General features: G+C 50.4%; 242 protein-coding genes, 1 pseudogene and 1 riboswitch (2 of these 244 cut by a window edge). Of the genes and pseudogenes, 204 read left to right on the top strand and 39 right to left on the bottom strand.

Annotation, left to right across the window (positions count from 1 at the left end; translation table 11 throughout):
• The 15 genes from P159_RS0113710 to P159_RS0113640 form a co-directional block, all read left to right on the top strand.
• Positions 1–638, top strand: partial view of a hypothetical protein gene (locus P159_RS0113710; RefSeq protein ID WP_029544893.1) — the 3' end only. The gene continues 2,146 nt to the left of window position 1, outside the view; only the last 638 of its 2,784 coding nucleotides appear in the window; its start codon lies off the left edge, out of view; its stop codon occupies positions 636–638.
• A 14-nt stretch (positions 639–652) separates the two neighbouring features.
• Positions 653–1,636: an endo alpha-1,4 polygalactosaminidase gene (locus P159_RS0113705; protein WP_029544891.1), complete on the top strand. Its 984-nt coding sequence runs from the start codon at positions 653–655 to the stop codon at positions 1,634–1,636.
• 19 nt (positions 1,637–1,655) lie between these two features.
• On the top strand, positions 1,656–2,420 hold the full coding sequence (locus P159_RS0113700) for an ABC transporter ATP-binding protein (RefSeq protein WP_029544889.1): 765 nt from the start codon (positions 1,656–1,658) through the stop codon (positions 2,418–2,420).
• Positions 2,420–3,166 carry an ABC transporter permease gene (locus P159_RS0113695; RefSeq protein WP_029544887.1) on the top strand — a complete coding sequence of 249 codons (747 nt, stop codon included), beginning with the start codon at positions 2,420–2,422 and terminating at the stop codon, positions 3,164–3,166. The genes P159_RS0113700 and P159_RS0113695 overlap by 1 nt, the downstream gene beginning before the upstream one ends.
• A gap of 18 nt (positions 3,167–3,184) precedes the next feature.
• Positions 3,185–4,030, top strand: coding sequence for a metal ABC transporter ATP-binding protein (locus P159_RS0113690; protein ID WP_029544885.1), 846 nt, complete (start codon positions 3,185–3,187; stop codon positions 4,028–4,030).
• Positions 4,030–4,872, top strand: a complete 843-nt coding sequence (locus P159_RS0113685) for a metal ABC transporter permease (protein WP_029544883.1) — start codon at positions 4,030–4,032, stop codon at positions 4,870–4,872. The genes P159_RS0113690 and P159_RS0113685 overlap by 1 nt, the downstream gene beginning before the upstream one ends.
• A 40-nt stretch (positions 4,873–4,912) precedes the next feature.
• Complete coding sequence (locus P159_RS0113680; protein ID WP_051650374.1) at positions 4,913–5,866, top strand: NAD(P)-dependent oxidoreductase; 954 nt, start codon at positions 4,913–4,915, stop codon at positions 5,864–5,866.
• A 99-nt stretch (positions 5,867–5,965) separates the two neighbouring features.
• Positions 5,966–6,256: a hypothetical protein gene (locus tag P159_RS0113675; RefSeq protein ID WP_175463393.1), complete on the top strand. Its 291-nt coding sequence runs from the start codon at positions 5,966–5,968 to the stop codon at positions 6,254–6,256.
• Positions 6,243–6,725 carry a tRNA adenosine(34) deaminase TadA gene (tadA, locus tag P159_RS0113670; RefSeq protein ID WP_029544877.1) on the top strand — a complete coding sequence of 161 codons (483 nt, stop codon included), beginning with the start codon at positions 6,243–6,245 and terminating at the stop codon, positions 6,723–6,725. Before P159_RS0113675 ends, tadA begins: the two co-directional genes overlap by 14 nt.
• Before the next feature lie 195 nt (positions 6,726–6,920).
• Complete coding sequence (locus P159_RS0113665) at positions 6,921–7,145, top strand: ferrous iron transport protein A (RefSeq protein ID WP_029544875.1); 225 nt, start codon at positions 6,921–6,923, stop codon at positions 7,143–7,145.
• 52 nt (positions 7,146–7,197) lie between these two features.
• Entirely contained in the window at positions 7,198–9,093 is a 1,896-nt protein-coding gene (gene feoB / locus P159_RS0113660) for a ferrous iron transport protein B (protein WP_029544873.1), read from the top strand.
• 33 nt (positions 9,094–9,126) lie between these two features.
• Positions 9,127–9,285, top strand: a complete 159-nt coding sequence (locus P159_RS20045; RefSeq protein WP_029544871.1) for a FeoB-associated Cys-rich membrane protein — start codon at positions 9,127–9,129, stop codon at positions 9,283–9,285.
• Between the two features lie 127 nt (positions 9,286–9,412).
• Positions 9,413–9,784: a RidA family protein gene (locus P159_RS0113650; RefSeq protein WP_029544869.1), complete on the top strand. Its 372-nt coding sequence runs from the start codon at positions 9,413–9,415 to the stop codon at positions 9,782–9,784.
• A gap of 173 nt (positions 9,785–9,957) precedes the next feature.
• The gene (gene sigH / locus P159_RS0113645; RefSeq protein ID WP_029544867.1) at positions 9,958–10,704 is read left to right on the top strand and encodes an RNA polymerase sporulation sigma factor SigH; all 747 of its coding nucleotides are present in this window, start codon (positions 9,958–9,960) and stop codon (positions 10,702–10,704) included.
• A 123-nt stretch (positions 10,705–10,827) separates the two neighbouring features.
• A complete protein-coding gene (locus tag P159_RS0113640) occupies positions 10,828–11,823 on the top strand; it encodes a sirohydrochlorin cobaltochelatase (RefSeq protein ID WP_029544865.1) in 996 nt (331 codons plus the stop codon).
• A gap of 104 nt (positions 11,824–11,927) precedes the next feature.
• Here the strand turns inward: P159_RS0113640 and P159_RS0113635 are convergent, their stop codons facing one another.
• Positions 11,928–12,134 (bottom strand): hypothetical protein, encoded by a 207-nt coding sequence (locus P159_RS0113635; protein ID WP_029544863.1) that lies wholly within the window; start codon positions 12,132–12,134, stop codon positions 11,928–11,930.
• A 224-nt stretch (positions 12,135–12,358) separates the two neighbouring features.
• Here P159_RS0113635 and P159_RS0113630 point away from each other — a divergent pair, with 224 nt between their 5' ends.
• From P159_RS0113630 to P159_RS0113605, 6 genes are all read left to right on the top strand, one after another.
• Positions 12,359–12,805: an Hsp20 family protein gene (locus tag P159_RS0113630; RefSeq protein ID WP_029544861.1), complete on the top strand. Its 447-nt coding sequence runs from the start codon at positions 12,359–12,361 to the stop codon at positions 12,803–12,805.
• Between the two features lie 232 nt (positions 12,806–13,037).
• Positions 13,038–13,823 (top strand): protein-glutamate O-methyltransferase CheR, encoded by a 786-nt coding sequence (locus tag P159_RS0113625; RefSeq protein ID WP_029544859.1) that lies wholly within the window; start codon positions 13,038–13,040, stop codon positions 13,821–13,823.
• A 51-nt stretch (positions 13,824–13,874) separates the two neighbouring features.
• Positions 13,875–14,852, top strand: coding sequence for a phenylacetate--CoA ligase family protein (locus P159_RS0113620; RefSeq protein WP_029544856.1), 978 nt, complete (start codon positions 13,875–13,877; stop codon positions 14,850–14,852).
• A gap of 74 nt (positions 14,853–14,926) precedes the next feature.
• Positions 14,927–18,496: a helicase-exonuclease AddAB subunit AddB gene (gene addB, locus P159_RS0113615; RefSeq protein WP_029544854.1), complete on the top strand. Its 3,570-nt coding sequence runs from the start codon at positions 14,927–14,929 to the stop codon at positions 18,494–18,496.
• On the top strand, positions 18,483–22,355 hold the full coding sequence (gene addA / locus P159_RS0113610) for a helicase-exonuclease AddAB subunit AddA (protein WP_029544852.1): 3,873 nt from the start codon (positions 18,483–18,485) through the stop codon (positions 22,353–22,355). The genes addB and addA overlap by 14 nt, the downstream gene beginning before the upstream one ends.
• Positions 22,356–22,392: 37 nt before the next feature.
• A complete protein-coding gene (locus P159_RS0113605; protein WP_029544851.1) occupies positions 22,393–23,433 on the top strand; it encodes an acyltransferase family protein in 1,041 nt (346 codons plus the stop codon).
• A gap of 12 nt (positions 23,434–23,445) precedes the next feature.
• Here P159_RS0113605 and P159_RS0113600 read toward each other — a convergent pair whose 3' ends face one another.
• Complete coding sequence (locus P159_RS0113600) at positions 23,446–23,772, bottom strand: hypothetical protein (protein ID WP_029544849.1); 327 nt, start codon at positions 23,770–23,772, stop codon at positions 23,446–23,448.
• A gap of 286 nt (positions 23,773–24,058) precedes the next feature.
• Between P159_RS0113600 and P159_RS0113595 the strand changes: the two genes are divergently transcribed.
• The 4 genes from P159_RS0113595 to mutL all read left to right on the top strand — a co-directional run bounded on the left by P159_RS0113595 (position 24,059) and on the right by mutL (position 30,430).
• On the top strand, positions 24,059–24,277 hold the full coding sequence (locus P159_RS0113595; RefSeq protein WP_029544847.1) for a hypothetical protein: 219 nt from the start codon (positions 24,059–24,061) through the stop codon (positions 24,275–24,277).
• Positions 24,278–24,538: 261 nt separating this feature from the next.
• On the top strand, positions 24,539–25,870 hold the full coding sequence (gene miaB / locus P159_RS0113590) for a tRNA (N6-isopentenyl adenosine(37)-C2)-methylthiotransferase MiaB (RefSeq protein ID WP_029544845.1): 1,332 nt from the start codon (positions 24,539–24,541) through the stop codon (positions 25,868–25,870).
• A 10-nt stretch (positions 25,871–25,880) separates the two neighbouring features.
• Positions 25,881–28,475 carry a DNA mismatch repair protein MutS gene (gene mutS, locus P159_RS0113585; RefSeq protein ID WP_029544844.1) on the top strand — a complete coding sequence of 865 codons (2,595 nt, stop codon included), beginning with the start codon at positions 25,881–25,883 and terminating at the stop codon, positions 28,473–28,475.
• Positions 28,472–30,430 carry a DNA mismatch repair endonuclease MutL gene (gene mutL / locus P159_RS0113580; protein WP_029544842.1) on the top strand — a complete coding sequence of 653 codons (1,959 nt, stop codon included), beginning with the start codon at positions 28,472–28,474 and terminating at the stop codon, positions 30,428–30,430. Before mutS ends, mutL begins: the two co-directional genes overlap by 4 nt.
• A gap of 104 nt (positions 30,431–30,534) precedes the next feature.
• Here mutL and P159_RS0113570 read toward each other — a convergent pair whose 3' ends face one another.
• Complete coding sequence (locus P159_RS0113570) at positions 30,535–32,157, bottom strand: dicarboxylate/amino acid:cation symporter (RefSeq protein WP_029544841.1); 1,623 nt, start codon at positions 32,155–32,157, stop codon at positions 30,535–30,537.
• Between the two features lie 346 nt (positions 32,158–32,503).
• Between P159_RS0113570 and P159_RS0113565 the strand changes: the two genes are divergently transcribed.
• The 3 genes from P159_RS0113565 to P159_RS0113555 all read left to right on the top strand — a co-directional run bounded on the left by P159_RS0113565 (position 32,504) and on the right by P159_RS0113555 (position 36,063).
• Complete coding sequence (locus P159_RS0113565) at positions 32,504–33,157, top strand: peptidoglycan-binding protein (RefSeq protein WP_029544840.1); 654 nt, start codon at positions 32,504–32,506, stop codon at positions 33,155–33,157.
• 61 nt (positions 33,158–33,218) lie between these two features.
• Positions 33,219–34,013 carry a class I SAM-dependent methyltransferase gene (locus P159_RS0113560; protein WP_029544839.1) on the top strand — a complete coding sequence of 265 codons (795 nt, stop codon included), beginning with the start codon at positions 33,219–33,221 and terminating at the stop codon, positions 34,011–34,013.
• Between the two features lie 43 nt (positions 34,014–34,056).
• A complete protein-coding gene (locus tag P159_RS0113555) occupies positions 34,057–36,063 on the top strand; it encodes a molybdopterin-dependent oxidoreductase (RefSeq protein WP_029544838.1) in 2,007 nt (668 codons plus the stop codon).
• 85 nt (positions 36,064–36,148) lie between these two features.
• On the opposite strand, the gene P159_RS0113550 is transcribed toward P159_RS0113555, so the two are convergent.
• Together P159_RS0113550 and P159_RS0113545 are read right to left on the bottom strand one after the other, a co-directional pair.
• Positions 36,149–37,447 (bottom strand): aspartate aminotransferase family protein, encoded by a 1,299-nt coding sequence (locus P159_RS0113550; RefSeq protein WP_029544837.1) that lies wholly within the window; start codon positions 37,445–37,447, stop codon positions 36,149–36,151.
• Between the two features lie 18 nt (positions 37,448–37,465).
• A complete protein-coding gene (locus tag P159_RS0113545) occupies positions 37,466–39,421 on the bottom strand; it encodes a U32 family peptidase (protein WP_029544836.1) in 1,956 nt (651 codons plus the stop codon).
• 231 nt (positions 39,422–39,652) lie between these two features.
• On the opposite strand from P159_RS0113545, the gene P159_RS0113540 reads away from it, so the two are divergent.
• The 19 genes and pseudogenes from P159_RS0113540 to P159_RS20040 form a co-directional block, all read left to right on the top strand.
• Positions 39,653–40,444, top strand: coding sequence for a RodZ domain-containing protein (locus P159_RS0113540; protein ID WP_051650373.1), 792 nt, complete (start codon positions 39,653–39,655; stop codon positions 40,442–40,444).
• Positions 40,445–40,459: 15 nt separating this feature from the next.
• Positions 40,460–42,355 carry a YgiQ family radical SAM protein gene (locus tag P159_RS0113535; RefSeq protein WP_051650372.1) on the top strand — a complete coding sequence of 632 codons (1,896 nt, stop codon included), beginning with the start codon at positions 40,460–40,462 and terminating at the stop codon, positions 42,353–42,355.
• Positions 42,352–42,843, top strand: coding sequence for a transcriptional regulator NrdR (gene nrdR, locus P159_RS0113530; RefSeq protein WP_029544833.1), 492 nt, complete (start codon positions 42,352–42,354; stop codon positions 42,841–42,843). Before P159_RS0113535 ends, nrdR begins: the two co-directional genes overlap by 4 nt.
• Positions 42,844–42,864: 21 nt before the next feature.
• A complete protein-coding gene (locus P159_RS0113525) occupies positions 42,865–44,589 on the top strand; it encodes a TIGR03960 family B12-binding radical SAM protein (protein WP_029544832.1) in 1,725 nt (574 codons plus the stop codon).
• 41 nt (positions 44,590–44,630) lie between these two features.
• Positions 44,631–45,452 carry a peptidoglycan editing factor PgeF gene (gene pgeF, locus P159_RS0113520; protein ID WP_029544831.1) on the top strand — a complete coding sequence of 274 codons (822 nt, stop codon included), beginning with the start codon at positions 44,631–44,633 and terminating at the stop codon, positions 45,450–45,452.
• 13 nt (positions 45,453–45,465) lie between these two features.
• Entirely contained in the window at positions 45,466–46,158 is a 693-nt protein-coding gene (locus P159_RS0113515; protein ID WP_029544830.1) for a YggS family pyridoxal phosphate-dependent enzyme, read from the top strand.
• Positions 46,159–46,171: 13 nt separating this feature from the next.
• The gene (locus tag P159_RS0113510; protein WP_029544829.1) at positions 46,172–46,672 is read left to right on the top strand and encodes a cell division protein SepF; all 501 of its coding nucleotides are present in this window, start codon (positions 46,172–46,174) and stop codon (positions 46,670–46,672) included.
• A gap of 12 nt (positions 46,673–46,684) precedes the next feature.
• The gene (gene proC, locus P159_RS0113505) at positions 46,685–47,494 is read left to right on the top strand and encodes a pyrroline-5-carboxylate reductase (protein WP_029544828.1); all 810 of its coding nucleotides are present in this window, start codon (positions 46,685–46,687) and stop codon (positions 47,492–47,494) included.
• Positions 47,495–47,512: 18 nt separating this feature from the next.
• Complete coding sequence (locus P159_RS0113500; protein ID WP_029544827.1) at positions 47,513–48,313, top strand: YlmH/Sll1252 family protein; 801 nt, start codon at positions 47,513–47,515, stop codon at positions 48,311–48,313.
• Positions 48,314–48,339: 26 nt separating this feature from the next.
• Positions 48,340–48,960 carry a DivIVA domain-containing protein gene (locus tag P159_RS0113495; RefSeq protein WP_051650371.1) on the top strand — a complete coding sequence of 207 codons (621 nt, stop codon included), beginning with the start codon at positions 48,340–48,342 and terminating at the stop codon, positions 48,958–48,960.
• A gap of 6 nt (positions 48,961–48,966) precedes the next feature.
• A complete protein-coding gene (gene lspA / locus P159_RS0113490) occupies positions 48,967–49,416 on the top strand; it encodes a signal peptidase II (RefSeq protein ID WP_029544825.1) in 450 nt (149 codons plus the stop codon).
• On the top strand, positions 49,416–50,327 hold the full coding sequence (locus P159_RS0113485; protein ID WP_029544824.1) for an RluA family pseudouridine synthase: 912 nt from the start codon (positions 49,416–49,418) through the stop codon (positions 50,325–50,327). The genes lspA and P159_RS0113485 overlap by 1 nt, the downstream gene beginning before the upstream one ends.
• A gap of 35 nt (positions 50,328–50,362) precedes the next feature.
• Complete coding sequence (pyrR, locus tag P159_RS0113480) at positions 50,363–50,917, top strand: bifunctional pyr operon transcriptional regulator/uracil phosphoribosyltransferase PyrR (RefSeq protein ID WP_029544823.1); 555 nt, start codon at positions 50,363–50,365, stop codon at positions 50,915–50,917.
• 259 nt (positions 50,918–51,176) lie between these two features.
• The gene (locus P159_RS0113475) at positions 51,177–52,346 is read left to right on the top strand and encodes a sensor histidine kinase (RefSeq protein ID WP_185753746.1); all 1,170 of its coding nucleotides are present in this window, start codon (positions 51,177–51,179) and stop codon (positions 52,344–52,346) included.
• A 33-nt stretch (positions 52,347–52,379) separates the two neighbouring features.
• Positions 52,380–53,531 carry a heparan-alpha-glucosaminide N-acetyltransferase domain-containing protein gene (locus P159_RS0113470; RefSeq protein ID WP_029544821.1) on the top strand — a complete coding sequence of 384 codons (1,152 nt, stop codon included), beginning with the start codon at positions 52,380–52,382 and terminating at the stop codon, positions 53,529–53,531.
• A gap of 129 nt (positions 53,532–53,660) precedes the next feature.
• Positions 53,661–54,929 carry an S-layer homology domain-containing protein gene (locus P159_RS0113465; protein ID WP_029544820.1) on the top strand — a complete coding sequence of 423 codons (1,269 nt, stop codon included), beginning with the start codon at positions 53,661–53,663 and terminating at the stop codon, positions 54,927–54,929.
• A 45-nt stretch (positions 54,930–54,974) separates the two neighbouring features.
• Complete coding sequence (locus P159_RS0113460) at positions 54,975–55,721, top strand: hypothetical protein (RefSeq protein ID WP_029544819.1); 747 nt, start codon at positions 54,975–54,977, stop codon at positions 55,719–55,721.
• A gap of 5 nt (positions 55,722–55,726) precedes the next feature.
• Positions 55,727–56,839, top strand: a complete 1,113-nt coding sequence (locus P159_RS0113455; protein WP_029544818.1) for an acyltransferase family protein — start codon at positions 55,727–55,729, stop codon at positions 56,837–56,839.
• A 203-nt stretch (positions 56,840–57,042) separates the two neighbouring features.
• Positions 57,043–57,264, top strand: a pseudogene (locus tag P159_RS20040) (nitroreductase family protein); the annotation flags it as partial.
• Positions 57,265–57,297: 33 nt separating this feature from the next.
• Here P159_RS20040 and P159_RS0113450 read toward each other — a convergent pair.
• The gene (locus tag P159_RS0113450) at positions 57,298–57,669 is read right to left on the bottom strand and encodes a MerR family transcriptional regulator (protein WP_029544817.1); all 372 of its coding nucleotides are present in this window, start codon (positions 57,667–57,669) and stop codon (positions 57,298–57,300) included.
• Between the two features lie 472 nt (positions 57,670–58,141).
• Between P159_RS0113450 and P159_RS0113445 the strand changes: the two genes are divergently transcribed.
• The 8 genes from P159_RS0113445 (at position 58,142) to P159_RS0113410 (ending at position 67,188) form a co-directional block, all read left to right on the top strand.
• A complete protein-coding gene (locus P159_RS0113445) occupies positions 58,142–58,999 on the top strand; it encodes an Rpn family recombination-promoting nuclease/putative transposase (RefSeq protein ID WP_051650370.1) in 858 nt (285 codons plus the stop codon).
• Positions 59,000–59,155: 156 nt separating this feature from the next.
• Positions 59,156–59,380 carry a hypothetical protein gene (locus P159_RS0113440; RefSeq protein WP_029544815.1) on the top strand — a complete coding sequence of 75 codons (225 nt, stop codon included), beginning with the start codon at positions 59,156–59,158 and terminating at the stop codon, positions 59,378–59,380.
• Positions 59,381–59,568: 188 nt separating this feature from the next.
• A complete protein-coding gene (locus tag P159_RS0113435; protein WP_029544814.1) occupies positions 59,569–59,823 on the top strand; it encodes a type II toxin-antitoxin system HicA family toxin in 255 nt (84 codons plus the stop codon).
• Positions 59,820–60,170: a type II toxin-antitoxin system HicB family antitoxin gene (locus P159_RS0113430; RefSeq protein ID WP_029544812.1), complete on the top strand. Its 351-nt coding sequence runs from the start codon at positions 59,820–59,822 to the stop codon at positions 60,168–60,170. Before P159_RS0113435 ends, P159_RS0113430 begins: the two co-directional genes overlap by 4 nt.
• Positions 60,164–60,769, top strand: coding sequence for an alpha/beta hydrolase (locus tag P159_RS0113425; protein ID WP_221174099.1), 606 nt, complete (start codon positions 60,164–60,166; stop codon positions 60,767–60,769). Before P159_RS0113430 ends, P159_RS0113425 begins: the two co-directional genes overlap by 7 nt.
• A gap of 22 nt (positions 60,770–60,791) precedes the next feature.
• Complete coding sequence (locus P159_RS0113420; RefSeq protein WP_072004160.1) at positions 60,792–61,370, top strand: carboxymuconolactone decarboxylase family protein; 579 nt, start codon at positions 60,792–60,794, stop codon at positions 61,368–61,370.
• A 488-nt stretch (positions 61,371–61,858) separates the two neighbouring features.
• Positions 61,859–66,937, top strand: a complete 5,079-nt coding sequence (locus P159_RS0113415) for an AAA domain-containing protein (protein ID WP_029544806.1) — start codon at positions 61,859–61,861, stop codon at positions 66,935–66,937.
• A gap of 2 nt (positions 66,938–66,939) precedes the next feature.
• Positions 66,940–67,188, top strand: coding sequence for a PC4/YdbC family ssDNA-binding protein (locus P159_RS0113410; RefSeq protein ID WP_029544804.1), 249 nt, complete (start codon positions 66,940–66,942; stop codon positions 67,186–67,188).
• Between the two features lie 80 nt (positions 67,189–67,268).
• On the opposite strand, the gene P159_RS0113405 is transcribed toward P159_RS0113410, so the two are convergent.
• Entirely contained in the window at positions 67,269–67,709 is a 441-nt protein-coding gene (locus P159_RS0113405) for a PBECR4 domain-containing protein (protein WP_029544802.1), read from the bottom strand.
• 343 nt (positions 67,710–68,052) lie between these two features.
• On the opposite strand from P159_RS0113405, the gene P159_RS20755 reads away from it, so the two are divergent.
• Together P159_RS20755 and P159_RS0113400 are read left to right on the top strand one after the other, a co-directional pair.
• Entirely contained in the window at positions 68,053–68,157 is a 105-nt protein-coding gene (locus P159_RS20755) for a twin-arginine translocation signal domain-containing protein (RefSeq protein ID WP_185753745.1), read from the top strand.
• A 119-nt stretch (positions 68,158–68,276) separates the two neighbouring features.
• Positions 68,277–68,552: a hypothetical protein gene (locus tag P159_RS0113400; RefSeq protein ID WP_051650369.1), complete on the top strand. Its 276-nt coding sequence runs from the start codon at positions 68,277–68,279 to the stop codon at positions 68,550–68,552.
• A 343-nt stretch (positions 68,553–68,895) separates the two neighbouring features.
• On the opposite strand, the gene P159_RS0113395 is transcribed toward P159_RS0113400, so the two are convergent.
• The 5 genes from P159_RS0113395 to P159_RS20750 all read right to left on the bottom strand — a co-directional run bounded on the left by P159_RS0113395 (position 68,896) and on the right by P159_RS20750 (position 71,603).
• Positions 68,896–69,258: a hypothetical protein gene (locus P159_RS0113395; RefSeq protein WP_029544799.1), complete on the bottom strand. Its 363-nt coding sequence runs from the start codon at positions 69,256–69,258 to the stop codon at positions 68,896–68,898.
• A gap of 632 nt (positions 69,259–69,890) precedes the next feature.
• Positions 69,891–70,325 carry a nucleotidyl transferase AbiEii/AbiGii toxin family protein gene (locus P159_RS19570; protein WP_080706005.1) on the bottom strand — a complete coding sequence of 145 codons (435 nt, stop codon included), beginning with the start codon at positions 70,323–70,325 and terminating at the stop codon, positions 69,891–69,893.
• Positions 70,326–70,446: 121 nt separating this feature from the next.
• Positions 70,447–71,040: a hypothetical protein gene (locus P159_RS0113385; RefSeq protein ID WP_029544797.1), complete on the bottom strand. Its 594-nt coding sequence runs from the start codon at positions 71,038–71,040 to the stop codon at positions 70,447–70,449.
• 160 nt (positions 71,041–71,200) lie between these two features.
• Positions 71,201–71,386, bottom strand: coding sequence for a hypothetical protein (locus P159_RS0113380; protein WP_029544795.1), 186 nt, complete (start codon positions 71,384–71,386; stop codon positions 71,201–71,203).
• 13 nt (positions 71,387–71,399) lie between these two features.
• Positions 71,400–71,603 carry a hypothetical protein gene (locus P159_RS20750; protein WP_029544793.1) on the bottom strand — a complete coding sequence of 68 codons (204 nt, stop codon included), beginning with the start codon at positions 71,601–71,603 and terminating at the stop codon, positions 71,400–71,402.
• Between P159_RS20750 and P159_RS0113370 the strand changes: the two genes are divergently transcribed.
• The gene (locus P159_RS0113370; RefSeq protein ID WP_029544791.1) at positions 71,595–71,774 is read left to right on the top strand and encodes an alpha/beta hydrolase; all 180 of its coding nucleotides are present in this window, start codon (positions 71,595–71,597) and stop codon (positions 71,772–71,774) included. The genes P159_RS20750 and P159_RS0113370 overlap by 9 nt on opposite strands.
• Positions 71,775–71,834: 60 nt before the next feature.
• Here the strand turns inward: P159_RS0113370 and P159_RS0113365 are convergent, their stop codons facing one another.
• A complete protein-coding gene (locus P159_RS0113365; RefSeq protein WP_029544790.1) occupies positions 71,835–72,725 on the bottom strand; it encodes a LysR family transcriptional regulator in 891 nt (296 codons plus the stop codon).
• A 144-nt stretch (positions 72,726–72,869) separates the two neighbouring features.
• Here P159_RS0113365 and P159_RS0113360 point away from each other — a divergent pair, with 144 nt between their 5' ends.
• The 10 genes from P159_RS0113360 (at position 72,870) to P159_RS0113315 (ending at position 79,998) form a co-directional block, all read left to right on the top strand.
• Positions 72,870–74,054: an MFS transporter gene (locus tag P159_RS0113360; RefSeq protein ID WP_029544788.1), complete on the top strand. Its 1,185-nt coding sequence runs from the start codon at positions 72,870–72,872 to the stop codon at positions 74,052–74,054.
• A gap of 40 nt (positions 74,055–74,094) precedes the next feature.
• Complete coding sequence (locus tag P159_RS0113355) at positions 74,095–75,261, top strand: alpha/beta hydrolase (RefSeq protein ID WP_185753744.1); 1,167 nt, start codon at positions 74,095–74,097, stop codon at positions 75,259–75,261.
• A gap of 128 nt (positions 75,262–75,389) precedes the next feature.
• Positions 75,390–75,929, top strand: coding sequence for a flavodoxin family protein (locus P159_RS0113350; RefSeq protein WP_029544784.1), 540 nt, complete (start codon positions 75,390–75,392; stop codon positions 75,927–75,929).
• Between the two features lie 52 nt (positions 75,930–75,981).
• On the top strand, positions 75,982–76,479 hold the full coding sequence (locus tag P159_RS0113345) for a cyclophilin-like fold protein (protein ID WP_051650366.1): 498 nt from the start codon (positions 75,982–75,984) through the stop codon (positions 76,477–76,479).
• Between the two features lie 163 nt (positions 76,480–76,642).
• Positions 76,643–76,945, top strand: coding sequence for a YciI family protein (locus P159_RS0113340; RefSeq protein WP_029544780.1), 303 nt, complete (start codon positions 76,643–76,645; stop codon positions 76,943–76,945).
• A gap of 13 nt (positions 76,946–76,958) precedes the next feature.
• Positions 76,959–78,002: an aldo/keto reductase gene (locus tag P159_RS0113335; RefSeq protein ID WP_029544778.1), complete on the top strand. Its 1,044-nt coding sequence runs from the start codon at positions 76,959–76,961 to the stop codon at positions 78,000–78,002.
• An 85-nt stretch (positions 78,003–78,087) separates the two neighbouring features.
• The gene (locus P159_RS20310) at positions 78,088–78,213 is read left to right on the top strand and encodes a twin-arginine translocation signal domain-containing protein (protein ID WP_081348539.1); all 126 of its coding nucleotides are present in this window, start codon (positions 78,088–78,090) and stop codon (positions 78,211–78,213) included.
• The gene (locus tag P159_RS0113325) at positions 78,210–78,839 is read left to right on the top strand and encodes a flavodoxin (protein WP_029544776.1); all 630 of its coding nucleotides are present in this window, start codon (positions 78,210–78,212) and stop codon (positions 78,837–78,839) included. The genes P159_RS20310 and P159_RS0113325 overlap by 4 nt, the downstream gene beginning before the upstream one ends.
• A gap of 26 nt (positions 78,840–78,865) precedes the next feature.
• Positions 78,866–79,525 carry a hypothetical protein gene (locus tag P159_RS0113320; protein WP_318253585.1) on the top strand — a complete coding sequence of 220 codons (660 nt, stop codon included), beginning with the start codon at positions 78,866–78,868 and terminating at the stop codon, positions 79,523–79,525.
• Positions 79,522–79,998 (top strand): flavodoxin, encoded by a 477-nt coding sequence (locus tag P159_RS0113315; protein WP_029544772.1) that lies wholly within the window; start codon positions 79,522–79,524, stop codon positions 79,996–79,998. Before P159_RS0113320 ends, P159_RS0113315 begins: the two co-directional genes overlap by 4 nt.
• Positions 79,999–80,181: 183 nt before the next feature.
• On the opposite strand, the gene P159_RS0113310 is transcribed toward P159_RS0113315, so the two are convergent.
• The gene (locus P159_RS0113310; RefSeq protein WP_029544770.1) at positions 80,182–80,538 is read right to left on the bottom strand and encodes a cupin domain-containing protein; all 357 of its coding nucleotides are present in this window, start codon (positions 80,536–80,538) and stop codon (positions 80,182–80,184) included.
• A gap of 202 nt (positions 80,539–80,740) precedes the next feature.
• Here P159_RS0113310 and P159_RS0113305 point away from each other — a divergent pair, with 202 nt between their 5' ends.
• The 3 genes from P159_RS0113305 (at position 80,741) to P159_RS0113295 (ending at position 82,328) form a co-directional block, all read left to right on the top strand.
• Positions 80,741–81,172 carry an Rrf2 family transcriptional regulator gene (locus P159_RS0113305; RefSeq protein WP_029544768.1) on the top strand — a complete coding sequence of 144 codons (432 nt, stop codon included), beginning with the start codon at positions 80,741–80,743 and terminating at the stop codon, positions 81,170–81,172.
• Entirely contained in the window at positions 81,169–81,822 is a 654-nt protein-coding gene (locus tag P159_RS0113300) for a LysR family transcriptional regulator substrate-binding protein (protein ID WP_029544766.1), read from the top strand. The genes P159_RS0113305 and P159_RS0113300 overlap by 4 nt, the downstream gene beginning before the upstream one ends.
• A 128-nt stretch (positions 81,823–81,950) precedes the next feature.
• Positions 81,951–82,328: a hypothetical protein gene (locus tag P159_RS0113295; protein WP_029544764.1), complete on the top strand. Its 378-nt coding sequence runs from the start codon at positions 81,951–81,953 to the stop codon at positions 82,326–82,328.
• Positions 82,329–82,358: 30 nt separating this feature from the next.
• Here the strand turns inward: P159_RS0113295 and P159_RS20745 are convergent, their stop codons facing one another.
• Positions 82,359–82,535, bottom strand: a complete 177-nt coding sequence (locus P159_RS20745; protein ID WP_185753743.1) for a hypothetical protein — start codon at positions 82,533–82,535, stop codon at positions 82,359–82,361.
• A 1-nt stretch (position 82,536) separates the two neighbouring features.
• Positions 82,537–82,812 carry a DUF4405 domain-containing protein gene (locus P159_RS0113285; RefSeq protein ID WP_051650365.1) on the bottom strand — a complete coding sequence of 92 codons (276 nt, stop codon included), beginning with the start codon at positions 82,810–82,812 and terminating at the stop codon, positions 82,537–82,539.
• A 556-nt stretch (positions 82,813–83,368) separates the two neighbouring features.
• On the opposite strand from P159_RS0113285, the gene P159_RS0113275 reads away from it, so the two are divergent.
• From P159_RS0113275 to P159_RS0113250, 6 genes are all read left to right on the top strand, one after another.
• Positions 83,369–83,920, top strand: coding sequence for a TlpA disulfide reductase family protein (locus P159_RS0113275; RefSeq protein WP_051650364.1), 552 nt, complete (start codon positions 83,369–83,371; stop codon positions 83,918–83,920).
• On the top strand, positions 83,913–84,062 hold the full coding sequence (locus P159_RS0113270) for a CD1871A family CXXC motif-containing protein (protein WP_029544758.1): 150 nt from the start codon (positions 83,913–83,915) through the stop codon (positions 84,060–84,062). The genes P159_RS0113275 and P159_RS0113270 overlap by 8 nt, the downstream gene beginning before the upstream one ends.
• A 13-nt stretch (positions 84,063–84,075) precedes the next feature.
• Positions 84,076–84,921, top strand: a complete 846-nt coding sequence (locus tag P159_RS0113265; RefSeq protein WP_029544756.1) for a 4Fe-4S binding protein — start codon at positions 84,076–84,078, stop codon at positions 84,919–84,921.
• Between the two features lie 60 nt (positions 84,922–84,981).
• Positions 84,982–85,824 carry a flagellin lysine-N-methylase gene (gene fliB, locus P159_RS0113260; protein WP_029544754.1) on the top strand — a complete coding sequence of 281 codons (843 nt, stop codon included), beginning with the start codon at positions 84,982–84,984 and terminating at the stop codon, positions 85,822–85,824.
• Between the two features lie 94 nt (positions 85,825–85,918).
• Entirely contained in the window at positions 85,919–87,229 is a 1,311-nt protein-coding gene (locus P159_RS0113255) for a metallophosphoesterase family protein (protein WP_185753742.1), read from the top strand.
• A gap of 75 nt (positions 87,230–87,304) precedes the next feature.
• Positions 87,305–88,339 (top strand): Gfo/Idh/MocA family oxidoreductase, encoded by a 1,035-nt coding sequence (locus P159_RS0113250; RefSeq protein WP_029544750.1) that lies wholly within the window; start codon positions 87,305–87,307, stop codon positions 88,337–88,339.
• Between the two features lie 18 nt (positions 88,340–88,357).
• Here the strand turns inward: P159_RS0113250 and P159_RS0113245 are convergent, their stop codons facing one another.
• Positions 88,358–88,684, bottom strand: a complete 327-nt coding sequence (locus P159_RS0113245) for a hypothetical protein (protein WP_029544748.1) — start codon at positions 88,682–88,684, stop codon at positions 88,358–88,360.
• Positions 88,685–88,909: 225 nt separating this feature from the next.
• Here P159_RS0113245 and P159_RS0113240 point away from each other — a divergent pair, with 225 nt between their 5' ends.
• The 4 genes from P159_RS0113240 to P159_RS0113225 all read left to right on the top strand — a co-directional run bounded on the left by P159_RS0113240 (position 88,910) and on the right by P159_RS0113225 (position 91,876).
• Positions 88,910–89,764 (top strand): MBL fold metallo-hydrolase, encoded by an 855-nt coding sequence (locus P159_RS0113240; protein WP_029544746.1) that lies wholly within the window; start codon positions 88,910–88,912, stop codon positions 89,762–89,764.
• Entirely contained in the window at positions 89,739–89,885 is a 147-nt protein-coding gene (locus P159_RS20740; protein WP_185753741.1) for a hypothetical protein, read from the top strand. The genes P159_RS0113240 and P159_RS20740 overlap by 26 nt, the downstream gene beginning before the upstream one ends.
• Positions 89,886–90,188: 303 nt before the next feature.
• Positions 90,189–91,139 (top strand): hypothetical protein, encoded by a 951-nt coding sequence (locus tag P159_RS0113230; RefSeq protein WP_029544744.1) that lies wholly within the window; start codon positions 90,189–90,191, stop codon positions 91,137–91,139.
• Positions 91,133–91,876 carry a hypothetical protein gene (locus P159_RS0113225; protein WP_029544743.1) on the top strand — a complete coding sequence of 248 codons (744 nt, stop codon included), beginning with the start codon at positions 91,133–91,135 and terminating at the stop codon, positions 91,874–91,876. Before P159_RS0113230 ends, P159_RS0113225 begins: the two co-directional genes overlap by 7 nt.
• Before the next feature lie 308 nt (positions 91,877–92,184).
• Here the strand turns inward: P159_RS0113225 and P159_RS0113220 are convergent, their stop codons facing one another.
• The gene (locus P159_RS0113220; protein WP_029544741.1) at positions 92,185–92,628 is read right to left on the bottom strand and encodes a MarR family transcriptional regulator; all 444 of its coding nucleotides are present in this window, start codon (positions 92,626–92,628) and stop codon (positions 92,185–92,187) included.
• Entirely contained in the window at positions 92,621–93,826 is a 1,206-nt protein-coding gene (locus tag P159_RS0113215; RefSeq protein ID WP_029544739.1) for an MFS transporter, read from the bottom strand. The genes P159_RS0113220 and P159_RS0113215 overlap by 8 nt, the downstream gene beginning before the upstream one ends.
• Positions 93,827–94,091: 265 nt before the next feature.
• Here P159_RS0113215 and P159_RS0113210 point away from each other — a divergent pair, with 265 nt between their 5' ends.
• From P159_RS0113210 to P159_RS20735, 3 genes are all read left to right on the top strand, one after another.
• The gene (locus P159_RS0113210; RefSeq protein ID WP_185753740.1) at positions 94,092–94,457 is read left to right on the top strand and encodes a hypothetical protein; all 366 of its coding nucleotides are present in this window, start codon (positions 94,092–94,094) and stop codon (positions 94,455–94,457) included.
• 161 nt (positions 94,458–94,618) lie between these two features.
• Positions 94,619–94,828: a hypothetical protein gene (locus P159_RS0113205; RefSeq protein ID WP_029544735.1), complete on the top strand. Its 210-nt coding sequence runs from the start codon at positions 94,619–94,621 to the stop codon at positions 94,826–94,828.
• Between the two features lie 103 nt (positions 94,829–94,931).
• Positions 94,932–95,081 (top strand): YvrJ family protein, encoded by a 150-nt coding sequence (locus tag P159_RS20735; protein WP_072004158.1) that lies wholly within the window; start codon positions 94,932–94,934, stop codon positions 95,079–95,081.
• A 151-nt stretch (positions 95,082–95,232) separates the two neighbouring features.
• Here the strand turns inward: P159_RS20735 and P159_RS0113195 are convergent, their stop codons facing one another.
• A complete protein-coding gene (locus P159_RS0113195) occupies positions 95,233–96,162 on the bottom strand; it encodes a LysR family transcriptional regulator (protein ID WP_029544733.1) in 930 nt (309 codons plus the stop codon).
• A gap of 154 nt (positions 96,163–96,316) precedes the next feature.
• On the opposite strand from P159_RS0113195, the gene P159_RS0113190 reads away from it, so the two are divergent.
• From P159_RS0113190 to gltS, 7 genes are all read left to right on the top strand, one after another.
• Positions 96,317–97,108 carry an MBL fold metallo-hydrolase gene (locus P159_RS0113190; RefSeq protein ID WP_029544731.1) on the top strand — a complete coding sequence of 264 codons (792 nt, stop codon included), beginning with the start codon at positions 96,317–96,319 and terminating at the stop codon, positions 97,106–97,108.
• A gap of 134 nt (positions 97,109–97,242) precedes the next feature.
• Entirely contained in the window at positions 97,243–98,223 is a 981-nt protein-coding gene (locus P159_RS0113185; RefSeq protein WP_051650363.1) for an ROK family protein, read from the top strand.
• A gap of 92 nt (positions 98,224–98,315) precedes the next feature.
• Positions 98,316–99,485, top strand: a complete 1,170-nt coding sequence (locus tag P159_RS0113175; protein WP_029544727.1) for an MFS transporter — start codon at positions 98,316–98,318, stop codon at positions 99,483–99,485.
• Positions 99,486–99,781: 296 nt separating this feature from the next.
• Positions 99,782–100,285 carry an acyl-CoA thioesterase gene (locus P159_RS0113170; RefSeq protein ID WP_029544725.1) on the top strand — a complete coding sequence of 168 codons (504 nt, stop codon included), beginning with the start codon at positions 99,782–99,784 and terminating at the stop codon, positions 100,283–100,285.
• A 148-nt stretch (positions 100,286–100,433) separates the two neighbouring features.
• Complete coding sequence (locus tag P159_RS0113165) at positions 100,434–101,189, top strand: C39 family peptidase (protein WP_051650362.1); 756 nt, start codon at positions 100,434–100,436, stop codon at positions 101,187–101,189.
• A 301-nt stretch (positions 101,190–101,490) separates the two neighbouring features.
• Positions 101,491–102,483, top strand: a complete 993-nt coding sequence (locus P159_RS0113160; protein WP_080706003.1) for an alpha/beta hydrolase — start codon at positions 101,491–101,493, stop codon at positions 102,481–102,483.
• A 60-nt stretch (positions 102,484–102,543) separates the two neighbouring features.
• On the top strand, positions 102,544–103,785 hold the full coding sequence (gene gltS, locus P159_RS0113155; protein WP_029544720.1) for a sodium/glutamate symporter: 1,242 nt from the start codon (positions 102,544–102,546) through the stop codon (positions 103,783–103,785).
• Positions 103,786–104,375: 590 nt separating this feature from the next.
• On the opposite strand, the gene P159_RS0113150 is transcribed toward gltS, so the two are convergent.
• Positions 104,376–105,551 (bottom strand): ADP-ribosylglycohydrolase family protein, encoded by a 1,176-nt coding sequence (locus P159_RS0113150; protein WP_072004157.1) that lies wholly within the window; start codon positions 105,549–105,551, stop codon positions 104,376–104,378.
• Positions 105,552–105,706: 155 nt separating this feature from the next.
• Between P159_RS0113150 and P159_RS0113145 the strand changes: the two genes are divergently transcribed.
• The 7 genes from P159_RS0113145 to P159_RS0113115 all read left to right on the top strand — a co-directional run bounded on the left by P159_RS0113145 (position 105,707) and on the right by P159_RS0113115 (position 112,533).
• On the top strand, positions 105,707–107,587 hold the full coding sequence (locus P159_RS0113145; RefSeq protein WP_029544716.1) for a hypothetical protein: 1,881 nt from the start codon (positions 105,707–105,709) through the stop codon (positions 107,585–107,587).
• 4 nt (positions 107,588–107,591) lie between these two features.
• Positions 107,592–109,214: an MBL fold metallo-hydrolase gene (locus tag P159_RS0113140; RefSeq protein WP_029544714.1), complete on the top strand. Its 1,623-nt coding sequence runs from the start codon at positions 107,592–107,594 to the stop codon at positions 109,212–109,214.
• The gene (locus P159_RS0113135; protein ID WP_029544712.1) at positions 109,207–110,034 is read left to right on the top strand and encodes a hypothetical protein; all 828 of its coding nucleotides are present in this window, start codon (positions 109,207–109,209) and stop codon (positions 110,032–110,034) included. The genes P159_RS0113140 and P159_RS0113135 overlap by 8 nt, the downstream gene beginning before the upstream one ends.
• Positions 110,035–110,054: 20 nt before the next feature.
• The gene (locus P159_RS0113130; protein WP_029544710.1) at positions 110,055–110,882 is read left to right on the top strand and encodes a hypothetical protein; all 828 of its coding nucleotides are present in this window, start codon (positions 110,055–110,057) and stop codon (positions 110,880–110,882) included.
• Positions 110,883–110,995: 113 nt separating this feature from the next.
• The gene (locus tag P159_RS0113125; protein WP_029544708.1) at positions 110,996–111,448 is read left to right on the top strand and encodes a hypothetical protein; all 453 of its coding nucleotides are present in this window, start codon (positions 110,996–110,998) and stop codon (positions 111,446–111,448) included.
• A 135-nt stretch (positions 111,449–111,583) separates the two neighbouring features.
• Complete coding sequence (locus P159_RS20730) at positions 111,584–111,763, top strand: hypothetical protein (protein WP_185753739.1); 180 nt, start codon at positions 111,584–111,586, stop codon at positions 111,761–111,763.
• 20 nt (positions 111,764–111,783) lie between these two features.
• Complete coding sequence (locus tag P159_RS0113115; protein ID WP_029544704.1) at positions 111,784–112,533, top strand: hypothetical protein; 750 nt, start codon at positions 111,784–111,786, stop codon at positions 112,531–112,533.
• A 57-nt stretch (positions 112,534–112,590) separates the two neighbouring features.
• Here P159_RS0113115 and P159_RS0113110 read toward each other — a convergent pair whose 3' ends face one another.
• The gene (locus tag P159_RS0113110) at positions 112,591–113,136 is read right to left on the bottom strand and encodes a PadR family transcriptional regulator (RefSeq protein WP_029544702.1); all 546 of its coding nucleotides are present in this window, start codon (positions 113,134–113,136) and stop codon (positions 112,591–112,593) included.
• Between the two features lie 164 nt (positions 113,137–113,300).
• On the opposite strand from P159_RS0113110, the gene P159_RS0113105 reads away from it, so the two are divergent.
• From P159_RS0113105 to P159_RS0113050, 12 genes are all read left to right on the top strand, one after another.
• The gene (locus P159_RS0113105; RefSeq protein ID WP_029544700.1) at positions 113,301–113,831 is read left to right on the top strand and encodes a phenolic acid decarboxylase; all 531 of its coding nucleotides are present in this window, start codon (positions 113,301–113,303) and stop codon (positions 113,829–113,831) included.
• Between the two features lie 29 nt (positions 113,832–113,860).
• Complete coding sequence (locus tag P159_RS0113100; protein WP_029544698.1) at positions 113,861–114,961, top strand: alpha/beta hydrolase; 1,101 nt, start codon at positions 113,861–113,863, stop codon at positions 114,959–114,961.
• A 778-nt stretch (positions 114,962–115,739) separates the two neighbouring features.
• Positions 115,740–116,000 (top strand): helix-turn-helix domain-containing protein, encoded by a 261-nt coding sequence (locus P159_RS0113095; RefSeq protein ID WP_349254359.1) that lies wholly within the window; start codon positions 115,740–115,742, stop codon positions 115,998–116,000.
• An 83-nt stretch (positions 116,001–116,083) separates the two neighbouring features.
• The gene (locus P159_RS0113090; RefSeq protein ID WP_029544694.1) at positions 116,084–116,962 is read left to right on the top strand and encodes a radical SAM protein; all 879 of its coding nucleotides are present in this window, start codon (positions 116,084–116,086) and stop codon (positions 116,960–116,962) included.
• A 45-nt stretch (positions 116,963–117,007) separates the two neighbouring features.
• Complete coding sequence (locus P159_RS0113085) at positions 117,008–117,274, top strand: hypothetical protein (protein ID WP_029544692.1); 267 nt, start codon at positions 117,008–117,010, stop codon at positions 117,272–117,274.
• 385 nt (positions 117,275–117,659) lie between these two features.
• The gene (locus P159_RS0113080; RefSeq protein ID WP_029544690.1) at positions 117,660–118,799 is read left to right on the top strand and encodes an alpha/beta hydrolase; all 1,140 of its coding nucleotides are present in this window, start codon (positions 117,660–117,662) and stop codon (positions 118,797–118,799) included.
• A 192-nt stretch (positions 118,800–118,991) separates the two neighbouring features.
• Positions 118,992–119,162 carry a hypothetical protein gene (locus tag P159_RS20015; protein ID WP_318253583.1) on the top strand — a complete coding sequence of 57 codons (171 nt, stop codon included), beginning with the start codon at positions 118,992–118,994 and terminating at the stop codon, positions 119,160–119,162.
• A 77-nt stretch (positions 119,163–119,239) separates the two neighbouring features.
• A complete protein-coding gene (locus P159_RS0113070) occupies positions 119,240–120,115 on the top strand; it encodes a MurR/RpiR family transcriptional regulator (protein ID WP_029544689.1) in 876 nt (291 codons plus the stop codon).
• Between the two features lie 278 nt (positions 120,116–120,393).
• Entirely contained in the window at positions 120,394–121,824 is a 1,431-nt protein-coding gene (locus P159_RS0113065) for a 6-phospho-beta-glucosidase (RefSeq protein WP_029544687.1), read from the top strand.
• Between the two features lie 315 nt (positions 121,825–122,139).
• Entirely contained in the window at positions 122,140–123,888 is a 1,749-nt protein-coding gene (locus tag P159_RS0113060) for a 1-deoxy-D-xylulose-5-phosphate synthase (RefSeq protein ID WP_029544685.1), read from the top strand.
• 44 nt (positions 123,889–123,932) lie between these two features.
• Positions 123,933–125,057, top strand: coding sequence for an MBL fold metallo-hydrolase (locus tag P159_RS0113055; RefSeq protein WP_029544683.1), 1,125 nt, complete (start codon positions 123,933–123,935; stop codon positions 125,055–125,057).
• A 40-nt stretch (positions 125,058–125,097) separates the two neighbouring features.
• The gene (locus P159_RS0113050) at positions 125,098–125,739 is read left to right on the top strand and encodes a peptidoglycan recognition family protein (protein ID WP_029544681.1); all 642 of its coding nucleotides are present in this window, start codon (positions 125,098–125,100) and stop codon (positions 125,737–125,739) included.
• Between the two features lie 81 nt (positions 125,740–125,820).
• On the opposite strand, the gene P159_RS21355 is transcribed toward P159_RS0113050, so the two are convergent.
• Both P159_RS21355 and P159_RS0113035 read right to left on the bottom strand, forming a co-directional pair.
• A complete protein-coding gene (locus tag P159_RS21355) occupies positions 125,821–125,934 on the bottom strand; it encodes a serine hydrolase (protein ID WP_349254364.1) in 114 nt (37 codons plus the stop codon).
• 180 nt (positions 125,935–126,114) lie between these two features.
• Entirely contained in the window at positions 126,115–127,077 is a 963-nt protein-coding gene (locus tag P159_RS0113035) for a LysR family transcriptional regulator (RefSeq protein ID WP_029544679.1), read from the bottom strand.
• 127 nt (positions 127,078–127,204) lie between these two features.
• Here P159_RS0113035 and P159_RS0113030 point away from each other — a divergent pair, with 127 nt between their 5' ends.
• Together P159_RS0113030 and P159_RS0113025 are read left to right on the top strand one after the other, a co-directional pair.
• Positions 127,205–128,470, top strand: a complete 1,266-nt coding sequence (locus P159_RS0113030) for a 3-isopropylmalate dehydratase large subunit (protein ID WP_029544677.1) — start codon at positions 127,205–127,207, stop codon at positions 128,468–128,470.
• Positions 128,470–128,979, top strand: coding sequence for a 3-isopropylmalate dehydratase (locus P159_RS0113025; RefSeq protein ID WP_029544675.1), 510 nt, complete (start codon positions 128,470–128,472; stop codon positions 128,977–128,979). The genes P159_RS0113030 and P159_RS0113025 overlap by 1 nt, the downstream gene beginning before the upstream one ends.
• Positions 128,980–129,072: 93 nt before the next feature.
• Here the strand turns inward: P159_RS0113025 and P159_RS0113020 are convergent, their stop codons facing one another.
• Together P159_RS0113020 and P159_RS18770 are read right to left on the bottom strand one after the other, a co-directional pair.
• On the bottom strand, positions 129,073–129,813 hold the full coding sequence (locus tag P159_RS0113020; protein WP_051650361.1) for a Fic family protein: 741 nt from the start codon (positions 129,811–129,813) through the stop codon (positions 129,073–129,075).
• Positions 129,814–129,831: 18 nt separating this feature from the next.
• Positions 129,832–130,164, bottom strand: a complete 333-nt coding sequence (locus P159_RS18770) for a type II toxin-antitoxin system RelB/DinJ family antitoxin (protein ID WP_037377058.1) — start codon at positions 130,162–130,164, stop codon at positions 129,832–129,834.
• Positions 130,165–130,224: 60 nt separating this feature from the next.
• On the opposite strand from P159_RS18770, the gene P159_RS20725 reads away from it, so the two are divergent.
• Entirely contained in the window at positions 130,225–130,371 is a 147-nt protein-coding gene (locus tag P159_RS20725) for a hypothetical protein (protein WP_185753738.1), read from the top strand.
• A 77-nt stretch (positions 130,372–130,448) separates the two neighbouring features.
• Here P159_RS20725 and P159_RS0113005 read toward each other — a convergent pair whose 3' ends face one another.
• Complete coding sequence (locus P159_RS0113005; protein ID WP_029544669.1) at positions 130,449–130,970, bottom strand: phosphatase PAP2 family protein; 522 nt, start codon at positions 130,968–130,970, stop codon at positions 130,449–130,451.
• Between the two features lie 245 nt (positions 130,971–131,215).
• Positions 131,216–132,592: a serine hydrolase domain-containing protein gene (locus P159_RS0113000; RefSeq protein ID WP_029544667.1), complete on the bottom strand. Its 1,377-nt coding sequence runs from the start codon at positions 132,590–132,592 to the stop codon at positions 131,216–131,218.
• 246 nt (positions 132,593–132,838) lie between these two features.
• On the opposite strand from P159_RS0113000, the gene P159_RS0112995 reads away from it, so the two are divergent.
• The 8 genes from P159_RS0112995 to P159_RS0112960 all read left to right on the top strand — a co-directional run bounded on the left by P159_RS0112995 (position 132,839) and on the right by P159_RS0112960 (position 147,598).
• Positions 132,839–134,365 carry an FAD-dependent oxidoreductase gene (locus P159_RS0112995; protein WP_051650359.1) on the top strand — a complete coding sequence of 509 codons (1,527 nt, stop codon included), beginning with the start codon at positions 132,839–132,841 and terminating at the stop codon, positions 134,363–134,365.
• A gap of 325 nt (positions 134,366–134,690) precedes the next feature.
• The gene (locus P159_RS0112990) at positions 134,691–136,076 is read left to right on the top strand and encodes a PTS transporter subunit EIIC (protein WP_029544663.1); all 1,386 of its coding nucleotides are present in this window, start codon (positions 134,691–134,693) and stop codon (positions 136,074–136,076) included.
• A complete protein-coding gene (locus tag P159_RS0112985; protein WP_029544661.1) occupies positions 136,073–139,783 on the top strand; it encodes an autotransporter domain-containing protein in 3,711 nt (1,236 codons plus the stop codon). Before P159_RS0112990 ends, P159_RS0112985 begins: the two co-directional genes overlap by 4 nt.
• A gap of 314 nt (positions 139,784–140,097) precedes the next feature.
• The gene (locus P159_RS0112980) at positions 140,098–141,198 is read left to right on the top strand and encodes a DUF1343 domain-containing protein (RefSeq protein WP_221174098.1); all 1,101 of its coding nucleotides are present in this window, start codon (positions 140,098–140,100) and stop codon (positions 141,196–141,198) included.
• Between the two features lie 76 nt (positions 141,199–141,274).
• Complete coding sequence (locus P159_RS0112975) at positions 141,275–142,861, top strand: DUF4127 family protein (protein WP_318253581.1); 1,587 nt, start codon at positions 141,275–141,277, stop codon at positions 142,859–142,861.
• A 37-nt stretch (positions 142,862–142,898) separates the two neighbouring features.
• Positions 142,899–144,014: a copper amine oxidase gene (locus P159_RS0112970; protein ID WP_318253642.1), complete on the top strand. Its 1,116-nt coding sequence runs from the start codon at positions 142,899–142,901 to the stop codon at positions 144,012–144,014.
• A 50-nt stretch (positions 144,015–144,064) separates the two neighbouring features.
• Entirely contained in the window at positions 144,065–145,447 is a 1,383-nt protein-coding gene (locus P159_RS0112965) for a transporter (RefSeq protein ID WP_080706070.1), read from the top strand.
• A 9-nt stretch (positions 145,448–145,456) separates the two neighbouring features.
• Positions 145,457–147,598, top strand: a complete 2,142-nt coding sequence (locus P159_RS0112960; protein ID WP_029544652.1) for a hydantoinase/oxoprolinase family protein — start codon at positions 145,457–145,459, stop codon at positions 147,596–147,598.
• A gap of 219 nt (positions 147,599–147,817) precedes the next feature.
• Here P159_RS0112960 and P159_RS0112955 read toward each other — a convergent pair whose 3' ends face one another.
• On the bottom strand, positions 147,818–149,356 hold the full coding sequence (locus P159_RS0112955; RefSeq protein WP_318253580.1) for an FAD-dependent oxidoreductase: 1,539 nt from the start codon (positions 149,354–149,356) through the stop codon (positions 147,818–147,820).
• Between the two features lie 297 nt (positions 149,357–149,653).
• Between P159_RS0112955 and P159_RS0112950 the strand changes: the two genes are divergently transcribed.
• Both P159_RS0112950 and P159_RS19560 read left to right on the top strand, forming a co-directional pair.
• Positions 149,654–150,595: a hypothetical protein gene (locus P159_RS0112950; RefSeq protein WP_029544648.1), complete on the top strand. Its 942-nt coding sequence runs from the start codon at positions 149,654–149,656 to the stop codon at positions 150,593–150,595.
• 522 nt (positions 150,596–151,117) lie between these two features.
• Positions 151,118–153,061 carry a D-alanyl-D-alanine carboxypeptidase family protein gene (locus tag P159_RS19560; RefSeq protein WP_051650356.1) on the top strand — a complete coding sequence of 648 codons (1,944 nt, stop codon included), beginning with the start codon at positions 151,118–151,120 and terminating at the stop codon, positions 153,059–153,061.
• Between the two features lie 29 nt (positions 153,062–153,090).
• Here P159_RS19560 and P159_RS0112940 read toward each other — a convergent pair whose 3' ends face one another.
• The 6 genes from P159_RS0112940 to P159_RS0112915 form a co-directional block, all read right to left on the bottom strand.
• Positions 153,091–153,792 (bottom strand): MmcQ/YjbR family DNA-binding protein, encoded by a 702-nt coding sequence (locus P159_RS0112940; protein ID WP_051650355.1) that lies wholly within the window; start codon positions 153,790–153,792, stop codon positions 153,091–153,093.
• Between the two features lie 37 nt (positions 153,793–153,829).
• Complete coding sequence (locus P159_RS0112935) at positions 153,830–154,609, bottom strand: DeoR/GlpR family DNA-binding transcription regulator (RefSeq protein WP_037377057.1); 780 nt, start codon at positions 154,607–154,609, stop codon at positions 153,830–153,832.
• 360 nt (positions 154,610–154,969) lie between these two features.
• Positions 154,970–155,959, bottom strand: coding sequence for a biotin synthase BioB (gene bioB / locus P159_RS0112930; protein WP_029544640.1), 990 nt, complete (start codon positions 155,957–155,959; stop codon positions 154,970–154,972).
• A gap of 25 nt (positions 155,960–155,984) precedes the next feature.
• A complete protein-coding gene (gene bioD, locus P159_RS0112925) occupies positions 155,985–156,671 on the bottom strand; it encodes a dethiobiotin synthase (RefSeq protein WP_029544638.1) in 687 nt (228 codons plus the stop codon).
• The gene (locus P159_RS0112920) at positions 156,668–157,258 is read right to left on the bottom strand and encodes a biotin transporter BioY (protein WP_037377056.1); all 591 of its coding nucleotides are present in this window, start codon (positions 157,256–157,258) and stop codon (positions 156,668–156,670) included. The genes bioD and P159_RS0112920 overlap by 4 nt, the downstream gene beginning before the upstream one ends.
• 431 nt (positions 157,259–157,689) lie before the next feature.
• Complete coding sequence (locus P159_RS0112915; RefSeq protein WP_029544635.1) at positions 157,690–158,565, bottom strand: MurR/RpiR family transcriptional regulator; 876 nt, start codon at positions 158,563–158,565, stop codon at positions 157,690–157,692.
• Between the two features lie 197 nt (positions 158,566–158,762).
• Here P159_RS0112915 and P159_RS0112910 point away from each other — a divergent pair, with 197 nt between their 5' ends.
• Both P159_RS0112910 and eno read left to right on the top strand, forming a co-directional pair.
• Complete coding sequence (locus P159_RS0112910; protein WP_029544633.1) at positions 158,763–160,151, top strand: aspartate ammonia-lyase; 1,389 nt, start codon at positions 158,763–158,765, stop codon at positions 160,149–160,151.
• A 179-nt stretch (positions 160,152–160,330) separates the two neighbouring features.
• A complete protein-coding gene (gene eno / locus P159_RS0112905) occupies positions 160,331–161,632 on the top strand; it encodes a phosphopyruvate hydratase (RefSeq protein WP_029544631.1) in 1,302 nt (433 codons plus the stop codon).
• Positions 161,633–161,853: 221 nt separating this feature from the next.
• Here the strand turns inward: eno and cytX are convergent, their stop codons facing one another.
• Positions 161,854–163,068: a putative hydroxymethylpyrimidine transporter CytX gene (gene cytX, locus P159_RS0112895; protein WP_318253579.1), complete on the bottom strand. Its 1,215-nt coding sequence runs from the start codon at positions 163,066–163,068 to the stop codon at positions 161,854–161,856.
• A 77-nt stretch (positions 163,069–163,145) separates the two neighbouring features.
• A riboswitch (TPP riboswitch) is annotated at positions 163,146–163,249 on the bottom strand.
• Positions 163,250–163,440: 191 nt separating this feature from the next.
• Between cytX and P159_RS0112890 the strand changes: the two genes are divergently transcribed.
• From P159_RS0112890 to P159_RS0112875, 4 genes are all read left to right on the top strand, one after another.
• Complete coding sequence (locus tag P159_RS0112890) at positions 163,441–165,087, top strand: putative manganese-dependent inorganic diphosphatase (protein ID WP_029544627.1); 1,647 nt, start codon at positions 163,441–163,443, stop codon at positions 165,085–165,087.
• 128 nt (positions 165,088–165,215) lie between these two features.
• Positions 165,216–167,525, top strand: coding sequence for a DNA helicase PcrA (gene pcrA, locus P159_RS0112885; protein ID WP_029544625.1), 2,310 nt, complete (start codon positions 165,216–165,218; stop codon positions 167,523–167,525).
• 19 nt (positions 167,526–167,544) lie between these two features.
• Positions 167,545–169,569: an NAD-dependent DNA ligase LigA gene (ligA, locus tag P159_RS0112880; protein ID WP_029544623.1), complete on the top strand. Its 2,025-nt coding sequence runs from the start codon at positions 167,545–167,547 to the stop codon at positions 169,567–169,569.
• Positions 169,570–169,677: 108 nt separating this feature from the next.
• Positions 169,678–170,298, top strand: a complete 621-nt coding sequence (locus tag P159_RS0112875; protein ID WP_051650354.1) for an ATPase, T2SS/T4P/T4SS family — start codon at positions 169,678–169,680, stop codon at positions 170,296–170,298.
• On the opposite strand, the gene P159_RS0112870 is transcribed toward P159_RS0112875, so the two are convergent.
• Both P159_RS0112870 and P159_RS19555 read right to left on the bottom strand, forming a co-directional pair.
• A complete protein-coding gene (locus tag P159_RS0112870; RefSeq protein ID WP_051650137.1) occupies positions 170,265–171,746 on the bottom strand; it encodes a recombinase family protein in 1,482 nt (493 codons plus the stop codon). The two genes, P159_RS0112875 and P159_RS0112870, sit on opposite strands and share 34 nt — an antisense overlap.
• Before the next feature lie 432 nt (positions 171,747–172,178).
• Positions 172,179–172,760, bottom strand: coding sequence for a helix-turn-helix transcriptional regulator (locus tag P159_RS19555; RefSeq protein ID WP_051650353.1), 582 nt, complete (start codon positions 172,758–172,760; stop codon positions 172,179–172,181).
• 166 nt (positions 172,761–172,926) lie between these two features.
• Between P159_RS19555 and P159_RS0112855 the strand changes: the two genes are divergently transcribed.
• The 71 genes from P159_RS0112855 (at position 172,927) to P159_RS0112455 (ending at position 219,672) form a co-directional block, all read left to right on the top strand.
• The gene (locus tag P159_RS0112855; protein WP_029544618.1) at positions 172,927–173,148 is read left to right on the top strand and encodes a DUF739 family protein; all 222 of its coding nucleotides are present in this window, start codon (positions 172,927–172,929) and stop codon (positions 173,146–173,148) included.
• A 27-nt stretch (positions 173,149–173,175) separates the two neighbouring features.
• A complete protein-coding gene (locus tag P159_RS0112850) occupies positions 173,176–173,916 on the top strand; it encodes a BRO family protein (RefSeq protein WP_051650352.1) in 741 nt (246 codons plus the stop codon).
• A gap of 250 nt (positions 173,917–174,166) precedes the next feature.
• Positions 174,167–174,337 carry a hypothetical protein gene (locus P159_RS20720; RefSeq protein ID WP_185753736.1) on the top strand — a complete coding sequence of 57 codons (171 nt, stop codon included), beginning with the start codon at positions 174,167–174,169 and terminating at the stop codon, positions 174,335–174,337.
• Positions 174,338–174,351: 14 nt separating this feature from the next.
• Positions 174,352–176,268 (top strand): AAA family ATPase, encoded by a 1,917-nt coding sequence (locus P159_RS0112835; protein WP_029544614.1) that lies wholly within the window; start codon positions 174,352–174,354, stop codon positions 176,266–176,268.
• 15 nt (positions 176,269–176,283) lie between these two features.
• A complete protein-coding gene (locus P159_RS0112830) occupies positions 176,284–176,490 on the top strand; it encodes a hypothetical protein (protein WP_029544613.1) in 207 nt (68 codons plus the stop codon).
• A gap of 1 nt (position 176,491) precedes the next feature.
• A complete protein-coding gene (locus tag P159_RS0112825) occupies positions 176,492–177,358 on the top strand; it encodes a recombinase RecT (protein WP_051650351.1) in 867 nt (288 codons plus the stop codon).
• 2 nt (positions 177,359–177,360) lie between these two features.
• The gene (locus tag P159_RS0112820) at positions 177,361–178,065 is read left to right on the top strand and encodes an MBL fold metallo-hydrolase (protein ID WP_029544609.1); all 705 of its coding nucleotides are present in this window, start codon (positions 177,361–177,363) and stop codon (positions 178,063–178,065) included.
• Positions 178,066–178,077: 12 nt separating this feature from the next.
• Complete coding sequence (locus P159_RS21265; RefSeq protein ID WP_072004155.1) at positions 178,078–178,608, top strand: hypothetical protein; 531 nt, start codon at positions 178,078–178,080, stop codon at positions 178,606–178,608.
• A gap of 198 nt (positions 178,609–178,806) precedes the next feature.
• On the top strand, positions 178,807–179,556 hold the full coding sequence (locus P159_RS0112810) for an ATP-binding protein (RefSeq protein ID WP_185753735.1): 750 nt from the start codon (positions 178,807–178,809) through the stop codon (positions 179,554–179,556).
• 402 nt (positions 179,557–179,958) lie between these two features.
• Positions 179,959–180,252: a hypothetical protein gene (locus tag P159_RS0112800; RefSeq protein ID WP_029544602.1), complete on the top strand. Its 294-nt coding sequence runs from the start codon at positions 179,959–179,961 to the stop codon at positions 180,250–180,252.
• An 87-nt stretch (positions 180,253–180,339) separates the two neighbouring features.
• Positions 180,340–180,834: a hypothetical protein gene (locus P159_RS0112795; RefSeq protein WP_185753734.1), complete on the top strand. Its 495-nt coding sequence runs from the start codon at positions 180,340–180,342 to the stop codon at positions 180,832–180,834.
• 14 nt (positions 180,835–180,848) lie between these two features.
• On the top strand, positions 180,849–181,814 hold the full coding sequence (locus P159_RS0112790) for a hypothetical protein (protein ID WP_029544597.1): 966 nt from the start codon (positions 180,849–180,851) through the stop codon (positions 181,812–181,814).
• Positions 181,795–182,136 (top strand): hypothetical protein, encoded by a 342-nt coding sequence (locus P159_RS0112785; RefSeq protein WP_029544596.1) that lies wholly within the window; start codon positions 181,795–181,797, stop codon positions 182,134–182,136. The genes P159_RS0112790 and P159_RS0112785 overlap by 20 nt, the downstream gene beginning before the upstream one ends.
• Before the next feature lie 241 nt (positions 182,137–182,377).
• Complete coding sequence (locus P159_RS21025) at positions 182,378–183,064, top strand: dATP/dGTP diphosphohydrolase domain-containing protein (RefSeq protein ID WP_318253576.1); 687 nt, start codon at positions 182,378–182,380, stop codon at positions 183,062–183,064.
• The gene (locus tag P159_RS19550; protein WP_051650350.1) at positions 183,051–183,416 is read left to right on the top strand and encodes a hypothetical protein; all 366 of its coding nucleotides are present in this window, start codon (positions 183,051–183,053) and stop codon (positions 183,414–183,416) included. The genes P159_RS21025 and P159_RS19550 overlap by 14 nt, the downstream gene beginning before the upstream one ends.
• Before the next feature lie 154 nt (positions 183,417–183,570).
• The gene (locus tag P159_RS20715; RefSeq protein WP_185753733.1) at positions 183,571–183,744 is read left to right on the top strand and encodes a hypothetical protein; all 174 of its coding nucleotides are present in this window, start codon (positions 183,571–183,573) and stop codon (positions 183,742–183,744) included.
• A complete protein-coding gene (locus tag P159_RS0112755) occupies positions 183,737–183,919 on the top strand; it encodes a hypothetical protein (RefSeq protein WP_029544592.1) in 183 nt (60 codons plus the stop codon). The genes P159_RS20715 and P159_RS0112755 overlap by 8 nt, the downstream gene beginning before the upstream one ends.
• Positions 183,906–184,067 carry a hypothetical protein gene (locus tag P159_RS20710; protein WP_185753732.1) on the top strand — a complete coding sequence of 54 codons (162 nt, stop codon included), beginning with the start codon at positions 183,906–183,908 and terminating at the stop codon, positions 184,065–184,067. The genes P159_RS0112755 and P159_RS20710 overlap by 14 nt, the downstream gene beginning before the upstream one ends.
• Positions 184,054–184,260, top strand: coding sequence for a hypothetical protein (locus P159_RS0112745; protein WP_029544590.1), 207 nt, complete (start codon positions 184,054–184,056; stop codon positions 184,258–184,260). The genes P159_RS20710 and P159_RS0112745 overlap by 14 nt, the downstream gene beginning before the upstream one ends.
• On the top strand, positions 184,250–184,462 hold the full coding sequence (locus tag P159_RS0112740) for a hypothetical protein (protein ID WP_029544588.1): 213 nt from the start codon (positions 184,250–184,252) through the stop codon (positions 184,460–184,462). Before P159_RS0112745 ends, P159_RS0112740 begins: the two co-directional genes overlap by 11 nt.
• Positions 184,459–184,614, top strand: a complete 156-nt coding sequence (locus P159_RS20705; protein WP_185753731.1) for a hypothetical protein — start codon at positions 184,459–184,461, stop codon at positions 184,612–184,614. The genes P159_RS0112740 and P159_RS20705 overlap by 4 nt, the downstream gene beginning before the upstream one ends.
• Positions 184,615–184,616: 2 nt before the next feature.
• Positions 184,617–184,817 (top strand): hypothetical protein, encoded by a 201-nt coding sequence (locus tag P159_RS0112730; protein ID WP_029544587.1) that lies wholly within the window; start codon positions 184,617–184,619, stop codon positions 184,815–184,817.
• Positions 184,810–184,995 carry a hypothetical protein gene (locus P159_RS0112725; protein ID WP_029544585.1) on the top strand — a complete coding sequence of 62 codons (186 nt, stop codon included), beginning with the start codon at positions 184,810–184,812 and terminating at the stop codon, positions 184,993–184,995. Before P159_RS0112730 ends, P159_RS0112725 begins: the two co-directional genes overlap by 8 nt.
• Before the next feature lie 110 nt (positions 184,996–185,105).
• Positions 185,106–185,378 (top strand): hypothetical protein, encoded by a 273-nt coding sequence (locus tag P159_RS0112715; RefSeq protein ID WP_185753730.1) that lies wholly within the window; start codon positions 185,106–185,108, stop codon positions 185,376–185,378.
• Between the two features lie 182 nt (positions 185,379–185,560).
• The gene (locus P159_RS0112705) at positions 185,561–185,761 is read left to right on the top strand and encodes a hypothetical protein (RefSeq protein ID WP_029544578.1); all 201 of its coding nucleotides are present in this window, start codon (positions 185,561–185,563) and stop codon (positions 185,759–185,761) included.
• A gap of 165 nt (positions 185,762–185,926) precedes the next feature.
• Positions 185,927–186,487, top strand: a complete 561-nt coding sequence (locus tag P159_RS0112695; RefSeq protein ID WP_051650349.1) for an NUMOD4 domain-containing protein — start codon at positions 185,927–185,929, stop codon at positions 186,485–186,487.
• Positions 186,469–187,218, top strand: a complete 750-nt coding sequence (locus P159_RS0112685) for a ParB/Srx family N-terminal domain-containing protein (protein ID WP_029544574.1) — start codon at positions 186,469–186,471, stop codon at positions 187,216–187,218. The genes P159_RS0112695 and P159_RS0112685 overlap by 19 nt, the downstream gene beginning before the upstream one ends.
• Positions 187,211–188,071 (top strand): hypothetical protein, encoded by an 861-nt coding sequence (locus P159_RS0112680; RefSeq protein ID WP_029544572.1) that lies wholly within the window; start codon positions 187,211–187,213, stop codon positions 188,069–188,071. Before P159_RS0112685 ends, P159_RS0112680 begins: the two co-directional genes overlap by 8 nt.
• Complete coding sequence (locus P159_RS0112675) at positions 188,065–188,451, top strand: hypothetical protein (protein ID WP_029544570.1); 387 nt, start codon at positions 188,065–188,067, stop codon at positions 188,449–188,451. Before P159_RS0112680 ends, P159_RS0112675 begins: the two co-directional genes overlap by 7 nt.
• Positions 188,448–189,389, top strand: coding sequence for an HNH endonuclease (locus P159_RS21020; RefSeq protein ID WP_037377055.1), 942 nt, complete (start codon positions 188,448–188,450; stop codon positions 189,387–189,389). Before P159_RS0112675 ends, P159_RS21020 begins: the two co-directional genes overlap by 4 nt.
• 122 nt (positions 189,390–189,511) lie before the next feature.
• On the top strand, positions 189,512–190,003 hold the full coding sequence (locus P159_RS0112665; protein WP_029544568.1) for a phage terminase small subunit P27 family: 492 nt from the start codon (positions 189,512–189,514) through the stop codon (positions 190,001–190,003).
• A 4-nt stretch (positions 190,004–190,007) separates the two neighbouring features.
• Complete coding sequence (locus P159_RS0112660; RefSeq protein WP_029544566.1) at positions 190,008–191,747, top strand: terminase TerL endonuclease subunit; 1,740 nt, start codon at positions 190,008–190,010, stop codon at positions 191,745–191,747.
• The gene (locus tag P159_RS0112655; protein ID WP_029544564.1) at positions 191,748–192,989 is read left to right on the top strand and encodes a phage portal protein; all 1,242 of its coding nucleotides are present in this window, start codon (positions 191,748–191,750) and stop codon (positions 192,987–192,989) included. It abuts the gene before it with no gap.
• Complete coding sequence (locus P159_RS0112650; RefSeq protein ID WP_029544563.1) at positions 192,961–193,710, top strand: head maturation protease, ClpP-related; 750 nt, start codon at positions 192,961–192,963, stop codon at positions 193,708–193,710. Before P159_RS0112655 ends, P159_RS0112650 begins: the two co-directional genes overlap by 29 nt.
• Positions 193,707–194,900 carry a phage major capsid protein gene (locus P159_RS0112645; protein ID WP_029544561.1) on the top strand — a complete coding sequence of 398 codons (1,194 nt, stop codon included), beginning with the start codon at positions 193,707–193,709 and terminating at the stop codon, positions 194,898–194,900. The genes P159_RS0112650 and P159_RS0112645 overlap by 4 nt, the downstream gene beginning before the upstream one ends.
• Positions 194,901–194,918: 18 nt before the next feature.
• Positions 194,919–195,230: a head-tail connector protein gene (locus P159_RS0112640; RefSeq protein WP_029544559.1), complete on the top strand. Its 312-nt coding sequence runs from the start codon at positions 194,919–194,921 to the stop codon at positions 195,228–195,230.
• A complete protein-coding gene (locus tag P159_RS0112635) occupies positions 195,227–195,601 on the top strand; it encodes a phage head closure protein (RefSeq protein ID WP_029544558.1) in 375 nt (124 codons plus the stop codon). The genes P159_RS0112640 and P159_RS0112635 overlap by 4 nt, the downstream gene beginning before the upstream one ends.
• A complete protein-coding gene (locus P159_RS0112630; RefSeq protein ID WP_051650348.1) occupies positions 195,579–196,040 on the top strand; it encodes an HK97 gp10 family phage protein in 462 nt (153 codons plus the stop codon). Before P159_RS0112635 ends, P159_RS0112630 begins: the two co-directional genes overlap by 23 nt.
• A 10-nt stretch (positions 196,041–196,050) precedes the next feature.
• Entirely contained in the window at positions 196,051–196,428 is a 378-nt protein-coding gene (locus tag P159_RS0112625) for a DUF3168 domain-containing protein (protein ID WP_029544554.1), read from the top strand.
• On the top strand, positions 196,416–196,973 hold the full coding sequence (locus P159_RS0112620) for a major tail protein (RefSeq protein WP_029544552.1): 558 nt from the start codon (positions 196,416–196,418) through the stop codon (positions 196,971–196,973). Before P159_RS0112625 ends, P159_RS0112620 begins: the two co-directional genes overlap by 13 nt.
• 53 nt (positions 196,974–197,026) lie before the next feature.
• Entirely contained in the window at positions 197,027–197,329 is a 303-nt protein-coding gene (locus tag P159_RS0112615) for a hypothetical protein (RefSeq protein WP_029544550.1), read from the top strand.
• Between the two features lie 182 nt (positions 197,330–197,511).
• Complete coding sequence (locus tag P159_RS18750; protein ID WP_037377054.1) at positions 197,512–200,247, top strand: hypothetical protein; 2,736 nt, start codon at positions 197,512–197,514, stop codon at positions 200,245–200,247.
• A 14-nt stretch (positions 200,248–200,261) separates the two neighbouring features.
• Positions 200,262–200,597: a hypothetical protein gene (locus tag P159_RS0112600; RefSeq protein WP_051650346.1), complete on the top strand. Its 336-nt coding sequence runs from the start codon at positions 200,262–200,264 to the stop codon at positions 200,595–200,597.
• Between the two features lie 2 nt (positions 200,598–200,599).
• Complete coding sequence (locus P159_RS0112595; protein ID WP_029542011.1) at positions 200,600–200,995, top strand: hypothetical protein; 396 nt, start codon at positions 200,600–200,602, stop codon at positions 200,993–200,995.
• A gap of 15 nt (positions 200,996–201,010) precedes the next feature.
• Positions 201,011–205,501, top strand: coding sequence for a LamG-like jellyroll fold domain-containing protein (locus P159_RS0112590; RefSeq protein WP_029544544.1), 4,491 nt, complete (start codon positions 201,011–201,013; stop codon positions 205,499–205,501).
• Positions 205,502–205,732: a hypothetical protein gene (locus P159_RS0112585; protein WP_029544542.1), complete on the top strand. Its 231-nt coding sequence runs from the start codon at positions 205,502–205,504 to the stop codon at positions 205,730–205,732.
• On the top strand, positions 205,725–207,605 hold the full coding sequence (locus P159_RS0112580) for a hypothetical protein (protein ID WP_029544540.1): 1,881 nt from the start codon (positions 205,725–205,727) through the stop codon (positions 207,603–207,605). The genes P159_RS0112585 and P159_RS0112580 overlap by 8 nt, the downstream gene beginning before the upstream one ends.
• A 316-nt stretch (positions 207,606–207,921) precedes the next feature.
• Entirely contained in the window at positions 207,922–208,086 is a 165-nt protein-coding gene (locus P159_RS20695; RefSeq protein WP_185753729.1) for a hypothetical protein, read from the top strand.
• Positions 208,083–208,658: a GH25 family lysozyme gene (locus P159_RS0112565; protein WP_029544538.1), complete on the top strand. Its 576-nt coding sequence runs from the start codon at positions 208,083–208,085 to the stop codon at positions 208,656–208,658. The genes P159_RS20695 and P159_RS0112565 overlap by 4 nt, the downstream gene beginning before the upstream one ends.
• A 226-nt stretch (positions 208,659–208,884) precedes the next feature.
• Positions 208,885–209,172, top strand: coding sequence for a hypothetical protein (locus P159_RS0112560; RefSeq protein ID WP_029541990.1), 288 nt, complete (start codon positions 208,885–208,887; stop codon positions 209,170–209,172).
• 351 nt (positions 209,173–209,523) lie between these two features.
• Positions 209,524–209,889, top strand: coding sequence for a hypothetical protein (locus tag P159_RS0112555; RefSeq protein ID WP_029541987.1), 366 nt, complete (start codon positions 209,524–209,526; stop codon positions 209,887–209,889).
• A 99-nt stretch (positions 209,890–209,988) separates the two neighbouring features.
• Positions 209,989–210,192 carry a hypothetical protein gene (locus P159_RS0112550; protein WP_029541985.1) on the top strand — a complete coding sequence of 68 codons (204 nt, stop codon included), beginning with the start codon at positions 209,989–209,991 and terminating at the stop codon, positions 210,190–210,192.
• Between the two features lie 21 nt (positions 210,193–210,213).
• Positions 210,214–210,546: a hypothetical protein gene (locus P159_RS0112545; RefSeq protein ID WP_185753610.1), complete on the top strand. Its 333-nt coding sequence runs from the start codon at positions 210,214–210,216 to the stop codon at positions 210,544–210,546.
• A 170-nt stretch (positions 210,547–210,716) separates the two neighbouring features.
• Positions 210,717–210,944 (top strand): hypothetical protein, encoded by a 228-nt coding sequence (locus P159_RS0112540; protein WP_029541980.1) that lies wholly within the window; start codon positions 210,717–210,719, stop codon positions 210,942–210,944.
• Positions 210,945–210,956: 12 nt separating this feature from the next.
• A complete protein-coding gene (locus P159_RS0112535) occupies positions 210,957–211,181 on the top strand; it encodes a hypothetical protein (RefSeq protein WP_029541977.1) in 225 nt (74 codons plus the stop codon).
• A 16-nt stretch (positions 211,182–211,197) separates the two neighbouring features.
• On the top strand, positions 211,198–211,395 hold the full coding sequence (locus tag P159_RS0112530) for a hypothetical protein (RefSeq protein WP_029541974.1): 198 nt from the start codon (positions 211,198–211,200) through the stop codon (positions 211,393–211,395).
• 2 nt (positions 211,396–211,397) lie between these two features.
• Complete coding sequence (locus P159_RS0112525) at positions 211,398–211,586, top strand: hypothetical protein (RefSeq protein WP_029544537.1); 189 nt, start codon at positions 211,398–211,400, stop codon at positions 211,584–211,586.
• Between the two features lie 257 nt (positions 211,587–211,843).
• Entirely contained in the window at positions 211,844–212,242 is a 399-nt protein-coding gene (locus P159_RS0112520; protein ID WP_029541972.1) for a hypothetical protein, read from the top strand.
• Positions 212,243–212,244: 2 nt separating this feature from the next.
• Positions 212,245–212,703 carry a hypothetical protein gene (locus tag P159_RS0112515; RefSeq protein ID WP_029541970.1) on the top strand — a complete coding sequence of 153 codons (459 nt, stop codon included), beginning with the start codon at positions 212,245–212,247 and terminating at the stop codon, positions 212,701–212,703.
• 2 nt (positions 212,704–212,705) lie between these two features.
• Positions 212,706–212,933, top strand: coding sequence for a hypothetical protein (locus P159_RS0112510; RefSeq protein WP_029541967.1), 228 nt, complete (start codon positions 212,706–212,708; stop codon positions 212,931–212,933).
• A gap of 2 nt (positions 212,934–212,935) precedes the next feature.
• A complete protein-coding gene (locus tag P159_RS0112505) occupies positions 212,936–213,160 on the top strand; it encodes a hypothetical protein (protein WP_029541966.1) in 225 nt (74 codons plus the stop codon).
• A gap of 16 nt (positions 213,161–213,176) precedes the next feature.
• Positions 213,177–213,893: an ATPase, T2SS/T4P/T4SS family gene (locus P159_RS0112500; RefSeq protein ID WP_051650345.1), complete on the top strand. Its 717-nt coding sequence runs from the start codon at positions 213,177–213,179 to the stop codon at positions 213,891–213,893.
• 97 nt (positions 213,894–213,990) lie between these two features.
• Positions 213,991–214,713, top strand: a complete 723-nt coding sequence (locus tag P159_RS0112495) for a hypothetical protein (protein WP_029544533.1) — start codon at positions 213,991–213,993, stop codon at positions 214,711–214,713.
• 38 nt (positions 214,714–214,751) lie between these two features.
• Positions 214,752–215,183 (top strand): ABC transporter permease subunit, encoded by a 432-nt coding sequence (locus tag P159_RS0112490; protein ID WP_051650344.1) that lies wholly within the window; start codon positions 214,752–214,754, stop codon positions 215,181–215,183.
• Positions 215,184–215,238: 55 nt separating this feature from the next.
• Positions 215,239–215,559, top strand: a complete 321-nt coding sequence (locus tag P159_RS0112485) for a DUF1653 domain-containing protein (RefSeq protein ID WP_051650343.1) — start codon at positions 215,239–215,241, stop codon at positions 215,557–215,559.
• Complete coding sequence (locus P159_RS0112480) at positions 215,540–216,052, top strand: O-acetyl-ADP-ribose deacetylase (protein WP_029544528.1); 513 nt, start codon at positions 215,540–215,542, stop codon at positions 216,050–216,052. Before P159_RS0112485 ends, P159_RS0112480 begins: the two co-directional genes overlap by 20 nt.
• 258 nt (positions 216,053–216,310) lie before the next feature.
• On the top strand, positions 216,311–216,577 hold the full coding sequence (locus P159_RS0112475; RefSeq protein WP_185753728.1) for a hypothetical protein: 267 nt from the start codon (positions 216,311–216,313) through the stop codon (positions 216,575–216,577).
• A 149-nt stretch (positions 216,578–216,726) separates the two neighbouring features.
• Positions 216,727–216,918, top strand: coding sequence for a hypothetical protein (locus tag P159_RS0112470; protein WP_029544524.1), 192 nt, complete (start codon positions 216,727–216,729; stop codon positions 216,916–216,918).
• A 176-nt stretch (positions 216,919–217,094) separates the two neighbouring features.
• Complete coding sequence (locus tag P159_RS0112465; protein WP_185753727.1) at positions 217,095–217,403, top strand: hypothetical protein; 309 nt, start codon at positions 217,095–217,097, stop codon at positions 217,401–217,403.
• A gap of 6 nt (positions 217,404–217,409) precedes the next feature.
• Positions 217,410–219,215 carry an HPr family phosphocarrier protein gene (locus P159_RS0112460; protein WP_029544520.1) on the top strand — a complete coding sequence of 602 codons (1,806 nt, stop codon included), beginning with the start codon at positions 217,410–217,412 and terminating at the stop codon, positions 219,213–219,215.
• Between the two features lie 28 nt (positions 219,216–219,243).
• Complete coding sequence (locus P159_RS0112455; protein ID WP_029544518.1) at positions 219,244–219,672, top strand: HAD domain-containing protein; 429 nt, start codon at positions 219,244–219,246, stop codon at positions 219,670–219,672.
• Between the two features lie 96 nt (positions 219,673–219,768).
• Here P159_RS0112455 and P159_RS0112450 read toward each other — a convergent pair whose 3' ends face one another.
• Complete coding sequence (locus tag P159_RS0112450) at positions 219,769–220,611, bottom strand: Rpn family recombination-promoting nuclease/putative transposase (RefSeq protein ID WP_029544517.1); 843 nt, start codon at positions 220,609–220,611, stop codon at positions 219,769–219,771.
• A gap of 650 nt (positions 220,612–221,261) precedes the next feature.
• On the opposite strand from P159_RS0112450, the gene P159_RS0112440 reads away from it, so the two are divergent.
• From P159_RS0112440 to P159_RS0112425, 4 genes are all read left to right on the top strand, one after another.
• Entirely contained in the window at positions 221,262–222,839 is a 1,578-nt protein-coding gene (locus tag P159_RS0112440; protein WP_029544513.1) for a PcfJ domain-containing protein, read from the top strand.
• 195 nt (positions 222,840–223,034) lie between these two features.
• Positions 223,035–224,951 (top strand): hypothetical protein, encoded by a 1,917-nt coding sequence (locus P159_RS0112435; protein WP_029544511.1) that lies wholly within the window; start codon positions 223,035–223,037, stop codon positions 224,949–224,951.
• Positions 224,952–225,021: 70 nt separating this feature from the next.
• Complete coding sequence (locus tag P159_RS0112430) at positions 225,022–225,555, top strand: helix-turn-helix transcriptional regulator (RefSeq protein ID WP_029544509.1); 534 nt, start codon at positions 225,022–225,024, stop codon at positions 225,553–225,555.
• A gap of 105 nt (positions 225,556–225,660) precedes the next feature.
• Positions 225,661–225,689, top strand: the 5' portion of a protein-coding gene (locus P159_RS0112425; RefSeq protein WP_029544507.1) for a hypothetical protein. Its footprint extends 469 nt past the window's final position; the window shows 29 of its 498 coding nt (coding positions 1–29); its start codon is at positions 225,661–225,663; its stop codon lies beyond the right edge, outside the window.

Genomic DNA, 225,689 nt, shown 5'->3' with positions numbered 1-225,689 from the left:
AGTTGGAATATGGTTTGCAAGGAAAGGTTCACCCTGGCAATCAAGTTCAGGCGCAGTTGCAGTATGTCCATGCCGGTGAGAAAGACAAGTATAAGCTCAGTGCAGGTTATACATACAATGGGAAATCTTCCCAGGAGATGAGATATGTAAGACTAGATCCGTGGTTCTACAATGTCAGCTATCGGGAAGGAGCAAATGTCTGGCTTCGCGGTTTTTATACGCATAGTTTTACGCCAAAAGACTCCTTGGATGTATATGCTGCCTATAGCCATACGGGACGTACACATTACTTTGGTGATGTGACAGGCAGCGATACGGCCATAAACTGGTATGAGGGTGGGATCGGCCTGACTCATAGGTTCGATAAGAGGCAGAACCTGCACCTGATGTTCAGCTACCAACGGGCTAATGGCAATCTTTTCTTTAACAGCTTGGAAACCAAAGCAGGGATTATAGATAACGGCTATTGGTACAATCCCAGCAGGAAAGCCCTGACCTTGTCTTATGATTACAGGTTCAGCGATACTGATATGCTGGAGTGCAGGCTTGAGCGCTATATCATCCATGATCATAAGGGAGAGAATAACTATAATTTCAATGGTTGGGGCCTGGCCCTGATGTATACAAAGTCATTCTGAGATTGAGGTTAGCTATGAATAAAATCAGATCTTTTCTGGCGGGCTTGATGTTTTGCGGGGGGATATTTGGCTGCTCTTCGGCAGAAGAGGCGACAGTAGATTATCCTGGTTCCATGGTGGATCTTATTTGCGATTTGAAAGCTTACGCTGTGGAAAAAAAACCTGGCTTTGGTCTCCTGGGCAATGGCGGGGCGGGGCTTTTCCTGGAAATGGACGGCAACACTGGTGAGAATGTGGGGCGCCTCCTGCAGGCTTTGGACGGCACCATGACGGAGTCCATTTATTTCCGCTGGGATGTGGATAAGGGCAGGGCAGAAAAGACTTCCCAAGAAGACACAAAGTATTTTCATCAGGCACTAGCCCCTGCTTTGCAGGCAGGAATGCCTGTCTTGAGTCTTGACTATGTGGATTCCGAAGATATGGCGGCGAAGTCTTATCAACTGAATAAAGAAAAGGGGTATATCCCTTGGGCCTCTTTCCGCAGGGATTTGGATGAACTGCCAGAGGAGGCTCCTCACAGGGCAAATAATAAGGATATCAGAAGCCTCAATCAGGTGAAGAATTATCTGGTGCTCCTGAATCCGGGCAAATTTGCTTCCCGGGAGGCGTATCTTGAAGCCCTGCGGGGAACAGATTACGATTTGCTGATCGTTGACCTTTTCTATGGGGAAGACTCCCTGACAGCAGAGGAGGTCGCTTCCCTCAAGCAGAAGAACGGCGGCGGAGCTCGTCTGGTCTACGCCTATATGAGTGTAGGTGAGGCAGAGACATACCGTTATTATTGGCGGCAGGAGTGGCAGAGGCAGCTGCCTGACTGGCTGGACGAAGCCAATCCGGACTGGCAGAACAATTTCAAGGTCAAGTACTGGCGGAGGGAATGGAAGGAGCTGCTGTACGGTTCCGGGGATTCCTATCTGGATAAGATCATGGCAGCAGGCTTTGACGGCGCTTTCTTGGATGTGATAGATGCTTATTACTACTTCCTGAGCGCAAAATGATTTTTCACATGAGGCAGCAATGATAGAAATAAAATCTTTGGTCAAGCAGTTCCCCCATAAAGATAAGACGGGGAAAGAAACTTTTAAGACGGCGGTGGACAACCTTACCCTGTCCATAGGCCGTGGTGAGGTTTTTGGGCTTTTGGGCCCTAATGGGGCGGGGAAGACCACCACCATCCGCATGCTTACCATGCAGTCCAGGCCTACGTCCGGAAGCATACTTTACGGCGGTGTGGAACTGGAGGGGCATGAGTTGGAGCTGAAAAGCCTGATTGGCGTAGTGCCCCAGCACGTGAACTTTGATCAGGATCTGACGGTGGGGGAGAATCTGGAGCTCCATGCCAGGCTTCACCATCTGGCTGCTGCTGAAAGAAAGCGGCGCATAGCAGAACTGTTGGAGTATGTGGAGTTATCCGAGGTGATAAATGACGGAGTGCGGCGCCTTTCAGGGGGCATGAAGCGGCGGCTGTTGATAGCAAGGGCGCTTATCCACCGCCCCCGCATACTTTTCATGGATGAGCCTACAGTGGCTCTCGATCCCCAGGTGCGAAGGAAAATCTGGGAACTGGTGCGTCAGATGGCGAAGGAGGGCGTGACGGTTTTTCTCACCACTCATTATATTGAAGAGGCAGAGGCCCTTTGCGACAGGGTGGCTATCCTCAATAAGGGCAGGCTGGCAGCGGTTGACAGCCCTGCTCATTTGCGGGATAATTTCCAGGAAGCAAATCTTGAGGAAGTGTTCCTGAAACTCACCGAGGAAAAAACAGGGAAGGGAGGAGCCTGATGGGAAGATTTTTCTCTGATGTCATTACTGTCTTCTGGCGTGATTGGATAGTGCTGAAGCGCCGCATGGTGAAGTTCATCCTCTCCCGCATGGTGGCTCCGCTCCTCTATCTGGTGGCCTTTGGCTGGGGGCTGGGCAGGAGCATTCAGGTGGAGAGCGGCAGTTATCTGGACTTCCTGGTGCCGGGCATACTGGCGCTGAACTCCATGAACATCAGCTTCAACAGCATCACTCCTGTCCATGCGGAGCGGGTTTATCACAAGAGTCTGGAAGAGTATATCATTGCTCCCATCTGCCCTGATGCCTTTGTCATTGGCAAGGTGCTGGCTTCTGTCCTGCGGGGGCTGATTTCTTCTGCCATCATTCTGCTGTTGGCTGGCGTGTTTGGCGCGCACTTGAGCTTTTCCCCGCTGTTCCTCCTGGTGCTGGTACTGAACTGCGTGGTCTTTGCAGAAATCGGATTTCTGGCGGCCATGAAGCTCAGTACCTATGAGGCTATGGCCCAGGTGAATACATATATCCTGCTGCCCATGTCATTTCTCTGCGGCACTTTCTTCAAGACCGCGGCTTTGCCGGAGGGAATCCGGCATTTCATTGAGCTTTTGCCCCTGACCCATACCAGTACCCTCTTGCGGGCGCTGTCGGCAGGGGAGGCCATGCCCTGGCTGTCGCTTTCTGTGCTGGCGGCCTATGCTCTCCTGTGCTTTTGGCTGGGGCGCAGGGCTTTCAGGCAGCTTACCCTTTGATGTGGAAAGGAAAGAGAATTGTTCAAGAATATCATGCACCACAGGGCCTCTTCCAGTGAGGACTGTGCAAAATTGTGCTGTACGCGAATCGAAGATTTCGGGGTGAAGGTGGGACGGCTCAACATTTTCGACCATGTGAATATCCATGTGCACTGCGGCCAGCTCACGGCCCTGATCGGTCCCAATGGGGCAGGCAAGAGCACCCTGCTGAAGGCTATCCTGGGGGAAGTGCCCCATACGGGGAGCCTGAAATACGTCGATGCCAAGGGGAAGCGTACAGGCCATCCCCTCATCGGCTATGTGCCTCAATATCTGAGATTTGATGTAAGCGCCCCTACCAGCGTCATGGATATTTTCATGGCCTGCCTCTCCGATAAACCCGTCTGGTTCTGGCCGGGCAAATCCCTGCGCAGCCGGGTGGAAAAGAGCCTGCAGAGGGTGAGGGCGGCCCATCTTATCGACAGGCGGCTGGGAGCCCTCTCAGGCGGCGAGCTGCAGCGTGTGCTGCTGGCGCTGGCCTTGGACCCTATGCCTGACCTCTTGCTCCTGGATGAGCCTGTGTCCGGCGTTGACCAGAATGGACTGGAGCTGTTCTATGAAATCGTGGCGGAACTCAGGGAAAAGGAGGATATGGCTATCATCCTGATATCCCATGACCTCAACATGGTGGCCCGGCATGCCGATCAGGTGGTGCTCATGGACAAGGGCGTTGTTTCCTGCGGGACCCCGGAGGAGGTCTTTGGCGACAGCCGTACCCAGAAGATTTTCGGCATGCTGGCAGGACAGAATCTGGCAGAACTTCACAAGGTGGAGGCGGCTCATCCGGAAGATGCGGGCAGGCCGCGCAGGGAGGTGCAGGACTGATGGAAGCTATATACAGCTTGATGGACACCTGCCTGCCCTTTGCCTGGGCAGGGCATACTTTCATGAAGCACGCTTTCCTGGCGGTGCTGCTGGTGATGCCGCTCTTTGGACTGCTCAGCACCATGGTGGTAAGCAACCGCATGGCCTTCTTCTCTGACTCTCTGGGGCATGGAGCCTTCACGGGCATTGCCATAGGGGTGCTAGTGGGTTCTGTGTCGCCTTTGCTGTCCCTGATAGTCTTTTCTGTGCTGTTCGCCTTGTTTATCACCTATATCAAGAACAAGAGCTCGGCTTCCACTGATACCATCATAGGCGTGTTTTCCTCCATGGCCATTGCCGTGGGCCTTATGATCATGAGCTATGGGGGGAGCTTCAATAAATTCTCCTCCTATCTGGTAGGAGATATCCTGAGCATTGCCCCGGAGGAACTTGGGGCACTGCTGGTGGTTTTCCTGTTGGTGCTGGTGGTGTGGAGCGTTCTCTTCAACAGACTGCTGGTGCTTTCCATCAATCCTTCTTTTGCCCGCAGCCGGGGCGTCAATTCCTTTTGGGCGGAAAGCCTGTTTGCCGCCACCCTGGCGGTGGTTGTATCCATCAGCATCCAGTGGGTGGGCATCCTCATCATCAATGCCATGCTGGTACTGCCTGCGGCGGCGGCCAGGAATGTATCTTCCAATGTGAAGCAGTATCATCTGCTGTCGGTGCTGATTGCCTGGGCGGCAGGTATAACAGGTTTGATCCTGGCCTATTATTTCAACATGGCGGCAGGTGCTGCTATTGTGGTTATTTCGGCAGGGTTCTTCTTCCTGACTTTGCTATTGAAGCCATATTTTGTGAGATAGGTTTGCCACCCTCTGACTAAGTTGGGAGATGTTTTGTGAGATGAAATACTTGATTACGGGGGCCACTGGCTACATCGGTTCTATGCTGGTGCACAGGCTGTCAGAGTCTGGTCAGGAGGTCATAGCCCTGGTGCGCAGCATGGAGAAGGCCAGGTCTATGCTTCCTGCCAAAGCTGAGATTATGTCGGCAGACCTGACGGACAGCAAGGCCATGGAGGACGTGGATCTCTCCTTTGACTACCTCATACATTGCGCTGCTGTCACGGCTTCAGCCGAAATGCGCAATCACCCGGCAGAGGTGACGGCCAGCATTGTGAATGCTACTCAGAATGTACTGGGGCTGGCCCGCAGGGCAGGGCTTAGGAGCATGGTCTATGTTTCCTCCATGGAGGTCTATGGCAGCCTGGACTGCCAGGACGGGCACCGGGCTGGTGAGGAGGAGGCTGGTGCAGGGCAGGTGGATATCCTGTCAGCCCGCAGCTGCTATCCTTTGGGCAAGCGCATGGCGGAGAATATCTGCGTTGCCTATGCTGCTGAATATGGTGTCCCTGTGAAGATTGCCCGTCTGGCCCAGACTTTTGGGCGGGGGGTACTGCCGGGGGACAACCGTGTCTTTGCCCAGTTTGCCCGCTCGGCAATGAAAGGCGAGGATATCGTGCTCCACACAGAGGGCAAGTCCATGGGGAATTACTGCGATATAGATGATGCGCTGGAAGGCATCCTGACTATTCTGACCAGGGGGCAGACTGGGGAAGCCTATAATGTGGTGAATGAAGAAAACACCATGAGCATAAGGGAACTGGCGGAGCTTTCAGCAGAAGTCCTTTCAGGGGGGCGCAGCCGGATTGTGGTGGATATTCCTGAGGGCAATCTCTATGGCTATGCAGCAGATACGGGCCTCAGGCTCTCGGGAGCAAAACTTCAGGCTTTGGGCTGGCATCCTACGAGGAATTTGAGGGACATGTTCGCTGCGTTGGGCAGCAGCTTGAAATAATTGGTGAAATTCATCAATCTTTCCTTAACCTTTCTGCATTTTTCTACGATATATATTGCATGAGATATCTCTTGCCGCTATGCAGGTTCGGAGGTGGAGATGATGCTGGAAAGGATAGAAAGGGTGACCCGGGTCAAGGGAACGGAACTGGATATAGGGCGTTCCTTCAAGCGGAAAGAGGGCTATGAGGAGGAGAAGGGCAAGAAGCAGGAGTTCTCCAAGATGCTGCAGAAGGAAATGCAGAAGGAAGTGCGCCCAGACAATGACGGGGGGCCGGGGGTGCCCAGGGCTTATGCCCTGACCCTGAACTCCAAGCCCACTCATTCCCTTTATTACGATATGCAGGTGGATATAGCTAAAGCAAGGGAGCTAATTTATGGCAACAGATGAAGATTTTATGCGGCTGGCCCTCCGGGAGGCGGAAAAAGCCTATGAGCTGGAGGAGGTTCCCATCGGTGCCGTGCTTGTGGACGAGCAGGGCCAGGTGGTGGCCTCGGGGCACAATATGCGGGAAATATGGCATGATGCTACGGCCCACGCGGAGCTTATCGCCATTCAGGAGGCCTGCCGCAGACTGGGACGCTGGCGTCTTTCGGGCCTTACCCTCTATGTGACCATAGAGCCCTGCCCCATGTGTGCAGGGGCTATTGTCATGAGCAGGGTGGACCGGGTGGTATATGGCAGCACCGATGCCAAGGCGGGAGCCTGCGAGTCAGTCTTCAATATTCCAGGCAACGAGACCCTGAACCATCGGCCGGAAATCCGGGCGGGGGTATTGCAGGAGGAATGCGCCGGTATCATGAAACGCTTCTTCAAGGAGCGCCGGGAAAAGAAGAAAATGCTGAAACAGGCTGAATAAGCAAGGTAATTATGGGGATGACTTTCTGAGAAATCGGAGGGTTATCCCTCTTTTATTGCAGTATTCTGATTATCTGACTTTTTCTTATCTGACCTATTGACAATGAAAATGAGATAGTTTATCATAATTCTTGTATTTAATTCTCATTATTATTCTCATTATCATTTGTAACAATGTAATAAGGAGGCGTTTCTCTTGACGTTGAAGGATGGAAAAACCGGCATGACGCTCAAGATCCAGCAAATTGGTGATTCAGCTTTGAAGGAAAGGCTGATGACCATGGGGCTCATACCGGGCACGAAGGTGAAGGTGCTTCGTTCGGCTCCCCTGGGAGATCCTATTGCCATCAATGTCCGCTATTATAATCTGGCTTTGCGACGTGATGACGCTGCGCAGATCGAGGTACAGCAGGTTAACTGAGTGCCCTACAGGAAGTTGGAATCAATTCGCAAAGGAGTAGTGAAAGCAGCAAATGTCAACCATAGCAATAGCACTTACCGGCAATCCCAACACCGGCAAGTCCACAATTTTCAATGAACTCACCGGTGCCCGCCAGAAAATCGGCAACTGGCCCGGTGTCACTGTGGACAAGAAGGTGGGCTACACCCGCCACAAGGACCGTGCCATTTCCATCGTAGACCTGCCGGGGACCTACAGCATCAACGCTCGCTCCCCGGAGGAGAAAATCGTCATTGACTACCTGAAGCACAACACCCTGGACATGGTGGTGGATGTGGTGGACAGCACCAACATCTCCCGCAATCTGTTCCTGACGGTGCAGCTTTTGGAGCAGGGGATTCCCCTGCTCATCGATCTGAATATGACGGATGAGGCAGAGCGACGCGGCGTCCGCATCGATGTCAGGAAGCTGGAAGAAGTGGTGGGCATGCCTGTGGTGCAGACCGTGGGACGCAGCTCCAAGAGCACCAAGAAGCTGCTGGATGTGTTCACTACCACCGTTATGAGCAACTATGAGGCCAGCCCCCAGGTAAAGGCTCATATCGAGAAAATCAAGGAAATCCAGCGCAGCGACCTGAGTGAGAGCGATAAGCAGGAGAAAGTCATCGAGGCCCGCTATGCCCTGATTGACCAGATCATGGATGCTGCCGTTGATATGCGGAACGTGGGCCAGTCCACTTCCGAGAAGTTCGACAAGTTCCTGGCCAACGGCGTGCTGGCCCTGCCTATCTTTTTGGCTATCCTCTACGCTGTGTTCCAGATTACCTTCACCTGGATTGGCCAGCCTCTGGCTGATGCCCTGGATGAGCTTATCAATGAAGACTTCCTGGCCTGGGCCGGGGAAACCCTGGAAGCCGCTGGCGTGGCTGAGTGGATGCAGGCCCTCATCACCGATGGCATCATCGGCGGCGTGGGTGCTGTGCTGACCTTCGTGCCCCTGATCTTCGTGCTGTTCTTCTGCCTGTCCTTCCTGGACGGCACGGGCTATATGGCCCGCATCGCCTTCATCATGGATCCCATCATGCGCCGTTGCGGCCTGACGGGCAAGGGCATCATGCCCCTCATGATGGGTTTCGGCTGCGGCGTGCCCGCTATCATGGGTGCCCGCGCCCTGGATTCCAACAAGGACCGCCTCGTTTCTATTCTCATCACCCCGTTCCTCACCTGTGGTGCGAAGCTGCCCATTATGGCACTCTTTGCCGCCATGTTCTTCCCGGATGACGCTGCCAATGTGGTCTTTGCCATGTATATCGTAGGCGTGGTCATGGCCATCATCGTGGCCAAGGTGCTGGGGGAGACCATGTTCAAGGAAGAAGGTTCCACCTTCCTGCTGGAGCTGCCTCCTTACCGCATGCCGGATATGAAGACGGTGCTCCTGGAGACCTGGGACAAGGGCAAGGGCTACCTCATCAAGGCTGGTACCATCATCTTTGCCGCTTCTGTGCTGATCTGGCTCTTGTCCAACTTCAATGCTGAGGGCATGTGCGAGATTGAGGAGAGCTTCCTGGCAACCCTGGGCGGCTGGATGTCCACTCTCTTCGTGTTCCATGGCTTTGGTACCTGGGAAGCCGGTGCTGCCGTTATTTCCGGTATCCTGGCCAAGGAGGCTGTGGTATCTACCATCGGTGTGCTCTATGGCGCTGCTGATGTTTCCACTGAGGCTGAGGAGGCCGTAGAGGCTGCCGAGACCATGATGCAGACCGGCATGGCTACTTCCTTCACGGCTCTGTCTGCCATTGCCTTCATGGTGTTCTCCCAGCTCTACACCCCCTGCGTCACTGCTCTTGGTACCATCAAGAAGGAAGCAGGCGGCTGGAAGTGGATGGGCTTCTCCGCAGTCTATATGTTTGTGGTGGCCTGGTTCGTTTCCCTGCTGGTTTATCAGATTGGCAAGGTGCTGGGCTTCTGATTTTCCCTTTTGGGATAGATTGGAGTATCAATTATGTCTACCTTTATTGTAGGCTTGGTTCTGGCGGTAGCTTTGTTTTTCGCTGTGCGCCATGTGTATCGCAACTGGCGTGACGGCAAGGAAGATTGCTGCGGCAGTGCAGGCGGCAGCTGCAGCTGCTGCAGCGGCTGCCATGGGCTGGAAAAGAAATAACGTGAAAAGGAGAGGCTCCCTGCATAGATGGGGAATCTCTCCTTTTATATTTGTAACCTTGTAAATATCCATATCTTAGGCTAAAATAGATACAGTTGACATTTGTGAGATACAGGAGGAGTACACTATGGAAATCATTCATACCGACAAAGCACCTGCAGCAGTGGGACCTTACAGCCAGGCCGTCAAAGCAGGCAATACTCTTTATCTCTCCGGTCAGATTGCCATCAATCCCGCTGAGGGGAAAATCGTGGCAACGACTATTGAGGAGCAGGCCGAGCAGTGCTGCAAGAATGTGGAAGCGGTGCTGGCGGCTGCCGGCACGGATATGAGCCATGTGGTCAAGACCACCTGCTTCCTGGCTGAGATTGCCGATTTCAAGGCCTTCAACGAAGTCTATGCCAGGCACTTCATCAGCAAGCCTGCCCGCAGCTGTGTGGCTGTGAAAGACCTGCCCGCAGGTGCCTTGTGCGAGGTGGAGGCTTTGGCAGTGCTTTGATGGCAAAGCGCTTTCAAGGAGACTGCTGGTCTGAATTTAAGCCTTCCTGTTCCGGATATGTTGAATTATGTCTCCGTTGATGGTATAATTTTCTATATTGAAGGGTTGGAATCTATCTAACAATAGATATAGCAAGGGATGCACGAGGCACCTGAGGTAAAGGGGAACATCCGATGGAAGCAGAATCAACTATGCAGAATGCACTGGAAGATGCCTATAGTGAATTTACTGATCTCACGGATGAGGAAGTCCTGCTGGAGATCAAGGATAATAACAACAAGGCGGCACTTGACTATCTCATCAACAAGTACCGTAATTTTGTGCGGGCAAAAGCCCGTTCCTACTTCCTCATTGGTGCAGACCGGGAGGATATCATCCAGGAGGGCATGATTGGCTTTTACAAGGCCATCCGTGACTTCCGCAATGACAAGCTTTCTTCCTTCCGTGCCTTTGCGGAGCTCTGCGTGACCAGGCAGATCATCACTGCTATCAAGACGGCCACCAGGCAGAAGCACATACCTTTGAACTCCTATATTTCCTTGAATAAGCCCATCTACGACGAGGATTCTGACAGAACTCTCCTGGATGTGCTTTCCGGAGCCAAAGTCTCTGATCCGGAGGAACTGGTGATCAGCCGGGAGGAGTTCCTGGATATAGAGAAGAAAATGGAAGAGATTCTGTCAGACCTAGAATGGCGGGTGCTCATGAGTTATCTGGATGGCAAGTCTTATCAGGAGATTGCCGAGGACCTGAATCGTCATGTGAAGTCCATAGATAACGCCCTGCAGCGGGTGAAGCGCAAGCTGGAGAAGTACATGGAGAACCGGGGAGACGACCTGGATATCAGCACTGTGTACAGAGGCCTTTCTTCCATCAACAGGCGCCTGAGGGGCGTTATGGATGATGGCTTGCAGGATTGAATACGGTATCGCTATTATTACTATATCAGATTGTAAGCCATGATTTTGATGTTGAGGGCTTGTTCTTAGCAGGGCAAGCCCTTTTCATATATTTCATTTTTATTTTTTATGGAGGGATTTTTCATGAAAAATTGGCAGAAAATGCTGGTAGCTTCTTTGGCCTGCTCCGCCGCTTTCGGCATGGCACAGCCCAATGTGGAAGCTGCCTATCAGCTGAATCCGGAGGTCAAGACGGCAACGCCTGCTCTGACAGCAGCTTCCCAGATTGGCGTGCTTTCCTATGAGAACCCGGAACTCAAGAATCTGGCTGACAAGGATGCCATTGTGGTCATGAGCTTCGGCACTACCTTCAAAGACACTCGTGAGAAGACCATCGATGCTACGGTGGCTGCCATTCAGGCCAAGCATCCTGGTGTGAAGGTAGTCACGGCTTTCACCTCCCACATCATCATCGACCGCGTGAAGGCCAATGAAGGCATCACCTATCCCACCCCGGAGCAGGCTCTGGACCAGCTGAAGGCTGAGGGCTACACCCGCGTGGCTCTGGTGAGCCTGGATGTGATTCCCGGCATGGAGTACAGCTACAACACTGGCGTGTTCCATCATTACAAGAAGAAGTTCAAGAAGATGACCTGCGGCACTTCCCTCATGTACTGGCAGGGTCAGGAAGAGCAGGCTGATGATGTGGCTGAGACCATCAAGGCTCTTGCTACCCAGTTCCCCAAGCAGGGGAAGGAAGATGCCATCCTCATCATGGCTCATGGCACCCCGCAGATTTCCAACGCCTACTATTCAGTCATCCAGGCCAAGCTGGACGACATGGGCTACAAGAACGTCTTTGTCTACACTGTGGAAGGCTGGCCCAGCCTGGAGACCGTGCTGCCTAAGCTGAAGAAGAACGGCATCAAGCACGTGACTCTCATGCCCATGATGATGGTGGCTGGCGACCATGCCAACAACGACATGGCAGGCGATGAGGAAGATTCCCACAAGTCCATCCTGGAGTCCAAGGGATACAAGGTGGATGCCTACATCCACGGCATCGGCGAGAACAAGGCTGTCCGTGACCTCTATGTGCAGCGCGCTGAGGATGCCTGGAATGCCCTGGAGGCCAAATAAGCTAAGGCAATCCTTTAAAGAACCTCAATAAAAATGAAATGAAATGTATGAAAAAAGCCCGGCAGAGGAGAAGACTCCCGCCGGGCTTTTCAGTTAAGAAATGATTATTTCTTCAGAGCTTCTTTGAGGACTTCCGTCATGGCCTGCTGCACTACGCGCATCACATCCTCAAGCAAGGCATTGTACATATCGCCGCCGTCCACTACCCCGCGACCGTTCTCTGTGACGAAGAACTTCTTGGGATGCTCGTTGGCCTTGTATGCCTCATTGAGCTTGTCCTGCACCAGTTTCTCGATTTCCTGTGCTGTCATTAGAGTCACCTCTTTTCAACATAAACTTCATTTATTATTATACGACAGAATTCGGTTTTTTTCCTTGTTTCAGAGAAAAAAATTTGTGAATGGACAAAAAAGTGTTTCTTTGATGGTACGGCGGTTTTGAATTCACGGTGACAAAAGCCTGTGCCTGCTGTATAATTGTATACAGCAGTACAGGTAAGACATGGATAGTTTCTTCTGTTGATGGAGGGATGAATATGTTCCGTACAGTACCTTTCAATCTCAAAGAGAATGTGGGAAAAGGCCAGGAGGCAGTAGAGCGCTTGTTGGAGTTTATGGCTGACCAGCCGGGCAACCCCATGGGCAGGGTCAGCGGTGCCTTCGCTTCTTTCCGGGTGGATGTCATTGATACAGAGGCTGCCTATGAGCTCTTTGGTGAGTTGCCGGGCTTCCGCAAGGAGCAGATCACTGTTTCCTATGATGAGGAAGGCTATCTGCGCATCAAGGCAGAGCGTTCGGAGCTGGAACCCGAGGATGTGAAGTATCTCTGCCGCGAGCGCCGCACAGGGGAGTTTGAGCGCGTCTTCAAGATTGACGGCATTGACAAGGACTCTGTCAGCGTGGCTTTTGACAACGGCATCCTGCATATCGTGCTGCCCAAGGTTTCCAAAGACGCCAACCGGACAATCTTTGATATTGAGTAAAAAGCAGATATTTGATGATAGTCCCGGATATATACAATATCTGGGACTATTTTTTTCTAAAAAGAAGGATTTATGCAGGGTGAAGGGGAATTAACACACACAAGCAAAATACTTCGTGCGAAGTGGCTGCTTCGCACTATGTCCTTACACGCAATCTAAGTTCATCTGTGCTCTGCGAGCTTGATTCACCATGATTTTACAGTGAAATTTGACATTGGGAGGTAAGACCGCTATGATGGATGATAAGGACTGGGCTGGCTTTAAGCAAAAGCTCAAGGCGAAAACGGAAATTGACCTCGATCTCTATAAAGAGCCTCAGATGAAGAGGCGCATCGGCAATCTGGTTACGAGAGCCGGTATGGACTCTTTCTGCGAGTACTTCGACAATGCAGCCAAGAACAAAGATGATTTTGCGGCTTTCATAGAATACCTGACCATCAACGTGTCAGAGTTCTTCCGCACGCCGGAGAAGTTCGGCAAGCTGGAAACGGACGTCATTCCCGACCTCTTGAAGCGCTCCCCGAAGCTCAATATCTGGAGCGCAGGCTGCTCAATTGGGGCGGAGCCTTATTCCCTGGCTATCATCATGAAGGAAATGACCCCGAATGTGCGCCACAGGATACTGGCCAGCGACCTGGATATTGAAATCCTGGCCAAGGCCAAGCGCGGTGTCTACAATGAGGGCGAAATCAAGAGCATGTCCAAGGATCGCCTGAACAAGTATTTCACCAAGGTAGATGGTGACAAGTTCGCCGTCAACAGCGACATCAAGTCATGTATCGAGTTCAAGCGCCATAACCTGCTGAAAGACAAGTTCGAGAATGGGTTTGACCTGATTCTCTGCCGCAATGTGGTCATTTATTTCACAGAGGAAGCCAAGGATCAGCTTTATGCGAACTTCTTCCAAGCCCTGAAGCCTGGAGGCATCCTCTTTGTGGGAGCTACGGAAGCCATCCTGAACTTCCGCAAGCTTGGCTACACCAGCTTCCAGCCTTTCTTCTATCAGAGACCTCTGTGATGGTGTTTCTGGTGAAGAGCCAGAATATTTATCAAAGCGGGTGTTATAGGCATGTATGCTAATCAACATATAGAACAAATGGATAGGGAGTCCATGCAGGGAATGCAGCTGGGGCTTTTGCAGAAGCAGTTGCGCTGGGCAGAGGAAAAGAGCTTTTTTTACCAGCATTCCTTTGCCAAGGCCGGCGTGAAAGCAGCGGAGGTAAAGTCCCTGGAGGATTTGCGCCGCTTTCCCTTCCTGCACAGCAATGAGCTGCACCAGATTGACTCCCTGGATATCCTAACGTTGCCTATATCAAGTATCCTGCGTTTCACCCACATGCAGCAGATGGCAGGAGAGCTGCTGAGGCTCTATACCAATGGTGATATTGCCCACAATGTGGAGATGATGACCCGCTGTCTGGTGGGGGCGGGCATTACCAATACTTCAGTGGTGGCTCTGCAGGGAGACCTCTCTGACAGCCGCCTGCTGGATGTGCAGTATGCTTTGGAGATGATTGGTGCCACGGTGGTGCCAATGGGGGTTGACTATCGTCAGTGGCTCAGGCTCATGGAACTGGTGAGCATGGATACCATTGTCACTACGCCCCAGCTGATTATGCAGCTGGTGATACAGCTGCAGGCTCAGGGCAAGAATATCATTGATTTCCCCCTGACCCAGATTATCTGCATGACCCCCACGGGCATACAGAACCCCATGCAGCGCCATATCCAGGACCGCACCCGGGCCAGGGTTTTCAATCTGTACTCCTCGGCGGAGCTGGGCACGGCAGGCATGCTCTTCCAGTGTGAGGCCCGCAGCGGGCAGCATATTCAGGAAGATTACTTCTATCCGGAAATCATCGCCTTCAACAGCGATATGCCGGTGACAGACCCTCACCAGATGGGGGAACTGGTGGTGACTTCCCTGCAGGCTGAGGCCATGCCCCTCATACGCTACCGTACAGGCCAGGCCGTCAGCATGATTGAGGAGACCTGTTCCTGCGGGCGCACCCTCAGAAGGGTGACCACGCCTTTCAGCTTCGGCTGATAACTTCGTAATATGAGCCTCCCTCACAGAGGGAGGCCTTTTTATGCTGAACGTTGTAGAAAGGTATCTGAAATATGACAGCCAAATTAGATTTTATCGTAGGCCGTTCAGGTACGGGCAAGACCAGATACTGCCTTGATTCCATCTGCGCCGCCATCAAAGAGGTGCCCCTGGGTGACCCCCTGGTGCTTTTGGTGCCGGAGCACATGACTTACAAGATGGAGCGTCTGCTGGCTGAAGCTCTGCCGAAAAATGGCAGTGGCTTCATGCGGGCAGTGGTGTTCGGCTTCCGCCGCTTTGCCCGTCAGGTATTATTGGAGACAGGTGGGGCGGGGCTGCCCCGCATCAGCGATGTGGGACGTCAGCTGTTGCTGCGCAAGCTCCTGCTGAAACACCAGCAGGCAGGTGACCTGACGGTTTTTGCCCGGGCTGCCAGGCAGAGGGGCTTTACGGACAGCCTTTCCGGCATGATCAAGGAATTGAAGAGCTACCGCCTGCCCACAGAGCTCCTGCGGGAAACGGCAGCTGGCCTGGGGAAGGGGCGCCTTTCAGGCAAGCTCACGGAAATTGCCCGGCTGGTGGATGATTTTCAGGAGGAGATGCAGGACCGCGCCAATGACAGCGAGGATTTGATGGCCCTGCTGGCGGCCAAGATTCCCAGGTCCACCACCCTGAAAGGTGCGGAAATCTGGGTGGACGGCTTTACTTTCTTCAATCCCCAGGAAATGGAAGTGATGGGAGCCCTGATGTCCGCGGCGGCTGCCGTCCATGTGACCCTGCCCCTGGGAGGACAAAAACTGCCCGGAGGTGCTGTGAATCTGAAGCTGCCGGAAAATGAACTGGAAACGGGACTTTTCCATCGCTCTTATCAGACTTTGGCGGCATTGGAGGAGGTCTGGCACGGTCTGGGAGGCGGCAGCTTTGGCATGACCCTGCTGGAGGGTAGCCAGAGGGCCAAAGTTCCTGCCCTGTCCTTCCTGGAAAAGCATCTTTTTGCCACTGGGGAAGTTGTGTGCGAGGATAGCAGGGGCTTGCGGCTGGTGGAAGCAGCCAATCGCCGCCTGGAGGTGGAGGCCCTGGCCTCGGATATCCTGCGGCTGGCACGCTCCGGCTGGCGTTATCGTGACATAGGCGTGCTGGTGCGGGATGGCGAAGTCTATGACAGCCTTCTGCAGCTGGTATTCCAGGAGTATGGCATCCCCTATTTTTATGATGGCAAGCGCCCCAGTATACATCACCCGCTGGCAGAGCTCCTGCGCTCGGCGGTGGAGACTTTGCGCCAGGGCTGGCGCTATGAGTCTGTGTTCCGCTGCCTGCGCACGGGCTTCTTCCCCTGTGTCAGAGACGATGTGGACAGGCTGGAAAATTACGTGCTGGAGTTCGGCATAAGGGGCAAGGGACGCTGGACCCAGGAAGCCCCCTGGAACTGGCATCGCCGCAGGAGCATTGAAGGGGAGGAGGAACTGGAGGAAAAAGAGACTGAAAGGCTGCTCTATCTGGACGGCCTGCGCCGGCTGGCAGCCCGTCCCCTGATGCATTTGGGCGAGGCGCTGCATGAGGCTAAGAGTGTGCGGGAGATGACAGCCGCCCTCTATGAGTTCCTGGTAGAGCTGCAGGTACCCCAGCGGCTGGCTGAGTGGGAGGAGCTGGCAGAGGCCGAAGGCCGTCTGGCGGATGCGGCGGAGCACCGGCAGATTTGGGAGGACTGCATGGAGCTCTTCGACCAGCTGGTGGAAATCAGCGGCGGGGAGGCCATGGGGCTCCTGGACTACGAGGCAGTGCTTAGCGCTGGCCTTGATGCCCTGAAGATATCCCTGATACCTCCGGGGCTCGACTATGTGACCCTTGCCTCCTTTGACCAGAACAGCCTGGATAATACCCCGGCTCTCTATATCCTGGGGGCAAATGTAGGCATCATGCCCCGGCGCAGCAAGGAACAGGGGCTCCTGACGGATGCGGAGAGAGTGCATATTGCCGATGTCTTTGCGGCCAGAGCCAAGGAGGGTAGGGGCAAATATGCGATTTCCCAGGGCAGTCAGGAGAGAAGCTTTGGGGAGAGGTTCCAGCTTTACCGTGGCTTTTCGGAAGCCAGGGAATATCTCTGGGTGTCCTATGCTCTGGCGGACAGCGAAGGCTCCGGCCTTCAGCCGGCCTCCCTTGTGCAAAGGCTCAGGAAACTCTTCCCGGAGGCAGAGTTCCTTTCCATTCCTCTGGAGACGGTGGAGCGGGAGGATGAGCTGCTGCTCTCTGCCCCGGGACCTGCCCTTTCCGGACTTGCTTCTGCTCTCAGAGGCCAGAAGGAACTGGGCAATATGCAGCCCTTCTGGCAGGATGTATACAACTGGGCCAGGGAACAGCCTGAGATGAAGGACGCCCTGGGGCTGGCTCTCGCCGGACTTTTTGCCAGAGGGCGGGCAGAGTTCCTGCCACCGGAACTGGCCCGGCAGCTCTTCCTCAGCGGCGGGAGGCTCAGGGGCAGTGTCACCCAGTTTGAGCTTTTCAGCAAATGCCCCTTTGCCCATTTTGCCAGCTATGGCCTGAAATTGCGGGAACGGAGGGAGTACAAGTTCCGCTCTTTGGATCTGGGGCAGCTTCTGCACGCAGTTCTCAGCAGCTATGGCAGGCTGGTGGGGGAAAAGTACCATAATGAGTGGGGTGCAGTGCCGGAGGAGCAGCGCGGAGAAATCTGCTATCAGCTCATTGAAGAACTGGCTCCCAGGCTTCAGAGCGAGGTGCTGCTGAGCCGTGACAACTACCGCCACCTCAAGCGCCGGCTTCAGGCCACGGCAGAGCGGGCAGTGGGGCAGCTCACGGCCTGGGCGGTGCTCTCCAAATTCCGTCCTGCCTTTTTCGAGGAACACTTTGGCGGAGCCGGGGACAAGGTGCGGATGAAGCCTCTGCCCTTGGAGGGGGGATACTCCCTGTCCTTCAAGGGGCAGATAGACCGTCTGGATGTGCGGACGGATGCTCCCTATTATCTGGTGATAGACTACAAGACAGGCCAGGCGGCCATCAATGTCTTTGAGGTGTATTATGGCCTGCGGCTGCAGCTTCTGGCTTACCTGCTGGTGGCAAAGGAACTTCTTGCCCAACAGGGGGAGCAGCGACTGCCAGCAGGCATGCTGTATGCTTTTCTCCAGAATCCTCTGATCAAGGGCAGGGAGAAGGGCAAGCTCTCCGGGGAGGAACTGCAGAAGCAGGTGAAGATGAAGCTGCGCATGCCAGGCTGGGTGGTGGCTGACCGGGAAATCATCGAGGCACTGGAGGCAGGAGCCCAGGGGGAATATATCTTTGCCAAGGTCAAGGAGGGCAAGGGGGAGGAGGAGATATCCTTTGTGCCCCCGGACAGCGTGAAGAAGCCTCAGGAGTTCGAACTCCTGCTGGCCTACGTGGAGCATATCCTAAAGGAAACGGGCAACAGGATCCTTGCCGGAGAAATAGCTGTCAGCCCCTACAGGCTGCGCCATGGCAAGCAGGAAGAAAACGCCTGCACCTATTGCCAGTTCAAGGATGTGTGCGGTTTTGATACCAATCTGCCCGGGTGCAGTTACAGGGACATCAGGCCGGAGGAAGCAGCTGTTCTGGAAGATAAGATGGCAGAGCTGATGGGAAGAGAGGATTGGAAGACAAATGGAGTACACTGACGACCAAAGGAAAGCCATCGAGGAGCGGGGCCGGAATATCCTGGTGGCCGCTGCTGCAGGCTCCGGCAAGACCCGGGTGCTGGTGGACCGCATCATAGGCCGGCTCTTGCGGCGGGAATGCAGCGTGGATGAGCTGCTAGTGGTGACCTTCACCAATGCGGCTGCGGCAGAAATGCGGGAGCGTATCGGAGCCTCTCTGGAGGCGCGGCTGCTGGAAGCGGAAACGGCAGAGGAAGCCGGCTGGCTGGACAGGCAGAGCGTGCTGCTGACGGGGGCTTCCATCAGCACTTTCCATGTGTTTTGCCAGCGGATAATCCGTCAGCATATTGAAGCCATTGATGTAGACCCCCAGTTCCGTCTGGCCAGCGAGCAGGAAATGGTGCTCATGAAGCGGGATGTGCTGGAGGAGATGCTGGAGGAGCATTACCGGGAACCGGAGAGGGAGAGTTTTGGCTCAGAGAGAGAATATCTGGCAGCTTGCACAGGCTGGCAGGAATTCCTGGCCTTTGCAGACGACTATGGCAACGACCACGGGGATGAGGAAGTCTACAAGGCTGTCCTGAGCCTTTATGAGTTCAGCCAGAGCCAGCCTTTGCCTGAGGCCTGGCTGAAGAAGCAGGCGGAAAGGTATCAGGCCACCGAGGGCCAGAGTATCTGGGAAACTTCCTGGGGGAGAGAGCTTTGGGCAAGGCTTGAGGAAGGGCGGCGGAACCTTGAGGACCAGGCCGGGGAGTTTGCTCACTGGCTGAAAGAGGGAGCCCTGAGGGAAGCCGGCACTCCTGACAGGAAGGCCGTGGAGGCAGCTCTTGACCCCTATGGGGAGGTGCTTCAGACTACCCTCTCTGCCATTGAGAACATTTTCCAGGCAGGTCAGGACTGGCAGGGCCTATCAGAGGCTTTCCAGTCCTTCAAGCCGGGGAAGCTGTCTTCTGCCAAGGTCTATAAGCCTTTGAAAGAGGATTACCCTGCCCTGAGGGAAACTTTTGACGCAAGGCACAAGGCCTTGAAGGAAGCAGCCAAGGCTTTGGGTACGGATTACTTTCGCTATACCGAGGAAGAGACCCTTGCCATGCTGGTAGAGTGCGGGCCCACCATCAGGCGGTTCACAGCCCTGGCCCTGGACTTCATGGCAGCTCTGCGCCGGGCCAAGCAGGAGCGCAATGTGCTGGACTTCAACGACCTGGAGCATTATGCCCTGCAGATTCTCTGCGCTGATGAGGAGGGGCTTTTGGCAGAGGTGCCCCGCTATGTGCCCAGCGAGGCGGCGCTGCAGTGCCGGGAAAAGTACGTGGAAGTCATGGTGGATGAATATCAGGACACCAACAGCGTGCAGGAGGCCATCCTGTCGCTGGTGGCCCGCCCCCGCTGCCGCTTTACCGTGGGGGATGTGAAGCAGAGCATCTACCGCTTCCGCCTGGCCAATCCATATCTGTTCCAGCGGCAGTATGATTCCTTTCCCCTGGAGCCGGGGGAAAATGATGAAAATGAGCTCATAACCATGCGGCAGAATTTCCGCAGCCGCAAGGAAGTCCTGGCACCTGTCAATTTCATCTTTGACCAGGTCATGCACCGGGAGCCTATGGAAATCGAGTATGATGAGCAGTCAAAGCTCTACCCCGGGGCAGATTTCCCGGAAGAAGGGGGGAGCATGAAAGGGGGCGTAGATATAGATCTGATCCTTGCAGGCAGCGGCGGGGAGAGTGCATCAGACGAAGAGGAAGAAGAGGCAGAGGAGCTGACCGGCTTTGCCCTGGAAGCCAGGCAGATTGCCCTTCGCATTGAGAAGCTCATAGAAAAAGCCCCCAAGGTCTACGAGGGGGGCAAATACCGCCCCCTGATGTACAGGGATATTGCGGTGCTGTTGCGAGCGGTGAAGGGGAAAGCTGAGATATTGCTGGAAACCCTGCGCAAGCACAGCATTCCTGCCTATGCCGATGTCAGCGGGGGCTACTTCAAGGCGCCCGAGGTCAGCCTGATGCTGGATCTTTTGAGCATTGTGGACAACGCCCGCCAGGACATTCCCCTGGCTTCAGTGCTGGCCTCTCCCCTGGGGGGCTTTGCCATGGAAGACCTGGCCAAGCTCAGGCTGGCCTCTGATGAGGAAGACCTCTATGGAGCCCTGCTCACAGCCCAGGCAGTGGAAAGCGGCCTGGAGCCTGAACTGTCTGCCAGGGTGGCAGCTTTCCAGGAGAAGCTGGCCTCCTGGCGCAGCTTTGTGGTGAGTCACAGCGTGCCGGAGCTCATCTGGAAGCTCTATCGGGAAACTGGTTACTACGACTATGTGGGTGGCCTCAGGGGAGGACTCCTCAAGCAGGCCAACCTGCGCATGCTGGCAGACAGGGCAGCTGACTATGAAAAAACCAACTATCGGGGATTATTCCGCTTCCTGCGCTTCATCGAGGAGCTGAAAAAACGGGAGACGGACCTTTCCACGGCCCGTACGCTGGGGGACAGCGAGAATGTAGTGCGCATCATGAGCATCCACAAGAGCAAGGGGCTGGAGTTCCCGGTGGTCTTTGTGTCCGACCTGGGCAAGCAGTTCAACCTCAGCGATGCCAAGGGCACCTTCCTCTACCATCAGGAACTGGGCATAGGTCCCCAGCTGGTGGAGCGCAGCAAGGCCGGACGGCAGCAGTATCAGACCTTGCCCTGGAAGCTCATACAGCAGCGCCTGACAGCTGAATCCAAGGCCGAGGAGCTGCGTGTGCTCTATGTGGCCCTGACCCGGGCCAAGGAAAAGCTCATTCTCACAGGTGTACTGAAAGCCGGGGAAGAGGACATGGAAAAGGTCATGTGCGGCTTCTGCCGGAGCGTAGGCCGGGAGGAGGCTGCACTGCCGGAAGCTGCCTTGAAGTCCGCTAAATGCGCCTTTGACTGGATTCTCCCTGCCGTAGCCCGCCATCAGGCAGGCAGGAAATTGCGGGAACTGGCTGGCCTTGCCCCGGAACTCCTTGACTGGGAGCTGGACCTGGAGCCGGGGGCGGAATTCAAATTGAACCTCATCCCGGGCGGTGAGCTGCAGAGGGAGGAGCAAACTGAAGAGCTGGCAGATGAGCTTATGCAGGCCGTGGAGGCAGGGGAGCCCCTGCCGGATACAGAAAACAGGGAGGCTGTGCGGGAGCGTCTAGGCTGGCAGTACGACAGCCTGGGACTGGAACATGTTTCTGCCAAGGCCACTGTCACGGAGCTGAAATCCCGCAGCTGGCAGGAACAGGCCAGGGAAGAGCCGTACTCCCTGCTGCCGCTGGGAGAGCAGAGCCAGGCTGCGCCTGCTTTGGAAGAAGAATGGGCCCGTCCCCGCTTCCTCCAGCAGAAGCAGGAGAAAAAGACCTTCACCCCCGCCGAGCGTGGCACCCTCATGCACACTGCCTTGCAGCATATAGACTTCCACACTCCCGCCGATTTTACAGCCGTGCGCCGGCAGCTGGAGAATATGGAATTGGCAGGTATTTTCCAGCCCGGGGAAAGGCAGGCTGTGGACGGAGGAAAGATTGTCAATCTCCTGTCTTCCCCGCTGGGGGGAATGTTGCGCAAGGCCCACAGCATCTACCGGGAGCAGCCCTTCTGCCGCCTGCTGCCCGCCAGCCGCTTCTATCCAGAGGCAAAAGACCCTGAAGCAACTATTTTCCTGCAAGGCGTCATAGACCTGCTCTTTGAAGATGAGCAGGGGAAACTGGTGCTGGTGGATTACAAGACGGACAGGGGGATCACAGGAGAGCAGGCTGTAGAGCGCTACAAGACCCAGATAAGTCTCTATCGGGAATCTGTTGAAGCATTGCTGGGGCGCCAGGTGGACAGCTGCTATCTTTATCTGCTGCAGAATGGCATTATGGCCGAATGTCAAGGAAACGCTGAATAGATCAGTGTTTCCTCAGATGTCTGATTAAGGGGGGGAGATGGCTGTGCTTGAAAAAGGCCGCATTGCCTGGCTGGATGCAGTGAAAGGTATTGCCATTGCTTTGGTGGTGGCCTTCCACTGCATTGGCGGGGAATGGTTTTACCCGTTCTCAACGTTCATGATGCCGCTGTTCTTTGTGGCGGCAGGGTATTCCCTGAATTTGCAGAAGTGGCAGGCTCGGAAGCTTGAGTTCTTTTGGTCACGTGTCCGCCGTATCCTGGTTCCATATTTCCTGATGGAAATATGCTTCTGGCCTTTATGGTCTGTACGGGGGTTATATATGCCGCCGGTGGGAACCAGGCTGCCTCCCCTGGAGGCATTAGCTGGCATATTTGAAGGGAACTGTGCAAGCCTGCCTCTCATCGCACTATGGTTTCTTCCTTGTTTTTTCCTGGCAGAAAATATTTTCTTGTGGGCGTTTCCTGACAGGCCCGGGAAAACACCAATAGTGCGGGATATCTTGGCCGCTCTGGCCTTGAGTGCTCTTGGCTATGGAATCAGTTGTTTTGTGCATCTCCCCTGGGGGCTGGACATTGCGCTTTTCGTGCAGGGCTACCTCATGCTGGGAAGATGGCTTCGCCTGGTGGGGGTGCAGAGGCTTTCTGATGCTTGGTGTGTATTGCTGCCCGTCCTTCTGATTGCATTGCAGGTTTACGTCAATGGAAGTTTTGATATGGCCTCAAGAACGTATGGAGTAAATCCTCTGCTGGCTTATATCAGCAATATTGGCGGCTGCATAATGGTGATGCGCATAATGCAGTGGCTGGTAAGGGAAAGTGAAGCATTCTTGGTGGAAATGGGCAGGCGTTCTATGGCTATTTATATTTTGCACCCGCTGGTGCAGATTATTATTACTGATATTTTGCTTTCAACGATTGTAGAGGGGGATTATGGGACTATTTTCTACGTTTGGCAGGCGGGGGTGCCAATTGCTATTTTGGGCATCTTGCTTCCCATATATGTGTCCCGTCATTGGGCGCAGAAACCTTTTTGCGTTATTTGGGACTCTAAGAGTTTATTATGGGAAAATGATTTATGAAGTATAACAAGTTCATTCAGCCAATAACTGGTGAGCCTTTGCGAGCGCTTCTTCTTTTGACATGGCTTTGAAGGTATCTGTATCGCACATGCCTACAACTTTTGGATGTCTGTAAGGGGCATCTATGCCGTTGTCAGTCATGCAGACGTACCTTGTGTTCTCCCAGCCAGTGCGTTCATCGTTCAAGGTCCTCAGCTTGACTTTGAATTTCGCATCAGGATAGGTGGACAGCCATAGCTTCTTTACATGGTCAAGCAATTCTTCCTCAGTGTCAAATGCGGCTGCTTCAGCCATTGCTCTGTCAAGATCGCTTCTTTGAGGGCGAAATACGATTGCCATGCGAAAAACTCCTTTCTGAATATACCATGGGGCTAATAAAGCAGGGAAGTTTGATTCTGTGATGAATATTCTATACATGAAACATGAAAAGATGAGGTAAGAGAAGGTGGATGATCTGGAAAAAGAAAACCACTAAGTTCATGCTGCATGTGTTGGAGAATTTGGTGAATAGTCTTGATTTTTTTTGCTTATGCGTGTAAAATTAAAAATGGAAATTACGATTTGAAAGTAGCTGTATTTTCGCAAGTCATACCACAAAAACATTTGTTGTAGGGAGGAATTTTTAATGGCACGTCAGGTTAATTACGATCAGAAAATCGAGGCAATCAAGGCAAAAATCGAGACCAAGACTGCACAGCTCAAAGCCTTGAAGGACGAGTTGGCAAAAGTTGAGAAGGCTGCAGCTGCCAGCAAGAATGAGGAAGTAGCAAACTTCATTGCCGGCAAGGGTCTGAACCCGGCAGAGGTTTTGGCCGTTCTCCAGGAGAGATTCGGTCAGAACTAAGTCTTGGATTAAATTAAAATACGCATGTAAAGGAGCCGCCTGTTGATGGAAGTCAAAAGGCGGCTCCTTTGTTAGATTAAGTATATAATTCTCTACTGATACTCATTCTGCAGGTTGTCGGAATTGTTTACCCAGTAAAGATATTTTGAGGATAAGTGGCAGGATGTGTAAAATCCCTATAAGAATGATTGGACAGAAGGGCATATTTTTGGTACAATACATCATTACGAGTTACTAGTAATGAAAGGCAATGGAGCAAGCATGGCAGATATAAATGGAAGAAAATATTGCAAGCTGATAGTCTACGGCTGTCAGGGGAATGTCTCCGACGGGGAGCGCATGGCCGGGCAGCTGAAGGCTATTGGCTATGAGCGGACGGAGGAGATGGAGCAGGCGGATCTCATCCTCATCAACACCTGCTGCGTGAGGGAGACGGCTGAGGACAAGGTTTACGGCAAGATCGGGGAAATCAAGGCCCTGAAGCGCAAGAAGCCGGAGCTGATCTTCGGCATTGCGGGCTGCATGGCACAGAAGGAGGGGGAGGCTCTTATCAAAAGGGCTCCCCATATTGACTTCGTGCTGGGCACCAGCAAGGTGCATTCCCTGTCCCAGACAGTGCGCCGCATTGAGGCGGAACGCCAGCATGTGGTGGACGTGAATCTCACGGAAACCGAGCTGCCGGATGAGTCTGAGGCCCCTGTGCTTCGGGATGGCAAGCTGTCTGCCTGGGTGCCCATCATGTACGGCTGCAATAATTTCTGCACCTACTGCATCGTGCCCTATGTGCGAGGCCGGGAGCGCAGCCGTCTGCCGGAGGATATCGTAAAAGAGGTGGAGCAGGCTGCCAGGGCAGGTTATAAGGAAGTTACCCTCCTGGGGCAGAATGTGAACTCCTATGGCAAGGATCACAAGCAAGCTGACTTTGCGGAACTCCTGGCCATGGTGGATAAAGTGGATGGCATTGAGCGGGTGCGCTTCATGACTTCCCACCCCAAAGACCTCAGCGACAAGGTGATTGAGGCCATGGCTCAGGGCAGGCACCTTTGCGAGCATATCCACCTGCCGGTGCAGCATGGCAGCAGCAAGATACTGAAGGCTATGAACCGTGTCTATACGGCTGAGGCCTACAAGGATTTGGTGAAGCGCATCCGCGTGGCTCTGCCTGAGGTGAGCCTGACTACTGACCTGATTGTGGGCTTCCCCGGGGAGACAGAGGAGGACTTTGAGGGGTTGCTCGCTTTTCTCAAGGAAATACGCTATGATGCGGCTTATACCTTCATCTACTCCAAGCGTTCCGGTACCCCTGCCGCGGAGATGGAGGATCAGGTGCCTGAGGATGTGAAGAAGGCAAGGCTCCAGAGACTGATGGAGGTGCAGAACGAAATCAGCCTGGAGATCAATCAGGCCCTCCTGGGCAAGACTCTGGAAGTCATGGTAGAGGGGCCCAGCAAGAATGACGAAAGTGTCTGGATGGGCCATACCCGCAGCAACAAGATTGTGCTTTTCCCCCATGGGCAGGAAAAAGCAGGGGACTTTGTCCAAGTGAAGATAACCAGCCCCCAGACCTGGGTGCTGAAAGGTGAGGTTTGCTAAGGAGGCAGCAATGGAACTTACGCCAATGATGCAGCAATACCTGGCCACGAAAGAGCAGGAGCCTGATGCCCTGCTCTTTTTCCGGTTAGGGGACTTTTATGAGATGTTCTTCGAGGATGCCAAGACCGTGTCCAGGGAGCTGGGCCTGACCCTCACCAGCCGCAGCGGGGACAAGGAAAACTGCCCCATGTGCGGGGTGCCCTACCATGCAGCAGAGCAGTATGTGGGCAAGCTCATTGCCAAGGGCTACAAGGTGGCCATTGCCGAGCAGATTGGCGATCCCAAGGCCAAAGGACTCACCAAAAGGGAAATCATCAAGGTAGTGACTCCCGGCACGGTGCTGTCGGATAATGCCCTGGTAAATGCCAATAACAATTACATTGCCCTGCTCCATGAGGACGCCGTCAGCGGTGATATTGTGCTGGCTGGGGCGGATATCTCCACTGGTGAGTGTTTCTATGGCCTCTATCAGGGGGCAAACCGCCTGCAGATGATGCTGGACGAGCTCTACCGGCTCATGATGCCTGAGCTGGTATTGGTAGGGGCTCTGAGCTTTATGGAGACTCTGCAGGAGTTTGTGGAACTGCGCATGCCAAACTGCCTCTTTACCCGTCTGACAGAGGTTACTGAGGAGATGGAGGATATCCTGGTGCAGCATTTCGATGCTTCCCAGCGTCCCTCCCAGCAGTTGGTGAAGGAAGGGGTGGCAACCCTGCTTTCCTACCTGCACCGCACGGTGAAGACAGACCTTTCCCAGATCAGCAAGCTGACGGTGCTGGATGCCTCGGAAAATCTGGTGATAGATACCTATACTTTGAGGAATCTGGAAATCACCCGCAATCTCAGGGATGGGGGCAAGAAGGATACCCTGCTGGACGTGATGGATATGACCCAGACTGCCATGGGCACCCGCCTGCTGAAGAAGTGGCTGGAGTATCCCCTGCTCAGCATCATGAGCATCGAGGCCAGGCTGGATGCGGTGGAGGAACTTGTAAATGATATGACCCGCCGCAGGAGCCTGCGTGACGCCTGCAAGGAAGTCTATGATTTCGAGCGCCTGCTGACCCGCATCGAGGTGGGGACGGCTAATGCCCGCGATCTGATTTCTCTGAAGGTTTCTCTGGCCTGCCTGCCCGCTATCCGCAGGTCATTGTCAGAGGCCCAGGCAAAGCTGCTGCAGCAGGGCTATGAGGGCATCCAGGAGTTCCAGCCTTTGGTGGAGCTGATTGAGCGGGCTATTGTGGATGAGCCGGGCTTTTCCGTTCGGGAAGGCGGCATCATCAAAGACGGCTACAATGAGGAACTTGATGAGTATCGCCGTTTGTCCCGGGACAGCAAGTCCATGCTGCAGGAAATCGAGGAGCGGGAGAAGGAAGAGACGGGCATCAAGACCCTGAAAATCGGCTACAACAAGGTTTTCGGCTACTATATCGAGGTGCGGAAAAGCGGCACGGATATGGTGCCGGCCCACTATGTGCGCAAGCAGACCCTGGCCAATGCGGAGAGGTACATCACCGATGAGCTCAAGACCTTCGAGACCAAGATCCTGGGGGCGCAGGAAAAGATTGAGGCCATTGAGTACAACCTCTTTACGGAAATCAGGGAGGTCATCAAGGGGCAGCTCTCTTCCATCCAGCAGACAGCTCATGAGATTGCCATTGTGGATGTGCTGGGCAGCCTGGCAGAGGCCGCTTCCGGCTATAACTATGTGCGGCCAAGATTGCGCACGGATGGGGTCATAGACATCAAGGACGGACGTCACCCCTTGGTGGAACGCATTCTTACTCGTGACCTGTTTGTGCCTAATGATACTCATCTAAGCCACGGTGACAGCGAAATCATGCTGATTACCGGGCCCAATATGGCGGGTAAGTCCACCTATATGAGGCAGGTGGCCCTGCTGACCCTCATGGCCCAGATTGGCAGCTTTATCCCTGCCCGGGAGGCTTCCATTTCCCCTGTGGACAGGATTTTCACCCGCATCGGCGCCAGTGACGACCTGGTCAGCGGCCAGAGTACCTTCATGGTGGAGATGAACGAGGTAGCCCAGATCCTGAAATACGCCACCAAGGACAGCCTGGTGATCCTGGATGAGATTGGCCGCGGCACCAGCACCTTTGATGGCATGAGCATTGCCCGGGCGGTGATTGAGCATATCGAGAAGAAAGTCCATGCCAAGACCCTCTTTGCCACCCACTACCATGAATTGACGGATCTGGAAGACGACAAGATCAAGAATTTCTGCGTGGCGGTGAAGGAGCGGGGGACCCAGGTGGCCTTCCTAAGGCGCATTGTGCCGGGGGCGGCTGACAAGTCATACGGCATACATGTGGCGAGACTGGCAGGGCTGCCCAAGGTGGTGACCCAGCGGGCCCAGGACATCCTTACGGAGCTGGAATCACAGCATGGGGAAGCGGTGCCCCAGGTTTCGGCACCCCAGGCAGAGGCAAAGGCCGAAGCAGAACCTATGATGGCCTCCCTTTTTGCCTCCAGTCTCAGCGACAGCCTGCTCTCCCTGGATGTCATGACCATGACACCACTGGAAGCCATGAATGAGCTTTACAAGCTGCAGAAACAGGCCAAAAAGGAGGCGGGGAGAGCATGAAGAGCGAGAGCATTATCCATGTGCTGGATGACAATACCATTAATAAGATAGCCGCAGGCGAAGTGGTGGAGCGTCCCGCCTCCGTGGTGAAGGAACTGGTGGAAAATGCCATGGATGCCGGGGCTACCCGCATTGAGGTGGAGGTCATGGCCGGGGGCACCAGTTTCATGCGGGTGACGGACAACGGCAAGGGTATGAGCGAGGCTGATGCCCGCATGGCTATCCAGCGTCACGCCACCAGCAAGATTCGTGAAGTGTCAGACCTTAATACTATCGGCACTTTGGGGTTTCGAGGGGAGGCCCTGCCCACTATTGCTTCTGTGTCCCGCTTTTCCATGCTGACCCGCCCTCAGGGAGAAGATCTGGGCACCCGGGTTGATATCACTGGGGGAAAGGACCCTGACTTTTCCGAGGCGGGCTGCAGTTTGGGCACTACCATCAAAGTGGAGGACCTGTTCTTCAACACCCCTGCCCGCAAGAAGTTTTTGAAGACCAACCATACGGAAGGGGCTCATATCAACGACTTCATTGTGAAGTTGGCCCTGTCCCGGCCGGATATCGAGTTCCACTTCATCAACAACAACAAGAAAGCAGTGGTGACCCCGGGCAAGGGCAACCTCTTTGACACCATCGGCGCCATTTATGGCCCGCAGGCGGCAGATTCTTTGCTGGCAGTATCCTTTGAGGATGAGGAAGTGAAAATCACGGGCTTCATTACCAAGCCCACCTTTCTCAAGAGCAGCCGCGGCTGGCAGACCTATATCGTAAACGGGCGCATCGTGCAGAACAGGGCCATTGCCAAGGCCATAGACAATGCTTACAAGTCCCTGATACCCAAGAGCGGCTACCCTTTGGCGGTACTGAAGATAGAGGTGCCCCAGCGCACCATAGACGTGAATGTGCATCCCCAGAAAAGCGAGCTGAAGTTCGAGGACGAAAGCCGCATCTTCAAGGCTGTGTATAAGTCTGTGCGGGATGCTATACGTCCGGCAGAACCCCAGGACCTCACCCAGGTGGCAGCGGTGGTGGAGCGGCCCAAGGCCCATTTCACACCACAGCAGGAACCTATGGAATTTGTGCCTGCGACAGAGCCTTTGACTGCAGGGGGAGGCAGAGGAAGCTCAAGTTCCTATTATCAGGACAGGGGCTGGAGGTCTGCTCCTAACCCGGTAGAAATGCCCTGGCAGGATAAGCCGGCTATGACCCTCAGTGAGGCCAGGGAACAGTTGAAGGTTCAAAACTATGTCGAGCTGGAATCGAAAACTGAAAAGGTTGCAGAGGAAAGCATAGAGCCTTCGGTTGAAATAGGCAGGGTGGTTTCCCATGCTTCCGTGGAAAATGCCGGCGTCAATGAGGAGACGGTCTTTGCTTTTGCAGGGGGACTCATGCCCATCGGCCAGGTGGCCCTGACCTATATTGTGGCACAGGACGGCGAGGGACTATATATCGTCGACCAGCACGCTGCCCATGAACGCATTCTCTTTGATCATCTCTGCGCATCGGCAGACAAGATTCCCTCTCAGCAGCTGCTGCTCCATCAGGTGCTCACCTTTGACAGCAAGGAATATGCGATGATTGAGGAACATCAGGAACTCTTCGGGGAACTGGGCTTTGCCCTTTCGCCTGCCGGGGATAGGGAAATGCGCCTTAGCGAGATTCCCGCTGACGTGCCGGTGGCAGAGGCAGAGGACCTGATCAGGGAAATCCTGGAAGGCCTCCATGACCTGCATTCTGTCTCAGCAGCGGAAATTCGCCAGCACGTGCTGGCTACTACCGCCTGCCGGGCTGCCATCAAGGCAGGAGAGGTGCTGAACCTGAAGCAGATGCAGATCCTTCTGGAAGAATTGATGAATACGGCCTTTCCCTATACCTGCCCCCATGGCCGTCCCACCATCCTGAAGTTTTCCAGTGAAGACCTGGCCAAGATGTTCAAGCGCACCGGGTTCAATCTTTAAGTGATGGCATAGCAATACGGATAATTTGAGTTGTCGTAAAAAACGCCTGGCAGGAAAAATCCCGTCAGGCGTTTTTCGCTCTGCTTGTGCAGAAACATCATGTCTTATGCTTCCGTGTTCATATACACAGCCTCATCCATCATGTTTTCGTGCTTCGACAAGGCTGTTGTCGCGGCAATATCACCTATGGTGTTGATGGAGGTGCGGAACATAGACGTCAGCGGGTCTATCCCCAGCACTATTGCTGACGCTTCCGTAGGCAGGCCGAAAGAAACGATGATTGAGGTCAGGCAGACGAAGGAACCGCCAGGCACCCCTGGTGCTCCGATGGAGAGCGCCACAACGGTGACGAAAAGCGCCCCGATAAAAGCCGGTGTCATTTCCAGGCCGTACATTTTCGCCAGCAGGATTGCCTGGATGGAAAAATAGAAGCAGCCGCCGTCCATATTGACTGTTGCGCCCAAGGGGATGGAAAAGGAGGACAGACGCGGCGAAACTCCCATTTTTTCCGTGCAGAATTTCATGGTGAAGGGCATAGCGGCGTTGCTGCTGCCCATGGAAATTGCTATTGGCACGAAGCTGCCGATTTTTTTCAGGAAGGGGCGGGGAGAAATTTTCCCCATCAGGAGTATGACTGTTGCATAAACCCCAATCATGGCCATGGAGCCGATGAACTGTCCCACCAGCACCCGCCCTAGAAGCAGCAGCGAGTCGGTGCCTACCGTGAACATCAGAGCCATCATGGAAAGAAAGGCAATCAGCGGGATGAATTGCGCCAACAGGGTAATGACGCGCAGACAGAAGGTATTCATGGTTTCAGTGATATTTTTCAGAAGCTGTGCTTTTTCACCCAGCATATTTATGGTTATGCCGAACAACACAGAGACGAAAATGATCTGCAGCATATCGCGGTTTACGATGGGTTCTACCAGATCCTTCGGCACTACGTTCACTATCATGTCCAGCAGGGAAACGCTTACGCCTTCTCCACTGCCGCTGACTGTCCCTACCTGTGGCACGCCGCTGTGGAACATGCACAGGCCGATGATAATGCTGAACGCTGTGGCGATGATTGTGGTACACATATATGTTCCCACCAGCTTGCCGCCAATGCGTCCGATATCGGAGGCGCTTGATATGCTGGTGAGTCCTGCAATGATGGAAAAGAAAACCACTGGGGCAATCATCATATTCAGGGAATTCAGGAACATGGTCCGTATGCTGTCTATGATGTTCTTGTTCAACATCGTGATGAGATCCTGCGGAGCAACTTCCTTGATGAGGGCCCCCACCAGTATGCCCATGACCATGGCTAACAGCGTGTAGCGTATCTGTTTGTTGCCAGCTTCATGTACCTTGATGGTTACGATGTTCTTTCCGTTGCTATGGGAATAGGAAAGCATCTCCTTTTTTGATTTAAGGACAATGGTCCGCTCATAGTCCGGGTCGTTTTCGTCCCATTCCGTCAAGACCTGCAGGGGATTGTAGGCGTTGCCTATGGTTTCCATCCGCAGCGAAATGTCGCCGAAGCGTTTTCTCAGATTGACCTTGACACGGACTTCTGGGCGCAATGCAAGCTGTAGCGAAAAGATATGTTCCGTCAGCTGTCTGGCTGTCTCCGCCTCCTTTTCTGATACGCCCAGCTTTTTCAGGGCCTCGCCGATTGATGCGATGGTCTCTCGGTAACTTTCTCCTGCAAGCTCAAAAGAACGCCATCTTTCGAACATTTTTTTCCCTCCCTGTACTAAATTATTAGCAGTTCATGGCTTTGCTTATCACGTTTGTATTTATTCATCGTCCTGGCGATAATAACCTTTTTTATTTTGCCGTGTTTGATAAATTCCAGGCAGGAAATTGTTGAAAGCAGGGAAGGGAGGTCTCTTTTAAGTATAAGCAAGTATAATAATATTGTTTGCGATACAATAATAAGAATGGAGCCTGAAATTGACAATTATTCAGTATACATGGTATACTTTACAGGATGACTGTACAATAATTTTCAATGATGCTTGTCTGTAAGAGGTGGTTGTATTGGGGAGAGCTTTTCGAATCATTACAGTCCTGACTCTGGTTATGATATTTTTCAGCGTCACAGCCTTTGCCTCGCGGATCATCGTGAAGGAAGGCTGCCGTGGTCATGCGGTGCGCATTGTGCAGACTCTGCTGATTGAGCAGGGGTATCTGGAGGGAGAGGCTGATGGTATTGCGGGGCCTATGACCGCGGCAGCCATCAAGAAATTCCAGAAGGACAAAGGCCTGGAGGCTGATGGCATCTGTGGTGCTGCTACTTTTGAGATACTCTCAGGTGGCGAGGAATACGAGGCTCCTGATGGACATGATGATGATTACTGTGAGACTCATGGGGATCACTTCAAGCCCAAGATGGTTGCAGAAGTGAAAGAGGAGACTCATGAAGCCCATGAGACAAGCCCCTCAGTCTATGCGCGTGGGCATTGTGTCTATGTGGAGGCTACGGCCTATAGTGCCTTTGACCCAGGCAACAAGCCTACTACTGCCAGCGGTACCTTGGTCCGCCATGGGGTGATTGCGGTGGATCCTGCTTTTATTCCCATTGGAACGCGGGTTTTTATTCCCGGTTACGGTGAGGCTGTGGCAGAGGATATCGGCTGGGGCATCAAGGGCAATATCATTGATGTGGCTTTTGATTCCCATGAGGAAGCTTTGGCCTTTGGGCGGCAGCATCTGGAAATCTATATAATCGATTGAATCAAACAGGCACGGCTTCTGTTGAGCTGTGCCTTTTCTTTTGTTTGAAAGGCAGGAACTTATGGAAGAAATGCGACCCTTAGCTCTGGTGACTACCAAGGAGAAATTCTCCACCAAGGCGGTGAGGATTGCCAAAGAGACAGCAGAGCAGCTGGGGCTGCCCTATGTGCCCCGTAGCAGCTTTTCGCTGCCTGAACTGCGGGAGAAGTACGGCGTAGACAATATCCTGGTAGTGAAGAAAGGCTTGCTGTTTTTGGAGGGAATAGAGGAAACTTTGCAATTCCACCCCAATATGGCGCATATCAGGGTGAAGAATTTGCGCTTCGGGCGGGGGGATCATCTGGTAAAGGCCCTTGACATACAGCCAGGCGACAGAATCCTGGACTGTACACTGGGGCTGGGGGCAGACGCCATTGTGGAGAGCTTTGCAGCAGGGCCGGAGGGCTCTGTGACAGGCTTGGAATCCCGGCCTTTGATAGAAGCAGTGGTGAGCTACGGCCTGCGTCATTTTGACGGGGACGGGGAGAAAATCACCGAGGCCATGCGGCGGGTGCAGACGGTCTGCACCGATGCATTGGCTTATCTGAAAGAGCAGCCGGACAATTCCTTTGATGCCATCTACTTTGACCCCATGTTCCGCTATCCGCTTATGGACAGCGAGAATCTCAGCCCTTTGCGCGCGCTGGCAGATGACAGGGCTCTCACGGAGGAAACAGTGGCAGAGGCCTGCCGAGTGGCCAAAAGGCGAGTGGTCATGAAGGAAAATGCCCGCAGCCTTGAGTTTGAGAGGCTGGGCTTCAAGACCATCATGGGTGGCAAGTACAGCAAGGTGCACTATGGAGTCATGATACTTTGACTTGACGTGCAAATCACTTTGGCATGGACAGGGGGAGCAGAACATGGAGATAAGGAAGACGGCGTGCCCGTACGATTGCCCGGATTGCTGCGGGGTGCTGGTGACGGTGGAGAATGGCAGGGCGGTAAAGGTGGCAGGCGACCCGGAACATCCCTTTACCCGCGGTACCCTTTGCCCTAAAATGGCTCATTACGAACGGACAGTACATTCTTCCAGGCGCCTGACTACGCCACTGAAGCGGGTGGGAGGCAAGGGGGAGGGGAAATTCGTGCCTGTCAGCTGGGCTGAGGCAATTGCAATGATTGCCGAGCGCTGGCAGGAGATTATCAAAAGGGAAGGGGCGGAAGCAATCCTGCCCTATTCCTATGCCGGCACCATGGGCACTATCCAGTACAGTGCGGGGCATGCCCTGTTCTTTGCCCTGGGGGCATCCAGCCTGGACCGAACCATCTGCGCCCCCGCCAAGGGGGCGGGATACCGGGCCTTGATGGGGAAGACCATGCCTACTGCTCCTCAGGAGGCTCAGCACAGCGATTTCATCATGCTCTGGAGTATCAGCATGCTGGCCACGGATATCCATTTCAAGCATGATGTGGATATAGCCCGGAAGAAGGGGGCCAGGATTATTTGCATAGATACCTACGCCACAAAAACCGCTCAGTGGGCTGATGAATTTATCTGCGTAAGGCCTGGCACAGATGGGGCCCTGGCTCTGGGCATGCTGCACATCATTGCCAGGGACGGACTGGCTGATGAAGCTTTTATTGACCGGTATGTGCAGGGCTGGCAGGAGCTGAAGCAGGAAATCCTGCCTCGCTATGCTCCCACCAGGGTGGCTGAGATTACGGGAGTTGAGGCTGGGAAGCTGGAAGGTTTGGCTCATGCTTTTGCTAATGCCAGGGCACCCTTTATCCGCCTGGGCAGCGGCCAGTCACGCTATGGCAACGGGGCCATGACCTCAAGGCTTATCACCTGTCTGCCTGCAGTTGTGGGAGCTTACAAGAAAAAGGGTGGAGGCCTTCTGACCTCCGCTTCCGGCAGCCATGCCTTTGACAAGGATATCATACGCCGTCCTGATATGGAGAAGAAGGGCGTGCGTCATATCAATATGATCAAGCTGGGGGAAGTGCTGACTGACAAGTCCTTGCAGCCCCGGGTGAAGGCCCTTTACGTCTATTCTTCCAATCCTGCTTGCACAGCTCCTGACCAGAACAAGGTGCTGGAAGGGCTGGCCCGGGAAGACTTGTTTACCGTGGTGCATGAGCGCTTCCTGACAGATACTGCCCGCTACGCAGACATTGTCCTGCCTGCCACAACCTCGCTGGAGCATGAGGATATCTACTATTCCTACGGGCAGTACGTGATCCAGCGGGGGCCGAAGCTCATACCGCCAGTGGGAGAGAGCAAATCCAACTGGCAGGTCATGCAGCTGCTGGCTGAGGCTATGGGGCTGAAGGAAGACTTCTTCCGTCAGAGTGAGGAAGAGCTGGTAGAAAGGCTCATAGCCAGCACGGAAACTGCCTGGCCCCTGCCTGTTGACAAGGAGCGGCTGGCTACGGCAGAGCCGGTGGCGCTGGACTTGCCGGAAAGCTACAAGCTTGATTTCAAGACTCCCTCCGGAAAAATTGAGATTTTGAATCCTAAGCTGTCACCTGCTTTGCCGGATTTCTTCCCGCCGCATCTTTCGGAAGATGAGGGAGAGTTCATTCTGATCAATTCCCCTGACCCCAGGATACTTGACAGTTCCTTCAACGAGCGTGAAGAACTTGTCAGGGGCAATGTCATGACTCTGTTGCTGAATCCAGCTGATGCCAGCCGTCACGGCTTCAGGGAGGGTGACAGGGTAACGGCGAAAAATCGGCTGGGAGAGGCCGGCTTTACCCTTAAGATCAGCCCATCGGTCCAGGAGGGCACGGTTGTAAGTGAAGGCGTCTGGTGGCAGGAGTACACCCAAAAGGGCAACACCAACCGCCTGACCTCTGCCCGCACTACAGATGTGGGAGAAGGCAGCACCTTTTACGACGTGCGGGTAGATCTTATATCAGGGTGAATCCTTGCTTTTTGAAGCTGAAAAATCCCGCTGGAGCAACTGTGGTTGTTCCAGCGGGATTTTTTGCGTTTATGTTGTTTTCAGCTTAGAGGTTTTGCTCTGTCAGCACCATGTCAAGGGCATTCAGCACCTCGTTGATGTTTTCTTCCGTAATCACCAGGGGGGGCTGGAAGGCCATGACGTTGCGGCCGATGCCGTTTTTGCCGATGATGAAGCCGCGGTCCTTCATGGCTTCCAGGACACTATCCAGTTCCTCCGGAGCGGGGCTGCCGTCTGGTTTCACGAACTCTGCTCCGTCCATAAGGCCCAGGCCACGGATGTCCCCAATAATGGGGTGTTTCTTTTGCAGTTCCCTGAGGCCTGCCCTGAGCTGCTGGCCGCGGGCGTTGGCATTTTCCATCAGCTTGTGCTCTTCGATATATTCCAGCACAGCCAGCCCGGCCGTGGAAGAGACGGGATTGCCACCCAGGGTGGAGGCGCCGGGGCGGGTGTACTTGTCGGCAATCTCTGCGGTGGAGATGAAGGCGGAGATGGGAGCTCCGTTGCCCAGGGCCTTGGCCATGCTCATGATGTCTGGCACCACGTCGAAATTCTCGATGGCAAACATCTTGCCGGTGCGGGCGAAACCTGTCTGAACTTCATCTACAATGAATAGGGCTCCGTAGTGTGAAAGAATCTCTTTCACTCGTTGGAAGTAGCCCTCGGGAGGCACTACGATGCCGGCATTGCCCTGGATGCTTTCGGCAATGAAAGCGGCAGGCTGGCCGGAGGTGGCGGTCTTGATTATGTCCTCTACGGCATTGGCGCAGGCCAGGTCACATTCCGGATACTTCTTGCCCAAGGGGCAGCGATAGCAGTAGGGATTGGGGGCGAAGCTGATGCCCCCTACGGGATTGGGGTCCGTGCGCCACATGCCGATGCCCGTGAGGCTCATGGTGAGTTTGGTGCGGCCATGGAGGCCGTTGCGGAGGGCGATGAATTCGCTCCTGCCCGTGTAGATCTGGGCCAGCAGGGCAGCACCCTCGTTGGCCTCTGTGCCAGTGGAGCAGAAGAAGGACTTCTGCAAGTCGCCGGGGGTGACTTCTGCCAGCTTCTCAGCCAGGTTCACGAAGTTTTCCGTCAGATAGATGTTGCAGACATGCTGCAGGGTGTTGACCTGCTCTGTGACTTTGGCATTGATTTCGGGATTGCAGTGGCCGCAGTTGATGACGGAGACACCTGCGAAGCAGTCCAGATACTGTTTGCCCTCGCTGTCATAGAGGTACTGCATGGAGCCGCGGACGAACTGTCTGGGCTCCCGGTAGAAATGGGCCAGGCAGGGCATGATGTACTTTTTCTTTTTCTCAATGATGCCCTGGGGGCCAAGATAAGTCTTTTCAGCCATAAGTTTACCTGCTTTCTCTTAGATAGAATTGCGGCTCTGGCGGAAGCGGTAGGTGCCGATGCCAAATTCACGGGGGCTGGCCTGCTGGAGCTTTTCAAAAGTCTCTCTGTCAAAGGCTTTGTCACCGGCAGAGAGTTTGTCCAGGCGCTCACGGTAGGCCTTGGTTACCTGGGCAGTGAGCTCCGGGCTGTAGTCCTGAGCTTCAATGCGGCAGGAGGCCAGACCGTTGAATTTCTCCAGATAGGGATAGAGGCAGAGGTCCTTGGCAAAGAGGATGTGGTTGCGGCCATACTGGTCAAGGCGCAGGCTGTGCTTTTCGCCTGCCTTGTCCAAAAGGGCATAGCGGCGGTCGTAAACCTCGGGATTGTCAAGTTCCTGGGCGTGAGGCAGGCTCATGCCCGCAAGGTCATGGTCGCAGATCATGGACTCATAAGAGCCGTGGACGATGACCTCAATGGGCAGGGGAGAAGCTTCTACGATTTCCTTGAGCTGGGCGAAGGAGAGCTCAAGGGAAGCGCAGCCCTGAGCAAGGCCGTTTTCCTTCATAAACTTGGCAGCCAGATGGTTGAAGAGGTTGAAGGAATGGTCGGCGTAGAGGGGATAGTCCGTGAGTTTCTGGGCCAGCTGCAGGGAGCCCAGGTTGCTGACCATGATGCCGTCAGGCTGGGCAGCGAAGCCCTGCAGGGCCTTGAAGAACTGCTCCAGCTCACCGCATTCCCTGCGGCGGGTGGTGCGGGGAGTCATGATCACTGCTTTGGCGCCGGCCTTATGGGCATAGGCAATGACGTCCTCATAGTCCCTGAGTTTCCAGGGGCGATGGGGACGGAAGGCCTCGCCGCCGATGTAGACGCAGTCAGCGCCATTGTCAATGGCTGCCCTGGCTGCATCCGGGGAACCAACCCGCAGGGCAAGGCAGCGGTGCGGGGCATTATCTGCCTCAATGGGCTGCTCCTGCTGCAGCACTTCATCCTGCAGGCCTGCTTCCTTCACGGCGTTGCTGAAGAAGCGGGGCTCACGCTCCCCTGTGAAGCCAATATCCTGTTTGGAGGTGCCGCCGAAAGCAAAGGTGGTGGTGAAGTCCCGGGCGCGGTTCTCGTAGAGGGAACGCCAGCCTTCTTCGTCAACCGTGTAGCCCTGAGGGTCGGCGATGTAGTCATCGATAGCCTTGCGATAGGTGGAGACAATGCGGCGTATGAAGGGGGCAGGACGCATGCGGCCTTCAATCTTGAAGGAGAATACCCCAGCCTGGATGAGCTGGGGGATGGAGCGGTACATGCACATATCCTTCAAAGCAAGTTTGTAGGGACCCTCGCTCTCCTTGTCCAGCACTTCGCCAGTTTCATCATCAATCAGCTGATAGGGCCAGCGGCATGGTTTCAGGCAGCGGCCCCGGTTGCCGCTCTGGCCGAAGAGCACCCCGGAATGGATGCACTGGCCGCTTTCGGACATGCACATATCCCCGTGCATGAAGTATTCCACTTCGATGCCCGTGCGCTCGCATAAGAGGCTGAGCTCGGAAAGAGTCATCTCCCGGCCCACCACGATGCGGGTGATGCCGTATTCCTTGAGCCTTTCGATGGCGTTCTCGTTGTGGGTGTTCATCATGACTGAGGTGTGCAGGGGGATGGTGAGACCCATCTCATGCACCAGTTCCAGCACCGCAAAGTCCTGCACCAGGATGGCATCCGGGCGGATTTTCTCCAGATAGGCCAGGTACTCACGCAGGGCGGGGATTTCCTCATCGCTGATGAGGTTGTTCAGAGTGATGTAGAGGCGCACGTCATGGGCATGGGTGTACTCCACTGCCCGCTTCAGGGCTTCATCGTCAAAGTTGAAGTCCCCTTCGTGCATGCGCATATTGAAGTGCTTGCCACCCAGGTAAACGGCATCGGCACCAGCCTCCACGGCGGCTTCCAGGGCATCCCAGGTGCCGGCGGGAGCCAAGAGCTCTACGGATTTGCGGTTAAGAAGCATTTATAAAACTCCTTTATAAATAAGATTTATCGTATCAAAAAACCTATATCAGTATAACAGGAATTGGGAGGGCTATCAATATTTTGACAAGGCGGGGCTTTTTTGATATATTTTTGAAGGAAAACCTATATGATTTGTCATAACAGGCTTAATCATGTATAATTTTATGAAGATGAAAATGGCAGATGGGAAATGACTGCCAGGCATAGATTTTGGGAGGTTTGTTAGTAAATGTTAGGGGATAAGCTGCGGGCTGAGCGTGAAAGGCAAAATCTTACTATCAAAGATATAGAAAAAGGCACAAGCATTCGTGCCCTTTACATCGAGTGCATAGAGAAGGGCGAGTACGGCAGCCTGCCAGGTGAGGTCTACACCAAGGGCTTTATTCGCAACTATGCTGCTTTCCTGAAGTTGGATGCCAACGCTTTCGTGCAGGAGTTCAACGAGGAAGTGCATCCTGAGGTGTTGCAGCAGCCCGAGGAGACGGCCACTGATGCTGCCGAGGAAAAAGATGATTCCATTGATATGGGCAGTGTCAAGGCAAGTTTTGAGGATAATGCCCACCGGCAGAACAAGATCCTGGCAGCGGTGATATGCCTGCTGGTGCTGGGGGGAGCTTACTTCCTTCTGGCCACAGGTGATGATGGCCAGGTAGCCAGGGCGCCCCAGCAGGTGAAGCAGGAAACTGCCGCTGTGAAGGAAGCCCCCAAGGCAGAGGAAAGCAAGGCCGCAGCGGCACCGGCCAAGCGCGACGATGTGGAAGTCGTAGCCAAGTTTGATGACCGTTGCTGGACCCAGGTAATTGCTGATGGCAAGACCCTCTATGAAGGCACCATGGAAAAGGGCAAGACCATGAGCTGGAAGGCCAAGGAAACCGTCAGCATCACGGCTGGCAATGCCGGTGCCGTGGCCCTTTCCGTCAATGGACAGGATATGGGCAAGGTGGGGGAGACCGGCCAGGTAGTGGAGAAGGTCTTCACCCCGTCAGGTGAGAAGAAGGAAGCCGATAAGAAGACTAAGTAAGGACAAGGATAAATAATGCAGGATTTTTTGCCGATCAGTAAAGAGGATATGGAAAGACGGGGCTGGGAGCAGCTGGACTTCGTGTTTGTGTCCGGGGATGCTTATGTTGATCATCCCAGCTTTGGCCCTGCCATACTCTGCCGCCTGCTGGAAAAGCACGGCTATAAGGTCGGTATCATTCCCCAGCCGGACTGGCATTCTTCCAGAGACTTCATGTCCCTGGGAAAACCACGGCTGGCTTTTCTTGTTTCTGCAGGTAACATGGATTCCCTGCTGAACCAGTTCACTGCTGCCAAGAAAAAGCGCCGTCAGGATGCCTACTCTCCCGGGGGGGAAGCTGGACACAGGCCCCTCAGGGCCACGGCGGTGTACTGCCGCAAGCTGCGGGAAATTTATCCTGATGTGCCCCTTGTCATCGGGGGCATCGAGGCCAGCCTGCGCCGGTTTGCCCACTATGACTACTGGTCGGACGAGGTGCGGCCTTCCCTGCTGGCAGAGTCCGGGGCAGACCTCCTGGTTTACGGCATGGGGGAAAAGGCCCTGCTGGCCATCGCGGCAGATCTCCAGCAGGGAGTGGAGATAGGCAATATCCAGGATGTGCCGGGAACCTGCTACAAGGTGCCGGGCTTTGACTATATCTGGGACTACCTGCCCCTGGCCTCTTTCGAGGAAGTGGCGGAGGACAAGAAGAAGTTTGCCGAAGCTTACAAGCTGGAGTACCTGGAGCAGGATGCCCTGCGGGGCCGGAAGCTGGCCCAGCAGAACGGGGAAATCTGCGTGGTGCAGAACCCGCCTTCCCCGCCGCTGACTGAGGCAGAGATGGATGAAATCTACGACCTGCCTTACTGCCGCACCTGGCACCCCCGCTACGACAAGGCTGGAGGGGTGCCTGCCATCAAGGAAGTGCAGTTCAGCCTGGTGAGCCAGCGTGGCTGCTTTGGCGGCTGCAACTTCTGCGCCATCATTTCCCATGAGGGCAGAGTGATCCAGCGGCGCAGCCAGGCGTCTATCCTGAGGGAAGCGGAAATCCTCACGCAGCTGCCGGGCTTCAAGGGCTATATCCACGATGTGGGGGGGCCTACGGCAAATTTCCGCCAGCCCTCCTGCCAGAAGCAGCTGGAGCTTGGCACCTGCCGGGGCAAGGACTGCCTTTCTCCCGTGCCTTGCAAGAATCTTGAAGCGGACCATGGTGACTATCTGGAGCTTCTGAGGAAGCTGCGGGCCCTGCCCGGTGTCAAGAAGGTCTTTGTGCGTTCCGGCCTGCGTTTTGACTATATCATGCGGGCCAAGGATGGCATGAAGTTCCTGGAAGAGCTTTGCCAGTATCATGTAAGCGGCCAGTTGAAGATTGCGCCGGAGCATATCACGGACCGGGTCACCTGGGTCATGGGCAAGTCAAATAAGCAGGTCTATGTGGACTTTGTGAGAAAATTCGAGGCTGTCAACAAGAAGCTGGGCAAGAAGCAATATCTGGTGCCCTACTTCATGTCCAGCCATCCGGGAGCCACCCTCAAAGATGCAGTGGAGCTGGCGGAGTTCCTGCACGAAATGGGCTATCATCCCCAGCAGGTGCAGGACTTCATCCCCACGCCGGGGACGCTTTCCACCTGCATGTACTACACGGGGCTTCACCCTCTTACCGGGGAGAAGATCTACACGGCTAAGAGCTATGAGGAAAAGCAGATGCAGCGGGCCCTCATGCAGTACTGGCTGCCAGGAAACTATGAGATTGTCTGCAAGGCACTGAAGGCCGCTCACCGGGAAGATCTGATAGGCTATGACAGGCATTGCCTGGTGCGTCCCCGGAAGGGCCAGGGGAGCAAGCCAGAGGTGAAGTCAAACGGGCAGGCAAGGCCTGGTAGGCATGACAACCGCAACAAGCATACAAGGAAAAAGAAGGTGCATAGATGAAATGTCCATATTGCAAGCAGGCAGACAGCCGGGTCATAGACAGCCGGGCTGCCGATGACGGAGCCACTATCCGCCGCCGCCGTGAATGCAACGGCTGCCACAAGCGCTTCACCACTTATGAGGTGGTGGAGAAGGTGCCCTTGATGGTAGTCAAGCATGACGGGCGTCGCGAGCCCTTTGACAGGGACAAGATACTGAACGGCATTATCCGTTCCTGCGACAAGCGGGATATCTCCATGGAGCGCATCCTCAATTTCGTAAGCGATGTGGAGCGGGATATCCGCAATACCATGGTGCAGGAAGTTCCTTCCAAGAAAATCGGTGAGATGATCATGGAGCGGCTGAAAGATTTTGACGAGGTGGCCTATATCCGCTTTGCCTCTGTCTATCGCCGCTTTGCGGACATCACCAACTTCATTGAGGAACTCAAAGAACTCCAGGAGCGCAGGAACCGCCCCCTGGACATCAGGTACAACAAGCAGGACTAAAGAGCAAGTGAGGTAAAAAGTTTGGATTGGGCATTGAAAAAGGAATTGCAGCAGCTGCTGGCAGAGGAACAGGGATACTACCGCTATCCCCCTGGCACCAGGACGAAGTTTGCCCTGGTCTATCCCAATTCCTATTTTGTGGGCATGTCCAATCTGGGGCTGCACATCATCTATGAGCTGCTGAATAAAAGGGGAGATACTGCCTGCGAGCGTGTCTTCCTGCCGGAGCGCAAGAAAATCCAGCAGTATGAGAATACCCGCACGCCTCTCATGAGCGTGGAGTCTCAGCTGCCTCTGCTTGACTTTGAGATCATAGGCTTTGTGCTCTCCTTTGAGATGGACTATTTCAATCTGGTGAAGATCCTGGAGCTGGGCAAGGTCAGGCTGCGCGCGGAGGAACGGGGAGAGAAGGACCCGCTGGTGATTGCGGGAGGGCCCTGTGCCACCTTTAACCCGGAGCCCCTTTCCCAGGTGGTGGATGCCTTTGTCATTGGCGAAGGAGAGGCCGTCATGCCAGGGCTTATGGACGCTTATCATGGGGCAAAGGCTGAGGGCCTCAGCCGCAGGGAAACTCTGCTCAAGCTTTCAAAGGTGCCCGGAGTATATGTGCCCTTCCTTTATGAGCATGAATACGACAGCGAGGGCAGGCTGATTTCTATCAAGGTTCTGCCCGGTGCCCCGGAAAAAGTCTCCCGCCAGTGGGTGAAGGAGCTTGATGCATATCCTGCTCATACAGTGGTGGTGACGGACAATACGGAATTCAACTTCTACCTCATCGAGACAGCCCGGGGCTGCGGGCGCCACTGCCGCTTCTGCATGGCTGGCTACTGCTTCAGAAGGCCCCGCAACCGCTCTCTGGAAGTCATCAACAGGGAAGTGCAGGAGGCGCTGAAGTACAGGAAGCGCATTGGCCTCATGGGAGCGGCCATCTCCGATTACCCGGAGATAGACGAGCTTTGCCGGGATATTCTGGGGGAGGGGCTGTCCATGTCCGTGGCTTCCTTCCGGGCGGATTCTGTCACGGAGGAACTGGTGGAATCCCTGGCCAGCAGCGGACTCAAGACCCTGACCATTGCCCCGGAGGCTGGCAGCGTCCGCATGAGGGCTGTCATCAACAAGGGCATTGAGGAAAAGCACGTCTTCAACACTGTGAAGCTGGGGCTGAAAGCCGGCATCAGGAATTTCAAGCTCTATATCATGGTTGGGCTGCCCTTTGAGGAAGAAGCAGATATTGAGGCCATCATTGATCTGGCGAACCGGGTCAAGGACTACATGGAGGAGCAGGGCAGCAAGGGCACGCTCACTCTGAGCGTCAATCCCTTTATCCCCAAGCCTTTCACCCCTTTCCAGTGGACGTCCATGGCAGACAGGAAGGCTGTGGAGCAGAAGCTGAAACATCTGGAAAAATCCCTGCGGGGGCGCAGGCACATCGTGGTCAACGTGGAATCACCCAAGGAAGCCTATGTGCAGGGGGTGCTGGCCCGGGGCGGCAGGCCCGTGGGAGAGGTGCTCCTGAAGGCCTGCGCTGCAGGCGGCAGCAAGGCTTTCAAAAAAGCCTTGAAGGAAAGCGGTCTCAGGGCAGAAGACGAACTTTACCGCCAGCGCGGAGAAGATGAGTGCTTCCCCTGGGACAGACTTGACATGGGTTTTACCAGAAATTACCTCTATCAGGAGCTGAAGCGGGCAGAGGAGCTGAAACCGACCCTGCCCTGCTTTGACAACTGCCACCGTTGCGGTGTATGCTGAATATAGCTTGATATATCTTAGTGAATAAAGGATGTGCTGTTATGAGCTTTGTCCTGGAACATTTGCATAGCAATCTTTGGCGGGGAAAGTTCACTCACTTTCCCGGGGACGTTCTGGAGCATGGAATCTCTGCCCGCCTGGGTGGCGTGAGTGCAGCTCCTTACAGCGCCCTCAACATGGGGCTGCATGTGGGAGACGACCCGGCCAAGGTCATAGAGAACCGCAAGCGCTTTCTCCACGCCCTGGAGCTCAAGGCTGAGGAGGTCTGCAGCCCCCAGCAGGTGCATGGCACGAAGGTCCTGCGGGTGAACTGGGAAGACAGGGGCAGAGGCGCCCTGGATTATGCTGCGGCCATAGAAGATACTGATGCCCTGATTACCAACGCATTGGGGGTGCCCCTAATGCTCTGCTTTGCTGACTGCGTGCCCCTGCTGTTCTTTGATCCGGAAAACGGTGCCATCGGCGTGGCTCATGCAGGCTGGAAGGGCACGGTCGGCCGCATCGGGGAAAAGACCGTGCAGGCCATGGCCGCAGATTTCGGCACGGAGCCAGCCAAGCTCCTGGTGGGCATTGGTCCCTCCATTGGTCCCGAATGCTTCACTGTGGGGGAGGAAGTGGCAGAGAAGTTCCGGGAGGCCTTCCCGGACTATCATGAAAAGCTCCTTTCCCAGCGGGAGGACGGCCTTCACGCCGACCTCTGGGCCGCCAACCGCCTGCAGCTGGAAGAGGCAGGGGTAGCTGCAGAAAACATCGAGTGTGCTGAGGTCTGCACCAGCTGTGAGCACAAGTGGTATTTCTCCTATCGGGCTGATGGGGGAGACACCGGACGGCTGGCAGCGGTCATGGCTTTGAAGAAATACTGAGAGGGGGGCTTTGATGATAAGGGAGAACTATCAAAAAGTCCTGGACTCCATTGAGGCTGCCAGGGCCAGAAGGACATCGGTGCCCCAGGAAGAACCTGTGCGCCTGATAGCTGTCACCAAGAACCATGATGCAGCCGCCATGCGTGAAGCCATTGACGCAGGGGCGTCAGAGGTGGGGGAAAACCGCATCCAGGAAGCCAGGGGCAAGATCGAGGAGCTTGACCGGCAGGTCACCTGGCATCTTATCGGCCATCTTCAGACCAATAAGGCCAGACAGGCGGTCAGGTACTTTGACCTGATCCATTCCGTGGACAGCCTCCATCTGGCTGAGGCGCTGGAAAAGGAAGCTGAAAAGCAGGGCAAGGTGCAGGACGTGCTCCTGCAGGTGAATCTTGCCCGGGAGGAAAGCAAGTCCGGCCTGGAAAAGGAAGAGCTCCTGGAGGTCTTCCGGCAGGCAGACGGCTTTGAACACCTGCGCATAAGGGGGCTCATGTGCATGGCTCCCAACTATGAGGATGTGGAAATGTGCCGTCCTCTTTTCAGGGAGATGTACGGCATTTACCAAAAGGTAAAGGGAATGGATTGGCAGAGAGCAAAGGTGGACTGCCTGTCCATGGGTATGTCCCATGATTATGAAATAGCCGTGGAAGAAGGGGCCAATATCGTGCGGGTCGGCACAGCCATCTTCGGGCCGCGCCAGTACTAGGGGAGTGAAGGATATGAATATCTTCGATAAAGTTTGCGGGAAAATGGGCCTGATGGACCCGGAGGACGAAAAGGAAGAGCTGGAGGAATACTTCGACGAAGACGAGAAGAAGCCCAGTTTCATGAAGCAGGACGAGGGAAGCAGGATGGATCAGCATAATGAAGGAAGCAGCAGCAACGTAGTGGATTTCCACAGCGCCGCTTCTGCCAGAGAGAGTGCAGCAGCCGCTGTCAAGGTGAAGGTGGTAGTCATTGAGCCCAAGTCCTTTGACGATGCCCAGCAGGTGGCCAACAACCTGAGGGAGAAAAAGCCCGTGGTCATCAACTTCGAGCACACCGATGGCGAGGCTGCCAAGCGCATCATCGACTTCATCAGTGGCACTACCTACGCCCTGAACGGGGAAATCAAGAAGGTGGGGCACAATGTGTTCCTCTGCGCTCCCAGCAATGTGAACGTGAGCTATACGGAAGAAGAGAAGAAGGTATCTGCAGAGATGCCCTGGCTGCAGAAGTAAGGGGAGATGGCGATGCTGGCTGATGTGAAGATTGGCTTTATCGGCGGCGGTGCCATGGCTGAGGCCATCACCGCAGGCCTGGTGGGGAACAAGGTGGTTCCTGCCGGTAATATTTTCATTTCCGACCACAAGGCTGCCCGCTGTGAGGAGCTGGCAGACCGCTACGGCGTCCACGCCAGCGTAGGGGCAGATTTCCTGCCCAAGATGGATTTCCTGATCCTGGCAGTGAAGCCCCAGGTTGCGGCCAAGGCTCTTGAGGAAATCAAGACAGGGCTGGCCAATGAAACGGTGCTGGTTTCCATCGTAGCCGGCCTGACGCTGGCTTCCCTGGAAGAAGCTCTGGGACAGCGTCCCTTGGTGCGGGTGATGCCCAATACCCCCCTGGCTGTAGGGGCAGGCATGACTGCCTTTGCCGTCAATCCGCTGGTGGAGGAGGAGCCCTGCGCTGTGGTGCGGGAGATTTTTGCCTCCAGCGGCGAGGCCATCCAGGTGAAGGAAGAACAGCTTGATGCCGTGACGGGCCTTTCAGGCAGCGGTCCTGCCTATGGCTTCCTGGTGATTGATGCCCTGGCAGACGGCGGCGTAGCCGCTGGCCTCAAAAGGGCTGATGCCATCAAGCTGGCGGCCCAGACCATGCTGGGGGCTGCCCAGATGGTGCTCAAGACCGGCAGTCATCCGGATGTACTGCGGGATCAGGTCACCAGCCCTGCCGGCACCACCATTGAAGGCGTGCGCACCCTGGAGCGGGCAGGCCTCAGGAGCGCCCTGATTGAAGCGGTCATTGCCGCCACGGAAAAATCAAGAGCCCTGGGCAGGAAGTAAGAAGAACAGGTTACAGATATGGCAAAGAATACAGAACAGAAAGAAAAACTCATACGCTTTTACAGGGGCACAGAGGGAGAGGAAACAGCTGTCAAGCTGGTTGATATGGCCGAGCAAGTGCTGCGCAGCCAGAAATTCCGCCTCAGCGGTTTCCTTGACCCCTTTGGCCAGGAAATTGCTGAGACGGTGGCGGCCAACTATCCTGAGCTCAGAGTGGACTTTGAGGGAGGTTACCAGGGGGCAGAGCGCTGCCGCGCAATCTTTGTCCATGGGGACTTCCCAGGGACTCCGGGGGGCTTTGACCTTGACTGTGTGGAAGCCAGGTGGAACGGGCAGTTTGCCCGCCTTTCCCACCGGGATGTGCTGGGGGCCCTCATGAGCCTGGGCCTTGAGCGGGACAGGTTCGGTGATTTGCTGGTGGCCAGCGACTCTGTAAAGATTATCTGCGACAGCAAGATGGCAGAGTATCTGCTGCAGGAACTGAAGCAGATTGGCCCCGTGGGGGTGGAGTGCCAGCGCGCTGCCCTTGACACCATTGCTCCCAGGGAGGAACGGTGCAAGGAGATAAGTGCTACCGTGGCTTCCCTGCGGGTTGACGCCATTGCCGCCGCAGGCTTTGGCTTCTCCCGCAGCCGGGCAGCTTCTGACATTGCCGCTGACAAGCTGAAGATCAACTGGCAGCCGGTGAAGAATGCTTCCCAGACTGTGAAGGAAGGGGATATGCTCTCAATGCGCGGCCGGGGCCGGCTGGAAGTGGCAGAGATCCGCGGCACTACCAAGAAAGGACGCACGGCGCTGACTTTAAGACGTTATTTTTGATTCTGAATCTAATTACGATAGGGGATATGATCTTGCTTACACCAATGGACATACACAACAAAGAATTCAAGCGTAGCTTCCGTGGCTATAACGAAGACGAGATTGACGAGTTCCTGGACCAGGTGGTCAATGACTACGAGAAGCTTTTCCGGGAAAATGACAAACTGAAGGAAGAGACAGCCCGCCTGCGGAAGGAGTCAGAAAGCTATCAGGAAAGGGAAAAGAGCATCAATGACACCCTGCTGCTGGCCCAGAAGACTGCCCAGGAAGTGACGGACAATGCCCGCCAGTCCGCTGCGGACATGAAGGAAAATGCTGCCAAAGAATGTGAGAATATGCGCCAGGAAGCGGAGATGGAGGCCCAGAAGAAACTGGACGAGGCTACAAGCAGAGTCCGTGCCATCGTTTCCGAGTACGACCGTCTGGTGCGGGAAAAGAACCAGTTCCTGCGCAAGGTGAAACTTACCATGGAATCTGAGCTGGCTGTGCTGAACCAGACCATCAATGAACTGCCCAACCCCGAGGCAGAAGAAAAGGCACGGGCTGAGGTTTCTGTGGAAGTCACTCCCCAGGAGAGGGAGTCCCTGGGACAGGCCGTCGCTCAGGAAGAAGTGCCTGACGAGCAGGCACAGCCCCAGGAGGCCTGAGCTTAGTTGGCAGCGGCATTTCTGTTTTTCGGGGTATTGGCGCTGGATCAGCTGGTGAAGGGACTTATCCAGGTAAGCTATCTGCCGGGAGAATCCACGCCGATAATAAAGGGCATCTTTCACATCACTTATGTGCTTAATCCCGGGGCGGCCTTTGGCCTGCTGGAGAACCAGACCTGGTTTTTCATCCTGGCTGCGGCTGCCATCAGTCTGGGCTTTATCTGGTATTATCCCCGCCTGAAGAAAGAATGCGGCTTCCTGCATTATGGCTGTGTGGCATTGGTGGCGGGAGCCATGGGCAATCTCATTGACCGCATGAAGACGGGGCTGGTGGTGGATTTCCTTGATTTCCGCATCTGGCCGGTGTTCAATCTGGCAGATATTGCCATTGTGCTGGGGGTAATCAGCATGGTTTATGCCATACTTTTCAAGATGCGGGACGAGGATGAGAGCTGATGAACAATCTTTTTGAGGCGGATAAGGACGGGGAAAGGCTGGATGTCTTCCTGGTAAGGCAGGAGCCGGAGCTTTCCCGGGCCCATATCCAGAAAATCATAGCTGCCGGGGATGTGCTGGTGGATGGCAAGGTGCGCAAGGCCAACTTCAGGCTCAAGGCAGGCGCTTCTGTCAGCTTTACTATGCCCGAAGCGGCGCCCATTGAGGTAAAGCCAGAGGACATTCCCCTGGATATCCTCTATGAGGATGGGGATATCATCGTGGTGAACAAGGCCCGGGGCATGGTGGTGCATCCGGCAGCAGGAGTGAGCAGTGGCACTTTGGTGAATGCCTTGCTCTATCACTGCCATGACCTTTCCGGCATCAACGGGGAAATCCGCCCGGGCATAGTCCATCGCCTGGACAAGGATACCTCTGGCGTCATGGTGGCAGCCAAGAACGACAGGGCTCACCTTGACCTGGCAGAGCAGATCAGCGCGAAATCCGCCCATCGCAGCTATCTGGCGGTGGTGCATGGCAATATCAAAGAAGAAGCTGGCATCATCAAAGGCGATATTGGCCGTCATCCCACGGACAGGAAGCGCATGGCCATCGTGCAGGACAACGGCAAGCCTGCGGTGACGCACTTCAAGGTGCTTGAGCGCTTCGGGGACTACACTTTGGTGGAATGCAGGCTGGAAACTGGCCGCACCCATCAGATCAGGGTGCACATGACCAGCATCGGCCATCCTTTGGTCAATGATCCCAAGTACGGCAGCCGCAAGACTCCCTTTGGCATCAAGGGGCAGGCACTGCACTCAAGGCAGCTGACCTTGAAGCATCCAGCCACAGGGGAGGAAATGACCTTTGAGGCGCCGCTGCCGGAGGATATGGAAAAAATCCTTGCGGCTTTGAGAAACCGCAGAAAATAACATATTTTGCAGGGAAATGGAGCAGGAGGGATAATATGCCACAGTTTACTGAAAAGGCAGTGCTTATGGACGGGGAAGCCATCAGGCGTTCACTGGTGAGGATTTCCCATGAAATCGTGGAGAAAAATAAGGGCGTGGAGAATATTGTCCTGGTAGGCATCCGTACCAGAGGCGTGCCCATCGCCGAACGGCTGGCAGATGCCATCGAAAAGATTGAGGGCACCCGTCCGCCCGTGGGCGTGCTGGATATTACCCTCTACCGCGATGATCTGTCTACCCTGGCTTATCAGCCCGTGGTGCGTACCACGGAACTGCCAGTGGATATCTCTGGCAAGATCGTGGTTTTGGTGGATGATGTGCTCTACACGGGCCGCACCATCAGGGCAGCCCTTGATGCGGTGATAGATATGGGCCGTCCCACCACCATCCAGTTGGCGGTGCTCATAGACCGGGGCCATCGGGAACTGCCTATTCGTGCTGATTTCGTGGGCAAGAACGTGCCCACCTCCTCCCATGAGGTGGTCAGCGTACAGCTTGATGCCACCGATGGTGCGGAAAAGGTGGTTATCAGGGAACGGGTGGAAGAATAAGGATTTCCGGAGATTTCGTCTGATTGCCATATAATAGTATATGTCTTGGATATATGGTAAAGATACCCTAAAAGGTTAAGAAATATAATATATTCGGTGACCGAATACTTTAGTTGATGAAAGTATTCGGTCACCGAATTTTTTTAGGAGGGCGCAATGAGGCCGTTTCCATGCAAGAATATTTGCCGGCTGGTCCGGGAAACGGCAGGAATTATGCCCCTCACAGCGAAATTTCACAATGAAGAAGCGGGGTGATTTCATGGCATGCAGGAAGCTTACTAAGCATAATCAAATAAAAGCACTTCTCGACCAGACGCTGGAAACGGTAGAAGCCAACAAGGCCCAGGCGTACAATCTCTATGAGGCCAGCTGCAAGGAAGTAGATGAACAGAAGGAGCGCATCAAAGCCATCAGGCAGGAACTGTCTGTGCTGATCCAGAAAGTAGACAGGGCCGAAAAAGAATTGCAGCGAGGGCGCCAGGGCTTGGTGGGAGCAAGCAAGAATTTTTCCGAACGGGATATGCAGGACCTGGTGGCAGATGTGGCACATCTTCAGGAGGAATGGCAGGAGCTGAAAGACCGGGAAGATGCCCTGCGCAAGGAACGTGATGAAATGGAAATACGGCTGCATCGCCTGGTGGACATGAGGAAGGAAAGCGAGAACCTGGTCGTAACCATAGGCTCTGTGGCGGGCTTCCTGAATGCCAAGCTGAGCGGGGTGGCAGAGGAACTGGAATCTGCCCAGCACGGAGCCGAGATAGGCATGCAGATTATCCAGGCCCAGGAGGAAGAACGCAAGCGCATTTCCCGGGACCTGCACGATAGTGTGGCTCAGGACCTGGCCACCATCAAGATGGACCTGGGCTTTGGAGAGCTGATGTTCGAAAAAGGCAGGATTGATGAAGGCAGGAAGATTGTGTCAAGGTCCAAGGAGTTCATTGGGGACTGCATCACCAATGTCAGGCAGGTCATCTTTGACATGCACCCCATGGCTCTGGATGATCAGGGCTTTGCGCCTGCGGTGCATCAACTCTGCCAGAGCATGGAAAGGCGGGGCTTTCTCTATGCCAATTACGAGGTCATGGGGGAAGCTTATGCTTTTGCCAAGCACATTGAAGCAGGCCTTTACCGCATCATTCAGGAGTGCTTCAATAATATTGTCAAGCATTCAGGGCAGAACAGGGCTTCTGTCAGGATCCACTATACTCCCTCTGCGCTGAATATCCTGGTCAAGGATAAGGGCAAGGGATTCAACCAGGATATAGACGTCAATGCAGAGGCCACAGGTGAGATGAAGCACTATGGCCTGGTGGGGATCATCGAGCGGGCCAGGCATATAGGTGCCCAGATACAGATCACCCCCAAGCTGGGCGAGGGCGTCAAAATCCGCATCGTGGTGCAGAAAAAACAGACTGCTGCAGCCAGTTAGCACTGGCTGCAGCAAATTCCGGGAGGCAGGAGCATGGCAGGCAAAGGAAATGTTGCGGTTTTCAGCAAAAAACGCCGCTGGGCGGAAATCGATATCTTCCGCGGGCTGGCTATATCCTGCATGCTGATAGTCAATGCCCTGCCTGATTTTTCGGAGGCTTATCCCCTGCTGCTGCATTCCAGCTGGGAAGGAATCACTCTGGCTGACCTGGCGTTCCCGGGCTTTGTCTTTGCCATGGGCCTGTCCGCTTCCCTGTGGTTCCCGAAACATGGCAGGGAAGCTGCCCTGAAGAAGGCTGCTGTCATCTTGCGGCGGGGCATGATCTTGTTTTTGCTTGGCTATGTCCTGAATCAGGTTCCTTTGCTTTTGCAGCATGTATTCTATCCGGAAGCAGGTGCTTCCCTTTGGGAGGAGATGGCAAGTCACGGGCGCATATTGGGAGTCCTGCAGAGGCTGGGACTGGTATATGCCTGCGGCATGTTTGCCGCCTGGCGGCTGAAAGGAGACGTCTCTCTGGGGTCCTTTGCCCTGCTGCTTCTGGCGGTGTCCTCCCTGGGCTTCCATCTCTACTCCCCTGCTGCTCCCTTCAGCCAGGAAGGCAATATCAGCATGGCCGTGGACAGCATCTTTCCCGGCAAGGAGCACTGCTATATGCAGGGAGATTCTGACCCGGAAGGGCTGTATGGCACTCTGGCAGCCACCGCTTCTTTCCTGTGGGGGATGCTGGCCGGCCGGTGGCTGACCAGGGGCGGGGCTGGCGTTCTTGCCTTGGCGGGGGTGGCACTTTTGCTGGCAGGGGGCCTGTGGAGCTGCCAGGATATTGTCTGCAAAGCTCTGTGGACAGCACCCTATGTGCTCCTGACCAGCGGCGGGTTCATGCTGCTCTTGTTCTTGCTGCAGCAGCTGCTGGGCTGGGGGCCTGACCTGGCTGTCTTATTTGCTCCCTGCCGCATCATGGGGAGCAATCCCCTGCTGCTGTATATTTTCACGGAAATATCACTCATGCTGCTTTGGACCATAAAGACTTCTTCCGGGCAGCTCTTATATGCCTGGCTCTGGGAGAACTCCCTGAAGGGGGTAGTGAGCGTGCCCTTCAGCATTTTTTTGTTTGCTTTCCTCTGGCTGGCCTTATGGCTGCTGGCGGCAGGATATCTTGCCAGGAAGCATATCTTTCTCAGAGTTTGAGGAAAACCTAAAATCCTTTTTGGTGCAGAAGCAGGAGTTATGCCCTTTTTAGCGAAATTCTGTAAACTATAAAACATAGCTGAAATGACTTAACAACATGCTTAAATGACTTACTAAGGGGGAATCCCCATGAATATGATGCTTGTTTATGGCATGTTTTTTGCTTTGGCAGCCTGGTGGACCGGCACTGCTTTCGCTGCCGCCAATCCTTTCTCTGATGTCCCTGCTGATCACTGGGCTTATGAGGCTGTAACCCAGTTGGCTGCTGAGGGAGTCATCGAGGGCTATGGGGACAGCACCTTCCGCGGCGGCCGCAGTATTACCCGCTATGAGATGGCCCAGATGGTGGCCAGGGCCATGGCCAGGAATGATGTTTCTGCTGCAGACAAGGCGGTGATTGACAAGCTGGCCGCTGAGTTCGCTGATGAGCTTGGCAGCCTGGGGGTCCGTGTGGCAGGTTTGGAGCGCAACGCTGACCTGGTCAGGTGGAAAGGCAAGCTGGAGTATAAGTACACCCGCCTTGAGGAGAAGAACGGAGACGGAACCAGAGAGAAAGAGAAGTACGACGAGCTCCTTTTGCGCCTGGAGCCTTCCGCTGAGATAAATGAGCACTGGCAGGTGCATGGCCGTATTGATACCTACCTTGATATGTCGGAAGATAAGAATATTGACGGCTACGACTTCCGCCTGAGGCGGGCCTGGGCACAGGGTGATTACAAGCATATCTCCCTTCGCTTTGGCAGGTTCAATATGTACGGTGATGACAGCATCAACGACACCACCATGTCCGGCGCTGATGTGACGGTAGGCAGTGCCGACAAGCTTTCCGGCGTCATCGGCGGCGGCCGCAGTGCCTGGGCTTTTGAATTCCTTGACGGCGATGAGCCCAATGACGTGTTCTATGCCGGCGTTGACTACAACAAGGCGAAGAATAAGGGCGTGTTCGGCGCTGCCCGCTATTTTCGCTATAACAACGACACCAGGCTGATTGATGGTGACGCGGAGGCAAAAAGGAATAATATCTGGCAGCTGATGGCTGGCTACAAGTTTGACGAAAACAGCACGCTGCAGGGTTATTATGCCAAGAGCGATCGTGATATAGCGGGCTGGGAAGGAAATTCCCGGTCTTACAATATCGAATTTGACTACAAGGGTGCCCAGCAGGAGAACAAAGGCACCTGGGGTGCCTGGGTGGCATACCGCCACGCCGGACTCACTGCTACCCCCTACGGCACCTGGGACGTCATATATGACTGGACCAAGGGCTGGGATATAGGGGTGAATTACACTCTGATGAAGAATATGGTCGGCACGCTGAGGTACGGCGATGGCAAGCTGATCGGCAAAGATGAGGACAAAGTCCGTCAGTTCATGGGCCGCCTTGAATTTTTCTTCTGAGAAATACAGGCCGGCTGGAGATAAAGTGAGGGGAGAGATTAGGGGATGTACTATTCTGTCATTGGCATTCTGGCAGCTATGATATTGCTCATTGAGAATCATGACATACTGTTTAACAGCGACTCCACTACCCAGATGCCTTCCTGGAAGGTTTACCGGAATTTCCTGTTCGCGGTGCTGTTTTATTATCTGACAGATATTACCTGGGGGCTTTTTGAACATCTGAAAATGGCAGATCTATTGTATGTGGATACAATCCTCTACTTTTTTGCCATGGCCTCAGGGGTGTATTTTTGGGCCCAATACACGGTGGCTTACTTGAATGACGAGACAGCTTTCGGAAAGATCCTGGTCTTCCTTGGGCGCGCCGTGGCAGGAATGATCCTCCTGGCCAATCTCATAAACATCTTTGTGCCCATTTACTTCACCATCGATGAGAACAGCGTGTATGAGGGCCTGATGCTGCGGGATGTCATGCTGGTGGTGCAGATCATGCTGCTCATCATGATTTCGCTGTATGCCTTTTCGGCCATTGGCAGGCAGCCGAAGGAGAAAAAGGCAAGATACAGGACCATAGCACTCTTTGGCTTCATCATGGCGCTGTTCCTGACTATCCAGTTCTGGAACGCTTATCTTCCCCTTTATTCCTGCGCCTACATGATGGGCACCTGCCTGCTGCATACCTTTGTCATCAATAATGAGCGCCAGGAGTACCAGGAGATGAAGAAGATGGTCACTGATTTGAAAAAAGAGATTCTAAACATCAATGATAAATGGTCGAAGAGGGATTGAGGATTTTGCAAGCAGATAAGGGCAGACGACTATATTTCCTGGATAATCTGAAATGGTTCATCATCTGGCTCATGGTGGTGTTCCATGCAGCTATGTGCTACATGGCCTATGCACCGGAATGGTGGTATGTGGTGGACAAGGCTGACCCGTCCTTCGGGGCGACGGCCTTTGTGTGCTGGGCTGATGTCTTCATCATGCCCACCATGTTTTTCGTGTCGGGGTACTTTGGCCTGAGGTCACTGGCCCGCTATGACCTGGGGAGCTTCTGGCGGGGGAAGCTGAGGCGGATCATCGGGCCCTGGCTTTTCGGGGCTGTGTGCATAGCGCCCCTGGTGACTTATATCACTCTGGCCAGCCGCAATTCCCCCATGGGGTTCTATGAGTTCTACACCACCCTCTTTTGGGGCGTGTTCTACCAGCAGGCCCAGTATTGGTACCTTGGGGCCCTCACAGCCTTGTATGTGCTCCTGATGGCGGCCTGCCAGGCCATGCCTTCCCTGAAAGAGCGCAGGGAAGCCGGCGTGCCGGGAATAGCTTTCTTTCTGGGGCTGTTTGCTGTATGTGCCATAAGCATCGGCCTGGTCAGCTCCTATATGCACCCGGATACCTGGAAGTATTTCGCCTATATCTTGGTACTGCAGCCCGTGCGCATCGTGAGCTACATTGCCGTGTTCTTTGCCGGGGCCTGGGCCTGGAAGAAGCGCTGGTTTGAAGCAGGCGGGTACTGCCCGTCTGCAGGGCGGTGGGGTCTCCCCTTCCTGCTGACAGGAGGCATCTACCTGTGGCAGAAGCTTTTCCTGGCAGCCTATGGACTGGAAGCCTGGCAATTGGTCTGGGTGGGAGCAGTCATGCAGGCTGCCTTTACCTGCACGGCCCTGTTCTTCCTGCTGGGGCTGTTCAGGCAGTGCTTTGACAGCACCAATGGGATACTGTCAGAGCTCTCCTCCACCTCCTACGCCGTCTACTACCTGCACATGCCCGTGCTTTTCCCCGTAGCCTGGGCTTTTGTGGGGATAGGCATGGGAGTGGGCATGAAGTATCTAAGCGTCTGCGTGCTGACGCTGGGGCTGTGCTTCCTGCTGGGGAAATACGTGCTGAAGCGGCTGCCCAGCTTCTGAGGATAGGCGGCTCACCTGCACGCAGCTTACCATCAGTTCTTTTGCTAAGGTTTGACAGATACCTGCGCCCCTGTCGGATTCAACTGGCAGGGGCGCTTTTATGAGGGGAGGAGAAAGCATTTTATTCGTGCTATAGGAGTTTGGGAAATTGATATCTGGGTGTGAAATCATCAAAATAGTTGACAGAAACGGAGAGGTGTCACATGAACGAAGTCATAAGGTCATTGAGAGAACGCCGGAGCATTCGCAAGTTCAAGCCGGACATGGTACCAAGGGAAAAGATTGAAGCCATCATGGAAACAGGCCTCTATGCCGCCAGTGGCAGGGGGCAGCAGAAGCCCATTGTCATTGCGGTGACTGACAAGGCGCTGCGCGACAGGCTGTCCAAGGTGAACTATATCCAAAGCCCCCTGCCGGATAAATGGCAGGGGGCTTTGGATTATGGGGATATGGGGAATTCATTTGAGAGAGGGGCAATTCTTGGCCAGGAGTTCCTCATAGTGGGCAATCTTGTAGTCCAGCCTTTCCATGGTGGCTTTGAGCTGGTCGTACTGCTCCTGCAGGCGGGCGCGCTGCTCCACCAGGATTTCCTTGCGGGCTGCTTCCGTGCCTTCCTGGAAGAACAGCTCCACATATTCGATGAGGGCTTCCACCTGCACGCCGGCGCTGCGCATGCATTTGGAAAACTCCACCCAGCCGCAGGCCTGCTCATCAAAATCCCGGATGCCGTTCTCCTTGCGGGGCACATGGGGGATAAGGCCGATGCGCTCATAATAGCGGATGGTATCGGGGGAGACGTCGTATTTCTCGCTGACTTCCTTGATGGTCATGAAAAGCACCTCGCTAACCGTAAATTCTTGCTGATGGCATAAGTTTAGCACTTGGAGTACGCTCCAGGTCAATAGTTTGCTGAAAAAATTTTTGAAAAAATTTCCTACCAAAATCCCTTGACTTGAAGTCAAGCACACTACTTTTCATCTTACCGCAGGACGTATCCTTTCTGCCCTTGGCATTGCTTGGGTTGTGGGACTTTTTCTGTGTAGGGGCTATGGGATTTTTTGGGGGCAGTCGGTCAGTGGTCGGTCACGGAGCGTTTTTCGTTTGCGGGGGCAGGTTCTTCTTCCAGCAGGAGTAGCTGGCCCTGGCTCCCAAGAGTTTCTGCCAGTTTTCCTGGCTGGGAGCTATGTAGGGGTGCTTTTTGGGGTGGCTCCCGGCCTGCCGACCGGCCTTTTTTCATAGGGAAATCTTGCCTTTTAGGTGCCGAAGTCATAAAATAAAGATAATGAAACAGGAGGACTGACCATGGCAGATTTTCGCATCAACCGCACCAATGATGCAGTATTCAAAGCAATCTTTGCAAAATACCCCAAGATAACCCTGGCCCTTATCAATGCTTTCCTTGAGTTTCAGGGTACGGAACAATTGACGGACATTGAGTTCATTGACCGGGAACTTGATCCTGACGAGTACGAGGGCAAGGAATCCCGCCTTGACATATTGGGGCGCACCGCCTCCGGCACGAAAGTCAATATCGAAATGCAGGTCAACGCTGTCCTGGCCATGGGGGAGCGTTCCCTGTTCTACTGGGCGCGGAATTACGCTGACCTCAAGCGTGGGGAGAAATATGATCAGCTAAACCGCACCATAGCCATCAATATCCTGGGCTTCAACCTTTTCGATGAAGCAAAGTACCCGGATATGCACAGCTGCTTTGGCATCTATGACATCAAGACCAAGTGCCAGCTGACGGACAAGCTGGAAATACATTTCCTTGAGCTTTTGAAATTCAAGAGCAAAAGCGTGAAAGACATGACTCGCATGGAAAAATGGGCGGCCTACTTCTCTCCTGCCACCACCGATGAAGAACTGGCGGAGATTGCCGCAAGCGAAGAAGCAATACGGGAAGCGATGGAGGTGGAAGACGTGTTCACCATAGACGAAGTGGCAAAGAGGTCTTATGAGAAGGCCGAGAAATTCCGCCGCGATCAGGCGGCACAGCTGGAATATGCTGAAAAGAAGGGCGAGGAAAAAGGCATAAAGGCCATGATAATTACCTTGAAGGAACTCAATGTGGACAAGGCCACAACCGCAGACAAACTTATGGCCCGCTTCGGCCTCCAGCCCAAGGTGGCCCAAGGGTATGTAGAAGCCAACTGGTAAAAGATGTAAAGCTCCGGGAGACCGGGGCTTTTCTTGTATATGTGTGGCTGGCATAGGGGAGGCAGCTTAGCTTTGTAAAACCTTTAGAAAATAAATTGGTGATAGGGCCTTGACTTGAAGTTCACTCCAAGGCGTAGACTACACGATATCAGCCAAATGACAGTGTGTTTTCTCATCATCATCTTCAATGACAATGACATGAGTATTGCTGAGGTCCACGGCGGCATGTATAAAGGCTTCCGTGAACTGCGGGAGATGAAGGTGCTGAATTTCGGCCTGCCCAAGAAATTCTACGACCGCTATGACTATGAGGCGCTGGCCAGGGAACACCACCTCACGGCAGAGCAGGTGGCGGAGGATGTTATGAAGGTTCTGGGGTGATTTTCTAAGTCAGGCAGGAAATTGCAGTTCATGGGCTTTTGCAGTTGGCTTTGCAACGTGCTGCTATGAGTGCCTTTGTAGGAGGATTGGCACGAAAAGAGTATTAAGAGTAATTGCGTCCATTAGTAACTATATTTAGTTGCTGATGGACGAAAAAAATGTTATAATCTTCGCAAAGAAGGGATACTATGGGCAAGAAAGATAAGCTGATTGAGCGGCTTAAATCAAAGCCGAAGGATTTTACCTTTGCGGAAACAGAGTCATTGCTTGAATGCCTTGGTTATGTGCGAAATGACAAGGGGAGGACGAGCGGCTCCAGAATAGCTTTCAAGAATCCGCAGCATAAGACAATCATGCTGCACAAGCCGCATCCACGCAAGGAATTGCTGGAATATCAGGTCAAGGAACTCATTAGGACATTAGACGAGGAGGGGCTGCTATGAGTAGTACTATGCGCTATAAGGGCTATATTGGCTCAGTGGAGTTTTCGGAAAGTGACGGCGTATTCTATGGCAAAGTGCTGGGCATACATTCCCTTATATCCTATGAGGGGGAAAATGCGGCAGACTTGGTGGCTGATTTTCATGGAGCTGTGGACGAATACCTGGCTATGTGCCAGGAGGATGGCGTGGCCCCGGAAACAGCCTACAAGGGCAGCTTCAATGTGCGCATAACGCCTCAGCTCCATGAGAAGCTGGCAATTTATGCACAGGATCAGGGCATAAGCCTGAACAGGCTGGTTGAAGCAGCTTTGCAGGCGTATAAACCCTTGGAGGGTGGAGTATGCTGACGGAGTTGGTCATATACATTCATGGCAAGGGTGGAACTGCTGAGGAAGCGGAGCATTACAGGGCACTGTTTCCTGAGGCGGAGGTGCTGGGCTTTGATTATCAGTCCCGGACACCATGGGAGGCAGAGGCGGAATTTCAGGCCTATTATGATAAAGTGGCGGCAGGCCATGGGCCTGTTCATGTTATCGCCAACAGCATAGGGGCTTTCTTTGCCATGTGCGCTCTGAGCGGGAAGAAAATCCACCAGGCGTTCTTCATATCTCCCATAGCAGATATGGAAAAACTCATTTTGAATATGATGTCCTGGGCGAAGGTGACAGAGGCAGAGCTGCGGGAGAAGAAGGAGATTGCGACAGATTTTGGCGAAAAACTGTCCTGGGAGTACCTAAATTATGTGCGCCAGAATCCAATCAAGTGGACTGTGCCCACCCATGTGCTGTACGGCGCGAACGACCATCTGATGCCAAGGGAAGTCATCGCCGGTTTCGTGGAGAAGATTGGCGGTACGCTTACCGTGATGGAAGGCGGCGAGCATTGGTTCCACACGGAGGAGCAGATGGCCTTTCTGGATAAGTGGATCATGGAACATAGAGAATAATTGGACCTCAATCAAACATCACTTGCAGTCGGCCAAGAAGAACGGTGTCACCCGTGAGGAAATGGCCGAGGTCATCACCCAGCTTGGTTTCTACGCTGGCTGGCCCAAGGCCTGGGTGGCCTTCAATCTGGCCAAGGAAGTGTATAACGAGTCAGTGAAGGACACGCTTGCAGGCGATAAATTTGATTTGGAAACTATCAGGCAGACCAGCCTATTCCCCGTGGGAGGCGAAAATGTCAACTATGCCCAGTATTTTGACGGCAAGAGCTATCTGAATATGCTTTCCCTTGACCAGGTCATCATAGGCAATGTGACTTTCGAGCCTGGCTGCCGCACTCACTGGCATATCCATCACGCCGACAAGGGCGGCGGACAGATGCTCCTTGTCACCGCAGGCCGGGGCTGGTATCAGGAATGGGGCCAGCCCACGCGGGAACTGATGCCCGGCGATGTGGTGCATATCCCTGCAGGCATCAGGCACTGGCATGGAGCCGCCAAGGATTCCGCCTTCCAGCACATCGCCATCGAAGTGCCGGGGGAGAATACCAGGAACGAATGGTGCGAGCCGGTGGATGAGAAGGAATACATGGACCTGCCATAAGTAAAATGAATCAGCAAAGTCCCCTGCGAATGGGTACAGAGCAGGGCATCATTCTGGGGGATTACGAAAAGGAAATCGGTCACCGTATCCGTAGACCGACATTATCGACTGAGTTGGCAAATTATATATGAGCTAAAAAGCATAAAACAAACGAATAGATAAAGATAATACTTGATATTGCTAATGTTTTCTGTTGCCCGGAGGTAGTATACAACAATCTACAGAAGGATATTCAGCATGTGGGGCGAATAGTAATCCTATAAGTGCAATAAATTGATTAACGGGAGAGACCATCATGCTGTAGAAGAAGTATGAATTTGAATAGCTAGCTGCAATGGAGAATGCAGTCGATTCTTTGCTCTATGTCTACATTACTAGTTTTACCTAGGAAACTTTCAGATTATTTTCTGGCAAAGCGCAGAAGATGCTGTGTATAAGGCCTTAGGTGTCGAATAAATCGAGAGATAAGAGTTTAGAGATGGTGGAATATGCAGAATAGTAAAAATGGAAAAAGAAACGATGTAACACAAACGGAAATTTCTGCTCGTGTGACATCGTTATTCAAATATATCCAAGAACTGAATAAATTAAAGCAGAAAACAATTTTGAATGTCAAAGATTATCGTTGGCAGCTATGGTGCTCTGATTTGCCAGATGATCCGGATAATATCAAACTGATTTATCAAGATCGAATGGATGAAGAAAGTGTTGTTATGGATGATGAGCAGGATAATATACTGCTTGCAGTTCATAAAGAAGATTTTAAATCTTGCCCAATGCCGCCTGAAAGCTTAACGGAATGGTTGAAGAATGATGGCTGGAAGGATTATCGTAATAATATAGAATATTTTGACGAAAAAGTTGTGAAGGAAATAGATCCTGATACTGGGGAAGAGATTGAAAAGACTATTACCTTTGATGAGGATTTCAAAAGGACTCAAGATGCTAAAAAATGGGATGGAATTCGTAATCCATGGGTAGCAGATCAAGAACGTATTGCTGGAAATCGTACTATCTTTGACAAGATTTATAGCGAATACTATGCCTTGAAACGTGATGGTGAATCTGAGGAAGTGATTTTGGCAAATGGCATTTTTTGCGATGCACTTAATCCAGCTGTGTGTCATCCTATCTTGACACGTCGTGTCAAATTCGGTTTTGATGCAGACAGTAATACCGTATTTATAAAGGATACGGATATTGAGCCTGAGCTTTATACAGACGTGCTGAAGGCACTGAATGATGTAAATCTGCAGGAACTCAATTCTTTACAGGAAACACTGGCAGAAAATGATTATCATCCATTGGATCGTAATGATATGCCAGGATTTTTGAAGGTTTTGATTCGTCAGCTGTCATCGAACAGTCTTTATTCGGATAATGGTGTTCCGGATAACTGGAAACAGCAAAATCGTTTTCTCCTCTACAATGCACCCTGCTTTATTATCCGAAAAAGGCAGGATGGAACTGTCAGGGCAATTGAGAAAATTATCGAGGCTATTGAATCAGGGGGAGAGATTCCGAAAACTTTGATTGATCTTGTTAGCGGTGGCAAGGCGGATGCACCTTCTGAAGAAAAGGAATACTCCATCGAAGATCAACTGGCAATGGTAGGAGGCGAAAGTGTCGATGTACTGCTTAGCAAAGAAGCTAATCGCGAGCAGATGGAAATTGCTCAACGTATAGAGAACTATAATGCAGTCTTAGTTCAAGGACCTCCTGGCACAGGCAAGACACATACTATCGCCAATCTGCTGGGACATTTCATAGCTCAGGGGAAGAGTGTGCTTGTTACCAGCCATACAACAAAGGCACTGGATGTGCTTAAAGATAAAATAGCGTCAGGTCTGCAGAATCTTTGTGTCTCTTTACTAGATGATTCAAATAAAGACATGGAGACATCTGTTGAAGGTATTACAAGCTTCATGTCTCAGCATTCCTCAAACAGTCTCAAAAAAGAAATGGAGACCATTGGTGAGGAACGTAAAAGTATCATCTCTGGACTGGCAAAAGTCAGAAAAAACATTTTCATGAGCATTCAAAAAGAATGCGCGGCCATTACATATCAAGGAGAAAGTCTTACTCCAACTGAAGCTGCGAAATATGTGGCCATGAATCAAGAGAAGCTGGATTATATTCCTGGCGTCGTTAAGGCAGATTCTGCCCTTCCGTTGACTTTTGATGAGCTGGTTGATTTATATCGCAGTAACGAGATTATAACAGATACGGATGCTGCAGAGTTGAGCTATGATTTGCCTTCGCCGAGTGAATTATTGACGATAACAGAGTTTGAAGAGCTATGTCATAACTTAGCAAGTGTGGAAGCTCATCTGGAATCTATCAATAAAAGTGGAAAGCTGTATGCTAAAGCATCAGTAGAACAACAATACATTCAGTTTCAGATGTTTGGCCGGAACTTTTCTATTGCTTATCCAATTAAGGGCGCTCTTAAGGCACTGAAAGATTACTGCAAGCAGTATGGAGAAATAATGCCTTGGCAGCAGGCGGTCGTTGTTGATGGCAAAGCAGGTGGAGGTTTTAAGACTCGTTGGGAAAGTCTTATCCAGCAAATTGATGTGACCAATGACTTAAGTGCCAGATTAGCAGGTAAAGGTTTAGGTAAGGAGGTTGTTTTTGCTGAAGGCATATTTGCAGATGACTTATTAGAACCACTAAAGGAAGCTAAAGGATTTTTTGTCGAGAATGGCAAGCTGCCATTTATGTTTTCTATTTTTCATAAGACTTGTGATAAGGCATTGAAGTCAGTAAGAGTGTCTGGTAAGGTTCCGTCATCTAGTGAAGACTGCGAACTGGCAATCCTGACAATCGAACTTCGTGCTGCACGAAATACGTGTAACAATTTTTGGAAAGAACTTCTGGTACCGTATGGGGTTTCGGAGTTTCAAATGTTGGGGCCACAGCCGGAACGAGTTGCCATTCAGTATACGAATTTAATCAGAAGATATCTGAATTGGACTATTACGGATTATACTGTTTTCAGTAAATTACTGAAAGAAGTCGGTTTCCCTGAAGATGATGTGTGCGGAATCTCAGAATTCGATTCAGAACAGACTGCATTAACTAAACGATTGACAGCTATCTATGAATCCATTCCATTATGCTGTGATGTGTGTATGGATGTTTGTTCCTTGTCGGTATATAAAAATAAATTGGAACAGATGTCGCAGATTGTGACGAAGGAAAACCGTGTGAATAGCGATATCCTACAGAATATATACCATGCCATAACTACTAGGGATATTGAACGCTACGGATCTTCTTTAGGACAATTGGTTACAGTCTATGATAAGTATAATGTATTGTTTAAACGCAACGATTATCTGAAAAGGTTGCGTCCTTATGCTCCGGACTGGGCTGAGGCTATCAATAAACGTGAAGGTATTCATGGTGAATCTTTGGTGCGTAGTGATATCATGGACGCTTGGAAATGGCGTCAGTTATCTATGCTCATTGAAGAGCTTACTTCGACTCCGCTCAGTGAATATCAGGCGGAGAGTAGGAGAATGAGTAAGGCTTATCGGAAGATTACAGCCGAATATGCTGAGAAGTCTGGATGGTATCGACTGCTTTTGAAGACAGAAAAGGATTTAGACTTGAAGCAGGCATTGCAAGGATGGCGTGTTTTGGTTAAGAAAATCGGTAAAGGAACTGGTAAAAGAGCTCCTGCACTGAAAGCTAAGGCAAGGCAGTTGATGAGTAAATGCCAAAATGCCGTTCCTGCTTGGATTATGCCTATCCACAAGGCTATGGAGAACCTGAATCCAGCCAAGAATATTTTTGATGTCGTTATCGTAGATGAGGCTAGCCAGTCAGATATCTCATCGTTGGCAATACTCTATATGGGCAAGAAACTTATCATTGTTGGCGATGATAAACAGGTTAGTCCGATGGCAGTAGGTATTGATGTTGACAAGATGGTAAATCTGCGACAGATGTATCTTTCTCAGGATATTCCAAACGCTATGATGTATGATGCTCAGACTTCAATTTATGATATTGCCATGACAACGTATCATCCACTGATGCTGAAGGAACACTTCCGCTGTGTACCGGAAATCATTGGTTACAGTAACTGGCTTTCGTATAATGGGAAAATACTACCATTGAGATCAGCCAGCAGCAGCAAGTTATTGCCTGCTGTAGTGAACTATCGTGTGGCAGATGGTATGCGTAGTGGAAAAGGCAAAATCAATGAAGCAGAGGCTAATGCTATCGTTGCATTGATGAAGGCTTGTATGGAGCAGCCGGAGTATGAGGGAAAGAGCTTTGGTGTCATTTCCCTTTTAGGTACAGATCAAGCTAGGTTAATCGAAAAACTCATCAATCAGGATGAAGATATTGATGCCAGGAAAAGAGAAGAAAGACGTATTCTATGTGGGGACTCTTCTAATTTCCAGGGCGATGAACGCGATGTTATCTTCTTAAGCATGGTAGATAGTCCGGAGGTTCCTGCGGAACCATTATCTCTCCGGAATTTTGGCGTTCAAGATTCCATCCGTAAACGCTATAATGTAGCTGCAAGTCGTGCCAGAGATCAGCTTTGGGTGATCAATTCGCTAGACCATAATGTGGATCTTCAAGCTGGAGATATTCGTAAGGGGTTGATTGAGTACGCACTGGATCCCCATAATTTTGTGGTTCGGAAGGACACCGTAACTTCGCTAGCGGATTCTGAGTTTGAAATCCAGGTTGTAATGGCTTTGAAGACTCGCGGATATCATATTGTACAGCAATGGGAAGTCGGTGCCTATCGGATCGATATGGTTGCTGTCTATGGAGATAAAAAGGTTGCCATTGAATGTGATGGAGACAGATATCATAGCTCTCCGGCTCAAGTTCGCAATGATATGGAACGTCAGACTATCTTGGAACGTATTGGCTGGACATTTATCCGCATCCGTGGAAGTGAATACTTCAGACAGCCGGATAAGACGATAGAACGTGTTGTGGGAGAACTGGATTCTTTAGGCATACAGCCTGAATCAACTGAAGAATTATCCGCTTATACGGAAAATGGGGCAGAGCTACTTGAACGTGTAAAGCATAGAGCTGAGCTTTTCTTACATCTGGAATTAGAAGAGGAAGAAGATAATATTGCTACTAGTATGGATAAAGAATCCTCTACTGTAGAAGATGATGCTGTATGTAAAGAAGATAAATCGATTGTAGAGGAGGTTGGTCTAAATGATGTATCAATAGATAAATTTGATGAATCAACGCCCCAAATAACCTATGATAATCAAAGTATGGTTCCTGTCAGAAGTGTTGCAGAAAAAAATAGTGAATTATCTGTGCAGACCAGTTTGTTTTCAGATGTAATGGAACAGTATCCTGTATGCTTGCAAGAAGCAGTTGAGTTACTGATAAAGTACCAGTATCAAGTAATTGATAAGAGCCAAGATATGAATGTGCTGTGGGTCATAGCAACAAAAGATGCTGCTACTGATTTAGCAAATATTTTAGGCGAAAATTACACTATGACATGGAACAAACGTGGCATGATACAGACGGATAATAAATCATTTTTTAGTATAAGGAGCAAATAATTATGCCAAAAGAGAAAAGTGAATTGAAATTTGAAATAGCAAATGAATTAGGGATCATTTCGGAAGGAACAAAAGGTTGGCGCTTTGAATTTAATCGAGTGATATGGAATGGAAGAGATCCTAAGTACGATATTCGTACTTGGGGGCCTAATCATGAGAAAATGGGCAAGGGGATAACTTTATCAGAAGAAGAATTAAGGAAATTAAAAGAGCTTATCGATAGAGAAATTCATTTGTTGGATGAAGAATAAAAAGAGCCGCCACTGACTATAATTAATGACGGAATATAATTAAAAGGATTGTTGCGGTGGTTAGCAACAGTCCTCTTAAATTATGGCAGACTCCGTTTTCTATCACAGCGACATTCCAGGAACAGGTGCAGGTATAGCTTTTGTTGTTCATGATGGATAAGGAAGGTGGCCTGAATGCGTGTCCTTCCAGTCCTTTCAGGGTAGAAGCGGAACAAATCGCCATGCTCCATCAGATGTCCTATCAGTGAGAAATACTCCATGCGATGCTTGACTTTGCCAAAACCAGCACGGTTTATGCTTTTTAACGTGCTCACAGTCATTTTGCCGGACTGGATGCGGTCATAGCCGCTTTTGCCAATGAATCGGCGGTTCTTAGTTATGTGTTGTATGCCGAGCAGGTGGCAAAAGGCTTCACGGTAGAAGATGACATCTAGTACTGTGCCATTGGTCAGGCTATACCGAAATACCCTGTCACACAAGGTCTTTTCGTAATATTGCTGTAAATCTTGTAAATCTGTCATGCAAGTTGTCCCCTAAATAAAAGCAGGGAGGAATGCCGAGCACCTTGCGGGCACAGGACAATTCTTCCCTGCTTGCGAGCAGCGGCGAGTTTCCCTACCCTCGCCGACGGTCAACTCCGCTGTATCTTTATTGTCCCCAAACGGAAGGGATGGCTGCAGCCACTCGTAACAGCCATATATTCTCTTGCTTTAAGGATATACGATTAGCCCTTGTACTGTCAAGCAAATGTTTTGGGCAATAATAGCAATATAAAATTTCGGCAAAAAGCTTGACTTGGAGCCGACTCAAAGTGATAGAGTTAAAGCAGAGTATGCGATATCCAGCATAGGAAAGGAGCCTGTCATGGAAAAGATCACCAGACGCAAGTTCGTGAAAATGGCCGGTGTGGCAGCGGCTGGGACTCAATATGAAAACGGCAGGGGGCGTTGCTGTGGGATAATTCTCTAATGAATTTTGCAAGATTAAAATGGGGCTGTTGCACGTAAGAATAATTTTGGGTGATAGTCGTAATAGATCCAGTCCTCAAACGTATATATAGGCATAGAGAGAACGGAGGGCTGATGACGATGAAAAGGGTATTTTTACTGCTGACTGCGATGATGATCATGATTTCTTCCACCTGCATGGCGTCTTCTTACAAGCTGGTGGAGGCTGAATATAGTGTCCGGGAGGGGGACAGCCTGGATTCTATCGCTGTTGAATATATGGCCAGGAACACCTACGGCCCCAGGGAATTCAGGGAGTTCAAGTCCGGCATCGTCCAGCTCAATGAATGGCTGATGGACAGAGATGTGCAGGCCGGGGATACGGTCCGGGTGAATTACTGGGTCAAGGCAGAGTGATTTGTAGCCTAAGAGAATCTTTTCTGGGTGGACGCATTCGGAGAAATATTTGGACAAATACGCTTGGACGTGGTAGAATAATCGCAGGAGAGCGTTAGATACGTGAAGGAACCCCCAGGGCTAGGTGTATTGGCCTTGGGGGGTCTTGCTGTAATTGAAAATATTTTTCATTTATGTATTGAAAATAATTATCATCTGTGCTATATTATGTACAGGCTTTCGTTAAGCTCTCCTAAATACAATACACAGCCAAAAAGCGGCCGTACTGCTCATGCGGCCGCTTTTTGGTGTGTGAAAGTCTTTTGCGGATAGCGCGCTGGGAGTTTACCTTGTAGCCTTCTTCTTAGGCAACTTTTGCAGCGTCAATCATCTTGAGGACATCTGCATGTGAGATGCTCTTGCCATTGTAAGAATACTTGTTGTCCTTAGACATGAAGCCGGTTCCAAGTACGCCGACGCTCAGGTCATGGGAGATGCCAAGCTGGCTCAAGCCTTTGCCTACAGCTTCCCGCAGCAGGATGTTGACCGGTCCGGCCACGCCGCTCTTGTCGCTCAAAGCGCTGTGGATCTCGGCTACGACTTCTCCGAAGATGCCGCCCTTCTTGGCGAAAGCATCTGCCAGCTGATTGACTTCGGTAAGAGTCCCACCGGATACAAAGTCCAGTTCAAAATCATTCAGCTTCTTGTTGTTCATTGCGTTCTTCATTTTCATCTACTCCCTTCGGTGGTTGACTTTGTTTGTTGTTTTCTGTCTATACATACGCACCGGTGGAGAAAGTATTACAAAGCAGCTTACAAGTTTTTTGATATTTGTCCAGAGCAGCCGCTTGGCATTCAAAAAAAGATTCCAGGAAATCGCAACGGTGGCAACATAGAGGGCAATGTCGCACCAAAGGGTTCCCAGTCCCATGCTTTGGGCTATGCTATGTTTATAACCAAACCTAACAAATAATGTTAAAATTTTTAATAAACTTTACTGCTCACTGATTGTTCTCAACAAGCCGAGTAAGGGCAAGCCCTAACCAAGCAAGCGGTCATCACAATAGCTACTACAGATGGACGTAGCACTACGCCCTCTATCCCATAGGCTATTCGCTATTTGGGAATACTTTTTGAGGTCGTTAGCTTATTTCAAATAGGCGGCTCTGCCGCTGGACGAGATACCCTGCGCCAACTTTGGACATTTTTACGAGCCGAAAGATGATGTCTCCGTCATTCCGCTAGAGAACGAGGCTCTTTTCTCGGCTCAACCTTTCTAAAGTTCAGTCCTCGTAGGTTCGTCACATCTATTATAGCATTGTTTTTAATATTTTTGAATAGTTTGATTATAATTGTTTACTATACCGCATGAGTTTTGCCTGCGAACAAGGACGGCTTGTCGTAAAGACGGACGACAAAGGGAACGGGGTGCAGGGCATATTTCGTTTCGTAAACAGCCCCTGCTGGCGGCTCAGTATCTACCTCCACCTTGATTTTCAAAACTTCATCCTTGGGCAGGCCCTTGGTATCGGCTGCATTGCCGGTAATCTTAATGATTTGTATGCAGGTGCCCCCTTTGATGAAGGCTGACTGAATGGGGCTGATCTTTGTTTTTGGCTTGCGTTCCACTGTCATTTGTAACCCCACAGAGGCCAATTCCTGCCTCATGCCGGAAAGGTAATTTTCCAAATCAAATTCCGGGTTGGGCGACAATAGGGAAAAGTCCATATCCTCCGAAAAACGTTGCAAGCCATGGAAAATACGCAGTGCCGTACCTCCATAGAAAGCACCGATTTGAAAAAACCGCTATGGCTCATGCCGCACAGAGCCACTTCTTGTATGATTTCTTTCAGTGCATTGCGGTAATCCGTGGCATTCCGGCAATCGTACTTCTCCAGCATATCCTGAATAATGGTCATCTTATGGCCACTCCCTTCTCCACCAGTCGGGCCAGCAGCTTTACATTTTGCGAATGATATAGCTTCGTCAGGCTCAGCAGTTTCTCTTGCTGCAAGCTGGCAAATGTCTCCTCATCAAGGCGTAAATCCGCAAACAACATTTCTTTTAGTGCCCCAAGGCTTCTGGCAGGAGGCTTTATGTAAAGCATATCGCAAAGAGCCTTTTCAGGGGAGGCTATAAGATAGCTATATGCACCTTCTTGCTTCCAGTGCACCTTGTGAGGGTATGCCTCTTTTGGAACGTCCCGGTATGAGAAATTGCCCAGGGACGTTTGAAACAGCTTGCTTCTATTTTTGCAAAAGGTGGCAGAGGTGCATGTCTCTACCCGCTCCGGGATAAGGCCATAGCGGGAAAGGGCATAGGAAAAGGAGATGTAGGACGGGCCGTAGATAACCCCCGCTAAAAGATATGCAGGTACATTGGGGTCAGTCTCGTATAATCCCCTGCGTATTTTTATCAAAGAACCATTTTTCACCATGCGTTGAATTCTGGTTTGCGGTGTCCCATAGTCTGACAATTCCAGAAGCAGGTCTTGTGTTGTCCTTATCATAGTATTTCCTCCAATAAGTATCATTATATAATACTTATTGGAGGAAATCAATTTATTTCTCCCCAGCTTCCTGTATCAACCTGTCAAAGTCGTTGACATAGTGCTTGTCATCATCGGCAGTTTGTGCAAATTTTGCACAAACTGAATTTAGCTATGCCCATTACGCCACAACCTTGCGCTTGCCGGTAACTACTTCGTAGATAAGTGATTGCTTTTCAGAAATCAATCCGTCGATATTAATTAATTTCTCACTAAGAAATGATGATATCTTCTTTTGTTCCCCAAGTGGACGTTTGATTATAGGAAGACAGTCTACATCTCCTAAATCTTCGCTGACATAAGGCATCAATTCTTTCCTTTTACATAAGGTTATTCTCTATAAGCTTGCGTCCAATTTGTTTTGCCCTATCGCAAAGGCCGTCCAAATTGGCTTCGCGGTAGGCCCGCTTATCTTCTTCGGAGAACATGTCGGCTTCATACCTGGAGTAATCCTTGAACTGCAGGGTATTGTATGTGCACAGCCGCAGAGGCTTCACCTTCAGGGTGCCGTGCTGGTGCTTCATGGCGAGAAAGCCCATTCCCGTTACTTCGGTGAAGATGCTTTCAAGAAGCTGAAAGGCGAAAACAAGGAACTGGTAATCGTGCCGGGCGCCAGCCATATCGACCTCTATGACAACAAAGATGCAATCCCCTTTGCCAAGCTGGCAGACTTCTTCAAGGCCAACTTGAAATAATCCCCAATCCCCTGTGGAATACCAAAAACCGCCCTGCCAAAGCTGTGCAGGGCGGTACTTTTATGCAGGGCTGAATTTTTCCTGCAGGGCCTGCAGGAATGCCTGGGAGGCCTTGGAAAAAATCTGGTTTCTTTTCCAGGCTATGGTTGGCACGGCGAAAATGGGAGGATCAAGGGGACGGGTGCAGAGGCTGCTGCCCTGGGTGTTTATCAGTTCATCAAGGGTGATGGCATAGCCCAGTCCTTCCTTTACCATCAGGGAAGCGTTGTAGGCCAGCGTATAAGAACCAGCTACTGCCAGCTCTGCCAAAGGCTTCTGCAGCCAGCTTTGCAGCTCGTCGCCATGGGTGCCGGTGGAGAGGGACTGGCGGGAAAAGAGCAGGGGCTTCTGCCAGAGATCTTCGGACCGGATGACTTCCCTTTGGGCAAGTTCATCGTCACGGCGCAGGAGCAGCACCCAGCGGTCGCGGACAGGCAGGGGCATCTCATGGTATTTGGCCGGGTCCAGCCTGCCGTAGACAAAGGCGAAATCAATCAGCCCCCGGTCCAGGCGGGTCATGGTGGCAGCGCCGTCACCGCTGATGATGTGAAAGCGCAGGCCGGGATGTTGCTGCCGCAGCTTCTGGGCAGTTTTCATGAGCAGGGCGAAGTGGATGGATTCACCGGCGCCGATGCGTATATCGCCGCTGATTTCCTCACTGTGCAGAAGTTCCCCGGTGGTCTTTTTTACCAGGGACAGGATTTCCTCTGCCCTGCGCCGCAAGAGCTGGCCGTCATCGGTGAGCAGGATGCGCCGGGGTTCACGGATAAGCAGCTGCTTGCCGAATTCATCTTCCAGTTCCTTTAGCTGACGGGACAAAGTTGGCTGGGAAAGATGCAGTTTTTCCGCTGCCCGGGAAAAGCTTTCTTCCTGAGCCACGGTAAGGAAGTATCTGAGCACGCGCAGTTCCATGGCAAAACAACTCCTTTGGTCTGTGTTGGCTGCTGGTTAAATGAATTACTTTTAAGCATAAGTATGTATTTGTTATAGGTATTTGTAATCAATATACTACCATGTTATCATTAAACCATCAACAGGAAAGGCAGGAAAGAAGTCATGTTGAATAACAAAAATCTCCTGATTTTTATCTTGGCCACAGGGGTCTTCGGCATCCTTAATACAGAGATGGGCTTTATCGGAATCTTGCCCTACATCGCCGAGCGCTATGACGTGACCATAGTCCATGCGGGGCTGCTTATCAGTTTGTTTGCCTTAGGGGTAGCAGTTGCCGGGCCGACCATGCCGCTGGTATTTTCCCGCTTCAACCGCAAATATATCATGTTGCTGGTGTTGGGAGTCTTCACGGTGTGCAATACGATTTCCGTTTTTGCCGAAGATTTTAACCTTCTTCTGGTAGTGCGGGTGCTGCCGGCATTTTTACATCCAGTTTACTGCTCCATGGCTTTTACAGTAGCAGCGGCTCTGGCGGGAGCAAAAGATGCGCCCAAGGCAGTGGCAAAGATCAACATTGGCGTATCGGCAGGGATGGTGGTGGGGGTCCCTATCAGCAACTTCCTGGCGGAAAATATTTCGCTGACGGCCTCAATGTCCTTCTTTGCCATAACGACATTCCTCGTTATGCTGGCAACGGCGTTCCTAGTTCCTTCCATGCCGGCAGAGGGGCGGCTTACTTATGGAGAGCAGCTGGCGGTGCTGAAAAAGCCCATGGTTTGGGCCTCTATTTTCGCCGTCATCTTCCTCAATGGCTCAGTCTTCGGTGTGTTCAACTACCTGGCGGAGTATCTGGCCAGCGTTTCGGGTCTGTCTCCAACCTTGGTAAGTTTGCTGCTCTTTGTTTACGGCCTTTGCAACATCTTTGGCAGTATGATCGCAGGAAATCTTCTCTCTAGCCGCCCCATAGGCACAGTGAAAATCTTCCCCTTTTTCCTTGGGGCTGTGTATCTGCTGTTTCTCTTGGGAGGAAATGCCTTCCCCCTGGTGGCGGTCCTTACAGTTTTCTGGGGACTGCTGGCAGGCATCAATGCCAATATAAACCAATATTGGCTATCCCATGCCGCACCGGAGGCACCGGATTTTGCCAATGGCCTCTTTCTCACGGCGGCTAATCTGGGCTGTATGGCGGGAACAGCGATAAGCGGCATGTTCATTGAAGCCTGGGGAACAGAGTATGTTGTCTGTGGCGGATTGGTATTCATTGTTGCCGCCGGGATTATATTCTGGAGTCAGTGCCATAAGGGCAGCATGAATCCGGCGCTGATCCCTGCAAACGAGCCGGTTTGATTTTAAGATATAAATTGTGTACAAAGTAAGGAGAATGAAAATGATGAAGAAAATTGGCAAGAACAAAAAGATGGTTTTGGCAGCCCTGATGGCAGGCGTAATGTCTTTTGGCATCATGGGCAGCAATGTGACGATGGCGGCAACTCCGGCTAAAGCTCTGGCGGCAGCTTCCCAGATGCAGCGCTCATCCATCAGCGAACTGGACAATGATACCCGTGTATTCGAGATTGACAAGTCCATTGAAGCCAAGAATGTTAAATTTGAAAACCGCTTTGGCTTCGAAGTTGCCGGTCACATGTATCTGCCCAGGGATTTTGATGCCAACAAGAAGTATAAAGCAGTTGTAATTACGGGACCCTTCGGCGCAGTAAAGGAACAGTCCTCCGGTCTTTATGCACAGGAATTTGCCAAGCATGGTTATGTGGCCGTAGCCTTTGATCCCTCCACCACCGGTGAGAGCAGTGGCAGCCGCCGCAATATGGGCTCCCCGGAAATCTTCACGGAAGACTATCATGCCGCCGTGGATTTCGTTTCCAACTTGAAATTCGTGAACCCGGATCAGGTGGGGGCCATGGGCATCTGCGGTTTGTCTGGCATGGCCATCACTGCCGCTGGCAGTGACAGCCGCATCAAGGCGGTGGCAACTTCGGCAATGTATGATATGAGTGAAAGCATCAGCGACCATTATAATGGTGCTTATTACACGCCGGAGCAGCGGGAACTCGTGAAACAGCATCTGGCCAAGATGCGTGATGAAGAAGCCAAGACCGGCAAAGCCATCCGCGGAGCCCATGAGCTGGGGGTGGATGCTAATGGTAATGTGGAGACCTTCGATACTATGTTCCCGGATAAACTGCCTGCGGATGCCAGTCCTGTCATCAAGGATTTCTTCGGCTACTATGTAGGCCGCGCCTTCCATCCGCGCGCCATCAACTCCAATAAGCTGGCCTGGGATTCGGTAACCCCGTATGGCTTCTTTGACTTCAAGCTTATGAGCAATATTGATGAGTTGGGCAAGACGCCGGTCATGCTGATTACCGGGGACAAGGCGCATTCCAAGTATTTCTCCGATAATGTTTATGCCGCCATCAAAGGGGAAAAAGAGGAGATTGTCGTTCCTGGTGCTACCCATGTAGACCTTTATGACCAGATGGACAAGATTCCCTTTGACAAGCTGTTTGCCTTCTTTGATAAGAACCTGAAGTAAAAAGCAAGAAATGCCGCCCTGCGAAATCGTGCAAGAATTTGCTGGGCGGCATTTGTATTATATGGCTTGACTTTGAGTATACTCCAAGTGATAGAGTAAAGCAGGATAATGTGTATGGAGGAGAGAACATGAGCAAGAAAGTAATCATCATATCTACGAGCTTAAGAAAGAACAGCAATTCCGAGGCATTGGCCACAGCCTTTGCCGAAGGTGCCAGAGAAGCAGGCCATGAGGTGGAGCAGATTTCCCTGCGGGATAAGACCATAAACTTCTGCAAAGGATGCCTTGCCTGCCAGAAGACCATGCAGTGTGTGATCAAGGACGATGCCAACGAAATAACGGCCAAAATCGGACAGGCAGATGTGGTGGCTTTGGCCACGCCAGTCTATTACTATGGTATGTGTGGCCAGTTAAAGACACTGTTGGACAGGGCAAATCCGCTGTTCCCTTCGGACTACCGCTTCCGCGAGGTTTATCTGCTGGCTGTGGCGGCAGAGGATGAGGAAAGTACGGTGGCAGGAACCCGTGTCGGTGTGCAGGGCTGGGTGGATTGCTTTGATAAGGCCGAACTCAAAGAGACGATTTTCTGTGGCGGCGTGACAAATATTGGCGATATTGCCGGAAATGCTGCCCTGGAAAAAGCCCGGCAGGCTGGCAAGAATATCTGAAGCCTGTAAAATATTGTCCTGCATCTGTATTTTTAGAAGGAAGTGACGGTGTATGCCAAAAAGGAAGATAATGGGCTGGGTTATCCTGTCGGTGCTGTTATTGCTGTCAGGCTGCACAGGCGTACAGGATGCTGTTGCAGATACAGGCAGCAAGGCACAGGTCACTGCCCAACAGGAAAATGCCCCCTCGTCAGCCTCCGGGAAGGAGCAAGCGATGAAACTGACAATTGATAATACCGTCGTTCCCGTCACCTGGGAACATAATTCCTCCACTGCGGCGTTACATAAACTCCTGCCTTTGACCATAAAGTTGTCGCCCTATGGAGGCTTTGAGCAGGTTGGTTCTATCGGCCAAAGTATTGGCAGCGCAGATGAGCAGATGACCACTCACTACGGTGATATTGTCCTTTATGCGGGGAACAAGCTGGTCATTTTTTATGGTTCCAATTCCTGGTCCTATACGCGGCTGGGGCATATTGAACTGTCTCAACAGGAAATAACAGCTTTATTAAGCCATGATGAAGTATCGGTCACACTTATGGCAGAGTGAATGAGGCTGCGATATCCTGCCCTAAGAAAATAAGCACCCTGCCTTCAGGTTGGCAGGGTGAATTTTTTTATAAAGATATATTGACATCGTGTCATTTTAGATTTATACTACATGCAGCAATAAAAGTTACATGGTGTCATTTTATATAAGGTAGGAGAAGGCTATGTTTATCATCAATCAGACACTCAAGGCAGAAAAGATTCCTGCAGGACAGGGGGACGAACTGTTCAAAAAGCATGTGGAATGGTTCACCAGGCACTTTGAGGCAGGGAATTTCATTTTGGTCGGGCCCTATACTGACCAGAAGATGGCAGGCATCATGATATCCCCAGCCGAGTCAAAAGAGGCAGTGGAGAAGATCCTGCAGGAAGATGTGTACTATGCAGATGGCTTTGCTGACTATGAGGTGCGTTCCTTTACTGCAGGGAAAATAGCAGAGAACTTTGCTGAATTTGTGGGCAAGTGATAGGAGCAAAATCATGAAATATGCGAAATTAGGCAACTCCGACCTGAATGTTTCCCGCATCTGCCTGGGCTGCATGGGCTTTGGCAATGCAGCCACGGGGCAGCATAGCTGGACAGTGGCTGAGGGGGCTACCCGTGAGATTGTGAAGCACGCCCTGGAACTGGGGGTGAATTTCTTTGACACTGCCATTGCCTACCAGAACGGCACCAGCGAGGAGTTCCTGGGCAGGGCGCTAAAGGACTATGCCAAAAGAGACGAGGTGGTGGTGGCCACCAAGTTCCTGCCACGCAGTCAACAGGAAAGAGAGGCAGGAATAAGCGGGCAGGAGCATATCAGGCGGCAGCTGGAGCTGAGCCTGCAGCATCTGGGCATGGACTATGTTGATCTCTACATTTACCACATGTGGGACTACAATACGCCCCTCTATGATGTCCTGGACGGCATGAATCAGATGGTGAAGGAGGGCAAGGTGCGCTACATAGGCATTGCCAATTGCTATGCCTATCAACTTGCCAAGGCTAATGCTATGGCGGAAAAAGAAGGCTTTGCTAAATTTGTATCGGTGCAGAACCATTACAACCTGCTGTTCCGGGAGGAAGAAAGGGAGATGGCAAAGCTCTGCGCTGAGGACAATATCGCCATGACTCCTTACAGCGCCCTGGCCAGCGGCCGGCTCTCCAGAAGGCCGGGGGAGACTTCCAAGCGGTTGCAGGAGGACAGCTATGCCAAATTGAAATATGACGGCACGGCGGAAAGTGACGAGAAAATTATCCTGCGGGTGGCGGAACTGGCAGACCGGTACGGCGTGACCATGACGGAGATTTCCCTGGCCTGGCTGCTGACCAAAGTGACGGCTCCCGTGGCCGGAGCTACCAAGCTTCATCACATTGACGGTGCCGTAAAGGCAGCGGAATTCGAGTTGTCAGAAGAAGATATAGCCTATCTGGAAGAACTCTATGTACCCCACAAGCTGGTGGGAGTCATGGCCCAGAACACCAAGGGCGGCAGCCAAAAGGAGCAGGTTTGGATGAAGAACGCTCCCAAGGGCATGCAGTGATTTTTTTCTTGACTTAGAGTTCACTTCAAGTGCTAGAGTGTACATAGACAGGCAGAAAGATACAAACTTAGCGAGTGTGATGTGTATGAACAGGCGGGAATTCCTGAAGGTCACGGGCATGGGGGCCATGACTCTGTTTTTGGCAGGGTGCGGCCTCAGCGGCCTGGGAGGAGAGGGAACGAAAGCAAATGCGGAAGGAGTACGACAATGAAAAAAGTATGGCTTTTGTGTCTGAGCCTTTTGATGGTCCTGGGGCTGCTGGGCTGCGGCTCTGATACGGGCAAGGCGGAGGAAAAGGCTGCGCCTGCGCCGGTGCAGAAAGCGGAAACCCCGGCTAAACCCGCGGCTGCCGGCAAGGGGAAGATTCTGGTGGCATATTTCTCAGCCACGGGCAATACCAAGGCCCTGGCGGAAAATGCGGCCCAGGCGCTGGGGGCTGACCTCTATGAGATTCGCCCGGAACAGCCCTATACCAGCCAGGACCTGAACTACAATGATGAAACAACCCGGGCCACTGTGGAGCAGAAAAACGACAGTGCCCGCCCCAAGCTGGCAGATTTGCATGCCCCGGTGGCAGACTACGACACCATCGTGCTGGCCTATCCCATCTGGTGGGCCCAGGCTCCCCGCATCATGGACACCTTCGTGGAAAGCTATGATTTCACGGGCAAGAACCTGACCGCTGTATGCACCTCCGGCGGCAGCGATATAGGCTCCAGCGCCGACTATCTGCAGAAGATCACCAAGGGGCAGGCCAACTGGAAGCCGGGCAGGCTGTTCAGCCCCTCTGCAGGTGCAGGGGAAATCAAGGGCTGGTTTGACGGCCTGGGCTTCTGATGATGAAAGGGCGGATTACTTTTCGCATGGCAGTGACGGCGCTTTTGCCGTTGCTGCTTTTGCTGGTTATGAGCTTCCACTATATTCCGAAGCTTTTGCATGAAGTCCTGGGCATGGCCTGTCTGGTACTGGCCGTGGTGCATGTCTATCAGAACAGGCAGTGGTTCAAGAGCCTGGGCAGGGGCAGATGGGGTTTCCTGCGGGCCTTGGGCACCGCTATCAGCCTACTGCTGATAGCCCTGATGCTGGCATCGGTCATAGCGGGACTTGGCATTTCCAACTATCTGCTGAAGGACATCATGCCGCTGGAAATCCAGCGCAGCATTGCTATTCACCAGTATCATGTGTCCCTGCCCTATGCCCTGCTGATCCTATGCGGCCTCCACTGGGGCATGCACTGGCGGGGGTGGCTGGCACAGTGGAAGAAGCTTGTGCCGTTGTCAATGTCTCCCAATACCAGCCGGATAACAGTGGCAGTGCTGGGGCTTTCGGTGGCAGCCCTGGGCATTTACGGCTCATTCCTGAACAGGGTGGGCGACAGGCTGCTGATGAAGCACATCTTCGCCACGGAAGCCACCAACCAGCCAGGAGAAATCTATGTGCTGTTGCTGATGGGGCTTCTGGGGCTTTATGTGGTGATAGGAGTTTTATTTGACTATGTTTATAGAGGGAGGAAAACTCAATGAGCAAGAAATTAGTAGCGTATTTTTCCGCCAGCGGCGTGACGGCCAAGGCAGCCAAGACCCTTGCGGAAGCAGCCGGGGCTGACCTTTTTGAAATCAGGCCGGAGGTGCCCTACTCCAAGGCGGACCTCAACTGGAATGACAAAGCCTCCCGCAGTTCGGTGGAAATGAATGACAGGAGCTCCCGCCCCAAGCTTGCGGCAGGTGATGCCAAGATTGCGGATTATGACGTGATATTCCTGGGGTTCCCCATCTGGTGGTACGTGGCGCCCACCATCATCAACACCTTCCTGGAGAGCTACGATTTCTCAGGCAAGACGATTATCCTCTTTGCCACCTCCGGCGGCAGCGGCTTTGGCAAGGCCGTGGAAGGGCTGAAGGGCAGCGTGTCAGAGACCGCGGTCATCAAGGAAGGCAAGCTGCTGAACGGGACTCCTTCGGTTGCTGAACTTAAAAACTGGGTGGAAAGTTTTTAATCTATCAAGCCGCATAAACAAAAAATCCGTTCCTTAAGAATTGCATTTATTCTTGAGGGACGGATTTTTTTAATAGCGCGATAAACTTTGCAACCTTGGCCCAGGGCCATTATTGCCAGCCCTTCCAAATATCCGGCTCATAGCCCAAGGTGGAGTCTTTGCCGTTTCGCACGACAGGGGGTTTTACTGTTCTACTACAGCATCGTCTGCGGTGTATTCCTCCAGGGAGTTTTCCCGCACCTGGATGCAGATGAAGCTGATGCCTTCGTCCTTGGCGGCGGAGAACTTACGACGGGCTATGGGAGCGACACGCAGCCAGTCACCAGCAGCCAGCTCTACAGTCTCGTCGTCAATGACGGCCTGACCTTTGCCTGAGATAACGAAGTAGATTTCCTCATTTTTCTTGTGGTAGTGCACAAAGGGAACACCGGCTCCAGCGGGCAGGTTGTTGACGCTGATCTCTGCCCCCGTAAGATTCAATTTGTCATGCAGTTCAGTTCTTGCATCGCTTGCCACACTAAGTTTGTTGAAATTTGCCATTTTGATTTCCTCCAATGTTTTTAGTTGTAATGACATCGATTACAATAGAATAATAACATTGCCTTGATGTAATGTCAATAGTTACAACAAAAATTCTGATGCGCACGGTTTCCTCATTGTCATAGGTTGGGCGGGGATTCTTGTTGACATTTTAGGGATGATGTAATATTGTATGGTACAACGATTATTCAGGAGGGGTTCCATGCAATTTTCTTTTCGTCTGCCGGTAGCAACGCACATATTGCTTTGTATAGAGCGGTTCAAGGATGAGTACAAGACAACTTCCACCTTTTTGGCAAGCAGTGTCAATGTAAACCCGGTCATCATTCGGAAAACATTGGGGCAGCTCAAAGCCGCTGGTCTGGTGGATGTGGCAGCAGGCGTCGGTGGGGCAAAACTAACCAAAAGCCCGGAAGACATCACCTTATGGGATGTCTTCCAGGCTGTGGAAGAGGATGAAGATCTATTTCATTTTCAGGAGAACCCAAATCCAAAGTGCCCCGTGGGCAGGAATATCCATGGGGTGCTTGGTGACAGGCTGGAAGAGGTCAGGCAGCACATGCTGGCTGATTTCAAGAAAGTCACCATTGCAGATTTACTGGCGTCTATAGAGGCCAAAGAAGCGGTTGAGTGAGAAAATGCATTGGCTCTGCATCTTTCTGCCTAGGCCTCCGGAATAGCTATCTGCAACTGGCAATTCCTTCCCAGATTGCGACAGTGATACTGCCGTTGCTGTTAGGTGAGTTTCACCAACTGCATCCCGAAATTCAGCTGGAAATTACGGAGCCTGCAGGCGGGGCGGCACTTGATATGGTGGAGAGGGAAGAGGTGGACATCGCCTTTGTCCACGATGCTGAGGGGCGGCCAAATCTGTCCTTGAGGAAATTATCTACTTGGCCTGTATGTATGTGTGTTCCCCGGCAGCATCCACTGGCACAGCGGGAATGTATCTCTCTGGCCGAAGTCAGCACCTATCCATTGGTGCTGCTTAGCCGCAACTTCATCTTGACCAAGCGGATTCTGGCAGAATTTGACAAGCGGGGACTTACACCGCAGGTTCTGCATTATTCTCCGAATCTTTCCAGTGTATGGAATATCGTTCAAAAAGGCATAGCATTTTCCGTCCTGACCGGCAACGGCATCCTGCCGGATAGCAGCCTGGCAGCTGTACCTATTGCGGGATTTGAGCAGAAGGGCTTTATAGTCACCAAAAAAGGAAGACAAATTTATGCTGATGAACGCTCGTTAATAGATTTTTTTAAGCAAAAGTTTGTAGCCAAATAATATAGGGGCTGTTACATGAGTGTAATTCCGCAAACGCTTTCAGTTTCTGCCCTTCCCTAATTCTCCTATAATTATGAAATGATATGATAAGTCCATAATGAAAAATATAGCCTCGGGGAGGAATAAAGATGATAGTATCCATCAACCGTGACGGTGTCTGCATGGGGGACGACGCCATGGACCACCGCAGGGACATCGAAATGGAAGACAGGGCCACTGGCCGGGACCTTTTGGAAAAACTGCTGGAAATGAACTACCTGCCAGACCTTAGCGATGCCATCTGGTACACATGGAGCCTGCGAGCCCCATGCATCGTCGCTTGGTCCTGCAAAAAGAAGAAAATTATCGCAGAACTAAAGAATGTTCCTTTAATGCAGATAGACGGCGACAAGACTTGGTACGATTTCCGCCACATCCTCAAGGAAGACCTTTATCTCCTTAGAGATGATATAAAGAATACCCCGGGTATCTGGTACGACAAGGACTTCTTCGGGGGCAGTCTGTAATGCCGCAGAAACGCGGGGACTGTTGTTTCTTTAACTTGCGTTATCCCTTTTGGCATGATGAGCGGGTCTGGGTACATCAAGGGTTACCGGGAACTCTTCGATAATAGGGGCGTTGACGTGGGCACTCTTGTGGATGTCGATTTTTTCAGCCTCTACAGGGCGTTCTTCGTAACTGCGCACACTGGTGCGGGTAAAAATAGCATTCATATCAAACACATTCCTTTCCATTTTCGATATTTGCATTCATAGATGCCTTTTTTCTGCAAACTTTCTTGGTCACTACAGAAATCCAACTCTTGTGCCAGACAAGGTGGAGAAGTATCCCCACGGACATAAGATAGCCGCTATATGTATGCACCGTAACAAAGGGGCCTTTTGCCTCTCTGCCACCGGGAATCAAATGAAAGTCCAGTAAAAGCCCAGTGGCTATGCAAGCAAGCCCGCTGAGAAACAATAGCCAGTCAAGGCAGTAATTCTTTTTCATGGTAAGCCTCCTATCAACTCATTAACATGATGCACAGCAATAAAAAAAATCGACGCTCCCTAAAAGGGCAGAAAGCCACAGGGACTTTCCACGTCGATTTTCTGCCGCTAGAGCGGCACGGCTCCTACACAGCCGCTTATGCTATTGCCAATAATATATCATAAACGCCTTATGGCAGCAATAGTTACTTTTTAGATACTTGGCATATCTCTGGTCGAATCGTTTCATAAGCGTCACCTTCCTGTAGTTTCGCAGAATATCTTTTTAAGAAAACTTCTTTATCACAGGCCATAATCCTGCCAGGAAAATGTATGAAAGCACGTTGAGAATTATGGCAGGAAAAAACATAAACAGATAGAAATAGACAGCAAGATGCTGTTGGAAAATAGATATGTTTTATACGCAGGTAGTGACGGCAATGCTTCAAAAGTCATTGGAAAATTTCTTCAGGCATATCAATATCAAGCCGGAGAATGTCTAGCTTTGATATGCTTGGCGCTACCAATGTGGAAAGGGTAGTGCAGAAATGAATGAATTTTGAAAGGAGCGAATAGCTATGAAGGCTTTTTGGCAGGCTGGGGGAATCCTGGCGCTTGCGGCAGGTTTTTTCCTGGTAGGTTGTGGTTCCGGGGTGGCAGAGCAGCCTATGGCTAAAGTTGCTGCCCAGCAGGGGCAGGAGGATTTCCCAAGCTTCAGGGCCGTGGATTTGCAGGGCAATGAAGTGACAAAAGAAATCTTTGCTCAAAAGAAAATCACAGTGGTAAACATCTGGGGCACCTTCTGCCCGCCCTGCATCGGCGAGATGCCGGAGCTGGGGGACTGGGCCAGGAATATGCCGGCGGATGCCCAGCTCATAGGCATTGTCTGTGATGTCATGGACAGGCAGGATGCCGGATCCATTGGGACGGCGAAGAAGATCCTGGGCGAAGCCGGAGCAGAGTTTGTGAACCTGGTGCCGGATGAGGCTATCATGGAATATCTTGAGGGCGTGGAGGCCGTGCCCACCACTATCTTCGTGAACTCAGAGGGGAAAGTGGTAGGCAGCCCTGTGGTGGGGGCTGATGTGGAGGCCTATAAGGCGTTTGTGAGGAAATATCTGCATGAGTGAGGGCAAAAGAAGGCTGCTCCTGCAGGGAGGCCTCCTGCTGCTTTCCCTCCTCAGCGTAGCCTGGGGAGTCAATCGGGGGGAGGCAGCCATCGTTTTGCGGAAAGCTGTGCGGGTCTGCATGGAATGCATTGGCTTAGGCTAGGAGGGGAGGCAGCTTGCGACAATCTATCAGGCGCAAACTCATCCAGACGCTGGCCCTTTTCCTGGCTGATCCAAAGCTGGGCAATTTCCTTTCGGGCAGGCTCTACAAGGGAGAGTGGAAGAGCCTTTGTGTGCCGGGGCTGAACTGCTATTCCTGCCCGGCGGCGGTTTTTTCCTGCCCTATTGGAGCACTGCAGGCAGTGACAGCTTCGGCTGGGTTCAGGTTCAGCTATTATGTTACAGGATTTCTTATGGCTGTAGGGGTGTTATGGGGACGGGCAGTCTGTGGCTATCTCTGCCCCTTCGGGCTTTTTCAGGAGCTGCTTCATCGTGTTCCCCTGCCGAAGAAAAAATTATGGCCGCCTCTGGTTTATGTGAAATACGTTATCCTGGCGGTGTTTGTCATGCTGCTGCCGCTGCTTTGGACGGATTATTCCGGCGCAGGCTTGCCGGCCTTCTGTGAGTTTATCTGCCCGGCTGGCACCCTGGAAGGAGGACTGCCCCTCCTTGCCACCCGCCCGGAATTCAGGCAGGCGCTGGGGAAGCTCTTTGCCTGGAAATTTTTGGTGCTGCTACTGGTCTGCCTGGGGAGCATGATGAATTATCGTTTTTTTTGCAAGCTTCTCTGCCCCTTGGGAGCCATTTATGGGCTTTTGAACCGCATCAGCCTTTACCGCCTGCAGGTCAGCAGATCAGCCTGCGTGTCCTGTGGCAAGTGCCAGAGTGCCTGCCCCATGGGGGTGAACCCGGCCAGGAACCCCGGGGCAGCCGAGTGCATACGTTGTGGAGAATGCGTTGTCGCCTGTCCCCAACAGGCTTTGTTGCTAAGATTTTCTACAGATTCAATGAAACATTCTTGATAAAAATTGCCGCTATTGCTGTAAATGAGAATAGCGGCAATTTATATGGGGGAGCTTGAGATGTTGAAGACAATATATCCTGATTTTTACGAGGACTTCTGCTGCAAGGCCGATAAATGCCAGCATACCTGCTGTGCTGGCTGGGAGATTGATATCGATGCCGCAACGGCCGCAAGATACCAGCAGCTGGCAGGCCCGGTCGGCGAGGCTATACGCCAGAATATCGTCGAGGTCGATGGCACCTGGCAGTTCGTGCTTGGTCCAGGCGGACGCTGCCCGTTCCTTCGCAGAGATGGCCTTTGTGAGCTTATCCGCAGGGCTGATGAGTCTGTCCTATGCGATATTTGCGCGAACCACCCGCGCTTTTTCGTAAGCCTGGGGGACTATGAGCTGGCGGGGGTGGGGCTTAGCTGTGAGAAAAGCTGCGAGCTGTTATTGGCAGAGGAAAAGCCACTGCATTTCCGGACGGAAGCTGGCAAGAAGCTGTCCCTCAAGGAAGTGCTGCAGCGCTTATCCCTGCCGGTGAGTGACGAGGACCTGTGCTATCGGGCAGGCCTTACTGCTGATGATGCAGCTTTTGTGCTTGACTGCCTGCAGAAGACGGAGCCCATCGATGAGGCCTGGACGGCTCAGCTGGCCCAGCTGCGTTCTGCAGATATGGAGCTTGAGGCTGACGCGCCGCAGGCCTTCGACCGCATCTATCAGTACATACTATACCGCGCCCTTGAGCATGTGCCGCAGTATGGCTGGGGCACGGTGCTCTCCTATGCGCAGCTGAATACCGACTTTATCTACCTGCATTATCAGTTGACAGGTGAACTGGCAGAGTCAACCCGCCGCTGGTCCGAGCAGATTGAGTACAGCACCGAGAATGTCAGGCTGCTGATGGAGCTGCTGGCTTGATGCTAATTTACTGCCTGTAAACAGATGACTGAACCCTGGCCGGGGAAGGCATGGAAATTCCTGCTTGACTTGGAGTGGACTTCAAGCGTTAGAATTGAAGGCAAGAGATAAAGTATTTGCAGGAGATAGTAATGAACAGAAGAACTTTTATTACGGGGCCCTTGCCACTCTGGGGCTTCTGGCAGGGGGCTTTTATTTTGCCAAGGGGTCCCTCTATCGTCAGGCGGTGAATGGCGTGCGCAGCTTGTCAGGGGAGGTGGAGGCACGTTTCTTGCGGCAGCTTATCACATCTGATGCGGCCCACAGCCGGACCATCATGTGGCAGTCGGACAGCCCCCTCACTAATGCCGGGGTGGAATACCGCCTGGCTGGGCAGGAAGATATCAGGATGACGGCTGCCCGGGAGGATTTTTTCACCGATGACGGGGTGGAGAATAATCAGTATCTGGTGAATCTGCAGAATCTGGAGGCAGATACGGATTATGAATACCGGGTGGTGGCAGAAGGCGCCACGGGAGAGTGGCACAGCCTGCGCACGGCTGGTGCGGAAGATTTTGAGTGTCTGATCTTCCCGGATTCCCAGTCCAGCGACTACAGCGATTGGGAGGCTTTGGCGCAGGATGCCGCCCGGCGCAATCCCCAGGCGGCTTTTTTCATCAATATGGGGGATATCGTGGACAACGGGGAGGACCATACCCAGTGGCAGGCCTGGTTCAATGGGGTGGAGGGCATCATGGACCGCCTGCCCTTCGTGCCCCTCATGGGCAATCACGAAACCTATGACCAGAACTGGCAGGTGCGGCTGCCGGAGGCCTATCTCCACTACTTTGCGGTGCCGGAAAATGGCAGTGAGGATTTTTCCCGCTATTACTATTCCTTTGACTACGGCGAGGTGCATTTCATAGTGCTGAACAGCCAGTGGGATGAGACGGAGGAGTTCAAGCCGGGGCTGAAGGAAGAACAGCTGCAGTGGCTGCGGAAAGATGCCGAAGACAGCGACAAGAAGTGGAAGATAGCCCTCATTCACAAGGACGTGCTGCAATACCGCATCCACAAGCGGCCCGAGCGGCAGGAGGGCATTTCCGACGTGGGTGAGGCCTTCATGCCCCTCTTTGACGAGCTGGGCATAGACCTTGTTTTCACCGCCCATCTGCACACCTACCGCAACCGGGGCCATATCAGGAACTTCCAGCGGGACAGCGGGGGGCCTCTCTACATATTGACCGGCGTGGCAGGCAATGTCCGCTATCCCGGACTCTGGGTGGACCACCAGCTTGATGAAGTGGTGGCTCCCCAGCCGGAGACGGACAACTATCTCACTATGCAGGTGACGGCCCGGGAAATAACCGTCAGATGCTTCCTGCCTGACGGCCGGGAGATTGACCGGGTGACGGTGACTAAATAAAAGCCGTAGGCCATGGCAGGAGCAAAGGATTTGGCCAGTGAGACAGCGAATAAGTTATTTTGAGGTGATGAGGCTATGGAAAACAGGAAATTAGTAATCGGCTATATAGGCAATGGCAAGAGCACCAACCGCTACCATCTGCCCTTTGTGCTGAACCGCCCCGATACGCTTCGGGTGAAGATGATCTATCAGCGTAATCTGGCGAAACAGGACTGGACGAGGATTGAGGGCGTCACATATACGGATGACCTGGAAAAGATCCTCCATGACCCGGAAATAGATGTGCTGGTGGTGACGACGGCCACGGCAGCCCATTATCCCCTGGCCAAGAAGGTGCTGGAAGCCGGGAAGAACTGCGTGGTGGAAAAGCCCTTTGCCACAAGTGCAGAAGAAGCGGCAGAGCTGTTCCGTCTGGCAAAGGAAAAGGGCGTGATGGTGCAGTGCTATCAGAACCGCCGCTTTGACAGCGATTTCCTGACGGCCCGGAAGGTGCTCTCCTCCGGCAGATTGGGGGAGCTCTATGAAGTCAACATGAACTATGATTACTACCGGGCCTATGTGCCGGAAGGGGCAGAGAGCTTCCGGAAGGACGAGGCCTTCCTCTACACCCACGCCTGCCACACCGTAGACCAGGTGCTGGCCTGGTTTGGCAGGCCTTTGGAAGTCCGTTCGGATGTACGGCAGCTTTTGGGCAAAGGCCGCATGAACGATTACTTTGATCTGGATTTCTTCTATGAGGGCTTCAAGGTCTCAGTGAAGTCCAGCTATTTCAGGGCCAAAGCACGTCCCAGCTTCGAGCTTTACGGACGGCGGGGCTGTTTTGTCAAGGAAACCGAAGACAGGCAGGAAGCTGATCTGAAGAAGTTTTACCTGCCTGCAGGCCACCCGGACTTTGGCCTGGACCTGCCGGAGCATTACGGCACCCTCACCTGGTACGATGAAGCTGGGAACTACCACGAAGAAAAAGTCCCCAGTGAGAAAGGGGACTATGCACGGTATTATGATGCCCTGTATGAGACGCTGCTGAACGGCGCGCTGCCGCTGGTGACGGAAGAAGAGACCATGGAGCAGATGCGGATTTTGGCAGAGGCAGGGAAAGAGCTCTGCTGAAGGCAGCAGCATGTCTTATCATTTTTTCTTCACCCGCTCCCAAAGAGGGGATTTGACTTCCCTGGAATCAGCAGCAGCTTTGACTGAAGGTTTCGGTTGCTGGGCAGATCCAAGCTGGGACCAATTCATAGGTGCAAATGTTTGGGGCATAGCGTTTGCGGCGGCCTTATCAGCTTCTTTGTGGTGGTGTGCTTCTATTTCCTCATGGGTAGGGACAGGAATAGCCCTTGTGGTTCCTTGTGCATAATTCGTTTGTGCTTGTCGGATGACGCGTGAGGCAGGTTTTTCCTGCTGCAGGCCGCCGCCCAGTAAATAGCTGATTAGAGCCTGTTTATCTGTATCCAATATTGTCACCTCATTTTCAAAAGAGAATAATGGCACGAATAAACCTTTGGAATCAGGCTGCCATTATGGTGAAAGATTCGCCAGCCGGGTTATAAAAACCTTTTTGGGGAAGCAATGGGGGAAGTATCTGTGAGGGAAAGCTAAGTCGCGGAGGAATATATCTTGAAGATTGTTGAGGCAGAAAATAGAACTACATGTGAATCTGCATATACATTAAGGGTTCTGATGAACGACTGGGTGGTGGATGGCCCTTGGGAACTGGAGGCAGAGCATGGGCTTTCCTTTTATGTGGAAACACCACAGAGCAAGTTCGTCTTTGACTGCGGTCACACGGAAGCTGCCTGGCGAAATGCTGAAAAGATGGGCGTGGACTTGTCCGCTGTAGAGTTTGTGGCCCTGAGCCATTCACATTATGACCATGCAGGAGGCTTCCCTTCGCTGCTGGAATATGTGAAGCCGAAAGTTCTTTATACCGGCAAGAATTTCTGGCAGGAGAAGTTTTCCTACAACAAGGATAAAGGTGAGTATGCCTACAAAGGTTGTGGTTTCACCAAAGAGGATTTGGCGGGCTGGGGCATTGAGCAGTTTGAATGCGATGGTACGGTAACGGTGCAGCTGGATAACTATGCCATGTTACTGACGGGCTTTTCCCGCCGCTATGATTTCGAGACCATCCCGGAAAAATTCGTGCGGGGTGAGGATAAGGAACCTGACACCTTCGATGATGAAATCTGCTTGCTGCTGAAAGAGGGCACAGGCTGGGCTATGGTGGTGGGCTGTGCCCATCGTGGTATCCTGAACATGGTGGCTGAGGTCAAAGAGCGTACGGGGAAGGACGTAGTGCGCGTGGTGGGCGGCATCCATCTGGTGGGAGCCGGAGACGAGCGCATCAGAAGGACGTTCAAGGAACTGAAAGCCATGGGAGTACAGTGCTTCAACCTCTGCCACTGCTCTGCCGACAAGTGCCATCAGTCTGGGGCCTGGCCCGCTAATCTTGAGTCATTTGCCGGTGGCTCAACCATTCAGGTGGAAACTGGGGGATATGGTGCAGGGGATGATGGTTTATTCCGGCGGCAATAATTACGGCAAGCCTATCATTCACTTAGGCCCTGTGGGCATGAGCCAGGACATAGAGAGCTTCCGGGAACTATTCGTGACCTACGGTGAGCGTATGGGAGACACGGCGGTTTCTGTAGTTTGACAGTTGTTATCTGCATGAAAAACGGGGCTGATGCGCGTTCATTACGTGCATCAGCCCCGGAACAACGGCGTTTTGAAAAGATACATAGAATATCAGAGAATTACTCCAGGATGTTAATAATTAACATCCTGAATAGAGAGGGGGCTGCTCGATGCGGCCTCTTATTATTTGTGGTGCACCCGTTTTTCCAGGTGCCAAGCCGGGATTGATGTCATCTGACTTGGTTTTATGGTAATAAGATATTTGATTCGTAAACAAAAATAGTTTACAATAATAAAAAATACTTTATAAAGGGGTGGCAGTATGGAAAAATACCTTGAAGCAGTCCTGCATCAGGATGTGGACATCCTCCCTTTTACTGATACCAGAAAGCTGCCACTGGCATATAGGAACAGATATAGGCTTTCTGAGATGTCCATAGCGGGGCAGGGGGCTGTTTTGGTCGAACCGGTAGAGCAAGAGCCTTTGGCAGCTATTAAGAAGCAACATAGGCAGCTGGAGATTTATACGGGTTCACGCTGTGTATTAGCTCTGAGAAATATGAGCAGCTACGCACGGGATGCCATGGTGAAGGAAGGGATTCCATTTGTTTGGGAGGGGCATCAGGTATATCTGCCGTTCCTGGGCATGCTCCTGGATAGCACTAAAGGCAGGACAGTGCCACAGTGTGAAAATATCTCTTTTCTGACACAACGTATGTTGCTTACGGCCCTGTATCAAAGCTGGGAGGAAGTAACCGTAACCAAGGCTGCCGGGATGCTGGGGGTTACCAAAACAGCAGTATCCCATAGCTTCGATGAACTGGAAGCTATAAATATACCCTATCTTTCAGTGAAAAGCAGGGCAAGGAAGTTGACCATGCCGAAAGATAAGCAGGCAGCTTGGGAAAACATTAAGGATAGCTTGCGGAACCCCGTTATCGCCACATACGCGTTGAAGGAGTGTCCGGCAACCGGCTTGCTGACGGCAGGGCTTACGGCATTAGCTGGATATTCCTTGCTGAGTGACCCCGCTTGCTCCACTTTCGCTGTAAGCAAAAAGGCTATATCGCGCCTTAAGCTTACAAAGAGCAAGCTGGCGCTGGCTGAAGAAACGCCAGCTTGTATCGTGCAGGAAATAGGCTATCAGATAGATTTTGGGGCAGGAACGGCCATAGACCCGCTGAGCCTGGTGCTGAGCCTAAACAAAGAGGAAACGGAAGACCCACGCATCAGTATGGCGGTGGACGAAATGCTGGAGAGGTATGTATGGTAAGAGGCATAGAGAAATTCAAGGAGTATTTTCATGAGTATGCCAATCAGTATGTTCTGATAGGCGGAACCGCCTGTGATATATCATTCAGCCAGCATAGCGGCGACTTCAGGGCAACAAGGGATTTGGATGTTGTCCTTATCGTGGAGGCGCTGACACCGGCCTTCGGTGCGCGATTCTGGCAGTTCATCCGTGATGGCGGCTATCAGAATCGGGCAAAATCATCGGGGCAGCCCCAGTTTTATCGTTTCGACAAGCCAAGGGAGGCAGAATTCCCGTCTATGATAGAGCTTTTTGCCCGGACGGATTTTCTGCAGGACGGGGCAGCAGAAATAACGCCGTTGCATATTGACGATAATGTCTACAGCCTGTCTGCCATCCTGTTGAATGAGGCATATTATCAGGCGCTGCTGTCCGGCAGGGAAATAGTAGAAGGGCTTTCCATACTGAAACCGAGCTGGCTCATACCGTTCAAAGCCAAGGCGTGGCTTGACCTAAGCCAGCGTGTTGCCAATGGAATGCATGTGGATTCACGAGATTTGAAGAAGCACCGTAATGATATCATTCGTTTGACCGCAGAGTTTGTGCTTGAACGCTGTGAGCTTCCTGATGAAGTAAAGGCAGATATGGAGAAATTTGTGGGAAGCATGAATGTAACTGATACCGAGCTTAAAAGCCTGCGAATTCCTAGGGTACGGGCTGAAGATATACGTCAGTTACTTATAGAGACATACTTGTAGTATTTGCTATGGTTGGCAGGAAGAAATGTAGGCAGATTGCAGGATTTGATTCCTGGGACAATGTGAAAGAATATGTCCTGAGCATAGATGACAGCTTGTGGCAGATGAGGTGCCCATCTGATACATAAATCCATATAACATAAGGCCGACGTGCAAAAAATGCATGTCGGCCTTACTTATCGTGTTAAAAATCTTAATTCGCTGGTTTGAAGGCAGCCTTAGGCTGACCGCAGAGGGGACAGACGTAATTTTCCGGCTCATTGTTGATATCGACTACATGCTCAAAACCGCAGACAGGGCAGATGTACTTATTTTTGCTGCAGATTATCCGCCATGCGCATCATGAAGGACATAAGCTGCTCCCGCTCTTCCGTGCTGAAGCCCTGCAAGGCCTGCTGCCTGTGCTCTGTGACAGGGCGGGAGAGTTTTTTCACGGCGGTTTCTCCTTTGGCTGTGAGCCGTATGGCGTTGCCCCGCTCCCTGCCTGACTCCCGGCAGATGATGCCCTTCTTTTCCAGGCGGGTGAGGGTGCGGGAGATGGCAGCGGGCTCCACCCCCAGGCGTTGGATGAGCTCTCCCTGCATGATGCCGGGATGGCGGGCTGTGAGGTTCAGCACCATCCATTCAGAGCTGTGGATGTCCTCCTGGCTCACTGCCCCGTTCAGGGTGCGTGAGAAGGCCCGGGCCGTGCGGAAGAACTGGCGGATAAGGCCGTCATCGTAGTCATCCTGAAGGAGCTTCGTATCAGGCATCTTCTGCCTCCGCAAGTTCCGGCAATTCCTGCGCTCCTTTGGCAGGCCGCAGATAGTACTGGGCTGCCGCCAGCAGGAGGAACAAGGCCATGAGGCCGAAGATGGCGTAAAACATACCTGTAAAGCCCACCTGCCCGGCCACGGCTCCCAAAGCGATGAGGCCTGTGCTGGTGCCGATGTCCAGCATATTGTAGAAAGTGGCACTGGCGGCGCTGTGGCGTGAGGAGGCCACGCTGTTCAGCATCCAGGTGAGGAGCGCCGGCAGGAGTGCACCTGCCCCCAGGCCGTAAAACACAGAGGAGAGCAGGAGGCCTGCGAGGCTGCCGGAGTAAATCATCAGTGCAAGGGCCATGAGGTAGGCAACTGCCCCGGGCAGCACCACCGCAAAGGCGCCGTATTTGTCCAGCAGCCGGCCGCCGAAGGGACGGGAGATAAAGACGAAGATGGTGCCCACGATGAAGAACAGCCCGGCATTATCAATGCCTTTTTCCGCCGCTAGCATGGCGATGTAAGTGTTGACGCTGCCATAGCCTGCGCCGAAGAGGATGGTCAAAAGGGAGGCTCCGGCAGTGCCCTGCTCACAGAGGCGGTTCTTGATGGAGGAGCGGATGGGGGAGGCGGCGTTGATGCCTGCAGGGGCCTTTTTCGTCCGGCAGAGCCAGGCCATGAGGATGGCAGCAGCGCTGAAGGAGATGGAAGCAGCAAAGAGCAGAGCGGGGCTCTCCTCCAGCAGCCAAAGTCCCAGGGCAGGGGCCAGGGCCATGGCCACAGTGCTGCCCATGCCAAAGTAGCCGATGCCTTCCCCCCGGCGGGAGGCAGGTATCACATCAGCAGCCATGGCAGCGGCAAAGGTTGTGGAAAGGCCGAAGCCAAAGCCGTGGATGACCCGGGCCAGGATGATGGCATTGATGCTGGTGAAGAAAAGGTACCCCAGCACCGCCAGTATGCAGAGGCCGAGGCCTGCGTAAAGGCATTTTTTCTTGCCAAAGGCCCGCACTCCCGTATCAGTGAACAGGCGGATAAAGATGGCTGAGTAGCCGAAGATCCCCCCAATCAGCCCCAGCTGCAGGCCCGTAGCTCCCAGGGAAGAGGCATAGATGGTGATGGTGGGCAGGAGAAAGTGGAACCCGGCAAAGAGAAAGCCATTGGCTCCGATCAGGGCGAGGAAATTCCTCGTCCAAAGTTTTTCCGTGGACATGAAGACGCTTCCTTTCATTTTATGAATTGACATGTCAATCAATATAGCAGATTTGGATTGACATGTCAATTTTCCTTGCGAAGCATGGAGATGCCGCCCAGGAGCAGGGGACGGCTTACTTTTGATGGAGAAATATTGCCTTTTAAGTGCCAAAGTCATAAAATAAAGATAATGAAACAGGAGGAATGACCATGGCAGCTTTTCGCATCAACCGCACCAATGATGCAGTATTCAAAGCAATCTTTGCAAAAAAGACATGACCCGCATGGAAAAATGGGCGGCTTATTTCTCTCCTGCCACTTCTGACGAGGAACTGGAGCGGATTGCCGCCAGCGAAGACGCAATTCGGGAAGCGATGGAGGTGGAGAACGTGTTCACCCAAGATGAAGTGGCAAAGAGGTCTTACGAAAAAGCCGAGAAATTCCGCCGCGATCAAGCGGCGCAGCTGAGCTACGCCGAAAAGAGGGGCGAAGAACGAGGGCGTGAGAAAGAAAGAGCCGATGGAATAGTCAAAACTGTTGCCATGCTCAAACGTCTGAAACTCACTAAAGACGCTGCAATACAGGAGATTATTGAAAGTTATTCCCTGCCCCATCAAGAAGCGGCAGCGCTGGTGAAAAGCAACTGGTGAGTTGCTTTTCTGATTGAGGAAAAACTCATTATAAGGACGAACTGAAGAAGCTGCTGGACGAAAACGAGAAATACCAGAAGCTAGACCGCCTGGCGGCCCAGACCATCAGCATTTGTTCCGGAGTAGATTTCAACATCCCCGTGGGAGAGGGGGAGGTCAACGTGTGCAAGGCCATTGAAGATATGAAGACGGAAGCCTGGAATAAAGGACACAGCGAGGGACGTAATGAGGAACGCGATGAAGGGATTTCAAAAGCTATTTCCATGTTAAAGAACTTGAATCTTACCAAAGACATTGCTATCCAGCAGATTGGTGAAAGCTATGCCCTGTCAAGCGAAGAAGCGACGGCATTGGTCAACAGCAGATGGTAATCCCATTGCTTAGTAAGATACGGCAATTGAATGAATGAAGAGCCTGGGGCAATGCTCCGGGCTTATGTTGTATTGGTGGTGAGGAAATGGCGCAGACGGGGCATTGACGGCGATTTCCACGGTGGGGTTCCCTATCGTGGTGACGTTTTACCTCTTGACCAGCTTCCAGAAGTCTATGGACAGGCGGAGCGGGGAGATTGCAAGGCTCACGGAGTTCTTGCAGGCTATGGAACGGGATCACAGAGCAAAATAACGAGGCCGGGCGACCGGCCTTTTTTAGTTGGGTGATTTTGCCTGCTAGAATCCTTTGAAGGATTTGCTATAACATGGAAAGCTATGGAGAGACAATGAAGAGCATTATTCTTATGGGTGAAGAAATAGAGTGTCCCCTGAAATGTTATAACTTACGATTTCGGGAAGGAAAAAGCAACTATTCTATCTTTACCATTTTCAGGAAGCCATCTAAGCAGGAAATCGCGGAAATTATGGCTGGCGTTAGTGAGTACAGTGGTCTTATCCCAGGCCAGGTATATGGTCTGACCTTGGTCATCTTCTGTGCCCAGTGGTTTCACAACAATATCTGGATGTGGATTCAGCATAGCGGCGTAGTCATAACCTATGTTTACAACCTGTTGCTGTAGGATCAGGTCGGCAATAAGCTGCTCATCGGCTGTTTCGGCTACAAGGTCTATTTTCAGCCCGGGAAGCAGGATGTATTTGTCCATATTGTGACGGAAGCAATGATAAGCGCGCCCTTTACTGACAACTCTTGTGCCATCAAGGTCCTTATACGTGATTCTATCCTTCTTGGCCAGGGGATGGTCACAATGAAGACGGACGCAGTAATGGGAGAAGAACAGCGGATCGCCGTAAAAGCGGGTTTGGTCAAGTTCTCCCGTTACAATGGCAAAGTTGCAATGCTTTTCCAGGACTCCTTTTAAGGCTGTGTCATCTGTGGTGTCAACTGTGCTGAGAATTATATCCGGAAAGGTACGATGAAAATCCCAAAGGAATTTAGCTCCTAAAAAGGCAAAGACATGGTCGAGAGCATAGACCGTAACCACACTTTTGGATTGCGAGGCTAGCGTACGCATGCTTTCAATGCTGCGGTATTCTTCTAACAAGCGCTGGACATGGGGAAGAAGTGCAGTGGCATAGTCTGTGGGGACAAGGCCGTGAGGATTGCGGATAAAAAGCAGTTGCCCCAGCTCGTCTTCAAGTGTCTTTATTATCTTGCTGACTCCCTGTCGTGATACATAAAGTTGGTTGGCGGCATTTTGGATATTGCCCTGTCGGTATACTTCCAAGAAATATTCCATTTGTTTTTGATTCATAATAGGCACTCCTTTCGTTTGTTTTTATTTTACAGCAACATTTTAGTTGCTACAATAGAAAGCTTATTTGCTTGTCGCGGTGTAATAAGGGAATTATACTAGACCTATAACAACACGAACGCAATTTATTAGTGACGCAAAGGAGAGTATGACCATGAAGATGACACAAATCCGTAATGCTACCAATCGCCTCGAATACGCAGGCAAGGTTTTTCTTATAGATCCATGGTTGATGCCGAAACATCAGTTTTCTTTTATTGATGTGCCTGGCAGGCCTTATCATGTGCCGGATGAGATGAAGGAGCATCTTCTCATGCCCTTTTATGACTTACCTATGTCGATGGAAGAGATCCTGACAGGGGTGGATTACTATCTGGTAACACATTTGCATCCTGACCATATCGATATGGGCATGGACGGTACCGTTGGTGCGCCGCTGGACAAGAATGTTCCGGTCATTTGCCAAAATCAACAAGACGCGGAAGCTTTTCAGAAGTCAGGCTTCTGTGAGGTGATGGTGTTATCTGAAGATGGCATGATGTGCGGGCAGGCAAAGCTGACAAAACTTCCAGCACGCCATGGAACCGTGGTTCCTTGTGGCGATGCGATGGGGGTAATGTTTGCCGCTGAAGGAGAAAAGACATTCTATCTGGCGGGCGATACGGTTTGGTATCCAGTAGTGGCTGATGTGTTAAAGCGTTACCAGCCGGAGGTGGTGGCGCTCAACTGCTGTGCTGCCGAGACCGTGGAAAATGGCAGGCTTATCATGGATGCTGAAGATGTCCATTGCGTAGCCAAAACTGCCCCGGAGGCCAGACTTTATCTGACTCACTTGGACAATGTGGCCCATGCTGCTCTTACACGCCATACGCTAAAAGGAAGTTTGGCAGAGCGCGGTGTGACCAATTATGATATGCCGCGAGATGGACAGGTAATAACTTATTGAGTTGTTATGAAAGTGAATACAGAAAGCACTAAGAGGCCGGGATTCCCCCGGTCTTTTTTTAATTGACAAAGCGGGAACCACATGATAAAGTATGTTTATAAACTCACTTTATAAACATACTTTCGAGGTGTGAGATGGACAAAAGGGATATGCGCAGGGCCAATCTTGATATGCTCCGCAGGGTGCTGATGGATCTGGGGCAGGCTACCAAGCCGCAGCTGGCGGAGGCTTCCGGCTTCAGCGTGGTGACGGTTAATGCCCTGCTGAAGACTTTGGTGGAAGCGGGGGAGGCGGAAGCGGTGGAGGCTGCGGCCTTGCCTGGCGAGGCAGGCGGGCGGCCTGCGCGGCAGTTTGCTTTCTGCCGCAACAGGAAGCTGGCGCTGCTGCTCTATATGTTTGAGGAGCAGGGAAAGGACAAGCTGGTGCTGGCGGTGGAAAATCTCCTGGGAGAAATCATTTGGCAGCAGGAAGTCTTCCCCCCTGAGATAACGGCAGAGGTGCTGCTGGCGCACTTGCAGCAGGCCAGAGAGCAATTCCCCGGGATCAGCCGGGTGCTGCTGGGGGTGCCGGGGGTGGACGTGGCCGGCAGGATGATGATCATAGATTATCTCCGGCTTCAGGGCATAGCCTTGCGGGAAAGTCTGTCAGAGGCCCTTGCCCTGCCGGTGCACATCTGCAACGACATCAATGCAGCGGTGACGGGATACGGCCGGCAATGGCCGCAGGCGGAGCAGGAAACTGTCATCGGCATCTACTGGCCCCACGGCTATCCGCCCGGGGCAGGTATCTTGCTGAAGGGGCGCCTCTATGAGGGAAAAGACGGCATTGCCGGTGAGATAGGCTTTCGTTACGCCAACCCTGCCCCTTACAGGGAAGGAGATTTCAAGGAATCGGCAGCAGCGGAAATCCTGCGGCTGACCCGCTACTGGAACCCCCATCAGGTGGTGTTCTACCGGGAGGGGCTGACAGAGGCGGCCTTAGCTGAGATCATGGCTGCCTGCCGTGAGGAACTGCCGGCAGCCTTGCTGCCTGAAGTCAGGCTGGGGGCTTCCTTCCAGCAGGACTATGCGGCAGGGCTGCGGCAGATAGGCAGGAATTTGCTTTTGAAAGAATGACAGGAGGTTTCAGTCATGCTGGCAGATTATCATGCCAGCATGGACAGCCCATTGCCCATGACTTTTGATTATTTGATTGAGCGAGGATTTTTATGGAAATGACACAGACCCTGCGGGAAGAATTCAACGCGGCAGATATCTGGACCCAGCACGCCACCAGAGCCGTGTTCTTTATCGGCGGCTTTGGGGCAGCCTCCTGGGCGCCCCTGGTGCCGCTTTTGCGGGAGAGGCTGGCCATTGGGGAGGATATTCTGGGACTTTTATTGCTGTGCATTGGCATCGGCTCCCTCCTCACCATGCCCCTGTCCGGGGCGGCAGCGGTGCGGCTGGGCTGCCGGAAGGTGCTGACTTTTGCCAGCCTGGCCTTTGCCGTCCTGCTGTTTCTCCTGAGCCAGGTAAGCGAAATCCTGGCAGCAGTGCCGGTGCTGCTGCTCTTTGGGGCCGTCATGGGCTGCATTGATGTGGTGGTGAATATCCAGGCGGTGATAGTGGAAAAAGCCTCCGGCAGGCGGCTCATGTCCGGCATGCACGGCCTCTGGAGCGTGGGCGGCTTTGCCGGGGCAGGGCTGTTCGGTGTATGGGTGGGAGGCCTGGGGCTTTCCCCTACCGCCTCCACCCTGATAGCGGCAGGAATCATGACAGGGGCTATCCTCTTTTTTGCCCGCTTCCTGCTGCCATACGGCGGCGAGGCCGGGGGCAGGATGCTGGCGGTGCCCAGGGGTATTGTCACCTTCGTGGGCATCATCGCCTGCATTGCCTTTCTGGTGGAAGGGGCCATCATGGACTGGAGCGGCGTGTTCCTGACTGCGGTGCGGGGCTTTGATATGTCACTGGCGGGCACAGGCTTCACGGTCTTTTCCGCCGCCATGCTGACCATGCGGCTCATTGGGGACAGACTGGTGCAGGAAATGGGCCAGAAAAGGGTCATCCTGGGAGGCAGCCTCCTGGCCCTGGCAGGCTTCCTGGCAGTGATCTTTGCGCCTGAGGCCTGGCTCCTCTATGCCGGCTTCTTCGCCATCGGCGTGGGCAGCGCCAATATCGTGCCCGTGTTCTTTTCCCTGCTGGGCAGGCAGAAGGATATGCCCATAGGCCTGGCCGTGCCCGCCGTGAGCACCCTGGGCTATCTGGGCATCCTCATGGGCCCCGCCGCCATCGGGGCCCTGGCCCATGCTGCCAGCCTGTACGCCGCCTTTGGGCTGCTGGCAGGGCTGGTGGCTGTGCAGTTTGTCATTGCGTGGTATGTGTACAGAAAGGTGCTTTGAAGGGAGGATTTTGCCCCGGCTGGGGCGAAGTAGGCAGACAGGCTATAACGAGTACAAGATGTCCCCCAATTCTATAAGTGGGGGCGGTAACTTACTAACAGGCGGCGAGTTAATATTTCCCGCCTCGTTGAAAGGCCAAGAGGAAGTTTTGCCTTCGGCAAAACTGGAACAATAGCCTTATAATGCATGCAGAAGCGAGGGTGCCGGCAAAGAGAATCTCATCTTGCACATGGACTGGTGACTGCTGCAGGTATCGGCTGAAGGTTGGAGCTTGAATGAATGGAGAGTGAAGCTGTATGTCAGAGAAAATCTATTTGAGCGAAGTGATGATGCCGAACCAGACAAATCCCAATGGCAATGTCCATGGCGGAGAGCTGATGAAGATGATGGATTCCACGGCTTACGCTGCTGCCCGCAAATACTGCCGCTCAAATGTGGTGACTGCCAGGGTGGATGAGCTGGAATTCCATACCCCTATCCTGATAGGAGATCTTGTTACCTGCACTGCCGAAGTCATTTACGTTGGTCATACTTCCATGGAAGTGGCTGTGAATGTAGAGGTGGAGGTTTTGGAAGCAGAGCAGGGCCCCCAGCACGCCCTGTCGGCATATTTCACCATGGTGGCCCTGGACCGCAACGGACGGCCCATGACCGTGCCGCCCCTTAAATTGGTTACAGAGGAAGCCAAAGCTGCCTTCGAAGCGGGAAGGCAGCGCCACGAGCTTTATCATGAACGCAAGAAGCAGCGTGCTGAAGCGGCAAAGAAGGCAGGCACTGTGCAGCAGGAAATCCACGGATGACGAAGCATATCCGGAAAAGAACTGAAGCACGCCCTGCCCGGAGTGCAGTGCCTGGCCCTGGTGCCGGAGCATATCACAGGGAAACGTGTCAATGAATCGTGAAAATTGAGCATGAGTTTGTTTAGCACACAGAGCAGTGGAGGGTGAGATGATGAAGAAGAAACTAGCAGCGGCTTTGCTGGCCTCTATGATGTGCATGGGCACGGTGCTTGCCGTGCCTGTGGCAAGGGAAGGTGTGATACCCTATCCGGCGGGACAGGCGCCGAATCAGGAGGGAGCCTGGGCTGCTCCCGCAGAAATCAATCATGATGATTCTCCATATTTTACGAAGCTGGATGTTTATCAGCTGGAAAGCATCAACGGCCACCGGGTGGTTATGCCTCATTATCCCAGCTACCAGCAGACCACGGAGTATACCTGTGGCCCCGCAGCAGCCCTGACCCTGCTTTACTGGCACGGCAACAAGGACTACGATGAACTGAGCCTTGCCAGGGAAATGAAGACCCGGCCTTATCCCTACGGCACCAATGTCAAGGATATGGTCAGTTTCTTTGGAAAAATTGGCTGGACGGTGGAGAGCAGCCTGAAGGCGGACAAGTTCAGCCGTTACGATGATTTCAAGGATTTTGTCTGGTACCATCTGGAAAAGGGCAGGCCCATTCTGGTAGAGAATGTGGAGTGGGGAGGTCATTGGCGGGTCATCATCGGCTATGACAGTATGGGAACCGAATCTCCTTTGGATGATATGCTGATCCTGGCTGACCCCTACGATACCTGCGACCATAACCAGGACGGCTATACCACCATGAATGCCACGAAGTTCTTCTCTATGTGGTTCGATCATTCCATCCTTCCGAAAAAAGAGCGGTATCAGCCCTGGATTGTGGCTTATCCGAAAGATTGACATAAGGGTAAGATTCATTTGATTGCAGGGGGTTCTAATGCACATATCTATGAAGGGGAGGATTGAATCGCGCCCAGGAAGGCAATCTTTTCGGGGATATAAATAGCGAAGTAGTTTCTGCTTTGAAAAAATGAGGCTGTCCCAAAATCTGTGTAAACTCCATATCGTGATGTGAAAGTGTTGCTAAGACAAGGGGCTTATCGTTCACTTGGCATCCGTTACGCTGAGAAAAGTTTGGCAAGCAAAGGTAAATGCCGCCTGCTTGCAGAATGTAGAGTGATGGGAGCGAAGGAGGATGGTTATGTCAAAAAAGATAACAAGAAACTGTGTCAACCATATTGCTTTTGCAAGGAAAAACCTGGCCTGGCTCAGTTTATCTGTCTGCCTGCTATTGAATCTTTTGTGCTTGCCCCCGGCTCAAGCGGCAGAAATACTTAGAGAAACCATCCCCTTGGAACGGAATGAAGTGCCACTGCATTTGGAGCGTTATATAGAGCAAGACGGAAAGATAAAGCGTCCCATCTTGTTCGTACACGGTGTGACATTTTCTTCCCATGAATTTGATGTTGATTACAAGGATTACAGTTTGGCGAGATATTTTGCCAAACACGGATTTGAGGTTTGGCTGCTCGATATTGCAGGATTTGGAAATTCTGGCAGCGTCAAGGACGGCTTCATGCCGGATTCGGATTATGCTTCGGAAGATATCGCATCTGCTGTGAAGCTCATATTGGAAAGAAATAATCTTGCGTCCATGGATGTTTTGGGCTGGAGCTGGGGAACCGTGACCAGCGGTCGCTTTGCCGCCAAGCACCCGGAGATGGTGCATCGCCTTGTGCTTTATGCGCCTATAGTAGCCGGGCTGGGTGAGCAGGATGTGAAGGAGCCTTTCAATAAAAATACCTGGGAGGCCGCAGCTTCGGATTTTCAGAGGAAAACTGATGGAGACATAGACTTTGACATCGTGGAAAAAACTGTGGCCAGCACCTATATCGATAATGCCTGGCACTACGATAGGGATACGAGTCCCAATGGTGGAAGACGAGATTTGCTTGTCCACAAGAGTGTGCGACTTATTCCGACAGAGAGCATAAAAGCTCCTGTGCTGATAATAGTCGGATCTAAAGATCCCTATGTGTCGCCTGACTTATGCGCTGAAGCGTATAGGACGCTTCCCAATAAAAAAGATTCGGAGTTGGTGATCGTGGACGGAGCCGCCCACGCAATGTTGATGGAGCGTCCTTATTACAAACTGTTTCGGGAAAAGGTATTAAATTTTTTGAATAAAGGCTGATGTGCGATATCGCGAATTGCGAGTTTCACGAGACCGCTCCTGTAAGAAAGGGGGGGACTTATGTCTTTTGAAACTGTTGAAGGTACATTGAATATCAGCTGTACGATGGTCATGACGACGGCGTTTGCCGCCATCCTGCTCCTGATCGGTTTCTGGATCCGGAAGAAGGTGAGCTTCTTCACGAAGTACTGCATTCCGGCTCCTGTGTTGGGCGGCTTCCTGTTCATGTTCATCTCCTTTGCCGGACATCAGAGCGGCGCGTTCGCGTTCAAGTTCGACATGACATTCCAGAGTCCGTTCATGGTGGCGTTCTTCACCACCGTTGGCCTGGGCGCGTCCCTTTCCCTTCTGAAGAAGGGCGGTATCCTGCTGATCGTCTACTGGCTGATCGCCGGCATCGTCTCCATCATCCAGAACTGCATCAGCATCGGCCTCGCCAATGTCACAGGCCTTGAGTATCCCTACGCGCTTCTGGCAGGTGCTATCTCCATGATTGGCGGACACGGAGCGGCAGGCTCCTACGGTTCCACCTTTACAGAGATGGGCTATCCGGCAGGTATCACCGTTGGCGCAGCAGCTGCGACCTTCGGCCTGATCTTCGGCATCTTGGTGGGCGGCCCGGTGGCCCGCATGCTGATCGAGAAGAACCACCTGACCCCGGACAACTCCGAGACCCTGGACACTTCCGCCGAAGAAATCAACGCAGGACACGGCGAGAAGCTCACCAACCTGGATGTCCTGAAGAACGTGACCGCGATCCTGTTCTGCATGGCGCTTGGAGCCGAGATCTCCGGCTGGCTCGGCAAGCTGATTGGAATGAGCTTCCCGTCCTATGTCGGCGCAATGTTCGTCGCTATGCTTGTCCGCAACCTGAACGAGCAGTTCCACTGGTATCATTTCAGATTCCCGCTGGTGGACGGCACTGGCGATGTCATGCTGAACCTGTATCTTTCCATGGCGCTGATGAGCCTGAACCTGTATCAGCTGCTTGACCTGATCGGACCGGTTATTATCATCGTGGCCGCGCAGGTGGTAGTGCTGGTGCTCCTTTCCATCTTCGTCGTTTTCCCGATCCTCGGAAAGAACTACGACGCAGCAGTCATGTGCGCGGGCCTTCTGGGCCATGGCCTCGGTGCTGTGCCCTCCGCGATCGTGAACATGACGGTGGTCAAGGACAAGTACGGCATGTCCAGAAAGGCCTTCATGATCGTCCCGATTGTCGGCGCCTTCCTGGTGGATATCATCTATCAGCCGCAGACCATCGCTTTCATCAAGTTCTTCGTGCAGGGCTTCGCAGGCTGACGGAAAGAATTACGATGATATTCTTTGCGAATTTTTTATACTGGAAGGAAAATCGAGGCTTTGCGGCGAATGACAATTCAGGGATATTTTAAATATAATATTCCTAATATTCCGACAAAATAGAGACGTGGCACACAGCGGTTTACGACCTGGCGAACAGGACGCTTCGCTTGAACATCCAGGAGGATTATTCCAAGCACTACGATTTCAAGCTGGAGTAAAAGGAGATCACTTGCAGGACAAGGAATTGCGGGTTAGCTGAACTTTCTCGCTACAGATAGTACGTTGCAGAGGTCCACGAAGCGAGACCTGCGGCTACATACTTTGAGGTGAAGTGGTAAACTAAAATTGGACACGGAGGGGGTGCAGATGCACCCCCTCCTCTTTTTGCCGAAGCACTGTCCCGTGCGGCTTCAGAGGCATACTCGCTTAACGATAACGAGGGGGTGCAAGGGGGTTCATCGTTAATCGAGTATAGGGGGTGCATCGTTATAAGATGAAAAAGCCCACCAGGGACGGTGGGCTGGGACTCAGGAGTTCCTCCATTTCTTTTTCATCGAGTTTATTGGAGAAGGAGGCCAGCCAATGTTCTACGCGATTCTCCGGATTTTGCCAATGGCCTGTTCCTGACGGCAGCCAATCTGGGATGTGTACTGGGGACTACGGTCAGCGGCCGCTTCATCGAAGCCTGGGGAACCAGGTATGCGGTGCTGGGCGGCTTGCTGTTCTGCCTGCTGGCAGCACTGACGGTTTGGGCGCAGTGCTATCAGCAGCGCATGAATTCGAGCCTGACGGTTCAGGCTGAGCATTGACTGCTGGCAATGCATCATTTTTTGACACAATTCTTCCATATAATCCAGCTTAATGAGTGAATTCTTCCACTCTTGCGGAATATCTTCCCAGCCGTATGCCAGACCTGCGAGACCTCCAACAATCGCACCTATTGTATCCGTATCATTACCGAGAGTGACGGCGGCGAGAACCGCCTCACGATAATTTTTCGTATTCGTAAGACACCAAAGGCTGGCTTCCAATGTGTCAACCACATAGCCACTGCTGCTGATGTCAGCTTTTGTAAGGCCAGCGAAACTGCCAAAATTCCAAAGCCTTCTGTAGTGGGGCACTTCCCTGGCAAACTCGCTTTCCCTTTCATAGAAGGCATGAGCCTCTGACAGGCCTTTTTCTATTGCCTTTAAGAGCGGCTGACCTATGAGCAAGTTCATGGCAATCAGCGTGTAGATGCCGCAAGCCATCTGGCTTCGTGGGTGGGCGTGGGTAAGGCGCGAGATATGGTGTGCCTCCTTCAAAACGTCTTTCACGGTGGAAATATTGTGCTGCCAAAGGTAAATGGCAAGGGGAGCAATACGCATGAGCGAACCGTTGCCGTTGTCGTACTCTCCGCTGCCACCGCAAGCAAGGGGCGGAGTGCCTTGTTCATAACGCTGAATGGCCGCTTGAGACGCTATGCCAACATCGAAGGTGATTCCCGTGGCAGTAAATTCTGCCCTTCTTAGCCAGCTCACAAAATTGTCCATGATGTCTTTGCAGTCGATGCGCCCCAGGCGGACGATGCTTTCCAATAGGCATAGCGTCATGCTGGTGTCATCAGACCAGGTGCCGGGGGGCTGGTGATGTGTGCCGTAGCCTCTCATCTCAGCAACAGGGTCATGGGCAATTTCCTCCCGTGACATAAATTCCACGGGGACGCCAAGGGCATCGCCAATGGCGTGGCCGACAATCATGGCTTTTATCAATTCCAAATCCAATATTCACGCCTCCTCAAAAAATAGCCTGAATAGAGTATATCACGAACCATGCGACATGTGGGTGGCTCAAAAACATGTGAGCCACTCTGATGTCGTTTCTTTTGTGGTATAATAGGCAAAAAAATAAATCTGTTTCGTCAGGGGAGGGGAAATGTATGGCAAGAACTGCGCCGGAAAGCAAAAAGATCTACCTGTACGATATGACAATCGCCGCATGGAGAGAAGTAACAGAGGAGGCAGACTCTCCTGTCGTTATCGTGGCGGATGTTTACTGGGTCAAGCGGGAAGGAGCGTATAGCCATCCCACAGGGCTGAATGCTTGCTATATGAATCCGGCTTATCAAGACTTTGGCTGGTCATACTTTCATACCGAAGCGCATCAGCGGCTGGTATGGTGTCCCACGCACCGTTGCTTTGAGAAGATACATCATTTAGAGCGAATGGACAGCATTCGCTCTGCATCCGGTTGCCGTCTGCAAGGCAAGATTGCTTATTTTTCGATAAATGTTGAACTCTCTTACAAGGAAAACATCGTAAAGACCGTTACCGCGCCTATCGGCTGGGAATTGAAGCGAATGGCAGACGGGAGCGTAGATGTTCAGGCAGAACTGTTTCAGATTCCTGTGAATATAAACTTCACAGACTTCGACATATCCTTGGAGGTAGAGAACATCGAGAGTTGCAGGGTGACCATCAGTGAAAATTTCTGTGTGGGCGAAGGCACGGTAAAATTTGCCCCCAGTGGCAAGGATTGGACAGATTTCGGTCTGGATATTCCGGGAATTGTAACTGAACAAGCAATAACTTATCTCCTTTTGGCAGCAGACGACGCATATATTCCCCCTGAGAGCAATACCAAGGGCTACAGAAGATTACGCGCCTTTTCCCGATGTCCCAAGGATTTGCATATTGAGTACTGGAGGGGAATTATAGACAAGAATTTCGATGGCCTTTTCCCACAAAAACAAAAAAATCCCTTTTGGGCTTTGTGCAAGTATTTGAAGATTCCTGTCACGGCAAAACTCACGGAAGGCTATGAGAAAAATCCTTTTGCGCCTCTGTGGGCAGTTATACTGAGGAGATGGGGATTCCGTGAGGAGGAGAATATAGAGCGGTTTTACAGTCTGGAAGAATTCGCAGGTATATCACCGAATTGCTTCAGTGAGTTTTGCGGTTCGGACGTAGGTGAAATGCTTTCAGCTTCTGCCAGCAAAGAAGTGGAAAACCGTTGGTATATGCTTGACCACTTTGTAAGATGGGCTTTGACCGTAACGAGTGAAGCTGATCTGGTCGGAAGAGGCTTATGGGCTTTGGCTTCACGGCCTTGGACGGAAGAAATCGAGGAAGAACTTAGCAAGGTGTATTGTCTTACGGATGACGCATATCTCTTTCCGGAGGAGCAAAAGCTATCGCCACGGGTGCAAAGCCACCTTTTGGGGCATAATCTGCAATGGCTGGGCCACCACTGGTCGGCAGAACATTTTCAAGCAATGGAGGAATTAAACAGGATAGAGGATTTATGGGAAGGGCGCTGTTGGGGAAAGCCCGGGTATGAGATAGAAAATTCGCCGTTTGCGAACCTTGAAAATGTGGAATATGAGGGGAAAGGAGATTTAACCCGCACACTCAGGCTGCTTGCAGCCTATGATTCCATGCTTTTGGGGAATGAAATCTGTTGCAGTGTGTATCCTCTGCCCTCTATGTTGGGACGGGACATGAAGCTACTTCGTAAATTTGAGCCGACCATATCATATAGACCACGAGATGGCCGATATGAAATAGAGAATGTAATGGAAAGATACCGTGAGGAAACAGATGTAGAACCACTTTTGGTTCAGTCCAGAAAAACTCGCTTGTTAGCGTATATCAGGTTTTTGCATGATTGCGGTTATCTGAGCCGCGGCATCGCTGATAAGCTGAACGGAGCGCCCCTGCCAAGACGCACTTTTGTGCGGGATTTGAGTATTTTGCGCCGGGCATTTCCCGAAAAGGAATTGGTGTACCATGCCAAGGACAAGCGTTATGTGTGGGAATAGGTAGATGAAAATGAAAGCCATTGAACTTATTAAGTCGATTAGGGAATTGAATGATGACATGGTGGATGCCGCACGGAATGTGTCTTTGGATGTCGATGATGATGCATTAGTTGCCGATTTGGCTCGTTGGGCAGCCAAGCGATGCGGAGAAGACGAGGCGGATGTACTGCGTGAGGTAAAAGCATGGGCAGAGACCGATTCGCCATTTCCCACCTTGCGAGATATTTTGGAAGTAGGTGCTGAGTGCAACGAAGAACATGACAATCCGCCACCACCATGGAAATTCCGTGATTTTCTCGGCTTTCGCGGAATGGAAGAGCGCAACGAATGGTATAAAAAGCGTGTGCATATTACCATTCATCGGGGAACAAAACAGATTGGAGGCAGCATCACCGAAATTAATATGGGGGAAACGAATATCGTGGTAGACCTTGGTAGTCAACTGCCAGGGAGTCATGGATCGTTAAGCGATGATGAGATTGTCAAAGAACTATTCCGGCCTTTTCGCTCCCACATTGATGCCGTGTTCTTCACCCATTATCATGGCGACCATACGGGATTGATGGATAAAATACCCTCTGATGTTCCCATCTACATGGATTCGGCCATGTTGACGATTTTACGGAAACTCCATGAGCATACCGGCAATAAGGTTATGCAGGAGCTGCTTGCCAATCATAATGGCCGTATTCACCCATTTACGGCAGGAGAAACCTTACGAATAGGCGATATTAGCGTGCACACCTTCTTTGTTGACCACTCGGCCTATCATGCTAATATGTTCCTTTTTGAGGGCGCAGGGCATACTATTCTTCACAGTGGTGATTTTAGAAGCACGGGCTATATGAGCAAAAGCCTTAATATTATCCCGGGACTGATTCACGACAGTTATCACAAAGAAGTTGATGTACTCCTGATCGAAGGTACGATGATTACTCGCTCGTCGGAGCATCTTTTAACCGAATGGAACGTAAAAAAAGAAGCTATGGATTTTATGAGAGACCATCGACAGATTTTCGTCGTATGCTCTTCCACTAATTTTGACAGCCTCACATCTATTTGCCGAGTGGCGCAAGCAAACCATCTGCCCATTTACGGCAGTCCGTATATCATGGAAATGCTAAAGACTTTTTCTGATATGGCAGGTGCATATACAGGTCTTTACGATTTGCCGCCAATCAAGGGAATCGACGAATTGAAACGAGCACACCCAAAGGAAGGTGTGGTGTTGCTGGGCTCTCTCTTAAATCGAAAAAAAGAAGATGCGTATTCATTGTACGACAGATATGGCTGTTATATGAGCGATTATAAGCCGCATTTGATTTACTCCATGTGGCAAGGCTATTTGAACCCCAAACATCCTGCTTACGATGAGGGCTTGGCAACCTTCGTCAATCGATTCGGTGATGAGGTGAAATATATCCACTCGACAGGCCATGCTGACAGAGCAACCTTGGCGAAGTTTATCAAAGATATTGCTCCACGGAAATATATTGTACCTTTCCACACGGAAAATCCGGCAGGATTCAAGGAGCTTGATGTCGAAGATAAATACAGGGATATGATGATTTTCCCGCAGGACGGGGATACTATTGATGTTGGGGGAGGAGAGATTTGGTATGAATGATTATCAAGCATTTTATGAGATGGTCAAAAAGTGGACGGTGAATGATTATCGGACGCAAAAAATAAAGGCAGAAGTTATCGTCGATATGTTAATTTCCGATTTTGTAGCAGACATAGTATCATATAAGATAGGTGTACCGACAAAACTCATAGCCAAAGAGTTTCCAATAGAGCGGATTAGTCAAACTGAAAGTGAACACCGGTATGCAAGTGTTGATTACCTGCTTTCCGATATGAAAACTAATGTTTATTTGACAGAGCTCAAGACAACCAATGACAGTTTTGATGGTATTCAATTCCTAAATATGCTAGGAGTATGTAAAAGAGGAATTGGTGCATTGCGTAGTCCGTTAGAATACGCCACTGTGGATTATGGCATTAAGCAACGTTTCGATAAACGGGAAACAAAAAAATATTTATACACAATAAAAAACATGGTGAACTGTCACGAATCCAATCAAACAGATTGCTCCTGTTTCGCTGATAAACGGCAAGATGCAGAAGAAATTGCAAAAAGAATGATAAATGAAGTTTTTGGAGAATTAGAAACCTCAAAACCTCAACCGCAAATAAAGATTCTGTATATAAGTCTCAATGAGATTTCAATAAGGGATAAGGTAGAAAAAGCAAAGATTCCATACGATACAATGGAAACAGACATTTTGCTAGAGCCGATTATTATATCAGATCTTATTGGCGATAATAATTTTTTTAGCGTACTTCGGGCGGATAAGAAATCAGCATGGAATCTGACAGGAAAAATATTGGAAGAATTAGTGAAGCCCTACGCTGATTGGTACAGCACAACTCGCTTTGAATGATTTTAGAAAGGATGATTTTCATGATAAAACTCACAAACCTTAAAATTGACGGAGAGGGGTGGTCGTATACAGCTTTGCCTACGCTGGTATCTTTAGGTGATTGTTGGGATTATAATTCCTTTCTCCGCTCAATCAGACATTTGCTTCTTGACACGAACATTGATAAGCGCGATTTTGAAATGGAAGAAACTGATATGAGTGAGCCGATTCTTAGCGATGTTCTTTCTCATACCGATGTTCTTTGCATAGCAACGCAACTAAAAGACGAGCAGGAAATAAAGAGCCTACAAATCATGGTGGATTTAGCGGTAAAAAATAATGTTCGTTACATCGCCATAATGCTGTGCAATACCAAAAGTCGCAATCATGAGCAGGAGCAGGCACTTAGCCGCTTAAAAGGGCAAGTAAATGCAATCATTGATTTCGCAGGATATAATTCGATTTCCAATGGGCAAGTAAACAACGCAGTTTCCTGCATTGTGCGAGCTATATTCGCCCCTCATATTTTCATGGGTATCATCGGGCTAGATCTTGAGGATTTGCGAAGCGGCATCAAGGAACATGATGTTGCAATTGCGGCCATCGTTAAAGAAACTATACATCACGGTTTCGAGAAGAAAATCCTTCAAGCAGCCACCGAACAAATATACATGCAACATAGGGACTTGAGGCAGGCGCATAATGTTTATTTTGCAGTCTTTGGCAATGAGAACACTATAGATATAGGAACTTTGCAAAAAATTTTACCGGGCGCAATGGTAAACAATGTTGTTTCAGCCACCATCGATAATGCCATGAAAGACGAAGAAGTGTTGGTAGTGACAATCGCATCAGGCTTTAAGAAATAGACGTTCGATATTCGCTTCACGTACTCAATATCATCAATGAGTAATGAGCCATGAGGCATGATGATCTTTGTTGACAATCAAATCGATGGATGAAAGATGGATGGTGATGCCTTATGAAAAAGTTCATTTTGGTCGTTTTATCTGCCATTTATTTTATCTTCCCTCTTGTCGCATACGCCGCCAATCAGCCCAAGGGATTTCCGACCCGTGTTACGGGGCGGGTGGTAGATGGTCACTATGAGGAATACTCCATCTATCCATGGTCGATTGAATATGACGAGGAAAGCGGCAAGATGACTCTGCTCTACCAAGTGGAAACCGCCTATGATACGGAGCCGATTTTCCTATATCTTGTCACCATTAACTCCAAGGAAAAAACATTGTATATCCATCGTAACTGGCGGTCAGAAAATCACATAGAATTAGACTTTATTGAAGCTGATGTGCTAAAACATGAGCTGACCTATGAAGAAAAATCAGGCTTTGATTTGGCATTCAAAAAAGCATTGCCACTATGGAAGTACCGACAAAAAATCGAGCGGCAGGGACAAGGGAAGACTCTGTGATAAGGGATGTGAGCCAACATGAAAAGCCTCGGTCGTAAGTTGTTCGATATTTGCCTCTCTATTTTCCTGTTATGCCTCGGATTTTTTGTTCTCGTGTGTGACTATATACTGCTTATGTCTGAGGACATTGAGCCATTGTATCATTTGATCGGTGTCATTCTTTTGCTAAGTCTTGCCTTTGCCTGCTGGCAAAAAGCCGTCAGTCTGCTTTACTATCTCAATGTCAGCGATGAGGAACGAGCCATGAGGCATGATGGCAAATTGTTTTTGTTGGGACTGCTTGCCGGACTTCTTTGGAATAACCGTGACAAGTAATTTATGGGGAGGCTGTCTGCATGGGAGCAAAACTTTTGAAGTCGAGATATGTGTCAGCCGATAGTGGTGTTTTTAGTGGCGATGAAGGCAAATATTATAGGAGATTCTACAATAGAATGGCTGCCATTTTCACAAGACCGGGGTTGATTTCATTAGACGAGGTAGAGCTCGACCCATTTAAGCATTTTAACGGTGATGTTTACATGGGGGAAGCAGAAGCTACGGGAGAAAATGCCGCCGTCCTTGCTGCGAAAGAGGCGGTGTCCAAGGGTAAATCTAAAAAAATCACAAAATCAAAAAATATACTCGTTCACATTTTAGGCGGCACTGGTAAAGTAGATTCGTCCACAGCCGCCGAAGCAGTTTCCACTCTTCGTGAAGTTGCTCCCAATGCAAAGATTATTCTCGGTGCTCATCTTGATGAGAAATTGGGCGACGCTTTGCGGGTCACGGTCTTTGTAAGATTGCACTATGATGGGGAGCGTTTTGACGAATATGCCGAAAAACTATATCGGCTCTTGCGAGAGACACCCAAGCATAAACTGCCGGGACTGAATAATTGTCCCGAATACCAAGAACTTTACGATTCCGCACGAGAAAATGACGATGACGATTGGTGTTGGTTTTCGGAAACGATGGATGTGGTAGCCTATGATTTATCCATGGAGGAATATAATCCAAGAAGATTCAATCCAACGCCGGATATGGAGGATATGCCGAAGTTAATCATGGAAGAAATATTGACGGGGAAGCGTCCGACGCAAACATGATGTCCAGTTTAGGGGGGCAAAATCCTCGCCAAAGGGGCAAGGGAAAGGTTTGAAGCGTTACTGCTTCAGTGCCGCATATTCCTGGCGGAGCCATTCCAGCCGTTGCTTTTCCCTTAGGATGGCCTGTTGGAGGATGCAGCGGTGGCCGTAGTGCTCCTGTCTGGCTGCTTCGTCGGCGAAGAGCAGCTGCCAGCGGGCTTGCAGGTATTGGAGTTTTTCCTCGTGGCGGCAGATTTCTTCTTGAAAGAGACGGGGCACCAGCGGGTCTTTGGCTGAATTTATCAGGTATAGTTTCATGGTGAATTCGTCCCTGGTGGGCACCGGGGGATTCAGGGGTTCTTCCATCCAGGCGGACAGCAGCTGCTGTCCGCTTTTTGTTATGCGGTAGAATTTCTTTTCCAGCTTCTTTCCCACCAGCTCTGTATGGGAAGCAATGAAGCCTTCTTCTTCCAGGCGGCGCAGCTCCGGGTAAATCTGGCTGTGGTTGGAGTACCAGAAATCTCCCAGCTCTTCCTCGAACAGTTTCTTGATATCGTAGCCTGCCAGCTCCCTGTGGGCCAGCATGCCCAGGATGATGTATTTCAGCACGTTCTTCTGTGCCATGCAGATCACCTTTCTTTCTCTCTTGTTGACCCCAGTATATCACATGAAGAAAATCTTTACATGTATTTATTTACATAATGTTGACAAAGCTTTGGGAAAGGGGTATTATAACAGACGTAAAGAATATGTAAATATATACATGATTGCTGAAAGGGGCATTTCTGATGGAATTCAAAGAACTGGACGATTTTCTGGGCACTCACTTTATCTATACTTACGACAACGGCTGGGAGTATGAGTGGTATGCCAAGAATGACCACACGGTGGATTACCGCATCCACGGCGGCATGGTGGCTGGCCGCTGGGTGAAAGACCAGGAGGCCAATATCGTGAAGCTCACCGATGGGGTGTACAAGGTTACCTGGACGGAGCCCACCGGCACGGATGTGGCTTTGGATTTCATGCCCAACGAGCATATCATGCACGGCGTGATCTTCTTCCCTAAGTGGGTGCAGGATCATCCTGAGATTACGGTTTGCTTCCAGAACGAACATATTGAACTCATGAAGGAATCAAGGGAGAAGTACGAGAATTATCCCAAGTATCTGGTGCCGGAGTTCGCCAAGATCACCTACATGGGCAAGGCCGGGCAGAACAACGAGGAGGTCATTGCCGAGGCTCCCTACAAGGGCATGACGGACGATATCCGAGCAGGAAAGTATTTTGACGCCGACTACAAGCGTATCAAGAAGTAAGGACAAGGTAGAGTGCAGGAGGTAATCCTATGAAAGTAGGCAGAGTGAAGAAACTGGCCCTGGCGGCCTTGCTGTCGCTGGCGGTAGCAGCACCTTTGGGGGCAGGCTGCGAGGCGGGAGCCAGGGCGGATGATTTGGTGCAGATGCCGCCCACTTATCGGGATGTGCTGGTGGCAGAGGTGAAAAATGCTGACGGCGCAGACCGAAAGCTCCGCATGAATGTCTTTGTGCCGCCCAAGGCCAAGGGCAAAGTGCCGGTCCTGATTTATGTCCACGGGGGTGGCTGGGCCAGGGGCTCGTATGAAGGTGATGATGCCAAGAACGTGCCCCAGGCTCAGGCAAGCGGGCAGGCAGGGCTGATGGCCAGTGACAATGCCTCCACATACAAGGTCTTCAAGGATGTGCTGAACCATGGCATTGCCTTTGTGTCCGTAGATTACCGGCTGAACAGCGAAGCTGCTTTTCCCGCCCAGATCTATGATGTGAAAGCGGCAGTGCGTTTTGTCCGCGCCCATGCAGATGAGTATGGCCTGGACGCAGAACGCATGGCCATAGCGGGAAGCTCCGCCGGTGCCCATCTGGCAGCCGAGCTGGCCCTGACCAGCGGCAATCAGGCGTTGGAGGGGGACGAGGGCGGCAACCTTGCTTTCAGCAGCAGCGTGAAGGCCTGCGTGGACTACTATGGCCCCACCAATCTGCTGACCATGGCCCCGGAAATGAGCCCTGCTTTGCAGGACCCTGCTGAGGCGGCAGAAACCCATGATTCCGTCCGGGCTATGGAGTCTGTGCTCCTGGGCTTTACAGGAGAAGGGGAGGGGGTAGGCACCCTGCGCAAGGTAGATGAGGCGGGAGACAAGTCCTCACCCTACTGGCAGATGGTAGAGTTGGCCAAACTGGGCAGCCCCGTCTATCAGGTGACGAAAGCTGCGCCGCCTTTCTTTATTGCCCATGGTGGTCATGATTCGCTGGTGCCCATCCAGCAGAGCCTCAGCCTGCAGAAAGCCTTGACCGATGCTGGGGTGGAGAATTTCTTTGTCTGCAACTCCAAAGCTCCTCATGGCTATCAGGGGGAAGATACCAACAAAGCCATGATGCGCTGGCTGTGCCGCCAGCTGGGCGTGGAGTATTGAGCTCCCTGCTATCTTAATGGATGCCCCCAAGATAACCATTGGATTCTTGCTGGGGGATCTTTGGGGGTGGCTGCCATCTGGCAGGAAAAAAATACCAATCCGGCGCTTGATAAATTCGTGGAGTGCATGCAAAGGGTTCACCATCATAGTTGACAGAGGGAAAATAGCCTAAAAATTTTTTAGAATACTGTGGCTTCCGAGCGATACTCGCTTAACGATAGGCAGCTGACCATGATGTTCCGGGATGGGACGACAATACAAATTTAATGTACAATGCAATGGGAGATTTGCTATAGAGTTTGGGAGCCTAACTTCTTTATGTGCTATGCCCGTGTCCCTCTTGTCGTGTTTCCCAAAATTGAATAAAATTTTGGGCTATGCGAGAAAGCGCATAGCTCAGGTATTGCTTTGGAATTATATGTCTATGGCCTTAAGAGGCGGCATCTTCCTTCCCCTTACCCTGACAATTTTTCGACAGCACGCCGTTGGCTCCCACTGTGCAATTCTCTCAATGACAATATCTACAGCCGTAGCAGTGATAGCTGTTATCGTCGACAGTCCGGTTCCGCCCCTTTTCATTGGTCTTGGCACAAGTTTCCTGTTCCTTGCGGCAGGTTATATTACCCATCATGGAGAAGCCGGACTTTCCGCGCGATAAAAATGTTTTGCCGAAGTTGTTAAAAAAAATCATTGACATATCGCGAAAACAAGATACAATATAGGCATGAACACATTAGAAATTTACAAAGCCTTGGCGAACGAAATACGTTTGAATATCATGGAATGGTTGAAAGAGCCGGAAAAGCATTTCCCACCGCAAGGACTGCATTTGCCGGATGGCAGCACATGGACAGGAGGCGTGTGTGTCGGCAGCATTCAGGAGAAAGCGGGGATTTCCCAGTCCACGGTGTCCCATTATCTTGACATTCTTCAGCGTGCTGGGCTATTGAAAGCCGCGCGCATAGGCAAGTGGACATACTACCAACGCAATGAAGAAACAATCCGTGAATTTGGCGAGTATGTCAAGAGCAATCTGTGAAAGGGCAGAATCAACTGCCCTTTTTTAAGAAATATTTATATCTAAAAAAAGCGATATATAGATTTATTAAGGAGTGTTGTATCATGCATTTTGCCAGTACCGTTGTACGTCCGCCTTATGAGGCGAACAGTGTTTTCCTGCAAATAACGTCCGGCTGTTCCCATAATGCCTGCCGGTTCTGCACCTACTACAAGGATGCGCCCTTTGGCGTATCGCCATTGGATGAGGTCAAAGAGGATTTGCAGGAACTCAAGGAGTATGGCGTATCTTTCCCACGCATCTGGTTGCAGGGCGCCGACCCCTTCCTGCTGACTTTCGATAAGTTGAAAACCGTTGCCGAGCTTATCCACGAATACCTGCCTTTTGTCCAGTCCATCGGAGGCTATGGGCGTGTGGACAGCGTAAAGAACAAGTCGGTTGAGCAAATCAAAGAACTTCACCGGATGGGGTATGACCGTCTCGTATTTGGCATTGAATCCGGCGATGATGCTGTGTTAAAACGCATGAACAAAGGTTATGAAGCAAAGGATATCGTGGAACAGCTGGGAAAACTGACGGAGGCAGGCATGGATTATGCCGTCATTTTCCTGAGTGGTCTTGGCGGGCACGGCTACGGTCTTTCCCATGCGGAAAAAACAGCAGATGTTATCAACCAGCTCACGCCGTTTCGGGTCATGGCGGCAGGGCTTACTCTTTTTCCCGATACTCCGCTCATGGAAGATGTGAAAAACGGTACTTTTGTTGAAGCCACGGAAGCCGAACGAATTGAAGAACTTCAGACGTTTTTGCGTAAATTGACGATAGAAACGACCATAGATGCGACCAATGCTTCCATCATCACGCCTATCTATGGGCAATTGCCGAATGACAAGCAAAAGATGCTCGATACTCTGGAAACTATCTTTCGACGTTTCGGAGAAGAAGGCTTGCGTTCGCGGCGGGAAAATCTCCGCATGATTTAACATAAATATCTTGTTTGCCAAATAGTATGTGTCGGGGGAATCATCATGCACTATCATGGTCCGATTGTACGTCCGCAAACAGATGCGGACAGCATCTTTGTTGAAGTAACAGTAGGGTGTACGCACAACAATTGTACAATCCTGCAGGCGGAAACCAAGACTCTTTATGCGTACAATACGACACAGTTCACCGACTATGACAAATATGAGTCCTCGATCTTCGATCCCCAGGCCAAAGCTGCCTATCGTGAAGAGATGTTCCCTAAGCAGTGTGCAGCAGCTTATGAATTGGGCAAGAACTTGCTGGTTTGAATTTAAGAAGGTCAACAGTCCTGATTCCCCTGCCAGATGCAAATGGCAGGGGATTTTCTTTGCTGTTTTCTATTGCTGCTGGATATGGTCAAACCGTATACCTTGCTGGGGTCAAATCTTCAGTCCTCACAAAAGTTGGTCAAAACTTCCGTTCCTTCCTGCTGGATTGGGTGCCGAAGAATGGCAAGGACAAAGTTGTTTGGCCTGTGTGATATTACGCCGAAGCTTAAAGGACTGCTTTGTGATGAAGGCAAATCTATGCATTTATATGTCTGATAAGCATAGCTGTCTATTTCTTATAAGTATTGGTAATTACAGAACATCATCGCTATAATGTAATCAAGCTAAATGATAAAAGGTGCAAGTGAAGCAAAGGAGCATATAAATGTTGAAGAAAATTATCAAAAGCAAGAAGATGGTTCTGGCAGCCATGATGGCAGGAGTGATGTCCTTTGGCCTGATGGAAAATGGCGTGCAGGCAGCAGATAAAGGAGCGGCAGGTATGAAGAGTGCAGAAGTCAAAAGCGACAGGATGATCAAAGCCGAAAAATTGCAGCTTACCCAGGAGTGGGACAAGGTCTTTCCCAAGAGCGACAAAGTTGACCACCGCAAGGTGACTTTTGTGAACCGTTACGGCATTACGCTGGCAGCTGATATGTATGTGCCCCGGTATGCCAAAGGCAAGCTCCCTGCCCTGGCCGTCAGCGGCCCCTTCGGCGCTGTCAAGGAGCAGTCTTCCGGCCTTTATGCCCAGGAAATGGCTGAGCGTGGGTATCTGACCATTGCCTTTGACCCGTCCTTCACCGGGGAAAGTGGCGGCCAGCCCCGTTATGTGGCTTCGCCGGACATCAACACCGAAGATTTTTCCGCAGCAGTGGATTTTCTGTCCATCCAGGAAAATGTGGATAAAGACCGTATCGGCATTATCGGTATATGCGGCTGGGGTGGCATGGCCCTCAATGCAGCGGCCAGCGATACCCGCATCAAGGCTACCGTGGCTTCCACCATGTACGATATGAGCCGGGTAATTGCCAATGGCTATTTCGACAGGGACAAGGACGAGGCAACCTTGAAAAGGGAACGCTACGCCAATCGGGAAGCCCTGAATGCCCAGCGCACCGAAGATTACAAAAACGGTTTCTATAAAAATGCCGGCGGTGTGCCGGATGTCCTGCCGGAAGATGCTCCCTGGTTTGTGAAGGATTACTATACCTATTACAAAACGGAGCGCGGCTACCATCCCCGTTCCCTGAACTCCAACGGCGGCTGGAATCAGACTTCGGCTCTTTCCTTCATGAATATGCCGATTCTCTCCTATGCCGATGAAATCAAGAGTGCTGTGCTGGTGCTTCACGGCGAAAAAGCCCATTCCCGCTACTTTGGTGAAGATGCCTTCAAGAAGCTGCAGGGAGACAATAAGGAACTGGTAATCGTACCAGGAGCATCCCATATTGACCTTTATGACAATAAAGCTCTGATTCCCTTTGACAAACTGGCTGCCTTCTTTGACAAAAATCTGAAGTAATACCCGTAATACCGCCCTGCGAATATACATCCTGGGTCTATGCATTGACAAAATTGTCCTTTTGCCCTATGCTATGAAACATAATATGAGTTGACACCTGTTGCCACCGGGTAATGGGAGGAGCGTCATTTTCTTATCGGTAGGTCTTGGCAGATAAGAAGATGGCGCTGTTTTTGTAGGAGGCAGGATAATATGTTTAGGAAGATGCGGAGATTCAAGCAGCAGCTGCCGGAGGCAGAGTGCAGGGAAGTTTTGCGGGAGCAGAAGCGGGGCGTGCTGTCCATGCTGGGAGACGATGGCTATCCCTACGGCATCCCTATGAATCAGATGAAGGATATCGCCAGGGAAATAGGAAAAGTGTGAGAGGCACCTCAGTTGTTGAATTCCTTTTTCCTGCAGGCTATACTGTAAAGAGAAATCAGCACAAAGGGGGTCGATTTATGCGGCTGCTTAGAAAGATGCAGGAGCCGGAACGCTTTTCTCCTGCAGAGCAGAATATGATCAACTACATCCTCAGCCACAAGCGGGAAATGGCGGAGCTTTCCATCCGGGAGCTGGCAGAAAAGACCTACAGCAGCCCCGCAGGCATCTTCCGACTCTGCCAGAAGCTGGGGCTGAAGGGCTACAACGAATTCAAGCTGCGCTTCATCAGCGAAGTGAACCGCACAGAGTCCGTCCCCTGCGCGGGGATAAAGATAAAGCGTCCCATCACCGCCCTGGACGGCCCCGAGGGCATCGTCCAGAAGATGGCAGCCCTGGAGATAGAGTCCATCGAAGAAACCAAAAACGAAATGAAGATGGAGCAGGTGGTGCGGGTGGCGCAGATGATGCGTGAAGCCAAAGTCATAGATATTTATGCCTATGACCAAAACTTCCAGCTGGCTCAGATGATGGTTTACAACCTGCTGCAGGTGAAGTGCGTGGCGGTAGCCAACATCTCCCTGACCTCCCAACTGGCCCAGGCCATGCTCTCTGATGCTTCCCATCTGGCCATTATTATCAGTCGCACCGGCTCCAATAAAAGGCTTCTCAGGACGGCAAAGATCTTGAAACAGCAGGGAGCTCCCATAGTGCTCCTCTCATCTTCAGAAAAAACACCCCTGGCCAAATACGCCGACGAGTTCCTCTATGTGGCCAATGCCAATACCCTTGACTATATGGATATGGGCAGCATGATCTTTTCCGTGGGGGTGCGCTACTACCAGGATGTGCTCTTTGGTCTGCTGCTGGCCCAGGACTTTGACGGCATAGAAGAATTTTCCGGGCGCATGGATAACTGCCTGGGGCACTATGAAGATAAAGACCGTTTATGGTAACACCAGGTATATCATAAATTGTATACAATTTGTAAACACTGTTTACACGAGAGCCGCCAGGCTCTCTTTTTTTGTGAACACCGTCCCGAAAGCGCCCAAACGGATTGAAGTGAGAAAAAGCCTGTGCTATATTGTCAACTGTCGAAAGGATGATATTGATTTTACAAATGATTTGGGATGCGTGAAATTTTGCCACAGGCAAAATCTCAAGTGAAGCGTTGCTGCACCTGCGCCCCGAGCGTCTTAGCATGAAAAACTTATCTTAGGAGGTTTACATTATGTCATTTTCTGAAGGATTTTTATGGGGCGGCGCTGTGGCTGCCCATCAGCTGGAAGGAGCCTGGCAGGAGGGTGGCAAGGGCATCAGCGTGGCTGATGTCATGACCGTAGGCGGCTACGGCAAGCCCAGGGAGATTACCGATGGTGTCATCGAGGGCAAGATTTACCCCAACCACGAAGCCATCGACTTTTACCACCACTACAAAGAAGACCTGGCCCTCATGGCTGAAATGGGCTTCAAGGCCTTCCGCACCAGCATTGCCTGGACCCGCATCTTCCCCAAGGGAGATGAGGAGGCGCCCAACGAAGCAGGGCTGAAATTCTACGATGACCTCTTTGACGAAATGAACCGCCTGGGCATCGAGCCGGTAGTGACCCTCTGCCACTTCGAGCTGCCCTACCATCTGGTGACGGAATACGGCGGTTTCCGCAACCGCAAGGTCGTGGATTTCTTCGTGAAATTCGCCACCACCTGCTTTGAGCGCTATAAAGACAAGGTCAAATACTGGATGACCTTCAACGAGATCAACAACCAGCGCAATACCGATGTGCCCTTCTTCGCCGTCACCAACTCCGGCTTCACCTACAAGGAGGGCGAAGACAGGAAATTGGTGCTCTATCAGGTAGCTCACAACGAATTCGTGGCCTCTGCCAAGGCTGTGATAGAAGGACATAAAATCAACCCAAAATTCCAGATTGGCTGCATGCTGAACATCGGCCCTGTCTATACGGAAAGCTGCCGCCCGGCAGACGCCATCCTGGCGCTGAAGGAAATGGACAGGACATGGTTCTTCTCCGATGTGCAGTGCCGGGGTCATTATCCCACCTATGTGCTGAAAGAGTGGGAGAACAAGGGCTATCATATCGAGATGGCAGAGGGTGACCTGGAAATTCTGGAGGCTGGCAAGGTGGATTACTTCGCCTTCAGCTACTACCAGACAGAGGTTCTGAGCTCTGTTCATCAGAATGACGATGCAGACGAGTTCTCCCGTGGGGTGGACAACCCCTATCTGAAGAAATCAGACTGGGGCTGGAAAATTGACCCGGTGGGCCTGCGCTATGCCCTGAACCTGGTGCAGGAGCGCTATGAGCTGCCCATGATGATTGTGGAAAACGGCATCGGCCTCCACGAGACGGAAGCAGACAAGCAGGCTGACGGCATGATACACGATGATGCCCGCATCGAATACTTCCGCGCCCACATCAGCGAAGTGAAGAAGGCCATTGACGAAGACGGCGTAGACCTCCTGGGCTATCTCACCTGGGGCCCCATCGACCTGGTATCCGCCGGCACCGGTGAAATGGAGAAGCGCTACGGCTTCATCTATGTGGACAAGAACAATAAGGGTGAAGGCACCCTGCGCCGGGAAAAGAAAAAATCCTTCTTCTGGTACAAGGAGGTTATCGAAAGCAACGGCGAGAAGCTTTAAAAGAAGATTTTAGCCCCAAGGCTCCTGTCAGACCTTGAAATCCGGCTGGTCACGGTAGAAGTGCTGCAAAAGTTCAATTAAGGCGTGCAGGGACTTGCGCTTGTCGTTTCGGTGGTGCTACGGCTTCCTATTATTATGGACCGTTGCAGCCAGACCAATGAATCCTGTTGGTTGAGCATCCTCATAATCCCCTTATGGCCAAAAGCCATAGGGGGATTATTTTCTGCAAAAAAACCTTGACTTGAAGCTGACTCCAAGGTATAGACTTACAGACATCTGCCGAAGATGTTTACAGATATAGCAAAGGAGCATGTCATGTATTTAGAGAAAATCAGTGGGCCGCAGGATATTAAAGCTTTTAACGAAGAACAGCGCAAGGTGCTGGCACAGGAAATGCGGGAGGCTATGCTGAAGCGGGCCAGCGTCCATGGCGGCCACTTCGGTCCTGATTTCGGTATCGTAGAGTGCATCATTGCCCTGCATACAGTTTTTGATTCACCGAAAGATAAATTTGTCTTTGATATCTCCCATCAGGCCTATCCCCATAAGATGCTGACGGGACGCAAGGATGCGTACCTCTATGCGGAGCATTATGATGATGTATCCGGATATACCAATCCTGAGGAAAGCGAGCACGATATGTTCAATGTGGGGCATACCTCCACTTCTATCAGCCTGGCCACGGGACTGGCCAAGGCTCGTGACCTCAAGGGGGGCAAGGAAAATATCATTGCCATCATCGGTGATGGTTCCATGAGTGGCGGTGAAGCTTTGGAGGGGCTGGATACTGCCGGGGAGATGGACACCAATCTGATTATCGTCTTCAACGATAATGACCAGAGCATTGCCGAAGTGCACGGTGGTATGTATAAGGGATTTCGGGAACTACGGGAAACCAAAGGGCAGTCGGAGCGCAACTTGTTCAAGGCCATGGGAATGGAATACCGCTTCGTGGAAGCTGGCAACGATGCCGAAGCCTTGATTGCGGCCTTCAGTGAGGTCAAGGATATTGACCATCCGGTGGTCATCCATATCGTCACTCAGAAGGGCAAGGGATACAAGCTGGCTGAGGAAAACAAGGAAGACTGGCACTGGCACATGCCCTTTGATATCGAAACGGGTGAAGCCAGACAGGAAATGGTAGATCCCTATGCCGAACAGACGGCAGCAACCTTCCTGCGGCTGGCCCAGGAAGATGAGAAATTCATCGCCATTTCTGCTGCTACACCGTCCAGCATGGGGCTTACGCAAGAGCGACGCCGGGCTTTGGGCAAGCATTACCTTGATGTGGGTATTGCCGAGGAGCAGGCCGTGGCCATGGCATCAGGTCTGGCACGCAATGGTGCTCATCCCGTTTTTGGCGACTTTTCTTCCTTCTTCCAGCGCACCTATGATCAGCTTTCCCAGGACGTATGCGTCAATAATAACCCTGCCACCTTCCTGGTGTTCTGGGCGTCTATGTATGGCATGAACGATGTGACCCATCTTGGTTTTTACGACATTCCCATGATGAGCAATATCCCAAACCTGGTGTATTTGGCACCGACTTCGCCGGAAGAATACCAGGCCATGCTGGATTGGGCAATTCCGCAGGAGAAGTATCCCGTGGCCATTCGTGTCCCCCATGCCATGGTGGGCAGTTCCAAGCGTCCCGTGCGTGAATCCTATGATGAACTCAATAAGTATGAAGTGGTGAAGGACGGCAGCCATGTAGCCATCATTGGTTTGGGTAATTTCTACAACCTGGCGGAAGAAACTGCGGCTAAGCTCAAAGAACAGGGCATAGAGGCCACCCTCATCAATCCTCTCTTTATCACCGGACAGGACAAGGAACTCCTGGAGAGACTGAAAGCTAATCATGAATTGGTGGTAACCTTGGAAGATGGCGTCCTGGACGGCGGCTTTGGCGAAAAGATTGCCCGTTTCTATAGTGCAGACAAAATGAAGGTATTGAACTTCGGTTTGTCGAAGAACTTCTATGACCGTTATGATTATGAGGCATTGGCCAAAGAAAATCACTTGACGGCTGCGCAGGTCGCAGAGGATATTCTGGCTAATCTGTAAAGTTATTGAATGACAATAGATTGATTGGGCAGAGGGGCAGCTTTATGAAGCGAAGAACATTTATTTTAGGAGGTCTTGGAGCCTTGGGAATGATGGCGGGGGGCGGGGCGCTTTTTGTGAACCGCCCGGAATTTGGCAGGCTGCCACAGGGGGCGCGACTGGTGCGCATGGAGGCCTCGCCACACTATGTGGACGGCCAGTTCCAGAATCTGGTGCCGGTGCAGGTCATGAATGAGCAAAGCGGCGAGAACCGCTTTGTGGCCATGGCAAAATTCCTCTTTGGGGACAAGTCAGAGCTTTCTCCGCAGGAGCCCCTGCTCAGTCAGAAGACGGATTTGCATGAGCTGGAGCCTTCCCGTGATGCTGCAGTGTGGATGGGGCACTCGACCTTCTTTTTGCAGCTGGGAGGCAGGCGCATTCTCATCGACCCGGTGTTTTCCTCCTATGCGTCGCCCTTGTTTTTCATCAACAAGGCGTTTCCGGGCAGCAATGTCTACACGGCAGAGGATATGCCGGAGATAGATGTGCTGGCCATTTCCCATGACCACTGGGATCATCTGGACTATCCCACGGTGATGGCACTGAAGCCAAAGGTAAAGCATATCGTCTGCCCGTTGGGGGTAGGAGAATACTTTGAGCAATGGGGCTTTGACCTTTCTATCATCCATGAGGAAGACTGGGAGGCGGAAATCAGGCTGGCAGAGGATTTCTCCGTCCATATCCTGCCTTCCCAACATTTTTCGGGGCGGTTCCTGCAGCGCAATCCGACCCTGTGGTGCGGCATGGCCTTTGTGACACCTGCGCACAAGGTCTATTATAGCGGCGATGGCGGCTATGGAGAGCATTTCAAGGCCATTGGGCGGAAGTTCGGCGGTTTTGACCTGATGCTGGGGGAAAACGGCCAGTACAATATGGCCTGGCACGCTATCCACATGCTGCCGGAGGAAACGGCCCAGGCGGCAATGGAGGTGGGGGCCAGGATGCTTCTGCCCGCCCACGGCGGCAAGTTTGCGCTGGCCCGCCACCCCTGGCAGGAACCATATCAGAGATTGCTGCAGGCCAGCCAGGGAAAAGGCTATAAGCTGCTGACGCCGGAAATCGGCGAAGCCGCCTACCTGGATGGAGAGCAGGCAAGGCCCTTTGATGAGTGGTGGGAGCGGATGCGCTGAAAGGGTGTGTTTGTGATTGGGGAGGGGGAGAGCGAAGTTTATGATAAGAAAGACAGTACTTCTTCTTTTGTTTTCACTTTTCCTTATGACAGAAACTTTTGCTGGTGAATTGCAGATAATTGATAAACCAATCCTATGGTCTGACTATAGAGAGCAGCTTATGCGTGAGTATGCCGCAACACACTACAGCATGGAACAAATATATATCATCCCCCAAGCTGTAGTTGTGCATTGGACAGCCTCTGGTACCTGGGAATCCGCTTATAATCATTTTTACCATGAGGCGCGCGCTGATGGTACTCTGAATGTTGCCTCCCACTTTCTTGTTTCACGGGATGGACAAATATACAGACTCACACCCGAAACAGCGCTTAACAGGCATATCATAGGCTATAACTGGTGTGCCATCGGCATAGAAAATGTAGGTGGAGTCAATGGCGTGGAGGATTTAACGGACGCGCAACTTGAAGCAAATGTTGAGCTGATTAAATATCTGCATAAAAAATACGCTACAATTTCCTATGTCTTTGGTCACTATCAGCAGGATGCAGCCAAAAGCAGTGGCTTATACATTGAAAATGTACCTAACTATCGTTCAGAAAAAATAGATCCGGGCCATATTTTCATGACTGCTTTGAAAAGTCGCTTGCAAGGTGAAGGCCTTAAATTTTATGATGACTAGGATGATGCTGAGATCGAGGTTTTCGATAAGCACAGATGATTGAAAGGATATTGCAAGTTTGCTATATAAAAGGGGAGGCTGTTAGCAGCCTCCCTTTTGTGTGTAGAGCGTGAATCCCAAATATTTGCTCACATCTTCGTCCAGATTGATTTTTCCCTGTTCGACCAGCTGCATGATAGTGAATACGGTAAACATCTTGGAAAGGGAAGCTGCGCGAAAGCGGCTTTCCCGAGTAAAGCTATTTTTTCCTGCTTTTGGTCTGCGCCATGGCGTAGCTCTCGTCAATCCGCTGCCGCAGTTCTTCCAAGGGAATAGAGCCGTCCAGGCAGACTGTGTACCCATGTTTCATTTACTTTTTCCATTTTGTGCTCCCTTTTATTCAGCTTTCGTTATTCCCACATTGAAGGATTTTTGAGAGAATGCCCTTATAAAGTCTTTCATGCTGCGGGAAATAAAAGCCTGTTTCCTGGTCAGGGCGTGAAAGGTTCTTTGGGCCAGGGGGGAGTCCAGCTTGTAGTACAGCAGGCTTTCATCCATGGCCCGGGCAATCATGAGGTTGGTAATGAACGCAGCCCCCAGTCCCTGACGGGCGAAGTGCCAGGAAGTCTCCAGTTGTTCGATGCAGAAACGCACCGTGGGCTGGAGTTTTTTTTCCTTGCAGATGGCAAGGCAGCGCTGACGGAACTGGTTGCTTTCCGAAAGCAGCAGGAAGGGCAGGCCGGAAAAGAGGGAGATATCTGCCAGGGGGGAGCAGGCTTCACGGGTGAGGCCAGCGGCTGTCTGCTGAGCAGTCAGTCCTGCAGACAGGGCATCGTCGGGCACCAAGGGACGGGGAATGGCCAGCAGGATTTCATCTTTGGCCACTGCCTGGCGGTGGAATATGCTGGTATCAATTTCTGCACTGTGAAAGCCTATATCCAGGGTCCTTTCGGCCATCCAGCGGTCGATGATCTTGGAATTGTCCTCCAGGATGTTCAGCCTGATGCCGGGGTGGCTAAGATTGTAGCGGTGTAGGACAGTGGGCAGGATATAGGCGTTGAAATACTGGGAGCCGCCTATGGTCAGTTCGCCAGTATCGGCGTTCAGGTAATCTTTCAGTTCCCTGTCCATCTCCTCCTCGATGCGCTTGATTTCCATAAGGCGGCGCAGGTAGATTTTTCCGGCCTCCGTCAGGGCCAGGGGCTGGGTACCGCGTTCAAAAAGGGGGGCGCCGATGGCCTCTTCCACCCGCCTGACGGCAATGGAAAGGGCGGGCTGGGTCATGAAGAGATTGCGGGCTGCCTGGGAAAAACTCCCTGTGCGGTACACTTCGCAGATGTAGGCCATATCCGTTTCCATAAGGGGCCTCCTCATAAAATCAATTTATATGGGCATAAAGTCTATAAAATTGATTTTATATCTAAGGGGGGATAAAATCAAGCATAAGGAACAGGCTTGAGCAAGTGACGCAGAAAGGGTGAAGGATATGCATGCCATCGAAAAACTTTTGGCCGTGAAGTCCGGCAGTGAGAAGGTTCATGCCGGGGAAATCGTGAGCTGCACGGTAGATTATGCAGGCATCAATGACCTCTACTATCAAACGGTGAAGTCCTTTTATGAAATGGGAGGCACGAAGGTGGCTGCCCCGGAGAAAGTCATACTCTTCTTCGACCATTATGCCCCCTGCGCCACGGAGAAGCAGGCGGACAACCACAGGAAATTTCGTGCCTTTGCCCAGGAGCAGGGCATAGGTCATCTCATGGATATCAACGAAGGTGTCTGCCACCAGCTCATGGCGGATTACGGCTTTTCCAAGCCCGGGGAAATCATGGTGATAACAGATTCTCATACCACCACCCATGGGGCTTTCGGTGCCTTTGGCACGGGAGTGGGGGCGACAGATCTTGCCATTATCCTGGCCACGGGCAAGCTCTGGTTCAAGGTGCCGGAGGTCATCCGCATCAATCTGGTGGGAAAACTCCCCCGCGGGGTCTATGCCAAGGATGTGATTCTCCATATCATAGGCGACCTGAAGGCAGATTATGGGGTATACAAGGCTGTGGAATTTGCCGGGCCGGTGCTGCAGGAATTCAGCATTTCAGAGCGCATGGCTCTTTGCAATATGACCACGGAAATGGGGGCCAAGACCAGCTATATCCAGCCAGATGAAATCACCAGAAAGTTTTTGGCGGATAGAGGCGTGACAGACTATACAGTTTATGAGACAGATGATGACTACGCATACGCCGCTGACCTTACCTATGATGTATCAAAGCTTGAACCCCAGCTGGCGGCGCCTTTCAGTGTGGACAATGTTCACCCCCTGGCACATCTGGCTGGAAAGCATATAGACCAGGCCTATCTTGGCTCCTGCACCGGCGGCCGCACAGAGGATTTTGCTATTGCAGCCCAAATCCTGCAGGGCAGGAAGATCCAGGCAGGGACGCGCATGGTGCTGGTGCCTGCTTCCCGCTTCGTGCTGAGGGAGTGCCTGGAGAAAGGCTATATCCAGACCCTGCTGGAGGCCGGAGCCACCCTCACAGCCCCCGGCTGTGCCGCCTGCCTGGGGATTCACCAGGGGCTTTTGGCAGAGGGAGAAGCCTGCATATCTTCCACGAACCGCAATTTCCCTGGCCGCATGGGCAGCGTGAAGGGGGAAATCTACCTTGGCTCCCCTGCGGCCGTGGCTGTGGCAGCCCTGAGGGGGGAAATCGCCGACCCGCGGGAAGTGCTGGAGAGGAGGGAAGCATAATGGAAAAAATGATCAAAGGCAGGGTATATGTATTTGGCAATAATGTGGATACCGACCAGATATATCCTGGCAAGTATGTGGAATATACGGAGATGGAGGACATCTGCCGCTTCGCCATGAGTGGCAGTGAGAAGCCTGAGCTGGCGCAGAGCTTCCAGCCGGGAGAGATCATCGTTGGCGGCACGAATTTTGGCTGTGGTTCCTCCCGTGAGCACGCCACCATGACCCTGAAGGGCATAGGCGTGGGTGCCATCATTGCCGAATCTTTCGCCCGCATTTTCTTTCGCAACGCCATCAACCTTGGCATTCCCGCCATCACCTGTCCGGGAATTTCCCAGTTCTTTCAGGATGGTGAAGAGGCAAGCATTGACCTGGCAAGCGGTATGATAAAGAATGTTTCCAACGGGCAGAGCCTCCAGGCGGAACCCATGGGGGAATACATGGAAAAAATTCTGGAAAATGGCGGCATCAAAGCCATGATAAGAGCGCAGATAGCGAAAGAAAAATGATGAATCAGTGATGAAAAATGCCCGTCATAGTTTGGAGGAGATTCCAAATCTATGGCGGGCTTTCCTGTATGTGAAGAAGAATGGAAAAGACATTCAGTAATAGGAAATCCGGAAATAATCCAGATACCTCTTGAATCTGTCCTGTGCTGTGAGGCAGGTATCCCTCAGGAACCCCGGTTCTTTTTCCCATTCGGAAAGGCCCCGGTAATAAAACAGTTTCAGATCATCTTCGATAATGAAGGGGACAATGTCATGCCTCAGGCACTCTTTGAAAAGAAGCAGCCGTCCTACTCTGCCGTTGCCGTCCTGGAAGGGATGGATGCTTTCAAAGCGATAGTGAAAATCCAGCAGGCTGTTGAAGTCTTTGGGCTGGCCATCTTCGTAGGCAGCCAACAGTGACCCCATTTTCTGCTGCACATCCTCTGGAGCGGCTGTGGCCTTTCCTCCCACTTCGTTGGGCAAGCGCTTGTATTCCCCTACGGCGAAATAGTCCAGACGAGCATCGGCGGTGCCATTCTTGAGCATGGCATGGATTTTCTTGAGCAGGCTTTCTGTGAGAGGGGCTTCCGCCTGGTCAATGATGAGATTTATGCACTGAAAATGGTTGGCAGTTTCTACTATGTCGTTGACATTCACCGTGCCCCCGGACAGCCCGATGGTGTTGGTTTCGTAGATATACCTTGTTTCCTCTGCTGTCAGACGGCTGCCTTCTATATGATTGGAATTATAGGTCAGCTCTATCTGGACTTTGTGATAGATGCCCCCTTTTTGGCAGGTCTTCTTTTCTACCTGCAGGATTTCCAGCAAAGATGGGCTTTTCATGACGCTGCTCATAGTGCCTCCTCTGAAAATTTATTTTTCTATATTGCATTTCGCTTTCATTTCTGCAAATACTTCGGCGGCAGGTCTTGATTTACCATCTAATGCTTCCTGGTAGCCTGTGAGCAGATGGCCGCGCAGTTCATCATCTGTCATCTTGTCTGCATTGACTGATTTTGGAAGATTGTCGAGTTTGTTGTCAGTTTCATCGGCAATGATATCGAAGGGAATGCGATTCTGTCTGATTATCTGATGTGCCAGCATATTTACAGTGGTTGACATATTAAGTCCCATGGATTTAAGTTTTTGTTCAACTTGCTGTTTGAGGGCAGCGTCCATTCTGACTTGAATTGTGGTAGTAGCCATATAAATCACCTCTTATTGTAATTATATCATTAGTACAGATGACGGACAATATAGGTGAATATGCACTTCCTCAAAGCCTGCGAGGAGCAGAATCCCAACGAGGTCTATCTGGTGCTGGCCGACAGCTTCGGCTCCAGGACCTGCTGCGGCAGGCAGCCTGATGGAAATATTGCGTTGTATGGAAAAGCAGCCCATAGGCCGGGATAACACCTGGACTATGCGCTGCTTTTTTGTTGAAAATTTATGATACTTGTTCCATTTCCACCGCATTGGTCACCTTTGCATCAGTTTTTCAGCAGATGCCTCTTCCAATGCCAGACGGTGCAGCTGCCTGCCAGGGCAAGCAGCATGCCGGCCAGCACATCGGAAGGGTAGTGAACCCCCACATACAAGCGTGAAAAAGCCATGAGCAGGGCAAAGGAAAATACTGCATAGCGCACCTTGCCTGATAGAGGTGACCACAGGATAATCCAGGCCACGGAAAAAGAAGAAACCGTGTGGATGGATGGGAAGGAGTAAGAAGTTGGAGGAGCTACCAGGGGAACAAGCTCTGGGATTTCCAGAAAGGGACGGGGCCGCATGACTGTATATTTGAGGATTTCACCCAAACTTACACAGACAAGCAGGGAAAGCCCTGCTATCAGCCCCAGCTTCCTGGTTCTGGGATAGATGAGCAGCATCAGCAGGAATACCAGCCAGATGGCGCCTTTATTGCCCAGAATGGTAATGGAACAGAATAGGCTAGAAAGAAAGTCGGAGCGCAGGTAATCCTGAATGAAAAGCAACAACGTCTGGTCAAAGTTCATAGAGCCCTCCCTGGAGTATGGATAATCAAGATATGCATCAAACTGCTTTATCATAGCACCGCTGTCGTTAATTTGTCTGAAAAAGCATTCCAGAGAACAGGAAAGATTGCTGAGCATGGCGTCAGGATTCCCTTGTGCATGAGGGCAGGAACTATGAGCAGATAGCTTTGCCGGCAGAGGCATGATAAGGGGATGCCGCACGTAATGAAACGTGCAACATCCCCTTTTGTATGCATTAAGTTTTATCAGCGGACAAACACATTGCGGCAAATAGCATCGCCAAGGGTTTCTTCCCAGATGTAGTTGTTGCTGAATTTACCAGCGCTGCGTGCATCTTCATCCTCTTCGATGGCTTCGCCGTTCATGATGTAGACATAGCCATCTTTGGTGTTCGGACGGATAGCCAGCATGGAGAGCAGGCCGAAAGCTTCACCGGTGTGTCCCACCAGATCAATCTCCGTATCCTTGCAGAATCTGGCTGTGCTATTGCCGTCCATCTGGTAAATGCCCAAACCATAGGAGAGAATCGTGCCGCCGTAGTTGTTGCCGTTCTTGGTTTTGTCGTCATAAATCCATTCTCGGCCCAGCATGGCCTTAACAGAAGCCGGGGAGAGAACCTGCCGGCCTTTGTAGGTACCATTGTTAAGCAGCATGGAAAGCGCATGGGAAAGCTCCTCACAGGAAATACGCAAGCCGCCTGCCGGGGAAAACACCGTAGCATTGGTGCCGGGAACATAATCCTTCAGGCTGTAGGTGTCCTGAAAGTCCTCCGCATAAGGATTTTGCAAGGAAACAGTATCCTTGGCCGGCTGTCCCTCCGGATAACCATCCTGCGTAGCGCGCCAGGGCCCGTTTTCATTCCAGACGCTGGAGGTATCTTTTTTCTGGTAAACTGCGCCGAGTTTTTTGAATTCCTTCTGGCTGAAGTTACCAGGCAGATAGTCAGCTTTTATATCCAGCTGTTTTAAGATATGGTTCTTTTGATATTGGTCAAAGCGTTCGCCTGTAACTTTTTCGATGATGGTTCCTAAAAGGCCGTAATTCAGATTGCTGTAGGCAAAGTATTTGCCCGGTTCCTGGCCGGCAGGTGCAAAGTGCGCGCCATCTTCGTAGAACTTGCCGTCTTTGCGGAAGAATTCTTGCAGCCCCATCTGTGGCGGAATGCTGTAAATCTTGCCATCACGCAAAGAGGACTGGTGAGAAGCCAACATTCTCACAGTAATGGGCGTATCCGGGTAATTGGGGTTTCTGAGGGTGAAGCCCAAATATTTGCTCACATCGTCGTCCAGATTAAGTTTCCCCTGTTCGACCAGCTGCATAATCGTGAACACGGTAAACATCTTGGAGACGGAAGCTACGCGAAAACGGCTTTCGCGGGTAAAGGGGTGATTTTTTTGTGGATTTTGGCTGTCGATAATAGCTGAACCTTGAAAGCTGCTGTAAACTTCTTTGCCATCCTTAAAGGCGATTACCCCTAGCCCTGGAACTTTGGTTCCGGTATCCCCGACCATTTGGGCAAGCTCGTTGTCTAAATCGGCCTTGCTTTCCTTGCTCATAGCCAGACAGGTGTTCATGAGCAGGCAGAACATTGCCAGTACAATCACGGTGATTTTTTTCTTCATCCCATTCAACTCCTTTTGCGGTTTTCATGCAAACGGCCATGTGCCTTGACATGTTTCTTTTATAATAGATGTTTTTTTCTGAAAAGTCAATACAAGATACGCAGGCTCCTAAAGAGGTTTTGCAATGTAATCACGAATGATTTTTAAGTTCCCAAAAGGACTTGCCTAATATTTGTCGAAATAATTAGGAAACTGGTTGATTTGATGTTTTGACGTGTTTGGTAATGTAGTGGGGAGGGGATGAATATGGAAAAATCATTTTCAATTCCGATTTCCCGCCGGGCATTTATGAAACTGGTGGGGATGGGAACCGTGGGGGTGTTGGCGGAAACGGCCCTGCCGAACGGCAAAGCCGCAGCAGCCCCGGCAGGAGTGAATGGCGAAGGCCTGCCTACTTTGATGACCGCTGATGTCTGCGTGGTTGGTGGCGGTGCGGCAGGGACGGCGGCGGCCATCAGCGCGGCACGCACAGGAGCAAAGGTTGTGCTGGTCGAGCGGGGGATTTCCCTTGGCGGCCTGGCCACCCAAGGGTGCGTTTTTCCTTGTATGCCTACTTATGCATTTGATAGCGATACTCCTTATATAAAAGAACTTAACAAACGCATAGAGGCTAAGGCGGGATTTTCGCCTGTGCCCAATGTCCCGGAAACGGACACACATTATGGTGAGGGGCTGGGAGTTTATGCGCCGGAATTGCTGACAGAAGTCTATGATGAATGGTGCGAGGAAACGGGAGCAACGATTTTATATGATGCTGCTCTTGCGGGCGCGGTTGTAGAAGCCGGAACCATCACTGCCTGTGTGGTGCAGACAGTAGAGGGGCTGGGGAAAATCCAAGCCAAGACTTTTATTGATGCCACAGGTGATGCTCTGTTGTCGCGATTTGCCGGGGTTCCCACGGAAAAAGGTTCGGAAACAAACGGGCGCAACCAACCTATGAGCCTGCGCTTCGAGATGGGAGGCGTAGATGTACCGAAAGTGCAGCATTTCTTTCATGATACACTGAAGGACACCTGGCTGGAAGAAAACTGGTCAAAAAAATTTAAGGAAGATGTGAAAAAAGGCCGCGATCCGTTTTGGGAATTTGCCAAATGGAAGAAAACAGAGAATCTCTTTCGGGAAGCCGTCAAGAAAGGCGAGCTCACGGAAGATGATATTCTGTATATCCAGGCATTTTCTGTACCGGGCAAGCCATACACCATGTCTATGAACTGTCCGGAAATGCCTCCGCTGATGTTTTCGGCCACAGATGCTGTTTCGCGCAGCAAGGCAGTATCTTTCGGGCGGAAGATGATGCGCCGTTTGGCAGCTTATTTCAAGGGTAATATTCCCGGCTTCGAAAAAGCCTATATCAGCCGCGAAGCCAGTATGGTAGGCGTGCGCGAGTCTTGGCGGATTCGTGGGAAGTACTATATGGAAGCCGATGATTATCTGAAGGCACGCCATTTTCCCGATGCAGTCTGCCGAACGGCGTACCCTATCGATATTCATGATGTGAAGCTGGATTTGTTTGAAAAGCTGAAGAAGGGACAGTATTACGAAATTCCCTATCGTGCCTTGGTGACCAATGAGATGTCCAACCTGTTGGTGGTAGGACGCTGTGCCAGCGGCAGCTTCGCTGCCCAGGCTTCCTTCCGGATACAGCCCACCTGTATGAGCATGGGAGAGGCAGCCGGCCTTGCGGCAGCTTGGGGACTTTCCCAGGGCGTTCCCGTAAATGAAGTGAAATGGGAAGATATACCCGCAGAAAAACGCAGTTATGTAAGCCAATAACACGGCTCACCAAGATATTTTGCTGTGTAAGGGGAAATATCTTGAGGTCGTTGGAAGAAGTTTTGAACTGCTGATGATTTTGCCTGGTACTGATTTCTAAGGAGAACAGTATCGGGCACTTTTTATTTTGCGGCAGGCGTTTGGCCCTATCCATTCTAGAGCATAGGCAAGGATAGAGAACAGGATTTTAGCTGATTTTATCGAATAATAGAAATAAGTATAAACAAAAACGCAAAATAAGGATTATGTTCGCTCATAGCGAACAGTATAGTATATAGCTGAGAAAGAAAATCAGGGTTGTGATTAGAACATGAGAGAGAATGTAATGGAAAAAATGTTTGCAAACTTGCAGCGCATCGGCAGGGCGTTGATGCTGCCGATTGCGGTACTTCCCGCTGCGGCCCTGCTGCTTCGGTTCGGTGCGCCGGATGTCCTTGATATCCCCTTTGTCACCAGGGCCGGCGGCGCGGTCTTTGATAACCTTGCGCTGCTCTTCTCCATCGGCATTGCCGTGGGGCTTGCCAAGGACAGCAATGGCGCGGCAGGTCTTGCGGGCTGCATCGGCTATCTCATCCTGACCACGGCACTCACGGCCCTTGATGCGACTCTTAACATGAGTGTGTTTGCTGGTATTATCAGCGGCATTGAGGGGGGCATTTTGTATAACCGCTTCCATACCGTAAAATTGCCGGAGTTTCTGGGGGCGTTTTCCGGCAGCAGGTTTGTGCCTATTGTGACGGCGGGTGTATCCATCCTGCTTGCGGCGATTTTCGGCGTTATCTGGGGGCCGTGTCAGGAGGTTATCCGTGCTGTCGGCGAATGGATTGCTGGTGCCGGGGTATTCGGCACGTTTACCTACGGCGTATTGAACCGGCTGCTCATTCCCGTGGGGCTCCATCATATCATCGGCAGCTATATCGGGTATATGTTCGGCGAATACACCAACCCGGTTTCAGGGGTGGTGGTGACGGGGGATATCAATCGCTTCTTTGCCGGCGATCCTACGGCGGGCATGTTCATGGCGGGCTTTTACCCCATGATGATGTTCGGTTTGCCGGCGGTGGCTCTTGCTTTGTATCACGCAGCCAAGCCGGAAAACCGTCCAAAGATTGGCGGCATGCTCGCCTCGGTGGCCTTCACCTCCTTTTTGACCGGGATTACTGAGCCCATTGAATTTTTGTTTATGTTCGTGGCTCCTTCCCTCTACGTCATACATGCCCTGCTTACCGGCCTGTCCCTGGCAGTCACCTACTCCCTGGGAGTCCTGGATGCAGGAGCTTTTTCACCGGGCTTCATAGACTATGTCCTTAGCTGGGGCCTGGCTACGAAGCCTTGGCTGATTATCCCCATCGGGCTTGGTATTGGCGCAGTGTATTATGTGGTATTCAGCTGGATGATTCGTCGCTTTGATATACCTACTGTCGGACGCTGTGATGAAGGCATAGAGGCAAGCGCTGACGCTGAAAAGCTCAGTGATTTCTCTAAACAAATTCTGACTGCTCTCGGAGGCACAGCCAATCTGGCAGAAGTGTCCAACTGCATAACGCGGCTGCGCATTGTTGTAATTGACAGTGCCAAAGTTGACCAGCAGGCACTGAAATCTATACCGGGAGTAAAAGGCATCATCGGCAAGGACAAGGCTGTGCAGGTGGTCATCGGTTTGCAAGCAGAGCACATTGCCAATGAGATCAAGGAGGAAATGAAAAGATGAAAAGTTTTTTGCCAGCAAGGAAGAAAAAAGCAATCCTCTCCACCGTTCTCGCGGGCATTTCTGTCTGCGGCGTCACCTTGCCGCAGACCGCCGAGGCTATGGAAGAGTTTGATATCGGCTGGGACGGCAAAACGCTGTTTAATATCCAGTATTACGGAGCAAGCGACAAAAACGAGGCCAGAGACAAGTTTTTCGTTGATAGAAAACATGCTACGCTTAATTATGACTTAACAAGCGACGTAAAAAGCGGCTTGAATAAGGCTTTCAAATGGTGGGCGGAAATTTTAGGCCCGGGCGCAAATATTTCTCAGCCGGCTCAATATTTTGTCGGCACCTACAATGATCAAAATGCGGGAGCAACCGGTTTGAGTATCAAAAATGATGAGTTGACGCATAACCCCAATTTTTTCAAAGAAATTTTCCAAAGCGGTCAAGCTGTACCATACTTTAATGATATTGCAGATTATACTAATAATGATGCTTATTATGCAAATAAAACTCTTGCGATGGGAAAGATTCTTATCGGGCAATATCTTGGATTTGACGCTTTGAATGACGGCGGTTATGGCTTTGTTAACTCAGCTTATTATGCCAATCCCACGCCGCAAAACATACTCGGCACTGACATTTCGGCTGTTATGTTCCATGAAATTGGTCACAGTCTGGGAATCAGCGCTTTTACAGGCAGCTTTTCGTCGACGCTTAATGGTACTACATATACGATAAATGGTTTTAGAGATGTTGACGAAAAGAGTTTTTCTGCGCATCTTTATGACCAATACGGAACAAAAGCAACGCCGAACGCTATAATTTTGCCGTCAAAAGATGATTTGCCAGTTTTGAATGCTATACTTGATGAAAATCCCGACATGAAAGCGGAAATCAAACCGGGAAATACTCTTTATGTGCCGAATACGTTAGAGGCAAGGCAAGATGGAAAAATGTATCTGTATTTTGCGGGGAAAAACGTTGTCGAGGTTTTGGATGGAAAAACTTTCACGCGCGGCGATGGCCAGCAAATCAGCGGAATACCCATCAATTTGTGGGAAGGTGGGACCCCGGAAATCAGCCATTTGGAATTGGCAAGAAGCATGATGAGCCACCAAAATTACAGAAGCTATGTAAACTTTATGGAGGCTGAGTTGGCGGCTCTGCAAGATATGGGTTACAATATTGACAGAAGGAACTTTTACGGACGCTCGATTTATAATGATGGCTTGACCTTAACAAATACGCAGGGGTTTTCAGCAAGACAAAACGGAAAATATGTGGACGGTTACAACAATTCCACTTTTGGTACGGGTTTGCACATTTACGGCTCGAACAACAACATAACGCAAGCTGGAAATATTTATGCAAACGGGGCGGGCGCAGTCGGCGTTCGCGTTGACGGCGTAAATAATACGATTACCGTTCCCCGAGGTACGGAAATTCACGCTGACGGAAGTAATAACAACGGTATCTTGATTGCGTACGGAAAAAATCACAATGTAAATGTTGAAGGCACAGTTACGGCGACAGGCGAAAGTGGAAATGCGCTCTCTTTTGATTTCGGCGCAAATGCTTTGGGAGCAAGTAAAGAAATTCGTGGGTCTTTTATGCGATATGCAAGACTATACAGGAATAACTCCCTTGCATACGCAAAAAATCTTGCGCCTGCAGAATTCTTCTCCCCTAATGATATGTGGAGTTTTACTGATCAAGAAAATGGCGATATGACCGCCCCAATGGTAAATACAGTTAATATTTCCGGCAAATTAATCGCTGACCCGGAAAATTCTGGCAATGCAATCTACATTGATTCAACGGCTTTTGTCGATACGATAAACATAAATGACGGGGCAGAAATCAAGGGCAACATACATTCGCAATGGAAACATTTCAGCCCCGAGGTCGGTATACTTGATAATGAAACGCCGATTGAAGAAATAGATCCCAATGACAAACTGCCAAAACTGCTTGAAGGCTTGAAGCTGCAATACAAGGGTGGTGAATATCTCTACACAAAATACATTCCCGACCTTGTGACAAAATTGAATTTCAACAATACAATGGCGTATGACGGCGACATTGACGGCATGGACAACATGAAAATAAACGTCAACGGCAATTTGGTTTACGGCGGTGCGGCAGACGTGGTGAGCGTCAATGTGGCGAAGGATGCGGGGCTTTTCGGCGGAACGTTCACGGTCAATGATATGACTGCCAAAATGGCCGAAGGTTTCTCGGACGATACGACGGGAAAATTCTACAATCATGGCACGATAGGCTCCGCGTACAGCGACAAATCCATGACGATTAACGGAAACTTGGTTTCCGATGGTACATTAAGCGGTTATGCCGGCGGTGACCTTGGCAATATTGTTGTGAACGGCACGGCGAATGTGGAAGGCTCCACGATTTCCGTCACCAATGCCCTGCCGGATGAAACCATGACTGTGCTGAAGGCCGGGACGGTAACAGGTGCTCTGGCCAATCCTGATGGAAAACCATACGCTGCCACGGGAATGCTCTCGACAACTGGTACCATAGAAGGAAATACGGTGAAAGTCACAGCCCATTCTGCCAACAATCTCGGAGAAGTGACGGCAGAGCAGGCGGAGGCTTATGACGCCATGAATGCTATGCAGAAAAAGCTGGTGGGGGATGCACGGAGAAATGAGATGCGTTCTCTCTACAGTTTAGATTCCTCAGCTGCCAAAAGTGCTCTCACAGAACTCGGTTCCTCGGCAGCACCTCAGATGACATCTCTTGTACAGCAGAGCACCGTGGCTGACAGGGTGATTTCCGACCGCCTGAGCACGGCATTTGCCACCAAGCCCGTAGAGGTGACCCTGCCGGTGAGTCATTTTGCAGATGGGGAAGAAGAGAAGGGCCTCAATATGAATGTGGAGCTTCCCGTGGCGCAGGATAACAATGCCTGGGTGAAGTTCACCAAGAACTGGGGCGACCTCAGGGGCGGTGCGGACTACCATGGAAGTGCCATATCGGGAGGCTATGACCGCATGCTAAGCGAAAACTGGCGGGGCGGCGTATTCCTGAGTTACCAGACCATGGGCCTTGGTGCCCGGGCAGGCAGCGGCAATATCTACGACACCAGGTTCGGCATTTACGCGGGCTACCACAAGGATGCCGCCGATGCTTATCTCTATGCGGACTATGGCTGGATTCGGAACAAACTGCGCCGTGGCATCAGTGCATTGGGCCTTGGGGCAGAAGCCAGGTACAACTCAAATTTGGTAGAGATTGGAGGAGAATATAAATATGATCTCCACGCCAGGGATGGCAAGATCTGGCATGTCAGCCCTTACGCAGGCCTGCAGCTTTCCTGGCTGAACCAGAAATCCTACGCGGAAAATGGCGCAGGCATCTTTAACCAGCATGTCTCAGGAAAGCACAACACCTACTTTGCAGGGCAGCTGGGCGTAGAGCTGAAGCGTTATCTGCCTCGTGGCAGCTACGGCATGCGCCTTGGGGTAAAGCATGCCTTTGCCGGAGCAGATCCGGAGCTTTCCTTCTGCTATGAGGGCAATGACAGCAGATTCTATAGCTTGCGTAACAGTCAGGACAAGACCCATTTCATTTTCGCACTGTCCGGTGATACTGAATTTGCAAATGGCTGGTTCCTGAATGGAGAAGCCCGGCTCCAGAAGGGCGCACACGATAAGGATCTCCTGGCATCCGTTACGCTGAGAAAAGTTTGGTAAGCAAAGGAAAATGACGCCTATTTGCAGAGGAACGCAATCTTGAAAATGTTCCTCCGGCCGCTAATTTGATCTATCATAAGCTGCCCGATGATTATGAGGAAAAGGTTGACCTGGTGACGGTCAAGAATTGTTTTTAGCCATCGGAGGCATAAGGTGAGAATGCTAAGGGAAGCATAGGAGTAAATATGGCAATACAAAGAAAACAATGCTTGTATCTGATATTGGCCATCGTTTTTTTTCTGACAGGGCAATGCCCTTTAGTCCATGGTGCTGCCGTTATTCCTGGGGATGCCAGGACAGAGGAATATTTGCCGTTGCTCGCAGGAAAGCGGGTGGCGCTCTTTTGCAACCAGACGGCCAGAATCGGCGAAGAGCATATTTTGGATGTGCTCCTGAAGGATGGCCAGTATGTGACAGCCCTTTTTTCTCCGGAACATGGCATCAGGGGAGACGCTCCAGCGGGAGAATCGGTGGATAGTGGTACGGATCCTGTAACAGGGATTCCCATCCTGTCCCTTTACGATGGAGACACCGTCATGCCCGCTAAGGAGGATATGGAAAAATTCGATGTGCTGGTCATGGATATTCAAGATGTGGGGCTGAGATATTACACCTATTATATAAACATCTGTGATCTCATGGAGGCTTGCGCCTGTTATGACAAGGAGGTCATTTTGCTGGACAGGCCGAATCCCAACGGTCATTATGTAGATGGGCCGCTGCTGGATATGAGCCTGAAAAGTCATGTCGGACGGCTCCCTATACCCACGGTGCATGGCATGACCTTGGGGGAACTTATGAACATGGCTATCGGCGAAGGTTGGCTGAACCTTCGCCATAAGCCGAAATTCACCGTGATTCCCTGCCAGAACTACAATCATCGGACAGCCTATGCACTGCCGGTGCCTCCATCCCCGAACCTTCCCAATATGAAGGCCATCTATCTCTATGCCTCCCTGTGTCCCTTCGAGGGCACAGCGGTAAGCGTGGGGCGGGGGACAGAGCATCCCTTCCAGTGTTTCGGTGCTCCGGAGCTGCAGGGTGAGTACAGCTATAGCTTTACTCCCACAAGCATGAAATCCGCATTGTCTCCCCTCCGGGAGGGAGAAATTTGTTACGGCGCAGATTTCAGCCAGGAAAGCGAGCTGAAATTGCGGTCGAAAGGTATGGATCTCTCCTATGTGGTGAATGCATATAAAATCTTCCGCAGGCAGGGAAAGGGAGAAAAGTTTTTTTGGAAATTTACTTCCCGAAGGTCTGGCAGAGAGATGGTGTACTTTGATTTGCTCATGGGCCAAACCTATGTGCGGGAAGCTATTATGGCCGGAAAGAGCGCCCAGGAAATCAGTGCTATGTGGCAGGAAGATGTAAGAAGGTTCAAGAAGCAGCGGCGGCCGTATTTATTGTACGAGTAGGTTTTCTGATGTTCACGAACTCTGGTGAAGTTTGAAGAAATATAGAAAAGTATATGAAACGGGGTGCGTTGAATTGTTGAAAATAATATTTATGTTCTTATTGACTGCGCTTTTATTGCCCTGGTGCTCTGCTCAGGCGGGAGGCAGGATACTGTTTATTCCCCATGATGACAGGCCGATTTCCTATCATCAGACAGTAGAAGTGGTGGAGGCAGCCGGCTATGAACTGGTGTTGCCGCCCAAGGAGCTTTTGAGCAATGCTACCAACATGGGGCATCCGCAGGAACTATGGCAGTGGCTGCAGGAAAATGCACCCCAAGCAAAGTCGGCTATCATAGCGTCGGATTCCATGCTTTATGGGGGGCTGATACCTTCGCGAAAGCATGAGGTCAGTCAGGCAGAGCTGGCCGAACGCCTGGAGAATTTCAAACGGCTGCGGCAGGATAATCCCCAACTGCATATCTACGTCTTTGATTCTCTTATGCGCACGCCGTATCAGGGGTGGGCAGGCAATATCGAGGAGCCTGCCTATTATGAGCAGTACGGCGCTGCTATCTTCCAGTACACCCGTCTGCTGGACAAGGGGGAAATAGGCAGGCTTTCTGCGGCAGAGGAGCGGGATTTGCAGGCATACGAAAAAGCTATCCCCCAGGAGTGCCAAAAGAATTGGTTTGGCAGGCGGGCCAAAAATCTGGCTGCCACCAAAGCCTTGATGGATATGACGGCAGCGGGCACCATCGATTATCTGATTTTGGGCAGAGATGACAATGCTCCCTTGTGCCAGACCCATCGGGAAAATCGGGAGATTCTGACTTATGCAGAGCAGAAGAACCTACCCAAGAGCAAATTCCAATCCATGCCGGGGATTGATGAATTCAACATTTTGCTTTTGAACCGGGCTATCAATGATATGACGTGTAATATCCCCTTTGTCTGTGTTCGCTATGCTCCGGGCAAGGGCGGGGACACCGTTCCGGATTTTTCCGATGAGAAGATTTCCAAATCTGTAGAAGCCGCGCTGAAGATCGCCGGGGGGATGCAGGTGAGAACTCCCAAGCGGGCAGATCTGCTGCTGCTTGTCAATACGGAGCAAAAAGGCATAACCATTGAAACCCATAACGGCTTGCCTACAGAGGCGGATTTTGTGCCGGATTTGAAAGCGGATAAGGGTACAAAAGCCTTTGCCAAAATGGTGGAAGATGCTGTCAAGGCCGGCTATCCTGTGGGGGTGGCAGACATAAAGTATGCCAACGGCGCAGACAATGCCTTGCTGAATATTTTGGAACAGAAGAACCTGCTGTTCAAGCTCAAGACGTATTCCGGCTGGAATACTGCCACCAACTCCACTGGCTTTGCCTTGGGTACGGGGATGCTGGTGGGGAAAATGACCGACGCTGCCAAGGATCACCTGCTTGCGGTGCGTTATCTGGACGACTGGGCTTATCAGGCCAATGTGCGCTCACATGTAGGCGCGGAACTGGTGCGGAACTTTGGCAGCTATAAGTATTACTACAAACTGGATGACAAGCTCGCTTTTGCGGAAAAGCGCAACACAGAGCTTATGCAGGATTTCGCCAGGAAGCATATGCCCAATATTTCTGCAGATTTTACCGTCAAGAACCCATGGCTCAGGATGTTCGAATGTGATGTGATCTTTCGTTAAAAACATAGGAAGGTTGGGGAGCAGAATGACATTGAAGATGAAACTGGCAGCTGGTGTGTTTTGCGCGCTGGCTTGCATGCCTATGGTGGCGGAAACTGCCCCAAAATCGGATACTATGCACCGGTGGGAAGTGACTTCCAAGGACACAGGCGGCACCCTGCTGTTTTCCGATAGCCCGGAGTATGTGGACAGACCGGGGATCCTTTATCAGGACACCGTGAATGGCGAGGTGAGGGTGCTTTACTATCATCTGAACAACACCAAGGTGCCCCAGAAAGTGGCAGTAGTGCTGGAAAATGCCAACTCCGAGGAGAATTACAACATAGTACAAGTGACCCGTGGCGGTACAGCCAAGCCCAGCGAATACTATCTTTGGGTGGGCAAGAATACCCAGCGCCAGTATTTTGGCGAAAAGAAATCAGATCTTGTTTTGCTGTTGAAGAACAGGAAGCGCCTGCTTCAGTCCGGCATGGATGAAATTGTCCTGCAGCCCGGAGAGCTGGTGTATGGCGTCTACGATTTCCAGGTGGATCATCCTGTGAAGACCTCCGTCATCATGTATCCTGCCAAGGCGGACCCTGTGGAGTTCATGGAAGGGGCCAAAGTGCTGCCCAGGGACTCCGTGGCCCTTCGTGGTACTTATAAGGGCATGGACAGGGAGATTACCTCTGAGCGGGAATATGACCCGGAACGGGATGGCATTGTCTACATCATGCTGGCGGATAATAAATTAGACAAATACAAGGCAGGGGTGGATGCCACCGATGGCAGCCAGACGGTGAATTATGGCAATTATGGCGTGCTCTATAAGATTGCCATACCTGTCAAAAAAGGGTCTCCCAAAGTACAGTACTATTTGTCACCCTTAGGGGGCGTCTATGCCGGCATCATGACTGTGCGCCGGGGACGCAGTCCACATACGAAACTGATTGAGACGCCAGAAGGCCCCGGCTACTTCGGGGAGCAGACTCCCCCGGAGCCGGAGAATGTATACAAAGCTCTTGAAGAGGGGACAGCCATTTTTGGCAATAACATGGAGCTGGCTGATTTGGGTCGCTATGACAACTCTGTACCCAACTGCTTCGAGTTCTCCCCACCGGGGGCTTCGAATCTTCCTGCCTGCCTGATACTCATGCCGGCAGCCGATGAATGAGCAAGGGACTGCTGTGTGTAATTTAGGAAGGTAGTAGGGAGTGGATGTATATGAGTTTGGCGGGGATTTTGCTTTTATTGGGCTTTGTGTTGTTTGCCATCTTGATGGTGAAGCGCTTGTTGCCCACTTTATTGGCGCTGCCTTTGATGGCGGCGTGGATTGCCCTTATTTGCGGCGTGCCTTTTTTTGACTGGTTAGGCAATATCGTCGTGAAGGGGTCATTTCGCCTGAGTGCGCCTATCGTGCTGGTGGTCTTTGGCTCCATGTTTGCCAAGGTGATCCAGAAGACGAATATTTCTGATGCCATCATCAAAAAAGCCGCCGAGCTTTCCGGGGATAAGCCCATCGCTTTAGCGACTTTGATGACGGCGGCTACGGCCTTTGTTTTTTTAGGGATGACCGGTCTGGGGGCAATCATCATGATTGGTTCCATTGCCATTCCCATTATGACCAGTGCGGGAGTGGAACCGATAGATGCCGTTATCCTGATCCTGCTGGGCATGACGACCGGCAGTGCCCTGAACTTTGCCGGGGCGGCGGCAGGCATTGGCATATTTGGCGCCGAGGCGGTGCTGAAATACTTTATTCCTGGGGCGCTCATTTCCCTGACGGTGACAACGGCGTATATCGTCATCAATATCCCGCGGGGGAATAATGATGGCGGCTCGGCTTTTGCCTTACTGCGCGGATTTATAGGGGGCCTTCTTTCGGTGCCTGTCAGCCTGGTGAAAACTTTGGGGAAATTGCTTGATAAGAAGCCGGGAACGCTGGTCAAGAAAAAGCAGACACTTCCCAACGCTGCTTTGGTTACGCCTATTCTGCCACTGGCGGTTATCGCTGTGATCAACTTCACCGTGGGGCTGGGCAATCCCGCTGAGGGAAAGGTTGACCCGGTGGCGGCGGCGGTCTTGGGCTTTTTCCTTGCCTCAGCTTATGCGGCGCTGCTTGTCCATCCTTCACAGGCGATTAACCTGTTCACAGGTTCCCTGGTGGATGGCATCAAGGATGTGGCCGGGGTTTTGTTCCTTTTCATGGGGATTGGCATGCTGGTGACAGCGACCACCCAGCAGGCCGCCGTAGAAATCCTGAATCCCTTGATGACTGCCATCATGCCCTCTTCCTTCTATGGCGTGCTGATTTTCTTTACGCTGCTGGCACCGGCGGCTCTCTACCGCGGTCCCTTCAATATGTATGGCATGGGGACAGGGATTGCGACCATCCTGACGAATCTGAACTTCCTGCCGGCCTCCGCTTTGTATGGTATGTTTGCGGGCGTAGGTTATCTGCAGGGGATTGCCGACCCCACCAACTCCCATAATACCTGGCTGGCCGGTTTTGCCGGTGTGGATGCCACCGCTGTAATGAAAAAGGTTCTGCCCTACGCCTGGGCAGCCTGCGTCATGATGATGATTTTTGTAGCAATCTTGCGGTGAGGTGGGACTATGAGACAAGTGCGAATTGGCATTGACGTAGGCGGCACCTTCACCGATGCCGTGGCAATTGACAGCGCCACCTACGAGATCATTGCCCAGGAAAAAATCCCCACCACCCATGATGCCAAAGAGGGCGTGGCTGAGGGCATCGTCAAAGTCCTGCAAAATATCCTGCAAAAGAACGGCATTGCCCCCGAAGAAGTGGTCTTTATCGCCCATGGAACCACGCAGGCCACCAATGCCCTGTTGGAAGGCGATGTGGCCTGCACCGGGATTCTGGCCATGGGCAGCGGCTTGGAGGCCGGAAGGGCGAAGACCGTCAGCAATATCGGTAATATACCGCTGGCTTTGGGCAAGGAACTGAAAACTGTCTACTCCTTCGTGGAAACGGCAGATGCTAAAGCTGACGAACAGGAAATTGCCGGCAAGATAAAAGAGCTGAAAGATGCCGGTGCCGAGGTCATTGTGGCCACGGAGGCTTATGGCGTGGATGACCCTGCCAACGAAAGCTTTGTGGTGAAGCTGGCGCGGAATATGGGGCTCTATGCTACGGGGGGCCATGAGGTTTCCAAGCTCTACGGACTGAAAGTCCGGACCAGGACGGCTGTGGTAAACGGCAGCCTGATTCCGCGCATGATGGAAACGGCGGATATGACGGAGGCCTGCGTCAAGCGTTCAGGAATTCCGGCCTCTCTGATGATCATGCGCTGTGATGGCGGCGTCATGACCGTTGATGAAGTGCGGCGGCGTCCGATTTTAACTATGCTTTCGGGGCTGGCTGCCGGCGTGGCAGGTGTCCTGATGTACGAAAAACTCTCGGACGGGATTTTTCTGGAAGCAGGAGGCACGTCCACAGATATTTCCGTGGTAAAGGACGGACGTGTCATGGTGCGCTATGGTGAAATCGGCGGCCATAAAACCTATCTTTCCTCACTGGATGTGCGGACTTTGGGCGTAGCCGGCGGCAGCATGATTCGCGTGGAGGATGGAAAGATAACGGATGTAGGCCCGCGCAGTGCACATATTGCTGGGCTGCCCTATGAGATTTTCTCGCCGAAACTGGAATCGCCGCATTTGGAACTGGTGGCACCGCTGAAAGATGATGAGCAATCCTTCGCCATTGTCATCGGCGCAGACGGACGCAAAGTTTCCCTGACTCTTGCTGGAGCCGCCAACCTTTTGGGCAGTGTGCCTGAGGGAGACTACGCGTACAGCAGCGAAAAGGAAAATGTCCACGCAGCCTGGCAGGCTCTGGGTGATGTCTTGGGCATTACCGCCGAGGAAGCTGCCAGAGCCGCCATGGACAAGGCTGCCGAAAAAATCGGGGCGATAGTAAAGCGGCTGATTGATGAATACCATCTTTCGCCGGAACTATTGTGCCTGGCCGGTGGCGGCGGCAGCGGCGGCGTCGTAGTCCCCTATCTGGGTAAAAAGATGAATGTCCAGTGGAAGATTGTGAAAAACGCCCCCATCATTTCCACGATCGGCGTGGCTATGGCCATGGTGCGCGAAGTGGTGGAGCGCACGGTCACGAATCCCACCGAGGGTGATATGAAGGCTATCCGCCACGAAGCCTTGGAGCAGGTCATGAAATCCGGGGCGGCAGAAGCCACGGTGGAAATCGCCATCGAATATGACAAGAAAACCAACATCTTAAGGGCCACGGCAACAGGTGCTACCGAACTCAAAATGGGTGATGTAGCGGCAAAGGAGTTATCTGCCGCAGAAATCCGGCAGGTCGCACTGAATTCGCTCAGGCTGCCGGACAAGGAGGTAACGGAAGTCGCTGCCGCTGGCAAATGGCATGTTTTTGACGGGCGTGTCTGCAAAAAATTCCTGGGGCTGTTCCCCAGCGAGAAACACATGGTAAGAGTCATTGATAGAAGCGGCGTAGTTACTTTGCAGCGGGAAGGCGTGGGCGTAATCGTCACCAATAAGGTCAAATTGAAAACGGACTTGGAAACGCTGTTTGAGGAAACCGCCACTTATGGCACCGTGGGCGAAGAACTGCCGATGCTGTTTGCCTATTACGGCGAGAAGCAGCTGGATTTGTCGGGGCTGACCGCGAGGGAACAAATGCTCTCGGTGCTAGAAGCCGAGCTGGATGTTCTTTCTGCAGAGGAGCCGGTTATCCTGCTGGCAGCAAGATGACAACAGAGTATCGTAAATAACACGGCTCGCCAAGATATGCTGCTGTGTAAGGGAAAACGCCTGCGTACTTGGGGACGCAGGCGTTTTCCGTAAGCGCATTTACATTTATGGAAAAATGATTGTATCTTGAAGTCAGAGGTGCTGGCCTGGAACAGGAATTGTTTACCGAAATCATTCCCCTTTATCGTTCACATAAAGACAAGCCATATTTAATTAGAATCAGTCGTCTTCACTTACATAACTGCGCTCGCCGGCCGGGAGCTTATCCCATTGTATATTATTGGCCGCTACTTTATTCCTGAGTCCCCAGGCAGCCGCAATGCCTGCCGCTTCCCCCATGCTCATGCAGGTAGGCTGGATGCGGAAGGAAGCCTGGGCGGCGAAACTGCCGCTGATGCAGCGTCCTGCCACAATCAGATTTTCTATTTCATTGGTCACCAGCGCACGATAGGGGATCTCATAGTACGCATCCCTTGCAATCTTCTTGCTGACATTCAGCTTCACATCATGTATATCAATGGGATAGGCTGTGCGGCAAATCGCATCGGCAAAGTGGCGCGTCTCGAAATAGTCCTCCGCATCCAAATAGTATTTCCCACGTATACGCCAGGACTCACGCACTCCCAGCATGCTGGCCTCCCTGCTGATATACGCTTTTTCAAAGCCGGGAATGCGCTTGATAAAGAAATCAGCCAGCCTGTGCATCATCAGCCTTCCAAAACTGACAGCCTTGCTGCGGGAGACGGCATCTGTAGAACTGTAGGCCAGGGGGGGCATCTCAGGGCAGTTCAAAGACATGGTATGAGGCTTGCCGATAATAGAAAAGCCCTGGATATACAAGATATCATCCTCAGTCAGATCCCCTCTTGCCACAGCTTCCTTGAAGAAATGCTCATTCTTGGGGATTTTGGCAAATTCAAGATAGGGCGGACATCCGCGGGCTACATCTTCCTGAAATTTCTCCTTCAAGGGCACCGACATGCGCTCATCCTGCAAGACACCATCAAAGAAATGGAAAACTTTTTCCACATCCACCCCTGTCATTTCAAAGCGCAGGCTCATGGGCTGATTCCTGCCTGTCTCCTCAGAGCCTTTCTCCACAGGAACCCCGGCATAGCGGGCTAAAGCAGCATCCCCCGTGGCATCTATGAAGGTTTTGGCCCGAACCTTTCCCAGCCCTTCTACAGTATGCACCACGCACTCTTTGATTCTGCCATTTTCTGTGACGGCACCTACCAGAGAAGCGTCATAGAGAATCTCCACACCCGCTTCTCCGCACATTTCTTCATACACCAGGGAAAGGACTTCCGGAGCGTAGAGTCCCTTGCCATCGCCGTAAAACCATTCACCGGCATCCACCCCCAGCAGGGGAGAGGCGCCCTGCTTTTCCATGCGTTTATTCAGCTCATTTATATATGGCGTATCGCTGCCATGCACAAAGGTTGGCATACATGGATAGACACAACCCAAAGTCTGCAGGCCTCCCAGCAGAATGCCACGCTCCACCAGCACCACTTTTGCCCCCCTGCGTGCAGCATTGACAGCCGCAGCCGTTCCGGCAGCCCCGCCGCCAACTACACATACATCGCTGTCATATAGCACGGGAAGCCCTTTTCCGCTGAATCCCGGCACAGCAGCAGGATGTGCGGCAGCCGTTGCTCTCCCCATGTCATTTCCCAGCAAAGTCCCGGCTACTGCTGCTCCCATCAATTTCGCGAAACTACGGCGGGACATTGGCAACGAAAATGATTGTCTCATCAAAATCATCCCTTTCTTTTCCTAAAAATATCATAAAGGTGCTATTCGTTCTGAATAGCGCCTATTCCTGCTATCCCATGCAAATTCAGCATGAAGGGATTGTGTCACAGCAGAGTCATGATACCCTATCCGGCGGGACAGGCGCCGAATCAGGAGGGAGCCTGGTCTGCTCCTTTAGATTGCCGGGGTTTCTAATTCACATATCTATGAGGGGGAGGATTTATCCGCATGTTGTAGAAATTAATATAGCAGAGAGCACTTTTGTTTTAAATGTTTTCAGGTAAGGAGGATTGCGCAATGCGGTTTTTTAAGATTTTTGCTATGCTGATGGGGTTCATTTGTCTGGCTGCCAGCAGCAGGGCTTTGGCTGCAGAGGCAGATATGCAGGCTTTTCGGGATGTGTATCTGCAAAATATGAGTGAAGCCAAGGGCTACCATCTGGAACTGATGTTCAATGGGCCTACCCTCCAGTCTAATGTCATAGCCGATGGTCAGCTGTGGAATAATGGCGCTGCCGTGGCTGAGGGGAGGATGAGCTGGGATTATACAGATCTGGCTGCAGGGCAGACCAAGCGGACCGAGATGCCTTTTTACGCAGAGCGGTCAGGCAATGTCGTTGTTTTATATGGGAATCGCGGCGGTCAGTGGCAACGGGAGAATATCCTTGAGGGATTCACCTGGATCCTTAATGCTGTCTGCTCCGATGACAGGGAAACGAAGATGAAGTATGCTGCCACGGTGAAGGATGTGAAGCTTGAAGACGTCGGCAAAGGCCAACAGCGCATGCAGGTCACCTTTGATGGCAAGGAGCTTTCTGCTGTCGAAGATAAAGCTGTCAGAGAGAGCATAGCTGCTATGAGTGAGGCCGATAGCAGAGATGCGATGGCAACTGTAGTCTACCTGAATGCGGCATTAGCTGCGAGCGATCTCAAAATTACCTGGACAGTTGACAAAAAGACCGGGGAGACGGATATGGTAGTCGCAGATCTTACAGATGTCATGCGCAACTATGCCAAAGCCATGCTTCAGGATTCCTATGATGGCAAGATTTCTCTTGCCCAGGAGGAAGTTGACATGCTGGCATCCATTGGCTATTACTACAACCTGCAGCTTTATCTGGTGAGAAATAAAGAGTCTGCCAAAAAGGCTGTTATTCCCGCCAGTGTCAAGAATCGCGCCCAGGAAGGCAATCTCTTCGGGGATATAAATAGCGAAGTAGTTTCTGCTTTGAAAAAATAAGGCTGTACCAAATTCTTTGTAAACGCCAATACCAAGCATATTTCTCTGCACGTCAAGAAATCCTTGATGTGCAGATTTTTTATTCCGTAAAGCCTGTCTTCAAAATACGCTTGGGGCGTGTCAAAAGATGCGGATACGCTCGCCGGAGCTGTGCAGATTTTCCCTGCGACTGATCCAGGCAGCTGGCTGGTTCCTGAATGGAGAAGTACGGCTCCAGAAGGGCACGCACGATAAGGATCGCCTGGCATCCGTTACATTGAGAAAAGTTTGGCAAGCAAAGGAAAATGCCGCTTGCTTGCAGAATGTAACGAGTACAAGATGTCCCTCACTTCCATAAGTGGGGGCGGCAAACTACTAACAGGCGGCGAGTTAATATCTCCCGCCTCGTTGAAAGGCCAAGAGGAAGTTTTGCCTACGGCAAAACTGGAATAATGGCCTTATAAGACGAGGGGGACTATGATAATGATTATTCCAGGTACCGAATCATTCTTCCTTCCCGGAAATTGTGCAGGAGGCGCTATTGTGAAAAAAATATTGCTTGCTACTTTATTGGCGGGGGCAGTGTGCAGTCCGCTGGCTTACGATGGAGGATACAGTCACATTGAGGCGGCTGAGGCGGTGCATGCTGGCGCATACCAGGAAGCGGAGGCTGATAATCTGCTGCTGGTGAACAAGACCAATAAGCTGCCCGATGATTATGAGGAAAAGGTTGACCTGGTGACGGTCAAGAATTGTTTTGGCAAAGAATTTCAGGTTGAAAGAGAAACATATAAGCATTTTCTGTCCTTGCGGGAGGATTTGCTGAAGAGGGGGATTCAGATAGAGCTGGAGTCTGCCTACCGCAGTGTAGCCCGTCAGCGAGAACTCATCGAGGAACTGCGGGCGACAGAGGGCGATGACTATGTGAAGAAATATGCCGCTGTCCCGGGTTACTCTGAGCATCACACGGGACTGGCACTGGATGTTACCATAGTCAAAGATGGCAGCCCTACTAATGATGTGTATGGAACCTGGGAGACGCCCTATCAAAAAATGCACAGGCGTCTTGCCGAGCATGGCTTTATCCTGCGCTATCCGCCGGGGAAATCGGCTATCACTGGCTACGATTATGAGTCATGGCATTGCCGTTATGTGGGCCGGGAGGCCGCCAGGAAGATTTTCCTGCAAGGGCTGACCCTGGAAGAATATCTGTCCGGTGGCAGAGAAACGCAGAACATGCAGGGCAAATACGGTTCAGCTGCATATTGGACAAAGCGGAATCCTGCAGGTGAAAAAGAGCTGCCGGGGGCAGAACTGAAACAGTTGCAGGAAGAAATGCGCCGCCAAAACTCCCTGCTGGTGGATATGGAAAGTTTTCCTGCAGAAGTGACGGCAGAATATATCAGGGAAAAAATCAAGGTGTCACGGGATAATTACCTGTGGTTTGAGCCGGAGAACATATATGAGAACGGCAGGCCTTTGACCAGGGAGCGCTACCGGCAAGTGGAGGAAAACTGTGCGCCGGAGTCCCTGCCAGCCAGACAGGCCGTGAAGTTTGCCCTGACTACCTGCAGAGCGAACCTGCGCTATCTGCCGGAAAGTGAGGGCTGGTATGAAGGCCCACGCGACACCCATTATGACCTGGTCCAGGCGCTGACTCTTTATCCGGCAGAGCCCCTGGCTGTACTGGCGGAGAGCCGGGACAAAAAATACTTCTTTGTGCAGCTCAGGAATTATGTGGGCTGGGTGGACAAAAAAGAGATTGTGCTCGTGGACCATGCCAAGTGGCTGGAATATGCAGCGCCAAAGAATTTTCTCGTCTTTACAGATGGCAAAAAGCGCATAAATATGGGAAATGGCTCCTCCCTGCTGTTCCAGATGGGTGCCCGTCTGCCCTTGAAGAAGCCGGAAGTCCGGAGAGATGGAACATGGCTGGTGGTCATGCCCGTGTCTGCCGAGGGAAAATTCGCGGAGAAGCTGGTCAGCATACCTGCTGATGAGACAGTCCATAAGGGGTGGCTGCCGTATTCAGAAAACAATGTGCTGCGCCAGTCCTTCCGCTTTTTGGGAGAGCTTTATGGCTGGTGCGGGCTGGAAGAAGGGGTGGACTGCTCCTTGTTCACCGCTGATGTTTATCGCAGCTTTGGCCTTGATATTCCCGGCGATGCCGTGGAGCAGAGAAAGGCCATGCCTATGCGCAAAGGTATCGAAGATTTGGGCCGTGAGGGCAAGCTGGCTGTTATTGGCAACTGCCGCCCCGGCGATTTGCTCTTTTCCGAAGGCCATGTCATGTTGTATTTGGGTAAGGATGACAGGGGCGAACCGCATATCATTCACGCAGCCAGCAGCAGATGGTTTCCCGGTGAGGGTGACGAGGGTGCGCTGAAATACTATACCCGCAGGGTGACAGTTGATGATCTTTGGTGGCATAAGACAGACAATGGCCGGTGCATTGATGGCCTTATAGCCATCGGAGGCATAAGGTGAGAATGTCATCACAGCGCCTTTTTATTTGGCTATTTCTTCCTGCTTTTGGTCTGCGCCAGGGCGTAGCTCTCGTCAATCCGCTGCCGCAGTTCTTCCAAGGGAATAGAGCCGTCCAGGCAGACTGTGTACCAGTACTTGCGGTTCATGTGCCAGCCGGGGAAGTACCTTTCGTTATCGACTAATGCCGCCACCTGCTCTGCGGTGCCGTGGAGGTTCATGACACGGATGGGATTTTTCCCCCCAAGGCCAATCTTGACAGGCAGGATCTTCATCAGCAGCATATACCATTTCCTGGTGGCTTGGCAGCGCACCACTGCTGCATCAGTATCTTCCCAGGGATATTCGATCTCATCACCGTACTTCTCCCGGGTATAGCGCAGCACTTCCTCCACATAGCGCCCGTGGAAAGCCCCATGCTCACCGCATTTTTCCCCCAGCCGGGCCAGCACCCCTTCGTAAGCTGCCCGCACCTGGCCCACAAAGGCTCCCGCTGCATTTTCCACCAGATGGAGCACATAGGGAGCCTCCGCTTCCTTGTCCATCAGCAGAGTAAAGATCTTTCCCTCAAGCCCAACCTTCACCAGCAACTCAAAGGCCCCATCCAGCAGGTCTTCACGGAAGATGAGCTCATCACCCTCCTGGACAAAGCCGGCTTCCGGCAAGAGCGCCCGCTGCAGCTTCGGCATTTCCTGGGGAGATAATTCGTGCCATGCTTCGTTTGTGTTTTTCATTATATGCTCCCTTGCATGCTCCTTTTTCGCATCAGCATCATACCAAGATCACTTCTGTCCCATCTGCCCGCAGTTCCTGCACGATGGTTTCATCGGCGTCGCTGTCGGTTACGATGGCTTCGATTTCCGGGAGCCTGGCTACTATCTCGAAATAGCTGCTGCCCAGCTTGGCGTGGTCGGCAGCCACTATCACATGGCGGGACTGGCGGATAAGCACCCGCTTGGTTTCGGCATCTGCATAGTCCGGCACGGTCATGCCGTGGGAGGCGTCAATGCCGTTGGCCCCCAGGAAGATGTAGTCGATGCGGAACCTTTGGATGAAATCCGTGGTCAAAAGGCCCGTGAAGCCCCGGATGGCTTCATTGAATTCACCGGGCACCATGATGAGCTTGATGCCCTTAGCGGTGCTGAGCACCTGGGCTGTGTCCAGGGAATTGGTCAGCACGGTGATGTTCTTCTTGCCCCTCAGGGCCTCTCCTATGCGCTCGGCGGTGGAGCCGCAGTCGATAAAGACGGAATTGCCCTCGCAGACCATGTCCGCACAGCGCTGGGCGATGCGCTGCTTTTCCAAGGGCAGATGGGTCTGCCTGAGTTTCAGGCTGTAGACCACAGAGGTGCCGTGGTTCAGGGCTGCCCCGCCCCTGATGAGGGTGACCAGTCCCTGTCCTGCCATGACTTCGAAATCACGCCGGATGGTCATGGCGGAAACATCAAGCTCCCGGCACAGCTCTGCCGTATAGCCTGTCTGGTGGGCTTGCAGGTACTTCAGTATCTCCTCGCGCCTTGCCGATGCCTTCATGGCTGCCAATCCTTTCAAGTTTGTTTTCTCCATCATACCATAAAAGAACAGATTTTGTTACATTTTCCTGTTATATTTACATGTTTTCCCTGTGAAAGATAACAAAACAACCGTTTTTCTGAGCCAAAATAACAAATTCTGTTCTTTTTCTATTGTTACAGCTTTTTCTCCCTGTTAGAATACAGGTAAAGACAGCATCCGGATGCAGGAAACTTTGATAATGAAACAACTTTGAAACTTTGAAAGGACGATTTCTATGAAGACCATTATCCAGGACCTGCTGCGGCAGGCAGCCTGATGGAAATATTGGCGTGTGTGAAAAAGCAGCCCATAGGCCGGGATAACACCTGAACTATGAGCTGCTTTTTAGTTGAAAATCTATGATACCTGGTCCATTTGCACATCATTGGTCAGCCCCAGGCGCCTCAGCATTTCCCTGTCCTCTTTGATGGTGGTGCCAGAGGTGGTCAGCATATTGCCTGTGATGGAAGCTGAGGCTCCGTGCAGGAAAGCCGTGGCGCCATTTTCAGGCAGGAGTTTCCTGCCTGCGGCCAGGCGGATATTGGCAGTGGGATTGATAAGGCGGAAGATGGCAATGGTGCGCAGGATTTCCTCGCCGGCAAGGGGCTGCTGCTCTGCCAGGGGCGTGCCCGGGATGGGCATCAGGGCGTTGATGGGAATGGACTCGATGCCCAGGGCCTGCAGTTCAAAGGCCATGTCCAGCCTGTCCTGCCAGTTTTCCCCCATGCCGATGATGCCGCCGGAGCAGACGCAAAGCCCTTCCTCCTGGGCAATCCTGATAGTCCTGATGCGGTCTTCGTAGGTGTGGGTAGTGCAGATATGGGGGAAGAAGCGGCGGGAGGTTTCGATATTATGATGGTAGCTGGTGACGCCGGCTTTCCTCAGACGGCGGAACTGCTCCCTGCCGATGATGCCATGGGAGGCGCAGAGATCAATAGAAAGGGTGTCCCTCATTTTTTCATAAGCCGCAATGGCCAGATCGAACTCTTTGCCCTGCAAGGCTCTGCCGGAGGTGACGATGGCAAAGCGGTTCACCCCGGCCCTTTGGTTGGCCCGGGCATTTTCTAAGATTTTCTCCGTTGGCAAAAAAGCATATTCCTCAATGCCTGTATGGTGGCAGGCAGCCTGGGCGCAGTATTTGCAATCCTCGCTGCACCTGCCGCTGCGTCCGTTCAGGATGGTGCACAGATCCACATGATTGCCGCAGAAGGCTACCTGCACTTCACCGGCTGCGGCCTGAAGCTCCTCCAGGTGAGCCTCCAGCAGCAGGGAAAGGTCGTCCTCAGGCTTCAGTCTTGCGCCCTCAATTATTTCTTTTGCCAAAGCGGAAAGGTTGATTATTTTCATGAGTATGTACCTCGTATATATTCAGTCAGTCGAAAAGCGCTGCAAGTTTTTCTGCCTCAAGGCCGGGCAGCGCCCTGTCTCCCCGGGCGACGCAGGCAAGCACTGGCAGGCCTGTCATTTCCTCGCACATGCGCCGGTTGTCCTCCTCCATCACATCACCTGCATGGAAGTTGTTGAAGATGATGCCTTCCAAGGGCAGCTCCTTCTGCTTCATGTATTCGCAAGTCAGCACTACCCCATTGATGGTGCCAAGTCCTGCGTCAGCCACCATCACGCTGGGCAGGGCAAGACGGCGGACAATATCTTCCAGCTGTATGGGTTCCTCATCATAGCCAAGAGGGCAGGTGATGCCGCCGCTGCCTTCCACCACCACATAATCGTATTCACAACTGACCTTTTGAAAGGACTTTTCCACCACCTCCATGGAGACGGGATGCCCTTCCAGGCGGGAGGCCAGGTGGGGGGATACGGCGTGTTCGTAGACGTAGGGACACATGCTTTCAAGGCTCTGGGAAAGATGGGCGAATTCCTTGACAAACAGGGCATCGCCAGGTATAAGAGTTCCATCCGGGCGGCGCTGGTTGCCGCTCATGGCCGCCTTGTAATAGGCAGCCTTCAGGCCGGCTTCCTGAAGAGTCTTGGCAATAAGCCCCGCCACATAGGTCTTGCCAATCTCTGTCCCTGTGGCCGTGACGAAAAGATTCCGGCTCATGCGCATATCTCCTTGTGAGAGATTTCATTTTTCGTTTCCTCTACCCAGACACCGCTTTGCCAGCAGCGCAGGCCAATGGCTGCCGCAGCCAGGCAAAGAAGGTAATCTGGTACAGCTTGCAGGATGCCGCAGTAGAGAATGGCTGTCCAAAGGGGAATAGGCGCATCTATCACAAAATTAGATACCAGATAGAACCAGGTGATGCCAAACAGATAGACGATGGCCATGCCGCCTGTATTCGCCGCCAGCAGACTGCGGAAGGAAATATTATGGGAACGGCGGATATAGGATCCACAAAACCAGGCCTGCATGATAAAGGCCAGCAGGTAGCCAAAAGTTGGCTGGAGCACATAAGCGGGGCCGCAACCTGAGGCAAAGACGGGGACGCCCAAAACTCCCAGTAATACATAAGCGCCTACAGCAATAGCTCCCAAACGGGCACCAAGCACCAGCCCTGCCAGCAGGGTGAACATGAATTGCAGGGTATAGACATCCGTACCCACCGGAATGCGGATAAAGGTGCCAACGGTGATAAGGGCGATGAACAGGCCGCATAAAACGATTTCACGAACAGTAAGATGCTTCATTTTCTTGTCTCCTCGTTAACTAGATTTAATACTTTGGTTGACTATACGATATACACGATACTCCTCTCAGTGCTTATTGTCAACTATTCTTCAGTATGCAGTTTACAATAACTGCCAGCATCCTAAAGCAGGCTGGGCTGATACTATTGACAAGACTCCAAAAGGAGACTGTATTGAACAAATGTGATAATAATAATCGGAACAGCCATTTCGGCTACCATCATGTCTATATCTCTCGCCTGCTGCACGTTTTGGTGGGGGATTTTACTGTTCTATGGCAGGAAAAAGGGGGGCTTAGAAGGAATAGGGGAGTAGGATAAGCTTTTGGGAAGCTCAATAATTAGCAAAGTGGGATTCACGTAATATTGTAAACTGCATAAAAAAAGGGGATGTGCATAAGTGGAATTACACTCATGCACATCCCTTTGCTTTCACGAGGTGAAGATATGGGTCCCTTTGGTGAAGCTTTCAAAAAGCTCCAACTGTCTCACGGAGGTCTCGGGGGAGAGCTTGGCTACCTTTTTGGCGATGGCTTCCGCCACGTAAAGGGCGGGGGTCATGTGGTCCACGTAAGTGCGGTACTCTATATCCACGCCTATGGAAATCTCGGACAGCTCCGTGATCCTGTTGGCGGGAATGGAGGTGACGCAGACCAGGGGGACGCCTTTCTCGTGGAAGAACTGGGCCAGGGCATAGGACATGGCGGGGAAGCGGGGAAAGGTGAAGATGAGGGCCGCGTCCTCCGACCACCCTTCCTCGGGCAGCAGGGGAAAGAGGGAGTTGCCCCAGCCGCTGATGCGGAATACGTTGCGCCTGATGCGGGAAAGGAAATAGGACATATACTCCGCCAGGAAAGCGGAGGCCTGGAAGCCTACTATATATACGTTCCTGGCCCGGGAAAGAAGTTCCGCCGCTTGCAGCACCTGCGCTTCGTCAATGGACTTTTCTGCCTTGTGCAGAGAATCTATGCAGGGCTGGAAAAAGCCACCTTTCTTCCCCTGTTTCTCCTCCGTTCCGTTCTCACCGGCCTCGTCCGCGGAAAGGAACATATCCACCGTGTTGATCTCCCGCTGCAGGATGCGGTGCAGCGCTGATTGGAGCCCCGGGAAGCCGTCGTAGCCCAGCTCCTCGGCAAAGCGTATCACTGTGGAGCCGCTCACCCCCGCCATACGGGCCAGCTTGGTGGAGTTCTGGAAGGCTGCCGTCTTGTAATTTGCCAGGATGAAATCAGCCAGCTTCTGCTGCTTGGCAGAGAGGCTTTCCCTGCGCTCTCCTATCCTGACCAGGACGTCGTCGTTTTTTTGCATGGGATGCTCCTTTCCTGATGATGAGGTTTCCTTTAATAATCAATTATAGTGAATAATTTTATTCAATTCAAGCAAAAAAATTTCATAAACAGGCTCCATGAAGAAATTTCTTCATTTTTCCATTGACTTCTCCCTGGTGCAATGATAATATGTCTACAACGAAGAATAATTTTCTTCAGAATAGGGAGGAAATAAAAATGAGGAAAGAGCATGATTTCTTAGGCGAACTGGAAGTTCCCGATGAGGTATATTACGGCGTGCAGACCATGCGGGCCATCGAGAATTTCAGCATCACCGGCAGGAAGCTGGACGAGGACTTCATCAAGTCCATGGCCAAGGTGAAGAAGGCAGCTGCCCAGGCCAATATGGAAACCGGACGTCTGGACAGGAAAATCGGCAATGCCCTGGTGCAGGCCGCCGAGGAAATCATCGACGGCGAGTTTATGGATCAGTTCCCGGTGGACCCCATCCAGGGCGGCGCCGGCACTTCCATCAATATGAATATGAACGAGGTGCTCTGCAACAGGGCCCTGGAAATCATCGGCGAGGCGAAGGGGCGCTATGACATCATCTCCCCCAACAACCACGCCAACATGGCCCAGTCTACCAACGATTCCCTGCCCACGGCCATCAAGGTCTGCCTCACCTACAAGAGCCACAAGGTCACCTCTGCCCTTGATTACCTGGCCTCCGCTTTGGAACAGAAGGCCGAGGAGTACAAGGACGTGCTGAAGATGGGCCGCACCCACCTGCAGGATGCAGTGCCCATCACCCTGGGCCAGGAAATGGGCTCCTACGCCTCCGCCATCCGCCGCAGCATCCGCCGGGTGGAGTGGGCCATCGACAGCATCCGCCTCATCAATATGGGGGGCACGGCAGTAGGCACGGGGCTGAACGCCGAGCCTGCCTATATCAAGGCCGTGGCCAGGAAGCTGCGGGAGATCACCGGGGAGAACTTCGAGACTTCCACCAATATCATTGATGCCACCAACAATACCGATGGCTTCGTGGATGTGTCTTCTGCCCTGAAGAACACGGCCCTGGTGCTCATCAAGATGGCCAATGACTTCCGTCTCATGGCTTCCGGCCCCCGCTGCGGCCTTGCCGAGATCAGCCTGCCCAAGCGCCAGCCCGGCTCCTCCATCATGCCCGGCAAGGTGAATCCCGTCATCGCCGAGGTGCTGGATCAGGCCTGCTACCAGGTCATCGGCAACGATCTGGCCGTGACCCTGGGTGTGGAGAACGGCCAGCTGGAGCTGAATGTCATGGAGCCCATCATGGCCTACAATCTCTTCAGCTCCATGAACTACATCGCCGCCGGCTGCCGCACCTTCGTGGACAAGCTCCTCCAGGGCATGGAGCCGAACAGGGAGCAGTGCCAGAAGTGGGTGGACAACAGCGTAGGTGTGGTGACGGCGCTCCTTCCCCACATCGGCTACGAGCAGTCCGCCATGCTGGCCAAGGAAGCCTACAACACAGGCCGCCCCATCAGGGAGATCATCCTGGAAAAGGGCATCCTCCCGGAGGAGAAGCTCAACCATATCATGTCCCCCGAGCAGATGACCCGCCCCGGCATCACCAACTGACGACAGTATCGATGAGGCTACTGCACCATAATGAACGCGCAGCAGCCTCATTTTGGAAAAACGGTGCGAATGGCATAAATCCACGGCGTGTCCGTGAAAGCCCAGGTTAAATGATAATGACTTGCAATATCATTTAACCTGGGCTATAATAATATCATGATTGAGAGGAGGCAAAGTCCATGAAAGATTATTTACAGATCATGCAGGTCATTGGCCGGGAAATCATTGATTCCCGTGGCAATCCTACAGTAGAGGCTGAGGTCACCCTGGCAGACGGCTCAGTGGGCAGAGCGGCAGCTCCCAGCGGTGCTTCCACTGGCGAGTTCGAGGCTTTGGAGCTCAGAGATGGTGACAAGGATAGATACGGCGGCAAGGGCGTGTCCCAGGCGGTGGCGAACATCAATGAGAAGATTGCTCCGGCTGTGGCAGGCCTTGATGCTTCGGATATCTACGGCGTGGATGCCGCCATGCTGGCTCTGGATGGCACAGAGGATAAGTCAAACCTGGGAGCTAATGCCATTCTGGCAGTATCCCTGGCCGCAGCCAAAGCAGCTGCCGCCGCCCAGGATATCCCACTGTATCGCTTCCTGGGAGGCCTTGCCGGCAACCATCTGCCTGTGCCCATGATGAATATCCTCAATGGCGGCGTCCATGCCACAAATTCAGTGGATACCCAGGAGTTCATGATCATGCCTGCGGGAGCGCCTACCTTCCGGGAGGGCCTCAGGTGGTCCACGGAGGTTTTCCACGCCCTGCAGTCCCTGCTGAAAAAAGAGGGCAAGGCTACTTCCGTTGGCGATGAAGGTGGCTTTGCCCCTGACCTTTCTTCTGATGAGGACACCATCGAGCACATCCTGCAGGCCATACGCGAAGCAGGCTACGAGCCCGGGAAGGACTTTGTCCTGGCCATGGATGCCGCAAGCTCTGAATGGAAAAGCGAAAAGGGCAAGGGACATTACAAGCAGCCCAAGTCCGGCAGGGAATTCACCTCTGCCGAGCTGATTGCCCACTGGAAATCCCTGGTGGAGAAGTATCCCATCTACTCCATCGAGGACGGTTTGGATGAGGAGGACTGGGAAGGCTGGCAGCAGATGACCAGGGATCTGGGCGACAAGGTGCAGCTGGTGGGAGATGACCTGTTTGTCACCAACACCAAGCGGCTGAAGAAAGGCATTGAAGGCGGCAGCGGCAACTCTATACTCATCAAGCTGAATCAGATAGGCACCCTTTCCGAGACGCTGGAAGCCATCAAGATGGCCCACCAGGCAGGTTACACGGCCATAGTCTCCCATCGCAGCGGTGAGACGGAGGATACCACCATCGCAGACCTGGCAGTGGCCCTCAATACGGATCAGATCAAGACAGGAGCCCCCTCACGCTCTGAGAGGGTGGCCAAATACAACCAGCTGCTGCGCATAGAGGAAGAACTGGGGGAAAGTGCTGTCTACGCAGGCATGGCTGCCTTCAAGCATAAGAAGTGATGACGTTGTCAAGGCAATGAAGGCCTTCACAAATGGCTGCCTGATCCAAAGCACGGAACCAGGGGCAGGTGCATTTGAAAAGAATGAAATGCGCCAAGCAGCCTAACGGGCTTTGACAAATATGAGAAAGAAAAATCACCTTGCCGAGGCAAGGTGATTTTTTAGCGCATTTGTTTGCTCCTTCAGCCAGGAGCTTCAATCTCACATTGAAGGATATTCCCTCACAGAGCAGCAGGCTCCTCTTTTTCCCTGTGCCTGTTGCTCAGGACAATGGCAGCAGCGCTGAGGCACATGGTGAACAGCATGTCCGGCAGGGTGCTGCCTATGGGCAGGTCGGTTTCCATCAGGAAGCGGTAGAGGAGGAAACCGGCCAGCCACACCAGCAGATTGGACCAGCAGAAAAGACTTGTCTCATAGTTGCGGGAAGCCATGAGATGATTGACCAGCTGTACGGCAATCATGGGGGCAAAGACTGAGCCGATGAAGTAGAGGAAGTCCGTGAAATCCAGCAGGGGCAGGAAGACTGCTCCCCCTGTGCCCAGCAGGGTGACGGCTATGGCCAGGGCTTTTCCCTTTACTTTTGGGGACAGGGCTTCGCCGGATACTCCTGCGGAGTAGGCATCCAGGTAAGTGGTAGTGACAGTGGAAAAGAGGATGATGGCAAGGCCCGCCAGCCCCAGCCCGGACTTCAGCATGATTTGGGCGATATCCGCCTCCCCGAAAGTCAGGGCGGCCCCCAGGCCCATGAGGTACATCCAGGAGCTCACCAGACCGTAGACGATGGTGCTCACTGCCGCTGCCCTGACAGGCTTTTGGGCCTTGCGGGTGTAATCGCTGATAAGGGGCAGCCAGGAAAGGGGCATGGCAATGGAAAGCTCCAGGGCCAGGCCGAAGCTCATGGCTTCAGCAGGCAGGGGGGCAGCCCCGCTGATGCTGGCGAGATTGCTGCTGAGCAGCAGGGTGAGCAGCAGCAGGGCCGCCATGGCCAGGGCGTTCAGCCTGCTCAGATTCTCCAGGCCAATGGCCAGCCACAGGATGATGAGCAGGCCTATCAGCAGGCACCAAAGCTCGTGGCCTGCTCCTAAAAGTCCCCCGGCAGCCAGAGCCCCTTCATAGATCATGATGCCCGTCCAGCCCAAAAGCTGCAGGATATTGAGCCCTGCAAAGAGCAGGGCGCCCCTGCTGCCAAAGGTCATCTTGGCAGCTTCCATGGAACTTTTCCTAACTTTGCCGCCTATGACGCCTGCCCCAAAGAGCAGGGCGCAGCCTATGAGATGCCCCATGAAAATCGCCAGCATCCCCTGGCCGAAGCCCAGAGGGGCCAGGAAGGTGCCGGTCTGTATCTCGGCAATGGAAAGGGCAGCGCCGAACCAAATCAGGCCGTTGGCCCAAAGTGAGGTCCGTTTGGGTGATTGTGTCATCTGACAATTTTGCATGGTGATTCCTCCTTGTGTTGGGGAGGGAAAGGGCAAACGAAAAGGGACTATCCGGCTAAAGTTGGATAGTCCCTTGAAATATCGCTATTCCTGCTTCCCTACGTTGGCATTATCCAAATCAGGTGCGGTCGAAACGCATAGTTTCCTCTCAGCCCGTCTGCGAGCTCCCGTGTATGTGATTGTCTGGCTATACTTTAATACTTTAAGCCGGAGTTGTCAAATCAAATCGCTGGTCTGATTTACCGAGATATCATTGACACATACAAACCCATTTTATCTGTCGACAAGATGGGCATTCTAGCGTTATAATGTATACATACTATAAGAGTCGGGGCTGTTGACGGCATCAGACAAGAGGAGGATTTTTTTTTCATGAAGAGCACGAAACCAATTTATACCATCGGGCATCGCAATCCGGATACGGATTCCATCTGCTCGGCTATCGGTTATGCACATCTCAAGCAGGCACTGGGGGAGAACGTAGTGGCTGCCCGTGCTGGCAAGATCAATGCAGAGACCAAGTACGCCCTGGAGCATTTCCATGTGGAGGAGCCCCTTTTGCTCACCGACCTTTATCCCCGGGTCAAGGATATCACCATCGACTGCAAGATCGTAGTGAAGCAGCATGATACCCTGCGCCATCTGGGTGAGGTCATGCGGGAGCATGATTTGAAGTCCGTGCCGGTCACCGACAGCAAAGGGGTGCTGGTGGGCATCGTCACCGTCAGCGACCTGGCTCAGCGCTACTTCCAGGAACTGGGCATGCAGAATCTGGCCAATATGCGGGTGCGCTATCGCGACATCATCCAGGCTACGGACAGCCAGGTGCTGGTGTCCGGCGAGGAAGGCGAGTTCATCAAGGGCAATGTGCGCATTGCTGCCGGCAGCCTCAACACCATCAAGAGCGTCATCAAGGAGCATGATATTGTCCTCATTGGCGACCGCCACGATGAGACCATCATCGACTGCGTGAAGCAGGGCATTTCCTGCCTGATTGTCACTGGCAATGGCCGCGTTTCCGCTGATGTCATCGAGGAAGCTGAGGAGCGCAATGTGTTCGTGCTTTCCACTCCTTACGACACCTATACAGTGGCCCGCCTGATCAACCAGTGCGTGCCCATCCGCCGTATCATGCACGACAATCCCGTGTGCTTCAAGCCTATGGACCTGCTCTCTGATATCAAAGGGGCCATGGAGGAGAACAATTACCGCAACTACCCCGTGGTGGAAAATGGCCATATCGTGGGCCTGGTAAGCCGTGACCGTCTCATGGTTTCCGAGCGTGAGCGGGTCATCCTGGTGGACCACAACGAGCGCGGCCAGGCCGTAGAGGGCATCGAAGAAGCCAAGATCATGGAGATCATCGACCACCATCGTCTGGGCGGCATCCAGACCAGCGAGCCCATCTACACCCATGCAGAGCCTGTGGGCTGCACAGCCACCATTGTGGCCAATATGCATTGGCACAGGGATATTGACATTCCTGCTTCCATTGCCGGCCTCTTGCTTTCCGCCATTATTTCCGACACGGTGCTCTTCAAGTCTCCCACCTGCACTGAGTATGACAAGATGACCGCCAAGCGGCTGGCTGAGATTGCCGGGGTGGACATCAATGAGTACGGCCTGGAAATGCTCAAGGCAGGTTCCGGCATCGGCGATATGACTCCTTCCGAGATTGCCAGGAACGACCTCAAGGAGTTCCGCATCGGCGACTACCGCATCATCGTCAGCCAGATTTCTGTCATGGACGAGAAGGAAGTGCTGGATCTGGAACCCCAGCTCATTGAGGCTATGGGCCATATCTGCGATAAGGAAGGCTTCGACATGAGTCTGGTGATGGTCACCAACATCCTGGAAGAAGCCACCACTCTCCTTTATGCAGGCTCTCCCAAGACCCTCATTGGCGAGGCTTTCCACAAGGATGCCAGCGGCACCCACATCTATCTGCCCGGGGTCATGAGCCGCAAGAAGCAGATTATCCCGCCCCTTTCCGAGGCAGTGAAGCGCATCAAGCAGTAAGGAACTGCTCCTAAGAGAAGATTTGAGCAAGGCATATAAATCGGCTCACCCGTTGGGTGGGCCGATTTTCAGCCTTTAAATTTATGTTTTGAAGTATTTTGCAAGACCAACAAATATAGGAGGATACATTGGATATTTTCAGCGGATTGAACCCGGCACAGAAGCAGGCAGTCGAGCATACGGAGGGGCCTCTCCTCATCATGGCAGGAGCAGGTTCCGGCAAGACCAAGGTGCTTACCTGCAAGGTGGCAAACCTTTTGGCCCAGGGGGCTGCACCCTATAGCATCCTGGCAATCACCTTCACCAACAAGGCTGCCACGGAAATGCGGGAGCGCGTGGACAGGATGATAGGGGAGGCGGCCAAGGATGTATGGCTCAGCACCTTCCATTCCTTCTGCGCCCGCTTCCTGCGCCGGGAAATCGAGGCCACTGGGCTTTACAAGAAGAACTTCGTCATATATGACACTTCTGACAGCCAGGCTGTCATCAAGAACGCCCTGAAGAAGCTCAATCTGGACGATAAGCAGTACACGCCTGCCAGTGTCCTCAATGCCATTTCCAATGCCAAGAACCAGCTCTTAGGCCCCAAGGCCATGGCCCGGGACGCAGGCAGCTTCTTTGAGCAGAAGGTGGCTGAGGTTTACGAGATTTACGCCCAGGAGCTTCGCAACAACAATGCGCTGGACTTTGATGACCTGCTGATGGTGACAGTGCTCCTGCTGGAGCAGCATGAGGAAGTACGCATCAAGTATCAGCGCCGCTTCAAGTATATACTGGTGGATGAGTATCAGGATACCAACGGCGCCCAGTACCAGCTCACCAAGATCTTGGCGGCGTCCCATCACAATCTCTGCGTGGTGGGTGATGCTGACCAGTCTATCTACGGTTGGCGCGGCGCGGATATCCGCAATATCATGGACTTCGAGAAGGACTATCCCGAGGCCAAGACCATCAAGCTGGAGCAGAATTACCGCTCCACCAAGAATATCTTGGCGGCAGCCAATGCGGTGATTGAGCATAACATCAACCGCAAGCCAAAAGAACTCTGGACGGAGAACGCTACGGGAGAGAAGCTTACCTGGTACCAGGGTATGGATGAGCGTGACGAGGCCAACTTCATTGTCACCACTATCCGCAAGCAGCAGACCATTTTCAATGCCTCCCTGGGAGATATGGCCATTCTCTACCGCACCAATGCCCAGTCCCGTGTGCTGGAGGAGACCTTCATGAGGAGCGGCATCGCCTACACCATGGTGGGGGGCCTCAAATTCTACGACCGCAAGGAAATCAAGGACATCCTGGCATATCTTCGTGTCATTTATAATCCTCTTGATACTGTCAGCCTTATGCGCATCGTCAATGTGCCCAAGCGGGGGCTGGGTGCTGCTTCTATAGCAAAACTCAGCGACTATGCTGATGATAATGGCCTGACCCTCTTTGATGTGATTTCCAGTCCCGACCTGCTAGATGCCATTCCCGGCATCACTGCCCGGGTGAAGAAGCCATTGGAGCTGTTTTCCTCCTTTATCTTCAAGTACATGGGGCTGCAGTCCAACCTGAAGGTTTCCGAACTCATTGACAAGGTGCTGAAGGAGTCCGGCTACATCAAGGAACTGGAAGAGGAGAAGAAGCCGGAGAACGAGTCACGGCTGGAGAACCTCAAGGAATTCATCGGCGTGGCCAAGGACTTCGAAAAAGAGGAAGAAAATCCCAATCTGGAGAATTTCCTCTCCCAGCTGGCGCTGGTGTCTGACATTGACAATGCAGAGATGGAGGAGGACAGGGTGACCCTGATGACCCTGCACTCAGCCAAGGGCCTGGAGTTCCCTATCGTTTTCATGGTGGGCATGGAGGAAGGGTTGTTCCCTCATTCCCGCACCCTCATGGAGCCGGCAGAAATCGAGGAGGAGCGCCGTACCTGCTACGTGGGCATCACCCGCGCCCAGCGGAAACTCTATCTCACCAATGCCCAGCGCCGCACGATTTACGGCAGGCAGAACGCCTATCCGCCCTCCCGCTTCCTCAGCGAGATTCCCGACGAGTATCTGGAGAAGCTGGTGCCCAGGGGGAATGCTTACGGCTTTGCCAATGCCAACAATTACGGAGCCCAGCAGCGTGCAGGCCTTATGACCTTCCAGCCCAGCGCAAGGCAGATGGGCAGCGGTGTGCAGCGCAGCGGCCAGCCCCAGTCTGCCCTGCAGGCCATGAGTGCCATGAACCAGCGCAATATGGGAACGGCACCTGCAGGCAGCACTGCCATCCGTCCCGATACCAGCGTGGTCTGGAAGGTGGGAGACAAGGCCCGTCACGGCAAGTGGGGCATCGGCACCGTGGTGTCCGTCAAGGGTGAAGGGGAGGAAGTTGAGTTGAAGATCGCCTTCCCGGACCAGGGGGTTAAGGGCCTGATGCAGAAGTACGCTCCCATCACCAAAGCTTAATTAGACAGGAGGTGGCGGCATGGCAGAAGCCATACCAGCAGATATCAAAGCCGTCAAGGCAGAACTTGCCGGCCTGCGGAAGAAGATTCGCTACCATAACAACCGCTACTATAACGAAGATAATCCGGAAATCACTGATTACGAATACGACCAGCTGATGCTGCGCCTGAAAGCTTTGGAGGGAGCCTATCCCGAGCTTATCACCCAGAACTCTCCCACCCAGATGGTGGGAGGCGAGGCGCGCCGCAGCGCCGGGGTGCTGGTGAAGCACGATGTGCCCATGCTGTCTTTGCAGGACGTTTTCTCCAAGGAAGAAATCTACAGCTTTGTGGAGAATATGCAGGGGGAACTGGAAAGCCCTGAATTTGTGGTTGAGGAAAAGATAGACGGTCTTTCCCTGGCCCTGCGCTATGAGAATGGAGAACTTGTGCGAGCCATTACCCGTGGCGACGGCCTGGTGCAGGGGGAGGACGTCACTGCCAATGCCAGGGTCATCAAAGACGTCAGGCAGAAGCTGAAGGAAAGCCTGCCTTACTTTGAAATCCGTGGGGAAGTCTACATGGAAAAGGCTGCCTTTGAGGCGGTGAATGACCGCCAGGAACTTCTGGGCTTGAAGCCCTTTGCCAATCCCCGCAACTGTGCCGCAGGCACCCTGCGCCAGCTGGACAGCCGCATTACCAAAGAGCGGAAGCTATCCATGTTTGTCTTCAACCTGCAGAAGGCAGAGGGCAGGGAATTTGCCAGCCACACGGAAGCCTATGACTTCATGAAGAAGCAGGGCATCAAGGTCATACATGGTTACCACGTCTGCCGTACGGCAGATGAGGTCTGGGCAGCTATCGAGACCATCGGCGGCAGCCGGGGCAGCCTGCCTTACGACATTGACGGTGCCGTGGTGAAGCTCAATGATCTGGCTGACCGTGAGAAGCTGGGGGCCACCTCCAAGGTTCCCCGCTGGGCTATTGCCTATAAATACCCCCCCGAGGAAAAGGAAACCGTGGTGCGCAGCATTGAGCTTTCCGTGGGCCGCACGGGCCGTATCACCCCTACGGCAGTCTTTGACCCGGTGCAGCTATGCGGCACCAGGGTCGAGCGGGCCACCCTGCACAATCAGGACTTCATTGACAGCCTTGATGTGCGCATCGGGGATACGGTGAAGGTCTACAAGTCCGGGGAAATCATTCCCAAGGTCAAGGAAGTGGTGAAGGGAAAGCGGCCTGCCGGGACCGAGCCATTCATCATCGGTGACAAGTGCCCTGTCTGCGGGGCAGAAGCTGTGCGGGAGGCGGATACGGCAGATATCAAATGCCAGAATCCCTCCTGCCCTGCCCAGCTGGAGAACCATATCCTGAACTTTGTGGGCAGGAATGCCATGGACATCAAGGGATTTGGGGAAGCGGCAGTACGAGGGCTCATTGAGGAAGGATATCTCAGTACCATTGCAGATATCTACCATCTGTCCGACTACCGTGAGGAGCTGATTGCCAAGGGCCTGATAGGCAAGGAGAAGAACACGGACAAGCTGCTTGCTGCCATTGAGGAAAGCAAGCAGAATGATCCCCAGCGGCTGGTGACAGGTCTGGGCATCTCCGGCATTGGCCGGGCGGCGGCCAGGGACCTGATGGCTGCTTTTGGCTCCATTGCAAAGCTCAGCCAGGCCAGCGAAGAGGAGCTCCTGGCAGTGCCGGACATGGGGGAAATCAGCACCAGGGCTATCCTCTCCTTCTTCCGGGATGAGCATAACCGCGCCATCCTTGCAGACATGGAAAAGTCCGGGGTAAACTTCGTGCAGGAGCAGCAGTCAGCTGCAGGCAGCGAGCTTGCCGGCCTGACCTTTGTCATCACCGGCACCCTGCCCACCCTGGGCCGCAAGGAGTGCGCTGCGCTTATCGAAGCCCACGGCGGCAAGGTTACTGGCTCCGTGTCGAAGAAAACCAACTATCTGGTAGCCGGGGAGGCCGCTGGCAGCAAGCTCATCAAGGCCCAGGAATTGGGCATAGATATCCTCACAGAGGAAGAACTGAGGAAAATGCTCCAGCAATAACTCAATGACTGATTTATCCAGAGAGAGGCGCACGCCTCTCTTTTTGCTTTTCTGGCAGGAGTTGTCCTTTTGGCAAAGAATTGAGTTTGTAAAAAGGAGGCGGCAATCATGCCCATAGACGAGACAGCTTTCAAAATCCTCATCAGCCGTGCTGCCGTAGAAGCCCGCCGGGGCCTTGAGCAGCAGGGGGGAGAAAACTCCCCGGTAGTGAGACTGGCAGACGTTCTCTTGGAACGGGCCATTGAGCGCAGGGCCAGCGATCTTCACCTGGAGCCGCAGGAAGACTGGCTGAGAGTCAGATACAGGATAGACGGCCTCTTGCAGCCTGAAGATAACATCCTGCCCAAGGAACTGGAAATCGTCCTCACCGCCCGCCTGAAAGTGATGGCCGGCATGGACACAGCCAGGCATCAGTGCCCCCAGGACGGCCATATCGTCTTTGCCAGCGGAGGGCGGCAGATAGATATTCGCGTATCCGTGCTGCCGGCCATCCATGGGGAGCTGATGGTGCTGCGCTTCATGAATGTGGAAAAGGGCATCCTGGATATAGATGAACTTGGCTTCAGCGGGAAAAACATGGAGCTTTTCCGAAGCATCATTGAAAAGCCTTCGGGGCTGGTAATTTTGTCGGGGCCCGTGAATACAGGGCATATACTGCAACTACAAAAAAGGCCACCGAAAAAAGGTGGCCTTTTTTACTTGCGGAAAAATATCTGGATGTCGAATTGATAATGCTTGCGCCCTGTCCCTGCATCCGTGCGCATGATGTTTATATGGTCTATTACCTGGCGAACGATTTGCCTTTTTGCATCTGGTGTGGGAGGACAATTGCGAACGGCCTCATATACCGCCCCAGCGTCCGTTCTGACGGGCGCTAGGGGTTTGCAGGTATTCACCCTTGCAAGGCGATTTTCGGCGGCCTTGAGCGCTTTTAGGCGGGCTGTCGCATCTTCGTGGCTTATAAGCCCGTCCCCGACCCATTGCAAAATAGACTGCCTTTCCTGGTGGATGCGGGATAGTTCCTGCTGGCGGGCATCTTCTGCACCAGCACCAGGGGCAGGGGGCGGCAATGACTTGCGGATATAATTTTCCACGGCTTCGGGCGACTGGCAGATTGATTCAAGCAATTCCCAGAGTGCGGCATCCGTGGGGGCGCACTGAAAATTCCGCGACCCGCAAGATGCAAAATTGCCGTCGTTTTGGTTGTGTATGCACATATAATATGCGACATTTTTTCCGTTGCGTCTCACGTTAAGCATTCGCCCGCATTGTGTGCAATATAGCAGACCTTGAAATAAAAACGGGGTGCGTTTCCGATGCAGGTCAAAAGTGCGATTTTTGCTCAAAAGTTCAACAGCCCTTTTATGCTCCTCGTCCGAAATTATCGGCGGGCATTGCATTGGAATCCATTCATCGGGCGGGCGTTCAATCCGCCTTTCAGATTTTAAACCCGTCCGAAAATGATACGTTTTATGGGCAAAAAATCTGCCCGTATACATTTCCCTTTTTAGTATATCATGGATGGTCGATACCGCCCATTTACGTCGGTTAGGCGGGGGAAATTTGTCTATATTAGCGTTAAAATGTCGGGCAATTGCAGATGTACCGCCGAAGCCCATGAGATACAGGCGGAATATTTCACGGATGTTTCTGGCTTCCAATTCGTTGATAATATAGCAGTGATTTTCTTTGTCGAAATCGTATCCGTAAACATGGGAATCCTCGATAACTTTCCCTTGTTTCAACATTGCGACCCTGCCCCGCATTGACCGTTCCCGAATTTTTTCCCTTTCATATCCCGCAAAAGCCCCGCGGATTGCGTAAAATAAACGCCCTTCCGCCGATGCTTTATAATCTGCATTAACGAAATGCAATTGCGCCCCTGCTGATTCTATGTCGTCCGTTATTAAAAGCTGATGGCTTAAATTTCGGCTCAGTCTATCAATATCATAGACCACGACAAAATCAAACATTTTCGCGCGAACTGCATCACGCATAGATGTTAATGCAGGGCGGTCAAGATACGCCCCCGAATATCCATCATCTATAAATTCCTGCACGAGCGTAGCACCGAGCGAGCGGGCTTTTGCGGTACAATCCGCAATTTGTGCGCCGAGAGAATAACCCTGCTCCGCCTGCTTGTCGGTGCTGACCCTGGCGTAAATTGCCGCGTTCATTGCGTGCATCCTCCTCCTGTGGTATAATATTAATTGCCTCTGTGATGGTGTTATCGGCATAGTGCAAAATTGTCGTCCGTGGGATTGCGGGCGGCTTTTTTGTTGCATTGCCCCTTGTAAAATACTGCCATCCTGCTTTAAAATAATGTCAATGCGTTAAACCGTGGCGCAGATTATACAGCCCCAGACGGCTGGCGGAAACCTTGCGATTCCGTCCGCGTTTCCGACCCATGGTTTGCGCGGGAATTAGTCGCAAGGAGCATGGCAAAGCTAATTTGCTCAACACGCGCCGCCCTGTTTTGGCTGAATTTCGGGGCGGCTTTTTATTATTACCCCTTGATAAGTATTTTTTGCGGTTTTAAAATAAAAGCATCCCTTCTTGCGATGTGCCTTCTCATTTCCTTTATCCATTTTTTCGGTAGCTTCATCGTTTCAACCTCCTTCTTCATTGGGGTATCTCTCCTCGTAAAGCTCGCCTGTGCCAGGGCGGGCTTTTTCGTTTGCGCTGGCGCGGGCATCTTCCTCGGTGCTGGTTGCCAGTTGCGTTTTTAGCATTGTGTCGATGGTCGTGTTGATTATTTCCTGGTTAAACGGAGTAAGTCGTAAATATTTTTCCGCAAAAGCAGTATTGTGATGAATGGCGGATTCGATGGATTTCGTTAAATCCAGCAATTTATCAAATTTTAATTGTTGATATTCCAGAAATGTCAATACATCAGAACGGGATGGAATTTTGTCCAGGGGGAGCGGGGGCGGAGCATCTGGCAAAGGGGAATCTGCCTCCATGTCTACGTTATAACCCCGAAGCCATGCGGGATTTACCCGTAGAGCTTTAGCTAATGCGTCAAGTTTGTCCTGCTTTGGTTTGTAGCGTTTATTTAGGTAATGACTTAGCGCGGCGGTGGAAATGTTGGTTAGCCTGGATAACTCAGCCGCGGTCATGTCGCGGGCGGCCATGGCTTGCGCCAGCCTTTGGGCGATGGGGGCTTGTGATGATTCAGATGATGTGCTCATTTCGTATCCCTCCTTTTTCTACTATATTAACATAAAGCAAATAAAAGTTAAAGAAAAACCTAGTTTTCTTGCATAATTGCTAACATATCTTATTGACATTAATACAAAATCATGTTATGATTAACCCTGTTGTTTATATAACTTAATACAAAATGGAGGTGACATTATGAGCACTACGATTGATTATTCGAAGCTACTCGGCAGGATTGTCGAAAAATGTGGCACGAGGGAGGCATTTGCTAAAAAGGTGGGGATATCTACCGTAACGCTCGCGAAAAAATTGGCAGGAAAGATTGCATTCAAAAACGATGAAATACTGACCATGGCGAGCGTCCTTAGCATCCCCCATGAGAAAATCCACGTGTATTTTTTTTGTGACGGTCGTTAACGTTTCTTAGTAAGAAAGGGTAATTAAATGAACGACGTACAGATTTTTAACAATGCGGATTTCGGGGCAATAAGAATCCTTGACATTGACGGAAAAATTTATTTTGTAGGGAACGATATAGCTGTTGCGTTAGGTTATGCGTATCCGCGCCACGCTTTGAAGTTGCATTGCAAGGGAGGGGTAAAACGCCCCGTCCTTACAAAAGGCGGCGAACAGATGATGAATGTTATTCCCGAGGGGGATGTGTACCGCCTTGTGACCCATTCAAAATTACCTGCCGCCGAAAAATTTGAATCCTGGGTATTTGATGAGGTGTTGCCGACAATCCGCAAGACAGGGCAATATACAGCACAGCAGGAACAAACCGCCCCGAAAGGGATAATTGCGTCGGCTGTTCAGGATGTAGCAGACACGGCAGAAGTAATCGCCAGAGTGTTTGGCGTAAAACCAGGGCTGGCGATTGCAACCGCCCTTGATTTAACTGAGGCATCCCATGACATCAATATGACCCCACTACGGAAGCTCCTGCCCTCAGAGGAATCCCCGAGCTATATGACGGCTACGGAGATAGGCGTAAAGCTGGGCGGGGTAAAAGCCCGTGAAGTAAATCGGATGCTGGCAGATTGTGGCTTACAGGAAAAAGATGGTAAAGATTGGCGATTGACCGAAAAAGGGAAATCATACGGCGAAGCTGTTCCTTTCACTAGGCACGGACATGGCGGCTACCAGATTAAATGGGGCGAAAGTGTATTAACGCTTTTGGACTAAAATGGACTATCAAAACAGTAAAACCTATTCGGGCACATTTGCTGGCATCCGCATAAATTTTTCGATTGAGAATTTCAGCGAAAAGGCGGTGCAAAGATTTAACGAAACCAGGGCAGAAATAGCACTTCAAAAAATCAAGGGGGAGGAAAATGCGAACAAATGGCATCGAATATAAAGCGTTTTTTTATGCTCTTTGGCTGGCGGTTGTCCTTAAATTTATGATGTTGCTGACAGATTAGGAGGTGAGACAATGGCAACCAGCATCGAACACGCGGCGACCATGCGGGTGGACAAAATAAAGGCGTTGCTCAAAAAATGGCCTTTAACCCTGTTCGGAACTGCGATTGTATTCGGTATTGCAATAGGCGTCAGTATAGGCGTTTATATTTCAGCGCAAGTGATGGCATTGCGCGGATTTTGAGGAGATACACAGCGATGAAGATAAGATATTTAACCCTTGCGAATTTCCGCAATTTGAAAGATAAAAAGCTGGATTTAAGCGGAAACAAGGTCACGATTTACGGGCGAAATGGCTCGGGGAAAACCACCGTCGCAAATGCGATAATAAATCTGCTGGCGGATTCCTCCGTTACGGGTGAAAAAGACTTTTCCCCGAAAACTGAGGGTACACATAAATTAAATCATGTCGCAACTATGACCGTCGTTGCAGATGATGGCGAGGAAATTTCTCTCAGCAAAGATTTTCACGAAATTTGGAAGAAAAAACGCGGGTCGCAAACTGCAACCTTTTCGGGGCACGAAACAACCTACGAAATAAACGGAATCCCCGCAAAGAAAAAGGAATATGATTCCCGTGTTGCGGGCATCTGTGGGGGCGATTCTAAGCGCATAATGATGCTGTCGTTGGCAGGGTATTTTGCCGAAGATTTGCCCATGGACGAGCGCAGAAAAATCCTTGTAGACATTTGCGGGGATATTTCGGACGACGAGATTTTAAATCTTTCGGGAATTGCCCCGTTGAAAGAGTATTTGCCCGTCCCTGGCGTGAATAGTCGGCGGTATACGCCCGAAGAATTTTTGCAGATGGCAAAGGTTAAGCGGCGCGATTTAAATAAAAAAATCGACGAAATTCCCGCCCGAATTGATGAATTATCCCGCACATTGACCGACGAAAATGTTGATTTCGATGAATTGCCGAATGTGCTGAAAGCGTTGCAAGAACAGAAAGCACAGATGCAGATTCAGCCGAAAAATACCACCATATTAGGCATTGAAGCGGCGATGGCGGGCATCAGAACTGCTATCGAAAAAGGCCGTGAATCATATTACAGGGAGCACGTTGATACGACCAAAGAACGACTTGAATCGTATCGGGCGCAGGAAACAGAAATCCAGAAAGAAATCAATCACCTTTCAATCCAGGCATTCGAAGCGGGTGAACAGCTAAAAAAGATGGAATCCGAGCGCGAAAAATGCCTTGCAGATTTCGACGCATTGAAGATGGAAAAATGGAATCCGAAAAGCGAAATTTGTCCCACGTGCGGGCAGGTTTTACCTGTTGATACTGTGCGCCAACTTCGGGAAAATTGGCTGGAAAAACTGGCAGAACGTAAAGCGGAAATCAATGCCAGGGGGAAAGAAGTATCGAAAGAAAACATCGCGGCACAGAAAGAAAAAGCAGATTCTTTTCAGGAACGGCTTACACTAAAACAGGCAGAACTTTCCGAGGTGCAAAACAAAAAGCTCGCGCTGGTAAATTCCGAACCCAATTCTAGCTACGAAGATTCGGAAAAATACAAAGAAAATAAATTGCGACTTGAAGAACTTTCGGCAAAGCTGGAACAGGCAAAAGCGGAGCAGGGCGACACGAAGCCCGACACCTCCGAAATTGATGCTCAAATTGCGGAAGTGCAGGAATATCTTGCACGACATAAAGCACAGGAATCAGCCCGCCAGCGCATTGAAGAATTGCAAAGTGAAATGAAACAGGCATCCGCCGACCTGGATTATTACGACAAGGGCATCCACCTTTGCGAAACATTTTTCCGCGAAAAAATGCGGTACGTTTCCGAGAAGGTTTCGGAGCATTTCGAGACAGTCGGATGGAGGCTGTTTAAAGAGCAAATTAACGGCGGTTTAGCTGAGTGTTGCGAGCCTTTAATAGCTAATGATAAGGGCGTAAAAGTCGAGTGGAAATCAGCGAATACTGCGGCGCAAATAAATGCAGGTTTGGAAATTATCGACGTCCTTTCGAAGCATTTTAATACTTATTTGCCCGTCATTGTGGACAGGGCGGAAAGTGTAACAGATTTGCGGGAAATGCCCCGCCACCAGGTTATCCGTTTAGTCGTTTCCAAAGATGATGCAGATTTGAACGTCGTGAATGAATAAAGAGGAGGAATCCGTATGGCATTAGCTAAAATTAAACTGACAATGCGGGACGAGGAAACGCCCCCGAAAATCGAATTTGAGGGGGAACATCGACACTTGATATATCTTTTAGGCGTCATGGTGTTTTGCATGGCGGAAGAAGCTAAGGTGCATATATTGGACATTATTCGCGAGATTGGCGTGAGTGTGGCGGTAATTGCACATAAGATGGAGGACGAATAAGATGGGCAATTATAACAACCAGGTGCAGACCGTTAATAACGGTGTAGTTGCGTGCGAAACATGGATAAACAGCGACAATATTAAAAAGCGTTTTGCTGATGTTTTGGATAAAAATGCGGCGGCGTTTTTAACGTCCTTACTGGCGTTGGTAAAGAGTAATAATAGACTTGCAGGGTGTGACCCCAAAACGGTTATTTCCGCGGCAATGACGGCGGCAACAATGAAGCTCCCGATAAACCCTAATTTAGGTTTTGCGTACATTGTTCCCTACAAGAACGAGGCAAGTTTTCAGATTGGCTGGAAAGGGCTTACTCAATTGGCAATGCGGACAGGACAGTATAAGACAATTAACGCCGCGCCTGTGCATGAAGGTGAAATCGAGGACGTCGATTTTATCACGGGTGAAATCATTCGCGGGAAACGTAAATCCGACAAAATCGTGGGATATATTGCGTATTTCAGATTGATAAACGGGTTTGAAAAAACGCTTTATATGAGCCGCGAAGAAGTAGAAGCCCATGCGTCTAAATATAGCATGGCTTACGGCTATGATAAGCGTAGCGGGAAATCTAATTCCGTATGGACAACGAACTTCGATGCGATGGCATTGAAAACGGTTTTGAAGCTGATTATTTCGAAATATGGCATCATGTCCATCGATATGCAGGGCGAAAATTTGGCGCGCGCTGTTGAAGCTGATTCGGCGGTAATTCGCGAAGATGGTACTGCTGATTATGTTGATAATTCCGTGGAAAATCCCCCTGTTGATTTCCCAGGCGAAACGGTGGAAGCTGTCATGGAAAAGCCCTCTCCTGCACCTGCACCGCAGACCGAAATTGCTTTTGATGCTGGCGAACCCGAGTTCTAATTATGGACATTAAAATAATAGCAACAGGCTCGTCGGGTAACTGCTATTTAGTGGGGGACGGTTCGACCCGTCTCCTGCTAGATGCAGGCATCCCGTTAAAGCGAATTTCCGAGGGTTGTGATTACAAATTATCGGAGATTTCCGCGGCCTTAATAACACATAAACATAAAGACCATAGCAGGGCTATCGATGCACTAATTCGGCGCGGGATTCCGTGCTATGCGCCGAAAGATATGCTTGATTGGTGGCCTAATATTCGCCCCGTTGAAAAGTACATGACGATGAAAGAACGCCTCTATAATTTTGATGTGGGTACGTTCGATATCCAGGCGTTTTATGTCCCGCATGATTGCGATTGTATTGGCTATTATATTCGGTCAATTAAAACCGAAGAAAGATTGGTTTATTTGACGGATTTGTCCGCAATTCCGTACAAGTTTTTAAAGGTCAATTATTGGCTAATTGAGGCGAATTATAGTAGGGCTATTCTTGACAAAAACGTGGAAAATGGCGCGGAAATTTCCTACGCAAATCGGATAATTGAAACGCACATGAGTATCGAAAAGTTAGAGGAATATTTTTCGACTTATGATGAATTAACCGCGAAAGAAATAACGCTTATTCACATGAGCGACGGCAATTCAAACGCGGAAGATTTTAAAAGGAGGATTGAGCGGGTGACGGGCGTTCCTGTAGTGATTGCATAACGAGGTTAAACAATGGCGGAAAGAAGAATGTTTTCAAAAACAATTATCGATAGCGACAGTTTTTTAGACCTGCCCTTGACGACCCAGGCGTTATATTTTCATCTGGCAATGCGGGCGGACGACGACGGCTTTATAAATAATCCCAAACGGATTCAGCGCATGATAGGCGCAAGCGACGATGAACTGAAATTACTTATAGCTAAACAATACATCATCCCTTTTGATAGCGGGGTGGTGGTTGTAAAACACTGGAAAGTGCATAACTACATACAAAAGGACAGGTATCATCCATCGCAGACGCCAGAAAAAAATCTCGTCAAAGTCAATGATAAAACTAAGGTTTACGAAATGGTGGATACATCCTGTATACAGGGATGTATACAGGATTGTGTACAAGATGGAAGCATAGGTAAGGTTAGGTTAGGTAAGGTTAGGTTAGGTAAGGATAGGGAGGATATTATATATACTAACTCACTAGAAGATACTAGCGAGAATCTATCCACGCCCGAAACCGCCCCCCTCCCTTGCCAGAAAAAATTTTAAATCTGTACCAGCAAAAGATTCGCCCTATCTGCTCAAAATCCGAAGCCGATGATTTAAAGGCGTTATGCTCAGAATTTGGGACGAAACGAACTGAGGTAGCAATAACTAGGGCGGAAGCCCGCGGAAAAAAGAGTTTAGCTTATATCAAGGGCATACTGCAAAACTGGACAGACGACGACGACCGAAAGGATGATGCTCGTGGAAGATTGGGAAAAAGTAGTCAACGACCTCCGCGCAAAACATCAAGCGACTGGACAAATGTCGAATATAAACCTGGTTGGTAATAAGTCGGGGGAAGATATTTCCCGTCAAATGCAGGAAGATGCAATGCGGGAAGCACGGGAAAAAAGAAAAACTGCGGCAATACAAAAACTGCCGAAAAGATTCCAGGCGACCACGCTTGACAGCATCCGTGCGCAGGGAATCCCGAAAAATAAATCCGTTGCTCAAAACTGGCAATATATTTGCCAGTACACAGACCATCTAGCCGAGCATTTAAAGGCTGGCAGGGGCATAATTTTAGCGGGCGGTTTTGGGACTATGAAAACCACGCTCGCGGTCGCGGTTCTGAGGAAATACATCGACGGCGGCGGGTGGGGTGTTATGGTAACAATGGCATCACTCATAGACAAGATATACTCGATGCGAAATACAGATGCGTCCGAAGCGGCGGCATACGAAACCGAAATCCGCGAAGCAAAATTGCTAGTGATTGACGATTTGGGTGCGGAGGATAATCATTTCGCGTGGGTGCTGGCGAAAGTCGATAGCATAATTTCAAGCCGCTATGATAACAGGCTGGCGACAATTATCACGACGAATTATTCTCCCGATGATTTATCGCAGACCTACGGCGGGCGACTGATTGACCGCATCAAAAGCAATTGCTTTTATTTGCCTTTCGTCGGAGTATCTGAGCGCAAGCCGCTTGATTTAAGCATGATTTAAAGCAGGGGAGGAATAGCAATGGCGTTAGAGTTTCACGTGTATGTGGGCGAGCGGATGCCCAATTGCGGGATAAATGAGTTTTGGCAAGTGCAAAAAGCTATCGAAATGCGAAAGGCATATATAGCCACGAACCAGCTTCGGTTTATCCGAAAGGCCACCTGTGATGCGGGCTATAAAGTTTATGTGCATGAGGATAGCACGATAACTTTAATCGACCCTGCACAGATTGACGGCGTGGGTAGGTATCTGAGGTCAAAATAGCAAATATCGCCCAGGGCTGGCGACAGGCCACGAAAGGAGGTGGGGCAATACTGAGATATAGGCGGACAGAATAAAAGCCCTTGTACGCCCTTCTACGGAGCGACAGGGGCATATACACAGATTTCGAGGGGAGGTTTTTACATGGGCTTATCAATGAGCGAGCAAGAAACCGTAATAACGTGGGACAGGTCAAGCGACGAAATGATTTTATACACCGCGGACACATTTCTGCTGGAACGGCTTCGCGGGCTTGATGCTTATAAGCTAGTTAAAGAGTATCGGCAGGAAGGGCAGGTGGTCGGCGCGGCATTTGTGGCGGACAAAAAGCTGATTACAATTCGCAAGGGGCGCAAAGTGATTTCTGAGGAGCAAAAGGCGAAAATGATGCTTGCGTTGCAAAAGGGGCGGGAGGAAATAGACGAAAATCAATTCTGAGCAAAATTTGCCCCGATTTTTCGGGGCAAAAACGAACCGCAATGGCAAACAGGTAACTTTATATGCGGAAGGATTTTTAAGGGGCAAATGAGCCGTTTTTACGGCGAGGAGGACAAAATGGCGGTTGTTTGGACGAAAAAAGCCGAGAAAGACTATAGGGAACGGCATCCGCACAGGGAATGCACCAGGATAGCGGGGCACGTGGCATACTACGAAGGGCAGAAGATTACCAGGGCGCACACGGTTTTTGATGGATTCGTCGAAAGGGGCTGGATTATAGACCAATGCGCCACGAAGATTTCCAGGGCGGAAGCAAATAAATGTACTGCAAGATTTCAAGGCGGATTATGTACGCAGACCCAACGAGAGGATAGGTGGCGGCTGATGCTGGATATTTGCAAGCGGATGCAGATTAAATCATTAACGCGATTAACTATCGAAATGGGGTTTGCAGATTGCGCGACTTTGACTAAATTCTGTAATAAATACGGGCGGGATTTAGCGAAGAAATTCGGCAAATTGCCGAAGATAAACGGGCGTCTTGATAAGGGTGTTTGGCTGGAAATTATGGAGCAGAATTAGGGGGAACAAAACAGATGAAGTACGCACACGAGGTGAAAAAATATGAAGGGCCGCACGGAAAAGATATAACCGCTTTTTTTACAACAGACGGGCAGATATTTTTCGATTTTGTCGAAGTGATGTTTAATTTCGGGGGATATAGTCTAGCAGGTGCAAAAGGGGCATACGAGGTAATTCCTAAAGGCGGTCAAAAAGAAAAAATCTCATGTATACATAATAGGGTAGTTGAAAAGGGAATCAATATTTGCGGAGTGTTGCAGGCATTAAAAAAAAGTAAAGGCAACTCCCGTGATAAAAAAATAATTGCGGATACTATCGAGTTTATTGCGTATGGAATTTATAGACCTGCATTTAAATATGATGAAAATGCGCTAAGTATTTTTCGAATGCCCGCGCATAGTCAAGCGGTTGACGAGTACCGTTTTGAGGGGGAATATATAGAAAACTATCGATTGACGTGGAACGAAGAGAATAAACCTGCGATTTGTATAGCGGACGTTGCAAAAGTCGAGGATGTTGCAAGTGCTTTGGGTATAAAAAAAGGTGACGGTAAGGCATTAAATGCGGCTATGCGCAAGGAAGGGTACGCACTACTTTCAATGTATTGCAAATATAAAGTAAAAGGAGAGAACTACAGGCAAGATGTGACGACATTTGCCATTGTCCCTGTTATGGCCGAATTTCTAGACAAAAATCTTTGCTTGCATAACCTGGCGTCTGAAATAAATGACATCTACAAGGATTGGATTAACTCGAAGGCGGAATACGAAGATGCAATGAGGAAAAAAGCGGAAGCAGAAAAAGCCATTCAAAAGGAATTGCAGTATGATAACAATGATGTTTTTCCCGAAATCAGCAGATTGCTTTCTGGAAAGAGCTTAAAAGAGATACGCGCGATTTTTGGCAGGATTTTAAACAGTTATGACAATAGCATTTATTCCCCTAGCGGAGGTGATATCAATGGGCAAATTCAGCCGTGACAAAGGCAAAAGAGCGGAGCGCGATTTCGTCAATCTTTGCAAAAAATGCGGTTTTGAAAAAGTGCATCGAACTGCTCAATTTTGCGGGAAAACTGGCGAAGCAGGGGACGTCGAAGGGCTGGCAAATATTCACGTTGAATGTAAGCACGTAGAAAGATTAAACCTGCGTGAAGCAATGGAGCAAAGCGAGCGTGATGCGACTGCCAATGGCGGGAATGATATCCCCCTTGTAGCGCATAAAAAAAACGGAAAGCCGTGGCTTGTAACGCTCTCAGCGGAGGATTTTTTATACATCTATGGACGGAGTGATTTGGCCGAATGAATAGCAAACATCGGGATGGATATTGGCAACATTTGAGGGAGCGGGTAAGGAAAGGAAATCGCACAAAAGAAGTACGGCGAATAATGTCGATTTATGCGGGCATGATAATGCAAGAAAAGGCGCAAAATCATGTAATGAGCAAGAAAGAATTTCGGGAGAGATTACAGAAGGATTTAAGACGTAATGGAACGATAAAAAAGGAAAATTAAAATTGAGTTATTTTTTATAAGGAGCGAAAATAATGGTTTTAGAAAAGACAATGAACCACGATTATAATCAAGAAAAAGAGAGAAACGAATACCGCTACATTTACCCCGCGTGGCTGGATTCCGTCGCCCAGGGATTGACAAAAGGCGCGGTGAAATATCCAGGACAGACGTGGAAGAAAATTCCTGCCGACGAGCATCTGGCGCGGGCTATGCGGCACATAAATTTGTATCGCATGGGCGACAGAAACGAAAATCATCTGACTAATGCAAGTATGCGTCTTATGATGGCGTTTTACATGGCAGAAAGGGAAGATTTTACGAGCAAGGGCGAAACCGTCCACGACATTGTTAAAACATTGCCGAACGGCGCGGAGGTGCATCGCTATCGGAATAAAAACGGCGCAGAAATTTCCGCAATTTATTCTATAGATGCTCACGGCAGGAAGGATTTTTATATGTCGTGTTGCAGGGAGGGGGAAGAAGCATTAGTAAAAAAATACCTGCAAGAAATTGAAAAAGAAGAAAATAAAATTCGTAGTCGTGTGGTCGTGCGGGAACTGCAAAAGGGCATCGAATTGCATCGGTATTATCGCGAAAATGATGCTTATTCCGCGGTTGTGATTGTAAGCGGTAAAAAGCCGATTGAAATTTGTGCTTGCAAAATTGATGATGAAAAAGAAATGTTAAAAGATATGGGGTATAGCGATGCGAACGATTGACGAAATAAGAACAAATCCCCAGGTTTTCGATTGGGAAAATTGGATGAACGGTCACGGGGGAATCGTGCAGTTAAAAGGACAGAAAAAAGAGTTTAATTTTATATGTACTGTCGATAAAGACGAAGAAACAGGCAACGAAATGGAGCACGTTTCCGTAAGTATTACAAACTCAAATAAATCGACCCCGACATGGAAAGATATGTGTAGAATTAAAGAGATATTCTGGCGGGATGATGAAGAAGTACACCAGATACATCCAAAGGCCGAAAATTATCTGCATGGCGTGGGAGATTTAGAGAACGTTTTGCACCTCTGGCGGCCTGTTGGCGGGTGGGGACAATTTGAGGAATGAGTAATAGCATAGAGTATGCAAAATGCTCATGCGGGAAGCTGGCGGTCGTTGAACGGGCAGAAGATAAACAGCATCGCGACCGCTTGATTTGCCCGCATTGTGGGGGCATCACAGTAGCCGATTATTTTGAGATTGTACGAAAGGAGCAGGGACAATGGGTGAGGGTGAAAAAATAGTCGTGTGTGTTCTCCTGGCGTTGGCGACGCCGATTATTATTGCCGTCTGGATGTGGCTTATAAAAGAGATTGACGATTGTTATTTTGACGGGCGTTTACACAGAAAAATTGATGAATGGAATAGGAGTAAAGAGGGCGAGGACGATGACTAAAAAACAACTAGAAGATTTGTTGAATTTACTGGCTGATTTTGAATCGGACTATCTATGCAACAGACAGCAGTTGCGAAATGATACTGATTGTGCAAATGCAAGCTATGGGCTTAATCAGTTAGCACCGTATTTAGATAAAATATACTTGGAGGCGCAGGACGATGGCAAAAGGTAAAATTAAATTGTTATGGGAACGAATGGATTTAGAGGTGAAACCGTTGCTTGATAAGCAAATTTATGATAGGTTGATGGATTTACTCGACGAAGCAATGATTGAAGCCTATCAAAAGGGAAAGCGGAGGGCTGGCAATGACAGAAAATAAGATGAAGCAGGTAGCGGAAAATTTAGGCGTTAAAATGGGACGAGAGTTTATTTTCGGCACAGATGCTTTGAAATTTCGAGGGAAAATCACAAAAAGAGGTCTGGTTATTTGCACAAAAGACGGGCAGTTTTTGTCTGATTATTGGCTGGATAGCTTGATAAAAGGAACGAGGGCGAGAGTTTATGGAAAATAAAATGGAGCAGGTTGCTAAGATGTTCGGCAAGAAGCTGGGCGAAGAATTTATGGTGAGGTTGGGAGTCGTCTTTGAAATCAACTGTAAATTCACAAAGGAAGGATTGAAGCAGGAAATATTTGTTGGTGGCTGGTATGACGGTGACAATTTATTACGGCGTTTGTTGACAGGCGAGGCGGAGATTGTGGAGGACGAGGAATGACAAGGAAAGAAGAAGCATTGGATAAGTTGATAAAACTGTTCGAGACAGGCATTATCCTTCGTGGTGGTGTGAAGTGCGACACGCTGATATGTTCGCAGGTGGTGGCGGCTCTAAACGAATTACAGGAGGTTTATAAAGAGCGGAGGCGGTAGCAATGGTGTACGCTTTATATCGTGGAGATAGGTTTGTTGATATAGGAACAATTCCCGTCTTGGCAGACAAATGGGGGCTTAAGAAATCCACGCTATACTTTGCGGCTTCGCCGACGAGAGAAAAACGAATGGAGGGCCGCAGAATGAGCAGAGATACGATAATAATGGTTAAGTTGGATGAGGAGGAGATAAGCAATGACTGATAAGCAAATGGTGCAGGCGGTTAAAGAGATTGTAAAGCATTGCGAAGCTACGGGCAGGGATGATGGCACTTGCCCAGGGTGTGTGTTCGCCAGAGATATGGATAAGGGCACTGGTGGCTGTTTTTTCTTGATTAACGTGGGCGATTGGAGGATGGACATTGTCAAGGACAGAGGATAACGCCTGGTATTTATGTACTGGCATACTCATTGGCATGGTGCTGTGCTTTTGGTTTTGCCCAGATATTGAGTTTTTCAGGACGGTGTGGCCTGCAATTATGGTGGCGTTGATTGCGTGGGCGTTTGCGAGAGGGGAAAGAGAGGAATCAAAAAATGACGGAAAGTAGCATCTGGGCGGTTATTGCGGTAATATCTTTTTTGTCTGCTGTCGTCATGGTGATGTTTGCATGGCGGCTTAATGATAAATGGCAGGAACAGTACAATATGATGCTAAATTTAGCGGAGAAAATCAACGAATCTATTATCGTGATGAATGAAAAATGGTCGAAATTGTTCGTAAAAGTGAAAGGCGAAATGTATGAAAAACATAAGCAGGATTCGTAAAATGTCCGCGTCCGAATTTGCGTGGTGGCTAGAAAGATATTCGAGCGACAATTGCAACGGATGCGCATATCGGGAAATGAATATTTATGGCGTGATGGCCTGCAAATTTAAGGCGCACGAATGGGATAAAAGCCATTGCATAGACGGAAAAATTAAATGGCTAGAAGCGGAGGAATCTAGCGATGAATAAAATAACGTCGTTTTTGATTTGCGTGTGCGTTGGGCTGGCGGTAACTTTGGGCGTTACTTATTTAAAGCTGATTGCCGCCCAGGACGAAATCAACCGCAAAGAAGTACAATTGCACGAAATGACGAAGCAGGTTGACGAAATCTGGCGGGAGTATCGGGGCATCATAAAGCGGATTCAGCAGACACCGCAATGAGCATCGGGGAGGTAAAAACCTCCCTTTTTTCGTGCCCTGGCAACGTACACGCCCGAAATTCCGCTATAATAAAAGCGTGGAACATTCCCCCTAGTAAATATCTCTTACACGGCGAGGCCATCGTGGGGCGGTGGCCTTTTGTCGTACCAGAAATGAGGTGGTAACATGGAACAAATACAGGGCGAAATATGGCGGAGCGTTCCAGGCATGGAAGGTATCTATATGATTAGTAATTATGGACGAATAAAAGCGTTAGAACGGACAATAATGCGTAGTAACGGCAAATGCGTTCATATATCAACGCATTTTGTACGTGGTTCAAAGGACACGAAAGGATATTTGCAACTTGATGCAAACATCGACGGGCAAAGAATATTAAAGTTTGTGCATAGGCTTGTTGCGGAGGCTTTTGTCGAAAATCCTAAGCATCTGGAACAAGTGAATCATAAAGACGGCAATAAGACAAATAATCACGCGGCGAATTTAGAATGGGTGTCCTGCTTAGATAACATTCATCATGCGTGGGAAAATCATCTAAATAAGCCGTTGCAAGGTGAAGCGCATGGGAATCACAAATTAACAGAGGAACAAGCAAGATTTATAAAACGGCACTACATAAAGGGCGACGCGGTTTATGGGGCTAAAGCCTTAGCTGAAAAATTCAACGTAACCGTCACGCCGATTAGATTGATAGCGGAGGGAAAAGCATGGAAACACATAAATTAAAAGTTGAATATATTGATATAGGACAGATTACGCCTTATGAGAATAACGCGAAGGAACATCCGCCCGAGCAAATCGAACAAATTAAAGCTAGTATAAAGGAGTTTGGATTTAACGACCCTATAGCGACATGGAATGGGCAGGTAGTTGCAGGTCATGGCCGTCTACAAGCGGCAAAAGAGCTAGGCCATACTAAGATACCCGTGATTAAATTGGACGGCTTGACGGACGAACAGCGGCGCGCATACGGGCTGATTCATAATCAGCTGACGATGAATAGCGGCTTCGATGTAAAGGCATTAGAAGCGGAATTGAAATCAATATCTTCGATAGACATGGAGGAATACGGATTTAAAACCGCTGAAGAAATTGCGGAAGATGATACATATACAAAAAAGGTCGATATTCCGCACTACGAAATTACAGGGGAAGAAGTCTCGGCATCGGAGCTGGTTGACACTACCAAATCCGAGCAGTTAATGGAAGCCATACATAGCGCAAATCTTGACGAAGATGTTAAGCGTTTTTTGATGCTGGCGACTGCTAGGCACAACGTTTTTAATTATGCCAAAATAGCGGAGTTTTATGCCCAAACAACGCCAGAAATTCAGCGACTTATGGAGGATTCCGCCCTAGTTATTATCGACTATAACGATGCTATTCGTGACGGCTATGTTAATCTCTCAAAAGAGATTGACGAAATGTTAGCGGAGGCAGGTGTCAAAAATGATTGACAGGAATTTTGCGGTATTCATTCTGACGCATGGCAGGGCGGATAATGTCATTACCTATAAGACATTAAAAAAACAAAATTACACGGGTAAAATTTACATCGTAATTGACGACGAGGACGACCAGGAGGAGCGTTATCGGGAGATATACGGCGACCAGGTTGTGCAGTTTTGCAAGGCGGATTATGACGGAAAATTCGACATAATGGACAATGATAATGATAGGCGTGTTGTCGTTTATGCCCGCAATGCAGTTTTTGATATTGCGAAAGATTTGGGCTTTGATTATTTTATTGTTCTCGACGATGATTATAAAGACTTTCAATTTCGGTATGAATCAAAAGACGGCAAAAAATTAAAGATTCAATCGTGCAATAATCTTGATAAATTATATAATGCAATGTTTGATTTTCTGGATAAAAGCGGGGCAAAAACCGTCGCATTGGGACAAGGAGGAGATTTAATAGGAGGGGTTAAATCTGGCACATGGGAACGACAGTTAATTCGCAAAGCGATGAACGTATGGTTTTTTAAAACCGACAATCGGATTGAGATAATCGGAAGAATAAACGAAGATACAAATACCTATGTTGTCGGGGGCATCCGTGGCGAATTATTCTTCACAATTCTTCGGGCGATTGTGGTGCAAACAAAAACGCAATCAAATGCAGGAGGATTGACGGATATTTATTTAGCAAATGGAACATATAGGAAATCATTTTATTCGGTGATGTGTGCGCCATCATGTGTCACGATTGGAGCAATGGGCGGAAGCCATTTGCGCTTACATCATCACATTGCATGGAATAATTGTACCCCGAAAATTTTGGCGGAAAGGTGGCGAAAAGAATGCTAGTGCGGTACTGTGCTCGATGCGGAAAGTTTGTAAAACAAGGCGAAAAATGTTCTTGCTATGCACCGCCAGAAAGGCGGGATAAGGTCGAGCATGATAATATGTATAATTCGTATTTGTGGAAGAAAACAGCGACAGCCGCACGGCACAGGGCGAACTATACAGACGAATATTTATTACAGTATGAACAGCGATTTATTGAAGGTCATACGGTGCATCATATCTGGACAGTTAAAGAGCGACCCGACCTGGCATTGAGCTTAGATAATTTGGTTGTGGTGTCAAAAAGAACGCACGATTTAATCCACGAAGCGTATGCAAAAGGTGGAGAAGTTGCGGAAGAAATGAGAAGGAAACTGCTCGCGATAAGAGGTAAGGCATGAAGGAAAGAACGTGCTTGATTTGTGGCAGGAATTATGTCAAGGTAATTGGCGTTAGTTTTGCTAAGTATTGTTCGGAGGAATGTCGAGTAATAGCCAGCAAGAAAAGATATACGCCAGTAGAGAAAACGCTAAAAATATGCCCTACGTGCAAGACGGAATTTTTAGCATCTAAAAAGAATCAAATATACTGTTGTGATAAGTGCACGCCGAGCTATAAACGCCACCAGGAAAACAAATCCTTAACACATAAGTATATATGCGAATGGTGTGGGAAACTTTTTTATGGTGGCGTAGTAAGAAATAAGCATAGTTATCGATTTTGTTCGCGGGAGTGTTCAGCAAAACATATTGCGCAAGTAAAAAATGATAGGGCGAAACCGCTAAAATATGTGGGAAAGATTGAGGGATGGTATACTAATATTTGTGTAATTTGTGGACAGGTTTTTATGGATAAGGCAAAGCGGTCATGCTGTAGTGTTGAATGCCAAAAGGAATATAATAGACAACAAAACAGACAGCGTGCAGAACAAAGACGCGAAGCAGTTTATAAAGTACAAAGAAAGTATTGCCGAAATTGTGGATGTGAGTTTACGCCGACAGTAAAGAAAAGCAAAGTTTTTTGCTCGGAAGTTTGTCGGGATAAATATCAAAAACGATTACAACACATACACGCTAAAAAAAGATTACGAGGGAAAATTGTTGATAAAAATATTTCACTGGAAAAATTGATTGAACGGGATAATGGTAGATGCAAATTGTGCGGGCGTGTTGTTGATGTGAATGATTATACGATTAGGGATGGAGCGTTTATCGCTGGTGCTATGTATCCGTCAATAGACCATATTAAACCACTATCCAGAGGTGGCGTGCATAGTTGGGATAATGTGCAACTTGCGCACTGTCGGTGTAACACATTAAAGGGGGCTAGGGGTGCGTAATGTCCACCACGGGGGGACATTTGAAAGATTCGACTTTTTGTCCTTCCACCACACCCCCGCTTTTCCCGCGAAAAAACGCCCAAAACTCAACGCCTTAGAGACACTTGAAAGGAGACTAAAAAATGGTAGGAAATAACGGTGGCAGACCCCGAAAAGTGGTGTCCTTGTCCACGAGAAAAACAAGCAAAAAAGAAAAATTGGAGCGAGCCGCCCAGGAATCAAAATTAAAAGGTGACCGCGACCAATTGACAGCGGAAGCCCCTGCCTGGCTCACGGAAGCAGGGAAAAAAGAATATATGCGTGTTGTGACGGAAGCGGGGAAAATTCCCTTTCTTGATAATCTTGATTTACATTACATTGCGATGTATGCAGATGCGGTGGATAAATATATAAAGGCCGCGAATCAGTTGCATAAATATGGCGATGTAATCAAAACTGAAAACGGCTTAACGGTTTCGCCGTTTCTGGCAGTACAGAAAAAAGCGGAAGATACAATTATGAAATGCTCGTCTAAATTGGGACTGGCTATTACTGATAGATTGCGCTTAATTGTCCCGAAACAACCCGAAGAAAAAGCGGAAAACAAGTATTTAAAGTATCTTAATAAGGCGTGATTTTATGGCAAGAAAAACAGCCGATAGAACAACCGCCTATGCAAAATTAATTGTTAACGGCGGGCGTATATGTGGGCGGGCTGAATATCAAGCGTGTAAGCGGCATCTTGACGACATGAACGACCCAAAATGTGAGTATATTTTTGATGTTGCAGAAGCGGAAAGACATATCGATATCGCGAACCAATTAACCATAGGTGAGGGCATTTCCGCGCAACAATTAACCATGAGAGGATTCCAAAATTTTATTATTGGCTCATTGTGCGGATGGCGAAAAAAGAGGTCGAAAATCCTGCGTTATCGGGAAGCCTATATTCAGATGGGGCGGCAAAATGGCAAGTCGTTTTTAGCAGGTGCAATGTGCAATGACCGCGCAACATTTTCGTCGTACCAGCGGGGGCGTATCTTTTGTACGGCGACAAAGCAGGAACAGGCGAACATTGTTTGGGACGAGGTGGATAAATTTATCGAATCCGACAGGGATTTGATGGGGCTTTATAAAATCCGAAAATATGACCGCACGATAACGAGTTTAGTAACAGGAACGACGATAAAAGCCATCGGCAGGGATACGAAATCGGCAGACGGTTTTCGTTCAATTTTGGCAGTAGTTGACGAGTATCACGCACACCCTACAAGTCAAATGTATAAGTTGATGCAGGACGGACAACTTGCCGTCGATAATGCCTTAACTTTGGCGATAACAACGGCAGGATTTAATCTTAATTCCCCGTGTTATGAGCATTATAAATTCTGCAAACAAGTGCTTGCAGGTAACGTCAAAAAAGATTCGTTATTCATCTATATCGCGGAGCTAGACAAAGATGATGATATTTGGGATTCGAAAAATTGGGCGAAAGCAAATCCGCTTCAACTTTGGACGAACGACACTGAAATGGATGCGACGAAGATTGCGCGAATGGCAGAAAAAGCCATAGATGCGAAGGAAAAGCAGGGCGATGAATTAGTTAATTTTTTGACAAAATCACTCAATCAGTGGGTAACTTTTACGGGTGGCGCATTGCTTGACATGGATAAATGGCGGGAATGTGCATCAGAGCGAACCTTGCAGGATATGCGGGGGCGTGAATGTTATCTCGGGATTGACCTTTCCAGCGGTGGCGATTTAACATCAATTGCCCTCCTTTTCCCGCTTGAAGATAACCGCGTATATATATGGTCGCATAGTTATATGCCCGAATTGAGATTGCAGGAACACATAAAAACGGATGATGCCCCGTATGGCGTCTGGGCGGGCGCAGGGCTTATAACATTAACGTCGGACATGTATGGTATTAAGACAGATTATAAGGCGATTGTGGGCGATTTAGCGGTTTGCATCCGTGACTATGATTTAAAGATTGTCGGGTGTGGCTATGACAACCACAACGCGGCGACGTTTTTAGCCGACCTTGAATCTGTTTTAGATTGTGATTTGGTCGAGGTTAAACAATCTGCGCGTAGCCTAAACGACCCGACAATAGATTTTCAGTTGTCAGTAAAGGCGGGACTTGTTGAGTACGACAAAAATAATTCGTTGCTGACATGGAGCGCGGTCAATGCCGTCATTTCACAGCCAAATTCGTTCGGTGAAATTAAAATTGATAAAATGACACAGGCAAAAAGAATCGACCCGATTGATGCTATAATAGACGCATGGAAACTGCATTTCCTCAATAAAAAATCAGTCGATTTTGATTCAGCGGCGGACGAATGGCTAAAAGCCATGGGAGGTGATGACTAAATGGAGTTTTGGAACAGGCTGAAAAGTGCGTTCAAAAATGACGCCCAAACGACCTACAGAATGAGCGATATTATTGAACTTTTCAGCGGTAAAGCGGGGACTTATACGGCGGACATAAGCGAAGTAACATATTTTACCTGCATGAAAGTTTTGTCGGAATCTCTCGGGAAAATCCCCGTCTATTTGATGGATTCAAACAAAAATCGCGTCCAGCACGACACCATGTATGCGCTAGGAATTTCCCCGAATGCGGTAATGACCCCGTTGCAATTCTTCACGACGATGGAATATTTTCGGAATCATTACGGCAATGCCTATGCTTATACTGAGCGCGAAAAAGGCAAGCTAAAAGGGTTGCATATTCTCGACCCCAGGCGAATGCAAGTTTGGGTGAATAATCTTGACGAATTTCCGTTGTGGCGTTATTACTATAAATACGACTATAACGGGCATGAGTATTTTATACATCCCGAGGACATTATTCATGTGAGGTCATGGATAACGGAAAATACGGGGCTTGTTGGTAAATCTGTTCGGGAAATTCTTGCTGATTCAATGGCGGGGAATAAAGAAAGTCAGACATATTTAAACGACCTTTATAAAAACGGAATGACAGCATCCGCGGTGGTTAAATATATTGGCGACCTGTCCGAGCAGAAGCGTCAAAAAGTCATTGATGTAATAGAAACGCAAATCAGTAGAAGTAAAACAAAAATGTTTTCAATTCCGTTCGGGTGGGACGTGCAACCGCTCAATATGAAACTGACTGATTCGCAGTTTTACGAGCTAAAAAAATACAATGCCTTGCAGATTGCGGCGGCGTTTGGGTTGTCGCCCGACCATTTAAATGACTATACAAAATCGAGCTATAACAATAGCGCGATGCAGAATCTACAATTTTACGTCAACACGCTCCTGTATAACATCACGATTTACGAGCAGGAAATGAACCGAAAACTACTCACTAGGCGGGAGCAGGATGCGGGTTTGGGCTACAAGTTTAACGTGTGGACTATTCTGCGCGGCGACCCGCAACAGCAGGCAGACGTCTTGCAGAAAATGACCCAAAGCGCAATTTATTCCGTGAATGAAGCCCGTAATAAATTGGATTTGCCACCGTGCGAAAACGGCGATGTCCACATGGTAAATGGTTCTTATGTAAAACTCGAAGAAATTGGGAAAGCGTATGCGAATAGAGAAGGGGGCGAAGTAGATGCTCAAAATCAAGAATCAGACGGATAAATCCGCTGAAATTTACATCAGCGGCGATATTGTTGATGATGTGGCAGGGGATTCCTTGGCGTTTTGGGGCGTCGAAAAAGGCTATGAATGGCCTGCGAAAATCCGTCAACAGCTTGACGAACTGAAAGGCAAAGATTTAACTATCTACATCAATTCTGATGGTGGTATGATTGGCGCAGGCGTGGCTATGGCGAACATGATTGCACGTCACGACGGGCACACAAAAGCGGTTGTTGACGGCTGGTGTTGTAGTATTGCGACCCAGATTTTCTTCGCGGCAGACGAACGGGAAATGCCCGAGAATGCGTATTTGATGATTCACAAACCGTCCGTCGGTGTAAATGGCAATGCGTTTGATTTGCGCAAAACCGCGGAGATTTTGGACACGTTGCAGGAAGGTCTGGAAACGACTTATCGCAAGGCGGCAAAAGAGGGAATCACAAACGAAAGAATTTCCGACATGGTAAACGAAGAAACCTGGCTGACGGGCAAAGAAGCCGCGGAAATTTTTGATATAATTGTAACAGGTGCTTCGGAAGCAGTTGCTTGCGCGGGCAAGAAGTTTGTAAACTTCAGCAAAGCACCGAAGGATTTGCGTTTCTCGCCGCGTGATAAGCCCGCCACGGCGGTTAATAAAGTTGTCGATACTGTGGATAACACAGCTAATATATGCCGTATAGAAACGGCTCTCGCTATTGCGAAAGGAGCGTTAGCAGAATGAAAAAATCCGATGAAATGAGGAAGGAAATCGATGCCCTTTCCGCGAAGATTTCCGACCTTAAAAACAAAGAGGAATTTGCCGAAGCCGCAAAATGGGCGGGCGAATTGAACGTCCTTGTCGATGAATACAAGGCCGCAAAAGCCCTCGAAGCCGAGGACATTGCAACCGTGGCAAAGGGCACACCTGCCCCCACCAGCAACCTGCCCGAAAACGAACTTGCTAGGCGTGCATTTAACAAGCTCGTTTTGCATGGCGGCGAAGGTCTTACCGACGAGGAAAAGGCCGCTTATAAGAATGTCACGAACACCAGTGGCAACCCTGGCACGCCTGGGCAGATTGAAGCAGTTTCCAGCCGCGGCGGGTATCTTGTCCCGACCGAACAGTGGATGCAGATTCAGGACAAGCGGAACGAATTTACTCAGCTTCGCGACTACATTACCGTCCGCCAGACCCCGTATACTTCGGGCAAATGGCCGACCATTTCCGACCAGAATCTCGTCTTTACGGCGTTCGATGAACTGACGGACATTGCCGAGGATGATGTGGCGTTTGGGCAGGCAAATTATACGGTCGAAGATAAGGGATTGATTATCCCCGTATCTAATCAGATTATTGATGATGCGTCCGCGGATATTGTGGACATTTGCGGGCGTGAATTGGCTCTCGCCGCTGTCCGTTCTGAGAATGCCGCCGTCCTGGGGCATCTGGGAACATTGGCAGGCACTAATGGCGCAAATGCGACCACGATTTCCACGCATAAAGCACTTAACGAAGCGTTGTTTAAAAACCTGCCCCGCAAGTTTTACAATAACGCAAAAATCTACACGAACCAGAGCGGTTTCCTGTTCCTCGCCAATCTGGACGACGGCAACAATCGCCCCCTGCTCGTCCCCGATGTTACCGCGCCCGATAAGTATATGTACCGCGGCAAGGAAATCGTCATCGTCGAAGATTCCTTGCTTGAAAATTGGAGCGTAACCGCCAGCAGTACGACCACGGAATATGCACCCTTCTACATCGGCAACCTTGCGGCCTACGTCTGGATGTTCGAGAAGCAGGGACTTGAACTTTCGATTTCCACCGAATACCTGTGGCGGAAATATGGCACGGCTCTCCGCGGCGTGATTCGTTTCGGCACTGTTGTCTATGACAGCACCGCAATGGTCGCCCGCAAAGTTGCATTGTCTTAAAATGAGGGGGCGTAAAACATGGCTGTTACACTTGCGCAAGTTAAAGATTATTTGCGTATTGACGCAGACCATGAGAACGCCTTGCTCGGAACATTTATGGCGGCGGCTGATTCATATCTGGTTGCCGCCGTAGATGGTTTTACCGACAAATTGAGCGATACAGATTTCGCATCAAAGGCGGACATGGTAAAACTTGCGTTGGTGTCAGAAATGTACCGAAACCGCGACCCTAGCAACGACCAACGGACGTCATTCCCGTACTATATTCAATCCATGATTGCGCAGTTGCAATACTGGGGCGATGTTGTCACGGAGGAAAATTCGTCATGATTAACACGGGCAGTATTTTAAAAACCACGATTGATGATTTGACGGAGCGTATAAAGATTATTTCGTTTGTGAATTTCCGAAACGCTCAAGGAGACATCCTTGCCAGCGAGGAGCGTGTTCGGGGGGAAATGTGGGCGAAGGTTTTGCCCCTTTCTAATCCTATTTCAGACGGAGGAATCGAGCGAAAATCAGAGATTCATTATCGCGTGGTTGTGCGGTATCGTGACGATATTCTTCCCGACGATTTGCTGGAATGGCGCGGGAAAAGGTTGCGCATAACGGCAACGCCGTATGACGCGGAATCCCGCAAAATCTGGACGGTTTTAGATTGCGTTGAGGTGGTGCAAGATGGCGCGGCGCAAACGCAATAACTACAAAGCTAAGAGCTTTTCGCGCGGTGGCATCACGACAGGGCAAACAGAAAAGCATCTGAAAGACCTAGGCGAGCACGTTTTGAAGGCGGCGAAGGATGCGCTTGCCGAATGTGCCGAAAAAGTTGTCAATGATGCGAAAAAGAATTGCCCAGTTTATGAGGGTCATAAAAAAGAAAACGGAAAGAATTATTTCGCAAAAGGCGTACAGCCTGGGGCGTTGAGAGATTCGATTAAGGCCGAGCCGAATGACAAAAAAACTGTCTATCAAATCTCAGCAAATGCGAAATCCGAAGATGGATTTCTTTACGGTCAAATCGTTGAATTTTCGCCCCGTGTGAATCATCCGTTTTTATATCCCGCGCTTGAGGAAAACAAGGCTTATGTGCAAAAATACATTTCCGAAGCCATACAAGCCGCAATAAAAAGGGGGGGATAACGTGGAAACTATGGTGCTAGAAACGCGGGTTTATGCGGGATTAAGCGGCGATACCGCCTTAACTGCATTGCTTGCAAATGGTGCTGATTCGATTTTCCATCTACAAGCACCGAGCGACAAAATAACACGTTATCCCGCCTTGGTTTATAAGCCGATTTCTGACGTTCCTGCTTTAGCTGGCGATGATGTCGAATTAACTCATAGAGTTACATTCCGCATACACATATTGACCCGCGATGGGCAGTATGGCGCGATTTATCGTCATGTAAATAGGATTATGCAGGGCATTGGTTTCGCCCGCGTACAGGCGATGCCATACGTTGAGAACGGCGAAAAAATATTGATTATAGATTACAGAATAGGGGTGAGTGCAGAATGGCAACAGTAGGACTTAAAAATCTGTATTATGCTCCCGTTTCCGCGGACACTTCATCTGGCGCAACTTACGGCGCGATGAAGAAGATTGCGGGCGCAATACAGGTCGATATCAACCCGTCCGTAACGTTTAACACACTTTACGGCGATGATGCACCTTTCGCAACTGATTCCAGTATGACGGAAATCTCTGTTACTATCGAGACGGCGGATATGCCGCTGGAAGATGTTGCGGCATTGCTCGGGCATACTGTCAACAGTACGACGAAACAGTTGGAGGCAAAGGCATCTGACACCGCGCCTTATGTCGGCCTGGCGTTTGAAGCGAAGAAACATAACGGCAACACCCGTTATGTAAAACTGCTGAAAGGCAGATTTTCCCCGACGCAGGAAACTATCCAGACCAAAGGCGAAAGCGTTCAGTTTACGACCCCGAAGCTCGAAGGGCGGTTCGTGGCTCGTGAATACGACGGCGCATGGAAGCGAATTGTTGATAGCGACAATTCCGAAAGTGCGACACTTATTTCGGGCTGGTATTCCGCAATGGAACCGAGCTAATATAGACGTATGGGGCGGGTACACCCGCCCTTTTTTAGAAAGGATTTTTCGGGATGGAAATACCAAAAATTACGCTTATTGATGGGCAGGAAATAACCCTGCCGCGCCCCACGATGCGTATGTGGCGCAGGGTTGCAGAATATGATGAAATCGACAAAGATGATTGGTCGATTATTAAAATCATGGACGAACATTCGAAGATTATCGCGGAAATGTACGGGCTGGAAGATGCGGAGAAAATTGACCCTGCCGATGTTCTCCCGCAATATATGGCGACCGCCTCTTATGTTATCCGCATTGTAAATGAAAAGCTGAAAAAAATCCCAAACGCAGAAACGGCGGAAGCGCAGAAATAGAACTTTCGCCGTATGAGCAGATTTTGAGTTTATACGCAAAATTCCAGGACGGGTATGGATGGACAGTTAAAGAAATAGACGAAACTGATTTAGCTTTTCTACTCGACCAATTATGCGTGATGGAAAAAATCGAAGCGGGCAAAAACATGGCAAATATCGAGGATGTTTTGTGAGGTGAAAACATGGCAAAAAAAGACGCAATGGGGCAGGAAATAGATTCGCTTTATCTATCATTGGGGCTTGATATTGCCGACCTAGAGTTGGGGTTTCAGACGGCAGGGCAGACGGTTAGGCAGGCCATGTCGCGCCTAAATTCCGAGGCGAAACAAATCCGTTTGCAGGCGGATATCGACGTAACAAAACTGGAAACCGCGGGGAAATATGTCGATGCGCTCAAAGCGAAGGAAAAAGCATTAACGGACGAATTAGCCGTCCAACAAAAAAAGTTGGATTTGCTTAATCGGGCGTATCAATCTAACGCCCAGACCTACGGCACAGACCACGCACTAACGCGCGGGGTTGATACTAAACGCCTTTATCAACAGAAAGATATTGCTCAACTGCAAGCGCGAATTGCGCAGGTCAATGCAGAACTAGCAAAAACCGCCCAGGTATCAACGGGAGCATTCGGAAAATTGGCGTCTGCGGCTCAGAATGCACAGGGTCGGATAGTAGGTACAGTGGGCGCAATATCGAAGCTCAACGGGGCTATTACGGGCATTGTAGCGGGGGTTTCGGCGGGTGCTGGTATCTTTGCTTTGACCGACAAGGCAATGAACGCGGGAAATGATTTGTATAAGCTGTCAAGTCGCCTGCATACAACGACCGCCGAAGCCAGCAAATTGCAAAAAGTTTTCCGCCTTTCTGGTGTTGATATTGATTCAGTTGTGCCTATTTTCGCTCGTCTCGATAAACAGGTTTTAGCATCTGCAAAAAGCCAAAATGCGCTATCGATTGCAATGGCCGAATTTGGCTTTTCGCTCACTGATTCAAACGGCAATTTACTTTCCTACGAGCAACAGCTTGCACAGCTTGCAGGGGCGTATCAAAAGGCGATTGCATCTGGGCGCGAAGCTGAATTTGTGAGAGACGTCCTGGGTGCAAAAGGGGCGCAATTAGTCCCGCTTTTGCAGGATTATGCGACGAACATGGAGATTGTATCGCGCATAAAGACCACGGGACTTTTAAACCCGAAAGAAGCCCACGAATTATATATCGAATGGCAAGCGATGCAGATGCAGGCGGGGCAATTGACGGGCGCAATAGGGCAAGCGTTAATGCCTGTGGCATCTGAGCTAATGCCCGAAATAACGGCAGGATTTGCGGAATTTGCGAAGCTGATTTCGGACAACAAGGAAGGTATAAAGGAGTTTGGCCGCGCCGCAGGAACGGCGGTAGGCGGGCTGGCATCAACTTTGACGGCGTTAATAGGTGTCTTAGGTGATGTTAAAAAAGCCATTGGCGAAGTTACGACGTCTGCCGAAGATTTGAACGTATTAAAGGAATTAGGCTACGGCGACCATGTGAACCGCGGGAAGATGCTTGGCACATTGGCTGGCGGCGTCGGTGGCTTTATGGCTGGCGGTGTTCCTGGCGCGATGGTCGGCGCGGGCGTCGGTGCAAATGCGGGCGAAGGTATCTTTGCGGGGTGGGCGAAATTATTCTCCACCGACGAAGAAGTCGCCGCCGCAAAAAAGCGACTGGAATTAAAAGAGCAGGAACGCAAATCAATCGAAGAATTTGAAAAACAACGACTTGAAGCGACTAAAACCTCCGTTGGCGAATCTGTAAAACTGGAAAAACAAGCATCCGAAGTAAAGGCAGAACTGGAAAAAAATCTGGCAGGCGCAACGAGCCAAAGATTGCGGGAACAGCTTGACGCAATAAAAGACAAGGTGCAAGCATCTATCGACCAGGGGACGACCGAAGCCGCCGCGTGGGTGAAGGTTTCGGATGATATAAAAAAGGCCATGAAAGATGCGGCAAAGGAAGCCAAAGAAGCGAATGAAGCCCTTGACCGCTCAATCTATTCCCTCACGCATAATGACTTGCAAAATTCCCTCCGCGGTGTTGAAAATTCCGCAAAAGATACGCTCAAAAAAGGCGCAGACCCCGAAAAGGTCGCGCTTGAAGAATCTTTGAAAAAAGGGAAAATCATCGAGGCGCATGAGAAAGAGGTCGCGCAATATCTCGACGGCATTTATGCTGATTCTCTTACGCAACGATTGAATCAGATTGAGCGTGAAAAGCGGGCATGGATTCAGAAGGGGCTTGACGAAGTACAAGCGACCCGCGCCGCCGAAGAACAGAAAAAGCAGGCCACAAACGATGCTGTCAAAAATATGTTTACGAGCCAAAAAAAGTATTTAGACACGTATCGGAAAGCCTTGCGGGGCGATATAAGCGGAAGCGGAATGCAGATTATAGACCGCACATTATCCCCCGAAGCCCGCCAGCAAAACGCGGTAAAAGCCCTGCAACGGCAGATGATGCGGGAAGCGGGCGTGCCGTCCTGGGAATCCACGAATATGCAAGAAGTGCTCGGATTCCAAAAAGCGATGAAAGAAGCTAATAATTGGGGCGCGAACATGGTTAAAGATGGCGGGGATTTGTCTCAGCTGTCAAACGTGCTGGCGCAGGGTAACGAGCAAGTGACTGGAATCCTGGGGCAGATAAACGGCGAAATTCCGCAAATGAATAACAATCTACAACAGATTTTAGGGGCGATTCAGCAGAAATCGAACCCGCCCCAAATCAACGTTAATCCGTCGATAAATGTCAATCTAGGCGGGGCTTATGTGTTCGACAATGCGATGAAAAAACAGCTCACGGATGATATTACCCGCGACGTTGCGAACGGAGTAACATCGGCAGTTGAGCAGGCTACAAGCCGCCTTAATACAAGTTACGGAAATTAAGGGGGGCGATAACTATGAAAATTAAAATTAACGAGATAGAAAGCTATCGCTCGCCCGAAAGTTGCATGATAAATTTTGACGATAGAATCGAAAAAATTCCGCTCATTGGCGGGAATACCGTACAGGATTACGGTCATATTTCGAGCGGTGATTCCATCACAGTTTCGGCGTTGTTTTCGTGGGACAATGCGGCGGCTATATATTCCCTTTGGGAATCCAGAACGCTTGTAAATTTCACGGATGAATCGGGGGCAATTTGGCAAGATGTGCGACTTGTTTTGCGCTCTTATAAATATTTCCCACGGTTTAAAGATTATGTGTTACTCGACTTTGAGGTTTGGAGGGTTTAAAAATGTCAAACGCTTATATTAACATCTACAAAGGCAACCCCACGGCGGCGGGCACTGATGGCACGGCAGTTTCCACGGGTGGGACTTACACCGAGCCTATCACTGTCGCGCTAAATGCGTCCGAAGCCGAAACAAAAAAGGTTAAGCTGGCGATTCGTTGCGAGACGGGATATACCACCGTTGGCGATACAACTATTGCAGATAGCGGCGACACGAATGACCGCTGGAAACTGTGCTTGACGGAGAATGGCACGTATGCAGACAGTATTACTATTACGTCGGCTATCGGCACGACAAATACGATTTTTTGGGCGCAGGCATCCAGCGCAAGTACCGAGAATCCTGGCACAGATAGAAGCGTTAGCCTTGCAGTAACGGCGACAATTACGGCAGTATAATAAGGCGGTGTTGGTATGGATATCGGCAATAAATATCTGCGGTCATGGCTTAGATTTGACGAATCGGCAACAAAAGATTTTATTGCCGATAACCAGTGGGCATCAACGGGGAACCCCACTATTTCCGCTACAAATGCGATTAGTGGCAAGGCGTTGCAATTGGACGGAAATAGCTTTATTAAATTGTCGGGCGTGGAATTAGGCGGAAGACCTTTTACGATTGATTGTATTGCTCGTGTTGATTCTTCATCTCCCAATAATGCTAGATTGTTTTCGATTATTAATCCTACAAATGGTTATTTTCTAGCATCTGTACGCAAGTCCGCAAATAATTCGTCTCTCTTTAATTTGTGGGCAAATAGTTATGCAGATTGTTCGCAGGATTACGGCTACAATGTTGATAATACTGAACCAGGAATAAATACTAGGGTTCACGTAGCTTTGGTTTATAACCCAGATACATACGGTAGTGCGTCTTTATATCTCTGTGTAAATGGCAAGGTCGGAAGATTATACAATATTCCAAAATATAATAGAGATGAATTCGATATTGTCATCGGCGCACTGCCGAATGGAAATCAAGGGCTAATTGGTTCAATTGACGAATTCCGCATTTATGATGGCGTTGATTTATGGACATCAGGCAGTAATTTCACGCCACCTGATGCATCTTTTTATAATATTATTGAGTTTTACCCCGACGTTATTAGACGGGCAAAAATCCCTGCTAGCGAGTGGCATTATGAAAATATCGGGGAAATTGATACGCTGATAAATACAACCACGGCGGTGCAATTAACAGATTTACCAGCGACTAAAAGCAGGACGGGCAAGGCATTTTATCAGACCACGCAGACGAAAATTTTTGATGTGCCCGCGTCGAAAGAAGTCTGGATTAAATTCGATGTTTATTTTGATGGGGTGAACCGTTGGCGGGCGTATGACATTTCTACGGGTAGCGGGAACGCTACGGGTATTACTGCTCAGACGGATGGCCGCATTTCGTTTTTTAACCGTAGTACGAATGTGTATTATTGGTCAAACTTGGCAAAAATCAATTCGCTTCAGACAATCATCCTGCACATGAAAGCCGATTCGACGAACGGCTTAATCGAAGCATACACGGACAATGGCGGCTTGTTGTACGCGTATACAGGGGAAGTTAATAGCGGCACGAATTTCGGCAATTTATATTTGCAATCAGACGGTAGCGGAACATTTTTTTCGAGCATTGAAATTTCAAATTCGCCGTTGTGGTTTAACGAGACATTTCTTTATTTAAAATTTGACGCTATCCGAATGCCAAAAATTCCCGCGACTTTATGGCAGTATGAAAACGCGGGTACGATTACAGATTTAATTAATACTAACACCGCCGTACAGGTGGACAACCTTCCGCAAACTCAAAGCAAAACAGGTTCGGCGTTTTATCAGACGACGGAAAATATAGCGCTGTTTGATATTGCCACGGGAACAGCGGAAATCTGGATAAAATTCGACGTTTATTCACAATCCTACGGATGGAAAATTCTTGATTACACAAATTACCAAAGCAATTCAGCTATAGTCGTCGGGATTCTCGCATTGTGTAACTATACCCCTGGCACGGTTATTCGGTTTGTTAACTACGACGGGAACAGTTACGGCATTATTGCGGATGTGTCAATGTCGGTTGAAATTGACGACACCCTTCGCACGTTTATTTTGCACATGAAGGCCGATTCAACAAACGGAATTATTGAATTGTTCTCGGATGTTGACGGGCTTGTGTATTCTTTTAATGGCGCAGTAAACGGCGGGATTCCTTTTTCTAAAATTGACATTGTTTCTGGCGTTGACAGTGGTGACGCAGACTTATTTTCTAATGTCATTATTTCGAATAATCCGCTCTGGTTTTATGATAACGTTTCTGCCGATATATCTGTTAGCTTCTCAGCAGATGCACAGCGCGAAATTTTAAAAAGTCTGTTACTGTCTTTTGATGCCGAAAGACAGCTTGTTGGCGGTTCAATCCAGCAGAATTTTTATGCGGATGTTGAAAGAGTATTAGCTATAAGCGCCGCTTTTTCGGCTGATGTTGAGCGCGATATTTGTGCAGATTTATCGGTTAGTTTTGATGCTGAAAGATTGCTTCAGAACGCTGTTGTTGTGTATTTCGATGCGCAAAGAAATATTACCGACGAGGAAATCTGGCGTTATGAAAATGTAGGTTTGCTTGAAGGGTTGCTGAATACATCAAACGCCAAACAATATAACAACCTCCCCGTCAGTAAAAGTAAAACTGGCGTAGCCTTTACGCAGTTTGAGAAAACAAAAGGGACTTTTCCTATCCCCGATACCGACAGAGTTTGGATAAAATTCGACGTGTATCGTGAAAATGGTGATGCTCAATGGACTGTTATTGATGAATACTCGACTAGATTTGCGACGGTAATTAGAACAGATTTCTGGGATACGGACGATATTGATATAGACAACACTATGGCCGCGGGCGGTTCATCAGCTATTGCAACACTAGAGAACGTTGCGAAAACGGATGGATTGCAGACTATTATTTTGCATCTGGAAGCTGACGACACCGATGGCATCATCGAAGTTTATACCGATGATGGTGGCTTGATTTATTCGTATAGCGGCCCTGTTCATGTGGGAATGCCGTTCAAAAATCTCGTGCTTAATTCGAGTTATTTGCTCGATAGTGCGCCTTATGCGTTATTTTCAAATATCGTTATATCGAACGGCAAGTTAGATTTTACGGATAATGCGCATTGGCCAGACATTTCCCTAACGCTTGATATCGATACGCAACGCGTATTAACGGCGCAGGCGAATTATACAATAGACGCGGAAAGGATTGTTTGCGGTAATGCTATAAACGTAGATTTGCAGGTCGATGCAGAAAGGTATCTTGACGACTATAATAAAAACATTACCGAAACATTCTCAGCGGAAAGAGTAATAATTAACACGGTGGAAATTCCGATTGATATTCAGCGGAATCTTGTACGGAATATTGTTGTCCCTGTGTATGTACCGCCAGAGTATAATCCACCGTCTCACGACACGCCAGTTTTCCCACGCCCCGTAGACAATTCGGTTATTCAGAGTTGCACTATTTCGATGCAAGAACAGCAATTGACGGATAATATTTCTTTTGTTTATGCGGCTCACGTAAACATCATGGATGCGGTCAATCTGCAATTTCTTGATTATATTATTCGCGGGCGGGTGGAGGAAACGACGACAAAAGGCATTTTGGAATCTTGCCATTTAACGTGCGATGTTGACGAGATATTATATCGGCAGTTGGCGTATGAAATCCCCGAAAATAAGTTTGAGTGGACGGCGGAGTATTTAGCGGAAATTAACAGATACAATGCCGCGCATGAGGAACAAGTCGAGAAAATTCCGTCCGCGCCCGCAAGTGCTCATATTACGGAAATAGCAAGTAAACTAGGGAAAAATGTTTCTTTACAGTTTACTGATTTTATATCTACTATGAGCACAACCGTACAATCTGGCTCGAATTATTCTGGATTGATTTCGGAGCTTTTTGGATGGACTTCACGAATCCCGCATTTAATGATTAACGTGTATATGCGAAACGAAACTATTTACGTTATTCAGCGCGGGCAGGAACAAAATACGATTGTTCTGGATAATTTAAAATTAGCCGAGCCGACAATAAAAAGAAAGCTCATGCGCATGACATGGGGGAGCGACCCGTGGAGCAAAACGGAAGTCGTTTCACGCATGAAAGAATGGAGTGAGTTCGATGAAGAACCATATAACCCACCCGAAGAAAGTGAGGAGGAAGAAGGCGGGGGGACGGCAAAATACGAGGATGATAATTTAGTAAAAGAGACTACAGTAGAGCACGGAGAGGAAAAAGTCGTCACGACGTATGAATACATCACAAAAGGCGATGGGCAAAAATTCTTGCATAAGGAGACGGCGGAAACGTATAGCGGCGGTGAATTGGTCGATAAGGTCGTTACAACTCACGAGCCCGTAAGCTATACTCAAGCGCACGTTTATAGCACCGACGACGACGGCGTTATTGGTGGCGTCGTCACTAATTCTAATTTTGATGACCGTATAACGCCGTATCAGCAAAATCAAATTGCAGGCGGGGGTAATTCTGGGCGTAGTGGCGGAATTGTTGTCAGTGATAGCGATGGCAATAAATATTTATTGTACGGAATTATTCATCACCAGGATAAAGAGCAAATCGGAAACCGTACAATAAACGGTGTGACGCTCATAGACACATCGTTCCCCGTTGACGGTGAAGCCATGCTGAAATCATTGACGGATGCGATTGTTTGGCTCGACCGCAAAACCGAAGAATCAATCACTGTTGACGTTTATGATTATCCGCACGTGATTGATTTCAATGATAAAATTTCCCTGGGCGGAAATATTTATTATTTGCGGTCTAATACGGTAACTGTAAACGAGAAAATCAGAAATAAACAGACAATCGAAATCGTGAGGTGGTATTAAATGGCGGATTTAAGCAGGATGAAAAACGCGGTGTCTAATCTGGTATCACAGGCCATTTACGACCGCACGAAAAACCAAAAAGCACGGCGCGGAATTGTGCGCGGTGGGAGCGTGGTTATTGGGGAGAAAGTTCTCCCATTTGCCCCTGCCGTTGATATGTTTTTTAAAGATGGCGACGCGGTTTGGTGTATTATCTCAGATAACGGAATGGCGGTGGTTGTCGGTGTCTAATGGGTATGAGTATCTGAGGGCAGTTACCGTCGCTTCCGTGGGCGGTGGCGGCATCACAGACGAGGATGGGCGCTTTTTACGAATGATTGGAAATTTGCCCGTAAAAGTTGGCGACAGAGTTTGGACGGATGGCCGTATCGTTTACGGCCATGTTCCCGTCCGTCAAACTGTGACAGATTTTAGTCGGGTTTCGGGGTATCTTTTTTATGGATTTGGCGCGGGTTTATTGCGCAAAAATGGCACGCCCTACGGGTGGTCGGAATGGAAGTACCCCGACATTATGTGGTTTAATTTGCCTAGCGAAATAAAGCCCATAAATGGTAAAGGCGGCGTTGTTGCGAATTGGATGTATACAACAAAAGACGCGATTTATTGCGCATATTTAACAGATGCAGGAATCCCGCAACATTATGCGGGCGACTTGAATTGTTTTCTCGATATGCGGGTGACTAAAACAAGCGTTTTCACGGCAGAATTTTTGTCGCAGAAAGCACCTTGGCATGGGTTGAACGCAGATGCGCCGCAAGGCAAAAATCGACCTTTCCGTTTTTTTGCTATCAATTTTTATTATACGCAAAGTGAGGGGACGGATGATTTCGGTTTTAATTGGGTGACAGGGAATCCGTGGGTCGCAAATAATCCGATTTTAGTAGTCAAGCAGAACGGCACGCCGATAGCTCAAATGAATTTAGGGCAGTTCGAGTTTGCGATTGATAAGCTGAAAGAAATTTATTTAGAGTATAATGACGACGGAGGTGATACGGAAATTTGGAAACGCTATTCGCAAGAAGGGAATTATTCGGGAGAAGAATTAACGAACGTTGATATTTGGGTATCATATCTGCATACGCAAGTTTTAAATTTTGTATTTACGAACGATAGTGGCGCATGGGAAATGATAATTTTGACGATTGCCGAGGGTGTTTGTTCTCCGCATACCATCGACCAGGAATATGATAGGGACGAAGGAGAATACAAAGATGTTTCGTCATATTATCATGTTTATTGCCCTATTGTGTGTTATGTTTTGCGGGTAAAATCTACGGGAGCAATAGAGATTTTGCAACACTGGCTAGTCGTAAATAAAAACACAAATAACGGGATATCGAAGCGAGAATGGACGAATGCGCAGGGAGCAGAAGTAACAGAAATAAACGAAAAAGAGTTCCCCGTCGTGCGGATAAACTGTCCCGACAATTGCTCAATAATGACCGATTTTAGGAGAACATTTTCGGGAGTAGCGAACGGACGAAGAATCCAGTATTTAATCGACCCCGATGTATGCGGTTATCTCGAAACAACAAACCCCGACAAAAGCGTTATGACAGAGGGCGCAGTGAGAAGTTATCGCCGCGAAAGACTTTGGACGGGGAACGCCGAAATTAAATCTGAGCATCAAATCGGCCTTTGGGCGTATGAAAGTAAATATACATTTTGCGAAAGTGTCGAATCTGGTTTTGCACAATTAACCACGGGCGCGACTTCTTATTTTGGGCGGCTTGCGTTCTGGGAGATTAACGACAATCGGTGGGTTTATTCCGTCTTTCCTTACGGATGCGTCTTGATTGACAACAAGGCGATTAACCCCGACGAGCCATCACCAACAGACCAGGAAACGGAGTTAAAGAGATACTGCTTTAATATCAATTTTGAATACGTAAAAAACCTGCGCCGTGCAACACATAATATAAAAAATATCAATGACCTAATTGCAGATGTGAGGTCAGGGAAACTCTCAAAAGATAAAAAGTCCTCTGCACAGGGGGTAACGGGTGATAGACGTGGAAATAATCTTGCAGAACGCAGTATCGGTAACGCTCTTATTAGGTTTCGTATGGGGCATTTTTTCATATTCGATTTTAAAGCCGCTTAATACATCAATCAAAAATTTGAATGATGCTATTAAGGATTTGCGCATGGAATTATTAACCGCCGAAGATAGACGACACGAACTGGAATTGCGGGTCGCAGAATTAGACCAACGAACCCGTTCAGACCATTCCAGGCTCGAACGATTGGAGGGAAAAGTCGATGGCATGGAGCACAGATAAGATTATAGCCATGGGCGTCTTGGTGGCGTTTTTTGGCGCGATAATTATGGGGAGCGATAAAGACCTACAGACATTCCTGGCGGGCGGTTTGCTCGGGTATCTACAGCGGCATACGGAGGGGAAAGAGGGGAAATAGGGATGCGAAAACTGTGGGATAAACTTCGGAATTTGGGACATACAACATTCGAACGCAGAATGCGTGTGATGGGGTTTTATCCAGGGGCGGAAACGAATAATTTCCGTCTCTGGTTTAATGATGAAGATGAAATGATTGTCGAGCACAAAAAGGGGGCTAAATTATGACAAATGGCATTGACGTAAGCGAAAACAACGGTCGTGTAGATTGGGAAGCGGTTGCAGATGCAGGCATGAAATTCGCGATTGTGCGGAGTTCTTACGGGCGTTACGCGATAGATGAAGATTTTGTGCGTAATGTCAACGGGGCGCACGACATGGGCTTGCTGTGTGGCGCGTATCATTATTCGTATGCGCTTAATCCCGAGCAGGCACAGCAGGAAGCGCGGAACTGCAAACAGGCCATTGATGAAGCGGGCGTGCTTTTAGAATTGCCTGTATGGTTCGATATGGAAGATGCGGACGGATATAAAAAAGCCCACGGTTTTGACTTCTCCCGCGAAAATGTAACCGCTATATGCAGGGCGTTTCTTGACGAAATAAAACCGCTGGATTGCGGCGTATATGCGTCCCTGTCCTGGTTCGAGAACTATATTGATTGGCGGTCTTTGGGGTGCGCGGTGTGGAATGCACAGTGGGGGCAGTGTGACGATATAAAGGGGTATATGTGGCAGTTTACCGATTCGTTGAATATCGGCGGGAAGGCGTTTGATGGCGATGTTTTGTATCTCGACATTTAACGCAAACGCATTTTTTGCGTGTGTTAAATCGTGTTAAAATCGTGTTAAAATCGAGTTAAATCATGCGAAAATAACTTGCATTTTTGGCACATTGGTGCGCCATATATGACGCAAATCCAGTATTTATGCGGGCATTTTAACTTGCCTGCAACTTGCAAAAACTATCTAAAACTATCTATATTTTATCTATTTAGTTAGATAAATTAGATAAAGGGGGGCGTGTATAATGTCAAAATGGGTTGAAATTAGGGATGCGGTCATAAAGCACATTGACGTCGAAACCGTCACGGAAAAAACAAAGCAAGATTTCGTCCTTTGGCTGTCGGAAATTGTTCTGCCAGTCGTCCGTCCGTATGCAGATAAGTTTATCGCCCAGGTGCGGGAGCAGGCGGAAAAAGAATCTGGCTGGACGAAAATCCGCGACTTGATTGTGATTCCGTTCGCGGTCGAGGGTGGCCTATGGCTCATTGATAAATTTTTGACAAAGGCGGTTGCTAATACTGGCGACAAGTGAGACAATAATTATTGCTTGAGGAGCTATAGCCTTTAGTTACGACAGCAAAGGGGCGTTTTGACGATGCGCCCTTTTTTGCTATAATGATAGATGCTTATAGATTTACTTTTGAATAGCCGTGGCAGTAGTAGCCACGGCCTTTTTTTGTGGTTTCCTACTATTATAAGTAATGCGGACAGGTGTGCGCCATGCGTGGACATTGTAATTGATATGTGTTTTGCGGTATACATAAAAATATAGGGCGTACCCCATTGACAACGTATGGGGTATGCTATATACTCTAATTAGACAAGGGGAACACAACACAAAAACAAAAAGGCTCAATGACAACTACATAGGGAGGGCGACAACATGAGGAAAGCCAAAAAAATCCAGGTCGGAAGCGTAATTCAATTCCCGTGGTATCAGTTTGAACCATCACGGAGCGGCTGGAATGGCTGGATGTTCCGAGCAGGCATCGTCGAAAAGCTATATGTAAATAGCAAAGGGCGGAAATGTGCAACGGTCAGATATTGTTCGAATATTGCAGACCGTTATCAAATGTTACCGAACACCGAAGCCACAAAAAATATTTATCAGGAATATTTATTCGAATTTAACGTGGATTTGGAGCAAAAAAATTATAAGCGGTGCAGGGCACTCGAAAAAGAAGGGCAAAAAGTTTGTTGGGGTTGCGACACCGCGCTACTTGTCAATCACGGGATAATTACAGAATAAAATTTAATCCTTGCAAATGCCCGTTTATTTCTAAACGGGCATCATGGAGGGATTAACCTCTAAAATGATTCTTGATAACTACATAAGGGGGCGCACATCATGGCAGTATCAAGGCAGGAAGTTAAAGAACTGAGCAATAAAGACCTGCTGAGACAATTCCAGAGCATTACAATTACATCCATATTCGAATGCAACACCCGCCGCGGCTTAACAAAATCAACAGCCAGAGCGGAAGGAATTATTACACGGGAGCTTTGCGAAAGGCTCGGGGTTGAGTATTACCCCGAGGACTGGAAATATTAAAGAATGTAAAAGGGGGCGTAAATGATGAAAGAATACTTAGTGTTGGCGCAACACAAATTTCAGTGTGAAAAACACTTATGGACTAATGTCCGTTGGTCGATGGAGACTAAATGGACATACGACAACATTGAGGAGGCACGAAAAGGATTGACGGAGTATTTGAAGGCGTGGAAAGGCGAGCACAGCTACAACAAAGACGGGACACGAACCGAAGTAGACAATTTCAACGGCTTCGGGATTGCAACTAAAATTACTAAATCTGAGGACGATAACTGGCGTGTGGTGGCGTGGAAAATCAAGGTTAGAGAGGTAACGCCGTGGGAAGAATTGGAATGTGATTGGTACGTGAAGTAACACGTTAATTCTTGCAAGTCGCTCCTTCCTCGGAAGGAGCGATAATGGAGGGATTAACCCCCAGGGCATACACAAAGCAAACACGGCTCGACCCGAGGGTAAAGGGCGGAGGATGTGGCGGACAGCGAAACGAACTTGTAAGGATTTTTTAATAGTTGAGGGGGGCACACATGAGGAAAGCAACCATAACGCATAATGATGTCTCGTATTCCATGACGGATAAAAATTTTGTCCGTAATGGCTATGGGGCGATAAGAAACAGCAGGGAAAAAATGGCTTTAGATGAACATTTAACGGAACTGCTGAACGATGTTTTTAGCAATTTTTCGGGGCTGGATTTATGGCACGAAGTTAATGCAATTTGGATTGAAGCCCGATTAACTCACAGCCTTAATTAAGGGGGTGCGAATATGATTAAAGCATACACAGAGGAGGAAAAAGAGCAGATTAAAAAAAGGTGTGCAGAATTTAACATTGAGATTGACCCGTATATGATTAAGGTGTGGGGCTGGAAATATTACGACAGAACGCCCGAAGAATGGCAGGAATATATCGCACGTGAGGAAGAATCAGAACTAGAAAGTTTTCGGATTTATTGCTGTCATACAAACCCGCATTATCGGGCTTATAATTAAAAAGGGGGCAAAGAATATGTTATTAAATATTATGCAGGCAAAACGTATCACCCAGGCCAAAACGTCCGATTTAATCAGTATTATAAGCGTATGTGCAAAAAGGCAGGGCATTGCAAAAGAGAGAAACGACAGTAAAAAAGAACAGTTTTATCGGGAAATGGTAAATCTTGCCGATTTTGAATTACGCAAGCGGCTCGATTTCATGAGGGGGTAACAATGGCAACCAGCGAAGCACAAAAGCGGGCGACCGCGAAGTATCAAAGGAATCTCGCAAGCGTGACCTTCCGCATAAAGCGGGAGGAGCTAGAGCGGTACAAAGCGACCGCGGAAAAAATGGGGCTGTCGTTCCGAGCATACATACTGCTCGGGATGGAGAGACTAGCGAAGGAAAACGACCTGCATTGATGGACTGGCGAACTCAATAGCGGCGGCGGGTGTATTAGGTAGGGGGCTGATTGAGACAACGCCAGGGCATCTGATTTTTCGGCGGTTGTTTGAAAGGAAAAAGCCGTCAACGGAAGGCACATATTTTCTCGGTACTCTTTTGAAAGCATCCATCTGCAAGAAGGGCAGGCGGGGGAACACTTAGAAAAGAGGACGCGCGAGCCGAGGCGAAGTCATTCGGCAGGGGGCATTGACAGTAGAATAAGGAGGGGCGAACAATGAAAAAGTTGATTATAGACCGCGCACACGAAGCGGAAATAAATGCGGCTTTGGTAGAAGCCCAGGGCAAAGCAACCGCCAGAATTATTAGTGATTATGACGAATTGGAGGAATACGTCGAGGACTACAAGAAGGAATTGCCAGACGTGCCAAAGCTGGCATTTGAGGGGTGCGAGTTAATCATCAGCGTGGGCGCAGGCGCGTTCCCGAGTGCTTATAAATATCGTCCTATGGGGACATACTGCATAATAAGATTTCGCAAAGATGGAAAAGGCGAGGTTGTAAAAATTGGGCGCGCGGATTGCGAAGGGGGCAAATCCTGGCGGTGGCGCGTAACTGAGAAGATGCGGGCATACATAATGACCGCAATGCGCTGTGAAGTCATAGAGGAGGAATAACAATGATTGATAAAAACGGGCGCGAAATTCGCACGGGCGATGTGGTGCAGATTACGGGCGCATACTTCAAAAGTGATAACGGTTTTTGGTTTGTCGATTATTCCCCTGGCGACCCGAATTGGTGTGGGGGCGACCATAGTTTGTCAAAAATCAGCAAGCGGGGGAAAATCAGCACGGCGAAATACCATCTTTGTTCGTGGCCGATTATGATATTCACGAACAATATGCGCAAGCGGGCAGAAGGGGATGCGTGGAACAAGGAGCACGCCGAAATCGAAGTCGTGGAGAATGTTCCGACGGGTGGAATACTGCTATATTTCGAGCAGAAGAAACAGAAAGCAAAGAAGGATGGGGAACGGGAAGCCTATTTCTACGGCGCAGATTCCAAACGTGCGCGGGAATATGTCGAAATAGTTCGACATTATGATGCGGTTATTGAGTACATCAAAAGGGGGGCTTAATCATGGCGATGGTGATTTATGCAAGCCGTGAGGGCTACGGCATCGACCAGGTTAAAAGCACCATGACCGTGGGCGAGCTAATTGAATATATGCAGGAGAATTTTCCCGAAGATGAAAAAATTTATATTGCCCACGACAACGGGTACACCTACGGGGGCATCCGCTGGAATATTATTGACAGCATGGCCGACCCCGACCCCGACGACGAAGATTATGAGGAGGAGGAATAACAATGGCACACGAAACCATTATGATTAACGATGTGGTTTTCAAGCTCGGGCGGAAATATTTCTCCCGTTATGAGTATGATTTCGGCAAAGAGCGCAAGGACAGGATTTTATTGACCGAAAGCCTGTATTCCGAAATCCATGATATTTTTCACGACGAGGACTTGCTAGACGGTGAGATTTGGAGCGCGTGCGCCCGCATCTGGTCGCGGGAATGGGCATTAGTGTAGTTTCAATTTCCCGCCCGTGAATTCTGGCAAGACCACGACTCTCTATGCCGCCCTGCAGGCTTTGAATAAGCCGGAAAGCAATCTGGTGACGCTGGAAAATCCGGTGGAGCGGGTCATGGCGGGCATCAACCAGGTGGAGATAAATCCCAAAACGGGCCTCAGCTATATGGCAGGGCTGAAAGCTCTCCTGCGCCAGGACATCACGGCGGTGATGGTGGGAGAAATACGGGACGGGGAAGTGGCTTCTTATAGCGTGCGCATTGCCCTTACAGGACATCTGCTGATGACTACCTTGCATACAGAAAATGCGGTGGGGGTGATCTTCCGCCTGCGGGAAATGGGGATTCCTCCCTACATGATAGCAGCCACGCTCACGGGGGCTGTGGCCCAGCGGCTGGTGAGAAAGTCCTGTCCGGAATGCCAGGAAGAACATGAGGTAAAGGCAGGCTCGGCTGAAGCGCAGATGTTGGGAAAGGACTGGCATCCTGGTCTCAGGCTCAAGGGAAACAGAGGCTGCCCTTCCTGCAGCAATACTGGCTATAGCGGCCGCCTGGCCCTGCAGGAAGTGCTGGTCATCACCCCCCCTGTGCGGGCAGCGATCCTGCAGGACATGGATAGGGAGAGTTTGCAGGCCGTGGCGGAAAAGGAAGGCATGAGGACCCTCTGGCAGGATGGCGTGGACAAAGTGCTGGAAGGCAGGACGACTCTGGCTGAGCTGAAACGCGTCATATAGTTTTTCTGCACAGGGCAAAGGGAGAAGGAATCAGGCGCTGGCAGTCGAATAACACTTATATCAGAATCAGTGCCGTCAGAGGGAGGTGTTTGCCCTTATGGGGAAATTCAAGATGATTGCCATATTGGTACTTATCGTGGGTCTGGTCACGCCTTTGGGAGTGATAGCTATTCAGCATTATCAGGAAACCAAGGCTGTGGTGGCAGAGCGCCAGGAAAAGGAATTGCAGGAAAAGATGGAAGCCATAGAAGCCAAAGAACAGAAGGAACTGGCGGAGAAAAGAGCCCACTGGGCAGAACAGGAAGCCAAGACTTTGAAATCCGGCATCAAGGATGACAAGCCGGATGAGGTATTGAGGGGGCTTACCATGCAGATGGAAGAACAATCCCTTGAGGGGGGCGGTACGGTCTATTACTACGCCAGGCCCACAGAATCGGGGGTTTTTGTGCAGCCCTATGTGGTGCACAATGGCGGCACGGATGCCCAGCTCTGGGTCTTTGTCTGCCACATCGGCCAGAATCCTGTGAATTTTACCGGGATTGACTTGCAGCTGTCTGATGAAAAGGTGTTTCCCATCAAGGCCCGGTCAGAGGTGAAGGAACTGCCCGATGGAGACGGCATGATACAGTTCTTCAATCAGGTGGCGGATAAGAATGATGAGGATGCCTTGCGCTACATGGGATCCTCAGGTGTGGGCAAGATATTCATGCCCCTGCCGGGCCCTTCCAATGATGACCGTTATCTGAATGCCCATGAGTGTGAACGTGTGCAGGATATGCTGGACCTTTACGATATCCTCAGGGGCAAGAAGAAAACGTAAAGATTTCCAGGCTGGAAGCGAAGGAGGGAGGACGCAGGATGGAGAAGCTTTATCAGATTTTTATCGCCAACGATGCCTGGATCACTATAGGCAAGGGCATCTGGGTAACGGTGGAGATTTCTCTGGCATCCCTGCTGGCAGGTACTCTCCTGGGGGCGCTGCTCTGCTTTTTCCGCATGGGCAGGAACCGCTTTCTGCGGCTGCTGGCTATGGTTTACATTGCTTTGGTGCGGGGCTGTCCTGTGCTGATGCTGCTCTTTTACGGGGGCTTTGCCCAAAGTGGCCTGGTGCCCGTTGTCGTAGCCATACTGGCCTTTTCGCTTCACACCGCGGCTCATGTGGCAGAGCTTTTGCGCTCCGCCATCCTGCACAGGCAGGCTTTCTTTCTTCTATACCCAGAAGGTAGCAATGGAGGAAAGAGGCAGGGTATATGTATCGGTGGACAAGGTATTGGATATGCTGGAAGCTGAAATGAAAGCGATGCTCTCAAGAAAAGCAGGAAAGCATGAGGTATAAACAATAGCAATGGAAGAGACAACGGAAATACAGGAGCAGCGGAGGCTGCTTGATGCCAAGTATCGTAGAGAGATTCCAAAAGCTGGAGAATTGTGGCATCATTTCAAGAGTAATGAGTATAAGATTTTGGCCTGTCCTGTCATGCACACGGAGACGCAGGAAATTTACTGCGTGTATCAGGCATTGTATGGCAGTTGCGGCATATACTGCCGACCTCTGGATATGTTCATGAGTGAAGTTGACCATGAGAAATATCCCCAGGCGGAGCAGCGATATCGGTTTGAGAGGAAGACGGAAGGAGGTCAGCAGGATGACTGTCATAAGGACTGAATTAGGTGACATCACAGTCAGGCACTTTGCTGATGCCATTGTCAACGCAGCTAATGAGAGCCTGCTTGGGGGCGGTGGTGTTGATGGGGCTATACACCGGGCGGCTGGACCGGAGCTTTTGGCAGAGTGCCGGACGTTGCATGGCTGCAGTACAGGTCAGGCGAAAATCACCAAGGCATACAGGCTGCCCTGCGACTATGTGATACATACGGTTGGGCCAATCTGGCATGGAGGCAGCCACGGCGAGGCAGAATTGCTGGCAGGTTGCTACCGTCACTCTCTGGAACTTGCCATGGAGCATGGTATTCGTAGCGTGGCCTTTCCTTCTATCTCCACGGGGGTGTATTCCTATCCCGTCCAGCAGGCAGCGGAGATTGCTGTGCGGACGGTCAGGGAAGTAGTAAAGGAGCACCCGGAAGCGTTTGATGAAATCTTGTGGGTGTTGTTCGATGAGCGGACGAAATTGATATATGATGGAGCATTGCAGGAATGATGACAGTAAAGAACCTGTGGAAATTATCAGATAAATAATAAAAAGGTTGCCTGGCAGGCTACCCACAGGCCATGAAACCTGCTATAATGAAACACAGAAAACGAAATGTGAAATCATCCCCTTTTTGAAGAGACAGGAGTGGCAGTGCTTTCTAGGAGGAAGGCTGCTCAGAATTATTTTGCTAGGCAAATGGGAGACTGGTATCAGTCTGCCTATTTGCAAGTCTTTATAGCTGTCTCTGCGGAAAGGGGAATTTTTATGAAAATCCAAATGGACTTCGATGAGCATTGCATTAAGTATATCCTTGAGCACAATCTCTCCGAAAAGATTATGCCCTATATTAGTTTGGGAGAAGTCCTGCTCTGGATGACCGAACACCCGGATGTGCTCGAAAAGGAAGAACCGCATCACTTGTGGACTGGTGGCAGGGAGGTTGGTGTGGTTCTGGAAATGAAAAAAGAGGATGATATCTATCATGTGACAGTATATGATGTCATACCTGATGATGGGCTGTCTGAAAGATAACATGATACTGGGAGCTGGCTGTCATAGGCCAGCTTTTTGTTTGGAGAACTAACAAAAAATTCTAGATGTTGCCTGCAAGGCAACCTTTTTTACATAGTTGTCATATATAATGGGGCTGTAAGTAGTAAGGCTTGGAGGAGAAACATCACATGGATTACGCATACAGCTTATCGGACTATTACGATTGCGGGGCAGTTATTGAGCAGAAGAGCTTAAGCTTTGATGCAGAGAACCAGCAATGGCTGGAAGGGGCAGGCCCCGGGCGGGATATCGAAAAGGAAATACGGCAGATGCCTTATGAGGACGGTTACCAAATCCTGCTGCCTAAGGACATCGATTAAATACGAGCCTACGGGCGGGAATTCCAAAACTGTGTAGCCAGCTACTGTAACAGCGTGCTTGAAAAAATGAAGTATTGCAGGAGACATACCACTATATATATAAACTTGATTTGATGATGAACTACTATAGATACTTAGCATGGAAATTTCTGAAAGAGGAAATATGGGAGGCTGCTATGCTTTGTACACAGATGAGTATGACTTTTGCTGATGATTTTGAGATGATGTTGGCTGAGGGGCTTATGGAAAGAATAAATATGACATGTGACTCTCAAATAGAGTGGCCAGAGGACGAAGAAGAGAAGATGAAGGTATGGAAAAGTCTTATGAACAAGTATAATATCCCACAGTTCAAGGCTGATGCAGAGGTGCTTAATTTAGCAATGTTCCACTGGCAGGAGAGTGAATTGTATGGTGATTATGAAAAAGCAAAATATTATAAAGAAATTTATAAAGATTTAGCAAAAATGGATGATGAAGGATGAAGTGACATGGAAAAAAGCTGGTTAAATAAAGGCAGGAGAGCCTATAATCTAAAACAATATGACGTGGCGATAGATTGTTTTGAAAAGGCAATAGCTGAAGGTGATGCCCAGGCAATGTACTTGGCAGCCTGTATGTACCAATCCGGAATGGGGGTTCCTAAAAGTATTTGCAAAGCCAAAACTTTATTTAGACAAGCTGCTGATAAAGGGCATAAAAAGGCTGCAAACGCATTGGTGCTGATGGTTGACCCGTCTTATGTTAATAGATGTGCCTATATAGTAGAGGTTTGCAAATTAAGAGAAGCAGGAAAATACAAAGAAGCTATGGAAGAATTTCTTTCCATAGCTGGTGCAAACGTAAAGCCTGATGATTATACTGGAGAGTGTATGTATTGGATAGGAATGATGTACAAGTGGGGACAGGGGGTTCAAAAAGATGAAGTGATTGCGGATGAGTGGCTGAGAAAAGCAGTAGATAATTGCAACTGGAAAGCTTTGAAGGAACTTAAATTGGATGAATGTGTGCCAGAAGTTATATGCGATGGAAAATGTGCCAAAGCAACTGCATATGTATTTCATAACATCAGACGCCGTGATAATCCAGAGATCATATTATCACAGCTGGCTAGGTCATTTAAATCTGATATAAAAATTTACGTTCGTGGGAGATGTATAGATGCTAAGGATTGTCTGATGATGCTTTTTAAACCTGTGTCATGGACTCGGGGGACCAAGCTGGATATTTACGCTGAGGGAGGTGACGCAGGAGAAGCAGTAAAAAGTATAGTTGATTTGTTTTATAGCAGGTTTAGTGAAGAATATCTAGAAAAATTAATTTCACAAGAAAGGATAAAAAGGCCAAAATCGATAGATAAGCAAAGCAGCAATACTGAATATAAAGAATTTAATGAAGCTGAATTTTTAAGTCAATGTATGTCTGAGTTTGCAAATATTCGTAAGCAGTACAATCTAGACGAAGATATACTTAGGAGGGCAGAAATGAATCCGATGCTTGAGGAGTTAGCTGCCCTGGTGATTGAAGGCTGTACTGAGCAGGGTATTCTGGAAATGAAAAAGAGATTACCAGAATGGGAAAAAGAGCAAGAAAAGTACAGGCCACACTATATGTTCGGCGGTATTATGTGCTTTTTATTTCCATGGGTGATTGATGCTACTGCTGACAGTATTAGAAGTATAACAAGCTACTATAATGAGAAATGCAGACTACTGTGTGGCAAAATGGAGCAGTTGCAACATTTTGATGAAGTGATTAACAGCAAAGAAAAATTGGCAGCTGATGGTGATGTGTCAGCGATGCTCTTTTTGGGAAAAGCCTATGAGAAAGGAAGGCTAGGGCGGTTACAGGATAATGAAAAAGCCTGTTCATATTATCAAATGGTTATGGATGCATGGGCAGGTGATTTATCAAAAAGGTATACGGTTTGGCTTGAGCAGGCTGTAAAGAATAGCGGTTTAGAAAAGATTGGGCAGCTTGGTCGTGAATATATTGAAGGTTCCTTTGCAGAAGCTGCTAGGAAGAATCCGAACGCTAAGCTTAAAAACGAAATAAAATGGTTGAATAAAGCAATAAAAGAAGGTGATGGGTGGGCTGCTTTTACCAAAGGAAATATTTGCTATTATGGGTATGGCCGTTGGAAAGAACGCAAGAAAGAGGCATATAACAATTATATCAAGGCATCAAAGTCTAAGGAATCAATATGGCCACTAGAGTTGGAGAAAATGTCTTTCGATAAGACTAAAACTATAGAGTATGAGATGTTGGAAACCGTTCTTCGTATTTATAAAGAATGAAGACTAATATTCGTTAGGGGGCGAGCTTTTGAAAATATTATTTTTAGATGTGGATGGTGTACTGAATTCCAGGAAGGACGGAAATTCGATTAAATTGCGTATAGATTCACATTTGAGATTGCTACAGGAGATTGTCAAAGCTACTGGGGTTAAAATTGTCTTGTCTTCGTCATGGAGAGTAGGTCCCGCAAAGGCATTTAGGAATCTAAATAACCGATTGGCGGAATACGGACTGGAAATCATGGACAGCACACCCGTGTTGCCTGGTTCGTCATGTAAAGGCGATGAAATACGTCAATGGCTTAGTGATAATGGTCAATCTGTCGAAACCTTCGTTATCCTGGACGATGATGAGGATATGGCAGAATTCACGGATACAAATTTGGTGCAGACTGATTCAGAGTATGGACTTCAAGACAAGGAGGCTGGTAGGTGCATAGACATGCTTAATTCATAGGATTGTCAGCAATTTGGAGTTGCATATGAGCTGTTCATCCTCAAAAAAAAAGAGCCGTTCCCTGCTTTGCGTAGGGGACGGCTGGTCGGTTTGAACTTAGTTGTAGGCGAGCTTATTCATTTGGGCAATGCGGATTATATTATCTTTGGTGGTTCCAGCAAGCTCAACAATTTCATCGCAGCTATAATGCTTTTTTAGCATATTGATGACAACTTCTGTGGTCTTTGCGTCAGCGGCTTCTTCAGCCCTGACTTCCATAGCCCTGTCCCAATCCCATTTGAAGCTAACCATATCGAAAACCTCCTCTTGTTCCTTCCTGGCGAAGTAGTCAGCCAGAAGGTCGTGTTCTTTGCAGTATTTGATGGCTTGGCTGATGGCCTGGCGCAGTGTATTGCCGGAGGCCACTTCTTTGCGTACCTGGTCGACGAAGATGCTGTAGCACTTGAGGTCGTGGCATTTCTGCAGGAGCTCGCTGTTCTTGGCGTAGTTGATATTGAACACCGTGACGACAAGCTCCAGGGGATTGCCATTTTCCTCGAAAGCATCAGAGAGACGCATAGTCCATTTGGCAGGAGCATCGTCCTTGCCGTTGTAGAACATGTAGAAATGCGGTGAGGGAAGTGCTATACGGGTTTTCTTGTAGGGAGCATCTGGATCAACTCTCTGCCTGTAGAGCTTGGCAATATACCACAGCATACGTAGCGGCATATTTTCCGAGAGGGTAGACTGGTGCTCCATGAGTATGATGTGCTGGTTGCCAGCCATGAAGCTGATGTCATTCTTTATGTCTTCAAAAAAGGTGCCCCTCAGCGTAGTAATCGTTATATCGCTCAAGGAGATGTGATTGCCTGTTAGTGCCTCATAGATTCGTTGCAGGCGGCGCTTGTTGTTGAAGATGTCTCTGAAGAGTGAATCTTTGTATGTACGTTTGGCCTTCATCTGATGTCCCCCTTATACGGTGATTATACCATGAAACCAGCGGGGAAGGAAGATTGTTGTTGATAGTTGTACCGCCTTGAGAGCCAGATGCTTAGAGGATTTCGGAGAATAGGGGAGAATTATATCACTATAGCCACGTAACCTCACCTATAATAGCGAAGCCGTGCTAGTGGTAGGGCATACCCAGATATGTAAGCTGATTCTTGGGAGGCACACTTCTCTGGTAAGAGGCAAGGTCGTCACGATGGACACCTCCGCCAAAAGGCCGGAGGGAAAGCTGTCCTGTATGGATGTTCTTACATCCTGTACAACAGGCAGCGGAAATTGCTGTACAGACAGTTCAGGCAGTGGTGAAGGAACATTCGGAGGCGTTTGATGAAATCCTGTGGGTGCTGTTCGGTGATACCCTGCTTAATATGAATTTTTCCTAAGGTTGCCTGGCAGGCAACCTTTTTCATGTATGTGTGGTATATATTTATAATAAAACTGATAGAGCCAGGCAGATATGTGCCGCTGGTAAGGAAAAACATTATAATGATGGACACATCTGCCAAAAAGCCGGAAGGGAAGCTATCCTGCATGGATGTGCTCTCTGGAACGCTTTGGCAAAGTGACTGATGGTAATAAGGGAAACAGGAAGGACTATACCAATGGTGATGAATGCCTACGAAACAAATGATGAGCCTCGCATAAACTACGATGATAGTGTGCTGGAGATGTATTATGGCAAGAAGGCCGCCGTTCTTAAGAAGAAGACCTTTGGTTATGACGCATCAACCCAACAGTGGGTGGAAGGCGAAATTTTCGATGTAAATCTGGATGATCAGGTAAGGAAATTTGCACGTGGGTATAATCATAGGCTGTTTATTCCCCGTCAGTGGATTGTAGAGTTGAGGGAAGATGGCATCGTAAGTGCAGCCTTGCAGCTGGATGCGGTTAATATAGTTGGCGGCAAGACTGAATCCGTACAGGAAAAGGAATGGTTGTTAGAGTGTGATGTCACCAATGGTATCGTGCAGGCATGGCCTAAGGCCATGATGAAAGGCAGGGTTGATGGATGGGTGGGTGCATTCTCCTGTACTACATCTGTCATATTTCCAGATATGCTGGGAGCTTCCTATGTGGATGTCCCTACGGCAGTTACAGAAACTGCTATATCCTATATGCAGGAGCTGGTAGCTAAAGAATATGGTTTTAAACCCTCTTATATGGGCAATATCCATGGGATAAGGCATATGGTTGGCTTTTGTAAGAGACCTCTGGACTTGAACATCCATCTGTTCCGTCATTTTGTGGGTGAACAATACGAAGAACTTTTTCCTAGGGACCAAAGGGATAACTATCGTCCCCTGTGCCAGTTCTTTCGGATTGCGAATCCCCCTAAAAGCCTGAGGAAAATCTATGGGGAGTCCCCGGAAAGCTTCGTAGCTTATATTTTGCTCAGTCAGCTGGGGTTCCGGGACATCAACGTAATCAGACGTTTCTTCCATAGGGAAAAGCTGTTTGGCTGGACGCTGATGGAAATGTCATACATGCCAGAGCAGTCTAGAATCTCCAGGGGCAGGCACCTTTACGAAGAGCGTATTCATTGGCTGGAAAGGTTCTGCCATTGGTATCTTCGCAATCGTCCTGAAACTGATTTGGCTAACTGCCTGCGGCCGTTGGCGGTAGCAGATGAGTGGAATCAGGATGCCATAGATATCCTTCGTATGTTTACGGGAGCAAATGTAGACGGAGATGACCGTGTGCTACATCAGGAAACAAAACGCAGACTGCTACGGGAGGGCTTTACCAGAGAAGTCCATGACCTTTTGATGGAGGAACTCCCGGACATATTGCCACGCAGACAGAATATATTCGATCTATCAGTACCACCGGCTCCTAGAAAGAATACTCCCATAAGCTATACCAAGGCAGAGAAGAAGTATGTGGACAGCCGTGAGGGTTACAGCATAGTGCTGCCTAAGGATACTGATGAGTTGCGCAGCTACGGCAAAGCATTTCATAATTGTGTGGCCAGCTACTGCGAAGGTGTGTTGGAGAAAAGGACATTGATTCTTGCCATGAAGCGGGGAGATAAATATATCGCATGTTTGGAAGTAAGACAGAACCGGCTGGCGCAGGCTTTGGGGCCATGCAACCAGAAGCTGCCAATGGCTGTGGGAGAGGTCCTGTGCCGTTGGGCTGATGACAAGAGAATTGCCTATAAAGTGCGACAAAGAACATGATGAGCAAATTTTTTGAAAAATAAGTGGCAATATGCAGCCAAAGGTGTTAAAATAGACACATAAGAGTTGCATATTGTTTTACCGGGCATAGAAGGTTCCTGTTTTCTGGAAAAATTACCTTCCGCCCGGTTTTGCTTTATATAGCGGTTACTGATTTGTAGCCGCTTTTTACATAGCTTGTATAGGGGGGGCTTGATGATGCTTAGTGATTATGAGTTGGCAGTGCTCACATTGTTCTGTGCTGTTCCGCGTGCGAATGATGGTAAGGGGAAGATTGATAATACAGAAAACGTGAAGCACGGTGTCTATGTCACGGAAAGCGCGGTCGCAGCTTGCCCATCCCTTACGGAAGAGGAATCCATGGAACAAATATGGGATATGTATGGATATGACATGCTGGACATGAACAGAGGGTTCTATAAGAACTTCCATGAGGTACAGGAGGCTTCGGAGGACAAGTGGCTGATACATCAGCTGCTGCATTACCTTTCTGTTGGCTTGCAGAATGAAGATATGACAGATCCTGTCCAGGTAGACAGCAGCATCGTCTTTGTCCCGACCACCAAGTTACAGCTTCCTGAAGGTGCGCCAATCAAGCTGACAGTGATAGACGTTATAGAGCGGGATGACATCATTAAGCGCACCCAGTCTATGATTAACTCGGGCATGGCCCTTTCCCAGGAGTCTCTGCGTTGCATTGTCCATATTATTAAGGAAATGGGAATAGAGGTGGACATTCAGTCTATCCCCAACAAAGAGCTGAAAATATATCTTTACGATATGATGCAGCAGGTGCCACAAAGAGCCCAGGAGTTCTTGCGGCTGCTGATATTTAAGGCTACAAATTCTACCTTGCTCATAAAAAGCCAGGATGTCATCGAACGCATACGCAACGTAATAAAAGAGGGTAAGACGGGACTGCTATATACAGATATGTTCCGTGCCTTTGTGAGCCAAAATGGCATGGGCGCACTGGCTGCGGAGTTTTTGCGGTACAAGAAGCTTTGGCTGGCTTTCAAGGGAGAATCGTCAGAACTGGCTCATATCCTGAACCGTGCCAGGAAAATGGCTGAAAAGCACAAGTATGTGAAAAAGACTGGACTGTTGGAGCGCATTACCTGGGATACTATGATAGAGCCTGCTGAAGTGGCCAAGGAAATTCCCAAGGTTACGATCTACAGGAGGATAAGTCTTGCCAACAACCTGCTCTATTGGGAGCATCACCCCACATCTGCTATGTATTTGATAAGGAATGGCAAGACCTACGCCAAGGCTGTGACCGAAAAAAGAGTTCTGACAGATAAGCAGAAACAAATTCTAGAACTGTTGTTGGAGTCAATCGTTTCAGAAATAAGGCCGCGAGTTCAGGGCAGGAAATACTATATTCCCCCAGAAGTAGAATATGCTTTGCCGGTAAGTGAGAAACGCTTTGTTGGAGGCATACCATTTTATTCCTCCCTGAAGCTGTCCAAAAGCGCAGTGATGGGCATTCACTGGGAAAACTTGCCAAGACATAGGGTGGACCTGGATTTACACTATGTTTCACAGAAATATCGGGTTGGTTGGAATACGCAGTTTGATAGGAAAGCGGAAATAGTATTCTCAGGGGATATGACAGATGCTCCGCCGGAAGAAGGCGGAGCTACGGAAGCTTTCTTCTTAAGTGACAAGTTGGTGGATGATTGGGCGGCAGTTATGCTTAACTGCTTTACCTCAAACGATGACCCAGTACCCTATAAATTCGTAATGGGACCGGCTGATTCAGAGCAACTATCCAAGGATTATCTGCTGAATTGCCATAAACTTGCCGTAAACATCAATATTGTGAATGAACGGGACCAGGACTTCCTGGGATTTATGCACACAGATAAGACAGGAGAGAAGACGTTCTACTTTATGGAAGTAGGTTTTGGCCATAGTATCGTGGCAAGCTACGGGAAAAAAGAACGCATTGCGCTGGAAGCGGTGCAAGCTACGGTAGAGTCGAGCCTGAAGCTGAGAGAGGTGTTGAAGAGGGCGGGGGCCATACTGGTAGAAAGCGCCAATGAGGCAGAAGTGGACTTGGGACTGGATAAGGTGACCAGGGAGAAGTTTGTGAATTTGTTGGCATAGCAGGATAACTCTTGCATGTGGCGAATTAGGAGGTCATGAGATTTACACTGGAACTATGTGAGGTGCCGCTATGCAAATGGGAAATGACCGCCTGACACAGGAAATCGACTGGTACATAAAACAGAACCTGCGCCCGGAAGGCTTCAAGCTAAAGGACTTTTTTGATGTCATAGGTGGCGGCAGCCATGCCGCCGGCCCATCGACCGGTGGGGCCAAATGGGCTCTGGACTTCCTCCTTAGCAAGATGGAACTGTCCTTCTCAGAGAAACTGATGAAGCTTATAGAGAAGAAGGGACGCAAGCCGTCTGAGGTATATAACAAGGCTGGCATTGCCAAATCTGTCTTCTCCAAGATAAAGTCAGATAGTGAATACCATCCGACCAAAGAGACTGCTCTTGCCTTTGCAGTGGCCCTGCACCTGAATCTGGAGGAAACTAGCGATTTGATAGGTCGGGCCGGGTATACCATCTCGCACAGCTCTGAAAGCGACCTGATTGTGGAGTACTTTATTGAACACCGCATGTGGAATATTGATGAAATCAACTATCAGTTGGACTTCCGGGGACACAAGACTCTGAGTAACTGGCGAAAAACAAAGGATTAAAAGTTTCTAAAAGGTTGCCTGGCAGGCAACCTTTTTCCATAATGATTGCCTTATACTGTAGGTATAAGTTCGATGGACATGATGAAATGTTACGGAGGTAGCGGTATGGAAGATCTGAAACCAATCTCTTATGA

This window comes from Selenomonas sp. AB3002 (assembly GCF_000702545.1).
GTDB classification, from domain to species: Bacteria; Bacillota; Negativicutes; order Selenomonadales; family Selenomonadaceae; genus Selenomonas_B; species Selenomonas_B ruminantium_A.
Note: the sequence above shows the minus strand (reverse complement) of the source record. Positions and strands in the feature narration are given on the sequence as shown.

What these genes read in the sequence shown, in the direction of transcription:
- P159_RS0113570 (WP_029544841.1), bottom strand. Translation starts at nt 32,157, where the DNA reads ATGTTCGAAAGATGGCGTTCTTTTGAGCTTGCAGGAGAAAGTTACCGA.
- P159_RS0113600 (WP_029544849.1), bottom strand. Translation starts at nt 23,772, where the DNA reads ATGGCAATCGTATTTCGCCCTCAAAGAAGCGATCTTGACAGAGCAATG.
- P159_RS0113550 (WP_029544837.1), bottom strand. Translation starts at nt 37,447, where the DNA reads ATGGCTGAAAAGACTTATCTTGGCCCCCAGGGCATCATTGAGAAAAAG.
- P159_RS0112890 (WP_029544627.1), top strand. Translation starts at nt 163,441, where the DNA reads ATGAAGAGCACGAAACCAATTTATACCATCGGGCATCGCAATCCGGAT.
- P159_RS0113050 (WP_029544681.1), top strand. Translation starts at nt 125,098, where the DNA reads ATGATAAGAAAGACAGTACTTCTTCTTTTGTTTTCACTTTTCCTTATG.
- P159_RS0112475 (WP_185753728.1), top strand. Translation starts at nt 216,311, where the DNA reads ATGAAAATCCAAATGGACTTCGATGAGCATTGCATTAAGTATATCCTT.
- P159_RS0112960 (WP_029544652.1), top strand. Translation starts at nt 145,457, where the DNA reads ATGAGACAAGTGCGAATTGGCATTGACGTAGGCGGCACCTTCACCGAT.
- P159_RS0112800 (WP_029544602.1), top strand. Translation starts at nt 179,959, where the DNA reads ATGGGCTTATCAATGAGCGAGCAAGAAACCGTAATAACGTGGGACAGG.
- bioB (WP_029544640.1), bottom strand. Translation starts at nt 155,959, where the DNA reads ATGAAAATAATCAACCTTTCCGCTTTGGCAAAAGAAATAATTGAGGGC.
- P159_RS0112745 (WP_029544590.1), top strand. Translation starts at nt 184,054, where the DNA reads ATGACAGAAAATAAGATGAAGCAGGTAGCGGAAAATTTAGGCGTTAAA.
- P159_RS0113345 (WP_051650366.1), top strand. Translation starts at nt 75,982, where the DNA reads ATGCCAAAAAGGAAGATAATGGGCTGGGTTATCCTGTCGGTGCTGTTA.
- P159_RS0113305 (WP_029544768.1), top strand. Translation starts at nt 80,741, where the DNA reads ATGCAATTTTCTTTTCGTCTGCCGGTAGCAACGCACATATTGCTTTGT.
- P159_RS0112875 (WP_051650354.1), top strand. Translation starts at nt 169,678, where the DNA reads ATGCCCATAGACGAGACAGCTTTCAAAATCCTCATCAGCCGTGCTGCC.
- P159_RS0112620 (WP_029544552.1), top strand. Translation starts at nt 196,416, where the DNA reads ATGGCAACAGTAGGACTTAAAAATCTGTATTATGCTCCCGTTTCCGCG.
- pgeF (WP_029544831.1), top strand. Translation starts at nt 44,631, where the DNA reads ATGAGCTTTGTCCTGGAACATTTGCATAGCAATCTTTGGCGGGGAAAG.
- P159_RS0112795 (WP_185753734.1), top strand. Translation starts at nt 180,340, where the DNA reads ATGAGCCGTTTTTACGGCGAGGAGGACAAAATGGCGGTTGTTTGGACG.
- P159_RS0112460 (WP_029544520.1), top strand. Translation starts at nt 217,410, where the DNA reads ATGGAAAAAAGCTGGTTAAATAAAGGCAGGAGAGCCTATAATCTAAAA.
- P159_RS0113685 (WP_029544883.1), top strand. Translation starts at nt 4,030, where the DNA reads ATGGAAGCTATATACAGCTTGATGGACACCTGCCTGCCCTTTGCCTGG.
- P159_RS20720 (WP_185753736.1), top strand. Translation starts at nt 174,167, where the DNA reads ATGGCAACCAGCATCGAACACGCGGCGACCATGCGGGTGGACAAAATA.
- P159_RS0113295 (WP_029544764.1), top strand. Translation starts at nt 81,951, where the DNA reads ATGATAGTATCCATCAACCGTGACGGTGTCTGCATGGGGGACGACGCC.
- P159_RS0113230 (WP_029544744.1), top strand. Translation starts at nt 90,189, where the DNA reads ATGGAAAAATACCTTGAAGCAGTCCTGCATCAGGATGTGGACATCCTC.
- P159_RS0113540 (WP_051650373.1), top strand. Translation starts at nt 39,653, where the DNA reads ATGTTAGGGGATAAGCTGCGGGCTGAGCGTGAAAGGCAAAATCTTACT.
- P159_RS0113400 (WP_051650369.1), top strand. Translation starts at nt 68,277, where the DNA reads ATGAAAAGGGTATTTTTACTGCTGACTGCGATGATGATCATGATTTCT.
- P159_RS0113555 (WP_029544838.1), top strand. Translation starts at nt 34,057, where the DNA reads ATGGAGATAAGGAAGACGGCGTGCCCGTACGATTGCCCGGATTGCTGC.
- P159_RS0112645 (WP_029544561.1), top strand. Translation starts at nt 193,707, where the DNA reads ATGAAAAAATCCGATGAAATGAGGAAGGAAATCGATGCCCTTTCCGCG.
- P159_RS0113470 (WP_029544821.1), top strand. Translation starts at nt 52,380, where the DNA reads ATGGCAGGCAAAGGAAATGTTGCGGTTTTCAGCAAAAAACGCCGCTGG.
- P159_RS21355 (WP_349254364.1), bottom strand. Translation starts at nt 125,934, where the DNA reads ATGTTTACCGTATTCACTATCATGCAGCTGGTCGAACAGGGAAAAATC.
- P159_RS0113675 (WP_175463393.1), top strand. Translation starts at nt 5,966, where the DNA reads ATGATGCTGGAAAGGATAGAAAGGGTGACCCGGGTCAAGGGAACGGAA.
- P159_RS0113125 (WP_029544708.1), top strand. Translation starts at nt 110,996, where the DNA reads ATGAAAAAGTTCATTTTGGTCGTTTTATCTGCCATTTATTTTATCTTC.
- P159_RS0112660 (WP_029544566.1), top strand. Translation starts at nt 190,008, where the DNA reads ATGGCAAGAAAAACAGCCGATAGAACAACCGCCTATGCAAAATTAATT.
- P159_RS0112655 (WP_029544564.1), top strand. Translation starts at nt 191,748, where the DNA reads ATGGAGTTTTGGAACAGGCTGAAAAGTGCGTTCAAAAATGACGCCCAA.
- P159_RS0113430 (WP_029544812.1), top strand. Translation starts at nt 59,820, where the DNA reads ATGAGTAGTACTATGCGCTATAAGGGCTATATTGGCTCAGTGGAGTTT.
- P159_RS0113115 (WP_029544704.1), top strand. Translation starts at nt 111,784, where the DNA reads ATGGGAGCAAAACTTTTGAAGTCGAGATATGTGTCAGCCGATAGTGGT.
- P159_RS0113440 (WP_029544815.1), top strand. Translation starts at nt 59,156, where the DNA reads ATGACAGTGTGTTTTCTCATCATCATCTTCAATGACAATGACATGAGT.
- P159_RS0112550 (WP_029541985.1), top strand. Translation starts at nt 209,989, where the DNA reads ATGGCAGTATCAAGGCAGGAAGTTAAAGAACTGAGCAATAAAGACCTG.
- P159_RS0113175 (WP_029544727.1), top strand. Translation starts at nt 98,316, where the DNA reads ATGGAAATGACACAGACCCTGCGGGAAGAATTCAACGCGGCAGATATC.
- P159_RS20310 (WP_081348539.1), top strand. Translation starts at nt 78,088, where the DNA reads ATGAACAGGCGGGAATTCCTGAAGGTCACGGGCATGGGGGCCATGACT.
- eno (WP_029544631.1), top strand. Translation starts at nt 160,331, where the DNA reads ATGAAAGATTATTTACAGATCATGCAGGTCATTGGCCGGGAAATCATT.
- P159_RS0112740 (WP_029544588.1), top strand. Translation starts at nt 184,250, where the DNA reads ATGGAAAATAAAATGGAGCAGGTTGCTAAGATGTTCGGCAAGAAGCTG.
- P159_RS0113450 (WP_029544817.1), bottom strand. Translation starts at nt 57,669, where the DNA reads ATGACCATCAAGGAAGTCAGCGAGAAATACGACGTCTCCCCCGATACC.
- P159_RS0113650 (WP_029544869.1), top strand. Translation starts at nt 9,413, where the DNA reads ATGGAAATCATTCATACCGACAAAGCACCTGCAGCAGTGGGACCTTAC.
- P159_RS0113475 (WP_185753746.1), top strand. Translation starts at nt 51,177, where the DNA reads ATGGCATGCAGGAAGCTTACTAAGCATAATCAAATAAAAGCACTTCTC.
- gltS (WP_029544720.1), top strand. Translation starts at nt 102,544, where the DNA reads ATGTCTTTTGAAACTGTTGAAGGTACATTGAATATCAGCTGTACGATG.
- P159_RS0112590 (WP_029544544.1), top strand. Translation starts at nt 201,011, where the DNA reads ATGGATATCGGCAATAAATATCTGCGGTCATGGCTTAGATTTGACGAA.
- P159_RS0112510 (WP_029541967.1), top strand. Translation starts at nt 212,706, where the DNA reads ATGGCGATGGTGATTTATGCAAGCCGTGAGGGCTACGGCATCGACCAG.
- P159_RS0113595 (WP_029544847.1), top strand. Translation starts at nt 24,059, where the DNA reads ATGGCACGTCAGGTTAATTACGATCAGAAAATCGAGGCAATCAAGGCA.
- addA (WP_029544852.1), top strand. Translation starts at nt 18,483, where the DNA reads ATGGAGTACACTGACGACCAAAGGAAAGCCATCGAGGAGCGGGGCCGG.
- P159_RS0113145 (WP_029544716.1), top strand. Translation starts at nt 105,707, where the DNA reads ATGGCAAGAACTGCGCCGGAAAGCAAAAAGATCTACCTGTACGATATG.
- P159_RS20745 (WP_185753743.1), bottom strand. Translation starts at nt 82,535, where the DNA reads ATGAATGCTATTTTTACCCGCACCAGTGTGCGCAGTTACGAAGAACGC.
- P159_RS20725 (WP_185753738.1), top strand. Translation starts at nt 130,225, where the DNA reads ATGCACTTCCTCAAAGCCTGCGAGGAGCAGAATCCCAACGAGGTCTAT.
- P159_RS0112635 (WP_029544558.1), top strand. Translation starts at nt 195,227, where the DNA reads ATGATTAACACGGGCAGTATTTTAAAAACCACGATTGATGATTTGACG.
- P159_RS0113160 (WP_080706003.1), top strand. Translation starts at nt 101,491, where the DNA reads ATGTCAAAAAAGATAACAAGAAACTGTGTCAACCATATTGCTTTTGCA.
- fliB (WP_029544754.1), top strand. Translation starts at nt 84,982, where the DNA reads ATGTTGAAGACAATATATCCTGATTTTTACGAGGACTTCTGCTGCAAG.
- P159_RS0113220 (WP_029544741.1), bottom strand. Translation starts at nt 92,628, where the DNA reads ATGCCTGATACGAAGCTCCTTCAGGATGACTACGATGACGGCCTTATC.
- P159_RS0112850 (WP_051650352.1), top strand. Translation starts at nt 173,176, where the DNA reads ATGAACGACGTACAGATTTTTAACAATGCGGATTTCGGGGCAATAAGA.
- P159_RS0112835 (WP_029544614.1), top strand. Translation starts at nt 174,352, where the DNA reads ATGAAGATAAGATATTTAACCCTTGCGAATTTCCGCAATTTGAAAGAT.
- P159_RS0113100 (WP_029544698.1), top strand. Translation starts at nt 113,861, where the DNA reads ATGAAAGTAGGCAGAGTGAAGAAACTGGCCCTGGCGGCCTTGCTGTCG.
- P159_RS0113515 (WP_029544830.1), top strand. Translation starts at nt 45,466, where the DNA reads ATGATAAGGGAGAACTATCAAAAAGTCCTGGACTCCATTGAGGCTGCC.
- addB (WP_029544854.1), top strand. Translation starts at nt 14,927, where the DNA reads ATGACAGCCAAATTAGATTTTATCGTAGGCCGTTCAGGTACGGGCAAG.
- P159_RS0113130 (WP_029544710.1), top strand. Translation starts at nt 110,055, where the DNA reads ATGATAAAACTCACAAACCTTAAAATTGACGGAGAGGGGTGGTCGTAT.
- P159_RS19555 (WP_051650353.1), bottom strand. Translation starts at nt 172,760, where the DNA reads ATGAGCACATCATCTGAATCATCACAAGCCCCCATCGCCCAAAGGCTG.
- P159_RS0113425 (WP_221174099.1), top strand. Translation starts at nt 60,164, where the DNA reads ATGCTGACGGAGTTGGTCATATACATTCATGGCAAGGGTGGAACTGCT.
- P159_RS0112915 (WP_029544635.1), bottom strand. Translation starts at nt 158,565, where the DNA reads ATGCAAAAAAACGACGACGTCCTGGTCAGGATAGGAGAGCGCAGGGAA.
- P159_RS0112490 (WP_051650344.1), top strand. Translation starts at nt 214,752, where the DNA reads ATGGAGAAGCTTTATCAGATTTTTATCGCCAACGATGCCTGGATCACT.
- sigH (WP_029544867.1), top strand. Translation starts at nt 9,958, where the DNA reads ATGGAAGCAGAATCAACTATGCAGAATGCACTGGAAGATGCCTATAGT.
- P159_RS0112785 (WP_029544596.1), top strand. Translation starts at nt 181,795, where the DNA reads ATGGGCAAATTCAGCCGTGACAAAGGCAAAAGAGCGGAGCGCGATTTC.
- P159_RS0113005 (WP_029544669.1), bottom strand. Translation starts at nt 130,970, where the DNA reads ATGAACTTTGACCAGACGTTGTTGCTTTTCATTCAGGATTACCTGCGC.
- P159_RS0113225 (WP_029544743.1), top strand. Translation starts at nt 91,133, where the DNA reads ATGGTAAGAGGCATAGAGAAATTCAAGGAGTATTTTCATGAGTATGCC.
- P159_RS0113210 (WP_185753740.1), top strand. Translation starts at nt 94,092, where the DNA reads ATGGAAAAATGGGCGGCTTATTTCTCTCCTGCCACTTCTGACGAGGAA.
- P159_RS20705 (WP_185753731.1), top strand. Translation starts at nt 184,459, where the DNA reads ATGACAAGGAAAGAAGAAGCATTGGATAAGTTGATAAAACTGTTCGAG.
- P159_RS0113465 (WP_029544820.1), top strand. Translation starts at nt 53,661, where the DNA reads ATGAATATGATGCTTGTTTATGGCATGTTTTTTGCTTTGGCAGCCTGG.
- P159_RS0112965 (WP_080706070.1), top strand. Translation starts at nt 144,065, where the DNA reads ATGAGTTTGGCGGGGATTTTGCTTTTATTGGGCTTTGTGTTGTTTGCC.
- P159_RS0112560 (WP_029541990.1), top strand. Translation starts at nt 208,885, where the DNA reads ATGTCAAAATGGGTTGAAATTAGGGATGCGGTCATAAAGCACATTGAC.
- P159_RS0112595 (WP_029542011.1), top strand. Translation starts at nt 200,600, where the DNA reads ATGTCAAACGCTTATATTAACATCTACAAAGGCAACCCCACGGCGGCG.
- P159_RS0113315 (WP_029544772.1), top strand. Translation starts at nt 79,522, where the DNA reads ATGAGCAAGAAATTAGTAGCGTATTTTTCCGCCAGCGGCGTGACGGCC.
- P159_RS0113070 (WP_029544689.1), top strand. Translation starts at nt 119,240, where the DNA reads ATGCGGCTGCTTAGAAAGATGCAGGAGCCGGAACGCTTTTCTCCTGCA.
- P159_RS0112555 (WP_029541987.1), top strand. Translation starts at nt 209,524, where the DNA reads ATGAGGAAAGCCAAAAAAATCCAGGTCGGAAGCGTAATTCAATTCCCG.
- nrdR (WP_029544833.1), top strand. Translation starts at nt 42,352, where the DNA reads ATGAAATGTCCATATTGCAAGCAGGCAGACAGCCGGGTCATAGACAGC.
- P159_RS0113030 (WP_029544677.1), top strand. Translation starts at nt 127,205, where the DNA reads ATGCATGCCATCGAAAAACTTTTGGCCGTGAAGTCCGGCAGTGAGAAG.
- P159_RS0112625 (WP_029544554.1), top strand. Translation starts at nt 196,051, where the DNA reads ATGGTGCTAGAAACGCGGGTTTATGCGGGATTAAGCGGCGATACCGCC.
- proC (WP_029544828.1), top strand. Translation starts at nt 46,685, where the DNA reads ATGCTGGCTGATGTGAAGATTGGCTTTATCGGCGGCGGTGCCATGGCT.
- P159_RS0112920 (WP_037377056.1), bottom strand. Translation starts at nt 157,258, where the DNA reads ATGAAGCATCTTACTGTTCGTGAAATCGTTTTATGCGGCCTGTTCATC.
- P159_RS0113510 (WP_029544829.1), top strand. Translation starts at nt 46,172, where the DNA reads ATGAATATCTTCGATAAAGTTTGCGGGAAAATGGGCCTGATGGACCCG.
- P159_RS0112600 (WP_051650346.1), top strand. Translation starts at nt 200,262, where the DNA reads ATGAAAATTAAAATTAACGAGATAGAAAGCTATCGCTCGCCCGAAAGT.
- P159_RS0112505 (WP_029541966.1), top strand. Translation starts at nt 212,936, where the DNA reads ATGGCACACGAAACCATTATGATTAACGATGTGGTTTTCAAGCTCGGG.
- P159_RS0112515 (WP_029541970.1), top strand. Translation starts at nt 212,245, where the DNA reads ATGATTGATAAAAACGGGCGCGAAATTCGCACGGGCGATGTGGTGCAG.
- P159_RS0113325 (WP_029544776.1), top strand. Translation starts at nt 78,210, where the DNA reads ATGAAAAAAGTATGGCTTTTGTGTCTGAGCCTTTTGATGGTCCTGGGG.
- mutL (WP_029544842.1), top strand. Translation starts at nt 28,472, where the DNA reads ATGAAGAGCGAGAGCATTATCCATGTGCTGGATGACAATACCATTAAT.
- P159_RS0113355 (WP_185753744.1), top strand. Translation starts at nt 74,095, where the DNA reads ATGATGAAGAAAATTGGCAAGAACAAAAAGATGGTTTTGGCAGCCCTG.
- P159_RS18750 (WP_037377054.1), top strand. Translation starts at nt 197,512, where the DNA reads ATGGCAAAAAAAGACGCAATGGGGCAGGAAATAGATTCGCTTTATCTA.
- P159_RS0113170 (WP_029544725.1), top strand. Translation starts at nt 99,782, where the DNA reads ATGTCAGAGAAAATCTATTTGAGCGAAGTGATGATGCCGAACCAGACA.
- P159_RS0113195 (WP_029544733.1), bottom strand. Translation starts at nt 96,162, where the DNA reads ATGAATCAAAAACAAATGGAATATTTCTTGGAAGTATACCGACAGGGC.
- P159_RS0112520 (WP_029541972.1), top strand. Translation starts at nt 211,844, where the DNA reads ATGAAAAAGTTGATTATAGACCGCGCACACGAAGCGGAAATAAATGCG.
- P159_RS0113095 (WP_349254359.1), top strand. Translation starts at nt 115,740, where the DNA reads ATGGAATGGTTGAAAGAGCCGGAAAAGCATTTCCCACCGCAAGGACTG.
- P159_RS0113055 (WP_029544683.1), top strand. Translation starts at nt 123,933, where the DNA reads ATGAAGCGAAGAACATTTATTTTAGGAGGTCTTGGAGCCTTGGGAATG.
- P159_RS0112615 (WP_029544550.1), top strand. Translation starts at nt 197,027, where the DNA reads ATGGAAATACCAAAAATTACGCTTATTGATGGGCAGGAAATAACCCTG.
- P159_RS0112825 (WP_051650351.1), top strand. Translation starts at nt 176,492, where the DNA reads ATGGGCAATTATAACAACCAGGTGCAGACCGTTAATAACGGTGTAGTT.
- P159_RS0113020 (WP_051650361.1), bottom strand. Translation starts at nt 129,813, where the DNA reads ATGAGCAGCGTCATGAAAAGCCCATCTTTGCTGGAAATCCTGCAGGTA.
- P159_RS0112730 (WP_029544587.1), top strand. Translation starts at nt 184,617, where the DNA reads ATGGTGTACGCTTTATATCGTGGAGATAGGTTTGTTGATATAGGAACA.
- P159_RS0112640 (WP_029544559.1), top strand. Translation starts at nt 194,919, where the DNA reads ATGGCTGTTACACTTGCGCAAGTTAAAGATTATTTGCGTATTGACGCA.
- P159_RS0113090 (WP_029544694.1), top strand. Translation starts at nt 116,084, where the DNA reads ATGCATTTTGCCAGTACCGTTGTACGTCCGCCTTATGAGGCGAACAGT.
- P159_RS0112650 (WP_029544563.1), top strand. Translation starts at nt 192,961, where the DNA reads ATGCTCAAAATCAAGAATCAGACGGATAAATCCGCTGAAATTTACATC.
- P159_RS0112950 (WP_029544648.1), top strand. Translation starts at nt 149,654, where the DNA reads ATGCGGTTTTTTAAGATTTTTGCTATGCTGATGGGGTTCATTTGTCTG.
- P159_RS0113080 (WP_029544690.1), top strand. Translation starts at nt 117,660, where the DNA reads ATGTTGAAGAAAATTATCAAAAGCAAGAAGATGGTTCTGGCAGCCATG.
- P159_RS0113560 (WP_029544839.1), top strand. Translation starts at nt 33,219, where the DNA reads ATGGAAGAAATGCGACCCTTAGCTCTGGTGACTACCAAGGAGAAATTC.
- P159_RS0113460 (WP_029544819.1), top strand. Translation starts at nt 54,975, where the DNA reads ATGTACTATTCTGTCATTGGCATTCTGGCAGCTATGATATTGCTCATT.
- P159_RS0112695 (WP_051650349.1), top strand. Translation starts at nt 185,927, where the DNA reads ATGGAACAAATACAGGGCGAAATATGGCGGAGCGTTCCAGGCATGGAA.
- P159_RS0113320 (WP_318253585.1), top strand. Translation starts at nt 78,866, where the DNA reads ATGGCAGTGACGGCGCTTTTGCCGTTGCTGCTTTTGCTGGTTATGAGC.
- P159_RS0113410 (WP_029544804.1), top strand. Translation starts at nt 66,940, where the DNA reads ATGCCAAAAGAGAAAAGTGAATTGAAATTTGAAATAGCAAATGAATTA.
- P159_RS0113365 (WP_029544790.1), bottom strand. Translation starts at nt 72,725, where the DNA reads ATGGAACTGCGCGTGCTCAGATACTTCCTTACCGTGGCTCAGGAAGAA.
- P159_RS0112990 (WP_029544663.1), top strand. Translation starts at nt 134,691, where the DNA reads ATGGAAAAAATGTTTGCAAACTTGCAGCGCATCGGCAGGGCGTTGATG.
- P159_RS20710 (WP_185753732.1), top strand. Translation starts at nt 183,906, where the DNA reads ATGGCAAAAGGTAAAATTAAATTGTTATGGGAACGAATGGATTTAGAG.
- P159_RS0113535 (WP_051650372.1), top strand. Translation starts at nt 40,460, where the DNA reads ATGCAGGATTTTTTGCCGATCAGTAAAGAGGATATGGAAAGACGGGGC.
- P159_RS0113000 (WP_029544667.1), bottom strand. Translation starts at nt 132,592, where the DNA reads ATGAAGAAAAAAATCACCGTGATTGTACTGGCAATGTTCTGCCTGCTC.
- P159_RS0113695 (WP_029544887.1), top strand. Translation starts at nt 2,420, where the DNA reads ATGGGAAGATTTTTCTCTGATGTCATTACTGTCTTCTGGCGTGATTGG.
- P159_RS20750 (WP_029544793.1), bottom strand. Translation starts at nt 71,603, where the DNA reads ATGAAGCACCAGCACGGCACCCTGAAGGTGAAGCCTCTGCGGCTGTGC.
- ligA (WP_029544623.1), top strand. Translation starts at nt 167,545, where the DNA reads ATGGCAGAAGCCATACCAGCAGATATCAAAGCCGTCAAGGCAGAACTT.
- P159_RS0113700 (WP_029544889.1), top strand. Translation starts at nt 1,656, where the DNA reads ATGATAGAAATAAAATCTTTGGTCAAGCAGTTCCCCCATAAAGATAAG.
- P159_RS0113065 (WP_029544687.1), top strand. Translation starts at nt 120,394, where the DNA reads ATGTCATTTTCTGAAGGATTTTTATGGGGCGGCGCTGTGGCTGCCCAT.
- P159_RS0113495 (WP_051650371.1), top strand. Translation starts at nt 48,340, where the DNA reads ATGATCTTGCTTACACCAATGGACATACACAACAAAGAATTCAAGCGT.
- P159_RS0113270 (WP_029544758.1), top strand. Translation starts at nt 83,913, where the DNA reads ATGAGTGAGGGCAAAAGAAGGCTGCTCCTGCAGGGAGGCCTCCTGCTG.
- P159_RS0113185 (WP_051650363.1), top strand. Translation starts at nt 97,243, where the DNA reads ATGGACAAAAGGGATATGCGCAGGGCCAATCTTGATATGCTCCGCAGG.
- P159_RS0113140 (WP_029544714.1), top strand. Translation starts at nt 107,592, where the DNA reads ATGAAAATGAAAGCCATTGAACTTATTAAGTCGATTAGGGAATTGAAT.
- P159_RS0113275 (WP_051650364.1), top strand. Translation starts at nt 83,369, where the DNA reads ATGAAGGCTTTTTGGCAGGCTGGGGGAATCCTGGCGCTTGCGGCAGGT.
- P159_RS0112480 (WP_029544528.1), top strand. Translation starts at nt 215,540, where the DNA reads ATGACTGTCATAAGGACTGAATTAGGTGACATCACAGTCAGGCACTTT.
- P159_RS0113565 (WP_029544840.1), top strand. Translation starts at nt 32,504, where the DNA reads ATGATATTTTTCAGCGTCACAGCCTTTGCCTCGCGGATCATCGTGAAG.
- P159_RS0113085 (WP_029544692.1), top strand. Translation starts at nt 117,008, where the DNA reads ATGCACTATCATGGTCCGATTGTACGTCCGCAAACAGATGCGGACAGC.
- P159_RS21265 (WP_072004155.1), top strand. Translation starts at nt 178,078, where the DNA reads ATGGCGGAAAGAAGAATGTTTTCAAAAACAATTATCGATAGCGACAGT.
- P159_RS0113680 (WP_051650374.1), top strand. Translation starts at nt 4,913, where the DNA reads ATGAAATACTTGATTACGGGGGCCACTGGCTACATCGGTTCTATGCTG.
- P159_RS0112685 (WP_029544574.1), top strand. Translation starts at nt 186,469, where the DNA reads ATGGAAACACATAAATTAAAAGTTGAATATATTGATATAGGACAGATT.
- P159_RS0112540 (WP_029541980.1), top strand. Translation starts at nt 210,717, where the DNA reads ATGAGGAAAGCAACCATAACGCATAATGATGTCTCGTATTCCATGACG.
- P159_RS0112755 (WP_029544592.1), top strand. Translation starts at nt 183,737, where the DNA reads ATGACTAAAAAACAACTAGAAGATTTGTTGAATTTACTGGCTGATTTT.
- P159_RS18770 (WP_037377058.1), bottom strand. Translation starts at nt 130,164, where the DNA reads ATGGCTACTACCACAATTCAAGTCAGAATGGACGCTGCCCTCAAACAG.
- P159_RS0113445 (WP_051650370.1), top strand. Translation starts at nt 58,142, where the DNA reads ATGGCAGATTTTCGCATCAACCGCACCAATGATGCAGTATTCAAAGCA.
- P159_RS0112545 (WP_185753610.1), top strand. Translation starts at nt 210,214, where the DNA reads ATGATGAAAGAATACTTAGTGTTGGCGCAACACAAATTTCAGTGTGAA.
- feoB (WP_029544873.1), top strand. Translation starts at nt 7,198, where the DNA reads ATGTCAACCATAGCAATAGCACTTACCGGCAATCCCAACACCGGCAAG.
- P159_RS0112955 (WP_318253580.1), bottom strand. Translation starts at nt 149,356, where the DNA reads ATGAGACAATCATTTTCGTTGCCAATGTCCCGCCGTAGTTTCGCGAAA.
- P159_RS0113625 (WP_029544859.1), top strand. Translation starts at nt 13,038, where the DNA reads ATGATGGATGATAAGGACTGGGCTGGCTTTAAGCAAAAGCTCAAGGCG.
- P159_RS20695 (WP_185753729.1), top strand. Translation starts at nt 207,922, where the DNA reads ATGCGAAAACTGTGGGATAAACTTCGGAATTTGGGACATACAACATTC.
- P159_RS0112995 (WP_051650359.1), top strand. Translation starts at nt 132,839, where the DNA reads ATGGAAAAATCATTTTCAATTCCGATTTCCCGCCGGGCATTTATGAAA.
- P159_RS0113415 (WP_029544806.1), top strand. Translation starts at nt 61,859, where the DNA reads ATGCAGAATAGTAAAAATGGAAAAAGAAACGATGTAACACAAACGGAA.
- P159_RS0112495 (WP_029544533.1), top strand. Translation starts at nt 213,991, where the DNA reads ATGGGGAAATTCAAGATGATTGCCATATTGGTACTTATCGTGGGTCTG.
- P159_RS0113385 (WP_029544797.1), bottom strand. Translation starts at nt 71,040, where the DNA reads ATGATAAGGACAACACAAGACCTGCTTCTGGAATTGTCAGACTATGGG.
- P159_RS0112665 (WP_029544568.1), top strand. Translation starts at nt 189,512, where the DNA reads ATGGTAGGAAATAACGGTGGCAGACCCCGAAAAGTGGTGTCCTTGTCC.
- P159_RS0113060 (WP_029544685.1), top strand. Translation starts at nt 122,140, where the DNA reads ATGTATTTAGAGAAAATCAGTGGGCCGCAGGATATTAAAGCTTTTAAC.
- P159_RS0113190 (WP_029544731.1), top strand. Translation starts at nt 96,317, where the DNA reads ATGAAGATGACACAAATCCGTAATGCTACCAATCGCCTCGAATACGCA.
- P159_RS0112465 (WP_185753727.1), top strand. Translation starts at nt 217,095, where the DNA reads ATGCTTTGTACACAGATGAGTATGACTTTTGCTGATGATTTTGAGATG.
- P159_RS19550 (WP_051650350.1), top strand. Translation starts at nt 183,051, where the DNA reads ATGCGAACGATTGACGAAATAAGAACAAATCCCCAGGTTTTCGATTGG.
- P159_RS0112790 (WP_029544597.1), top strand. Translation starts at nt 180,849, where the DNA reads ATGAAGTACGCACACGAGGTGAAAAAATATGAAGGGCCGCACGGAAAA.
- P159_RS20715 (WP_185753733.1), top strand. Translation starts at nt 183,571, where the DNA reads ATGGGTGAGGGTGAAAAAATAGTCGTGTGTGTTCTCCTGGCGTTGGCG.
- P159_RS0113340 (WP_029544780.1), top strand. Translation starts at nt 76,643, where the DNA reads ATGTTTATCATCAATCAGACACTCAAGGCAGAAAAGATTCCTGCAGGA.
- tadA (WP_029544877.1), top strand. Translation starts at nt 6,243, where the DNA reads ATGGCAACAGATGAAGATTTTATGCGGCTGGCCCTCCGGGAGGCGGAA.
- P159_RS0112525 (WP_029544537.1), top strand. Translation starts at nt 211,398, where the DNA reads ATGGCAACCAGCGAAGCACAAAAGCGGGCGACCGCGAAGTATCAAAGG.
- P159_RS0113215 (WP_029544739.1), bottom strand. Translation starts at nt 93,826, where the DNA reads ATGTCCACGGAAAAACTTTGGACGAGGAATTTCCTCGCCCTGATCGGA.
- P159_RS0113605 (WP_029544851.1), top strand. Translation starts at nt 22,393, where the DNA reads ATGGCTGTGCTTGAAAAAGGCCGCATTGCCTGGCTGGATGCAGTGAAA.
- P159_RS0112530 (WP_029541974.1), top strand. Translation starts at nt 211,198, where the DNA reads ATGTTATTAAATATTATGCAGGCAAAACGTATCACCCAGGCCAAAACG.
- P159_RS20015 (WP_318253583.1), top strand. Translation starts at nt 118,992, where the DNA reads ATGTTTAGGAAGATGCGGAGATTCAAGCAGCAGCTGCCGGAGGCAGAG.
- P159_RS0113395 (WP_029544799.1), bottom strand. Translation starts at nt 69,258, where the DNA reads ATGAAGAACGCAATGAACAACAAGAAGCTGAATGATTTTGAACTGGAC.
- P159_RS0112985 (WP_029544661.1), top strand. Translation starts at nt 136,073, where the DNA reads ATGAAAAGTTTTTTGCCAGCAAGGAAGAAAAAAGCAATCCTCTCCACC.
- P159_RS0112870 (WP_051650137.1), bottom strand. Translation starts at nt 171,746, where the DNA reads ATGAACGCGGCAATTTACGCCAGGGTCAGCACCGACAAGCAGGCGGAG.
- P159_RS0113285 (WP_051650365.1), bottom strand. Translation starts at nt 82,812, where the DNA reads ATGAAAAAGAATTACTGCCTTGACTGGCTATTGTTTCTCAGCGGGCTT.
- P159_RS0112470 (WP_029544524.1), top strand. Translation starts at nt 216,727, where the DNA reads ATGGATTACGCATACAGCTTATCGGACTATTACGATTGCGGGGCAGTT.
- P159_RS0113025 (WP_029544675.1), top strand. Translation starts at nt 128,470, where the DNA reads ATGGAAAAAATGATCAAAGGCAGGGTATATGTATTTGGCAATAATGTG.
- mutS (WP_029544844.1), top strand. Translation starts at nt 25,881, where the DNA reads ATGGAACTTACGCCAATGATGCAGCAATACCTGGCCACGAAAGAGCAG.
- P159_RS0112485 (WP_051650343.1), top strand. Translation starts at nt 215,239, where the DNA reads ATGGAAGAGACAACGGAAATACAGGAGCAGCGGAGGCTGCTTGATGCC.
- P159_RS21020 (WP_037377055.1), top strand. Translation starts at nt 188,448, where the DNA reads ATGAAGGAAAGAACGTGCTTGATTTGTGGCAGGAATTATGTCAAGGTA.
- P159_RS0113035 (WP_029544679.1), bottom strand. Translation starts at nt 127,077, where the DNA reads ATGGAAACGGATATGGCCTACATCTGCGAAGTGTACCGCACAGGGAGT.
- P159_RS0112970 (WP_318253642.1), top strand. Translation starts at nt 142,899, where the DNA reads ATGAAACTGGCAGCTGGTGTGTTTTGCGCGCTGGCTTGCATGCCTATG.
- P159_RS0112940 (WP_051650355.1), bottom strand. Translation starts at nt 153,792, where the DNA reads ATGAAAAACACAAACGAAGCATGGCACGAATTATCTCCCCAGGAAATG.
- P159_RS0112855 (WP_029544618.1), top strand. Translation starts at nt 172,927, where the DNA reads ATGAGCACTACGATTGATTATTCGAAGCTACTCGGCAGGATTGTCGAA.
- P159_RS0112630 (WP_051650348.1), top strand. Translation starts at nt 195,579, where the DNA reads ATGGCGCGGCGCAAACGCAATAACTACAAAGCTAAGAGCTTTTCGCGC.
- miaB (WP_029544845.1), top strand. Translation starts at nt 24,539, where the DNA reads ATGGCAGATATAAATGGAAGAAAATATTGCAAGCTGATAGTCTACGGC.
- P159_RS0112435 (WP_029544511.1), top strand. Translation starts at nt 223,035, where the DNA reads ATGATGCTTAGTGATTATGAGTTGGCAGTGCTCACATTGTTCTGTGCT.
- P159_RS20740 (WP_185753741.1), top strand. Translation starts at nt 89,739, where the DNA reads ATGATGGTTTATTCCGGCGGCAATAATTACGGCAAGCCTATCATTCAC.
- P159_RS0112830 (WP_029544613.1), top strand. Translation starts at nt 176,284, where the DNA reads ATGGCATTAGCTAAAATTAAACTGACAATGCGGGACGAGGAAACGCCC.
- P159_RS0113335 (WP_029544778.1), top strand. Translation starts at nt 76,959, where the DNA reads ATGAAATATGCGAAATTAGGCAACTCCGACCTGAATGTTTCCCGCATC.
- P159_RS0113165 (WP_051650362.1), top strand. Translation starts at nt 100,434, where the DNA reads ATGATGAAGAAGAAACTAGCAGCGGCTTTGCTGGCCTCTATGATGTGC.
- P159_RS0113620 (WP_029544856.1), top strand. Translation starts at nt 13,875, where the DNA reads ATGTATGCTAATCAACATATAGAACAAATGGATAGGGAGTCCATGCAG.
- P159_RS0112820 (WP_029544609.1), top strand. Translation starts at nt 177,361, where the DNA reads ATGGACATTAAAATAATAGCAACAGGCTCGTCGGGTAACTGCTATTTA.
- P159_RS20045 (WP_029544871.1), top strand. Translation starts at nt 9,127, where the DNA reads ATGTCTACCTTTATTGTAGGCTTGGTTCTGGCGGTAGCTTTGTTTTTC.
- P159_RS0113500 (WP_029544827.1), top strand. Translation starts at nt 47,513, where the DNA reads ATGGCAAAGAATACAGAACAGAAAGAAAAACTCATACGCTTTTACAGG.
- P159_RS0113635 (WP_029544863.1), bottom strand. Translation starts at nt 12,134, where the DNA reads ATGACAGCACAGGAAATCGAGAAACTGGTGCAGGACAAGCTCAATGAG.
- P159_RS0113240 (WP_029544746.1), top strand. Translation starts at nt 88,910, where the DNA reads ATGAACGACTGGGTGGTGGATGGCCCTTGGGAACTGGAGGCAGAGCAT.
- P159_RS0112535 (WP_029541977.1), top strand. Translation starts at nt 210,957, where the DNA reads ATGATTAAAGCATACACAGAGGAGGAAAAAGAGCAGATTAAAAAAAGG.
- P159_RS0113705 (WP_029544891.1), top strand. Translation starts at nt 653, where the DNA reads ATGAATAAAATCAGATCTTTTCTGGCGGGCTTGATGTTTTGCGGGGGG.
- P159_RS0113105 (WP_029544700.1), top strand. Translation starts at nt 113,301, where the DNA reads ATGGAATTCAAAGAACTGGACGATTTTCTGGGCACTCACTTTATCTAT.
- P159_RS0113135 (WP_029544712.1), top strand. Translation starts at nt 109,207, where the DNA reads ATGAATGATTATCAAGCATTTTATGAGATGGTCAAAAAGTGGACGGTG.
- P159_RS0112680 (WP_029544572.1), top strand. Translation starts at nt 187,211, where the DNA reads ATGATTGACAGGAATTTTGCGGTATTCATTCTGACGCATGGCAGGGCG.
- P159_RS20755 (WP_185753745.1), top strand. Translation starts at nt 68,053, where the DNA reads ATGGAAAAGATCACCAGACGCAAGTTCGTGAAAATGGCCGGTGTGGCA.
- P159_RS0113640 (WP_029544865.1), top strand. Translation starts at nt 10,828, where the DNA reads ATGAAAAATTGGCAGAAAATGCTGGTAGCTTCTTTGGCCTGCTCCGCC.
- P159_RS0113110 (WP_029544702.1), bottom strand. Translation starts at nt 113,136, where the DNA reads ATGGCACAGAAGAACGTGCTGAAATACATCATCCTGGGCATGCTGGCC.
- bioD (WP_029544638.1), bottom strand. Translation starts at nt 156,671, where the DNA reads ATGAGCCGGAATCTTTTCGTCACGGCCACAGGGACAGAGATTGGCAAG.
- P159_RS0112675 (WP_029544570.1), top strand. Translation starts at nt 188,065, where the DNA reads ATGCTAGTGCGGTACTGTGCTCGATGCGGAAAGTTTGTAAAACAAGGC.
- P159_RS0113405 (WP_029544802.1), bottom strand. Translation starts at nt 67,709, where the DNA reads ATGACAGATTTACAAGATTTACAGCAATATTACGAAAAGACCTTGTGT.
- P159_RS0112910 (WP_029544633.1), top strand. Translation starts at nt 158,763, where the DNA reads ATGAGGAAAGAGCATGATTTCTTAGGCGAACTGGAAGTTCCCGATGAG.
- P159_RS0112450 (WP_029544517.1), bottom strand. Translation starts at nt 220,611, where the DNA reads ATGAAGGCCAAACGTACATACAAAGATTCACTCTTCAGAGACATCTTC.
- P159_RS0112705 (WP_029544578.1), top strand. Translation starts at nt 185,561, where the DNA reads ATGAATAAAATAACGTCGTTTTTGATTTGCGTGTGCGTTGGGCTGGCG.
- P159_RS0112585 (WP_029544542.1), top strand. Translation starts at nt 205,502, where the DNA reads ATGGCGGATTTAAGCAGGATGAAAAACGCGGTGTCTAATCTGGTATCA.
- cytX (WP_318253579.1), bottom strand. Translation starts at nt 163,068, where the DNA reads ATGCAAAATTGTCAGATGACACAATCACCCAAACGGACCTCACTTTGG.
- P159_RS0113310 (WP_029544770.1), bottom strand. Translation starts at nt 80,538, where the DNA reads ATGGCAAATTTCAACAAACTTAGTGTGGCAAGCGATGCAAGAACTGAA.
- P159_RS0112430 (WP_029544509.1), top strand. Translation starts at nt 225,022, where the DNA reads ATGCAAATGGGAAATGACCGCCTGACACAGGAAATCGACTGGTACATA.
- P159_RS0113435 (WP_029544814.1), top strand. Translation starts at nt 59,569, where the DNA reads ATGGGCAAGAAAGATAAGCTGATTGAGCGGCTTAAATCAAAGCCGAAG.
- P159_RS0113360 (WP_029544788.1), top strand. Translation starts at nt 72,870, where the DNA reads ATGTTGAATAACAAAAATCTCCTGATTTTTATCTTGGCCACAGGGGTC.
- P159_RS21025 (WP_318253576.1), top strand. Translation starts at nt 182,378, where the DNA reads ATGGTTTTAGAAAAGACAATGAACCACGATTATAATCAAGAAAAAGAG.
- pyrR (WP_029544823.1), top strand. Translation starts at nt 50,363, where the DNA reads ATGCCACAGTTTACTGAAAAGGCAGTGCTTATGGACGGGGAAGCCATC.
- P159_RS0113630 (WP_029544861.1), top strand. Translation starts at nt 12,359, where the DNA reads ATGTTCCGTACAGTACCTTTCAATCTCAAAGAGAATGTGGGAAAAGGC.
- P159_RS0112725 (WP_029544585.1), top strand. Translation starts at nt 184,810, where the DNA reads ATGACTGATAAGCAAATGGTGCAGGCGGTTAAAGAGATTGTAAAGCAT.
- P159_RS0113485 (WP_029544824.1), top strand. Translation starts at nt 49,416, where the DNA reads ATGAACAATCTTTTTGAGGCGGATAAGGACGGGGAAAGGCTGGATGTC.
- P159_RS0113350 (WP_029544784.1), top strand. Translation starts at nt 75,390, where the DNA reads ATGAGCAAGAAAGTAATCATCATATCTACGAGCTTAAGAAAGAACAGC.
- P159_RS0112565 (WP_029544538.1), top strand. Translation starts at nt 208,083, where the DNA reads ATGACAAATGGCATTGACGTAAGCGAAAACAACGGTCGTGTAGATTGG.
- P159_RS0113250 (WP_029544750.1), top strand. Translation starts at nt 87,305, where the DNA reads ATGGAAAACAGGAAATTAGTAATCGGCTATATAGGCAATGGCAAGAGC.
- P159_RS0112440 (WP_029544513.1), top strand. Translation starts at nt 221,262, where the DNA reads ATGGTGATGAATGCCTACGAAACAAATGATGAGCCTCGCATAAACTAC.
- P159_RS0113545 (WP_029544836.1), bottom strand. Translation starts at nt 39,421, where the DNA reads ATGCTTCTTAACCGCAAATCCGTAGAGCTCTTGGCTCCCGCCGGCACC.
- P159_RS0113380 (WP_029544795.1), bottom strand. Translation starts at nt 71,386, where the DNA reads ATGCCTTATGTCAGCGAAGATTTAGGAGATGTAGACTGTCTTCCTATA.